Genomic DNA, 229,434 nt, shown 5'->3' with positions numbered 1-229,434 from the left:
TACAGCCCGGCGAGTGACTTCGTGCAGGTCCCGCCGCCCGCCGCCTATTTCGAGCCGATCAACTGGCACCGGACCGCCTTCCACGAATTGGGGCATTGGTCGGGTCATTCCTCCCGGCTCGACCGTGACATGACCGGTTCCTTCGGCTCCAAATCCTACGTGCGCGAGGAACTAGTCGCCGAATTGGCGGGCGCCTTCATCTGTGCCTCGCTCTCCATCGCGCCGACGGTGCGCCATGCCGATTATATCGGTTCATGGCTGGAGGTCCTGCGCGAAGACAATCGCGCCATTGTCCGCGCGGCCAGCGCGGCATCGAAGGCCGCCGAATTCATCCTCGGTTTCCAGCCTGGTGTCGATCACCAAGCGACCTCGGCAGCAGCGACCGACAAAAGGGAGGCGGCGTGATGGGGCCACGGAACGCGCTTCTCCGGCTTCCCGGTTCGGCTCGTGCGGGACGTGTTCTCTCGGTACCGCTCACTGGGTGTCGCGATGGAGGTTTCTGTCCGCGGCACGGTCTTCCCTGCCCAGTCCTCCCAGCTTCGTGACAAGCCCTACGCATAAGCGATCGAAGCCCGCCATGCGACTTGGGAGACCCGCCTGCCGGCAGACGCCAACAAGCTGTGGGATGCGCTTGCGGCGTTCAACAATGACGAGCGAGCCGCGCTGTTCGCCCATTGCGCCTCCTTCGGAGTGAACGCCCTCTATGACAGGGCCGATCGCTTCGGCAACGGCGCCATCTCAGCGCATGGCGTCCGGCAGCGCCTTTCCGAAGCCGATCATCTGGCCGGGGTGGTCGGGCTCGACATGGTTGATTCCGGCTGGCGGCCGACGGTCGGAAACTATCTCGGACGCGTCACCAGGCGCGGATTATCGAGGCGGTTCGCGAGGGCGACGGTGAGCGCGCGGCCCAGCTTATCGACCACCTCAAGAAGGACGATATGGCCAAGGAGGCGGAGCGGGTGCTCGCCGACCGTGGCTGGCTGCCTGAACCTTGCGGCTTGTCGACCTTGATGTCGAAGCGGTCGAGCACAATGCCGACGGCGCAGACGAAACTTTGCCGGACTTCCTCGCGGGTGACGACGAGGGTGGATTGGCTGGTGACGGGGACGAACAGCATCTCGACGCCGCCGAATAGTCACGGCTCTTCCGCGCCACCCACTGCCCGGCACTCGCAAGAGCGCCGGGCATTTTTGTGGGCGGTGGTCAGAGTGAGAGTCTTGGCTGAGACGGGTTTGAACCCGTCCGGTCAGAGAGAGCGCCGGCGGGCTTTCCCGTGTCGTTCTCCCGAGGACTTACCCAATGAACGTTTCGTTTTCGACGCCCACCAACACGACCCAGCCACGGCCATCCTCGCGGCAGTTCTGCTTCTCCCTCCCCATCTGGAACGGGGTCAACGCATTGACACGACCGTTTGGCGCGCGGCGATGGAAGCCTCGTTCGGAGCGTCCGACGCGAGCGGAGCCTGGGAAGGTCCTTCAGCGCTATCCTGTGCAGCGCGTTTGTGAGAAGGAGGCGGCTTGATGTTTCCTCACACTGCTTCCGAATTGGCATGCCGTCTTGCCCAACAGGCCGAGGCGGTGTGCCGACGCTATCTTTCCAATGGTCACCGCGAAGGCCGGTATTGGCTGGTCGGCGATGTTCACAATTCACCAGGGCGGTCAATGTTTGTCCGCCTTGACGGTCCGGATTCCGGTAAGGGCCAGGCAGGCAAGTGGACGGACGCAGCCACCGGCGAGCACGGCGATCTGCTCGACGTCATCAGGGAGTTTCTTGGTGCGGCGGAGTTCAAGGATGTCGCTGATGAGGCGCGCAGTTTCTTGACCACGCCCCGGCCAATTCCCGATAAAACTGAACGCAGACGACAATCGGATCCGGCTCCTTTCGGTTCGGTCGAAGCGGCCAGGCGGCTGGTCTGCATGTCGCAGCCGATCTCAGGCACGCCCGTCGAGACATATTTGCGTGCACGCGCCATCACGGCCTTGCACGAAACGGCAAGTCTTCGATTTCATCCGCGCTGCTATTACCGTCCCGACGAGCATGGGCCGACCGAAACCTGGCCAGCGATGATCGCGGTTGTCACCGACGTCAAAGACAAGCTCACCGGCGCACACCGCACATGGCTCGATCCTGGCGGCTTCAGCGAAGCCCATTTGGGCCGCGCTCCGATCGACACGCCGCGGCGCGCCATGGGCGAACTGCTTGGGCACGCGGTCCGCTTCGGCGTCTGTAGTGACGTGATGGCGGCCGGTGAAGGCATCGAGACGATGCTGTCGCAACGTTCAGCGCTGCCCTCCTTGCCAGCGATCGCAGCTCTATCGGCCGCACATCTGGCGGCCATCCTGTTTCCTGACACGCTGCGGCGGCTCTACATCGCTCGCGACAACGATCCGGCAGGGAACGGAGCAATGGCGACCCTCATCGAGCGCGCCAAGTCGGCCGGGATCGAAGCGATGGTGCTGACACCGCAGCTCGGCGACTTCAATGAGGACCTGCGTCTGCTCGGCCTGGACGCGCTCAGAGCGTCCTTGCGGGTTCAGCTCGCACCCCAGGACCTCACACGCTTCTTGCGTCTCGCGGTCTGACCGGAAAGGGGAACGTGATGGCGGCAACTCGTCCGGTGTCGGACGCATATCGCGTTTCTTCGCCGGGAAGCGGGCCGGCCCACGGCCTTCCAGAGGGCGATCGGGCAGCGGCCGGCCCGGACCGGCAATGGCTGCGCCTCGGCTATTTTCCGGCGGCCCTTTCCACCCCCCGCGGCAGGCCGCGGGGGGACCCCGGCTTCAGGCCTTTCCATCGCGAAACAAAATAGCCGGGCTCGCCATCCTCCACTGACGTTTCGGCCCTGCGCTGGCGCTGCGGGTGCAAGTCCGGACCGCCCGCCGCCTTCGTCGCCATGAAGGCCGCGATGGGCGCGGCCGATCTGCCGAAGGAAACAGCCATGAGCGACCCGTACGATACCCACTTCGAAGCGCAACCCGCATCATCCCCCACCGACCACCTCCTCCAGGAACTCCAGCTCTACGGCTACCGTCCCTTCGAAGACGAACCCGATCCGCGCCCGCTTCCAGAGGGCAATGTCATCGCCGCCAGCATCGCCGACATCTTCGACGCTCTCGTGGTGGCGATGGCCGACACACGCCTGGAGCCCGACCTCGAGGAACTGCTTTGGGGCACGGTCAACCTCTTCCACCGCGCATGCCATCGGATCGAACGCGAACTCGACGAAAACGAATTGTCGCAGCAGCGCTTGCAGCGCGAACAGGATGGGTCCGAGGTCAAGTCCGTTGAACTCGAACGGCTCACAGCCCAGGGTCAGACGCTGCTCGAACGCCGCACTGCCTTCGAACTGATGCGCGACCAGGCCGGCGAGCACTTCGAGCATCACACGCATTCCATCTGGCGACCGCGTTCGGGCTCCGTCGTCAACCATCGCAATCTCACCGCGGCAATGATCGACAGTCGCGATTTCCTTGCCGCCAAGAAGTATGCCGATAGCAATGCCCTTCTGCCTGTAGGGCCCAAAGTCGCTTTCACGGGCGGGTTCGACTTCAATGACCATCGGCTGATCTGGGCCAAGCTTGACCAGGTCCATGCCAAGCATCCCGACATGGTGCTTCTCCACGGCGGGTCACCGAAGGGAGCGGAGTTGATCGCGGCCAAATGGGCTCACCATCGCAAGGTTCCGCAGATTGCCTTCAAGCCTGACTGGGCGAGGCACGCCAAGGCCGCTCCCTTCAAGCGCAACGATGCAATGCTCGATATACTCCCAATCGGCGTCATTCATTTTCCTGGCACGGGCATTCAGGACAACCTTGCCGACAAAGCCCGCAAGCTCGGCATCCCGGTCATGAGGTTCGGCCCCGCATGACGGGCCGGACTAGGCCAGCACCACACGATGCCACGCTCGTCTGCGTCGCCCCGAATGGAGTCTGACCAGCACCGCTTGGCGGTTCGCGATGAAGGCGAAGGCCGGGTCAAGCTAAAGGTTTCATCGGCTTCTGAATTGAAAGCGCGACCCATCACCGCGTTTATCGGCGCAATTGCCTGGTCCCGTCCGAGGACCTGACGCCATCAACCCATGAAGGGTCGGACTACGCATAGCGCGCCGCCGTTTCGGCTTCGCCTCCACGGTGATTGCGGCCCTCGGCCGGACACATCGGGCGCCTGTCACGCGGGGATGGTCCCCGCTTCCCAGACAGGAGCCGGAAAAATGTCCCTCGCAGAAGCAAACGCCTTCGCCTTCAGCCTCGCCACCAGCATGATGATCAGCATCGTCATTTCCCGAGCCGGCGACGGCACTCTCTCGGTCGTGCCGGTGAACGAGTATGACGGCGACGAGGCTGCCATCATCGGTGAAATCGACCCGTTGGCCCCTTGAGGGGGCGAACACGCGGCTCGCGATGCGAGCACTTTCCGCGCGGTTTTAGGCCGCGCTTTTTCTTTGTTATGCCTGCGTTGCGTCGAGGCTCGTCACCCTTGCTGTTTTCGCCCTTCCGCTGTTCGTCGGCGTCAGCACAGGCACGGGGTCACTCGACACTGGGGTCGCCAGGCTTGGCCCGATCCTCGTCGCCGTCCTTGCGGCCGGGTTGACGCGTGGCGCGGGCCAGATTCTCCTCGGCCTTATCAGCCTCATCTGGGCGAAACTGGCGATCGCGCTGCTCTTCGTCACGCCAGCGATCGTTGCCGGATACCATGCTATCCATGGTATCGCGAAGCTTACGATGCCTTCGGAACTCTGGCAGGTCATCTTTTCCGTCATCGGCGCTATCACCATCGGCTTCATGGCATATCTGCGGGTGGCGGGCATGGCCGGCGCCGACAATCTGGTCGGGGGATGGTTCGAGCATAAGACCCGCGCGAGCGAGGCGGATGGATCAGACCGACAATGGCCTGGCCTCCTCATCGTCAACGGTTGGAGCGAGCGGGCTGAGTGCCAGTGATCGAGCAGTGGGCATTGCAGCGCGGACCCGATGTGGTCTTGGACTGTCTTCGGTCGATGCTGAAGGCAGGTCCGGCCAGTTGATAGCAGGAAAGCACTGCGGCCGGTGGCCGCGGCGTCGGCGGTGCGCGGGGATCTGGTGCCAGGGATGTGTGGGCGATGATGCCGGCGAAGCTCGTACGACCTGCTGGCGGCGCGTTGGGCGCCATTGTCCCCGTTGCCAATCCGTCCCGGAGCGCTCCAAACGGCCTCTTCAATGGGCTGATCTGCCCGAAGGACGGCTGAAGCCTCGACCGCCTGAGCCGCAACGGCGCGTCTCGACTTTCTTCCCCTGCCGGCCCCCCACCCCATGCGCTAGACGCATGGGGACCCCGGGGCCGTCATTCCTCGCGACACAAGAAAGTCGTTCCTGCGCCGTCCTCCGCCTTGCTCCGGTCGCAAGCGATGCGTCGTCGGTCGCCTCCGGCCAAGTGATCGCCATCGAGGCCGCATGGTGCGGGCTCGGGAACAGAAAACGGAGATTTACGATGGCTACCATCGGCACTTTCAAGAAGACCGCCTCGAACGAGTTCACCGGCGAAATCGTCACCCTCAGCGTCCAGGCCAAGAACGTGCGCATCGTCCCAGACACACGCGCCACTGGCGAGAACGCTCCCAGCCACCGGGTGCTGGTCGGCCGCGCCGAGATCGGCGCCGCCTGGTCCAAGCAGTCCAACGAGGGCCGCGACTACCTGGGTCTCAAGCTCGACGATCCGAGCTTCAACGCCCCGATCTACGCCAACCTCTTCGACGGTGAGGACGGTGAGGGCTTCTCGCTCATCTGGTCCCGCCCGAACGCGCGGCGGGGCGATTGAGGAACCCCGCAGGCCCCGGCTGGAAAGCCGGGGCCTTCTTCTACTAAGGCCGGTTGATCCCACTCAAGGCGAGGCGATGCCCAAACCGCATCGCCTGATGCTGATCAACCATCCTCCGCTGGCAAAATTGTTTCTATAAAATGCAGGCTCACTCTGAACACGAGGGCAAGCGATGATCGAGCCGTTTGACGATACCGCGCCGACGGGTGACGAACTCACCGAATACGATCGGCAGCACATCAAGCTCTATATGCGCCTGCTTGATGCCGCCGACGACGGCGCGGACTGGCGCGAGGTGGTCGAAATTCTCTTCGGCATTGATCTGACGAAAGAGCCACAACGCGCCCGGCGCATCCATGACAGCCATCTGGCGCGCGCGCGCTGGATGGCGCGTGCTGGCTACCGCCATCTCTTGCGTCAACCCGGCAACTAGCACGACCCAGCTCCTGTCGCTCCCGCGTGATGCCGAAACGGCATCACGCGATGCCGGCCGAGGGTCTTCCGGCAATCGCCACAACCCGGAATTGTTTTGAGGCGGGGGCTTGCGCGTCTTAGGAGCTCTTTGGATGAGGCCGGATACGTCGCGTTGGCGAGACAATGACAGCTATGATTATTTCGACACATTGCCCATCGAAGGGCTCGCCTGGGAGTGTCTTCGACGTCACGAACCCTATCAAAGGCACTATCAAGCGCTGCTGACCACAAGAGCCGAAAAAGCACCCTTCCACCCTGCGGCGCAACGGCAATGGGGGTTACGATTTCCCGGCCACGCCGGATTTGTCGGCCTTGGCGCAAGACGTTCTCTGGTCGCCTGACGTCGATCCAGCAGTGGTTTCTCTCGTACCGGCGCCGGCTTTCCTGTCATCGACGCCACCTGCGCCTTTGACGGGTCTGGGTGTGGACCACGACGGCCCGGAAGGACGCCACACTGTCCATAGTGCAGGTGTGGTCACTCAACTTTTCCTTCTGCCTGGCAGTGACCCGCACGGCCATCTGGCGGCGTTGATTCCCCTGGACGCAGACACGTTGGGACGAATCGAAGCACTCACCCGATTCTGGCGTGCCTGGCAGGAGCGCCCAGCGCCTGCGGACACGCGGATGACCCCGCAGCAACGCCGCCGCTTCCGTCTGATGATGCAGGCCGCGGACGGCCGCGCCAGTGGCGCGAGCTACCGCGACATTGCCATCGCCCTTTACGGGTTCAAGCGCGTCGCCGCCGATCCCTGGAAAACTTCCGCGCTGCGCGACGCGGTGATCGGTCTCGTCGAAGGCGCCACCGCCATGATCGGTGGCGGCTATTTGCAAATCCTGCGTCATCGCCGTCGATCCTAGCTGGTCTGGCCGCGCAGAAGGGGTGGAGTTTTAGCCCCCCTCAACTTCCCCATCCCTGACGAAGCTTACTCTCCGCCACCGTGGTCTCCATCCACCGCTGAACGCCAGCGGCCGTCCAAAACCCCACGGAGGCCCGATCCATGCGACCCGATATCGCCGTCTTGCCGCCACGCTTCCTGCGCACCAAGGAAGCCGCGGATTTCCTCAGCCTCTCCGCCCGAACGCTCGAAAAGCACCGTACCTATGGCACTGGTCCTGGCTACCGAAAACTCGGCGGCCGTGTCGTCTATGCCGTCGATGATCTTCAGGCCTGGGCCGAACGCGGCGCCGTCACCTCAACATCCGACCCGCGTGGGTCGGTCCTGCCGGCCAAGCGTCACACACCGACGCCGCTGGCGCATGACGGACGATACGCACGCTGACCGCGCGCGGATTTCAAGTGGTGGCGCAAAACCAATCCCTTTCGGAGCGTGGGCAACTCGATCTGTTCCGGGCGTTGCCTGGCGACTTCGCCCCACGAGACGCGCAGGATCTCATGGCCTATCCGTTCTTCTCCCTTTCCAAGACCCATCGCATCACCCCGATCGATTTTGCCGCGGGTAACGTCACGATCCGGGTCGAAGCCGTACCCGATCATGGGATGGCGACCATCTGGGACGCCGACATCCTGATCTGGGCCGCGAGCCAAATCGTCGAGGCGCGCGACACCGGGCTTCGTACCTCGCGCCTGATGGCCGCCACGCCCTATGAGATTCTCACCTTCGTCGGCCGCGGCAAGAGCCTGCGCGACTATCAACGCCTGAAGGCGGCGCTTGACCGGCTGCAGTCGACCACTGTCTCGACGACAATCCGTCAGCCCGCCGAAGGCCGGCGGCACCGCTTCTCATGGATCAATGAGTGGCAGGAGCGCATCGATCGCCATGGTAAACCCGCGGGGATCGAGTTGATCGTCCCCGACTGGTTCTACCAGGCAGTCCTCGATGACGCGCTCGTGCTGACGATCGATCGCGCCTATTTCGACCTGACTGGCGGGCTGGAGCGCTGGCTCTATCGGCTGGTCCGCAAGCATGGCGGACGCCAGCGCGACGGCTGGCGCTTCGACTTCCGTCACCTTCACCAGAAATCCGGCAGCCTGTCGCCCCACAAGCGCTTTGCCTTCGAGCTGCGCGACATCATCCGCCGCCAGCCGCTGCCCGGCTACACGCTCTTCCTCGAAGTGGAGATGGGCGGCCGGACGCTGCTCGCCTTCGAGCGGGTCGCCTCCGGTGGAAGGCCTGTGGACGGCCTCGTGCTATCGGGAACCGGACCTATCGTGCCATCGGGAACCGCAGGCTCGTGCTATCAGGAACCCAAACGGGGCCTAACCCTAGGAAAGCAAAGCCGGAATCGCGCCCTTAACTTAGAGTCTAACCCAGAGTCTAACTTTGAAGAGCGCGCGCGCGATGTGCAGAGGGTGTGTCGGTGCGACGAGTTTCGCGAACCGGCGCAGAGTTTCGCGAACCGGGGCGAAGTTTCGCGAACCGAGTTCGCAAACTTGGAGCCTCAGCATCCCAGAAGTGGCTGGCTCGATTCACCGTCCAGTCAATCCGCTGTCTGCACGCCTGCCGCAAACTGCGAACAGTCCCAGTACGCAAACTCAGCGCATTCCGAACCCAGTACACGAACTCGGAACCATCACTGTCCGGGCAACCTATTGCGAAGACTCAGCTTTGCGTCCGACTCGGTTCACGAAACCTCGCACACCGACAGGCTCGTCCGGCGAGCCAGCGACGCACTCAGCATAGACACCGACAAGACCTCGAATGCGCCATCGGTTTCTGACGGCAGCAGCACGGCAACCAGCGTCTCCGAAGCCCCGAATCCGCCTCTTGGTCCGCGCTCGGGAGCCACCCGATGATCGCCGCCACGCACCACGCTCGCGACGATCTCGTCCATGTCGAACTGACCTGGATCGAGAAGAGACAAGAGAACTGGATACGCTTCGGCACGCACGCCCAGGAACAGATCGTCGATCGTCGCCGGCGCATCCTGTCCTATCGTCCCGGCGCAGTCTTCGCCTTCGTGCGCTGGGCCGCGAACGATTTTGGAACGATCATCTCACGTATCGACATCGTGCGTGCGGTCGCACGTGGCGATGCCTATCAGACACTGCCCTTCGTGCGCCCCGGCGGCGACATCCTTCTGAAGGTCGAGAGCTGGCCCAAGGTCGAACGCGTGCTGCAGGCGATCGACGCCATCCAGCGCCTCGACATCGAGCCTGAGTTGGTGTCGCCCGATCACTGGCGGCACATCCACAACCGGATAACCGCCAGCCACGCGCCGCGCAGCTACACACTCGACCAACATCGCGCCTTCCTGCTGCGCAAGAGGACCGAGCCGTGACGCGCGCCGGGATCATCCTCGCTAGCGTTCTCGCAACCATGGGCGTCGGCTATCCCGGCCTCACTTCGATGCCCACGAAGCTCATCTGGAATGCGTCAGCTAGCGCACCGATCGGCTTCTACACGATCGACTTCGACGGACCTTTCGAGGTCACCGATCTTGTCGCCGTCGACGCGCCCGAGCCACTCGCGGCGTTCCTCGCTGATCGCGGCTATCTGCCGAGGGGCGTGCCACTCTTGAAGCGCATCCTTGGCGTTGCCGGGCAGCGTGTATGTCGTTCGAACCTCACCATCACCGTCGATGGTATCGAGGCGGGCATGGCGCTCAAGCGTGATCGGGCCGGCCGTGACCTGCCTGTCTGGCAGGGCTGCCACCGCATCCCGACCGGCGAAGTCTTCCTGATGAACTGGCAGGTCCGCGACAGCCTCGACGGACGTTATTTCGGCCTCCTCGCCACCAGCCAGATCATCGGCCGCGCCGTCCCGCTGTGGACGGACAATGGCGGCAACGGCCGCTTCGAATGGCGCGCGCCAATGCGGTGAGCGCGCGACCGGCGGCGCGCGTCGCGCCACCAGCCTTCATCGCCGCACCACTGAAAACAGGAGCTGACATGCAACAGATCGGGGAATTCACGCGCCAGAAGACTGGCTATAGCGGGCGCATCCACACGCTCAGCCTCAACCTGGATGTCGCCATTGTGGCGGCGGAAGCGAGCGAAACGGAGAATGCGCCTGACTACCGCGTTCACGCCGGAAGCGAGGACGGCCCCGAGATTGGCGCCGGCTGGCAACGCTCCAGCGAAAAGGCCGGAGACTATGTCTCGATCCAGCTCGACGACCCGACCCTCGCGCAGCCGATCCGCGCGAACCTCTTTCGCAATGGCGACGACAAGACGTCCTGGTCGCTGCACTGGGCGCGTCCGCGCGACCGCGGCGAGAAGGATTGAACGATGCGCGCTCGCCGTCCGTCGACGAGCCATCGCGGTGCGCCCGGGCCGCTTCGCGCTGCCCGGCGCATGGCTCTGCTCCTCCTTTGCGGCCTGTCCGTCGCGACCGTCATGCCGGCGGCGACAGTGGCGCAGGACTTGGCCATCGCGCGATCGTCGCAGCGCGATCGGTTCGGCGCTCACATCGCAGAAGCCTCGCAGCGCTTCGGCGTTCCGACCGCGTTGATCCGCGCCATCATGCGCAAGGAGAGTGCGGGCGACGTGCGCGCCGTGTCCAGCGCAGGCGCCCGCGGCTTGATGCAGATTATGCCCGGCACATGGGATGATCTGCGCGCCCGGTGGTCGCTTGGCCGCAATCCATTCGATCCCCGGGACAACATCCTGGCAGGAACGGCGTATCTGCGCGAACTGCGCGATCGCTACGGTTCGCCGGGTTTTCTGGCCGCCTACAACGCGGGACCTGCACGCTACGAAGCCTACCTAGCCGGGCGTCCGTTACCGGCCGAGACCCGCGCCTATGTCGCAGCCCTTGCCCCGCTTGTCGGAGGCCGCGCGACCACCCGCCCTTTCGCCGTCACGTCTGTCGAGGCAATTCCCTGGAAGCACGGCTCGCTCTTCGTATGTCAGCCGAGTCGCCAACAGGCTGTCGCCTCCGTACTGGCCGAGCGACCGCCAAATGACGCTGGCTCTGAAGCTCCAGTGCGCGATGTCGTCGCCATAGCGCCGCTGTCCGCAGGTCCCTTCGTGGCGCGGTCAGGCGAAGGGATCCAGCCATGAGCGCGTGTGGGCGTTTTCGCGCAACCGCAAGCTCCAGCGCACCGTGGCGTGGATGGGGGCGCAAGGTGGGCAGAACAACCGGAAGATTGCCGCCCGTAATCGGGGCGGGCGCCCGGAAAGGCAGCAAAGCTGTGTGTCAGCCGCGGCGCCACTGGCGATGGCTGGCGGTTCGGCCGCACATTCTGCGTCTGTCAAACAACGCAGGAGGCGAACGATGGAATTCTTTTGTGGACTGGACGTGGCGATGGACGAGACGGCGGTTTGCGTCGTCGACGATCAGGGCGCGGTTCATCTGGAGGCAGCGGTGATGACCGATCCCGAGGCACTGGTTGCGGTGCTGAAGCCGTTTCTCGCGCGACTGCGGCGTGTCGGGCACGAGGCCGGCTCGCTGTCGCCTTGGCTGCAGCCGGAACTCAAGAAACTTGGCCTGCCGGCGATCTGCCTGGAGACGCAGCACGTGCGCGCCGCGCTGTCGGCGCAGCGCAACAAGACCGACAAGGCCGATGCGCTCGGCATCGCCCACATCATGCGCACCGGCTGGTTCCGCCAGGCCTAGATCAAGTCGGAGAGCTGCCACCGGACGAAGCTTCTGCTGACCCACCGGCGCAATCTGAAGGCCAAGTTTCTCGACCTGGAGAACGCCATCTGGCACTCGCTGAAGTCATTCGGAATCCGCCTGAGCAAGGTCGGACGCGGCGCTTTCGAGCAGGCGGTTCGCCAGGCTGTGGCCGACGATCCGCTGTCGGCCGAACTGATGGACGCCATGCTGTCGGCGCGCGCGGCGCTGTGGAAACAGTACTGCCGGCTGCACGATCTCGTCGTCAAAATGGTGGCGCGCAGCGAGCTGTGCCGACGCTTCATGGCGATCCCCGGAGTCGGCCCGGTGACAGCGCTCTCGTTCATGACGGCGATCGACGATCCCACACGCTTCCGCCGCTCACGCGACGTCGCGGCTTACTTCGGGCTGACCTCGCGGCGCTGGCAGTCGGGCTCCTCGATCGACGTTCAGGGCCGCATCTCGAAGGCTGGCGATGCGGACGTGCGGCGCGCGCTCTACGAGGCGGCGTCGGGACTGATGACGCGCTTCAAGGGCAGGGACAAGGTCAAGAGCTGGGGCCGGGAGATCGCCAAACGCTCCTGCCACCGCAAGGCCTGTGTCGCGGTAGCGCGCAAGCTGGCGGTGATCATGCACGCGATGTGGAGCGACGGCACGTTCTATGTCGGCGACGCGGCCACGAGTGACACCGACGTCGCGCAACGCGCCCACATCAAGGATCGACGCCTGCTCGGAGCGCATCGATGAGCGGCGCGACGGCGGTTGAAACGCATGGCGCCGGCACGCTGACGGACGCCATCTGAGCTAAGGAGATCCGCCCCGGCGGATGAGGACCGATGCAGACCAGGAACGACGGAACGCACGTTATCTTGCCTGCGGCCGCGCCGACGATGAGACGGCCGGACCGCGCTCGATTGCCTGTGACGATGCTCCGTCAGTCCGATGGAAAAGTGCGCCACGACGGTTCGAGCGCTGCAACCATGCAGCCGAAACACCCCGTCGCAGAGCGCGGAAGATTGCACGGCGCATCGGAACTCGACGTTCAAAAGCGGAATCGTAGCGCAGAGAATAGAGTCGTGTATTATCGTGGACGGAAGGAGGAACGACGATGGTTACAAAGTATCGCCAAACACAACCGATTAAGATGGCGAGATAAAAGGCCGCGAGGTGCGGCGTCGATCGGTTGTGTTGTTTCAATAGGTTATGCAGGATTTCCGAGAGGTGCGAAGATTTGGCGCACCGCGCCGGAACAACGATTTGCCTTTCATTTCCGTGCCTTGGCACGATGTGCGGATCTCTTTAGATGACTAGCGAGGACGAACTTCGAATCCGGCCTGGCCGCATCCGCTCGTCCGGTACCCAGCGCGCCAGGCCCTTCATTGCGCAGGCGCTCGCCGCCGCCCAGAAGGCCGGCGCCCGTATCTCTCGCTCTGGCCGGATCAGTCCGGGCAATCGCTCGACCTTCGGGCGTGGCCGCTCGGCGAGCGTGCGCGCCAATCGTCTCCTCACCGGCCGCTCGCGAACCGTGATCATCAAGACACGGCTGGTGCGCCATCACGCGCGAGGCGCCCCGCTTGCCGCCCATCTCTCCTATCTGCGCCGCGAGGGCGTCACCCGTGACGGGGAGAAGGCAAGGCTGTTCGGGCCGCAGGCCGATGCGATGGATGGCGGTGCCTTTGCCGAGCGGTGCGGCGATGATCGGCACCACTTCCGCTTCATCGTCTCGCCCGAAGATGCCGTCGACATGGCGGATCTCAAAGCCTTCGCCCGCGATCTGATGGGCCAGATGGAAAAAGACCTCGGCACGAAGCTCGATTGGGCCGGCGTCGATCACTGGAACACCGACAACCCGCACCTTCACATCATCCTGCGCGGCCAAACTGATGACGGGCAGAATCTCGTAATCTCGCGCGATTACATCAAGGAGGGGATGCGCGCCCGCGCGGCCGATCTCGTTACCCAGGAGCTTGGCCCGCGCACTGATCTCGACATTCGCCGCAATCTGCAGCGCCAGGTCGAAGCCGAACGCTGGACGCAGCTTGACCGGCAACTTGTTCGCGATGGCCGCGACACAGGCGTTGTCGATCTTGCGTTCCCGGCGAACGCTCAGCCCGACCACTATCACGTGCTGAAGGTCGGGCGGATGCGCAAGCTCGAAACCCTTGGCCTTGCCGAACAGGTCGGGCCGGGCCAGTGGATCATCGACGACAAGGCCGAGGCGACGCTGCGCCAGCTTGGCGAACGCGGTGACATCATCAAGCGGATGCACCGCGCTCTGACAGAACAGGGCATCGAGCGCGGCTCGGCGACCTATGTGCTGGCGGCCGAGCGCATCGAGACGCCGATCGTGGGTCGGCTGGTCGACCGTGGTCTCGATGATGAGTTGAAGGGCAGCGCCTACGCCGTGGTCGATGGCACCGACGGCCGCACACATCACATCAGGCTGTCCGACCTCGACGCCGCCGGAGACAGCGCCCCGGGTTCAATCGTCGAACTGCGCAAGTTCCATGATGCCCAGGGGCATGCGCGCGCAGCACTCGCTGTCCGTTCCGATCTCGATATTGAGCGGCAGGTTACCGCCGCCGGCGCGACCTGGCTTGATCGTCAAAATATTGCCCGCGAGCCGACTGCGCTTTCGGACGGCGGCTTTGGCGCCGAGGTGCGGCAGGCGATGCAACGCCGCGCCGACCATCTCGTAGAACAGGGCCTTGGCGAGCGACACGGCCAACGCATCAGCTTCTCCCGCAACCTGATCGACACGCTGCGTCGCCGCGAGTTGGAGGCGCTCAGCGAAAAGCTCTGCGCCGAAACCGGCCAGCCCTTCAATCGCGCCCGCGGCGGCGAGTACGTCGCCGGTTCCTACCGGCAACGTTTCACGCTCGCGTCCGGCCGCTTCGCCATGATCGATGACGGCCTCGGTTTCCAACTGGTGCCTTGGACGCCGTCCCTGGAAAAGCATCTTGGCCGCCATGTCTCGGGCGTTGCTCGCAATGACGACGGCATCGACTGGAGTTTTGGCCGCAAGCGAGGCATCGGCCTCTAACCTCATGTTGAAGAAAGGACCGTTTCTATGTCCGCCACCAAGATACTTTGGGGCCAGATTCTCGCGGTCTGCGCAATCGTACTTTTCACCACCTGGGGCGCGACGGAGTGGGTGGCCTGGCGCCTGGCGTTCCAGCCCGAGCTCGGCAGGCCGTGGTTCCGGGTCCTGGGCTTTCCGTTTTATCTTCCGCCGTCCTTCTTCTGGTGGTGGTATGGCTTCGATGCCTACGCACCGTCGATCTTCGTGGAGGGTGCCTTTATCGCGGCATCCGGCGGTTTCGCCTGCGTCGCCGTCGCCATAGGCATGTCGGTCTGGCGGGCGCGCGAGGCCAAGAAGGTCGAGACCTACGGCTCCGCCCGCTGGGCCGACAAGCAGGAGGTCAAGGCAACCGGCCTTCTCGGCTCCGATGGCGTGGTGCTTGGGCGATATGACGGTGCCTATCTGCGCCACGACGGACCGGAGCATGTGCTCTGCTTTGCGCCCACACGTTCGGGCAAGGGCGTCGGCCTTGTCGTCCCGTCGCTGCTGACCTGGCCGAGCTCAGCCGTCGTCCACGACATCAAGGGCGAGAACTGGCAGCTCACCGCGGGCTTTCGCGCCAGGCATGGCCGGGTCCTGCTGTTCGACCCCACCAATCCGAAATCCTCTTCCTACAACCCGCTGCTCGAGGTGCGCCGTGGCGAATGGGAAGTCCGCGATGTTCAAAACATCGCCGACATCCTGGTCGATCCCGAAGGCTCGCTCGAGAGGCGAAACCATTGGGAGAAGACCAGCCATGCCCTGCTGGTCGGCGCAATCCTGCATGTCCTCTACGCCGAGCTGGACAAGACACTCGCCGGGGTCGCCGGCTTCCTCTCCGATCCGAAACGGCCGATCGAATCGACGTTGTCCGCGATGATGAAAACAGCGCATCTGGGTGAGGGCGGTCCGCACCCGGTCATCGCCAGCGCCGCCCGAGAACTCTTGAACAAATCCGACAACGAGCGCTCCGGCGTGCTCTCCACCGCCATGTCGTTCCTTGGCCTCTATCGCGATCCTGTCGTGGCCGAGGTCACGCGCCGCTGCGACTGGCGCATCACAGACCTCGTCGACGACAAGCATCCAACGACGCTCTACCTCGTCGTGCCGCCGTCCGACATCAACCGGACCAAGCCGCTCATTCGCCTGATCCTCAATCAGATCGGTCGCCGCCTGACCGAAGATCTGCAGGTGAGGGCGAAAGGGCACCGGTTGCTGCTGATGCTCGACGAGTTCCCGGCGCTTGGCCGCCTCGACTTCTTCGAGTCGGCGCTCGCTTTCATGGCCGGCTACGGGCTGAAAAGCTTCCTGATCGCCCAATCCCTCAATCAGATCGAGAGGGCGTACGGCGCCAACAACTCGATCCTCGACAACTGCCACGTCCGGGTAAGCTTTGCCACCAATGATGAGCGCACCGCCAAGCGTGTGTCCGACGCGCTGGGAACAGCGACCGAGATGAGGGCGATGAGGAACTATGCCGGCCACCGGCTGTCGCCATGGCTCGGTCATCTCATGGTCTCTCGTTCGGAGACGGCTCGTCCGCTCCTCACGCCTGGTGAAGTGATGCAACTCCCGTCCACCGACGAGATCGTCATGGTCTCGGGTGCGCCGCCGATCCGCGCCAAGAAGGCGCGTTATCATGAGGATGCACGCTTCAGGGAGCGTTTCTTGCCGCCGCCGGCGTTGGCGGCGGCAGTGGAGGGGAAACCCGATGACTGGACAAAACTGCCGCCGCCTTCCCGTCCGCAGGTCACCGATGTCACGTCGGCGCCTGCGGCCGCGGATGAGGACGTGACCGAGTCCGAGCGTCGTCGTCAACCCGAGCTCGGTCGAGCCGAGCCGGTTGTGACACCTTCGACCGAGAACGAATTCGAGATCGATCACCTCGACGACGTCGAGGACGAAGTTGCCCGCAACCGTCGACTGACGCGCCTCATGCAAGGCATTGCGCGGCAAGCGTCGCTCGATCCCGGCGACGGCGTGGATATGTGAGGGTTGCATGGCAAAGCCACCCCGCAAACAACGCCTGTCCGTCTATCTCGATCCGAAGGTCATGAGCAGGTTGGCCGAACATGCGGCGCGCCGTGATTATTCTCGGTCGCTCGTCGCCGAGGCAGCCATCGCATCGTTCCTCTCACCCGATGCCGCCGAGCGGCAGGAGGCAGCGATCACCAAGCGGCTCGACCAGCTCGATCGCCGTATCGCACGCCAGGAGCGCGATGTTGGAATCGCGGTGGAGACTCTCGCCGTTTTCGTCCGCTTCTGGCTGGCGACAACGCCAGCGTTGCCCGAGCCCGCGGCGCAGGCTGCCCACGCCAAGGCTGGCGAGCGCTATGATGCCTTCGTCACCGCGCTCGGGCGTCGGCTGGCGAGAGGACCGAAGCTCCGTCAGGAGATTTCGGAGGATATCATTCCGACGGACGAAAGTGGGGTGCGCTAAGGGCAGACTGGCCACGTCGACCATAGTGTGATGCGACGATAGGCGCCGCTGCTGGCGATGGCGCGACAGGGCTGGCGGGTTGGGGCCGGCAATGACGATCGGCCGTCACGAGAGCCTCTTCTCCTACCTTGCGACCATGATCAATTTGCCTCAGCGAGAAGAATGGCGCGCTTGCCGATCGCCGCCCTGACTGAATAGAGGAGCCGTTCGGGGAAGCCACGCTGCAATGAGGAAAACACCGTCTCCGACTGCCTTTGTGCGTTCGCAGCGATGTCTTCGAAAATTCTGAGCGTGACGGGCGTTCCCACGCCGGCCATGTCAGCGCTCTGCATGAAGTGGCGAGGCATGATCTCATGGACCGAATAGTGCCGGCTGTTGCCGACCGACATCGCCAACTTGAATTTTTTGCGCGGAATCTGTCCGCCATCAAGGCTGGGTTGTGCGGTGAGAACGTCGTAAAGGGGGGTTATGCGGAACCGCCCGCCAGGACCGAGAAAGATGCTGAAATTCTTGGCGTGACCGTCGCTGGCGCCAATCAGCCAGAACAGAACGCAGGCGCGCAAAAAGACGGCGATGTCCTCTTCGGGCGTGTCACTGCCCTTCAGAAGCTCGATAATATCAGCAATGCCAGGACCACCATCGGACTGATACTTGCGCGTCGGCGGCACCGACAGCGCCTGACACATATCCTCCTGCGGCAGGCGCAGGAGGCGGCCGTCGCGGGTCCACAGCCGGTCGAAACGCTCTACGATCAGTGTGCGGCGCTCCCCAAAATCAGCGATCTCCGCCTGGGCAGCGGGGACGCCGAACGCCTTGAGCAGCTTAAGGCACAGATACTCGTTCTCAACGCTGTCGGAGAGATCGATGCCGTTCGGCAGCCGGCCGATCTGCGGTTTCAGGATATGGGTGGTTGCCGCCGTGCCGACCGGCTTGAACCAGCCCCCGTCCTTGCGCAGCAGCGCGGTCTTTTCCTGGGCGCCAGCAATCGAAATGCGGAAATCCTCGTCCTCACCAAGGCCGAGAGGCGCGGCGGCAAGGTTCTTGATTATCCCGGCAATGTCCTCGTTGCTGACCGGCCTGCCATCGGTCCCGCCTGGAGCGCCGGGATCGATGCCATCAGGCAGGAACTGAAGGGCGCCGACGCAATCATGGCCGAGGGCTGCGAGCATGCTGTAGGGGTCGGTACCGCCCGCGCCAACGCGTTCGGCAACGCGCCTGCGGATGGCGTCGCTGTCAGGAAGCAGGTTGTCAAAGACGTTGATCACAGGCGCGCCGATGTAACGGTCTTCGCGCAAAGGAAGCGAAAGCGAGATCGGGAAGGTGCTTTGCCAGTCCAGCCAATCGCGGGCGTATTGAAAGTCTATGGCACCGGTCGATTGCCTGCGCAGAACGCCCACAAGGCGCCCGTTCAGGAAAACATTGAGCGGCGCGTGGACGGGGCGCCGTGTCATCAAAACAGGTCCTCGATGTCGGCAGCACTGCCTTTGCTTCGGGGACGAACGACGAGTTCGAGATCAAGCGCGGCGAGGGCCGCCATCAATGTGCGCAGTTGGACCGCGGGCTCGCCGGCTTCGAGGCGCGACATCGTGCCCTGACGAAGATGGATCCGGTTGCCGATCGCTCCTTGCGTAAGACCTGCCTGGCGGCGGGCGCGACGCAGGATGGCGCCAAGTTGCTTCTCGTTGCGAGCGATCAGGTCGGTCATGATGAACCTCCAAAGGCAATATACGTGATCGCGTATATGCAGTCAATATACGTAGTCGCGTATAAATAAGAAATATACGGCATCGCGTATGGAAAGGAAATATACGCGTTCTCGTATAAAGTCGACCATGGCCGTCGCATAGGGCGCAAGAAGACGACAGCCCTGCGACAGGCACTGTCGGCCAGCCGACCAATCTTGTAGAGCCTCCGAGCCACGCCGAGTGGCTGCGTCAGGACGGACCTTGCGCAACCACTCATTGGTCGCCGCCGGGCCGAGCCGCCGATCGCCTGTATTTGTACGCCGCGCTACTACGCCTCGATATAGGTGTTGAATCCACTCGAGATACGGCTCTCTTAATCATCCCCGTCCTGGGGCCGTCTACGTTCCCCCGGCCGAAACGGGGACAAGATGGCAGCTTCGCATCACAATTCAGAAGGTCTGGCGCGCGGAGCACGCATGCTGCGTACCGCACTTGGGCCCGCGATCGCGCGCTATCTCGACGATGCGGGCATCGTCGAAGTGATGCTCAACCCCGATGGACGTCTGTGGATTGATCGGCTGTCCGACGGCCTCTCCGATACTGGCGAACGGTTGTCGGCCGCGGACGGCGAGCGCATCGTTCGCCTCGTCGCTCATCATGTCGGTGCCGAAGTCCATGCCGGCGCACCACGCGTCTCGGCCGAACTGCCCGAGACGGGGGAGCGGTTCGAGGGGCTGCTTCCTCCCGTCGTCGCAGCGCCCGCCTTCGCGATCCGCAAGCCTGCCATCGCCGTCTTCACCCTTGAAGACTATGTCACGACCGGGATCATGTCGGTGTCGCAGGCGGCAGCTCTTCGGTTGGGCGTTGCCACCCGCGCCAACATTCTGGTTGCTGGCGGCACCTCCACCGGCAAGACCACGCTGATCAACGCATTGCTGGCCGAAGTGGCCAAGACCGCCGATCGCGTCGTCATCATCGAGGATACGCGCGAACTGCAATGCGCAGCGCGCAATCTCGTGGCGATACGGACCAAAGACGGTGTCGCGTCGCTCGCTGATCTCGTCCGCTCGTCACTGCGCCTGCGCCCTGACCGCATCCCCGTTGGCGAGGTGCGCGGCGCCGAGGCGCTCGAACTGCTCAAGGCCTGGGGCACCGGCCACCCCGGTGGCCTCGGCACGATCCACGCCGGCAGCGCCATCGGCGCGCTCCTGCGGATGGAGCAACTCATCCAGGAAGCCGTCGTCACGGTTCCGCGCGCGCTGATCGCCGAGACGATCGACCTGGTTGCCGTCCTTACCGGCCGCGGCTCCGCGCGCCGCCTGTCTGAACTCGCTCGTGTCGATGGCCTTCGCCCGGACGGCGATTACCGGATCGCGCCAGCCGTCATCGCCGGCGACGACAGCCCGACCATGCTCATCCAAAGCCACGAAGGAGAAAATCCGTGATCCAGCACCTGCGCCTCGCGCGCCATCGTCTTGCCATGACCGTTTCGGTTGCCGCGCTCTTCGTCGCGATCGCCGCGCCCGCGTATGCGTCCGGTTCGTCGATGCCGTGGGAACAGCCGCTGCAACAGATCCTGCAGTCGATCGAAGGTCCGGTCTCCAAGATCATGGCGGTGATCATCATCATCGTCACGGGCCTGACGCTCGCCTTCGGCGATACGTCGGGCGGTTTCCGCCGGCTCATCCAGATCGTGTTCGGCCTGTCCATCGCCTTCGCTGCATCGAGCTTCTTCCTGTCGTTCTTCTCGTTCGGCGGCGGGGCGCTGGTCTGATGGTGAACGCTGTCGAACAACCGGATTATGCAGTGCCGGGTTATGCGGTCCTCGTGCACCGGGCGCTGACCGAGCCGATCCTGCTCGGCGGCGCGCCCCGCGCGATTGCCATCATGAACGGGACGCTCGCCGGCGCGGTGGGACTGGGGCTGCGGCTCTGGCTCGTCGGCATCGCGATCTGGGCGATCGGCCATGTTGCCGCCGTCTGGGCCGCCAGGCGCGATCCGCTCTTCGTCGACGTCGTTCGCCGGCATCTGCGCATCCCGGCGCATCTCACTGTCTAAGCGAGGTCGCGCCGATGATGAACCTTGCCGAATATCGCAACCGTAGCAGCCGGCTCGCCGACTTCCTGCCCTGGGCGGCATTGGTCGGCGCCGGCGTGGTCCTCAACAAGGATGGCAGCTTCCAGCGCACCGCGCGCTTTCGCGGCCCCGATCTCGACAGCGCCGTCCCGGCCGAACTGGTCGCCGTCGCCGGCCGGCTCAACAATGCCTTGCGCCGTCTCGGCTCGGGCTGGGCGATCTTCGTGGAAGCGCAACGCCATGCCTCGACCCGCTATCCCGACAGCAGCTTTCCCGATGCCGCCTCCACGCTGGTCGATGCCGAGCGAAAGGCTGGCTTCGTGGAGGCCGGCGCTCATTTTGAGTCCAGCTACTTCCTGACGCTCACCTATCTTGCGCCGGCGGAAGACACGGCGCGCGCGGAAAGCTGGCTCTACGAAGGCCGCGAGAAGAATGGCCTCGACCCCAATGAGGTGCTGACCGGGTTCATTGACCGCGGCGACCGCGTCCTGCGCCTTATCGAAGCCTTCATGCCGGAGTGCCGGTGGCTCGATGATGCCGAGACGCTGACCTTTCTGCATGGCTGCGTCTCGACCAACAGCCACCGTGTCCGCGTTCCCGAAACGCCGATGTATCTCGACGCCATGCTGGCCGACCAGCCGCTGACCGGCGGGCTCGAACCGCGGCTTGGTGCGTCGCATCTGCGCGTTCTCACGGTCACGGGTTTCCCGACCGTGACCACGCCGGGTCTGCTTGACGAACTGAACCGGCTGGCCTTCCCGTATCGTTGGTCGACCCGCGCGATCCTGCTCGACAAGAACGATGCGACCAGGCTGCTGACAAAGATCCGGCGTCAATGGTTCGCTAAGCGCAAATCTGTCGCCGCGATCCTCAAGGAGGTGATGACCAACGAGGCTTCCGTCCTCGTCGACACCGACGCCGCAAACAAGGCCGCCGATGCCGACATGGCGCTGCAGGAGCTCGGCGCCGACTATGCCGGCATGGCCTATGTCACCGCCACGGTGACGGTTTGGGACGATGATCCCCGCACCGCCGACGAAAAACTGCGCCTGGTCGAAAAGGTCATCCAGGGCCGGGATTTTACGGCGATCATCGAAACCATCAACGCCGTCGACGCCTGGCTCGGCAGCTTGCCGGGTCATGTCTACGCCAACGTCCGCCAACCTCCCATCTCCACCCTCAATCTCGCCCACATCATCCCGCTTTCCGCGGTGTGGGCGGGCGAGGTGAGGGACGAGCATTTTGCAGCGCCCCCTCTGCTCTTCGGCAAGACCGAAGGCTCGACCCCGTTCCGGCTTTCGCTTCATGTCGGCGACGTCGGCCATACGCTGATCGTCGGCCCAACGGGCGCCGGCAAGTCCGTGCTCCTGGCACTGATGGCGCTGCAGTTCCGCCGCTATGCGGGCTCACAGGTTTTTGCCTTCGATTTCGGCGGTTCGATCCGAGCCGCGGCACTCGCCATGGGTGGCGACTGGCATGATCTCGGCGGCGATCTCAGCGATGGGGCAATCGACAGCGTCAGCCTTCAGCCGTTCGCGCGTGTTCATCATGTCCCCGAGCGCGCCTGGGCCGCCGACTGGATCGTGGCGATCCTGACGCGCGAGGGGGTGACGATCACGCCTCAGGTCAAGGAGCATCTCTGGACGGCACTGACCTCGCTGGCCTCCGCGCCGGTCGAGGAGCGCACGATCACCGGTCTGGTCGTGCTGCTGCAGTCAAACGATCTCAAGCAGGCATTGCGCCCCTATTGCGTCGGCGGTCCCTACGGGCGGTTGCTCGATGCCGAGCGCGAACATCTCGGATCCGCGTTCGTCCAGGCATTCGAAACCGAAGGGCTGGTCGGAACGGGTGCTGCGCCCGCAGTTCTTTCCTATCTCTTCCATCGCATCGAGGACCGGCTCGACGGCTCGCCAACCCTTCTCATCATCGACGAAGGCTGGCTTGCGCTCGACGATGATGGTTTTGCCTGCCAGCTGCGCGAGTGGCTGAAGACGCTGCGCAAGAAGAACGCCAGCGTCATCTTCGCCACGCAGTCGCTCAGTGACATCGATGGCTCGGCGATCGCGCCCGCGATTATCGAGAGCTGCCCCACCCGGCTTCTCCTGCCCAACGAGCGCGCCATCGAGCCGCAGATCACTGCGATCTATCGCCGCTTCGGCCTTAACGATCGGCAGATCGAGATCATCGCACGCGCGATGCCGAAGCGCGACTATTACTGCCAGTCGCGTCGCGGCAACCGGCTGTTCGAACTTGGGCTGTCGGAGGTGGCGCTCGCGCTTTGCGCTGTATCCGCAAAGACCGACCAGGCTGCGATCGCCCGCATCGTCGCTGAGTACGGCCGCGACGGTTTCCTCGCAGCCTGGCTCAGCCACCATGGCGTCGGCTGGGCCGCTGAACTCGTTCCCGCCCTGACCAGCCCCGCCCTCACCAATCCCGCCCTCGCCAACAAGGAGAAATTCCCATGAAACCGCATCGTTCCGTTCGGTTCGCCGCCGCGCTTCTGGCCACGCCCATCGCACTCGCACCGATGCTGGCGACGCCCGCGCACGCCATCATCGTCTTCGATCCCTCCAATTATACGCAGAACGTCCTGACAGCGGCGCGCTCGCTCGAGCAGATCACCAACCAGATCACCTCGCTGCAGAACCAGGCGCAGATGCTCATCAACCAGGCCCGCAATCTCGCAGGCCTGCCGTTCTCCTCGCTGCAACAACTCCAGCAGTCCGTGCAGCGCACGCAGCAGTTGCTCGGGCAGGCGCGGAACATTGCCTATGACGTCCAGCAGATCGATCAGGCCTTCCAGCAGAAATACGGCAACGTCCCGCTGTCGGCTTCGGACCAGCAACTCGTCGCCGACGCGCGCTCGCGCTGGGGCAACACGGTTGGTGGCCTTCAGGATGCCATGCGTGTGCAGGCGGGCGTCGTCGGCAACATCGACACCAATCGCAGTGAGATGTCGGCGCTGGTCGGCCGGAGCCAGGGTGCTACCGGAGCGCTTCAGGCAACACAGGCCGGCAACCAGCTCCTCGCGCTTCAGGCGCAGCAGCTCGCCGATCTCACCGCAGTCGTTGCCGCAAACGGTCGGGCGCAGGCTTTGCAATCGGCCGAACAGGCCACCGCGGCCGAACAAGGCCGCGAGCAGCGCCGCCGCTTCCTGACGCAGGGCTCGGGCTACCAGCCCGGCAGTGCGCAGATGTTCTATGGCAAGAACTGAGGCCAGCGCGATGGACGGCAAGTTCTTCGTTCGCATCGGCGTGGTCGTCTTCATCGCGGTGACTGTTGTGTCGACCGCGATTGGGATGAGGAGCAAGGGCGATGAAGCTGAAGCCCCTGCGACGCCGAACCGTCCCTTAGCGTCAGAAGACCCATTCGCGGCCGAATTGCGCCGCTGTTCGAGGATCGGCGAGGCCGGTCCTCGCGATCCCGGCTGTCTGAAAGCGTGGGCAGAAAGCCGGCACCGCTTTCTCGGTCAGCGGGCACCGGCAACGGCGACTGCTCCGTTAGCGCCGACAACGCTGTTTCCGGATCTGGCGGGATCAACCGACCGGAAAGAAGGGGAACGGACGGATGTGACCGCTCCCGCGATGCGGGTCGAGCCGCCCCGGCCGGAGGTTCGCTGAGATGGGCGGCATGGGCGTCATCGACCATTTCCTCGAAGTCTTCACGCGCTACATCGACGGTGGGTTCGGCCTGCTCGGCGGCGAGGTCGGCTTCATCGCCACGACCCTGATCGTCATCGACGTGACGTTGGCGGCGCTCTTCTGGTCCTGGGGGGCCGACGACGACATCATGGCGCGCCTCGTCAAGAAAACGCTGTTCGTCGGCGTCTTCGCTTATCTCATCTCCAACTGGAACAATCTCGCCCGCATCGTCTTCGAAAGCTTCGCCGGGCTTGGCCTGAAGGCCTCGGGCACCGGGTTTGCCGTCAACGACCTCATGCGTCCCGGCAAGGTGGCGCAGACCGGGCTCGATGCCGGCCGGCCGTTCCTGGACTCGATCTCGAACCTGATGGGCTACTGGTCCTTCTTCGAGAACTTCATCCAGATCGCCTGCATGTTCTTCGCCTGGGCGCTGGTGCTGCTCGCCTTCTTCATCCTGGCAATCCAGCTTTTCGTCACGCTGATCGAGTTCAAGCTGACGACGCTCGCCGGGTTCGTTCTGATACCCTTCGGTCTGTTCGGCAAATCCGCCTTCATGGCCGAGCGGGTGCTCGGCAACGTCATCTCGTCCGGCATAAAGGTGCTGGTGCTCGCCGTCATCATCGGCATCGGCTCGACACTCTTTTCCGAGTTCACCGCAGGCTTCAGCGGCAACACGCCGTCGATCGACGATGCCATGGCGATCGTGCTGGCCGCGCTGTCGCTGCTCGGCCTTGGCATCTTTGGACCGGGCATTGCCAACGGTCTCGTCTCCGGCGGCCCGCAGCTCGGCGCGGGCGCGGTAGTCGGTACCGGGCTCGCCGCCGGCGGCATGGCAGCAGTGGGCGCCGCGGCCGCCGGCGCAGTCGTGTCCGGAGGCGCGGCCGTCAGCGGCGGTGCTGCAGCGGCGGCCCGTGGCGGTGCCGCCACCGCGGGCAGGGCATCCACAGCCTACGGCCTTGGCGCGGCCGGACAGTCAGGCTTTTCCAGCGTTGCATCCGGGCTCGGCGGTGTCATCAGCGCCGGCGCCCAGGGTGCCATCTCTCCGCTGAGGCGCGCCGTCAACCATGCAGCAGGCGGGATGAGGCAGAGCTACCAGTCCGGCGCTCGCGCTGCCTTCGAGACGACGGGCGGATCCTCCACCGCCGGCACAATCGGCGCGAATGCTGGGGAGGCCGGCGATGCTCCCGTCGCGTCCTCCGCCACTGAAAGCCAGCCCGCCTGGGCCAAGCGCATGAAGCGCTCGCAACAAATGGCCCATGGCGTTCAGGCCGCCGCCCACGCCGTTCGCAGTGGCGACAGCCATGGCGGCGGCTCCTCAATCAACCTCTCTGAAAGAGACTGAGCATGTTCAAACGACCGGCCACGCATTACGGCAGATCCCCACAACCCGAGACGCCCTACCAACGCGCTGCCCAGGTCTGGGACGAGCGCATCGGTTCCGCTCGCGTGCAGGCGCGCAATTGGCGTATCATGGCCTTCGGTTGCCTGGCGCTCGCTGCGGGGGTCTCCACAGCACTCATCTGGCAGTCCGCCAATGGTTCGATCGTGCCCTGGGTGGTGCAGGTCGATCGTCTCGGCCAGGCGCAGGCTGTGGCGCCGGCGGTCGCTGACTATCAGCCCAACGATCCGCAAGTTGCTTTCTACCTGGCGCACTTCATCGAACAGGTGAGGTCGATCCCCGCCGATCCGATCATCCTGCGGCAGAACTGGCTGCGCGCCTATGACTTCACGACACAAGGCGGGGCGTTGGCGCTCAACGATTATGCGCGCGGCAATGACCCGTTCACCAAAGTGGGCAAGCAGCAGGTCGCCGTCGACGTTTCGTCGGTGATCCGCGCATCCCCAGTGAGCTTCCGCATCGCCTGGGTCGAACGCCGCTATCAGGACGGCTCCCTCGCTTCAACCGAGCGCTGGTCCGCCATTCTCACCACTGTCGTCCAGCCCCCGCGCGACGCCGACACGCTGAGGAAGAACCCGCTTGGCATCTACATCAACGCCATCAATTGGTCGAAGGAGCTTGGACAATGACGCCCGCACTCTTCAAGGACGCCCTCTTGGGGCGTCCGGCTTTCCTGATCCACGCAGTGCCGGCTTTCCGCAAGATAGCCTTTCCCGCCCTTCTGCTTTGCACGTCGGCGCTTGCAGGCTGTGCCACCAGGCAGAAGCCGCCGGAGATTTCCTATGACGATCCGGTCCCGGCCGTGCAGGCGATCGATCCGCCCCCGCCCGTCAAGGTAGTGGAACTGTCTAAGCCGCTGCCGCTTCCCGGCCAGTTGAAGCCGGTCGGCAAGGACGCAAAGCCCGAGCCGGAACCGACCGATCCGACGGCGCGCGTGAATCTCGCCAACGCCGCTGCGCGCGTCCAGCCTGTCCGCAACGGCTTCATCAACTCGATGCAGCTCTATCCCTTCGTCGATGGCGCGCTCTATCAGGTCTATACCTCGCCGGGACAGATCACCGACATCGCCCTGCAATCCGGCGAACAACTCGTCGGCTCCGGTCCCGTCGCCGCCGGCGACACTGTGCGCTGGATCATCGGCGATACCGAGAGCGGTGTTGGCGGGACCAAGCAAATCCACATCCTCGTCAAGCCGACGCGGGCGGACCTGACAACCAATCTCGTCATCAACACCGATCGGCGCACCTATCACATGGAACTGCGCTCGACGCCGTCGACCTATATGGCATCCGTTTCCTGGCAATACCCGCAGGACCAGCTGATCGCCTTGCGCCGTCAGAACCAGCAGGCCGAGGCTGCGCAGCCGGTCTCGACTGGCGTCGATCTGTCTCGCGTCAATTTCCGCTACGAGGTGACAGGCGATCGCGCACCGTGGCGGCCGTTGCGCGCCTTCGACGATGGCAGGCAGGTGTTCATCGAGTTTCCGCGCGGCATCGGCCTGGGCGAGATGCCGCCACTCTTCGTGGTCGGGCCGGAAGGCGACACGTCCGAGCTGGTGAACTATCGCGTGCGTGGCAACTACATGATTGTCGACCGGCTGTTTGCCGCCGCCGAACTGCGGTTCGGCGCAGGCAAGAACCAGCAGCGCATCCGCATCTCCCGCACCGATGGGGTGAGGAGCAGTCGATTTTCATGGATGCGTAGCCCTAGTGAGACCCGTCAGGCGACGAACCTCCGAACAGACAGCGGAGGGCCGCGATCATGAGCGACAGATTGGATCCCGGGAAGGAAGGGGGGCGGGGGCTGGTGGAGGACACGTGGCCGGAGGCCCCGGCCGATAATGGTTCCCCGCTGTTGAGAGGCGAGCCGGCTGCGGCCATGCGGCTGCGCCCCGAGCCGCCGCGCGCAACGCGTCTGTCCCGCAAGGCGCTGGCCGGATTGGGGCTCGCCGCAAGCCTCGCTGTCGGCGGTGCGCTGATTTACGCGCTGCAGAATCGTCAGCAAGGCGAGGGTCAGGAACTGTATTCGACCGACAATCGTTCGACGCCGGATGGGCTCGCCGGCCTGCCGAAGGACTATGCGGGCGTTCCGAAACTCGGCCCACCGCTTCCCGGCGATCTTGGCCGCCCGATCCTCGCCGCACAGAATGGCGGCCCCGCGCTGTCGACAGGCCCCATTGGACCGGACCCGGAGGAGCAGCGCCGGGAGCAGGAGCTGGAAGCGGCGAGGACCGCGCGCCTGTTCGCGTCCACGCAAACGCGGCCCGCAAGTGACGCGACCGCCGCTCAGCCGATGACAGGCACCCCACCGGAGGTCGACCTCTCCAGCCTTGGCCTTGTGCCGCAGCCAGCCACGCCCTCGGCGCAGGACCGACAGCGCGCGTTCCTCGATCAGCCGGCGGACAAAGGCACTGTCTCGCCTGATCGCGTCGCGGCGCCGGTATCGAAAAACGTCCTGCAGGCGGGCGCGGTCATCGCGGCCGCCCTCATCACCGGGATTCGCTCCGACCTGCCGGGCCAGATTACCGCGCAGGTGACGGAGAATGTCTATGACAGCCCCACCGGCCACATCCTTCTCGTGCCGCAGGGCACGCGCCTCATCGGCCAGTATGACAATGGTGTCGGCTTCGGCCAGCGTCGCGTGTTGCTGGTCTGGACCAGGCTGATTTTTCCTGACGGCCGCTCCGTCGTCCTGGAGCGTGAACCTGGCGCGGACGCCGAGGGCTATGCTGGCCTCGAGGATGGGGTCGACTATCATTGGGGCGAGCTGTTCAAGGCTGCGGCACTTTCCACGGTTCTGAGCATCGGGGCGCAGGCAGGCTCGTCGAGCCAGGAGAGCGACATCATGCGCGCTCTGCGCCAGGGTGCGTCCGACAGCATCAGCCAGACAGGCCAGCAGATCGTCCAGCGACAGCTCAACATAGCGCCGACGCTCACCATCCGACCGGGATACCCGGTGCATGTCATCGTCACGCGCGATCTCGTGCTTGAACCTTACGGAGGCTGAAATGGCCAAGCTGAAACTGGGGCCAATCGCCGACGACAAGCCTGTCAAGGTCATGGTGGAACTCCCCGCGCCATTGCATCGTGACCTGACCGCTTATGCCGAAATCCTCGGCCGCGACGCGGGGCAACGACCCGCCGATGCGCCGCGCCTGATCGTCGCGATGTTGGAGCGGTTCATGGCGACGGATCGGGGCTTCGCCAAGGCAAAGCGTTCTGAGGGTGGCTAAAAGGCCGGACGGCTGAAGTCGAACCGGGCCAGTAGCGTCTCCCAGTCGCGATGTGATTTCGGAAAATCGCGTCTTCCTAGGCTGACGGGGGAACACGGAGAGGCCGGCCGCAGCTGCCCTCCCAGACAAACTATCCGCTTTCGGCGGCAGTCCCCGACGTCAGGTCGTCTTGATGCCGATTTTGCGGCGCTTAGCCGGTGCCGGCGCGGGCGGCGCCTCTGGTTCAGGTGCCGCGGCCTTCCGTCCCAAACCGATCGCCTTCGCCAGCCGAGACCTCGCAGCGGCGTAGTTCGGAGCAACCATCGGATAATCGGACGGCAGGTTCCATTTTGCCCGGTACGCATCCGGCGTCAGATTGTAGTGGGTGCCGATGTGCCGCTTGAGCGATTTGAACTTCTTGCCGTCTTCAAGGCAGATGATGAAGTCCGGCGTCACCGATTTCTTGATCGCGACAGCTGGTGCGGACTTCTCTTCCGGCTGGGGTACAGATACTGCCTGCAGCTTGCTGACCGCGGCATAGGTATCAGAAATCACGCGCGCGAGTTCGGACACCGGAAGTGGGTTGTTGCTGACATAGGCGGACACGATGTCGGCGGTCATCGCCAGCAGATCCGCGTCAGTCTCCGTAGGGTCTTCTGGCATTTGGCCAACCCTCTCGTTTGTTCGAAGTGTCCGTAGCCGCGCCCGTGTCAGCAACTCGCTACAGGAAAGCGTAGTGGTTGTACAAGACCGGAAATCGCAGCCCACGGATTCCAAGAGACACCGACGTTATTCACATCCGCAGAAGTGCAAGGCGGAACTATCGATACTGACCATTCGCCTGAAGCCTGCCTATGGGCACCTCAACCCATGGAAGTCAGCCGAGAACCTTGGCGATCGAATCGAGAGAGAGACGATTGGCGCCAGACACACGGTAGGGCAGGGTGGATTTCACGACCGGGTTTTCTCAAGCCCTAGCCGGTCCACGCACGTCGACGCGAACGCCAGCTATGCGCCTCATCTCGGACCGAGAGCTTAGCTGTGCGCTGTCTCTAAACCAGACATTGTTCGCACCGTTGGAATTAGCTTGACCTATCCATGGCCTCTGGAATCCCAGCCAGAAGCCCTTTCGACGACACCGAGAACAAAAGCGTCATCCAGATCTTGCCGCGAAAACCATCGGCGATAAAAGAGCGGCCCGGCGATCGCCGCCGTGAGATCGGATACATCGAAATCCGGCCCGAGTTCACCGCGCGCTTGCGCCCGCGCCGCAATCTCGCTGAACCCCGACATCATCCCGGCATGAGTGCGCGACTGAAACTCAGCGACCTCACGATCGCGCTCGGCGGCGTCGATGATGGAGGGCATCGCGGACGACCATCGGCCTGTCTGCAAGCGTTGAGCAAAGCCCAACGTGAATGCGGTCAGGTCGCCGCGAAGACTCCCTGTATTGGGCGTCACCAGGCGGGGGGCGAACTGCATGACGGCATCAAACAGCAAGACTGTGCGTGTCGGCCAATATCGATAGAGCGTGGTCTTGGCGACGCCCGATCGGCGCGACACTTCGTCGAAGCTGACGCCGCTGAAGCCAGCCTCTGTCAGGAGCTCATAGGCTGCGGACAAGCTCGCGGCCTTCACGGCTTCTTTGGAACGCCGTAGCGGCTCCGGTCCTTTGGCTGGCGGCACGACGCTGCGAGACTCTTTGGGCACGTCTATTGACTCCTTAACCGTAGCTACTATATCGTAGCTTATAAGTGCGGTACGACTTTTTTGGAGACGTTACCATGACTCTCAAGCAAACCCGACTGGTTACAACCGATGTGGCGAAGCTGACGCGCTTCTACGAAAGCGTCAGCCAAGCGAAGGCAGAGGTCCTTAGCGATGACTATGCCCAATTCCAAAATGAACCTTGCAAAGGATTGGCCATAATAGCCCAAGCGACGACTCAGACGTACGGCGACGGCGTCGCCGAAGCGGCGGCCAATCGTTCCGTGATCCTCGATTTCGAAGTCGACAACGTCGATGCTGAATATGGACGGCTGCAGGACATCGTGAGCGATTGGGTGATGTCGCCGAAGCTCATGCCTTGGGGCGCCCGCGCTATCGTCTTTCGCGATCCTGACGGAAACCTCGTCAATATTTATGCCCATCCGTGACGGCGGCCTCCCTTCTTTGAAAATCACCGAAACCGTTTGACAGGAGTCTAAGCATGGCTGCCTCCGGTCCACATCTAAGAAAGCGTATCGCCGTCCTCGACACAGAGATGAGCTATATAGACGTGGGTGAAGGCGATCCCATCGTCTTCCTGCACGGCAATCCAACGTCCTCGTACCTCTGGCGGAACATCATTCCGCACGTCAGCGACATCGGACGGTGTCTTGCCCCAGACCTGATCGGCATGGGGCAATCGGGCAAGTCGCCCACCTATTCGTACCGATTCGTCGATCATGCGCGCTACCTCGACGCCTGGTTCGACGCCATGAATTTGAGCAAGGCCATCTTGGTCATCCATGACTGGGGCTCCGCGCTCGGCTTTCACCGCGCCTACCGCCATCCGGATCAGATCGCGGCGATCGCCTACATGGAAGCTGTTGTCCGACCGTTCAGCTGGGACGATTTCGGCGCGTCAGCCGGCGGGTTCCGCGCACTTCGGTCGAGCGAAGGCGAACACCTCGTCCTGGACGAGAACTTCTTCGTGGAAAAAATGCTGCCGGGGGCGATCATCCGAACCCTCGGCGAGGAGGAGATGGCCGTCTACCGCGCGCCTTACGCCCAGCGCGAAGCACGGCTGCCGACGTTGATCTGGCCGCGAGAGGCCTCCATCGACGGCCAACCCGAGGACGTGACGTCGATCGTCCGGGCCTACTCGGAATGGCTCAGCCAAAGTGAGATGCCGAAGCTATTCATAACCGGCGACCCCGGAGCGGTTATCTCGGAGGGGAGCGCAAACCAGCGGTTCTGCCGAACCTGGAAGAACCAGAGCGAAGTCACCGTGAAGGGCCGGCACTTCCTGCAGGAGGACTCGCCCGACGAGATCGGCGCCGCCCTTCGACAGTTCGTCATCGAAACACGCCGCTCGGCGCACGGCCAAGCCGGTTAATTCATAACAAAATCGGAGATAATCATGACTGTTTTAGTTACGGGCGCCACCGGCAACGTTGGCTCGGTTGTTGTCAATCAACTTGTTGCGGCAGGCTTTGACGTTCGAGCTTTCACGCGCTCACCGGAAAAGGCGACATTTCCGGCGGGTGTCACGCCGTTCAAGGGTGAACTGCTCGATGTGGATGCGCTACGGGCCGCAATCGACGGCGTCGAAGCGGTGTTTCTCCTAAGTCCGGTCGTGCCGAACGAGCTGAACGTCACGATTTCCGCGCTTAATCTTATTCGCGAGGCGAAGATCAGGGCAGTCGCTTACCTGTCGGTGTTTCGGGTCGATGAAGCCGAAGACGTCCCTCATTTCGCATCGAAGTTTGCCGCTGAGCGCATGATCGCCAAACACAAAATGCCGGTGACCATTTTGCGCCCGAACGCATACATGCAGAGCCCGGGCGTCAAGGACGCGCTCGGCCACGGCATGTTCCCGTTCCCGATCGGACAGAAGGGTGTCTCTTTCACCGACGTCCGCGACATCGCCGAGGTCGCGGTGCTCGAAATCCAGCGCCGGCTCGCCTCCGACGAACCGCTCGGCCCGGAAATCTACGAGGTCGTCGCTGAAGACGTGCTGACCGGGGAAAGCGGCGCGAAACTCTGGAGCGAGGCGCTTAGCCGCCAGATCAAATATATCGGCGACGATATCGACCAGTGGGTCCAGAGCTTGCGGGCCTACGCCCCCAACTGGATGGCCTATGACTTCAAATACATGATGAAGCATTTCCAAGAAGACGGCCCAGTATCGACCCCCGCGGGCCTTAAGCGATTGACTCAGCGCTTGGGCCGCACACCGCGCTCGTATCATGATTTCGTGCTCGAGAGCGCCAAGCTGTGGAGTGAGGCGTCCAAATGATCAGGCCAAGAGGCGCAGATCGTCTGCGCCTCTCATGCCGCCCGAGTCAAACCCAAGGACGACCAAGTGAAAATCACACGCCATCGATACACGGTGAAGCAAGAGTTCGTAGAACAGAACAGGCAAAACCTTGATGACTTCATCGCAGCGCTCACGGCAGCTTCGGTGCCTGGCCTTTCCTATCGGATATTCCTTGAGGAGGACGGTCAAACCTTTCTTCACCTGGTGACGTCCCAGGACGATCCGTCTGAAATCATCACCGGACTCCCATCGTTCAAGAAGTTCCAATCGGATCTGCTGGCGAGCGACCCGGTCGCAAGGCCAGACCAGGTGGGCATGTCGCTCGTGGCGACAAGTGGAAATTCGTTTCGGTAGGCGCCTGGCAGGGCACCGTCTTAAGTCCAATCGGAGGTTTCGCGGTGTTGCGACACGCTTTCCCCATTAAAACCCAAAAGGTATAATTCTATGTCTAACGAAAACGTGGTGCTTGTTACCGGTGGAACCGGCAGTCAAGGCGGCGCGACCGTCACCCATTTGCTGGCGGCAAAAAAGGTCCGTGTGAGGGTCCTGACGCGGAATTTGGACTCACCGAAGGCCAAGAGCCTGGCCGCGCGTGGCGTGGAGCTGGTCAAGGGTGACTTCGACGACGTGGCATCGCTTAGGAATGCGTTGGCGGGCGTGTCCGCTGCGTATTCGGTGCAGCAGTGGACGGAAAAGGGTGGAACCGCGGCGGAGGAGCTAAACGGGAAGCGATTTGCCGATGCGGTAAAGGCATCGGGCAGCCCTCATCTCGTCTACTCATCGGCCGAGGGGGTCGAGCGGAACAGCGGCCTTGCCCACTACAAGAGCAAATGGGCGATCGAGCAACACATCCGTGATCTAGGGCTCCCGGCGACCATACTGCGTCCGGTCGGTTTCATGGATGCGTTTGGCGTCCCGCCGATCAAGCGCGGAATGTTCCTCGGAATTTTCAAAGCGAACTTTGGCCCCACAATCCCCATTCAGTTCGTCGCCACCTACGACATCGGTTGGTTTGCTGCGCGCGCGCTCGAAAAGCCAGAGAAATACGCCGGACGCATTATTCCGCTCGCGGGTGATCAGCTTAGCATCAACGACATAGTCAAGACCTTCAAGACCGTCACCGGGAAGAAGGCTTGGGTAGCGCCAATCCCCGCTTTTTTGGCCAAGAGAGCGATGCCCAGAGAGTTTTTGGATATGTTCACCTGGATCCGCAAAAATGGTTTCAAAGCAAACATTGCCGAGGTGCGGCAAGAATATCCGCAGATGCTGACGTTTGCCGGTTGGGTGAAGAAATACACCGACGAACAGTAGTCGCGATCGTGTCTTAGGTCGCCCCCCACTCAGCAGCGCATCACCATCACGGCCGCTGATCCCTTGCGGACCACCTTGCTGCAGCGGGCCGCGAGAACAGTTAAAACCCCTTCGCGAAGTTGGTTTCGACCACGTCGTTGCGAAGATAAGTATAAGCTATCAAGCTCGTGTGACTGCTTTCAACGGTCATTCGACGTGGGTGTTAGAATCGTATCGCACGCCCGTCGATGCATCTTGAAAAGATCTTTGGGGGTGAAGCCTGCCCGTGAATACAACGCGAGCGTTAAGAGGACTCCGGTCAATAATATTGCCAAGCCTTCCGCGTCCGCTCCGGGAGACAGATCGACCCCGGCGGCATTCGAGAGCTTTCGCTGCAATATGGATCGAGCTGTTTCCAATCCGCTCGCCAGTGCGATTTGGATCTCTAAGTCATCGCCACTCGCGGCCGGAGCGGTACCGAAAACGAAGCAGCCGAGCTCATCACCGGTGTAGACGGTCACTGCGAAGTCGAAGAATTGATCGAGGCAGTTCCGCAAAGTACCAGGCTGATCCAAAATTCGAGCAGCTTCGTGCACGAATTTACTCATAAATCTATCGAGCGTGGCCAGGTATAGCCCGCGCTTATCGCCAAACGCCGCAGCGAGGTTTGGACGATTGAGGCCCGCCGCAGCCGCAAGCTCATCGAGAGAGGCGCTGGCGAATCCCTTGCGCCAAAAAATCGGAAGCACACGGTCTAATGCCGCTCCTCTGTCAAAGCTCAGAGGTCGGCCGCGGACACGGGTTGCGCTCAATTTAATTTCCTTCGACGTCGCATGAAAATCATTGACTTCGGCATTATCCTGCGATATCGCAGGAAACTCAAGTTCGCAATTAAAGACGGGGTTAATGACAGTGTCGGCAGCACGGATGGGGACCTTGGCCTGGGCTGATAGAACCGGCGGCCGGTTGAGTGCGGACGAAAAAATTGCACTTGCGCGGAACCTTGCTTCGCTGAGGGCTGAAATCGTGTTTGACGAGGCCCGTTACCGGCTTGGGCTCCTTCGTCCTGCTAAGATTGAGTTGGATATCCTGACTCCGCCCGATACGCAGTTCGTGCGCGACGCCGATGAATTCGCCCGTAGTGCCTGCAGCGACGTGCTGTGGGCGCACTGCCTTCGGACATACTATTTCGGAGCGCAGGTTGCAGCGTTCGACGGCATTAAGTTTGATCGCGAGTTGTTCTACGCGGCGGCGATCTGCCACGACGTCGGCGTCAACGAGGATGTCGGAGGGCCTGTTGCTGCATGCTGCTTCGCGCACAGTGGCGGCCGCCTAACCTGCGAGAGACTTGCCAACAAGGGGCACGGCGAGTGGTCTGTTCGCGCCGGTGATGCAATCTCCACGCACATGAATCTGGTCGTGCCCCCGGATCAATACCCTTCGGAATGCACGCTTGTCGCGGTGGGCGCAACCTGCGATATCTTCGGTGCCTACGTTCGCCGGATCGAGCCTATGACGCTGGCCGCAACGGTAGAGCGCGCTCCGCGCACCGGCTTATTTGAGGCATTTGGACCTTTTCTCGCCAAGCCACACCTGGATGACAGCAGAACAGCGCTCCTCGTGCAGATGGGCGCATTCGAGAGCAATGGGACGCATCCGGTCGAGAGCGTACTTGCGAGCCAGCGATCAGCCGACGCCAACAACGCAACCGAGCAAGGCATCGGCTCAGCCAGCCCCTTTCGGAAAGGTAATTGAGTCAATGCCGCAAGAGAACGTCCAAAACAACGGTGCCGCGATCAACTCGATCCACGATCGGTTCGCGATCGAGGATCTGTTGACCTCCTATGCTCGCGCGATTGACCGGCTGGACCTTGAACTACTCAAGTCGCTTTATCACGAAGACGCACGAACCGGGCATGCCTGGTTCGAAGGTACGGCTCGCGATTTCGCCGACCAAGTGATTGCCTTTTCCCGCGATACATTCGTATCGACGATGCACCACGTGACCCACACGCTTATTGCCTTGAACGGCGATACCGCCGCTGCCGAGTCCTACTACTACGCCTATCATCGGCTTGAGGGAGACATCGACAAGGTCGCCGGGTTCTTTGGGAAGTCCTACGCCGAGCGTTGTGCGAAGGACGGCACGATCGACGACGGTCATGAATTCATATCCGGTGGCCGCTACGTCGATTCGCTCACCAAGAGGAACGGCGTCTGGGGTTTGGCCAACCGCGAGACCACGGTCGAATGGAAGCATTTCCGCCCGGTGACCCATGGCGATCCGGGGTCGGGCATTGCGAAGATCGTTGCGCCGGCTGGCCGCGACCGAAATGACGTTGCCTATCGCGTTTTCGCGGCGATCGGACGCTGAACCAAAGCGGAACGACCGCAGCGGATCAATCTGACAAGGACAACCTACATGGGCGCTCAAGGAATAATTGAAGATAATTTTGCGCGGTCCGGAGCATCCAAGCCAACGGTCGTGCTCGTGCACGGCGGCCTCGAAGATGCGTCAATCTGGCATTTGGTGATCCCTCGGCTCCAACGCGATGGCTACCCCGTCGTCGCCTTTGCCAATCCGCTACGCAGTCTGGGCATCGACGTCGCTTACCTGCGCAGCGTTCTAGACGAGATCCAGGGCCCGGTGATACTCGTTTCCCACGCCTACGGCGGGGCCGTCATTACCCAAGCTGGGGACCACCCAAACGTCAAAGGCCTTGTCTACGCAGCCGCCCCCATGCCTGCGGTCGGAGAGTGCCTCAAGGATTGCCTCGAACGGTTTCCCGGCTTCGACTTCGCCTCATCCGTCAACGTCACCAGATATACCCTGCCCGACGGAACCAGCGGCGCATATTCCCTTGTCCGAGCCGACAAGTTCCGCGGCCTCCTTGCCGCCGACGTGCCTGAAGGCGAACTTGCCTTGATGATGGCCACCCAGCGCCCGATCGACTTGGCCGCAATCTCCGAGCGGCTGACGTCTGCGGCATGGACGAGCAAACCGAGCTGGCAAATCAGGCCTCTGCAGGATGCGGTGTTTCCTGTGGAAGAATATAAGCTCCAAGCCGATCGCGCCCACTCCACCGTCATCGAGGTGAACTCCTCGCACGCCGTCGCCGTCACTTACCCGGACGTCGTGGTCGATGTGATCGGGCAAGCTGCGCGCTACACCACGACATAACGATAGCTGTTTAGCGGCGCTGCCAGCGCCGGCATTTTAGTTCGTATCTGGATTCAGGAGTGCCGGGGATGTGCGGCCAGTAAACCATTGAGAGAGATGACCGATGAATAACGTTTCGATTTTCTGGATGCAGCTTGCCGCAAGTGTATTCGTCTTGACTGTCATAGCGGTTTGGTATGTTTGGCCCGCACTAACCAAGCTTCCCCTTAAATCTGCTCTAACCATCCTGCTCTTTGCGCATGTGCCGAGATACGTGGGCATGACACTGCTCGTTCCGGGCATGGTCGATTCAAAACTGCCGTCCGCCTTTCTTTCCGGCGCCGCCTACGGCGACCTCCTGGAAGCAGGCCTCGCGCTCACTTGCATCTTTCTCCTGCGTGCCAATTGGCGAGCCGCTATTCCTCTCGTGTGGGTAACCAACACGTGGGGATTCGTAGACCTAGTGATCGGAGTACGCGGTCTTCTGCAAATAAACTTACCGAGCTACGACTTGGGCACTTTTTGGTATATCTATATTTTCTACGCTCCCGTCGTACTCGTCACTCACTTACTCATCTTTCTGGTCTTGGTGAAAGCTAAGTCGTGGTGAATATAACTCTGTGACGTGACCCTCTTTGTGCCAATGTCATTGTATTTGAGCGGAAACGAAATGGACCTCCGGACGTTTGAAGCTAGCGCCTATTACCAACCACCTGCCGCTAGCGGCGGGACGCTGTCGCATGTGAAACGCGGCAGCCCGACGATTACGACAAGCCCGCCGGCATGCTCTAGCGTTTCAAGCCCGCCTGGGAATACCGGTTGGCGGGCGGTCTGAATGGTAAGCGCCCGGTCGGGGCGCGCGTTGGAGCCGGGCGGGACCTGTGGAGGCGTGCGGGCTGTCTATTCGTAACGGCCGCCGAACAGGTCTCCCACTGCCCGCCGCTTCTTGTAGGTGAGGTCCCGCTGCCGGAGCTGCTCCGGCTTGTCCTGCAGCATGTGGCACCGCTGGCAGAATGCGCGCAGGTTCCTTGGCGCGTTGTTCGACAGATCGTGGTCGATGTGTGCGGCGGCCAGGCCACCGTGGTGTGCAGGATCGGTTCCGAGCACTCAAGAAGGGGAGGAAGGTCAGGCAAGGCTTTGCCCGCGCCAGATCGCCAAACAACGGCTTCTTCGTCCCACCAGCGGCCGTCACCGAGATGGGCAACGGTTTTGCTTTGTGGCCGGCCGCAGCTTTCGTAACGGCCTTTGGCCCGCTTGAATGGCCCATTGGGAAAGCTCCGGTCGGTCGACCCGGTAAACAGGCGGTGGTGCTTGCGGATTGCCCTAAGGCGCGCGTCGGCTGGCCGTGCAATGCTGGTCTCTGCACGGGAGGAAATCGCGGCGTGAGCCGGGTCGCCACCGGCAACGCTTTCCGGCTCCAAATAAGCGCCCCCAGCTAAGGCAGACAATCTGGTCCAGGCGTTTGCGCCGTTCCCTAGAAGTAGCCACTGACCGAATCTTCACACTCTACAAAAGCGCGCCGATAGCCTGGCATTTGGCTTCGATCGCCGCTCCGATTGGGTCTCGCGTCTGACGAGATCGGATTTTGTTGCTGGCTCGAACGCAAACTCAAGCCTGGTTTCCGGGCGTCGCCCCCGAAAAGCCGCCAGTCCGTTCACGGCCCAAAATCTGCCGGTCAGCAATGCGCCTCAAGTCGGCCGTCAGAGTTAGTTGTGCCACCGCCTTACAGCGGACACTACCGGCGACGGCGCTTGAGGGCGTAGTTGCGCCATGAACGGACCTGCCCTCAACCAGCTCATTTTCTGGGCTTCATATTCAGGGTTGTTACTTCACTCTCCTCGTGGCTTGCTGATATTCGAGCACCAGTCGCGCCTATTTGGGCCTCTATCCGATTGACAAGCGCGACATAACGGGGATGAGCGCGGAGCGAGTCGAGGTCACTATCCTGACGCATCCAAGGCATGCGCAAAATGAGGTAGGCATGTGATGCAGTTAGCTGACGTTCCAGGCAACCGATAGCCTGCTCCGTCTTGCCCAGCTTCGCATAAAAACAGCCTATGTTGTACTGAACCGCAATGTTGTCTCCGGCGAACATTTCAGCACGGGAAGCCCACGACAGCGCGCGTTCAATCTCGCCAATTTCCGCCAGCATTGCGGCGCCGTAACATAGCGCGGTGGCATTGTCGGGATGTGCTTTGACTTCCTTTTCCACTCCAAGCACACCTTGCCTTGCTGCTTCCTTGGCGTCGTCGCTGCGACCAAGTGAAACATAGACCATCCCTAGATTGACCCAGACCCGATAGTCATCGGGTGACAGGGATACAGCACGCTCGTACAGTGCGGCTGCATTCTCGTATTGACCTTGAATGAAACAATTCCGGCCGTAAGCGAAATAGGTATCGGAAGAACTGGCGTCTAACTCCAAAGCTCGCTCGAACTCCACTCCCGCCTCGGCATACCGGCCATTTACGAACAAGGCCCCGCCACGTGATGCGTGGGCGTCGGCGAGACCTGGCTCAAGTTCGAGCGCCCGTGAGCTGTTGGAAAGGACTGCCTCGAAGCTGGCGTCGGGATCGTTGCAAGTCAACAGAAGCCACTCACAATCAGCCAAAGCGGCATAAGCGCGCGCATAATTTGGGTCAATTTCAACAGCTCTGGCAAACAGTCGCTGCGCTGTTTTGATAAACTTGGTCTCGACTCCCCTATTGAGGAACGACCTGCCCATCAAAAGCGTCTCGTAAGCCTCGGGGTTGTCGGTCGAGCGGTTTGTAATTGTCGCCAGTTCTTCGGGCAACAGCTTCACTTTGAGCACGTCGACTATGCTTTTGGATATCTCGTCCTGAAGGGCAAAGATATCGTCCAGCGTCCGGTCATACCGCTCGGCCCAGATATGGTCACCGCCACGACCATTGATTAGCTGAGCCGTGATACGCACCCGCCCTCCAGCCTTGCGTACACTTCCTTCCAGGACGTAGGCGACATTCAGTTTCTTCGCCACCTCCTCGATCAATACCGCCTTGCCCTTGAAGGTAAAGACGGTATTGCGCGCGACGACGGAGAGTCCGGACGCTTTCGAAAGGTCGGTGATAATGTCCTCGGTGATGCCGTCGGAAAAGTACTCCTGCTCGGGATCTCCGCTCATATTCGCAAAGGGCAGGACCGCAATCGAGGGTTTTTTCGGGAGTGCAGCCGCGGGCTGCGGCGCAGGTCTGCCGGTCCCGCCTGTTCCGGCGCGATAAACCCGCACTGGCTTTGCAATGTTCTTGAGTATGTGCTCGCCCAGATCATCGAACGCCAATGCCAGCTTGCCGGTGACATGATCGTGCACGGTGGCGGAGACGTAGATGCCGCCGGGCTCAGCCAGACCCTCCAGCCGGGCGGCCACGTTGACACCGTCGCCATAGAGATCACTGCCCTCGACGATGACGTCGCCCAGATTGATGCCGATACGCAGGACGATGCGGTAGGCCTCCGCCATGCTCTCGTTGGCCCTGGCAAAACCCTTCTGTAATTCGACGGCGCATTGGACGGCATCAACCGCACTGCCAAATTCCACCAGCACACCGTCGCCCATCACCTTGACCACGCGGCCGTGGTGCTGGGCAACCACTGGAACCAGAACATCGCGCCGCCGCGCTTTGAGAGCGGCCAGTGTGCCAGCCTCGTCGTGCTCCATGAGGCGCGAAAAGCCAACGACATCAGCAGCCAGAATCGCGGCAAGGCGGCGTTGGGTTCGAATCTCGGCCATGTGGGTTGAGTACTTTCAGAAAGCCCGGCACCTGGGATTGTATTGGTACTCTGGCCTACAGTCTATCCGGCCCGACTTCCGAGAATGGGTCAGATCGCGTCGATGCAAGGGGCGCCTGAACGTCCGCTTCTCACATTCCAAGCCTCCAAGCCGCAAGTTCGCTTCCGGCCCAAAACAGGACGCTCTGTTTCTTGCAGGATCCACATCCGGCTTGAGATTTTTCCCCTAGGTATTGACGGCACACGGGGCTAGCATGGGGCTCACTGGAGGTGGGCGATGACAGGCGTCTCGATACGCCGGGCGGACTTCATGATGGTCCTGGCCTATGCTTCGGACCTTGCCACCGGCCATTCTCGCGATTTCGCGCTCAAATCCTGTGTGCTTGCGATGCGGATCGCCGAGCTTGCGGGTGTTTCGGATGAGGTTCGGCGCAATGCCTACCACCAGTCGATGCTGCGCTATGTCGGCTGCAATGCCGACACGGACCTTCTGTCGGCCACCTTCGGTGACGAAATCGCGCTCCGCCAGGACCTTGTCGGTCTCGACATGGGCAATCGTGCCGAACTGGGCAAGGTCTTCGTGCAGGCCTTCAAGCGGTTCTACTACGATCTTGAGCCTGACGCGCAGGCCAGGGCGATTGAGGCCGCGATGTCGCAGGCGCTCGCGGTGGCGCGCCCGGTGCTCACAGCGCATTGCGAGGTCGCGCAGCGGATAGGCGAGCGGCTCGGCCTGTCGGACGAGATCCGGCGCAATCTCGGTCAAATCTACGAACGTTGGGACGGCAAGGGCCTACCGCGTGGGCTGAGCGGCGAGGACGTACTGCCAGCCGTACGCCTGATCACAATGGCGCAGGATGCTATCGCACTCTGCGATGCGGTCGGTATCGAAGGGATGGCCGAAACCATTGCCAGCCGCGCCGATGGCCCATACGAAGCCGGACTGGCTCAACTCGTCTCGTCCAATGCGGCGGCCTTGATGGATGGCATCGGCGCGACTGTTGACCGCGAGACGATCCTGGCGCTCGAGCCCGATCCGCCGGTGACGCTGGACGAGGCAGCCTGCGATGAGGCATTCCTCACCATCGCCGACATGATCGACATGCGCATGCCGCTTACCTACGGCCATTCACGGATGGTGGCGCAACTGGCCGAGGGAGCCGGGGGACAAATGAAGCTGCCCGCCACCGACCTTCGCGCGCTGCGCTGGTCGGGCTGTATCCACGACATTGGCGAACTGGTGGTGCCGGTGGCGACCTGGATGCGCAATGGTCCGCTATCGGTGCGCGAGCGCGACGCTGCACAGCTGCATGCCTACTACGGCGAACGCGCGCTGGCCTCGTTCGGCCGCGAGGGAGATGCGATGGCCGCCCTCGTGCTTCGCCATCACGAACGCCTGGATGGCTCGGGCTATCACCGCAAGGTCGGCGGCTCCGATCTGTCCCCGGCGGCACGGATCCTGGCCGCTGCGGAAACGTTCCAGACGTCGCGCGAGGAACGTCCGCACCGCAAGGCGCTGTCCAGCGAGGCGGCGGCGACACAGCTGCGCGCCGCTGTGCGTGCCGGTTGCATCTGCCCTGACGCCGCCGAGGCCGTGTTGTCCTTCTCGGGGCTGCCGTCGCGCCGAGCGCTGCCGAGGGCGCTTGCTGGCATGACGCCACGCGAGATCGAGGTGCTGCGGCTGATCGCCGCCGGCCTTACGGTGAAGGAAGCGGCAAGCAAGCTCGAAATCTCGCCCAAGACCGCAGACCACCATATCCAGAGTGTCTATTCCAAGATCGGCGTGACTACCCGCGCCGCCGCCGCGCTCTATGCGGTCGAGCACGGCCTTATCCGACCGGGCGAAACGCAGGCATAGGGAATCCACCCCATGTGCACCCGGTTGCGGGCGCGCATCGTGATCCTGTCGACGGACCAATGGTGGCCGCGACCGACAGGAGGAAATCAGATGCTTCTCGCAACGACCAAAGTGGTGGACGTCGACCACTTCATCCGCATCTTTTCGACCAAGGGCGGCGACAAGCGCCGGCTGCACGGCTCGAAGGGCGCAACCGTCTTCCGCGACCCCAGCGAGCCCGACCGCGTCTGGGCGATCTTCGACTGGGACGCCGAGGGCTGGAAGAATTTCGTGTCGGATCCTGAGGTGCCCGCGATCCTGCAGGAAGCCGGCCATGTCGGCAAGCCGCAGGCGGCACTGCTCCTCGGCCAATACGAGGCCTGAGCTCCCCGCGCCGCCCTGCCGCCCGGCGGCGGCGCGCCCGACCAACCCCAGAATCGGAGAAATCAAATGGATCCGAAACCCATCAAGATCGGCCTTATCGCCGAACTCACCGGCCCGTTGTCTTTCATGGGCATCGCAAATGCGAACCTCACCACCATGCTCGTCGACGATATCAACGCCAGCGGCGGCCTGCTCGGCCGGCCGCTGGAGCTTGTCATCGAGGATGGCGAAACCATCGACGGCGTCGCCAAGGCAAGGACCGCGAAACTGATCGACGTCGATAAGGTCGATGTGGTCGTCGGCGGCATCTACAGCTCGACCCGACAGGCCATCAAGAGCGAGGCAGTTACGCGGGGCAGGACGCTCTACATCTACACCGAGCAGTATGAGGGACAGGAAAACGATCCCCTGATCTTCTGCACGGGTCCCGTGCCCGCGCAGCAGGTCGAGCCGCTGATCCCATGGTTCATGAAGAGCACCGGGGCGAAAAAGTTCTACCTGCCATCGGCCGACTACATCTGGCCCCATTTGCTGAACAAGGCCGCGAGCCGGGTGGTGCGCGCCAATGGCGGTGAGATCGTCGGCGAGGAGTATTTTCCGCTGGATACCGTCGATTTCCGGCGGACGGTGCAGCAGATCATGGCGAGCGGCACCGACGTGGTTTTCAATACCATCGTTCCGCCGGGCCTGACACCGTTCCTCGAAGAGCTGCACAAGGCCGGTTTCGGCAAACGCGGCGGCAAGATAATCTGCACCTACTTCGACGAGAACTTCTTCAATCTGGTGCCGTTCGAGGAGATCGAGGGCCTCTACAGCTGCCTCGACTACTACCAGGAACTCGACGATCCGTTTGGCCGCGCGCTCTTGCGTCGCTACGGCGAACGGTTCTCCGGCAGTGCCATGTTGACTGCAGGCAGCGGGTGCACCGGCCACTACCGGGCGATCAAGATGTGGGAGGCGGCGGTGACCGAAGCCGGCACGGTCGAGCGCGACGCTGTCATCCGGGCCCTCGATCACGCCCGGATCAGCGAGGGACCGGGTGGTCCGGCCGAAATGGTCCCCGGCCAGCACCATGTTCGCATGAACATGTACATCGCGCAGGCGCAGGGCGGTCGATTCCATGTCGTGAAGAACCTGGGTCCGATCGATCCCAACGAGCGCGCGCTTAGCGACGAATTCCAACTAAGCAACGCGGGGTAACTGGCGGCGTCAATCACCGTTCTTCCAAGTGGCGGGGCGGCTAGATGTGCCCTTGCCATGAAACGGGCCATGGTGGTTGCATCAGCCACCCCCATGGGAGCAGTCGACATATTGGGACGCTGGTCTGTGGCGCGAGACTTGAAGTCGCTGACGGGCGACTATCAACGCCGGCTCTTGGCGCAAAGAGTCCGCGATACGCTGGACGCGTCGGTCCCCTTTCCAGGCTCGCCATCCCCAAAACGGACAGTCCCTAAACGGCGCCAAAGGAGCACGTCGACAATGCGGCTCAAAGCCTGCCATTGAAGTCGACCTCGCGACCGCCTCCAGGCAGGTGCCCGACGGCGCTGGGGTGCAGCTCCTCGATCTTGTCCGCCGAACACCGAACTGGCGATCCCGGTGATGTTCCTGACGGCTCGCTCAGGCACCAGCGACCGTGTCGACACGCTCAATCGTGGCGCCGTCGACTATCTTTGCAAACCTTCGAAGCCACCGAAACTCGTCGCGCGCGTGGCGGCGATGCTTCGCCGCGACCCGCGTTTTGAGGTCGCAGCCGAATGCCAGAGATGCCTTGAAAGCTTACGCGATTTTTTTTGCGCTCTACGCACACGCCAACTATGCCCGCCGGATTTTGATTATCTGCGACTCGGCCTCTGGAACACCAGCGTGAAAGGTCTGCCATGCATGCGGCAGGTTCCGCTCCCACCGGAAGAAATCCTGAAGCAGCCAATTTCGCTCGGGCATTGTAATCTCCGACATTGGCGGAAGAACTCGGTTCCAACCCGCATCGCCACTTGCCGACGCGAGCACGGCCTTAACCGACGCCGGGAAAGGCTGCCTCGAAAGGATGGCGTCGCCTCTTAGGAGCGACGGCACCACCTTGCGGCGATCAAAAGCGTTCGGTGCGTCAAACATGGCGCGCATCAGACTAGGCATCGCGTTGCCAAGACCGCAAATCGTACCACGTGCTCCGGCCGCCAGCGCCTGAGGCAGATGGATTTCCGAGCCGGTATAGATCGACAAATGCGAGAAGCGGCGAATCAGGGCTTCGGTGAAATCCAGGTCGCCCCCGCTGTCCTTTACGCCGGTAATGAGGCCGGGATAGGCCTCGTCCAACCTGCGAATGACCCGCGGTGTCAGGGGCACGCCGCAAATATCAGGGAAATGATAAAGGCAAAGTCCGAGGTCTGCCCGCCCGATACGGTCGATTACAGTCGCATAGAAGCGAAAGGTACCGTCCTCCGTGATGCCGCCGCGGTACACGCAAGGCGGCATCAGAAGAAGACTGTCTACCGATCGGTCCAACGCATGCTGCGCCAGATGAACAATATCGGGAATAGAGAGCGCTCCGACCGATACGATGAGGCGCTGTGGCGCAACACCGGCAGCAATGACGCCATCGAGGCCCTCGGTCCGATCTTCGACTGAAAACTCCGTGCCTTCTCCGGTCGTGCCAAAAAGCGCGATGCCATCACATCCAGCACGAAACAGCATTTCGATGTGCCGGGTGAGCATCTCGACGTCGGGATGAAGGTCCGCCGTCAACGGGGTCGCCGACGCGACCATGAAGCAATTGATCTTCGGCAGAGCCGGCGGCACCTGGGTCTTCATCGGCTTTCACTCGTGTCCGCGAGGTTAGCAAAACTACGTCAATCCAACAAATGATGATTGATTGCCTATTGTCAACATTCAGCTTGACGATTTGCGGTGACAATGAAAACATCCGCTCGTCAGGTCGCGCGCCATCAAAAGCGCACCAAACAGCGACGCAGGAGGGGAAGAACATGACCACACAGGAGTCTTCATTTCTCAATCGGGCCGTTCGCCGCCGCACCGTGGTTGCCGGGGCCCTGGGCGTCTTGGCGGCGCCCTTCGTCTCGCGTCTGGCTTTCGCGGCGGGCAAGGTCATCCGCGCCTCGACGCCCGGTCCAGACACGGAATGGCAATCCAAGGCGCTGCAGGCTTTCAAGGCCGAACTCGACAAGTCGATGCCTGGCGCTTTTGACGTGCAGCTGCATTACAATGGCACGCTGTTTGCCCAAGGTTCCGAGATCGAGGCAATGCAGCGTGGCAATCTGGAAGTGGCGCTGACCTCGCCTTCCGACATCGCCGAATTGATTCCGGAATATTCGATCTTCACCACCGGCTATCTGTTCCGCGATGCCAAGCACCTGGACGCGGTCTATGACGGCGACGTCGGCAAGGAATTCAAGTCCAAGGTGGCGAGCGATCTGAAGCTGCAGATCGTCAAGAGCCAGTATCTGGGAACACGCCACGTCATCTTGCGTTCACCGCGCACCGTCAATGTCCCTGCCGATCTCAAGGGCGTGAAGTTGCGTATGCCGGGTTCGCAAGCTTGGCAATTCCTTGGCAACGCGCTTGGCGCGAGCGCAACGCCGCTGGCCTTCGAGGAAGTCTATCTGGCCATGCAGACCGGCACGATCGACGGGCTGGAAAATCCGCTGCCGGATGCCATCGCGTCGAAGTTCTATGAGGTGTCGAAGCAGGTCGTGCTGACCGGCCATCAGGTGGCGAATGTCTTCTTCACCATGCCCACGGCCTTCTGGGACGGCCTCAGCGACGAGGAGAAAAAGGCGGTGCTCGCGGCCGAGAATGCAGCCAAGAAGGTCAACGACGATGGCGTCATCGCCACTGAAAACGACGGCAAGGCATTCCTCGAGGCGCATGGCAATACGGTGACGACCCCGGACGTGGCCGCCTTCCAAAAACATGTGCTGGATGCCTTCGTCAATTCGGACTTTTCGAAGAATTGGCCAAAGGGAATGCTTGACCGCATCGGCGCTGCATAAGATCTGCTGGTGCCGACCTTGGCTGTCTATTGGAAGCGATTTGCGCAGTCGGTGAGCGTCACGGCCTTTGCCGTGATGTTTGCCGGCTTCGTGATCGGCATTGCTGCCCGTTATGTTTTCAACTCCCCCATATCATGGACGAACGAGCTTTGCGTCGTCGCTTATGTCTGGGTCGTCTTCTGGACGAGCGATATCCTGATCGGTGAGCGGCAACACATCGTATTCGATGTCGTGTATGGCATGTTTCCACCGCGACCCCGTCGCGCTCTGGCGATCTTCGTGACGCTGTCGCTGGCGCTGGTGTTTATTGCTGCCTTGCCGGGCACCATCGATTATTTTCTCTTCCTTCGCCCCCGCCACTCGACCTTGCTGCACCTGCCCATGCAGTTCGTCTTCGGAAGTTTTGTGATCTTTCTCGTTGCCGCTGTCGTCAGTGCGCTGCGGCGGCTTTGGCAATTGCTAAGGCCCGGTTGGGAACAGCATATCTAGGAATTCTTCATGTCATTCGCCGTCGAGGTGATGTTCATTCTGTTCTTTGTCTGGATGTTCGCCGGCATGCCGCTTGGGCACGCCATGCTGGCTTCCGGCATTGTCTATTTCGTCATCACCGGACGCGACATGGGATTGGTGGCGAGCCAGAGCCTCAATGGCATCTACGGAAACTTCGTGATGCTGGCGGTGCCGCTGTTCATTTTCGCCGCCGAGCTGATGAACGCCGGCAAGATGACCGACAAAATGTTCGGCTTTGCCAACCTGCTCGTCGGCCGGTTTCGCGGCGGACTGGCCCATGTCAACATCGTCGCCAGCGTCATCTTCGCCGGCATGAGCGGCAGCGCGTTGGCGGATGCAGCGGGTCCAGGCAAAATATCGATCGATATGATGATCAAAGCCGGCTATCGGCCCGGCTTTGCCGCAGCGCTGACGGCGGCATCATCGATCCTCGGACCGATCATCCCGCCATCCATACCTATGGTTCTCTACGGTGTCATATCCAATACATCGATCGGCTACCTTTTCATGGGCGGCGTTGGACCGGGCATCTTTCTGGCCGTGGTGATGATGGGCGTGGTGGCCGTACAGGCGCGTCTGCAGAATTTTCCCACCCAGCCGAAACCCAGCCTGCAGGAAGCTGTCGCGGTGACCCGCGATGCCGCGCCGACCCTGCTGTTGCCGATGATCCTGCTCGGCGGCATCTATTCCGGCGCCGTGACCCCCACGGAAGCGGCGGCTGTGGCCGCGTTTTGTGCGCTGCTGCTGGCGCTGTTCTGGTACCGTACGCTGTCGCCGAAGGTGCTGTTCAACGTCCTGGTGGAATCCTCGCGATCGACTGCGATTGTTGCAATCACCATCGCCGGCGCGGTCTTGATGAACTATGTCGTTGCCGCCGAGCAGATACCCGATCAGCTGGGCGCCTGGATCGCGTCAATGGATCTCAGCGCACCGATGTTCATGCTGCTGGTGACGGTGCTGTTTCTGGTTCTGGGGGCATTGCTCGACACGCTGCTGATGCTGCTGATCGTCATCCCCATCCTGATGCCCACGGTGCGCGAACTTGGCATCGATCCGGTCTATTTCGGCGTCGTGTCGACCGTAAACATGATGATTGGCTTGATCACACCACCGATGGGACAGCTCGTGTTTCTTATTTCGGGGATTACCGGCATCAAGGTCGCCACGATTCTGGGCGAAGTGTGGGTTCTGCTCTTCGTTCTGATCGTTGCGCTCTTTGTTTTGGTTTTCATGCCACAGATCACGCTCTGGCTGCCAAGTGCTGCCGGATATGTCCCACAGGGGACTTTTCATTGATGACATTCAAAACAGGATTTCCGCCATGCCGGCCATGAAAGAGCTCGTGAAGGGGACGGACCGTTATCGCCACTACATCAATGGCGAGTGGGTCGATTCCACCGTCAAGGAATGGATCGATGTCGAGAACCCGGCAACGCAGGCGATCATCGCCTCCGTTCCGAACGGGGGCGAGGACGATGCCGATCGCGCGCTGGTCGCCGCTCGTGCCGCCCAGCCGGGGTGGGAAGCCTTGCCGCCGGCTGCACGCGGGCAATTGCTGAAGGACCTGGCGCGGCTGATCCTGGAGAACCGGGAGCGTCTAGCCCGCATCGTCGTTGCCGAACAGGGCAAGCCGATCCAAGAGGCGCGCGGCGAGATCGAAGGGGCAGCACTTTATCTTACCTATGCGGCGGAGGAAGCGCGCCGCATCACGGGCGACATCATCCCTTCCGACATGCCCGACGAGCAGATCTGGATCCAGCGCGTCGCCCATGGGGTGGTGATCGCCCTGACCGCCTGGAACTATCCGGCGGCACTGATGTGCCGCAAGATGGGGCCGGCGCTGCTGGCCGGCAACACCATTGTCGTCAAGTCGCATGAAGGCACGCCGATCTCGGCCCTGGAGATCGCGCAGCTGTCCTCGCAGCTCGAGTTCCCACCCGGCGTCATCAATGTCGTCAGTGGCACCGGCGAGGGTATCGGCGCCGCGCTGGTGCGCCATCCCATCGCGCGCCTCATCACGCTGACGGGCAGCGTGCGCGCCGGTAAGGAGATCTTTCGCGCCGCCGCCGACGACCTGAAGCTGCTGCGGCTCGAACTCGGCGGCAAGGCACCGTTTATCGTTGCCGAGGATGCCGATATCGGTGCGGCGGTGCGCGCGGCCGTGCTGTCACGTTTCGAGAATTGCGGCCAGATCTGCATCTGCAACGAACGCATGTATGTGCACCGGCGCGTCGCCGACGAATTCCTGGAAAAATTCACCCGCGCGGTGAAAGCCCTCAAGGTCGGCGACCCAACCACCCTGGTCGATGTCGGGCCAAAATTCAGCGGGCTGGAGCTCGACAAGGTCGAACGCATGGTCGACACGGCACGCGCCGCCGGCGCCGAGGTGCTGACGGGCGGACGCCGGCTGACCGAGGGCGAGTTCATGCGCGGACACTGGTATGAGCCGACGGTGATGACGGTCACCGACAACCAGATGCGCATCATGCAGGACGAGGTCTTCGGCCCCGTCGTGCCGGTGATGAGGGTTGGCGATTTCGATGAGGGCCTGCGGCTCGCCAATGAATCGAACTATGGCCTGTCGGCCTATGTGTTCACCAAGGATATGCGCCGGGTCATGCGGCTGGTGCGTGAGCTGAAGTTCGGCGAGATCTACGTCAATCGCCCGGGCGGCGACGCGGTGCATGCCCATCATGCCGGCATCCGCGACAGCGGCATTGGTGGTGAGGACGGCAAATACGGCCTTGATGCCTATTTCCAGAAGAAGACTATCTACGTCAACTACGCTTGAGCCCTTCCGTTGGGGCGGTCCTGCCGGCATGGCATTGCGCCTTCGCCGGCAGGACCGTAGATGTTGCCGAAATGGCGCGGACGGAACGATGGGTTTTGCCGAGGAATTGCAGCGGTTCGGGCTGCTGCTGCCGCTAGGCTCCCCAACGGTGGTGCTGGCCGGTACGCATGGCGACATTGACCGGCTCTACCCGGCCATTGATGCCGCGCTGAGGCAGCACCCGCACTACCGCCTTGTGCTGGCCGCCGCCGAGACCGGTGCAATGCGCAAGTATTATCCCCACGAACTTATCCTGCCCCTTCCGCATTCCGTCGCCTGGCAACGCTGGCTGCGACGGCTGGGCGTGGTGTTGGTTATCGGTCCTTCGGCCCTTTCGGGCCTTTCACCCGCAGGCTTTGTCGACAGCAGCAAGGCCATCACGCCCACGATGCTTGCGGCACTGCTGCCGCCTCTGGCCGTACCGGAGAGGAAGCCGTCGCGCGGTTCATTCCTGATCGGCCTGTTCGGCGGCCCAGCTATCGCCTCACTGCACGAGCTCGCCGAGAAGCTTGGCAAACCGCGCACGATCGTGTGCCTGGGCAATGGGCCGTCATCGGAGGATCCGAGGCTGGCGGATTTCAGCGATGCCGCGCTGTTTCGGGTGAACTGGAACTGGCGTGGACGAAATTGGCTGACCGCCCCCGACATGGTCTTTACGGCCGATCCCGATCTCCCAGGTGCCGGGCGGCGTCCGTTGATAGCGTTCCCGACAGCGGTCGTGGGGCGCCCCATCCTGCTTCGCCATCTCAGGGCGATGCGGCCGCCATCGGCCGGGTACGTCTTTATCGATGAAATCGATCCACCCGTGGCCGATCTCGCCGGACCGATGATTGCGACCAACGGAGCGCTGATGATTGCAATTGCCGCCGCGCTTGAACCCGAACGCATCGTCATTGCGGGAATGGACCTATATCAACATCCCGAAGGACGCTATCCGGGCGATACGACAGCGCTTGACGGTTATTCCCGCCAGCACAGTGCCGAGATCGACCTCAAGCTTGTCCGCTCTGCCTTGAGCGGCTTCGACGGGGAAACGATTATCCTCAGCGACAATCTGCGCTTGGCATTGGCGGCGCGTTAGCCGATCCGGCTGCCTAGCCCGGCTGCGCGGCGGAACGAGACCTCAGGAGGCCTTTTCGCGAAACGGCTTGGCAGTGCCGCCCTGTTTCAGCAACTTTGCCAGAAGCTTGACCTCGGCATCGTTGTGATTGCGCGCGAGCTTTTCGGCGCGGTCGGCATCCCCGGCGATGACCGCCTCGATCAAGGCCTTGTGCTCGGCGATCAGTTCCTCGTAATCATTGGGCAGGAACCCCGACTGCACCATGTGGAAGCGGACCTGCTGGACGATGAAGCGATGCTGCTCGGCCAGCCGTTCGTGCCTGGCGAGATCGATGATTGCCGTATGCAGGTCGAAGTCTATGCCCGTCGCATCCTGGAAACGGCCTTCGCGGATGGCGTGCAGCAGATCATCAGCGATACCGCGCAAGCGTGCGCCATCCGTCTCACTGATGTTAGCCGCCGCAAGTCGGGCGCCCAATCCTTCCAGCGCACCGCGTAACGTGTAGATCTCCCAGGCATCGACCGTCGACGTGCCGGACACTTCCCAGCGGGTGAATGCAACCTGCTGGACAAGCCCCTCGTTAGCCAGTTGGGCGAGTGCCGAACGCACGGTGCCGCGGCTGACCTCAAGCTCTTCGGAAAGCTGCGTTTCCAGCAGGCGCTCGCCGGCTGGCAACACGCCTTCCAAGATATGAGAACGGATCAGGTCGGCCGCGCGGCGGTCGAGCAGCCGCTTTTCCGACTTGAGACTTGTAAGCTTTGTCATCAACCGACTCATGGCCACGGATGCCTCTACATATTCCGGCACCCCCTGCCACGCAACCTGCATTGCTGACAATTAACGACGGGTCAGACCCTCTCGATGTTGCGTGGCCATGGCGGCTGAAGCGCGCTCAAAATTAGATCTGCTGATTGCTGACAATCAAGCAAAACTGTGTTTGATTGCTTCAACGGGAGTCTATGGATGGTCGATGGAAAAGCACCGGTGCTGCAGCTCATGCCCGGCGACGAGGTTGCGGTTGCACTGCGCGACATCCAGGCCGGCGAGGTGTTGCCGCCATTCGGCGTACGGGCAGCCGGCGCAATCCCGTTCGGCCACAAGGTTTCCCTTCAGCCCTTGGCCCAAGGCGATGTGATCCATCGCCTTGGCCAGCCCATTGGTCTGGCAATTGGCCCAATCGTGGCCGGTGCCCATGTCCACCTGCACAATATGGGCTTCGAGGCGTCGATGGCCGGCCATGCCATCGGCACGCGGCTCTCGAACGCACCGCTGCGATCGCCACAAGCCATCCCGACTTTCGACGGCTATCTGCGCGCCGACGGCAAGGCAGGTACGCGCAACTATGTCGGCGTACTGACCTCGGTGAACTGCTCGGCGCTGGTGGCAAGGATGATCGCCGATCATTTCCGCGATCCAGCCCGGCTCATGACTTATCCCGGTGTAGACGGCGTCGTGGCTCTGACCCACAAGTCCGGCTGCAGCGTTGCCGACGGTTCGATGTCGATGGCGATGTTGCGGCGGACTCTCGCCGGATATGCGCGGCATCCGAATTTCGCCGGAGTGCTTCTGGTTGGCCTCGGCTGCGAGGACAACCAGATAGACCAGCTGGTCGAGGAAGAAAAGCTTGTACTGGGCGACAGCCTCGCCAAGCTTGTGATGCAGGAAACCGGCGGCACGCGTTCAAGCATTTCACGCGGGATCGAGATGGTCGAGGCCATGCTGGAGAAGGCGTCGATGCGGCGACGCCAGAGGATCCCGGCGAGCGAGATTATGGTCGGGCTTCAATGCGGCGGGTCGGACAGTTTTTCAGGCATCTCCGCCAATCCGGCGCTGGGTGCGGCTGTCGATCGTCTCGTCGCCTGCGGCGGCACCGCGATCCTGGCAGAGACACCGGAGATCTACGGTGCTGAGAACCTGCTGCTTGAACGCGCCGTCAGCAACGAGGTCGGTGAAAGACTGATTGGCCTGCTCGAATGGTGGGACGACTACACGAGCAAGGAACCACAGGGCTTCGACAACAATCCGTCCCCCGGCAACAAGGCGGGCGGCTTGACGACCATTCTCGAGAAATCGTTGGGGGCGGTTGCCAAGGGTGGCACCACCAACCTCGTCGAGGTCTACGGCTACGCCCGGCCGATCGACAAGCGGGGGCTGGTGTTCATGGACTCGCCCGGCTTCGATCCGATGTCGGCGACGGGCCAGGTAGCTGGCGGCGCCAATCTTATCGCCTTCACCACCGGGCGCGGCTCGTGCTTCGGCTGCAGGCCCGCGCCCTCGATCAAGCTTGCCACCAACTCGGAAATGTTCGCGCGCATGGAAGAGGACATGGACATCAATTGCGGGACAATCCTCGATGGCGACAATTCGATCGACGAGATGGGCGAGGTTATTTTTCGCCAAATGATCGCCTCCGCATCAGGCAACGCAACCAAGAGCGAAGTGCTGGGCTATGGCGATGACGAGTTTGCGCCTTGGCACGTCAACGCGTGGCTTTAATTCAAAAGGAAGAATCATGCCGACAATCAATGTCAGGCTGCTCAAGGGACGCAGCATCGACCAGAAGCGCGAGTTCGTCGACGTGGTCACGCGCGAAGCCGCCCGCATCCTGAAATGCTCGCCCGACGTCGTCGATATTCTGTTCGAGGATTTCGAAAAACACGACTGGGCCGTCGGCGGCAAGCTTGCATCCGACAAATAGCCGACCGATGCCCCTGACCGGACGCCTCAGCGTCGACATCGGCGGCACCTTCACCGATCTCGTGCTGCTTGCAAACAATGGCTTGACCTTTTCTGCAAAGGTCAGCTCGACGCCTTTGGCGCCCGAGGATGCTGTGATCTCGGGCATGGCCGAACTTCTTGACACCGCCGGCATGCCAACGTCCGCACTCACCGAAGTATTGCACGGCACCACGGTCGGTTCGAACACGCTGCTGCAGAAGCTTGGCGCGCGCACTGGGCTGATCACAACCAAGGGGTTCCGCGACGTGCTCGAGATCGGCCGGCTGCGCACGCCAGGCATGTTCGACCTGACCTGGGACAAGCCGGAGCCGCTGGTTGCCAGGCGTTACCGGCTTGAGGTGGCGGAACGCACCCATGCCGACGGCTCAATAAGCATACGAGTGGACACCAACGGCATCCTGGCGGCGGGTGCGTTTTTTCGTGACGAAGGCATCGAGTCTGTCGCTATCTGTTTTCTCAATTCCTACACGAACCCCGACAACGAACGCGCGGCAGCGCGCATGTTTTCGCGGGCTTTTCCCGAGATCGCGGTCACAGTGTCCGTCGATGTCCTGCCGGAAGCCGGTGAATATGAGCGGACCTCGACGGCTGTCGTCAACGCCTATGTGCTGCCGGCGCTGCGCTTCTATCTCGCGCGCCTGGAAAGCAGACTGCGCGCCGCCGGCGTGAAGGCTCCGTTGCTGATAGGCAATTCCAATGGTGGGCTCTCGGCCTCGGCGACCGCTCAGCGCAGGCCAGTGTTCTTCATATCGTCTGGACGCTCCTCCGGTGCCGTGGGCGCCGAACGTCTTGCCGCCGTCCTCGGAGAACCGAACCTGGTTGCCTTCGACATGGGCGGAACGACGGCGTCGGCCGCCCTTGTCCATCGCGGCGTGCTCAGCCGCACGCATGAGTATGAATTTCGTGCCGGCATGTCGGTGCCGTCGCGCTTCATCAAGGCGGGCGGATACATGATGCGGGTGCCGACTGTGGATGTGGCGGAAGTCGGCAACGGCGCCGGCTCGATCGCTGCGATCGACGCCGCTGGCCTGCTGACAGTTGGGCCGCTTTCGGCAGGCGCAGCACCGGGTCCCGTTTGTTACTCGCATGGCGGTTCACGGCCAACGGTGACCGACGCCAATGTCGTGCTCGGCTACTTGCCGCCCCAACTGGCCGGCGGATCATTGAAACTCGATGTCGAAGCTGCGCGCGCGGTGATCGGCGAGACCCTCGGTCGTCCGCTCGGCCTTTCCATAGAGGCTGCTGCCTTTGGTGTCCGCGAGATCGCCAACGCCAACATGGTGCGCGCCATCCGCGCGGTCACTGTCGAGCGCGGCCTCGACCCGCGCGAGCTGACGTTGCTCGCCTTCGGCGGCTCGGGGCCGGTGCACGCCTGCGACCTGGCAAGGACACTCGGCATTGCGCGCGTGGTCTTTCCACCGGCACCGGGCGTTTTCACAGCCATGGGCATGCTGGCCGGCAGCGTTGAACATCATGAGTTGCGGTCTGCGCAGGCAAGGCTTGATCGCCTTGACCAGTGGCGGGTCGACGCGCTCAGGCATGAGATGCGCCTTGCCGCTACAGCGGCGCTGGCCGCGCAAGGATATGCTGCCGCGACAGTGAGCATCTCCGAGCAGGTCGATCTGCGGCTCGACGGGCAGGACGCATCCCTTTCCATCCCGTTTTCCGGCGCTTTCGACGCCGCTTCGTTGCGAACGGCCTTCATCGCGGTGTACCGCGATACCTACGGCTATGAGCCAACTGATGCGATCGAAGCCGTGGCGTTGAGGTTGCGCGCCGAGGCTCGTGTCTCCGACCATCTCGACTTCACGGTCTTGAAAATTCCGAGGACGCAATCAACGGCGGGCGAAGAGAAGCGGTTGGTGTATTTCGAGCGCACTGTCACAACGGATACCCCGATTATCAGGCGTGAATCAGTGGCGGCCACGCTTGTCGGCCCGGCGATCATCGAGGGCGCTGACACCACCATTGTCATTCCACCGGGCGCGCGGGTCGAGCCTGACGCGACCGGCAGTCTCATCGCGACGCTGGAGGGCGCCTCGTGAGCGTCACCGATCCCATCACCTTCGCCGTCATCAAGTCGGGGCTCGACACCATCGTCGACGACATGGCCTATGCCGTGATGCGCACGGCGCGTTCGCCGATCGTGCGCGATGTGCTCGATTATTCCGTAACGATCTGCGATGCCAAGGGACGCATCCTCAGCCAGGCCAAGACGGTAGCGCTGCATCTCGGTGCCGTGCCCGACGCGATGGAGGTTGTCATCGAACGGTTCCGGGACGACCTGTTCCCCGGTGACGTTATCGTGCTCAACGACCCTTATGACGGCGGCATGCATCTGCCCGACATCTTCATGTTCAAACCCATCTTTTCCGATGAACGACTGCTCGGCTTTTCCGTGGTCATCGCCCACCACTGCGACGTCGGCGGGCGCGTGCCAGGGTCGAATGCTTCGGACTCGACCGAGATCTTCCAGGAAGGCCTCCGCATCGCGCCGATGAAACTCTATGATCGCGGTATCGCCAACAAAACGCTGCTGAAGATCATCGAGAAGAACGTCCGGCTGCCGGAGCTCGTGCTCGGCGACCTCGACGCGCAATACGCCACTTGCAACATCGGCGAGCGCGAGATGCAGCGGCTTTTGGAGCGCCATGGCGACGAGCTGGAAGCCTATTTCGACCGCCTGCTTGACTATGGTGAAGAACTGACCCGCAAAGCGATCTCCGGCTGGCCGGACGGTGATTATACGTTCACCGACTACATCGATGGCGACGGCTTTTCGCCGGCGGCGATCCCGATCGTGTGCCGGATCAGCGTGAAGGGCGACCATCTCTTCGTCGATTTTACCGGCTCCTCGCCGCAGGTGAAAGGCGCGATCAATGCGACGCTCTCCTTCGTCAAATCCTCGACCTATCTCAGCATACGCTGTGCGCTCGACCATGAAGTGCCCAACAATGCCGGCGTCTATCGCTGCATCACGGTGACGGCGCCGGAGGGTTCGATCCTCAATCCGAAGATGCCGGCCCCAGTCGCGGCGCGGGCCCTGACCGGCTACCGCGTCGTCGACACGGTCATGGGAGCGCTGGCGCAAATCGCACCGAAGCGGTTGATGGCAGCGGGCGAGGGCGGCAACACGGTGGTCGCCATCGGTGGTTATAGCGGGCCATGGAACAAACCGTTCGTCTTCGTCGACATGATCAATGGCGCCTGGGGCGGCCGGTCCGACAAGGACGGCATCGAGGGCATAACCAACCCAAGCCAGAACATGTCCAACCTGCCCATAGAGACCATCGAAGCGCGCTATCCCCTGGTGATGGAGGAATATTCCCTGCGCGTGGATTCCGGCGGCGCCGGCCAGTACCGCGGCGGACTTGGACTGAACAGGCAATACCGACTGCTGGCTGACACCGCGATCCTACAATTGCGTGCCGATCGGCATGAGCATCCGCCCTATGGCCTGTTCGGTGGCCAGCCGGCTGCAAGTTCGAGGAACCTGATCAGGCAAGGCGACGATTGGCACGTACTACCGGCGAAGGTGACACTGGAGATCGTCAAGGACACGGTGATCCGCCACGAACAGGCCGGCGGCGGCGGCTGGGGCGATCCATCACGGCGAGATCCCCAAGCGATCGCCGCGGACCTGCGCAACGAAAAAGTCACTGCCGCAAGCGTGGCCGCCGATTACGGCGACCGATGAGCTAACGATTCGATTTCAACGATGCGGATAAGGTGTCCGCGAACAAGAGGAGATCATGACATGTCCTGGACCGGCGTTTTCCCCGCAGCCACCACAAAGATGCAGGCATCGGGATCAATCGATCTGCCGGCCACGCAGGTAAGCATTGATCGCCTTATAAAGAACGGCGTCTCGGGCGTCATCGTCCTGCCGATGCTAGGTGAAAACGCCGCGTTGACCCAGCAAGAGCGCGACGACGTCGTCACGGCGGCCAGCGAGGTTGTCGCGGGCAGGGTGCCGCTTCTGTCAGGTCTGGCCGAACTGTCGACCGACAATGCCATCGCCGCAGCACGCAACTATCAGAAGCTTGGCGCGCAAGGCCTTATGGTCTTTCCAAGTCTTGCCTACCGTACGGACCGCCGTGAAACGGTGGCCTGGTACAAGGCCGTTGCGGAGGCGAGCGACCTGCCAGTGATGATTTACAACAACCCGATCGCCTACAAGGTGGATGTCGATGTCGAAACCCTGAAGGAACTGGTCGACGTGCCCGGCATCGTCGCCATCAAGGAGGAGACCGGCGACATCCGGCGTGTGACCGACCTGTTCAATGCCTTTGGCGACCGCTTCGACATCTTCTGCGGCGTTGATGATCTTATCCTTGAAAGCCTAGCGCTGGGCGTCGTCGGCTGGGTGTCCGGCATGACCAATGCATGGCCGGCGGAGTGCGTCGCGCTGTTCAACGAAGCCAGGGCTGGAAACTTCAAGGCCGCATTGCCGCTGTATAGGTTGATGACGCCGGCCTTCCATCTCGACACCGACGTCAAGCTGGTTCAGTACATCAAGCTTGCCGAACACTTGGCCTATGGCGCTCCAGAGCATGTCCGAAGGCCACGTTACCCGATCACCGGCGAGGAACGATCGAAGGTGGAAGAGATAATTCGACGGACGATTTTGGACCTGGCAAACCTAGTCGTCTCTTGAAAGTTGATTTCTGGTCGTCGATTTTGGATCAGAACCCAACACTAGTCAGCATCGACAGCGCCAAGGAAAAGGCTCCGGTAGCCAGGTCAAAGCCCGGCGACGTTGTCGTCATGGATATTCTGGGAAGTCATAAGTCGGCAGCCATCAGGCAGATGATCAAGGCTGCCGGCGCCAGGCTTTGGTACCTGCCACCCTACTCTCCGGACCTCAATCCGATCGAGCACGCCTTTGCGAAGATCAAACACTGGATGCGACAAGCTCAGAAGCGAACCGTCGAGGACACTTAGCGTCACATCGGTCACCTCGTCGAAACCATCGAGGCAGCCGAATCCAAGAACTACTTCGAAAACGCCGGATACGCTTCCGTCAAAACGTGAAAGGCTCTGGGTGTGGCGAGGGGAACGAGATGATCAAGCTTCAGAAGTTGCCTCTGACCCTCAGCATAGTCTGCAAGCGCGGGTTCAAGCTGCGCGATAGCGTCCAAGACAGGACGTAAGTCTTAGTTGAGAGAAAGCTAATATAAAGGTACCTTTAGAACGCGGGGATGATCCCAAAGAGCTATCCCGCAATGGCCGGTGCCGGGTTCCCTTTCCGCAAAGCTGACCCGAGCGCTGGCCATTTTCTTGCCGCTACGCCAGTAAAACTAAGTATATTGACAATAGAAGAAAAAGTACATATCCTTATTTTCCCGTCATAATACTTAGATGAAGGTCGGTTTTCTTGTTGGAAAATCATTCATGCGAATAGCAGACGGAAAAGAAGGTGGCAGCGATTTTTCAGCTTCGCAGACCATTGCAAGCACCGTTTACGTAAAACTTCGCGACGATATATTGAATGGAGTTCTGAAGAGCGGTTCGAAGGTGCGCGTGGAATGGGTGGTTGAGTACTATGAGGCTGGAGCCTCGCCCGTTAGAGAGGCTCTTACCCGACTTGCCACCGAGGGGTTGCTGGATCATCGAGACCAGCGCGGCTTTTCTGTAAAACCTGTAAGTGCTAACGAGCTTGACGAACTAACACGCACGCGTTGCTGGGTCGAGGAGATGGGCCTGCGGCAGTCGATTGCCAAGCGGAATGTGCAGTGGGAGGAGCAGGTCGTTCTGGCACTGCATAGGCTGACCCGCGCATCGTGCCAGATAATCGAAAAGCCATCATCACGTGACCCTGAATGGGAGAAGCATCACAGAGCTTTCCACCGCGCACTAATTGCAGGATGTGGCTCCAACTGGCTCATACGCTTCAGCGATCAACTCGCAGACCAACTGTACCGTTACAGGATATTGGCAAAGTCAGACGAGGTATCACCTCGCGACTGCCTGGAGGAACACAGCCTTATTGCTGAGGCCGCTCTTGACGGGGACGCCGATCGCGCCGTTTCAGCCTTGGTAAGTCACTACGAGAAATCCGCGGCTCTCTGCGCCGGTAGATTCCGATGAGAGAGCCCTACTTTCTGCCCAGCCAGCCTTTCGTCTAATTGAAACAAGGTCGCGAATCTTTTTGATTCCGTTCATCGGCGCCTGATTTGGCGCTGTCGAAATGTGCGGAGGAACCATGCAGAAGGCAGCCGAACTGCTTTATGTCCTTGGCGACCACATCGACGCAATCAAAAGCCATATTATCAGAATGGATGATCTGACACTTAACGCTCTTTTTACGAGCTTGCCGTCGAAAGCCCCTGCCGGAACAGCGGAGATGGTGATGCTCCTACTCGTCCACCGGGAGATGGAGAGCCGCTCGACGCGGCGCCAGGTCAACAACGTTCTGCCGTTTCACACTGCTCAAGCCGACCGGCATTGACCAGATCAACTGCGGCCCTATGTGGTACTGATCACCTTCCGCCCTGGACCGACCAAAGTCTTGCGTGCAATACGCAAAGGTCTGACGTAACCGCTTTGGTTCCGCCAATGTCCATTGGACGTTCCGTACTTTAGTTAATCATTATATAAGATTCTCCTAAATTTAGGGGAGCGTTTATCCTTGGCTGACCAAGAGAATCCATTTGAAGCTTACCGCCTCGAACGCCTGCAAGACGGAAAAACCGTAACCATCGCGATATTCTTTTCGTGGGTAGAGTACCCGTCCGGTGAAGACCGCAGACGTGCGTATCCGGCGGCTTGAGCACCTGAGCACCGTGGTGCTGGGTCAAGCTTTCGATGGGGAGACGCGATGATATTCTTCGAGGAGGAGTTTGACTTCCTCGATGCCTTCATCGGTGAAGGCCAAGATCCCGTCGTCATCGTTGGCGCCGTACACCCAGATGACGCCGTCCTCGGGCTCGAGACCGAGGGTCAGGTCCTGGATGAGCGCTTCGCTGACTCCGAGGTCCCTGGCGACACGTTCGACGGTGTAGACGTGATGCACCTTATTGCGCTGCATGATCAGGCCGCCGCTGGTTGGGTCCGCAATTTTGCAGATCTCCAATTCCATGGCAGCAAATCATCGATCCGCTGGGCTGGGTGGGCTGCGATGCGCGCCAGGATATCGGCGAGCCAGGCCTGAGGGTCGACGTCATTCAACTTGGCGCTGACGATCAGGCTGTAGAGAACGGCAGCGCGCTGTCCGCCGCGATCGGAACCGCAGAACAGCCAGGACTTTCTGCCGAGAGCGATGCCGCGCAGGGCTCGCTCGGCTGCATTGTTGGATAGGCAAATCCGCCCATCGTCGAGGAACCGGGTGAAGGACGACCAGCGACGCAGCATGTAGTTGAAGGCCTTGGTCAGATCGTGTCCGCGCGAGAGCTTGTCGCGCGTCTCGATCATCCAGCGCTCGAGCTCGGTGACCAGCGGCGCGCTCCGCTCTTTGCGCACGGCGTGGCGTTGGCCTGGCGACAGGCCGTTGATCGCGCGCTCGATATCGAACAGGGCATCGATGCGCTTCACGGCTTCAACCGCTAGCGGATAGACCAGGTTGGGCTTCTCGCCGTGCGCCTTCTTGCGCGCCGCCGCTTCGATATCGGCCAGCTCGAACACTTTGCGCCGGCTGTGGGCCCAGCAGCTGGCTTCCAGAATAGGCGCCGGCTGACGGCCCGTCGCATAGAGATCACCATAACCGCCATAGGCGTCGGCCTGCAGAATGCCGCTCCAGCCGGCGAGATGCGCCTCGGGATGTTCGCCTCGGCGATCGCGGGAATAGTAGAACACCACCGCCGGCGGATCGGCGCCGCCGAACGGCCGGTCATCGCGCACATAGGTCCATAATCGGCCGGTATCGGTCTTGCCCTTGGCCAGGACCGGCACCGTCGTGTCGTCGCCGTGCAGACGTGAAGCGGCCAGCACATGGGCTTCGAGCCGCTTGAACAGCGGCATCAGCACCGCGGCGCCGGCGCCGACCTGGTCGGCGAGCGTCGACAGGCTGAGCGGCACGCCTTCGCGGGCATAGCGTTCAGCCTGGCGGTTGAGCGGCTGATGCTGGCCGAACTTCTCGAACAGGATCATCGCCAGCAGGCCGGGGCCAGCCCAGCCGCGCGGGGTGGCGTGGAACGGCGCCGGTGCCTGGCTGATCGCCTCACAGTCGCGGCAGGTGAACTTCTCCCGCACGTGTTGGATCACCTTCCATTGCCGCGGCACCACCTCCAGCGTCTCGGTGATATCCTCACCCAGCCTGCGCAGCCGATGACCGCCGCAGCAGTGGCAAGCGGTCGGCGCCGGCTCAACCACGCGTTCGCGCGGCAGATGCTCTGGAAATGGCTGGCGCGCCGGTCGTTTGCGCACATAAGGTGCCACCTCAGTGGTCCGGGCCGCCGCCTGTTCGGCGGCGATCTCGTCTTCCGTCGCCGTGCTCTCGAGTTCCTCGAAGGTGAGCTCCATCTGGTCGTGCAGGCGGGCTGAGCGTTCAGAACTCTGACCATGCAGCGCCCGCTGCAACTTGCGGATCGTCAGACCCTGATGTGCGATCAGCGCCGCATCATCCGATGCCTTGGCCCTGGCGACCGCCAGTTCGGCCTCGATCAGCGTAGCGCGCGCGGTCTCGTCTTCGGCTCTGGCCAGCGCCGCGGTCAGCGCTGCTCTCAGCGCACCGATATCGTCCGGAACAGCATCCAGGGCGGTGGCAACCATGTCCTGGAGTGAATCATAAAACGCGTCCGCTGACTCGCGGAAAATGGCGCAAACTCAAAGAAAAACTCAGCCCGCGCGCTGGGGGCGGAACGTGTGGCGCGGGTTGCGCCAATCGATCCCGTCGAGCATGTAGGCGAGCTGCGCCGGTGATATGGAAACCGTGCCGTCCGCCGGCGACGGCCATAGGAACCGGCCCTTTTCGAGCCGTTTTGCATACAGCGACATGCCGAGCCCATCATGCCAGATAATCTTGATCAGATTGCCGCTGCGGCCTCGGAAGACATAAAGATCCCCGGCATGCGGATCCCGGCCCAACGTCTCCTGGACCTGCAGAGCGAGGCCTTGCATTCCGCGACGCATATCGGTCCGGCCGACCGCCAACCAGATCCGCACCTGGCTCGGAACCGGGATCATGAAACGCCCAGCGCCTTCACCATCGCCGCCGCGAGTGTCGGCGGTGTGGTCAGCGGAATCCGCAGCCGCACCTTGCCGGCGATCTCCAGCTCGATCACCGCTGGGGCCGCCGCCGGCACCGAAGCGGCGACAGGCTCATCGGGAACCACGACAACTTCCGCAAAGCCTGTCTCGCGGGCTCTCAGCGTTCGGCGCCACTTATAGATCAGGCTGGTCGCGACATCGTACTGACGCGCTACCGCTGCCACCGTGGCCCCGGGCGCGAATGCCGCGGCCAGTATCCGGAACTGATCCTCTTCACGCCAACGACGACGACGCTCCGGTCCGGTCAATAACGTCACATGGCTCATGCTGTGCTGCTAACTTCGCTCGTAAGGACGACCTTAAGAGCGCAGCCTCGCTACCGTGCCATGCTCGCGCAAGGCGGCCTTCGCCGGAGGCGTACTGGGTAGAGGCGGAGACCGTCACCGATCGTCTGGATGGAAGTTACCGCTTGATGCTGGGTGACAAGCAGATATGGCCGGCAGAGACACCATCTAACGAAGTGGCTGGATCGAACTTGTTCCCCTAGGCGCGAAGAAGCACGTCCATTTCATTCTGAATCCACCTTCGCGGCGCGTTGGCACCAAAGTCTCGCAGATATGATATTGCTCGTGCGGAGCTGCTTGAACACGCTCTCGTGGGATAAACCATTCCCCTGTTGGCGGATCATTTCGAAAGTATGGATGAGGTTGCTTGACGTGGTAACCTTCTCTTGTTGATCTGACATCGCTGGAATCGATCGGGTGGCAATCTCGCTTGCCGCAGCATCGATAGTGGAGAACAGGGTCGGTCTTACCTGTGTACCAGTCGTGGGCGTCGGCATCGCCGGCGAAGGCAATCCACACGAATGCAAAATATCGTGCGGCTGTCCCATGTTCCGCCTCTCACGAAACAGATAGCATGTTAGCGATCTCTAATCAAAAGATTGAAAGTTTTTCGTATCGATTGGCGCAAAGGTCTGACTGGCTGCGACCCCAAAGGATGGCCGGTGCTGTAGTGTTTTTAGGGTTGGGTGGGCACCGGCCATCGCGGGTTGGGTTTTGGCTTTTGGCGATTGGGATCGTCCCCCGCACTGCCTAAGCTATAGGCATCTTAGTAATTGCTCAACTAAGACTGAAGTCCCTTGGCCCACAGCTTCCCGGCCGCAGCTGAATGGTCAAACTTTAGATTTTCGCCAGCCTGCCCACCACGCTTCCCATTGAGAGCAAAACCAGCGCTCGCCCTTGGCTGGGTTTACCACTGTCTCGTCGTAATAGCGCTGACCTGGCATGTGATAGATGCGCCCGCCGGTCTCGACGCTCATATTGCCTTTTATGTTGCAGCCATTCGGCGCGCTGGACCCGCCCAGCCGATGCACAGTCGGAAGGGGGTGTTGTTCGCTTTGCGGGATGAAGTAGCTTGCAGCGGCAACGCCGCATAACAGGACCGGGATTAGCGCCCGCTGCTCCAACAACGAACGTCTGCGCCGCCTTCTAGGCTGAGAACCCTTTTGCCCTTGGAGGCCCATAGCCCATCTCCTAACCGGAGAATGCGACCGACGCTAGTCGAAGTCCAGATATGACCCAGCAATGGCCGCCGGCGTCACTGGCACGCTTGGGAGATTTGCGCTTATCGATGCGCAGGAAGCCGAGAAGCCGATGGCTCGCAGCTCATATCGGAAGCAGGTGACAGTTGGCTAGGTTCCGTCAGCCCACCGGTAATGACCCTCAGCCTTTCCCGAAGAGGCTGCTCACGAAGCAGGCCGAAGAACTCTGGACGCAGACCGTCGCCCCGTCTTGCAGCGATCTCATGGAACGACAACAATCCAAACATCGATCAATCTCCCGTGGAGTATCGGGCGAGTCTGGGCGTTGGCCGAGGAAGCCGCCACCCGTTTCCTGCCTGGCTCAAATCAATTGCCAAACTTGCGCTTTTCGGCTTGGTTCCCAGCGAGCGGCAGTCAATTAGGTTCACTAACAAATAGCGAACAGAAAATTCAGTGCGGGCCAGTCGCCAGTATCGTGTCCCCTATGAGCTGGACATTCCAATCGCTGATAGACGCGGGCATGCAGATCACCGCGCATTGCCGGAACGCCAGTTGCAACCATAGGCAGGAGCTTGATCTAGTGCGCCTACGCGACACGCTCGGCGCCGACACGCCAGCCATGCGCGACGCTGCTGCCCAGGATGAAGTGCGGCGAATGCCAAAGTCGGAACGTCGATCTGATCTATACGCCCGACTATGCGAAGGCCGACGCCAAGCGCACCGGCAACGCCTACGCCAAGGCGCGTGACGGTCGCTAATGGCCTGCCCACAACGCCACCATGGCGACGAGATACGAGACGGCGAGCATTTGCATAGGCAAACTGGGGGAGGGTCATCGGGGCGCGAATCCTTTCGCTGATTTCAGATGACCTACCAGTTATGGGTTTTCGGCACCGTTTGATGCAAAAACTAGAGTTATCCCGCTTGATGCACGGGCAGACGGAGAACCTCAAAGTTTGCCATGTTCGATATCACTGTACATTCGACCGCTGTCTTGGGCATCGTATTCGGCCCCTGAGTCGAACCGAGTCAGCAAGGGCGGCCCCAGCTACGTCCTCGCGGCCAACAGCGCAGCAGAAAGCGGCCCAAGCTCACCGACCATCTCCGCATTTGGGATATGCTGCTCCCCGGCTGCCAGTTGAGGTAGAAGACGTGACTCAGGATGGGAAATCCTCTGAGTGCGGGACTATTGAGACTTTCGACAACGTATTGGTTGAATACTGCGCGCGCGCGTTCGGTCACGAGATGCCATCTACATTCTGTCCATGACAATTTTCCCTGAACACCCGCTGCCGGCTCCGGTCCCTTTGAATTTGCCAGTTCCGTTGTTACCTTTTATGACACCGGTGAGGGTGTTCCCGCCTCTTTTTCCTTTATCAATAAAGGAATGCGTTATATTGACTGCGCCGCTGCTAGAAACACTTCCAGTAAATCCGGAGCTAGACGATACTTTGCCGTCACTTATGACGAGATATGTTGAGAGTTCTCGCCAGTCGCCGCAATCCGTTGTGGCTCGTCTGACTAATTTCCATGTGCCATTGAAGGCGCTTAGCCTGCTCGTCTGAGGCACACAATGATCGCCCTGCATCACCGTTCCGACTTCACAAGCAAGCGGGCAGATACGAGCTCCGACCGCCCTTAGTTTTTCCAGAAGTCCCGCCGTCGGTTCCAACGATGCAAGCTTGACATCTTGCCGGTCGGCATAGTCTTGAAGTGCTTTGCGGCTGCTTAAGCCCCACTTGCCGTCGGCATGGCCGGCTAGGCACCCCAGGCGAACCAGTTCCGCTTGAGTGGCCAGCGTAAGTTCGCCAGAATTTATGTCGCCTGACGGTGACTGCGCCAGCGGGTCGGGGTGTTCAAGGCTTGCGACTTCCGTCCCCTTGGCGCGCTCCGTCTCCGGCCGGTGCGCCACCTGTCGTTCCGTTTCGATGCGCTTGTCGATCGCGTCGATCTTCAACTTCGCAAGGGGTGCAAAAGCGCCCCCCGGAAATTGCTGCAAATACGCCTCGAAGAAGCTCTTGTCGGTCGAGTCCTTGATAGTCGCCCAATATGCAAGTTCGACTGCATTGTCCGGCAACGTCGACTGTGAAGTGGGGGCAGATGCCGCCTTCGGTTCCGTTGCGAGAGGCTCCAACACTACCTCGCCCGTGAGCGAAGAGTTCTCCCAGGGCACTTGCTTGCCATCTGTCGCGGCCAGCACATCGCGGCGCACATCCATGAGGTCGCGCATGATATCGTGCCCCGGCGTGCCGAGGTGCGCGACCAGTGCAGTCGTGAATGGAGAATTCCGCCCCGCTCCGTCCATGGCGACATTGCCCGGTTGTGTAGCGAAAGCTATGAGCGAGCCGACTCCGCTGCCAAGCCTGGCCAGACCCCGACTCACGGAACCGGAGCGCGTCCCCATCGAGCGGGAAAGCTTCTCGGTGAACGGATTGTCCCGGCAAGCATCTAGGAAGATGAGGTTGACCTTGGTGCTGCGCTCCATCGCTGAAAGTACGAGGTCGATCGGAAGGGCCTCAAAGTCGAGGTCGTTGTAGCTGGACAACTGTGCATCCACCGGCACCATATAGTTGCTGCCGTTCACCTGCAGACCGTGTCCGGCATAGAAAAAAAGTGCCATGTCGGCACCGTCGAGCTTCTCCAAGAACTGGCGGACCGTGCGACGCATTCCCGCCAAGTCGAGGTCTTGGTCGCTCACGACCTGAAAGCCAAGGCTTTCAAGTTTGGCAGCTATGTCGGAGGAATCGTTCTTCGGATTGGCTAGTTGGACGGCATGCTGGTAGGCCGAATTGCCAATGACCAACGCAACGCGTTTCTCGGCGACTGCGTGTCCCGAAACAGTGGCAAGCAATAGAACCAAAAGAATGAAAGCGCTGCGCATGGCAGAAACGGCTCCCCAAGGGAACTGTAGCAGAGGCTAATGCAACCGAAAAGAGCTATGCCCCCGGGGCTGCGGACGAGTGGCCCGCCACAATTTGCTTGATGCGCCTGAACGGGTATGCTGGCTGCGAGCATCGCTTCACTGGCACTAAGGATCTGTTTCGGCGTGTGGACACTTAGCCGAATCGTCAGCGTTGGGCGAAATGGGATCGCCGCATCGCTCGCCTATTTGATTCTGCTGGCCCTCTCGACTGCTCTCGTGTCACCGCCGTGGGAGAATATCCTGCGCGACGTGATGATGGTCTCTATCTCGCCGTTCACCCATCCTCCACCCAACATTGTTGTGGTCTCAATAACAGAACAGACCCTGGCGGATTTTCCATACCGCTCACCACTGGACCGTGCCTTCTTGGCCGACATCCTGGCTCGGATCGAGTCGGCCCGCCCTCTTGCCATCGGCATCGACCTGCTGTTCGACCAGGCAACAGAGCCGGAAAAGGATTCCCGCCTCGAAACTGTCATCGAAACCGCCAGTGTACCTGTGGTGATCGCCTCGGCTTCGCGGACTGACGGCCTTACCCAAAGGCAATCCGACTATCTAAACGCGTTCGCTCCGTCGGCAAAGCGGGGCCTTGCAGCATTGTTGCATGACAATCTCGACGGCGTGGTCCGTGGAGCCTTTCCCGGTCGAGAAGGCGACGGGGCCTGGATGCCAAGCTTTGCTGCTGTGATCGCAGCATCAACCGGCGTTGGTGGTGGCCACTGGCCGGAGGAGATGGTCTACTACCGCACGGCGAACAGCCTGCCCTTCAGCTTTCCAACCTATCCGGCACAGGCCGTTCCGCTGGCACCGCTCAGCTGGTTCGAGGGGAAATATGTTCTTATCGGTGTAGACCTACAGCAAATAGACCGTCATCCGACACCGTTCGCGTTGTTGAGCGGCGCGAAAATCGGTGTCCTCCCTGGCGTCGCGATCCACGCCCATTCGTTAGCCAGGCTCGTGTCCGGGAATCGGATAACGACCCCTTGGCCTGCAGTGGGCTATGCGCCAATGCTTCTTGTCGGGCTGTTCTGCTTGTGGATCGTTTGGCGGCCGATCCCGGTGGTCTTCAAACCTGTCGCGGTCGCTTGTACGGTGCTGCTGGTATGGATCAGCGAGGCGTGGGCGTTCGCGCGGTTCGCAATCCTCGTTCCGATGGTCGCCCCTGCATTGCTTGTGGTCGGCCTGTCGGCGTTCGTTGGCTTCCTGGCTTGGAGACGGGACGCCAAGGCTCGCCAGTTCATTCAGAACGCGTTCTCGAAATATGTCAGTCCGGCCGTTGTTGCAGCGATTGTCAAGGAACCTAACGCTCTCCATCTCGGTGGCGAGAAGCGTGAGCTCACCTGTGTATTCACTGATGTCGAGGGATTTACGTCATTCAGCGAGCAACTCGCGCCAGAGGTGCTCGCAGATGTATTGAACGAATATCTGAACGGGCTCTGCGAGTTATTTATCGAGCATGGTGCAACCATCGACAAGGTCATCGGCGATGCGGTGGTCGGCTTCTTCGGGGCTCCGGCAGCACAAAATGACCAAGCGGAGCGGGCGGTGTCTCTGGCACTTGCTGTGCAGGACCACGCGCAGCGGCTGCGAGAGAAATCGGCACGACGGGGCCATTCACTCGGATCCACGCGCATAGGTATTCATGGCGGGCCGGCAATCGTCGGCAACTTCGGGGGAAATCGGTTCTTCAATTACACAGCTATTGGAGATACTGTAAATGCCGCAGCCCGGCTTGAGGGAGCGAACAAGTACATCGGCACCAAAAACTGCATCAGCTCCGAAGTGGCGAGGCAGACGACGCGCTTCCTGTTACGCCCTGCTGGAGTTCTACACCTTAAGGGCAAGAACCAAGGCATCGAGACTTTCGAGGCAATGACACGTAATCCAGAAAATACGATACTCTACGAGGAGTATTTGAACGCGTATGCCCTACTTGCCGCAGGCGACACGCGTGCGATAGCGGCATTTAAGTTGTTGGTCAAAAACTACCCGCAAGACGGCCTGATCGCTTTTCACCATAACCGTCTTGCAAGCGGAGAGTTCGGAGCAGACATTCACCTTGTCGGGAAATAAGGTCATCGTGACATGAGCCTCCGGCGTTCGACCTCGCAGATCGCCTCCCTGATCGTCGGGACGACCGTCCTTGTGACGGCGCAACACGCGGCAGCCGGCAGCCAGTACGTGGTCCTGTCGACTCAGCCGGTGGTGGATGAACTGCCGCCAGGCAAGCTCTTTATGCCAAGCGACGTCATCAACGTTCCAGCCGGTACGGTCGTCACTCTGCTCGGCGAAGACGGCAGCGTGAACGCGCTTTCGGGTCCAAGTTCCTTCGTGGTTACGGAGGATGCATTGACGTCCGGCAGTTTACAGGGGACTACCAACGCGAACGAAGGGCCTTCAAAACTTGACCTGATAGCCGTCCTCTTGGCAAATGAGCGCAAGAGAACAGAGTCCATCGGCGGTTCGCGCACCACTACCGACTATTCCACGCCGAGCGGCCTCGACGACCCTTGGGCAGTGTCCATCGAAGAATCCGCCCCTGCCTGCATCCGCGATGGTGAAATGGTTCTGGCGCGCTCGGGCATAGGTCAGAGCGCGGTTTTCTCGATTCGCATCGGCGACGGTGAGCCGTTCAACGGCATAGTCTGGAGCGCCGGTAAGCTCACTTACTCGCTTCCAGACCGTATTCCTCCCGAGGTGAAATCTGTTGTCGTCGAGACCAACAAGACATCGGCGTCGATCGAAATTAAAACGTTTCCAAAGAACGCCGTTCTTGAAAATCCGCTGGAAGTTCTTGGATGGATGGTGAGCAGCGGTTGCAAACGCCAAGCGTTGGCCTTGGTGCGTCAACTTGCGACAAAACAGCAATAGGTTATTGGCCAGGAACCAACGCCGCGAATGCCGGAGCGACTGGCTCTACGGTGCGGCGGGCGGTGGCTGCGCGCTCGGCAAGGCGGCCCAGGTGATCGTCAGGACCAATGAAAAGGCGCCCAACTCGAACTCTCAGGCAAGCAGGTAGGCCTGCAAGTCAATGCCGATCTCAGCGGTATGGCCATTACGGTGAAGTAAGGCTCGTCGCTCCGTTCGTCGTGCCTGCAGTTGGCCCACTACGCTGAATACAAAGGTCGGCTTTCTGGCTCTATCATCTCGGAAGCAGACGTTCCGCTTCCGGCCCCAAAGCTGCCGGATGCGTCTATCTCGGTCAAGGGAGTAAGTTCCGCAACTTCCTTAGAGCAGACGTTGTCCACGATACGACCCAGGTCGTGCTGGCGCTCGCGAGGGGTAGGCGGTCCACCTAGGCCAGGGAGGTGATTTGTCTCCTGTCATGCAACGTTAAGGAGGCTAGTGACGATGAAGCGATGCCAGGCATTGCCAAGCACGAGCGAGGTTTCGACCTTGCCGAAGCCCGCCGACAGAAGGCCTTCCGAAAGCTTGGGAAAGTCGAGGTTCGATCTGAACCAGGAAGGTTGAGCCGGAAAGCTCGCGCCCCTGATCGCCTGGCGGGTCCAGCGGCCCTCGCGCATCCAGCGCACGATGCTGTCGGGCTGGTCCTGGCAAAGATCCGAGCCAATGCCGAGTTGCTCCGCTCCCATGATCTCGGCGGCTGCTGAGGCCATTTCGCCGAATTGCCGAAGCGTCGTCTCCGAGCCCTGCTGAAGATGCAACGGGTAGAGCGAAAGGCCGAGCAATCCCTGCTTCTCGCGCAGCGCTTGCATGACGGTCCTTGAAACATTGCGGTTGCTGTCGCAAAGCCAACGCGGATTGGCGTGGCTGATGACCACCGGCTTTTGCGACAGCGCGATCGCTTCCAGCGCCGTTCGCTCGCCCGCGTGCGACAGATCGATGATCATGCCCAGCCGGTTCATGTCGGCAATCGCCTCGCGCCCCATGCGGGTGATGCCGCTGTCTTCCTTCTCCATCCAGCCGCAGCCCAAAAGCGACTGGTTGTTGTAGGTGAGCTGCATGAAGCGGATGCCGAGATCGAAGAGCATTTCGATCAGGCCGATGTCGTCCTCGATCGGCATCGGGTTCTGCAGGCCGAGGAAAATCGCCGTCCGGTTCGTGGCGCGGGCGCGCTCGATGTCGGCGCTGTCGCGCGCCAAAAGGATGAGGTCCTCGTTGTCGCGGAAGCGTGTGCGCCAATCGACGAGGTGGCGTACCGTCTCGCGGAAACCTTCATGGTAACCGACAGTGGCGTGGACCGCGGTCAGGCCGCCCTGGCGCATCTGTTGAAAGATCTCGCGCGACCAGTTGCAGTATTGAAGCCCGTCAATGAGCACCTGGGGCTGATCGGTGGTCATTCGGGTACGCCCGCATGGATATAGGACGTCTTGACCTGCGTGTAGAACTCGACCGCGGCACGGCCTTGCTCACGCGGGCCGTAGCTGGAGGCACGAATGCCGCCGAACGGCACATGATAGTCCGTGCCGGCGGTCGCAAGGTTGACCATGACGCAGCCCGAGCGCGACGCATGGCGGAACTTCGTGGCGCGCGCCAATGAGCGCGTGGCGATCCCCGCCGTCAGCCCATAAGGCGTGTCGTTGGCGAGGAAGATGGCCTCGTCAAGATCATTGGCGGTGATGACGCAGGTGATCGGCGCAAACATTTCCTCCTGGTTGATGCGCATGCGCGAGCGCCCGTTGAGGAAAACGGTGGGGGCCATGTAGTGCCCCCGATGCGCCCGCTCCAGCGCTTCGCCACCTGTTGCAAGCTCGGCGCCTTCGCTTTTGCCGAGCGCCACATAGTCGAGGTTGGCGCCGAGTTGTCCAGCGCTGACGACCGGCCCCATCTGGACGCCGGCTTCCAGGGCATGGCCGACCTTCAGCGCCTTGGTTTTTGCAAGGAACTTCTCGACAAAGGCATCATGCACCGGCTGGTGGACGATGAGACGCGAGGACGCCGTGCATTTCTGTCCCGAGCCGCCAAAAGCACCGTTCACGGCAAGGTCGACGGCGCGGTCGAGGTCGGCGTCGTCCATGACCACGAATGGGTTCTTCGACCCCATTTCGAGCTGAAGTTTCACGAACCGCGCCGCAGCCAATGCCGCGATACCCGACCCGACGGCGCCGGAGCCGGTGAAGCTCAAACCCTGGATGTCAGCATTGGCCGCGAGTTCGCGGCCGATTGTCGATCCCGATCCCATGACGAGGTTGAAAAGGCCTTTTGGAATGGCCTGCCGGCTGATGATCTCGGTCAGGGCCCAGGCGCTGGCTGGCGTGATGCTGGCCGGCTTCCAGACGGCGGCATTGCCGAAAGCCAGTGCCGGCGCGATCTTCCAGGACGCGGTGGCGATGGGAAAATTCCACGGCGATATGATCGCGACGACGCCGAGCGGCTCGCGCTCTGTCAGGACGTCCACGCCGGCCCTGACAGAGTCCGCCGAAGAGCCGAGATTGCGCAGCGCCTCGGCGGCGAAATAGGTGAAGAACTGCCCGGCGCGATAGACCTCGCCGACGCCCTCGGCCAGGATCTTGCCTTCCTCACGGGACAGCAGTTCGCCAAGCTCCTTCGAGCGCGCCATCAATTCACGGCCGATGGCATCCAGAACCGCGGCCCTCGCTTCGAGCCCGGCTGCCACCCATTCTCGCTGAGCATCATGGGCCGCCGCTACGGCGTCGTGAACATCGGACGATGCAGCTTGGGCAAAACGCCCGACACTATCGGTGAGGTCCGACGGATTGCTGTCCTCGATCCAGTCGGCGCCATCGCGCCACTCGCCGGCAACGAAGTTCTGTCCGGTCAGCATCGTATTCGTCCTGCATCAATTCGGTTGACAACGACCTAACCAATGCTGTGAACTTCAATCAAGCTTAATTTTTTGTACAAATGTTCAGGCAAGCTTAACAGTGACCAAAACCATCAGCCTGATTGGCATGCGCAGCTTCGTCGCGGTTTGCGAGACCGGTGGCGTGCGCGCCGCGGCCGATAAGATCGGCCGCTCGCCGTCCGCCGTGTCGATGACCCTCAAACAGCTCGAGGACGACATTGGCGCGCCACTGTTCGAGAGCGAGCGCAAGGCTGCGCTTTCAGCCGTGGGGCGCATCGTGCTCGACGAGGCGCGGGCAATCATCGCCCACTATGATCGCGCGTGCCTGGCCATCGTCAGCTACGCGGCCGACCGTGAGGGCCGCTGTGACGTCGCAAGCGTGCCTTCCGTTGCCGTGACCTTGCTGCCACGGGCGATCGCCCAGCTGCGCGCCGAAGGCAACCGCTTCGATATCCATGTTCGCGACAGCGATTCCAACGCCATCGTCGAGGCGGTCGAAAACGGCATGGTGGAGGTCGGCTTGTGCGTGCTTGCAACCAAGCGGCCGCAACTCAGCTTCGAGCCGCTGTTCCAGGAGCCGCTCGATTTCGTCTGCCCGGTCGATCATCCCCTGGCCAAATCGAAACGTCCATTGACGTGGGAGCAACTGGAAAGCGAGAGCTTCATCGAGAATGGCGCGGCCGCAGCCCTTGGCATTGCCGAGATCGAGGCGCTTGCCGCCAGCTCGAAACTTACCGCGAGCAATGTGAGCTCCAATCTGGCGATGGTCGAGGCCGGGCTCGGCGTGACTATCCTGCCTCGGCTTTGCCGCTGGAAATCCAGCCACGCCGTTCGCTTCGTTCCGCTTGCCGATCCACGATCGAGCCGGACGGTCGGCTGGATCGCCAAGGAAGGCCGTAACCTGCAGCCGGCATCGCTCAGGTTCATCGAATGCATTCGCCTGCAGACGCGGGCGAGCGAGGGAGAATTCGGTTATGCGGCGGCGTGAATGGCGGGTGACCAGATGATGCGCCTGACGCAAGCCCGGATCGAGACGCTGGCCTGCACGGCCCTGATGCGCCACGGCGCCAGTGACGAACAGGCCCGGGCGCTGGCCGCCGGCATCGCGGCGGCCGAACGCGACGGCCTGAAGTCGCACGGCCTGATGTATCTGCCGACCTATTGCGAACATCTGGCCTGCGGCAAGGTGATGGGATTGGCTGAGCCTCGCCTGACACGGCCGGCTCCTGCTGTCGTCGCTGTCGATGCCAGCAATGGCTTCGCGCACGCCGCCATTTCCGCCGGCCTGCCGCAATTGATCGACGCGGCGCGCTCGCAAGGTCTCGCGGCGCTTGCCATCCGCAACTCCTACAACTGCGGCGCGCTTGGTTATCACACGGAACGGATCGCCCGGGACGGCCTGGTCGGGCTGGGCTTCACCAACGCGCCGGCCTCGATCGCGCCCTGGGGCGGCCGCAAGGCGGCCGTTGGCACAAATCCCTGGTCGCTGGCGGTTCCCGACGGGCAAGGCGGCGCGCGCTTCGTCATCGATCAGAGCGCGAGTGTCGTCGCCAAGAGCGAAGTCATCAAGCGGGCCCGTGCCGGCGAACCCATCCCTCCCGGCTGGGCCTTCGACGCAAGCGGCGTGACCACCACCGATGCTAGTGAAGCCTTGAAGGGCACAATGGCGCCGGCCGGCGGCTACAAGGGCGTCGGCTCCGCCCTGCTGGTGGAGATTTTCGCCGCATGCCTAACCGGCGCCAACCCAGGGCTTGTCGCCAGTCCGTTCTCCGGCACAGCCGGAGGTCCCCCCGGGACTGGTCAATTCTTCCTGGCGGTCGCACCCGATGCCACCTCGGGTGGAGCGTTCGCCGGAGCGCTGGAGATCGTCGTCGGCGCTTTCGCCGGCGAGGCAAGGCTTCCGGGGACACGGCGCTTTGCCGCGCGCGAGCGCAATACAAGCGAAGGCATCGAGGTGGCGGCGGAAACGCTTGCCACGCTCGAAAAGCTCGCCGGGACTGCCGCATGATTGCATTGCGCCCGCCCGAGATCGTCATGCGCCTGCAGCGGCTTGGCGCGGCACATCCGACGCGGTTGAGTTTCCTGCGCCAGCTAATCCGCCGCGCCACCAAGGAACAATGGCGTGTGCGCAAGGATCGGTTCGAACTGGACAACCGTGGCTTCGGACGCGCGGTCTATGCGGTCGAGACGCCGGCAAGGGTCTACAGCCTTGTCGCGTTCTCGACGCCGCTCGATGATGAAAACCGCTCCGACCGGGTGATCGCGCAGGCCTGGGACACGAGCTACGTTCTTTACGACGGGTTGCCGGATCAAGCCGAAGTCGCCCGGCTGGAGGCGAATGCGCCTCTGCAGGAGGCCGGCCGCTACACGAGCCGCGAACTGGTGCTGGCGCGTGCCAACAAGAGCGTGCGACTGTTCGAGGAGGTGGCTGCGGCGCTGGCGCAAGGGCAACAGCCGGACGAGGAGCAACTGCTCGGCGTCGGCTATTTGCTGCGCACCACGGCGGTCTATGGCAACGGCAAGTTCGGCATTGCCGACCGCGACGAGATCGCGTCGCGGCCGGAGCTTGCCGGCTCCTTCCAGGCGGAGATGCTCACGGTCTGGCTGATCCGGTCCTTCACGCTTGATATGGTCGATCACATCGCCCATCGCCGCAATCCGGCCGGCGCGGCGAGGCTGGCGCCGGATCTGCGCCGGGCGCTGGGCGTGGGCAATGCGACAGGCTTGGGCATGGCCCCTTTCCTCGTTCGCCATCCACTGCTGACGCATAGCTGGTTCCTGGCGCGTGAGACCGCGCTGGCAAGGGTTCGCGCCCAGCCGTATGCCGGCGAGGTGGAACGAAGCGGCTTTTCGACGGCGCTCGCCGACCTGTGCCAACGTGTTGCCCGCTGGCACAGCGACGATGGCCGTCAAGCCGCGGCAACACAGGCATTGGCCGACGATCTCGGTACGCTGGCGGAAAACCTCGATCAGCTCCTGGCGAAGCCGTTGCCTTGGGATGCGCTCTATCGCTTCGCGGAAGACCGGTTCTCCGTGGAAGGGCAGGAAGCCTGCGTTGCGTTGATCCTCGAGCCGCATGGCGCGCTGATCGATGAGCTCGGCGAGACGATGAAAGCCGACGAGACGCCTGGGCACGCGATCGAGGGCGGCATGACCTGCGGTTCGCTCCGCCAGATGCTTCTCGACAGTTATTCCTGGGCGGCAGATATCGACTTCGTTGAACCGGCCGCCAACGCAAGGTTCTGGTATGTTTCGGCGGAGAAGCTCGAGCCCCGGCTTGGCGAACGCTTCGAGGAGGAGGGAGCCGACCTCGAACAACCCCTGGCAACGGCGCGCGATGCGCTCAGGCTCGCTGCCGCGCTGGCGCAGGAAACCGCTTCAGACAGTGTCGCGGAGTTTCTGCTTCGCCGGCCGGAGTGGCGCCATGCCGTGCGGCGCGCCCAGATCGTCGCCAAATTTCCCTATGCCGAAATCCACGACAATCTGATCGGCGCCGATCTGCGGCCTGTCGACATACTGCGCGCCAAGCTTGCGTTTTTCGGTGCGCGCAGTTTCGATCCGCGCTCGGATCGCTGGCTGCGGATCGCGCTGTTCAGTGGCGAGCCCTTAATCGAGGATGTCGCCACAGCTACGGCGATGGGAGAGGTCGCATGATCGACCTCTCCCTCAACGAGGTAGAGACGCTGAGCACCAAGGCGGCTCGAGGCGCTGGATTTTCATGGGGCCTGGCCGAGGACATCGGGCGAGCGGCGCGCCGGATCGCCGTCGAAGATGAAAACTGGGGCCAGGCCTTGCTTGGCCTGCTCGACAATGCTCAATCCTTCGCGCCGCCAGATCCTCTGCGCGCGGCACGCTGGCGCATAGGCGAGGCCGATGTCCATGCCGGAAGGCCGCTCTGTCCGATCCGGACGGCGGCGCTTTTGCTCGACGATCCGCCACCTGCGGAGGTGATGCCGCTGACGATCCTCGAAGTCGCCCTGCCGGTCTGGCTCGACGCCATGTTGCGCCGGTCGATCATGCGCGTGGCGCGTCCTGCGGCGCTGCCTCGGGCCGATGTCGTCATCGAACGCCATCTACATATCGCGCAGCCGGTCGTGGGCAGGCGCGGGGCAATCGAAGGGGAGACGCTTGCCGCGCTCAATGCGTTTGCCGCCCGAACCTATGTGCCGGAAAGCGAAAGATCGCGCACTCGCGGCGCCGGTGGGGGCCGCGTTGACGATTAGAGGGAGAACAAGACGATGAGCGCAGCCGACAGCCAGAAGATTGCCATGCGCGGAGCGGGCTACTATTCGGCGAACACGGTGGGAGCCAAGAACGTCATCGACAAGGTCGGCGACCTCGTCGTCAAGGCGGTCGCCAAGATGCCTCGGCTGGCCGACGACCAGCCATTTGCGGTAGCCGATTTCGGCGCGGCCGACGGCGGCACCTCGATGGACATGATGCGGCGGCTGGTCGGCGCCATCCGCGAAACGGAACCGCATCGGACAATATCGATCACCTACACGGACCTGCCCCACAATGATTTCTCGACCCTCTTCCGGCTGAGCCAGGGACTTCTTGGCAACCCGACAGAGGTTCCACTGGCCGACACACCCGCCCTTTACATCTTCGGCAGCGGAACGAGCTTCTATCACCAGATCCTGCCGGGCAATTCCTTGTCGCTCGGGTTCTCCGCTACCGCCATGCACTGGATCAGTAAAAGACCTTGCATGATCGCCGACCATGTCCAGGCGGTTGGCGCGACTGACGCCGAGCGCGCGCAATTTCGCGCCCAGGCTCTCAGCGACTGGGAGACGATCCTGCTTGCCAGGGCGCGCGAGCTACGATCCGGCGGCAGGCTGGCGCTAGCCAATTTCTGCGTCGATGAGGAAGGGCGCTATCTCGGCCATACGACAGGGGTCGACATGTTCGACAGCTTCGCACGCCATTGGCGCGATCTTCTCAAGGCGGGCCGGATCAGCGAGACAGAGTATGTCAACGCGACGTTCCAGCAATTCTACAAGACACCGGACGAGTTTGCCGCGCCATTCCGCGACCCCGCTTCGCCGGTGTCGCAAGCAGGACTGGAGCTGGAGACGATGTTCACCATGGTGACGCCGTGTCCCTACGCTGAGGCCTTCCGGGCCCATCGCAATGCGGAGGAGTTTGCCAGGGGGTATGTCCCGACGCTCCGCTCCTGGTCGGAAACTGTTTTTGCAAACGCACTGGATTCCTCGCGTCCCGCGAACGACCGCTCCACAATTATCGATGATCTTTACGACGCTTACGAAGCTGGCGTCTCGCGCGCGCCCGAAGGGCATCGCATGGACTACGTCCACTGTGTGACGGAGATCGTCAAATCATAAGAGATATCCAGGTTTGCCCCGGGCTTCTTCGTCGGCGCACGTTAACGTCAAGATGGTAAGGTCGCGACGCGCCCACGTCACCCTCAATGTCTGCTTGTGAAGATTCGCAGCCCGAAGCTGCCGGACTGCTTTCGGCCTCGCAACAGTCTAGCGGCGTTTCTCTGGTGGCCAATCATGGCCGAAGGAAAACGAAATGGGACACTCGTGCTACGACCTCACCGACTCCGATCGCCGGGCATGGAATGCCGGGAAGAAGGTCGGAACGAAACGCCCTCTGAAACCTCGACAGATATGGGCGATACGCTTCTTTCTCGATCGAGAGCTGCGTCTGCGAGACAGAGCGCTCTTCGATTTGGCGATCGACAGCAAGTTGCGCGGCTGCGATCTCGTCAAGATCAAAATCGGCAACCTCGTTGTAGGACCGGAAGTCCGAACTCGCGCGATGGTCATCCAACAGAAAACCGGCCGACCTGTTCAGTTCGAGTTGATGAGCGACGTACGTTCCAGCCTTCTCGCATGGCTGGAGCGACGCGGCGGGACAGTCGATGATTACGCGTTTCCGAGCAGGATCAATCCAAGGGCTCACATGAGTACAAGGCAGTATGCACGCCTCGTCGACGAATGGGTCGAGGCGATCGGGCTTCGACCAGAGGAATACCGAACCCATTCCCTGCATCGCACCAAGGCCTCGATTATCTACAAAGCGACGGGAAATCTGCGAGCCATCCAGATTTTGCTCGGTCATACCAAGATCGAGAACACGGTCCGCTATCTGGGAGTCGATGTTGAGGATGCTCTCGAACTTTCCGAGGCAACAGAGGTTTGATCAGGTGCGGCTCCACTTCACGAGTAGAGCCGTGACCAATTTGCGCAATGTCAGTCGTTGAGCAGACCCCAGCCGCGCCCCAAAAGCGGACATCCGAGCGAGCAGCCGAGGCGGCACGTTTTGCGCCAGTTCCCCGACATTGCCAACCAGCTTCGCAAGTGGTCTTGTAGGCGGCTTCTTCCGCGGACGATCTAATTGCACTGCACGTCATGGAGGGGCGCATTCGACGACCGAGTCTACCCATTCAACTCTAATTCCCTTCAGCATGTGCTAATATTGCAGCCATGCGCGGCCGTGTACAAGGTACGGCGTTCGCAGCTTGGGGACTGCAACCAATGGTGAGCACATGATCCGCAAGGCGCTTCTTTGGTCAGCTGTATCGTTGCTCGCCGGGGCCATGACACCGTCCGCCCAGGCTGCCGACAAGGTCGTCAACCTTTATGACTGGTCGGACTACCTGGATCCCTCGGTCATCAGCGACTTCACCAAGGACACCGGTATAAAGGTCGTCTACGACGTCTTTGACTCCAACGAGATACTCGAGACCAAGTTGCTTACTGGCGGCTCAGGCTACGACGTCGTCGTGCCAAGCGCCAGTTTCCTGGCCCGCCAGGTGGTGGCCGGCGTCTTCCAGAAGCTGGACAGGTCTAAGTTGTCCAACATCGCCAATATGTGGGACGTCATCGAGCAGCGGACCGCCAAGTACGACCCCGGCAACCAATATTCGGTGAACTACATGTGGGGCACGGTGGGGTTGGGGTACAACACCGCGAAGATCAAGGCCGCGCTTGGTGTCGACAAACTCGACAGTTGGGACTTTTTCTTCGATCCCGAGAAGCTGAAGAAGCTTGCCGATTGCGGAGTCTACGTGGTCGATTCGCCCACCGAAATCCTGCCCATCACGCTGAATTATCTTGGACTGAACCCCGAGAGCACCTCGCCGGACGACTTCGGCAAGGCCGAAGAGGCATGGATGCGTATCCGTACCGATGTCCGCAAAATCGAGTCATCCGAGTACATCAACGCTTTGGCGGACGGCGACATCTGCCTGGCGATCGGCTGGTCGGGCGACGTCCTAAAGGCGCGCGACCGTGCCGCTCAAGCCGGTAACGGCGTCACAATCGCCTACTCGATCCCTCGGGAAGGCACTGTGATGTGGTTCGATCAAATGGCAATCCCCGCAGATGCACCGCATTTGGACGAAGCGAATGCTTTCATCAACTACCTCATGAAGCCTGAAGTCGCCGCCAAGAACACAAATTTCGTATTCTTTGCCAATGGCAACAAGGCGTCGCAGCAATTTGTCGAAAACAGCATTCTCGGCGACCAGTCGATCTATCCTGACGATGCGACGCTGAAGAAGCTTTTCACCGTCTTCCCATATGACCCGAAGACCCAGCGCGTGGCGACGCGCACCTGGACCAAAATCGTCACCGGTCAGTAATCTACTTTCAGTTGCGCTTTCGACGAACCGTCCCGATTGTTGATTGGTCATCCGTTAATCTGCAATGCCTGCTTTTCGCAGGCCCTCAAGCCAGTGCTCCACGTCCTCTTGCCGGCGATATGGAGAGCCGAGCTTATAGTCGCCTAAGGTGAAACCAGGCTTGCGCTCGAGGCACTTGCCCCAAACCAATATTGCCTCGTCGACGCGTCCAAGCTGTCCCAAACACGCAGCCAGATTGGCGAACCCGCGATCATAGTTGTTGTTGTCCCAACGGCGGAACGAATCCAGCGAAGTCTCATATTCACCGAGCAGATAGTAAGCGAATGCAAGTAGCTCGTGGACATCGCGGTGTTCAAGCGGACTCAGCCGTCTGAGCCGTTCGCCGATCTCGCGGGCCTTTGTGAGATGACCACCCCAAAGGCAGATGTACCCGACCCAGACGAGTACGTTCGGGTTAGTCTGGCCCAACGCGAGCGCGCGTTGCCAATGGGTCTCGGCAACCTCGAACTCCCCTTTCCATCCATGCAGAGCTGCAACGACGGCCTCTGCCAGTCCGCTGGCGTCGCCGAGTTCGATGGCCCGCAAGGCCGACTGCATGGCCAAAGACTTCAGTTCTCCATCAGCTCTGAAAACGGAGAGGGTCGCGTAGGCGTCCGCGAGCCATGCGTGCGCCCGCGCCGAATCGGGCTCCCAGCCAAGAGCCAGCTTCAAGAACTCGACAGCAGCGACGGTGTCCTTCTCGGTGAATCGGTGCATCGCATCGATGCCGCGCAAGAACGCGTCATACGCGCTGAGGCTCGCTTGTGTTTGCCTGGTCCGAACGATCTCAGCAGCGCCTACCTTGCCGACCAGTGCCCAGGCGATCCTCTCGGTCACCTCGTCTTGAACAGCGAAAAGGTCCTCGAGGTCTCGATCGTAGCGCTCCGCCCAGACGTGATTGCCAGTGGCGGCTTCTATCAACTGCGCAGTGATCCTGACACGTGCAGCCGCCTTTCGAACGCTTCCCTCGACGACGTACCGTACACCCAGCTTCCGTCCGACCTCGGTGATGTTTACGGCTTGACCCTTGAAAACGAACGAGGAATTGCGCGCGATTACGAACAAACTCTGACTGCGACTGAGCTCGGTGATGAGGTCCTCGGCTAATCCATCCGAAAAATAATCCTGCTCGGGGTCCACCGACATGTTTGTGAAAGGAAGCACCGCCACCGAGGGCTTGTACGGGAGCGGCAAATCCTTCGCTGAAGCAACTGACGCTGAAGGTTCTGGATCATCCCGCTCTCCTGTTTGAACCCGGTAGGCACGCACAGGCCCAGCAATGTTCTTCATCGTATGCTCGCCCAGGTCGACGAGCGAATAGGGAATCTTTCCCTTCACTTGATCATAGACGCTGCGTCCAATGACGACACCTCCGGGCTCACTGACCTTTTCCAGTCTGGCGGCCACGTTCACGCAGTCGCCGTAGATCGTCGCCTCATCCAGGATAACCTCGCCGGCGTTGACACCCATTCTGAAGGCCATGCGCCGGTCTTCAGGAAGGTCCGTATTGCGTGCCGTTATGCGTTCTTGCGTCTCGACTGCGAACTGTAACGCATCGACGGCGCTGGGAAACTCGATCAACAGACTGTCGCCCGCGGTGCCGACCAGCCGACCCCTGAATTGCGCGATCTTTGGATCGATCACTTCGGCGCGCAGTGCCTTTAGATGGAAGAGAGTCCCGGCCTCATCGGCCGCCATCAAACGCGAATAGCCAGCTACGTCCGCTGCCAAAACCGCCACAAGCTTTCGTTCCGGGCGCGCCACGATGCCTCCTGGACTACAAAGACGTCACGTGGGTTTGCTGGGAGCGTAGCACTCGCGTGTGTGCGCAACTAGCCGCCATAGAAGGTCCGCTTTGGCCAGCTTCACACCTTGGTCCCACCGGGCTGAACGTCCGCTATCGTTCTTCGGACGCGAGAAGCCGCTATTCCGCTGTCGTGAAGAGTTTCGCGCGCCGGCAGGCGCACGAAAGTCCACGAGGAAGGAACCCGCGGGCCACAAGTCGATGGCTATGGGGATTTCGATTTTGCGGTTGATGTCGGCGATGGCGCGACCTCTGCCGGCAAGCGGCGGGTTTGATGCGGACAAACCTCTTTGCCCTTCAGCCACGCGGTATTGTCGGCTCGTCGCGCGGGCGGACGCGACCCCCTCGGCGTCGATGATCACCATAGACACGCGTGGGTCCGTTGCCGGAGGCTGAGCGCTCAAGGGCAATTCCCCAACTCACGCCGCCTTGTGGATCGGGACGGCAATTTACGACCTCAACGATCTGTTGGACTCCAGCGGTCGCAGCTGGACGCTCTTCGAAGCGCGAGACATCAATTCGAGCGGCCAGATCGTCGGATATGGCCGCGCGCTGTCGGGAGAGCAGCACGGTTTCTGCTGACGCCGACAAAACCCATTCCACTTCCGGCGAAAGACAAGCCGTAGAACGCGGCCCCGCTTATCGCGTGAAGTGCGAATGATGTGCCCAATAGTGTTGGTGACGGTCAGCTACGCGGTGTTCGCCTATGCTTGGCGAACGGGTTACAAGCCAGGACAAAGGTCAGGCCTTGATGGCCGATGTCCTAACCGCGCCGAAGGCGGAATTTGGCCGCAGGGCCAACTTGCTGCAGATAAACGCCACCTGACCCGCCGTCTAACCTACGAATACTTGCTTTGCTAGGGCGTGGACTCATTTGCACGTAGCCAAATTCGGATTGATGTGAGTTTGACGAACGCAAGATAGTTGGCTGCGAGTTTGTCGTATCGGGTCGCGACACGCCGACATTGCTTGATCTTGTTGAAGAACCGTTCGATCGAATTGCGTGCGCGATACAGATACGCACTGAAGCAGATCGGGTCTTTGCGATTTCGTTTCGGCGGAATGTTCGCCCATGCTCCGTGCTGGCGGGCAAGCTCCCTGATCCAGTCGGCGTCGTAGCCGCGATCCGCGAGCAGCATCGTCTTGGGAAGCAATGCGCTGAGCAGAACCGAACACAGCCGGTTGTCATGCGCCTCACCGGGCGTAAGGACGAGATGGACCGGCAGGCCATTGGTGTCCACCACCGCGTGAATCTTGCTGGTCAGGCCACCACGTGAGCGACCCATATCTTCCTGATTGTTGTCCGCGATACAGGCTCCGTGCTGATGCACGCGCACGATGGAGGTGTCGATCATTTGCACCGCCGCGTCATGACCGGCAGCCAGTGCGTCCATGATGTGGTCCCAGACGCCAGCCCGTCGCCACCGAACGAAGCGATTGTAACAGGTGGTGCGGGGACCGTAGTTCTCCGGCAGGTCGCGCCATGGCGCACCTGAACGCAGGACCCACAAGATGCCATTGAGCACGCGACGGTCATTTACACGCCGAACACCACGCGGTTTGTCCGGCAGCATAGGTTTGATGGCGGTCCATTCGTAGTCGCTGAGTTCGTAGCGCATGATTCGAGGCTCCGGTTCGGAGCTTGAATCACGTCTTGGACAGCGCCATCAACCCGCAATGCTCCCGTCACCATGTCGCTAATGCTCTGAATTGACTTCCGCTTTCGGCGGCGCAGCGGACGTGACCGGACCGCTGCCGGCTCGCCCCAGTCGCGATTGATCCAACCCAGACAATCCACTTAGAGCGTAACATCCTCTCCGCTACCGATTCTCAGCCGCTCAGGAAAAGTCTGATCTCTTCGAAAAATCGGTCGGAAGCCGGCTCATGCTCCAGAAACAGATGGTTCTGGCCCTCGAAGGCGATGAAGCGGGCGCCGGGAATCCCAGCGGCCAGTTGGCGGCCGGCTTCGATTGGAACCATGAGATCGCCCCGCGCATGCATGACAAGTGTCGGCACCTTCACGTCGGCGAGACGATGGGTGATATCGAAATCGCCCACAACATCGAAATATCTGGCAGCGCACTCGGGAGAGGTCGTCCTACGTTGCAGCTCGTTGAAAATATCCGCCTGCTCGTGAGTTCCCCCCGGGATGAATAGCCCGGTAAACATTTGCCGGAAGCTCGGATTGTCCGCGCCCCATCCGAGGCGCATCAAAGTCGTCATCGCATTGCGCCGTTCTTTTTCGGCCGGAGCGCGCTTCTTGCCGCCAAGCGCGAACCCGCCATAGAGAACAAGGTGCGACACGCGTTCCGGATACCGCACGGCATACGCAACCGAAATGGCGCAGCCCTGGGACATTCCGAGAAGCGGGAAACGCTGGACGCCGGCCGCGTCGACAATCGTTTCAAGGTCGCTCACCCAGGCGTCAAGCGAGAGCTCATCGACGTCCCAGTCGGACATGCCGTTGCCTCTTGCGTCATAACGGATCAGCGTGTGGTCACGCGACAACCCGCGAAAGACATGTCGCCAGATCGGGCTTTCCCAATCGTATTCAAGGTGATTCATCCAATTTGCCGACTTCACCAGTATCGGCCCGCTGCCGGAGATTGCATAGGCGAGACGCACACCGTCAGGTGCCCGGCAATATTTGACCTTCTGGATGGGCTGCTCCGCGCGGTCGCGTTCAGGCGCCTCGTCCGATCGTCCCATTTGATCGATCGCAAATACCTCGACTGGCTTGGCGATGTTTTTCAGATTCCGGGAACCCAGTTTCCGAACTCTGAGCGCAAGTTTTCCGTCGACCTGATCGAACACTTGACGGGAAATGAAGATGCCGCCGGGCTCGGCGATTCCTTCCAGGCGGGCCGCCACGTTGACGCCATCGCCATAAATATCGCCGTCATCGATGATGATGTCGCCGACATTTATGCCGATGCGGAACTCGATGCGCTTCTCTTGTGCCACGGTCTCATTGCGCGCGATCATCCCGCGCTGGACGTCGACGGCACAGCGCACCGCGTCGACAACGCTCGCGAACTCCAGGAGCATGCCGTCGCCGGTGGTCTTCACGATCCGTCCGCGATGCTGTCTAATCTTGGGATCGATAAGGGCGCGCCGATGCGATTTCATATCCGCGAGCGTGCCTTCCTCGTCGGCCGCCATCAGCCGACTGTAGCCGGCGACATCGGCCGCGACGACCGCCATGAGCTGCCTTACCACGCGCTTGGTAGACACGGAGCGCCTCCACGATAAGCGGTCAACAGTTTACGCTGTTTCGGCTATCAGGACCATGGACACTGCCGCGATGCCTGCTCAAATTGCCTGCCGCAACGATCAGGGCGGGCTGGAACCAGCAATTGCTAGCCCTCGGGAATCGGTTGAGGGTTTGGACCGGACTGCGGTCGTGATGTCGGCTCGTGGCCCTTCGCGTCATTTAGCTGCGCTGCAGAATTTGGTCGCTATCGAGGCATAGCGGACTCTGGCAAGCCGTGCGCTGGCAGATTTATCGGTTCACGGCCTAGCACTACTTTGGCAGATTGTTAGCGGAGAGGGCTCTGCGGCAGTGGGGACAACGGATTGGGGGCGGCTGCGCTAGCGCGGTGAGGATGGCTTGCCTGACGGCGGGTAGGCTCGGTTGGGGCGGCGGGCCAACGATTCTTTTTTCCCCCTCCCGCTTGTTTGAGGCGGCGAGATTGCAGGAAGGCGTAGGCGATCATCGTCATCAGCGCGTGCCGGTGCAGGCCGGTCCATGAGCGCCCTTCGAAGTGGTCGAGGCCAAGTTCCTCCTTGAGCTGCTGATGCGCCTGTTCGCAGACCCAGCGCGCCTTGATGGCGCCTGCGATCTGCTTGAGCGGGGTGTCGGCGGGCAAGTTGGAGAGGTAGTATTTGCGCTCGCCGGTCGAGCGGTGCTCGCCGATCACCCAGACCTCCTCGCCGGGCAGATGCTGAGCGCCCATGTCGCGGATGCGCTGGGGTGGGCCATCTGCAACCCGGACACGGACAGCGGCGAAGCGCGCCGAGAGGCGGCCTTTGGTGCCACGCCGCCAACTGACCGCGCGCCATGGGGCTGTCTCCAGCATCGCCTTCGCGGTCATCGACTTCACATCGGGGATATGCCGCTGGCGCGGACGGCCGCGTCCGGCAACGGGAAAGATCATTGCCACGTCGGCGGGATAGACCTTCTGCTTGAACGGGATGCCGACGGCCCAGGTAAGGCCGCGCTCGGTGAGCGCCTGCCGGAAGGGGGCGCTCAAGCCATATCCGGCATCGGCGAGCACGCAGCCAAAGCGTAGGCCGGCTGCGCGAGCCCGGTCGATCTCGGCCAGCGCGATTTCGGGCTTGGTCCTGTAGGCACGATGGTCCTCGGGCACACCGGCACGGTCGAGCCGGGCGGGATCGGAAGTCCAGCTCTCGGGCAGAAACAGCCGCAGTCCCACCATGACCGGCACTTCGCTAGAGGCCAGCGTCAGCGACACCAGCGTCTGGCAGTTGGCGTTCTTACCAAGCGCCGAGGCATATTGCGGCGCGACGCCGACCGAGTGGCGCCCCTTCTTGGGGAGCGCTGTGTCGTCCACGATCAGCCATGCATCGTTCCCGCCAACTTGTCTGTCGGCCTCCGCAAGTAGCACCTTCTCCAGCGGCCCAGCATCCCACACGCCGCTCGCGATGAAGTGGTGCAGTTGGTCATAGTTGACGCCTGCGTCGCGCGCCGCCATCGGTTGGATGCTCTTGCGATCCCCAAGGCCAATCAGCCCAGCAATATAGGCCGGACACATCCGCGCACGCGTCTTGTGCCTCAACGCCGAGACGAACGGCTCAAGCCACCGCTCCAGATCGACTTGCCAATCCCTGTTCATGGCCGGCCCCTCCAACAGCCGACCTCTCATGAATCACGCAAAACCGCTCTTGGGAATCCTCAAACGCTCCCAGAACCAAAAAAATGCCAAAGTAGTGCTAGGGAAGCTTTGCGCCTCATTCAATGGTGACGGTGCAGGTTGGTGAACAGTCGATCATCGCCCGCCTGCCTCCCAGGTTTGCAGGCCGGCGAAACGAGCCGATGTTCCTTGCCGTCGGTCCGGCGAGCGTCAACCTGTTCGATCCCGCCAGCGAGCAGCGCATCGATCTTTAGGGCATGGGCGCCAGGGCGCTTTCAACCTCGACGCCCTCCCAAAGGGGGCGCCGGTCGATCGGTTATTCATCAACTCCAATCAGCGAACGCATCAGCGTTGATCTTGCCGAAGCCAGATGCGCTCGGCAGGCCCGCTTAATTCGGTCAGGATCGCGGCTTTCGAGTGCATCGATGTAAGCGAGATGCTCGATGATCGCCGCCTGGTTGCGCTGCAGTTCGTCATGCTTGTTCCACTGATAGTGGTAGTGAAAAATGAAGCTGATGATGTCGTAGAAGTCGTCGATGAAGCGGTTCGGCGAGGCCTCGTTTATGAGCCGATGAAACCGGTTGTCGAGACCGGAGAAGTCCTGATAGCGGCTTTCAATCCGCTTCAGCAGTTCGGTATGTGCAACCTTGAGCGCGGCGAGCTTGTCCCACAGGGGAGACGTGTCGGGTTGCCGTGAAAACAGATGCGCCGAGCGCAGCTCGAACATCACCCGGATCTCGAACAGCTCAAGAGCGAAATCCTCCGTGAAGCCCTTGAAAAGCCAGCCTGTATTCGGCCTTTTCTCGAGCAGCCCAAATCGGCTGAACCGGATCAGAAACTCGCGAATTCCGTTGGTCGCAACACCGAATTGCCGCGCGAGTTCGAGCTCGTTGATGCTGGTGCCGGGCCTGGTGTCACCCCGCAGCATCCACTCCATGAACTGCTGTTCGACATGGTTGGCCCGCGACGTTGTTTCGGCGTCGGGATAGTAGTCGCTATCCTCAACCGCGCGGCCTGCAGTCCGGACGCCGCCGTGCTCGGCGACGAGTTCGCGGCCGGCAAGTTCTCCCAGAACCTTTCGAACGGTTGTGCGGCTCACGCCTATCCGCCGTCTCAGCTCATTTTCGGAAGGGAGCTCCCCGGTCAATTGTCCATCCCGCAGCATGGTGGCGGCGCGGTTGAAGGCCTTCTTGTACACAGTGTCGGTTCGCATCGGATCTTCCTCTGAGCAAACACCTTGTCCTTTCTAGCATGAACTTTATCCATAAAAAACAACTTGACCAAGCGATGGCGGTTGTTTTTTATCGATAAGAGGAAACTGAAATACAGCAAAAGTTTTGAGGACGAGGGCTCGCACGAGTTTTCGGCGGGGAGGGGAACTTTGCCTGAATCGGGAAACACCGGCACCACTGCCGGTGAGGCCGCATTGCCGGAGCCTAGGAAGCAGGAAGCCGTTCCCGGCCTTGCGCTCGGTCTGGCCTTGCTGAGCGCTGGTCCGGTCGTCATCCTGGCGCTGCTGATCGTCGTTCTCAGTTTTCTGTCACCCTATTTCCTGACAGGGCGCAACCTCAGCAACATCCTCGCCCAGACCGCCGTCATCTCGGTTGTGGCGATGGGACAGCATCTGGTCATCCTCACACGCGGGATCGATCTCTCGGTCGGCTCGAACGTCGCACTGGCTTCCGTCGTCGGGGCGCTCAGCTTTCACGCCGGCGCTCCCGCCGTCGTGGTCATCGCGGTGATGGTTGGCTGCGGTGCGGCGGTCGGCGCTATCAACGGGCTTTTCTATGTCTTCGGCCGGTTGCCGCATCCCTTCATCATCACGCTGGCGACGTTGAGCATCGCTAAGGGTCTGGCGCTGCAATTGGCCGATGGGCGCGCCATCCCTGGCATGCCAGATTCGATCGACGCACTCGGCCGCGAGGCGGTTTGGGGTCTGCCGGGATCGGTTTTTGTGGTGGCCGGCGTTGCCGCGGTTCTTTTTGTCATGGCGAAGACGATGGTCTGGGGGCGCTGGATCTATGCCGTCGGCGGCCGGCCCGACGCTGCCGTGCGCATGGGCATTCCCGTCTCCTGGGTCCTGGTTTCGGTCTATGTGATATCGGGGCTGTGCGCGGGCATCGGATCCGTCATCCTTGCCGGCCGCACCGACGCCGGTTCGCCCTTGTTCGGCAATCTGCTGGAACTGGATACGATCGCAGCGGTGATCATTGGCGGTGCCAGTTTTCTCGGCGGCCGCGGCCATCTTGGCCATGCCTTGATCGGTGCCATCATGATCGGCGTCATCCGCAACGCGCTCAACCTGCTCAACGTCAACGTCTTCTTCCAGCTCATCGTCATCGGCGTTGTCATCGTCATAGCTGTCGAATCCGACGTGCTGCGCAACTATCTCGAAGGGCGTGTGCGCGTCATGCAGGCCGGGAGGCAGTCATGAGCCCCGATGTGGCCAGCGTCGATCATCCAGCCGCCACGGATCATCCTGTGCTGGCGGTGCGCGGTGCTACCAAGCGTTTCGGCTCGGTTGTGGCGCTGGACGATGTCAGCGTCGAGGTCCGACGCGGCGAGATCCTCGGACTTCTCGGTGACAATGGCGCCGGCAAGTCGACACTGACGAAATGCATCAGCGGGGTGCACCAACTCGATGCCGGCGCGATCCTTCTGGACGGTGCGCCAACGCAGATACGCTCCCCCGCGGATGCGCGCTTCGCCGGCATCGAGACCGTCTACCAGGACCTTGCGCTGTTCGACAATCTGACGCCTGGACAGAACTTCTTTGCCGGTCGCGAACTGGCCTGGCCGCAATGGCTCCCGCGCGGCCTGCGATTTCTTCAACAGCGCAAGATGGATGCCGACACACGCCTTTTGCTGGCAAACCTCAAGGTAACGTTGCCGCGGTTGGACGCCGTCGTTGCCATGATGTCGGGTGGACAGAGACAAGCCATTGCCGTGGCGCGGTCGACCGTTTTTGCCCGCAAGGTCGTGATCCTCGACGAGCCGACCGCCGCACTTGGCCTGCGTGAATCGCGGCAAGTGCTCAACCTCGTTGCTGCCCTACGTGACCAGGGCAACGCCGTCATCCTCATCACCCACAATATGGAACATGTCGTCGAGCTTGCCGATCGCGCCGTGGTGCTTCGCCAGGGACGCAAGGTCGGTGAACTCGTACCAACCAAGGACAACAAGCAGGAGCTGGTTTCCATGATCGTTGGAGCCTGACTCGCTCGAAATTTGGGGGCCGTTCCGGTCCGCAAATACCTGAAGCGACTTCCGCCGGAAGACGCCTCAATTCCAAGGGAGGAATGGAATGCCAATGAACCGAAAACTGTTCGCTGGGCTGGCGATCGCCATTGCGTTCGCGATGCCCGCTTCTGCCGCCGACAAGATCAAGATCGGCCTGATTACGAAATTCCCGGTGCCGTTCTACTCGACCATGGAGGATGCCGCCAAGAAATACGCGGCCGCCCACCCCGAAATCGAGCTGGTCACCGGCCAAGGGCAGGCGGCGACCGACATCGAGGGGCAGATCGCGCTGATCGAATCCATGATCACGCAAGGGGTCAAGGGGCTGGCAATCACCCCGGTCGATCCGACCGTTGCCCCGGCGCTGGACAAGGCGGTCGCTGCCGGCATCAAGGTCGTTCTCGTCGACAACAGCATCCCGAACTGGAAGGGCCAGACGGCGCTTGTTTCGACCAATAACCTCAACGGCGGCAAGATCGCCGGAGAGTATCTGAAGACCGTGCTCAAGAGCGGCGACAAGATCGGCATCCTGCAAGGTGTGCCCGGAGTGCCGGCGCTGGACGATCGGGTCACCGGCATGATGGAGGGCCTCGGCGACGTCAAGGTCGAGGTCGTTGGCAAGGGCGCCACCAACTGCACGCTTGAGCTTGGAACCTCGGTCACCGAAGATATTCTGACCGCCAATCCCGATCTCAAGGCGATTTACTCGGCCTGCGGCCCGCCAATTCCTGGAGCGGTCAAGTCGATCAGCAATGCCGGCATAGCCAACGACAAGATCATCCTGGTCGGCTTCGACGCCTGCTGTGGTGAGATCGAAGCGATCAAGTCAGGCGCAGAAGATGCCAGCGTTGCACAATTTCCGGCAAAAATGGGCGAGCTTGGCATCGACACTGTCGTCAAGGCGATCCGCGGGGAAAAGGTGGAGGCCAATGTCGATACCGGCGCCGGTCTCGTGACGCTGAAGAACGTCAAGGACTTCGAATAGACTCCCACACCTTGGCCCGGCGGTCATCTCAGCCGCCGGGTTCTTTTTGAAGCATTTCAGGAAGATGGTCCACATGAAAGCGCTCGTGTGCCGAAAGCCCGGCGAATTGAGCTTCGAACATCGCCCGGCTCCAGGCCGGCCGGAAGCCGGATGGGCGTTGATCAACATCAGCCATGTCGGCATCTGTGGCACGGACTACCATATATTTGAGGGCAAGCATCCCTACCTCGCCTATCCGCGCATAATGGGGCATGAACTCTCCGGCACCGTGGCCGCTGTCGGCGAAGGCGTCGCTATCGAGCTCGGAGAACGGGTCGTCGTAAATCCCTATCTCGCCTGCGGCAGATGCATTGCGTGCCGTCACGACAAGCCGAATTGCTGCGTGTCGATAGAAGTGTTGGGCGTTCATCGCGACGGCGGCATGTGTGAACAATTGTTGGTGCCTGCTGGCAACCTTTACCCGGCCACAGGACTGTCACTCATTGACGCGGCAGCTGTCGAATTTCTGGCGATCGGTGCCCACGCAGTGAGGCGCTCCAGGCTTGCTGCTGGCGACCGTACGCTGGTCATCGGCGCCGGGCCTATCGGCTTGGGTACGGCATTGTTTGCCCGTCTTGCTGGCCAAGCGGTGACGATCATGGACATGAGCAGGGAACGGCTCGACTTCGCCGAAGGTCAACTCGGGTTTCCTGTCATCGACAATGCTTCGGCCTCACCTGTCGAGCTGGTGCGGGAGCGAACCGATGGTGACGGTTTTGACCTCGTCTTCGATGCGACGGGCAGCAAGGCCTCGATCCAAGCCGCGTTCAGCTACGTGGCCCATGGCGGAGCCATGATATTGGTCAGTGTCATCAAGGACGAGGTCAGCTTCTCCGACCCCGAATTCCACAAGCGGGAAATGATTCTGATCGGTAGTCGCAACGCGACGCACACCGACTTCCAGCACGTCATCGCCTCGATTCGTGCTCGAAAGATACCAATTGACCAACTCGTCACTCACCGCACCACCCTGAGCGACAGCCCTCACAACATTGCGATCTGGGCGCAGCAGAAATCCGGTCTGATCAAGGCCGTCATCGACGTGGCGGAATCTGGCTGACTTGGTAAACCAGGCGAAAGGTGGTTCTGCTCGGAAGCGGAAGCCGTTGCGGCCGGCTGGCGACGATCGAAGCGGTAGCGATCGAAATCCCTATGAATAGACATCTGAGTACCCCAACGAAGTTTTGGGAAACTGAACCATGCAGGCAAAGAATCAGATCATCGCCGCCGCGAAGGTTCTCATGAACTTGGAGCCCAATGTGATGCCACCAGAGGCGCCAGATGTAACGGTAGAAGGAGCCTCAAAGCTCCTGGGAAAAGTGGCAACTGTCGCCAAATCGCTCAACTCGGGGTCGCGAAATAGGTCTGATTGACGGAGGACGGGACCGCCATTTCCCCTGATCTTGCTAGTGGATTTGGCGCGACTAGCTAAATGTGGCGGCTATAACCGGTGCGCCCGATCAGCGATCGAAGAGTGCTCGCTCCTAAGAACGGCTTGCACATAGAAACTTTAGCGGACGTTCCGCTGTCGGCCCCAAAAGGTGCCTGTCGGCTACGCGCCTCAAACGACCCATCTGACACCGCCCATTTAGCGCCACTGAGCGGACATTGCGAGCCGCCAGCACGAACAGTCAAACTCCTCGTAACGTCTGACAAATGCGACCAACTCATCCCTTGCATGCAGCGCTATGCGTGCAACTCGGCCACCTTGCGACGGAGATCGTCGATGTAGTCGTCGGTCCCTAGCACCTTGCCGGTTGCGGCCTTCAGGATTTCGGCTGGCGTCAGCGAGCGGCCGTGACGATGCACCTGGTCCCCCAGCCACATTCTCAGCGGCGCACAGTCGCCGGTATCGAGGCCGCGCTCAACCTCTGGCATCTTGGTCGCCGCCTTAAACAGTTGCGAGGACATGATGTTGCCCATCGTATAGGTCGGGAACGATCCGATCATGCCTGCTGACCAATGCACATCCTGCAACACGCCCAGCGTGTCGGTCGGTACATCGAGGCCAAGATAGCTGCGGACCTTGTCCGCCCAGATCGCCGGAAGGTCAGGGACACGCAGGCTGCCGTCCATCAATCCGGCCTCGATCTCCGAACGCAAGATGATGTGCAGGTCATAGGTGAGTTCGTCGGCCTCCACCCGGATCAGGTTAGGACGTGGCGCATTGACCGCGCGCCAGAAGTCGGTGACCGAGACGTCGGCGAGTTGGTCGGGGAACTCGGCTTGCAAAGCCCCGAAATTCTGCTCCCAGAAGCGCCGAGAGCGGCCGACGCGGTTCTCCCATAGGCGTGATTGCGATTCATGCATGCCAAAGCTGGTGCCGCCGACCGCGTAGAGATTGACGAGATCAGTGGTGAAGACCGAGCGCGTGAACTCAGGAGAAATGCCCTGCTCATAGATGCCGTGGCCGGCCTCGTGCCAGACGGCGAAAAGGCCGCCAGGCAGCCAATTCTCCCGGAAGCGGCCGGTGATGCGCGCGTCGGCACGCGTGAAGGAAATCTCGAACGGATGAACTGTGTCGTCGAGCCGGCCGCGCTCGAAGTCGTACCCCATGGTGGTGGCCACTGTCTTCGAGAATGCTTTCTGCTTTTCGATCGGATACGTGCGTTCCAGAATATCGACGCGTGCCGGCCGTGCTTGCAGCGCGGCCTGGAGCAATGGCCCGATCGCGGATTTCAGTTCGGCATACAAACCCTTGAGCCGCGCCCAGCTTATGTCGGGCTCGAAGGTGCCGCACGCCGCATCGTAGGGATGGTCGGCATAGCCGATATGCTCGCAGATCTCGCGCTGCAGCGCGACGGTTCGCTCTAGCACCGGCGCGAAGGCAGGGAAATCGTTCTCGGCACGCGCCCTGATCCACGCCGCCTGGCCTTCGGTTCGCCGCTCTGCTGCTTCCTGCACCAGCCGCGCCGGGATGCGGCCGAGTATGGCGATCGCGGCCGCCGCGTCATTGAGCGCCCGCCTTCGAAGTTGCTCGCCGGGCATTCCCGTGAGTTCCATGCGCGCAGCGTCGAGGGCCTTCAGCATGCTGTCGCTGGTTGCGATTTCGCGTGCGACTGCCGCCAGCGTGCCCAATTGCTTGCCGCGCGCCTCGGCCGCAAGCGAGGGCATCATGGTACGCGAATCCCAGACGAGCACGTTCACGGCACACAAAATATCGTTGACCTTGGCGACCTGGGCTTCGAATGCGGTGTAGCTCATCGGCGTCTCATCTGGTTGGAAATTTCAGCAGGTCATTGTGCCGCGAATGTCTCGGGCGCCTGTTTGCCGAATTCAGTCAGGTGACAGGCAGCAAAGTGAGCCGGTCCTCGGGCGGACAGGTGGGGCCGCTCGGCAAAGCAACGCTCGAACGCGAACGGACATCGCGTGTTGAAAAGGCATCCTGCCGGCAGGTCAAGCGGATTTGGCAGTTCGCCACGTGCTGCCGCAACGCGCGTCCGTCGCGATGGGTCGAGTTCGGGCGCAGCATCGAGCAGCGCCTTCGAATAGGGATGCCGGGGTCCTGCGAACAGCGCTTCCGTGGGGCCGGTCTCGACCACTTTGCCCAGGTACATTACCGCGACTCGGTGTGAGATGTGACGTACGAGCCTGAGATCATGCGCGACGAAAACAACGGTAAGCTTCAGCCTTTCCTGAAGGTCCAGGAGAAGGTTGATGACTTGTGCCTGGACCGAGACGTCGAGCGCTGAGACCAGTTCGTCGGCGACCACCACCTCCGGCTCGACAGCCAGAGCGCGCGCGATGCCGATGCGCTGGCGCTGCCCGCCGGAGAATTCGTGCGGATAGCGGTCGGCAGCGTCCGCCGGGAGGCGCACAAGGCCCAATAACTCGGTGATACGCGCAGGTATATCGGCCTTCGGCCGCATCGCATGAACGCTCAGCGCTTCGGACAGAACCTGTCGCACCGACATGCGCGGATTGAGCGAGGAGTAGGGATCCTGGAAGATCATCTGAACACGGCGGTTGAAGTCGCGCCGTTCCGCCGGGCGCAGCAGACCGATATCCTTGCCGTCGAAACGCACCAGCCCTTCGTCCGGCTCCAAGAGCCGCACGAGACAACGCGCCAGCGTGGATTTTCCGCAGGCCGATTCGCCAACGATGCCGAGCGTCTCGCCGCGATGCACTTCCAGGTCGACATTGTTCAATGCATGGACAGCGGCTGGAAGTCTGCCCGTGAGTATGTCGGACGCGGTTCGGGCAAAGCGGAACTGCTTGGAGACGCCTTCGACGGAGATCAGCGGCATTTCCCGCATCAGGCTGCCTCGGAAATCGTGGCCACCGTGCGATGGTGGAAGCAGGCGACCTCTCTGCCCGCGGCGAAGCTTTCGAGCGGCGGGCGCTCGGCGCGGCAGCGGTCCGTGGCGAAGGAACAGCGCGGATGAAAGGCGCAGCCGTCCGGCAAATTGGTCAGGCTCGGCGGCGTTCCCTCGATTGACAAAAGCATGCTGCGCTCGGCGCCGATGCGCGGCACGGAACCGAGCAGCCCGCGCGTATAGGGATGATGCGGCTCGGCGAACACCTGCGTCACCGTGCCGGTTTCGACGATGCGCCCGGCATACATCACCGCCATGCGGTCGCAGGTCGCTGCCACAACGCCGAGATCGTGGGTCACGAACACCACGCTCATGCCGAAACGATCGCGCAGGTCGAGGATAAGTTTCAGTATCTGGTCCTGAATGGTCACGTCGAGCGCCGTTGTCGGTTCGTCGGCGAGCAGCAGTTTCGGCGAACAGGCCAGCGCGATCGCGATCATCACCCGTTGGCGCATCCCACCCGAGAACTGGTGCGGGTATTCGTCGAGCCGCCGCTCCGCGGCTGGAATGCCGACAATGTTCATCAGTTCCAGCGCGCGTTGATGGCGGCCGCGGCGGTCGAGTGTGGTGTGGGCGCTAAGGTTCTCCTCGATCTGCAGGCGGACCGGCAGCACCGGGTTGAGCGCCGTCATCGGTTCTTGAAAGATCATCGCGATCTCTGCGCCGCGCACCTTGCGAATCTCCGATTCGCTCATCGCCAGCAGATTGCGGCCCTGCCACTCTACCTGTCCGCTCACCTTGCCTGGTTCGTGCACCAGCCGCGCGATCGAGCGCAGCGTGATGCTCTTGCCCGATCCGGACTCGCCGACCAGGCCGACGATTTCGCCTGGGGCGACATCGAGATTGATGCCGTCGACAACCGTGACCGGGCCTCGTGGCGTCAGGAAGGTGGCGGTGAGGCTGCGCACCTTGAGGCCGACGCCGGGCATTGGCGCCATCATCGGTTGACCCTCAGAAGATCGGCCAGCGCGTCGCCGGCAAGGCTGAAGCCGAGACCAGTGATGACGATGGCGATACCGGGGAAGACCGACACCCACCATGCGGTGGTCATGAAATTCTTGCCGTCGGCGATCAGCACGCCCCATTCGGCCGCCGGTGGCTGCGCGCCGAGACCGAGATAGCCGAGGCTAGAGCCGAGCAGGATGGCGAGCGCCATGTCGGTCATCCAGTAGACAACGGCCGGCGTTATCGCGTTGGGCAACAGATGCCGGAAGATGATGCGCATGTGGCCGTAGCCCATGCCTCGCGCCGCGTCGGCATAGTCGAGCCGGCGCTGGATCTTGATCTCAGCCGCGACCAGCCGAGCATAGAACACCCAGCCGACGACACCGACGGCGATGTACATGTTGCCTAGACCGGGACCGAGCACCGAGACGATGGCGATGACCAGCACCAGGAACGGAAAGGTGATGACCGCATCGACCACACGCCCGAACACCGCCTCCACCCAGCCGCCCACATAGCCGACCAGGGCGCCGACGACTGTGCCGAAGATGAACGGTCCCGTCGTCGCGAACACCGCGATCTGCATGTCGATGCGATAGGCGTGGATGACGCGCGAAAGCATGTCGCGGCCGAAATTGTCGGTGCCGAACGGGTGCGCCCAACTCGGTCCGTGCATGATGGCGTTGTAGTCGAAGGCAGTCGGATCGTAGGGCGCGAAGAGTCCTGGAAAGAACGCCATGGCCAGGCTCGCGCCAAGCACGATGACCGCGCCCACAAGGGTGCCCGGCATTGCCCGGCGCCGTTTCGCCGGCAAGGCGATCTGGACCACGCTCGCGCTCATCGCGCCACCCGGGGATCGAGCCAGGCCTGGACAATGTCGGTCAGGAGAAAGGTGAACGATACGAGCAGCGCTAGCGCGATCGTCAGCCCCTGGATGACGGGATAGTCGCGGCCATAGATGGCCTCGATCATCAGCCGCCCCGCGCCGGGGATCGCGAACACCGTTTCGGTGATAACCGCGCCGCCGAGAAGCGTGCCGATCGACAGGCCGAACAGCGTGACCGTCGAAATCAGCGCATTGCGCAGGACATGGCGCGTCATGATCACCCTCGCGCGCAGACCCTTGGCGCGGGCAAAGTCGACATAGTCGGCGCCAACCACCCCGATGATGGCGGCGCGCAGATTGCGCATGAGGACGGCCGAAAGGCTGAGAGCCAGCGTCGTGGCCGGTAGGAACAGATGATAGAGATCGTCGAGGAAGTTCTCGCCATAGCCGCCGACCGGGAACCAGCGCAACTTTGCCGCAAACACGGTCAGTAGCACCAGCCCGACATAGAAGACGGGCATGGACAGGCCGATTTGGAAGGTGCCGCGGATGATGGCGTCCGGCGCGCCGCCACGGTTGAGTGCCGCGACGAAGGACAGCGGCACCGCCACCAGCAGTGCGATCAGGGCGGCCATTCCGGTAAGCATCAATGTGACGGGCAGGCGGCGTGAGATCAGCTCGATCACCGGCAGCTTCAGGCCGATCGAATTGCCTAGATCGCCGGTAAAGACCGCCTTGGAGAAATAGAGGAACTGCACGGGGATCGGCTGGTCGAGCCCAAGCTTGGCATTGATGCGCTGGACGTCGGCGTCAATGGCGCGGTCGCCGAGCATCGCGCTGGCCGGATCGCCCGGCAAAAGCCGAACGAGAATGAAGGTGACCACCAGGATGAAGGCAATGGTCGGAATGGTCTGCAGAACTCGTCGGAAAATGAAGGCCAACAGTGGCAAGAGGTGATCCAGACCTTGTTGACTAGAGCATGACGCCGAAAAGTGTGAAGCGGCTTTCGGACGACGTCATGCTCTATCTCTTTGACTTAGAGGCGGATTCAGATTTCAGGTCGATTCGACCTGAAATCATCCGGCTCTAGGAGCACGATGGCGGCGAACGCCGTGACGTTCGCCGCCTCTGGCGATCAGCCTACTTCTGCAGCCACGCGGCGCCAAAGATATTGTTGCCGAGCGGGATCTGCACGAAGCCTTGCACCTTCTTGCTCAACGCGACCGGATAAGGCGTTTCGTAAAGTGGGACGATCGGTCCACTGCTGTTGTAGATGTCCTGCATCTTGGCATACTGATCGGCGCGTTTGGCGGCGTCGATCTCTTTCTGCGAGGCTTCGAAAAGCTTGTCGGCCTCGTCGTTCTTCCAGCCGCTGTGCAGCGCGCCGATGGTCGGCGAATAGACGAAGTACGAAGCGATCTCGTTCGGGTCGGCGATATCATCGGTCCATGCCGCTTCGCGCATCGTGAACGTGCCGTCGCGGTATTGCTGCGTGCGGCTTGGATTGTCGACCTGTTGCAGGTCGAGCTTGATGCCGATCTGCCCCCACATCTGCTGCACCGCAGTGGCGATGCCGATCTCGTCCTGGTTGCCTGCAAGCACGAGCAGGCTGGTTTCGAACCCATTCTCGAAGCCGGCATCCTTCATCAACTGCTTGGCCTTGTCGAGATCGTATGGATAGAGCGGCTTGTCACCCTTGTGCAGCGGCGTCGCCGAGGACATGAACGAGGTCATCTGCGACCCCACGCCATGGGTCACCACCTGGATGATCGCCTCCTTGTTGATCGCGTAGTTCATCGCCTGGCGCACTTTTTCGTTCGACAGCGGATTGTCCTTGTCGCCGATCTTCGGGCGCACGTTCATGGTGATGTATTCGACGCGGGTCGACGGGTAGAGTTTCATATCGATGCCGTCGGCCTGCTTCAATTCGTCGACGCGCGCATAGGGGATGAATTCGGCGCCGTCGATTTCGCCCGACTGCAATTTCAGGATGCGGGTGGCATCATCGGGGATCACCTCGAAATCGATGCCGTCGAGATAGGGCAGCGGCTTGCCGTCCTCGCCCTTCGCCCAATAGTTCTCATTACGCGTCAGCTTCATCGACTGGCCGTGGTCCCAGGATTTAAGGACGAACGGTCCGGAACTGATCGGATGCGCTGAGAAGCTCTTCGCCTTTTCCTCGTCGGTCGTCCCTTCCGAGGCTTCGAACGCCTTCATCGGCAGGATCGCGGTGTTGAAGACGGTGAGCGCGGCGAGGATCGCCGGATCGGTGTTCTTGAGCTTGATGATGACGGTGTGATCGCCTTCGGTGGTAACATCCTGGATCGAGCCGACCAGGAAATTCCAGATGCCTTTCTTCGGATCGGCGGCGCGTTTCAGCGACCATTGCACGTCGGCTGGGGTGATCGGCGATCCATCGGAGAATTTGATGCCGTCACGCAGTGTCAGCGTGACGGTGAGCCCATCGTCGGAGACCTTCCAGTCCGTCGCCAGGCCCGGCTTCAGGCCCTTGCCGTCGTCGGTGGGCAGGATCAGCGTGTCGTAGAGATTGGACAGGACCCAGATGTCGACATTGGCATCGTTGAGCACCGGATCGAGAAAGAGGCTGTCCGCATAGCGGCCGTATTTCAGCGTGCCGCCGCGTTCGACCGCAAGCGCGCCGTAGCTGGTTCCAACGAGAAGTGCCGCGCTCAGCGCGGCCTTGACGAGCGTGTTCATGACGGCTCCCGTATCTCCAGAGGAATGTTAAAGTGTTCTTGTTGGCCATAACGTTTTCACGCAAGGCCTATCGTGTCAACGGGATTGTCCCAAGGAAAGCGGCACTCTGGCGCAACAACGCGCTTGTCACCCAAGAACGACCGGACTAAGCGTTATAGGTGGATGATACACTTGATTGGGACCTGAATGGAGTTCTCGGTTGATCGCGATCTGCCAGTTCCCCTGCGAACGCAGCTGCAGGGGCTGATCGAATACGGCATCGCCTGTGGCGAATTGGTGCCGGGAGAGTTGCTTCCCTCGGTCAGGGAACTGGCCGAGCGCGTCGGCGTGGCCCCGATGACGGTCAGCCAGGTCTATGGCGACCTCAAGGCTTCAGGCATGATCGAGACGCGTCCCGGGTCCGGCTCGTTCGTCACCGGCAGTGGGCGCGCGCGGCTCGCCGCCCGTCCGGAGGCGACGGAGTTGCACAGGCGGATCGATGCGCTGATTGATGCCGGAACAGCCGCTGGAATTCGGCCGGCCGAACTCGTCTCGCTGGTCAGCGCGCGCGCCTTCTATCGCGACAGCATAGGTGCCCGGACCAGGGTCGTCATGATCGGGCTGTTCGCCGACGCCACGGCCAGCTATTCGCGCTTCATCGCGGCGCGTCTGGGAAATGGCGTGACCGTCGAGCCGCTGACAATCTCGGCCATCGAACGGGATCCCGCCGCGCGCGCGCGTGCCAACTCGGCCGATCTCGCCGTCACCTTCGTCAATCGCCAGCGCGAGGTGATGTCGCTGGTCACCAACACCAAGGTGGTGTCAATTAGCTTCATCCCTTCGGAAGAAACGCGGAAGGCGCTGGCCGCGCTGGATTCGCTGGCGCGCGTGGCAGTCATATCCAGGTTTCCGGATTTCCTGCCGATCATGAAGGCTGGCGTTCAGCGCTTCGCCCCCCATGTCGAGCATCTGACCGGTGCCACGCTCGAAACGCCGGACCTGGAGGCACTGCTCGGCGGCTCAGATGTCGTGGTGTTCGCCAGCGGCGCCGAGGACGTCCTGGCGAAATTGCAGGCGGGCGTCATCGCGTTCGAATACCGGCACGCCCCAGACACCGCCGAGATCGAGCGTGTGCTGGTGCCCCTGATCAATGCAACGGACGAGGAGAGGAAGGCATCGTGAAGATTTCCGAATGCAACTGGCGGCAGGTCGAGCAGTATCTCGGCAAGGACGACCGCGCGGTTCTTCCGCTGGGCAGCACTGAACAACACGCGCAGCTGTCGTTGTCGGTCGATTCGATCCTGTCAGAGCGCGTCGCGACGGAAGCGGCCGAGCCGCTCGGCATTCCGGTATTTCCGGTCGTCGCCTATGGGCTGACGCCCTATTTCATGGCCTATCCCGGTTCGATCAGCCTGCGCACCGAAACCTATATACGCCTGGTCAGGGACATTCTGGATGGCATGCGTGCGCAGGGGTTCCGGCGCATTCTGATCGTCAACGGCCATGGCGGCAACCAGCCGGCAGGCGCCCTGGCGATCGAATGGATGGCCGACAATCCGGACACGACGATAAAGTTCCACAATTGGTGGGCCGCCCCCGCAACGATGGGCAAGGTGCTGGAGATCGATCCGGTCGCTTCGCACGCCTCCTGGATGGAGAATTTCCCCTGGACCCGGCTTGCCGGCGTGAAACCGCCAACGCAGCAGAAGCCGATGATCGACCTTGCCCGCATGCGGTTGATGTCGCCCAAGGCGGTTCGCGACTATCTCGGCGACGGCAATTTCGGCGGTTATTACGAGCGGCCCGACGAGGACATGCAGGCGATCTGGGACATCGCGGTCAAGGAGACGCGCGATCTGCTCGAAGGGCCATGGTCATGACGGAGACCGGACCGATCCTGATCTGGGGTGCCGGGGCGATCGGTGGCACGCTTGGCGCTGCCTTCATCCGCGCCGGCCATGCCGTCACTTTCGTCGACAGTGATGTCGGCCACGTCAAGGCGATAAACGCCGATGGCTTGCGCATCGCCGGGCCGATCCTTCAGGATGTGGTGAAGGCACCGGCCTTCCTTCCTTCCGCCGTCACCGGCCGTTTCGAGCGGATTTTCCTGTGCGTCAAGGCGCATCATACGCGCATTGCCGCAACCGCGCTGTTGCCTCATCTGGCAGATGGCGGCTGCGTGATCTCGGCGCAGAACGGGTTGAACGAACTCACCATCGCCGAAATCGTCGGCGACCAGCGCACGATCGGCTGTTTCGTCAATTTCGGTGCGGACTACCTGGAGCCGGGTGTCGTCCATTTCAGCGGCCATGGCGCGGTGGTGATCGGCGAACTCGACGGCAAGCGCACCCCGCGCATCGCAGCGCTTCACCGCCTGATGCAGGATTTCGAGCCGAAAGCGGTGCTCACCGACAACATCTGGGGCTATCTCTGGGGCAAGATGATCTACGGAGCGCTGCTCTTCGCCACGGCGCTGACCGATGATTCCATCGCCGACGTGTTTGCCGACAGGCGTTATCGCGCTGTCCTCTCAGCGGTGGGGCTGGAAGTCGGCGCCGTTGCCAAGGCGAATGGCGTCAGGGCAGAGGCATTCGACGGCTTCGACCCCGGCGCTTTCGCGCCCGGCTCATCCACCGCCGCCACCGACCGCTCCTTTGACGAGATGGTCGTGCACAACCGTCGGTCGGCGAAGTCGCACACCGGCATATGGCGCGACCTCGCCATCCGCAAGCGCAAGACGGAGGTCGATGCGCAGATTTTCCCGATCGTCGAGATCGGGCGAAAACTCGGTATCGCGACGCCGTTGACGGCGCGCACCGTCGAGATGATCCACGAGATCGAGGACGGTAAGCGGCGGCTCGTTCTGAGCAATCTCGATGAATTGGCCAAAGTCATGCCGAGCACTCCGGCAAGCGCCCAATGAACATAAGCTTCGACAAGCGAACCGTCATCGTCACCGGCGCGGCGCATGGCTTTGGCCGTGCGATCGCCAAAGCGTTCGCCGAACGCGGCGCGGCGGTTCATATCCTGGACGTCAACGACGCCGGCCTTGCCGAAACGCATCAACTCTGTGGCGAAAACTGCCGCTCGCATGTCGTCGATGTCGGCGATCGCGACGCTGTACAGGCGGCCGTAGGCACGATCGAAGCCGGTGCTGGCGCGGTCGACATCCTCGTCAACAACGCCGGCGGCGTGCGCGGGCAGGTCGGCAGACCGCTGGAGGACATCTCGCAGGCCGATTGGCAAACCATTTTCGACGTCAATCTCTCCGGAGCCTTCTTCATGACGCAGGCCGTGGCGCCCGGCATGAAAAGGCGCAGCTATGGGCGCGTCATCAACATCTCCAGCGGCGCCGGGCTCGGCATCAGCCTCACCGGCATCCAGGCCTATGCCAGCGCCAAGGCTGGTCAGATCGGCCTGACACGCCAACTCGCGCATGAACTCGGACCGTGGAACATCACAGTCAACAACGTCGCGCCGGGTTTCGTGCGTTCCAACCCGACCACCGAGCGGCAATGGCAAGCAATGGGCGAGGAGGGTCAGCAAAAGCTCCTCCAGAACATCGCGATGAAGCGGCTTGGCTCACCCGACGACATCGCCGCGATGGTGATGTTCTTCGCTTCCGATTTCGCCGGCTGGGTCAGCGGCCAGGTGATCAGCGTGGATGGCGGCAAGTGAGCGCCGTCGAGGCCTATCTCGTCGCCCACGCCGACGAAGCCCTGGAAGACTTGAAGGCATTCTGCCGCATTCCGAGCGTCAGCACCGATCCGGCCTATCGCGACGGAATTCGCCAGGCGGCAAGCTTCGTCGCGCAACGGATGAAGCAGGCCGGCTTCCCGACCGTGGAGATCGTCGAGACGGATGGCCATCCCGCCGTGTTCGCTGAGATTATCAGTGACGCCGCAGCGCCGACCATCCTCGTCTATGGCCACTATGATGTGCAGCCGCCGGATCCGGTCGAGAAATGGACGACGCCGCCGTTCGAGCCGACGATCCGCGACAACAGGCTCTATGGGCGCGGCGTTTCGGACGACAAGGGTCCGATGTTGATCCCGATCCTGGTCGTCGAGGCATTCCTGAAGACCGCCGGTCGCCTGCCGCTCAACATCAAGATGCTGGTCGAAGGCGAGGAGGAATCCGGCAGCCCGCATTTTTCGCCGCTCGTCGAAAAAATGCGCCAGCGCCTGGCCTGCGATCTTGTTGTCTCCGCAGATGGCGCCATGTGGCGCGCGGACCGGCCGTCTATGACGGTGGCCAGCCGCGGTATGGTCGCGCTCGACGTGGTGGTGACGGGCGCGGCGAAGGATCTTCATTCCGGCCGCCATGGCGGCAGTGCGCCAAATCCCATCCGCGCGCTCGCAGCAATGCTGGCCAGCCTGCACGACAGCGACGGCGCCGTTACCGTGCCGGGCTTCATGGACGACGTCACGCCGCCCGATCCGGCCATTCTTGAAGCGATCGATGCCGCCAGCTTCGATACCGCCGCCTACCTCGCCGGGATTGGCGCTCGGGCGCCTGATCCACAGCCCTCCGGCCACGACCTTCTGGTTCGTCAATGGCTGGGGCCGACACTTGAATTCAACGGCATATTCGGCGGCTATTCGGGACCGGGCACCAAGACGGTCATTCCTTCGTCGGCGGGCGCCAAGATCACGTGCCGCCTCGTCGCCGGGCAGGAGCCAGGCAAGGTTGCCGAAGCGATCCGTAGCCACCTCGAGACACGCTTGCCGACCGGCTATTCGCTTGACGTCAAGCGTCACGGCCCCGGCACCAAGGCGTTCTCGATCGATCCCTGCCTGCCCGCGCTTGCCATAGCTGAAACGCTGCTCGGCGAGATGATGGGCGCGAAATCGCTGCGGGTTGCGATGGGCGCGACGATCCCGATCGGCAGCGTCTTCAAGGAGCATCTCGGCGTCGGCACGATCTTCTTCTCGTTCTCGACCTCCGACGAGGACTACCATGCGCCGAACGAATTCTTCCGGCTGGAGAATTTCAAAATCGGCCAGATCGCCTGGGCCCGGCTGTTCCAGCGCCTGGGCTTATCGATGGGCAGAAAGTAACCGGGCTCCGTGCATGGCACTGCCTTTCGTGGAGGCAAACCGGGCAGTCAAACTTTCGCCAGGAGGCCAAACGCGGAAGCGCCCCGGGGCTCGAAGTCACTGATGTGCAAGCTGTGCAATCGGCAGGGAATATCGACGGCCGAACTCATGGGCGCCATGCTGACGGCGCGCGCCACGCTGTGGAAAGTATTGCCGGCTGCACGATCTCGTCGTGAAGATCGTCGCGCGCAGTCATGCTGGCGCTTCATGGCCTCTTTTAGCGCGGCCAGAAGGATCGATCTTGTCGAGCCCAGGATGCGGCCGGCTGCGGGAACCGCTTCAGGGCGAATGTCACTCCAGCGCCTGCTCTTCGAGGTCCGATGCCCAAAGCGGATAATCCGCTTGCGGCCCGAAGTGGTCGTCGCAGGGATTGATGAGGGTTAGGGAGCTGAGATCTAGCCTCGAGGTTGCTCGTTTCCCGTAGTGACGGAGATAGGCTCGCTTGAACCTGCGGATACCATGTTTCTAGCAGTCCCAACCAGCCGCAACAGCGCGCGCTTTGGGTTCGATTCCAGCCACAGTGCCTTGATCGTACTGATGCTGTTCTGCCCCTCGACAGGTTTCCACACCATGGCATCGATGGCGATTGTCCTGGCAAAGCCTTCGCCCGCCAGGGTCACGCCTTGACCGAGTTGCACCTTGAGGATGACCGTCGCTTCGCTCGCGCGACAAATTTGGACAGCCGGTCCACCATTCGCAGCGATATGCTTCAGCAAGTCCAGGTCCTGCGGCGATCCGATTGAGACCAGAAGACAACTCCCGGCAAGGTCTGTCCATGTGACCGCAGGCCTTTCGGCCAATGGATGCCGTTCAGCAAGGAGAACGAACAAGCGTTCGTGCGCGAATATTTCGCTCTGGCACAAGGCGGAGTTCTCAGGTTCGTGGGTGAAGATAATGTCGAGGCGCCGGCGGCGTATTGCCGCCAGGCACCGTTCGTGTGGGACATCCTCAATGACCACGCTCACGTCCGGATGTAGACTGCCGAAACGATTGATGAGGCGAGCGACGAAAGCGCGCCCCGCCTGGCCGCATAATCCAATCCTGACTGTTTTGGAGTCATGCTGGCCCCGACCACCTGCGGCCAGAGCATCATGCAAAGCTTCATAGTGAGCCCGGACGAGGTCAATCCAGGCCCTGCCTGCTTCGGTCAGCCGAACGCCATGGACGTCGCGATCAAACAACTGCATGTCCAGCAACTGCTCCATCGCAACGATGTTGCGGCTGACACAGGATTCCCTCACTCTGAGAACTCTTGCCGCCTGCCTGAGGCTGCCATGGTCGACAGCTGCGAACACATGATCCAAACGGCGCAACGTGTTGTTGATCTGTCTCAAGGCTCAAGAGCCTTGAGGATGTCGTTGCGGATGGCGCGAAGCAGCCGGGCCGCCGCGAACGCCGCTCTTGTCGGCAATGTTCGTCAGCGTCGAAAAGGCTTGGGCCACGGCACATCGGCCAAGGAGAGTTTCCGGGTCGCTGGGATCGCATTTCATGATCGTTCCTGGGCGGCGGCGATGCCAACCGGCAGGGTCGGATACGGGCTGGTTTCGTAGACGTATTCGTGCGGAATGGCCGGAGTGGCCATCTGGGAAAGGTATCGGTTCAGGTTTTCTTCGCTATTGCTCGCCGCGAGGCTGCAGAAATTTCCGCTGTTCCACGTCAGGGAGCAGTAGCTGAAATGCGCGCGTATGGCGTCGCACATCTGCGCCAAAGTCACCTCATTGCCGAACATCGTATTCAAAACGAGGTTCTGTTTTTTCTCGATTTCGTCTGGCGGAAAATAGCGCGCCTTGAAGCCGAAATCCTTCTGGTATTCGCGACGCCGGTAGTCGCTCTCCTCGGCTGCCCGGAACTTCTCGACGAAGACGAAGATACCGTCCTGCTTGAGGTGCTGGGTCACGAACTCGATCTGGCTTGCTCTGTTGGGCGAGTACATCTGAAAGGTTGTATCTTCGAGGATTATATCGAACCCGTGCGCGAAATTTGCCAGTCGCGGATCCGAGCTCAGGACCTCCCTGGTCAACTTATGGAAGGGGCCAATGAAGAAGTCTGCGTGCGGCGGTAGGCCATAGGCCATGAAGCTTGTGTAATTCTCCGCGTTAGGACTGCACGACAGCGTGCGTATCTGTCCCTCGGACAGCTCGGACAACGTTCTCGCCATCGTGCCTTCCGCCGTTCCAAGGCTGTATAGCGCAAGCGGAGCGCCACTGTGGCGTGCGTATTTCAGAACTGCGTAGGACATCCGGCACTCCTCTTCCAATCTGTAGGGAATGCTGCCGTGATAGTGCTGGTCAAAAAAGCCTTGGCGGGTCGCGTGCAGAGCAACCAGATCGCGTAGGAGTTCATCGCTCGGCAGAAGGCGGATGTCGGCTGTGGGCTTGCGGATCGGCATTCCGCTCTTGCCAGCGGCGGTCGCCGCGAAAAAGCCGGTGAGGCCGTTGATCCGTGGGCCGTGGTCGCACTCAGCCAGGAAGTCGTCGAGTCCACGCATCGCAGTATGCCTCCAACACCGTTCCATTGGTGAGATGCCGCTACGTCGATGGGGGAAATTCCACAAAGATAAGTGTGGTCTAATATTTCACCGGGCTGAAGTATTGGCTGAGCCAACTGGTAGGCCTGCCTTGTATAGACGGCTTTCGCGCGATTGCCGTTTTTTCGCTAAAGTCACATTTTCTACCAATCCTGAGTTATTTGGCAATTTTACCGCAACCCAGAGTGGGCAAATGAGCACGACAGCTGGCTAGGTTACAATCAGGAGGCCTTTTCGCTTCGTGCATACTTTCCACGTCGACCCAAGCAAGACTCGCCCATCACAGCACCAGACGCTTGCTCACCAGTATGAGGGTTGGGGGCAAGTTCGGGCGGATCTTGTCAAAAGGACTGGCCTGGAGCGCCAGGAAACAAGAATAGCCTTTCCAGGCCCTGTGTTCTTGTTGAACCTGAAGGGTGTGGCGCGCAACGGAGAGGACTTCGTCAATGGGCGCAGAATCTCATTCTCGCAGCGGCGCGCTGGCTCGATCATCTTCATTCCAGGTGGGAACAGTTGGACCGGGTGGGATGAAGGTGACGCTACCGCCTCCTACCTGCTCGTCTCAATTGAACAGAGGTTCGCTGACGAGGTGTATGGAGGAATGGCAGGCGGTCGCCAGGCAGACCTGCCGCCTTCGATTGGATTCCGAGACGGCACTGTTGAGATGGCGTTGCAGAGGATTGCATTGGAGCTCAAGCAGCCTGACCCAATCAGCGCAACGATGGTGGAGAGTCAGGCCACTCAATTGCTCGTGCAAATGTTCAGGTTGAACGGCGTCCATCAGGAACCGGTGAAAGGAGGTTTGTCATCGTTCGATCTCAAGCGCGCGGTGGGAATGATCGAGGCGCTGTCGGACGGCAGACCGACGCTCGCCGATTTGGCAAAAGAGGTTGGGGTTAGCCGGTTCCATTTCTGGCGGGCCTTCAAGCAGTCGACAGGCATGACGCCTCATGCATTCATTGCGCAGCGCCGGCTGGAGCAATCCGCGGACATGCTGCGATCGACCAATTTGTCGGCGACGGAAATCGCGATGGAATGTGGTTTCGGCAGTTCGAGCCATTTCACGACCGCCTTTAAGCGGGCCTTCGGCACGTGCCCCACGGAATTTCGTCGTAAGTGTCGAATCTAGGCTCCGCGTGTCGGTTCTCAGCAAGTATCTGATAATCCCAACATCACAGTAAAGCAGGCTTGGCGGAAGAAGGTATCCATCGGCGGTCAGCCCGGATACGTCGCTCATGTCAAACCTGGTTCGAATTAATCAAGGCAACGGACGGGCCGACCGGTCCAATTCCTGCCTCGGATTCCTGGCCAGCACGCTAGCGGCGGCTGTTGCCCGAAATGGCTACTACATCGCATCCGCCTGGATTCTCGTCGAGCGAGGGTGCGGAACTGCCGGCGTGGCGACGTTCCTTGCGATCGCAAGCATTGTCGAATTCATCGCGAGCCCTGTGGCTGGCGTAGCGGCGGATCGATTTGACAGGCGACGCTTGAACGTAGCGGCAGACCTCAGCCGCTTCGTCGTTATGCTGGCTACCGCTTGCGCGCTCCTCTACATGGACGCTTTTCCAATTATCTGCCTGTCTGCTGCCCTCTTTTCGTTTTGCGACCGTGTCGCGCTTACGAGCTCTCAATCAATGATCCCGGTGATAGCTGACGGCCGCGATCTTGTAGCCTCGAATTCCGCCGTCTTCTTCGTCATGCAGTTCGGCAATCTCGGCGCAGCTCTGCTTGCAGGGCCTTTGCTGCATGAGCGATCACCAGCCCTGCCATTCACCGTTCTTGCTGCCTTCTTCCTGCTTTCAGCGGGCTGCCTTGCCTTTATGCGGCTGGAACCGGTTTCGCTCGATGTCCGCATCGCTAAAATCTCTGCAGCCCAAATCGATCCAAGCCTGCGTCGTCTCATGGTCGTCTACGCGCTTCTCTACGCAAGCGCGGTGCTTGTCAGTGTCATGGGATCGGGTTTCGTCTTCCTGGAGCAGAAGGGTACTGCCGTGGATTTCGGCTACCTCGAGGCCGCATGGTCGGCGGGCTCACTGATCGGCGCCGTCTCTCTAATCCGAATTGAAAGAGCGATAAGTACCGATGTGCGGCATCTCATGCTTTTGGGCCTGACGGCATTTGTACTCATGGCGCTGACTTCTCTACGCTCGCCCTGGACAATAATTCTTTTTGCCGCGCTCGGATTTTTATACAATCTTGGACGCGTCAGCGTCGAAGTCACATTGCAGTCGCGTGTGTCCGTTTATCTGTTGGGCCGGGCAAAAGGTATTATGCCCAGTGTGGCCGGGGTGTTCGGATTGCTCGTCTTCGGCATTGCTGCTGCTGTAGGAGATCGAGCATTTCCTTCGACGATTTTCTTCAGCTTCGGAGTGGTGCTCCTCATCAGTATTTCATGTTTGAGCGTCGGTGTCGGTGAGACGCAAGAAAAAGGTGCACCGTGAGGTGGAAGAGCTAACAGCAGGTGCAGATGCGAAACAGGCAGTCCTGGGGTCGCTGACGGCACTCTACCCCTGGATGAGTCCATATCATTCCCGACCGATACGCGACTACGCGTTTCGCCTGTTCGAGGCGCCAGCTTCCAGGTCCGTGCCAGAAATCCGGTTTCGAGCCTTCACCAAACTGCTCGACATCATCAGGAAGGCAGCGACACGAAACGGCCTATCGACGGATGCCGCTTCGGAAATCTGCAGGGATTTTGAAAGGCGCCGCGTGTTGCAGACAGGCCCTCATTTGCTTCTCCTCATGGAGCCGGAAGCCTTTTACACGCATATCTTCAGCCTTCTTGGTCTCTCGGCGCATGGCTGTTCGACCTATGTTTCCTATGCCGTTTCGACGGTGAACCTTGTTGAAAAGGCACGCAAAGGGCCAGGCTGGCTCACTGTCGACGGCAAGCCGATCAATGTCTTTGGCCTCAGCCGAAGCCGGATGATCGGATACAGCCTGCTAGCCGGGCCGGAGTCCTATAGGTTCGAGTTGTTACCGACGGAGCCAAACACTGAGGGAGAAACGCTCACGTTGCTTCGTAGCCTTCTGCCGAAGACGCAATTCGAGCGGCCCGCGCATGCCATCAAGGCAGCCAATCTCATCCTTTGGCCAAAAATGTTCGGCGGCCGTTTTGCCTTCCTTCAGATCGACGATGAGGATATTGCCGACCTCGTGGCGGACCACCTGTCGGACGCCGATTCCTGGTTACGCATGAGATTGCTGGACGACCCAACGTTCGCTTCGAATATCCTTGCCGGCCTCGACGCGCTCGCGTCCGGCCCCTGGAGTGGCTGGCTCCCGCGCGGTACCGATTTCTTCTGGCTCTATGAAAATGGCAAACGGCTACCGCTCCGTCTGGTCGCCGGAGAACTCATCAGTCCTGCGACCGGAATGAAGGTGGCGTGCTTCACAGCCTCCGACATCCTCGAGCGGCTGGCAAACCGCAGCCTTATCCCAAATCTCCTGCTGACGTTTCTGGCTTTGTCGATCCTGCCCGGCGTGCGCGCGCTTGGAGGCAGCTATCAGCCGATCTACTACCCCCTGATGCGCTATGTCGTCTGCCAGGCGCTCGAGGCCGCAGGCGTGGATGAAGATCTTCGGCAGGCTCTCGCAACCGACGACGTATCGGGTGCTTGGGGACATCGGGTAATTGAGTATGATGATGATCCGCTCGAGCTATTCCTAAATGGCACGAACGGCGCGATGAGCGATCTTATCGACCGTTTGGGCGACATTTCCTTCGCCGAGGCATGTGGAGCGATGAAAGGCTTCGTGACGGACCCGTCATGGCATGAGCTTCACAGCCGGTTGCGGAACGGGCTGGTCACGCCGGCCGATGAGGAATGGGCTCTCTCCTGAATGCTTATGCGGTCTAGCAGCTGGCATGTGTGCGCCGGAATGCGGGTGGCTGCTTTGCGCCGCGTGTCGGCCCTAGAGATTTGCTTAGCCGCTGCCTGAAAGCAAACGCGGCTAGCGACAGGCTGGACGTCTTGATTGCGCCAGGGCTGGCGCTTCGCCGATCTGTCTCGAACGACTTGGGTCGATCCTATGCGGACCATCCGACCAATGGCTCGGGGCTATCTTCCCTGTGCTTAACGGCTCTATGTTGAGAAGGACGGCACTGATCTGGCTGCAGTAGGCTGGATAGAGGGAGCATGACGTGAGTGAGACCCGGAAAATAGCAGCGATCCTGGTCTCGGATGTGGTCGGCTACAGCCGGCTCGCCGGCGCGGACGAGGATCGCATCCTGGCGCGGCTGCGGGCGCTGCGCAGCGATCTGATCGATCCAACGATCGCCGTGCATCATGGTCGCGTGGTCAAGCGCACCGGGGATGGAGCCCTCGTCGAGTTCCGCAGCGTCGTGGACGCCGTGCGTTGCGCCATCGAGGTGCAGAATGGCATGGTCGAGCGCAATGCCGGGCTGCCGCCCGACCGCCGCATCGACTTTCGCATCGGCATCCATCTGGGCGATGTCGTGGAGGAGCGCGACGGCGATCTGATGGGCGACGGCGTCAATATCGCCGCGCGGCTAGAAGGCATTTGCGAGCCCGGCAGCATCTGTCTCTCCGAGCAAGCGTACTGGCAGGTTAAGGCAAGGCTCGATCTTGCAATCAACGATCGCGGCGCGGTGCAACTCAAGAACATCGCCGATCCGGTCCGAGTTTATTCGCTGCAAGTCGGAGTCCCCGCTCAGGCAAAGCCCGCGGCACCCGCGGAGCCCGCCGTGCCGGAGAAGCCTTCGCCACAGCTCGCGCTGTCCGACAAGCCTTCGATCGCCGTGTTGGCGTTCCAGAACATGAGCGGCGATCCTGAGCAGGAATATTTCGCCGACGGGATAACCGAGGATGTGATCACCGACCTTTCTAAGGTCAGCGGCCTGCTGGTGATCGCGCGAAATTCGAGCTTCACCTATAAGGGCAAGGCTGTCGACGTGCGGCAAGTGGCCCGTGAGCTCGGTGTCCGCTCGGTGCTCGAAGGGAGCATCCGCCGCGCCGGCAACCGTGTAAGAATTACCGCTCAGCTGATCGATGCGGAAACCGGCGGACACCTTTGGGCCGACCGCTTCGATCGCGAACTGAGCGACGTCTTCGCGGTCCAGGACGAGGTCACCCGGCGGATCGTTGACGCGTTGATGATCAAACTGAGCCCTAGCGAAGCCGCGATGCTTGGTGCTGTCAAAACGACCAGTAGCAAGGCACACGACTTTTTCCTGCTCGGGCGCGAGGCGCTGTGGGGGACCATCAGGAACCGTGACGTGTTCGAGCGCTCGACCGACCTGTTCGCGCAAGCGATCGCCCAGGATTCAAGCTATGGCGAACCCTATGCCGGCCTCGCAATGGCCGAGGTGCTCAACTGGCAGTTCCATTGGACGGACGGCTGGAGCGAGTCGCTTGAAAAGGCCGAGCGCCATGTCGGCTTGGCGTTGCAGAAGAGTCCGCAGGTTGCCTTCGTGCACTACGTCGCCTCGGTCTTCTACTTGTGGAAAAAGGATCTCGCCAGATCCGCGGCTGAGGCGGACGCGGCGCTGAATCTCAATCCGAACTACGCTCAGGCGCACAACTCGCGCGGCATCATCAACATCTATGGCGGCCAGCCCCTCGCGGCTATTCCCCATATCGAACAAGCCATCCGGCTCGATCCCGCGTTGAAGCAGCTATACATCCACTTTCTCGGCTCTGCCTATCTTGTCGCCGGCAAATTCGAAGCTGCCTCGGCGCTGTTCAGGGAGCGTATACAGCTCGCCCCGAAGACTGACCTCTCCCGCGCCTTTCTTGCTGTCGCGCTCGGCCATTTGGGCGAGGCCGAGGAAGCCGGCCGGGTCTGGCGCGAACTGATGGAGATCAATCCGAAATACTCCTTTGCCGAGCATGTTGGACGGCTCCCCTTCCGCGATCAGGCCGACATAGACCATCTGTTCGATGGCCTCAGCAAGGTTGGCCTCCCGGCTTAAATGCAAATTAGCATCGAGCTGTCTGTCTTGCTGAAAGACATTGTCTCGCGCCTCCTTCCCGAGTTTAAAAACACATGGGGCGTTCGCGTAAAGGGAGTCATACCAACGGTCTTGGCTGCTGACTCTTTTGTGATTTTGGCCGATTTGCGCGCCGTGATTCCCTATTGCCGAAGGAGATTCGGCGATGGGATCAGCGGTGAAGTTGCGGACGAACTTTTCGGCGGGGGAGCTTCGCCGTCTTGCCCGGAACTCAAAGGATGTGCGCCAGAGCAGCCGGCTGTTGTCGATCGCAGCGGTTCTGGACGGCATGAGCCGGGCCGATGCGGCCCGGATCGGCGGGATGGATCGCCAGACGCTACGCGACTGGGTGCATCGGTTCAACACGGCCGGCCCCGATGGTCTTGTGGACCAATGGGCGCCGGGACCAGCGTCCCGGCTGTCGCATGAGCAGCAGGCCGAACTGGCCGCGCTTGTGGAGAAGGGCCCGGATCGTGCCGTCGATGGCGTCGTTCGCTGGCGGCGGATCGACCTGAAGAAAGCCATCAAGGACCGCTTCGGCATTGATTATGACGCGCGCTATGTCGGGAAGCTGCTGCACAAGCTCGGCTTCTCCCACATGAGTGTGCGACCGCGTCATCCGGCGCAGGATGCCCATATCATCGAGGAATTCAAAAAAACTGGCCTCGCACGCTGAAGGCGCATCTTTGCGACTTGCCGCCGCGCACGAAGGTGGAGATCTGGTTCCAGGACGAAGCAAGGATCGGCCAGAAGAACGGGATTGTACGGCAGTGGGCCAGACGCGGCACGCGGCCGCGACAGCCGGCCGACCAGCGCTACAAGAGCGCCTACCTGTTCGGCGCCATCTGCCCAGCACGTGGTACCGGGGCGGCTCTCGCACTGCCGTTTGCCGATATAATACCAAGAGTCATGGGGTTTGACCGACATGGGCCCATTGGCGCATCCCGATTGATGTGATGGTCTCGGAATCTGCGAGGAGTTTCTGCCAGGCGTCGCAGGCCGCATCGATGATATCGTCATAGCTGTCGAAGACACGGTTGGAGAGCCAGTTCTGGCGCATATACTGCCAGACGTTCTCGACCGGGTTCAGCTCCGGCGCGCGCGACGGCAGGAAGATCGGGGTGATGTTGTCCGGTATGCTGAGGTTTGCGGTGGTGTGCCATCCGGCGCGATCCATGACGAGTACGGCATGGGCGCCCTTTTCGACATGGCGGCTGATCTCGTTGATATGGAGTTGCATGGCCTCGGTATAAGACCGTCCTGGCACAAGGCCGAGTGCCAGTGCGGGTCGCCTCGGCCGCTTTCCATTCGAAGCCCGGATTACGGCAAACGTGATCGGCTAGATGTTGGGTCCCTTGGTTTTATGGGGTGGGCCGAGCTTGAATCGTTTGAGGCTCGTTTGTCTAAATTTTGCAAATGTATTCAAAGGGTGTGAGGTTCTTGAGGTCTCCAGCCTGTGACGAAATTGTAGGCTGAGCACGGAATGCTTGAGACTTGAGCCATTGTCAGTGTTGATCGGTGACGAGCGGCAGCTGTCCGCCAGAGTGCCCCTGATACGGCCAAGACGTATGTCCATCGGCGTCAGATACCGACGATGCCCACGCTCCGCTGCCTGAAGACGACCCTCTGGAAGAGCCGACTGACGTCCGCCCGCTTGCCCTTGCTGCGACGGACGCATGGTCATCATCGAGAGGTTCGAACGGTGGTGCCAGCCTCGTGCACCGCCTGCCTCAAGAGCGCCGAACCGGGAGAACGCCCCATGACACGGCATGGCCAAGTTGCTCGTATGACCGCGCCACGCCGGCGCCGGTCAACGGGATGTTATGTGCAAGTTGCCGCAGCGCCGGTCGTCACGCACACCAATCCCGCTGGAATCAACGCTACAGGCTCTGCGACCTGGCCCCGGAAGCCGCTTCCACGAAATGCCCACCGCATCCTATGCGGAGGTTCGCGACAGGCGCTGGCACACCCCGAGGCACAAATCCCCATAGCCATCAACTGCGGCCCGCGGGTTCCTGCATGAGAGACGCCTCCCGGCGCCCGAAACCCTTCAGCATCTCGGCGGTAGCGGTCAGCCTTGCCGCCGCCTGAAAGCAGACGTTGCCGGCGAAAATGATAGAGGTCGCATCTGAGCGAATAGTCGAAGCACTCGGCTCCTCAATGCCGGCTTTCTCCCTGAGCGGAGACCCGCTCAGCCGACTTCTGCCGGGAGTCCAAGGCGCAACAGCGCGATTAGCGTGGCCGTCCAGAGTAGCCTCGATCCCCTCGCGGTAGGTTGAAATGCAATTGCTACTTCAGCGCGGCCAGCGCTTGGTCAATCTCAGCTAGGCGATCCCTGAAAGACCCATCGAATTGGGGGTAGCCGGCCTCACGGTAGAATGTCCTAGCCAACTGCGTCGCCTGCCGCGCGTCCCGGAGAAGCTTTTCATCCGCCCTATCGCGGCCGAGACCGAACAGCGCTACGCCGAGGCCGCCCTGTAGGGAGGCCCATTGCAGCGGCGCGCTCTGACGCGTCCATTCCTTCAAAGCCTCCTGATAGGATGCAATTCCGGCCTCAATGGTCGCGTCGTTTCCGGAGCGCTGGCCGGTTATCACAAGGGTGCGCCCCAAATTGTTGTGCGCGGTTGCCCAGTTGAAGGGCTCGCGCTCGCGGGTCCATTCTTCCAGCGCGCTGCGATAGGCGTCAGCCGCCAGCTCCAGGCTTTGCGTGCCTTGCTCTCTCTGGCCGAGCGAGCAGAGCGCATTGCCCAAATTGTTCTGGCCCGCGGCCCACCAGAGAGGCACGCGCTCACGAGTGTTTTCGCTGAGTGCAGCGGTATAGGCCTGTACGGCCTGTTGCAGCAACTCGCTGCCATCCAGCCGATCGCCAATCGCCCATAGCGCACTGCCGAGGCTATCCTGGACCGCAGCCCAGGAGAGTGGGTCGAGTTCGCGAGTCAGCGTCGTCAGGACGTCCTCATAGGCATTGACGGCCTCGCGCGACCGGTCGGGCTCATTCCCACGCAGGCCGATCCAGGCCACCGCGTCTGCCTCGCCCCGGCGTGCCAGCGCCCATTTGAGAGGTTGTTGCGTCCGCGAAATGACCTGCTGGGCGGAGCGGAAAGCCACGGCCGCCTGCTGATATTGCTCTGGTCCGCTCTTGCGCGTTCCAAGCGATATCAACGTGGTGCCGAGATTGGATTGGGCCTCTGCCCAGAGCGAAGGATCAACCTGTTTGATGCCGCTGGAGACGATGTTGGAGAAGATGCCTACGGCCTTCTCCAGCGACGCGGAATCGCTCTGACGCTCCCCATACATAAACATCGCCAGGCCTAAATCGTTCTGGGTCATGACCAATTGCGGTGTCAGTTGGTCCTGCGGAAGCAGCTTGGCCGCTTCGGCAAATGTTCTCATCGAGACCTGCAATGCCTTGTTGTCGCCGCGAAACGTACCGTAATCGCGGATGGCATTGGCTTCAGCCAGCTTGTAATGCCAGGCGAGGCCGGTGTCCCATTTCTTCACCTGTTCGAACGCCTTGCGGTAGTCGTCGGCGGCCTTCATCTGCTGGAAGCCGAGGAAATAGGTATCGCCGCTGCGGCTGTAGACTTCGGCGAATTCGATCCGCCTGGTTTTCACGTCGGCCTCGGCCCGATCGACGGTTTTGGACAGTTGCGCGACGCGCGCCTTGGCCTGTTGCTGAAACTGGATCGCCGCTGTCACCGCACCGTCGGCAAGCGCCTTTTCGGCGAGATCCGACAGGCGCACGATGTCCACGTCGGTGCTCTTCAGCGCCCGCCGTTCCGCAATGATGGTCTTGAGATGCTCGGTCTGATCGCGCAGCAGTCGGTCCAGCTCGCGCGGATCGCTGGGCACATCGGTGCCAAGTGCCGCAAGCAGACCATAGAGCGTGCCGAGTGGGACGGCTTCTGAATTGGCGGCGGCTTCGACGATACGCCTGGTGTCGGGAGGCGTCGTGGCGATGGTGAGCAGCAGCTTGCGGTGCTCGCCGCGGATGGCGGCATCGTCACCCGTCGCCTGTTCCGGCGACAGGCCGAAATAGAGCAGCCGGCGCAGGCTGGCATTGATCCATGGCCGCTGGCGGCCGCTGGTCTGTACATAAACCTCTTCGGCCACCATCGTCATCACATCGCCGAAAGCAAAGCCGCCAGCGGCAAGATGTTTCAGCAGGGCCGCTGCATAGGGGCTGTTGCCGCCAGCATCGCCGTCGAGCGCGGCGTGGCCGGGTTCGGCGGCAAAGCCGATCACCTCGCCCAGGCTCTGCGGTGCATCAGTGGTATCGGCAAGAGGCGCAGCTCCGCGCGTCAGGTTGAGCCCGGCGGCGGCGACGGGCGCCGGGCCGGAGGCCGTGGTGATGGTTGCGCCTGGCGGGAACGGATTGGTGCGACAGGCATCGAGCAGCACGATGGCGACGGGAACCTTGGCCTTCAACTCGGCCAGCAGGCCAGACAAGGGTACGAGGGTTTTGCCGGCGTCAGTGAGAGACGATGGATCGGCACTGACTGGCACCAGATAGTTCTCGCCACCGGCTTCGATGCCATGTCCTGAATAGTAGAGCAGCGCCACATCGGCGCCCGCAGCGTCCTCGACGAAGCGTTGCAGGCTCCGGTCGAGTTTGGCCTTGTCGCCGTCGGTGACCGAGGTGACGTCGAAGCCGAGTTCGCCCAGGAGCCGGTCGACAGCATGGGCGTCGTTGGCCGGGTTGGGCAGAGCGGGTAAATTATCGTAGCGGGACTCGCCGATGACCAAGGCCACGCCGCGCATCGGCCTGGCGTCACCGGCGTCGGCTGGAGGCGCGTGTGAAATCATGGCGAAGAACAGCGCCAGCAGCACCGCGAATATGCTCCCGCAATGCCTGCTGCCCATCCTCATCCTTCCGCCCGAGAGATCCAAATCCGCCCCATGCTAATGCGTCGACGCTGGCGGCTCAATGGCGCAAACTCAGTGGGACTTAGACATAGACGGCGGACCTGCCGAACCGATAATCCTTCTACCGAAGTCTTCGACCGCCGTCGTCAAGCCTCCACCTTGCAACCAAACCATCCACCCGTCAGTTCTCTGGAGACCTTATCAGCCAATTGACTCGCGGTTGGCGTGAACTCATGATTTATCGTTAGATTTGAGCATGCCGCCGACCTCCAAATCCAAGAAACCAGATCGACGTGAACAACGAACCAAGCTCGCATCCATGGCAGAACTTGTTGCGGGCATTTGCAATAGAGTGGCTATTGCTGTGCGCGTTGGCGCTTGTGGTCAGTCTGGCGATGACCGCGCTGCGGCATGTCGAGGCCGTGCGGTCGCTCGACCGCAGCGTATCCGACGTTATCATGCGCGAACTTGCACGGGAGCGGCTGGCCGACGTCCAGTCGGAGAAGAGCGTACGCTACGTCTTTATCAATGTCGGTGAGGCGACCTGTCGTATCTGGGCCAAGGCCCGCGGTGAGGCCTGCGCAACCGGCTTCGCGACGCCTCGCGACGAACTCGTCGAGATGCTGAAGGCGCTTGCTAGCGCCAATGCTGGCCGAACTCCGATGAAGCTTGTGGTGCTCGACGTCGAGCTCGCGCCACAGGTGGGTGACAAAGCGAGCGACACCGACAAGCTGCTGTGCGCCGAGACATATTCGATCGCGAAGTCGATCCCCGTATTGGCCGTGCGGCCGGTGGTGAGCGAAGCCTCGAATCCGGCACGGCCGGTTGCCCAGGCCTATCCATCCATTTTCGACGACTCCAAATGCAGTCCCGATGCTTCGCCATCGTCACATCCGGATCTCTGGTTTGCGTCGCCGCTGCTCCAACCCGATCCGGACAATGTCGTGCGCTCGGTCTATGCCTGGCACCTGATGCGCGGGGATACGCCCGCGGCGGCGCGGCGCATTTCCGGCTTTGGACTGCTTGGCGCCGCGCTGATGGACGCAAAAGTCGACCGAAGCGGTCTTGCATGTCTGTTTCCGGCGTCGCGTCCCGGATCGAGCGCAAAGTGCGAAGCCAAACCCCTCAATGTGGCTAACCACGTTTACGAGCCGTCGGACAATGACGACTTGTCGGTCCTGCGGATTCTGTTTTCGCTGCCGTCGGATCCGGGCAGCGCAGTTACCGCCGCCTACAGCTATGCGCCATTCGTCTTCCAGACTATCGAAGCTGATGAACTGCAACAGCGTCTGAGTGAGAACCTGTCGCTGCTGGACGGGGCGGTCGTCGTCATCGGCGGCGGCTACGCCGCCTCCGGGGATCTGCATGCGACACCTCTGGGGCTGCGCATGCCAGGCGCGATGGTGCACGCCAACGCCATCCGGGCGATCGCCTCTGGAACCTTGGTCGACGAGTATCAAGGCTGGGCCTGGGAACTGCTGCTGATCGGCCTTGCCAGTTCGATCGGCGCCGTCTTCCATGTCGCCGGCCATCAAGCACACGAGCGGCTGCGATCGCCTGTCAACCACATCGCCAAACTCGTCCTGGCCGCGCTCGCGATTGTCGTCACCATCCTTGCGGTATTTTTTCTTGGCGCCGTTCATGCATTCTCCAGCCTGGCGGCCGGAACGGCCATAGCGGTCATGTCGCCGATCATTGCCGTTGCCTTCGAGGGAATGTCCTCTATCCTGCAGGTCATCCGAGAGGCGCTTTCCGCGGCTCTGACCTGGGTGGAGGCGATTGGAAGCCGCCCGCATATTCCACCGGCTAGCGAGTGAATTCTGCAGACGGGCCGCGAGGGGGCAGAATGGCGTGTGACAAGCGGTGCGAAGTACGCCGGAAGTTCGAGCGGTTCGCCTTGGGCACCGCAACGGCTGTCGCCGTGGCCCTGTCCTGTGTGCAAGCTGCCTTGGGGCAGGACGAGAAACCACCACTTTGTGAATGTGGCCCCGACACCCGTGCAAGCGTGATCAAGGTCGAACGGCAGGCCGGCGCTGAGACATGGCTCAGCGTCGAACGCGGCCTCGATGCACAGCCGGCAAAGGCCGGCTGTTTCCTGCAGCCGGGCGATATCGTGCGCCCTGGCGCCGGCGTGAGCGCAGAGATCAACATGCCGGACAACACCGTGCGTTCAGTCAAGTTTCCCGATGTCGTGGAAATACCCGAGGTCCCCGTGATCGGCAGGTTTCAGCGCCTCCTGGACTTTACGCTTGGTATCATCGGCAAGGATTGGCAAGAGACGCGCGATATGGCAGCTGCCATTGTCGGCGACACTCGCGAGACGATACCCTCTCAATATCTGATTATGCCGGGCGTCTATGCCGTTGGCGAGCAGTCGATCGACCCCAGCCATACGCTTTCCATCCGCTGGGTCGGCAGCACGGCGCCCTATTCGATTACCATGGTCAAGGAACATGGCGGCGCCGCGAAAGTGCTGGACGTCACAAATGATCGTCACGCGAACCTGACGATGTCCAGCGTGGCACCAGGCGTCTACACACTCGAGATCAAAGGCGCCAACGGCATATCCCTCGAGCTGCCTATCCGCCTTGTGGCCGCCGAGGATGTCCCGGTGCTTGAAGGCGCCACCATCGACGAGCCGTCGAGCCAGGAGTATCGGGTCGAAGAGGCTTTATTCCTTCTTCGGCGCGCGCCCTCGACATGGCGAGTGGAAGCCATCTCGCGGTTGCTGGTTCTGGCCAGTGAGAACCAGGATTTCTTTGCTCAAGCCATTGTTGGCCAGGAAAACATCACCAGGAAATAGGCTGCCATGGCGTCAGACAACTGAGGACATGCCAGAATCCGACGTTTCGCGGACGGGTAAGTGTGTTCGTTCGGTTTGCGCCGGTGGGTTCAACCGGTCGTCGCAACACGCTTTAATCTGAGAGGATGAAGAGGTGTTGCATGGTGACGTCACGGATCTGGTTTACGTCAGCGCAGAAGGTCGAGCTTTGGGAGCGATGGAAGCAAGGTCAGAGCATTTCGTCGATCTCGCGGGCACTGGACCGCCGGAACAAGACCGGCGTTCAACGGATCGTATCCTTACACGGCGGCATTGCTCCGTCAGCTAGGCGTAGAGCGGCCTTGGCGCTCGGGCTGGCGGAGCGCGAAGAGATCTCTCGCGGGATCGCGGCGGGTCTTGCGATCCGCGCTATTGCACGAAGTCTCGGGCGATCCCCATCGACAATATGTCGCGAGATCTCGCGCAATGGCGGTGCACAAGCGTACGTGCAACCCGGGCCGACAAGTATGCTTGGGAGCGAGCGCTGCGCCCGAAGCGGTGTCGCCTGGCATGCTCTGGGCGGCTACGGTGGCGGGTGGCGCAAAAGCTAGCGCTGCAATGGTCCCCGGAGCAGATAGCGGGCTGGCTGAGGCGAGAGTACCCAGGCGATCCAAGCATGCGGATATCTCATGAAGCGATCTATCGCAGTCTATTCATCCAGTCGCGAGGGGTGCTCAAGAAGGAACTAACAGCGCACCTGCGTACCAAACGACAGATGCGGCTCGCCAAAGGCGCACAGAGCCGGACGGGGCAAGGACAAATACTCGATATGATCTCCATCCGCGAGCGCCCCGCCGAGGCTGAGGATCGCGCCATCCCAGGCCATTGGGAGGGTGATCTGCTCACCGGGGCGAACGACACGCACATCGCCACCCTCGTCGAGCGACACAGCCGGTTCACGATGCTTGTAAAGGTGGCGAGGAGGGACTCGGCCACCGTCGTGGCGGCCCTCGCCCAGACGATCGGCACATTGCCCGAAGAGTTGCGGCGCTCGCTAACGTGGGACCAGGGCAAGGAGATGGCTCGGCACAAGAGCTTCACCGTTGCAACCGATCTACAGGTCTACTTCTGCGATCCGCGAAGTCCCTGGCAGCGCGGCAGCAACGAAAATACCAACGGCCTGCTCAGGCAGTACTTCCCGAGAGAAACCAACCTCTCCCATGTCTCGCAGGCCCAACTCAACGCCGTCGCCCTGCGGCTCAATCAGCGACCCCGAAAAACCCTGGACTTCGAAACGCCGGCCGATAGGCTACAGAAGGTGTTGCGATGACCGGTTGAACCCACCGCCTGATGTCGGCCGTTCAAGTTAGCCTTACCAAAGCCAGTAAGCAGACAGTGCCGGCGACCACGCCAGAGATTGCGGCTCGCCGCAAGTTGAGTCCTACCTGCTAGGTATTCAACGTCGTGAGTTACCCAAGAGCGGTCGGAGTCATCAGCGCGCGCTCTGAACGGCCTGCCGCGTCAGATCGATCCAAGACTGATAGGCTGGAGGCAAGGCGCCTACCGCTTTGAGCTGTAGCAGAATGTCCAGCGCGGCCTGGTAGTGCACGCGGCGATTGTCGCCTGCATCGCCTAGCTTCTTGTGATAGAGCGCCAGCGCCATCTGCGCAAAGACATTTCTTGGATCCGAATGCACCAGCGCTGTCTGCTCTTCAAGAGCATCATGATAGGCATCGTACGCGCATTTCACGTCTCGAACGGCCGCGCAGGCATCGCCCAGGCCGCCATTGCCGATTGCCGCGAGCTTTAGCCATTCGCCTTTCTTATCCCTTGCATTTGGACCGATAAAAGCGACTGCCCGCCGGTACGTCGCGACAGCTCCGAGCACGTCGCCGGTCGCCAACTGCGCAGCGGCGAGTTGGCTCGTCGCCGCCGCGTAGGCCCTGGCGAAATCGTCGTTGTTCGGATCGTTTTCGATGTCCTGCCGAGCGATCTCCTCGCCTTGCTGAAATTCGGCAGCGGCTTCCTGGTTCCGGCGCAGGTGCAGCAATGTCAGACCGACGCGCAGATGCATCACCACCAGGTCCTGATTGAAGGTGTTGGGCGGCGCCAGCGCCACCGCTTCCTCCAGCGTCTTCAAACCGTCCTGGTATGCTGGCAGCGCGGCTTGCGAATTGCCGACGCTACCAACGAGATCGCCCAGGCTCATTTGAGCCACAGCCAGTTCCCTTCGATGGATAGGACTGTTCGGCTCCAACGCGATGAGCGCGCGAGACACTTGCGCGGCCTGCTGGTGCAGCCTTTCAGCCTCCGCGAGGTTTCCTCGGTCCGTCTCCAGAAGCGCGATACCATGGAGGCTTGCGCCAAGGTCGTTTTCCCACTGTGCGTTGTGCGGGTCCGCCCCGACGAGACGCTGCATAACCACGAGGCTGGAGTTGTAGGCATCGTACGCTTTGTCGGCCTGGCCGCTGTCGCGCAAGCTGTTGGCCAGGCGTACGAGCGCGGCCGACCATTCACGCTGTCCACTCAGGTTGCGCGGGTCTCGACGGACACGACTTTCGCCTGTCTGCACTGCGTGCTGATAGGCGGTCAGCGCGTCCTTTGCATTGCCCACCGTCGCCAGGGTCTGGCCAAGATAGAACTGAACCATCATCTTGTTTCTCAGGCCGCCGTCCGATAGTGCGGTGTCTGTCAGGTCGTCGAACAGAACTGAGGCGGCGCGGTAGTCCTCGATCGCCAGTTGGTACTTCAACGATACCAGCGAGCCGCCGGCACGCAAGGACAGCGAAGCTACCTGGCTAAGCGTGCGCTCGATGAAATTCGCCTTGAGCTTGTCGCGCGAGGCGGCGTCGATGCCGATGGCCTTGCCGAAGGCGGCGCGCGCAGCATCGAACTCACCAAGGGTGAGTTTGTTTTCCGCCTCTGCGCGCTGGCGCACCACATCGGGATCGTCGGACGCCAGCGTCTTTAAATCGTTTCGCGTCTTCACGAACGCATCGGCGGCTTGGCCCAGCTGAGCAACCTGGTCGGCCCTGGCCGCTTGGGCGAGTCCGCTTTCGATAGCCGCGCCATAGAGGGGTGCCAACGGCATGTCGTGCCCCGCCGCGATCGTTTCGATCTCTGTACGCAGGTCCGGGGTAATGTCGGCCATGGCGAGCAGCAAACGCTCGCGTTCCGGCAGCGGCGTGTCCGACTTCTCGGCGAAGAACAGCTGCGGCAGGCCGTTCTCGATATAGGGCAACTGCTTGCCACGCGTCTGGTCATAGACTTCCTGTTGCACCAGGGTCAGCACCGAGCGGATCTCAAGTCCCTCGGTGCCGAGATACTTGGTCAGCGCCGCGTTGAACGGCGAATGCTCGCCATCACCATCCGCAGCCGTCTCCCCCGGAGCGGCTGAAAAGGCGAACAGCACGTTCTCCGCGCGCCCAACCCGGCCGAGGCCTGGCTTCACGCTGCCGGCCACTCTCTTGGCGATGGCAACGGCCGAACGGCCCGAGCCATCCCCGGCGCCGAACGGGTCATCACGGCATGCGTCGAGAATGACCAGCCCGACCTTGGCGATCGAGGTCACGGTGTCACGCACCTCGTTCAACGGCAAGGTGCTCGCCTTCAACGAGTCGAGAGATGACACATCCGTATCGGTCGGAAGAAGCCGGTTGTCGCCGTCGATCTCAGCGCCGTGGCCGGCGAAATAGACCAGGGCGACATCGGAACCAGCGGCATCTTGCCTGAAATCCTCGAGTGCGCGGCGCGTGCGGCGCAGGTCCTTGTCGATCTCCAGCGTCACGTCGAAACCGAGCGCCCGCAGCGCATCCTTCATCGCCGTGGCGTCAGCCACCGTGTTCTTCAATTCGCGCACCGACTGGTACTTGGCGTCGCCGAGGACCAGCGCGCTGCGCTTCTCGGCCATCGCCGCCGCCGGCAACGCCACAAGCAACAGCATAATCAGAAGGAATCGGAACATCGTCAAACCCTGCCGAGAGCATCGTTCCCCCGCAGTGTGGCGGGGGCAAGGACAGCGAACTCTTTGGGCCGAATATTTTACGGGTGGCAGTCCGTTATAGGTTGGCGGTCGATCATGAACCATACCCGGTAGTCTGTTAGCCCCGTAATGGATCAGCAGCTACCTTCGGCTTGCTTTACTTTCGGCCCGAAGGTGACGGCAATCGTACGTATATGACCGGTTGAACCCACCGCCCTATCTCGGCCGTTCCAGGGCAAAGTGGGCCGTCCCGAAAGCGGCCATTCGTTCCGATCGCCTGTAAGGCGGAAAGGTTGAGGATATCTCGTCGGACTTCAAGGTCGCGCCGGTTTCGGTGTCGCATTCTGTTAGACCGACATAGCTCAGGATGTTAATTTCGAGGCCGGACGAAGATTGTTCGTCTCGCTATTCCAGATACGGCGTCAGCACATCTTCGATCCATTTCATGAATGCGCGGACACGGCGCGACAGATTGCTCCGATGTGCTACGACGAGTGACACGGCGAGCGCCCGGCGCCGAAAATCGGGTATGATCTCCACAAGCGCTCCACTCTCCAAGTATCGGCCAATGCCCAAGAGTGGCGCCTGGATCAGCCCAAGGCCGGCGAGGGCGGCGGCTTCGTAGGTCTGCGCGCTGTTGACGTGTAGCGCACCTGGCAACTGAAGCGTCGCGTAGCTGTCGCCGTCCGGATATTCCCATCCATGGGGTCTTGCGCCCAGCATCGTCGAAAAATGAATCGTCCGATGTTCCTGACGCTGGAGATCTTCCAGCGATCGAGGGATGCCATAGCGCGCCAGATAGCCGGGACTGGCAGCGTTGACCATGCGCAACAGTCCCAGCGGGCGGGCAATCAGCGTCTCATCCCGTATCGGTCCAAGCCGCAATACACAGTCGAATCCCTCTTGAACCAGATCGACCTGCCGATCCGTACTCGACACCTCCAGCTCCAACTCGGGATGAGCAGCCATGAAATCCGGCAAGGCCGGCACGATCGTTGTGCGCGCCACCTCGGTCGGAAGATCGACCCGTAAACGTCCGCGAAGTGCCACCCGATCGCCTGCGAACATCGAGTGCAGGTCATCGACTTCAGCAAGCAGATCGCGGGCACGGGCATGAAATGCGCGCCCGTCCTCCGTCAACTGCACGCTGCGCGTCGTCCGGTGCAGGAGCCTGACACCGACATCTTCTTCCAGCTTCCGGACCGCCGTCGAGGCCCTCCCTTTTTGGATGCCCAGGCTATCGGCCGCGCGGGTGAAGCTCCCCATTTCCGCTACCGTTATGAAAATGAGGATGGGTTCGAGATTCTGCATTTTCGTGCCTCGGTATTGTTTCCCAAAAAGAGAACAGTTGGTTCATTCCCTCGGCATTTATCACACCTAAGAGGCACAGTAAGCTCCGAATATGGGATCCACCCATCGGAGAATGACAAGTGTCCGAAACCATGAACCTCCATCACGCGCCTGAAACTATGACCTTGCATCGCGCCCTGTGGGCCGGCCGGATAATGAGCGCGTTTGTCGTTGTCGCTCTGGTGGCAGATGGCACTATTCAGCTTTTCGCGCCGGCACAGATCGCGAGCATGTTGCAGGAAACCGGGTTCGCGATGGACCTGACCCGTGTCGTGGGTCCGATCATACTCGCCTGCGCCATACTTTACGCCATCCCGGCCACCGCCGTCCTCGGCGCGATCCTAGCGACGGGCTTTTTGGGCGGTGCCATCTGCGCCCATGTCCGCATTGGTGAGTTGGGGTCGCCGCCGGAAATCATTTCCCTGCTTTTGGGCGTGATGACATGGGGCGGCCTCTGTCTGCGCGATCCCCGAATCCGGGCCATTCTACCGCTCATCCATTGAACCGGGGCAGTGCTCTGTTCCTCAACATCAGGAGAAAACGCATGTTTTTAGTAATGGGAATCACGGGAAAAGCGGGCGGCGCCACGGCTTCGCATTTGCTGGCGCAAGGCAAGAAGGTCCGCGCGCTCGTCCGCGACCGCGCGAAGGCGGCTAACTGGGTGAACCAGGGCGTGGAACTGGTCGACGGCGATTGGAATGATTCCGCAGCTATCGAGCGAGCGCTCGAAGGCGTCAAAGGCGCGTTCGTCATGTTGCCGGCTGTCTGGGCCCCTTCGCCCGATTTCAAGGAGGCCAAGGGCATCATCGCAAACTATGTCGAGGCGCTCACCAAAGCGCCGGCGCCGCGGGTCGTCGCGCTCTCGTCGATCGGCGCAGACAGAACCAGCGGCCTGGGGATGATCACGGCCCTGTCGCTTCTGGAGCAAGGATTTCGCGATCTGAAATTGCCGATCGCCTATGTGCGCGCCGGCGGATTTTTCGAAAACTTCCTCTACGGCTTGCAGGTCGCCCAAGGTGGAACCCTGCCAGTCTTCTACAATCCGACAAGCCGGAAATCGGCCATGGTCGCGACCAACGACATCGGCGCGCAGGTCGCAAGCCTTTTGAGCGGACCGGCCTGGTCAGGGCATCGCGTCATCGAGCTTGGTTCGATGGTCAGCGCGGATGAAGTCGCCGGGCAATTGGGTGAAATCCTGAATCGCGACGTGAAAGCCTTTGCAGTCCCACGTGCAGGGTGGGCGCAAGCTTTCGAGCAGTTCGGCGTCCCTAAGGGTCACACCGGACCTGCCGAAGAGATGTATGAGGCCGTGAACGCGGGATGGATGGAACTCGGAACCGAGGGTACGGAACACGTCGCGGGTACGACATCCGCACGCGATGTCTTCGCGGCAGCGCAGACCGCCGCCAGAGCGTAAGTCTGCGACGGACCAAGCATGACGGAGACTTCCCGCGCCTGCTTCGGACGCATCGTGGGAAGCGCTCAACAATCAAGGGGCGCGAGGCGCTTCCATTCCCGCCTGCCGACCAAAATGCGCCTCAACGCGGCCAATGCGCTGACGATGTTCCAGATCCTGTGAGCGGCCATTATTCATTACCGCCCTTGGAGGCCGCTCCGGCACGGAGCAGACGTCCGAACTGACGCAAACAGGCACCTGGAGGTAGGTCACGCGCAGTGACTTCGGCCGCATAGGAGTGTAGCCGGACAACGTTTCCGCCAGCCCGAAGTTCGCCTTATGCCCCGCTTTCTTGCCGTCTACACGATGAAACCCGAAGACCCGCTTTCGCAGCCTGCCCAAGCCAGAGCAAGATGCGATTGATAGCGTCGGCTTGCAGCAGTGGGCAGACTGGGAGGAGAGAAACGCCGCATTCTTCCCTGATCGCGGCGGTATGGTCGGCAGAACGACGCGCGTTACAAAGAACGGCATCGCTGACGCCGTGAACCCTTTCTGCGGCTACGTTGTCATCGAGGCCGACACCATCGAGGCTGCCGCCCGCCTGTTTGAGAACCACCCGCATTTCGCCGTCTTCTCGGGAGACGGCGTGGATATCATGCCCTTCGTCACCGACCCAAAATGACTTGAAATTCCGGCTGCCGCCATGGCCCCGAAAACCATGAGCGCACGGACGCGCGCCGAAAAGCGCGCAGCTTTCTAGTCCCGAGCTATGGGTGTAGAATTTGTGTGCGGGATATCTCGCAGCTATCGCGCGCCGGAAACTCTGCACTTGCGCCAGATTCGGTGCGTTCCGTGTATCGAAGGGAAGCGGGGCAACCGATGACAACCTACGTTTTGGTTCACGGCGCATGGCACGGGGGATGGTGTTGGCGCAAGGTTGCTCGGTTACTTAAGGCGCCGGGCACCGATTTTTATACCCCTACTCTTACCGGCCTCGGCGAGCGAGTTCATCTCGCCTCTCCTGACATCGATCTGGAAACGCACATTTGCGATGTGCTCGGTGTGCTGGAGACCGAGGACTTGAAAGATGTTGTGCTGGTCGGGCACAGTTACGCGGGCATCGTGGTCTCGGCTGCCGCCGACAGAGCGGCCGGCCGAATTGCGCGGGTTGTCTATCTCGATGCCATCGTTCCCCGCGACGGCCAGTGCCTGTATGACTGTGCATCGGCAAAGGCCAGAGACAACTTCGAGGAGCAGGCGCGCGTCGGGGGCGAAGGCTGGCGCATCCCCGCCAGTGCAGCGACCGTCCAATTCCTTGGGCTGAAGGAAGAGACGGACGTGAGTTGGGTGATGCCAAAGCTTAATGCACACCCGATCCGCACCTTCAGGGACCCGGTCAAACTGAGCGCGAACTTTCCGCAAATGCCCCGGACCTACATCAATTGCATTGGTGACAAGCCGCTTGGTCAGCCAAAGAGCGCACAAGCCGCTGATATCGAGGACTACCACGAACTGCAGACAGGACACGACGCCATGGTGACCGCAGCAGTCGATGTCGCCAAGTTGCTGAGCCGGATCGCGGAGGACACCACCGCCTAGCCTCGGGCTATCGGCGGCCGCGCAGCAATCTGCTCGAACTTTAATCGCAGCTCGGCACAATTGCGAAGGACGCCACTTTAGCCAACGGCGACATTGGATCAAAGTTTCGTAGCTCCGGTTCGGGCGCTTGAATCGCGTGCGTCGTGGAGGCCGCGAGTGTTCTGTATTTACTTCCGCTTTGGGCCGGCATATCGGGCACGGCCGGACTTGCTGCTGGCTAGACTCCGATCGCGATTGACCCGACGGGGAAGTCAGACCGGCGCTTAAGGTCGGTCCACCAGGGCGTCCATCGCCAGGTGGGCCAGTTCGCGCTCGTGCTCCCTATATTCTTCTCCTGTGTACTGATAGCCCCAATCGACACTAGGCCAATCTGGTTTGAGTTCGTTTGCCAGACGGCCTTGCGCCCGCGCTTCATCGAGACGCCCGAGCTTCGCCAGGCATCCGGCCATATAAACGTGGATATAGTAATAGGGGCTGCTGATAGTGGCGAAAGACTTTATCGCCTCCTCGTACTGTCGCGTCATCATGAATGCCATGCCCATAGTCTCACGGAGAGATCCCGGAAGGAACAGCGGACTGACGCGGATAGTTTTGAGCGATCTCTCGATAGCCTCGCTCGCCTGTCCCGAGCAAAGCAGGTAGTACGCCACTATGTCATTGAGATCGGCGTCATCAGGTGTCAGTTGGAGGGCACGTTGGAAAGTTTCAGACGCCTCGCCGAAGTTCCTGTTGAGCATAAGACACGCCCCCCGAATACCCAAGCACCTACTATCCTCGCCGTCGAGTCGCACGGCGAGTTCAGTTTCTTGGTTTGCTGATTGCAACGCGAGCGGGGCCAGTGTTTGCCAGTAGACACGCAGGTGCGCCTGGCCCAACAGAGCATGAGCGCGGGCGAACGTTGGGTCCAGTTTCACTGCGCTTTCGAATTCCGCTATGGCCTGGGGGATGTCGTCATTGCGCCAGCGGTTTGTGATTACTAAGCCGCGCAGATAGCGATCATACGCGCCCAAGCTTTCGGTAGGCTTGCTCCGTGATGCTTTCACGACGTCGGATTCAACATACCCCGGAACGGCCGCGACGATGCTTCTGGTCACCTCGTCTTGAACGGCAAAGATATCTTCCAAGTCACGATCATAACGCTCCGCCCAGACGTGGCTCCCAGTTACTGCCTCTATCAACTGGGCTGTGATGCGCACACGCTTGCCGTCTTTGCGGACGCTGCCCTCGACAACATAGCGCACGCCGAGCTTTCGGCCGACGTCGGCGATGTCTACGGAGCTCCCCTTGAACGTAAAGGACGAATTCCGTGCGATCACGAACAGCCCACGATTTCGCGCCAGTTCGGTGATAATGTCCTCTGTGATGCCGTCGGCGAAGTACTCCTGCTCCTGATCGCCACTCATGTTGGTGAACGGCAGAACTCCAATCGACGGCCGGCTATCGACAGGTTCCCGCGACTCGACTAGCCGTCTTGCGGTAATCCCAGACGTGATGCGGAAGGCTCTTACCGGCCGAGTAATGTTCTTGAGCGCAACCTCGCCCATGTCTATGGCTGAGACGTCGAGTTTGCCCCGAATTTCGTCATAAACCTTTCCGGAAATGCAGATGCCACCCGGCTCCGACAAACCTTCCAGGCGAGCGGCGATGTTCACCCCATCGCCAAAAATGTCTGACCCCTCACCAACTACCTCGCCAAGATTTACCCCAATTCGCAACACGATCCTTTTGCGATCAGCCAGATTTTCATTGGACTCGGCCATCCGCTTCTGCATGTCGAGGGCGCATCTCAAGGCATTCACTGCGCTTGCGAACTCCACAAGCACACCATCGCCCATGAACTTGACAATTCGGCCACCATTCTCACGGACAATCGGCTCGACGATCCCCTTTCGCCGCACTCTGAGTGCCGCGAGAGTGCCCGTTTCGTCTGCCTCCATGAGGCGCGAGTAGCCGACGACGTCAGCAACTAGAATCGCTGCAAGGCGGCGCTGCGCAGTTGCTTGATTCATTTTCTACCTGCTGGTCCTGGCGTTCTGGTCCTTCGCAAGATTTTACAATTGGCAAAGCCAGTCAGAGGATAGCAGTGTCTGCGATCTGGGCAAATGGGTGGTCGGGTGGACCGTCGCGGGTTCGACTTCCGAACATCAGACGTCGGTCCGCCAGCCTCACTGCGAAAGTTCCCTCCTGCGCTCAGTCTTCCTGCTATTCTACCTGCTAGGGAGGTCGCGCGATGAGCGAGAAGCGCAAGCTAGCCGCGATCCTGGCTGCGGATGTGGTCGGATACAGCCGGCTCGCCAGCGAGGACGAAGATCGTACTTTGGCGCGCTTGCGTGCACTGCGCAGCGATCTGATCGATCCGACCATCGCAGTGCATCACGGGCGGATGGTCAAGCGCACGGGCGACGGGGCGCTAGTTGAGTTCCGCAGTGTCGTGGATGCGGTGCGCTGCGCCATCGAGGTGCAAAACGGCATGATTGAGCGCAACGCCGGCGTGCCGCAGGACCGCCGCATCGAATTCCGTATCGGCATCCATCTGGGTGACGTGGTCGAAGAAAACGACGGCGATTTGATGGGTGACGGCGTCAATATCGCCTCGCGTCTGGAGGGCGTCGCGGCGCCTGGCGCCATCTGCCTGTCCGAGGATGCTTATCGCCAGGTCAGAGCGAGGCTCGACCTCTTGGTCACCGACCTCGGCAGCACACAGCTCAAGAACATCGCCGAGCCCATCAGGGTTTATTCGCTTCGGGTTGGCACCGCGAAGTCGACGACGACCGCAACGTCAGCATCTGCAACGAGCCGTCGGACCGAGTCGACGCCGCCAAAGCTGTCGATAGCGGTCCTGCCGCTGGTCAACATGAGCGGTGATGCAGAACAGGCGTTCTTCACCGACGGGCTCACGGAAGACATCATTACCGATCTGTCGAATGTGCCTGGATTCTTCGTTATCGCCCGCAATTCCACCTTTGCCTACAAGGGCAAGTCCATCGACGTGCGCCAAATCGCCCATGATTTAGGGGTGAGATACATCCTTGAAGGTAGCGCGCGTCGCTCGGCAGAGCGTCTCCGAATAAATGTCCAGTTGATTGATGCTGCGGGCGGCGGAAATCATGTCTGGGCTGAACGCTTTGACCGCGATTTCGCCGATATTTTCGTGATTCAAGATGAAGTTACGCGTCGCGTCGTGCAAGCTATTTCCGGCAAGATTGGTATGAACAAGATCTCTACCCGTTCCAGGCCGTCAAATCTCGAAGCCTACGATCTTTGCGTTAGGTCACGAGAAAAATGGGCTATGTCGAAGTCTGAAAACAGAGAAGCGCTTTTAGCGTTGGAACGTGCGGTTGCACTTGATCCAAACTATTGCGAGGCGCACAGCAATCTTGCGGTTTCGCTGCTTTTTGGCTGGATTAATTGGGGAGAATCACGGGTCTCCTACCAAGCAAATGCTTTGATGCACGCACAACGCGCGGTAGAAATCGATCCCAACGATTCAGACGCTTGCAGTGCGCTTGGATACGTTCAGCTATATGAGCGCAATTGGGATGAAGCAAAATCACTATTAGAGCTTGCCATTCGACTCAATCCCAACAACGCAAACGCGGGGATATGGCTGGCTGAGCTTTACATCTACTTGGGCAACCCGCAAGACGCGTTGACGGCTTGCGCCGAGGCTCTTCGTCTAAATCCCCGCCCGCACCACGCCTACTTCTGGGTCTTGGGGATGGCGCAATTTGCTGTGGGTCAGTATGACGAGGCTATGGCGACCTTGAGCCGGGATGAAACATATGGGACCGGGTCAAGGGTAAACCTGATACCAGCGCTCGCATTTGCAGGCCGCGTGCCCGATGCTCGGGAGGAAGCCCGTCTTTTTCTTGCCGGCAATCCAGATTGGACGATCGGCGAATTCGCAGCGAACTTGCCCTTTAGGAGCATGAGTGCTGCGCAGCCCTTTGTCGATGGCTGGCGTATGGCGGGGTTGCCAGATTAGGCGGCATGGCGACGGGGGCTGTTTTCCGAGGACATGGCAATTAATCTGTGTCGAAAGAATCAGACATTCGATCTCGTGAAGATTGAGATCGGCATGTTGGTCGTCGGTCCCGAGATCCGCACGCGTGCAATGGTTGTGGAGCAAAAGGCAGATCGGCCCGTTCAGTGTGAACTTTGACCGGCGCCTATGCGAGCCTGCTGTCGTCGGACACTAAGCTACCGTCCTACCGGTAGATGGGGTATTCGGCTTGCGCCCCTTCTTCAACGGTGATGCAAGAAGGTGCTGCGCTTCGAGCTGATGATAGAACGTGGTCTGTCCAAACAGCCACAAGCATCAGGAAAGGAAGCGCATCATGAAGCACTTTATCGGCCTCGATGTCGCGGTGAAAGAGACCGCGGTTTGCATTATCGATGAAACCGGCAGGATCTGCCGCGAGGTGAAGGTCGTCAGCCACTGCGACGATCTCCTCGCCGTCCTGAAGGATCCTGCCTTGAACATTGAACGGGTCGGTCTCGAGGCCGGGCCCTTGTCGCAATGGCTTTTTGAAGGGCTGGCGTGCGCCGGGTTGCCGGTCATCTGCATCGAGACGCGTCATGTGAAAGCGTTCCTGAAGGCGCAGCCGAACAAGACCGATCGCAATGACGCGCGCGGCATCGCGCAGATGATGCGGGTCAACCTGTTCCGCCCGGTGCACGTCAAGACGCTGACCAGCCAGAATGTCGTGGCTCAAGGCCTGGGCGATGAACGTCGCCAAGCGGCGCGGGATGCGCAAAGCAATTGTCGCGCTCGCACGTCGCCTGGGAATCGTCATGCATCGCATGTGGCTGGACGGCACCGAGTTCCGCTGGACGCGGGAAACCATGGCGTCAGCCATCTGATCCAGAAGGCTGGGAAGGAGGGAGATAGAGAGTTCCGCTCGCTGGCGGACGGACGTCCTTCGCAGGACGATGAATGAGGCGAGTTCGCTGAGACACTCGTACCGATTGCAACATGCGATCAAGACGCTTGGTAGATTGTGCCGCCTCATTCTCCTACCCCATACTGGGAGGGCGAAACGCCGATCCCGGAGAGAAGCAAGGCCCTGCGAAAGACGTCAAAACGCCGGAGACACGGAAAGCTCGATAGCGCTTGACCTCAACACGCCGAATAGAGAAGTGTCTCAGTTTGTATTCCGACTTATGACGATCTAAACCGACGTTCCGGCTCGTGGACTCGGCCAGCGGTCACCCCTACAATCCTTGTCCTGTTGCTCTTGAAGGCAATGCACTACATGCCCGACGGACGTGTCCAACGCCGCCTCGCGGCGATCCTTGCCGCTGACGTGGCGGGTTACACTCGGCTCATTGGCAGGGATGAGGTCGGCACGCTTGACGCACTAAAGGAAATCCGTGCCGAGTTGGTCGACCCAAAGATCGCCGAGCACAAAGGCCGTATTTTCAAAACCACGGGCGATGGTGTCCTGGCGGAGTTCTCAAGCGTGGTGAACGCCGTGGCTTGTGCGGTCGACATCCAGCGAGCTATGTCGGACCGAAATGCGTCTGTCTCCGAACATGGGGCGATACAATTCCGCATTGGGATCAATCTCGGCGACGTAATCGTCGAGGATGACGATCTGTTCGGTGACGGCGTGAACGTGGCGGCGAGGCTCGAAGGCATCGCTCCCGTTGGAGGTGTCATGGTTTCGGGCACGGTGCGAGATCACCTCGGAAACCGGCTTGACCTGCAATTCGACGACAACGGTGAGCAGATACTTAAAAATATTGTGCGCCCCGTGCGAGCTTATGCGGTGCGTCTCGACGGTCTCGGCGCGACCCCCACTTCGCCGACCTCGCTTTCTGACAAGCCCTCCATCGCTTTGCTGCCGTTCGTCAACATGAGCGACGACCGCCAGCAGGATTATCTCGCGGATGGTATTACAGAAAACGTCATCACCGGCCTGTCGCGGTTCCGCGATCTTTTCGTCATCGCGAGCAATTCGACGTTTGCTTACAAGGGCAAGGCTACGAAAATACAAGATGCGAGCCGGGAGCTGGGGGTTCGCTATATCCTAGAGGGCAGCGTCCAACGATCGAAAGAGCGCGTGCGAATAACGGCTCAGCTCATTGACGGCAAGACTGGCCGGCATCTCTGGGTAGAGCGCTATGACCGGAGCATTGATGACATCTTTGCCGTACAAGACGATGTGACCGAAAGGATTATTGGCAGTCTCGCCACCGCCTATGGCGGGCGACTGTTAAAGGTCTGGCACGAGCGGCAAGAGGCAGCGGGCACACGGAACTTTGAAGCCCTAGACTATTTCGTGCGCGGCATGGAGTTTCTCAACCGTTTCACGAAAGAGGACAACTCACGTGCACGCGAACTGTTCGAGAAGGCGGGCGAACTCGATCCGAAGTTTGGGAAAGCGTTTGCGAAGCTTGCGTGGACGTACATGATCGACGCCAACGACGGTTGGAGCGATAACGCCGACGTCTCATTGGCAAATGGCCTGAAATACGCCAATTTGGCGATCGAACGCGACGACGCGGAGGCATGGGGGCACTATGCGCTCGCAGGGCATTGCCTATTTTGCGGACAATACGAACGCGCTATCGTTGAGTATCAACGCGCCCTTGAGCTCAATCCAAATGATGCCGACGTGCTGATGGATTTCGGTTCCTGCCTAAGTTATTGCGGGAGGGCACAGAAAGGCCTTGAGACGGCGCAAAAAGCTATGCGTCTCAACCCTCACTACCCCGAGTGGTACATTCTACAGATTGGCCAGATTTACTACGACACTCGCAGATATAATGAAGCGATTGCGGCGTTGGAAGGTCTACGAACCCTCGATACCGTATACCGTCACTTGTACCTGGCAGCCAGCTACGCGGCTTTAGGAAGCGAAGACGAAGCGCAGAAGGCGATTGAGCACGTTTTGCGGCTGGAGCCACGAGCCACAATCACGATGAGAACGACCTCGGATATGGCGCCATACAAGAATTCAAGTGACTTGGAACATTTTCGCGAGAATTTGCGCAAGGCGGGCCTGCGGGAATAAGTGAAAGCGCGCGCTGGCTTTGGAGGTTTACAAACGGTGAGACCAATGGCAACGTTCCACCAGTATGGCCTGCTGCCGGTAGCCGAATTTCTAACCGGAGACTAACGATGCCCTGGCGGCAGATACAGATTGCGCTGGGCGTGTTTCTTCGCGCCTCAGGTCGATTGTTTGCCCGGAGCGTCTGTATATTCGCGAATGAGGAGAGCGGGCATTTGATTGACGGTCACCCCGTTCCGGCGGGCTAAATGCGGCTGCGATTCCGCTGCAGCGACGAGACTGAGGAGCCGGCAAAACAACTGCCTTCCTAAATGTCTGCTCCGGCAGGACGGTTCTTGAAAGCTGCCTGACCGGAAGCGGCCCAAAATCTGCCGGTCAGCAATGCGCCTATTTCGGCCCTTTAGGATGGCGATGCGTTCTCCGAAAGCGGTTGTTCGGCTTCAGTATTGTTCGGTGTCGGCGACACAATGGTGCGCGAGGACTCGGCCATCGCTCAAAAACAATAGGTCCTGCGTCGCCTGCAGACCGATCACATTGATCTGTATCAGATTCACCGCTCGGGGCCGGGCACGGACGTCGTGAAGACCTTGTCCATAGGCCATTTGCCCGGCATTTCGTTTGAACACTGTTTAAGGCGCTCGATCATCCAACGGCCGGCGGGTCCTGGAGGTGCGACGATTGGGAAGATGGCCGATATCGGCAGCTTGAGTCCGCCCCGTGGTATATCCTGGATCGAAAGTTCAACAAGCCGCCCCTCGGCGATGTCCTTCCCAACGACGTGGAGCGGCATACCACCCCAACCCAGCCCGCTGATGAGAAAGGCGTGCTTGGCAAACAGGTCAGCCAACCGCCAGGTTGAAGGCGATATGACTGCGATCTCCCGCCCGGCCGAGAGATCGGATCGATCAGTGAGCACCAGTTGAACGTGTCGCGCCAGCTCATCCCGTGGAATGAGGCCACCATACGCCGCGAGCGGATGGTTTGCAGCCGCGACCATGACAAAGTCAACGCTGGTGACGCGCTCGGCCACAAGGCCAGAGGGCAGTACTGGCAAAGATCCAACGATGCCGAAGCTCGCGCGACCATCCAAGACGGGTTGCACCGCGCCGCCGAGGGCTTCGACAAGTAGCCGCAAAGGTGTGGCGGGGAATTGTCCGCGAAACTCGTGGGCGACCTCGGCAACCGCGGAGATCGGAAAGAAGACGTCGATCACCGCAGCCAGCTCCGCCTCTAGCCCTCCTGATATTCCTTTCGCGCGTGCCTTCATGCCATCAACGCCGGAAACGACAGCCCGAGCGTCGGCAAGAAGGACACTACCCTCGGTCGTCAGCCGCGGATATCGAGCGCTCCGGTCGAAAAGCGCGACACCAAGCTGCGTCTCCAAGTTGGCCATGGTTTCGCTGACGGCGGACTGGGTTCGCCTGAGGCGCCGAGCCGCAGCAGAGAAGCTTCCTTCGTCAGCTGCGGCAACAAAAGTCCGCAACTGGTCAAGAGAAACACCATCAAGCACGTTGTGTCTTTCTATCGAATTAACCGATGGATTCTCTGAAAATATGCAGGCTGCCCCGATTTATGCAAGCTGCCACTGACACGTCAACGCGCGCCGGTACAATCGTTGGCAGCAAAGCTAGCCGGCAAAACTGAAATAGCGACCACGGGATGCTTCGATGATTGAAAGCCATCGGCTAGGCCGATGGATAGTATCGTAACATACCGGCTTTCCCGGCATATCCGCACGTGGGATTTACGATCCTTAGACGCGATCAAGAAAGTCCACCGAACCCGGAGCCTAACCGATTCGTGGCCTTCTTGAGATGAAAATTGCGCTGTTGGAACGAGATCACGCCGCGACAGCGCCGAATTGAACTCTACAATGGAGGCGGCAATGACTGTTACGAGTGCCCTGCAAGACTCGGCAGTGGAACATTTGATCCTTCCGCCTGTTCGCGATCTGGGTGATGGGTTCAAGGTTCGCCGTGCGCTCCCATCGGCACAGCGCCGCACGGTTGGTCCTTTCATTTTCCTCGATCATTTCGGACCGGTGGTGTTTCGAGAAGGGGCTGGCCTGAATGTCCGCCCCCATCCCCATATCGGCCTGTCGACCCTCACCTACCTGCTCGAAGGCGAAATGGTTCATCGAGACAGCATCGGGAGCGTTGAGACGGTCCGTCCCGGTGACGTGAACTGGATGACAGCGGGTAGCGGCATCGTCCACTCCGAGCGCTCACCCGCGAAATTGCAGGCTCAAGGTGGAACGATGTTCGGCCAGCAAATCTGGGTCGCCTTGCCCAAGGCGCTCGAAGAAATGCAGCCGGGTTTCTCCAATCACGCCAACGGCACTCTGCCCAGGCTCCAGGCCGACGGAGCCTCGCTCACCGTCGTTGCGGGCAGTGCGTTCGGAGAACGCTCGCCGGTGCCGGTCTATTCGGACCTGATGTATGTCGACGCCGTGCTCCAGCCTGGCGCGCGGTTGCAAGTGCCCACGGATCATATCGAGCGGGCCGTGTTTGTCGTCTCTGGCGAGATTGAAGTCGCCGGCCAGACAGGAACATTCGGCGAAGCGCAGTTTGTCGTCTTCAAGCCTGGCGCGGAGATCATCGTGAGCACACGCGGCGGAGCGCATCTGATGCTGGTCGGCGGCGAACCTTTTCCCGAGCAACGTCACGTCTACTGGAACTTCGTTTCGAGTTCCAAGGATCGGATCGAGCAAGCGAAGGACGACTGGCGGCAGGGCCGCTTCCCCGAAGTCGCTGGCGAAACGGAGTTCATTCCGTTGCCGCCAGAGCCTACGCAGGTCGAGTCTGCCGGCTCATGACCTCGCAAGGTGGCACGATGGAAATCGGTATCGACAAGTTTCGCCGCAATTTTCTCTGGCATGCCTCGGGTCGAGCGCCGCAGCGCGGTGGACATCCAGAATCCATTCCGGGCGGCCAAGGTGGTTATGGCGGTGTCTGATACTGGATCAGTCCACAGTCACTGGCGAGAAACGGCTTGAGTTGGCAGTCGTGGTCGAGCGCGCGCCTCTTCAGCTTGATGGGACTCATTTAAAAATATCAATCGATTGGAGAAGTAAATGAAGCGCAGAGAGATACTTATTGCCGGCGCTGCAGCCGGCGCAGCGACATTGCTGACGACGCCGACGACAGCGGTAGCCGCCGCCGCAGGCAGCACATCCAGTTCCAAAACCAAAGGAAATGACATGACATTAAACAAGTGGATGATTGACCCGAACGATGCTGTATTGCTGCTGATAGATCATCAGAGCGGCTTGTTCCAGTTGGTCCGTGATATGGAGTATAGGGAACTCCGTAACAACGTAACTGCTCTTGCGAAGGTAGCGAAGATCGGGAAGATCCCGACAGTTGTCACGGCATCAGTTCCCGACGGTGCAAATGGTCCGACCATTCCCGATATCCTGCTGAGCAACCCCGATGCGGTGTACGTTCCACGCAGCGGCCCGATCAACGCATGGGATCACCGCCCCTTTGTCGAAGCGATCGAGAAAACCAAGCGGAAGACACTGCTGATCGCAGGCACACTCACCAGCATTTGCATGGTGTTTCCTGCACTGAAAGCCCTCGAGGCTGGATACAAAGTGTTCTGCATTGTGGATGCATCGGGCAATTGGTCGAAGATGGCGACCGACATATCCATTGCCCGGGTCACGCAGGCGGGCGCGATGCCGATTGACACATTCGCGGCGATTACAGAGGTGATGCACACTTGGGATCGCCCAGACGCGATGGATTTCGCCAAGGTCTTTGTCGACCACGTCGAACCGGCATATGGCGCGTTGTTTGAAAGCTATTACGCGGCACAGAAGGCCGCGAAATAGGTCTAGGCAAGAAACTGGACTTGGGCCACCTGGCGACAGGTGGTCCCTTACTATTCACCTCGGAAATTGCCGAAAAACTGGACACCTCAGAAACAAGCGCGGGGTCATGAATAAACGGGCATTACTCAAGGTCGTGAAGTTGGCCGTTTTGCTCGGATTGTGATCATCTCATAGCCTTTTAGAAGCTGTCTTCACTCCATTTTCGCTCGTCCGGCCGTCTTCAGGCCACCGCTGAACAGACCCAGCAGCTGGCCAAGCTGAATGTTTCGTTTGACCCCTATGCATTGGCGGGCAGTCTGGCGATTGCCGAGAAAGCCATCCTACGCTTGTTGCGGGCAGCAACAGGGTATCGGATGGCTGCTGTTCGGAACCTCGTTACTGAAAGCTGACGGTCGCCCTAACGGCCTATTCTCGGTCGTTCACTGCCGCAATACGCACGACAGCACCTGGCGCAAAGCGGCCGGAAATCGGTGTCAGATTTCAGACGATCGCTCCTAGATGTGCGTTCGGGGTCTGCTATTGCCGTTTGGCCAAGCGCACGCCAGCGCCACCACCGTTTTCCGGAATGAATTCGATGCCCGCCTTTTCAAGGGCACCGCGGATCGCGTTCCGATTTGCTGTGGTGATCGGAGGGACGCCATCCGCAGCTTCTGCGCGCCTGACTGTCGCCACGCCCACGCTAGCTGCTTCGGCCAAATCTTCAGCGCTCCAACGGATCGACGCTCGCGCTGCTCTGATCTGGACGCCGGTAATTTCTTTCATATCATCCAATTTCAAGTTGATCTCTTACGACGCATCTGATATGAAATTGATCACAAACTTTCTGCGGTCGAAGCTCAAAGGAGCAGGGCGTAAGGGGTCTCGGCAAGGGGCGTGCGTCGGCAGTCACCCCGTCTGACCACAACCAAGTTTGGGGAATTCGGATCATGGGTGATTCCGACAATACCACGACTAGGCCAATCGGCTAATTTGGGGAAAGCAGTTTGGATTGTCTAACCCCTTCATCTCGTGGGATCGTGTGTTTTCGCTAATTGGACATTCAAGCATGAGGATCTAACAGCCGTACACCTTCACCCTTTTGACCAGCAGACAAGAATTCGACACCTGCTTTTGTCAGAGCCGCCTCGATGGCCTGCAAAGTGCTGACCCGGGAATCCACCTTTCCGTTTTCCAATCGGGCCAGCGCATTCAGCGACACAATTGCCTTGTCCGCAAGCTCCTGCTGCGACCAACCAAGCAAAGCCCGTGCGGCTCGAATCTGTCGTGGACTGACCATGAGTCCACAATCGGCAGGCCGATATTGTTTGCCACCTATAGGGTTATTTTGCACCTTATAAGGTATATTAAATGGCGATTCGATCTGGAGAGAACGTCGGTGCGAAGAGCCCGGAGCGTAGGCGACAGACTCTCTGTCCGGCTGATTAGAGGAGGATCAAAAGGCCTTGTTAAAACCGCAACGCGCCGTCCTCCTTCGGACGGGGCCGAAGCCAAAGATCGAGAGTGAACCTCATCCCGCCGATCACCATGTCGGCAGGCAGATTGCGACCGTTCGCGTCCAATCCGACGTATCGCAAGCCCAACTTGCCCGATCGATAGGCATCAGTTTCCAGCAGCTCCAGAAATACGAGAACGCGCGCAATCGTGTGAGCGCGTCGATGCTTTACGAGATCGCAAATTCGCTCGGCGTTCCCGTCGGCCGCTTCTTCGCAGGTCTGCCGGGAAACGACCAGACAAGCGTCGAGGCGCGGCCGCTGCCGGTCGATGAGCGCCTGGATTTCATCGCCAGCGCGGAAGGCCGGCGTCTTATCGAAGGGTTGATGATCCTGCCGCCGCGCGTGCGCGGCCGCGTCTCGGCGCTGATCGCCGCATTGGGGGAAGAACTGGCATCATCAGATGCAAACAGCAAGACGGTTGGCGAAGCGGGGCCGGCCGAACGCAAGATCGCTTGACGACTTTGTTGTGGGTGTCTCTGCGCCGTTCCTGGCAGTCGCGCAATGCATTCCGCCCCGAAGTCGGTGGATGCGTTTTGTCTGTTGGTTTGATGATCACGAGACGCATCACTCGCGGAGTGGCCCAAACGCAGGTATGAGCCTTGAAGGCCAGATCAAACCCGCCCAGAGACGAAATACGCCATGCGACTGTCCAGCGCTTTCCTGCTTGCCGCTGGCCTCGCTGCCAGCATGTCGGCGGCGCGGGCTGACGAGTGCGGCGATGTCGACACTCTTTTGCGGCAGGCCTATCCTGCCGCCACAAGAAGCGCCGACGGCGCCTCGTTCACGCTCGAACCACACACCAGGATCTCGGTTGGCGCGATTGCCGATGAATGGCCTTTTGGCCTGACCTGCAAGGCATGGCCCGCCCATGATGATCTGCTTCTGGTCGCCGTGCCTCTGATCGACAGTGCACAGTCCACCGATGACGGACATTTTGGCGATATCGAAATCCTGGTCGTCAGCCGGAAGGATTTGCGCGTGCGACAGCGGCTGCTGCAGCCCGGGCTGTTGAACGACGATGCCATCGCCATCCGCAAGATCGAATTCGATACCGCCCGCTATAGGCTATCGCCAGATGTCACCGCCTTCGGCTTGCGCATCGCCATGGCAAACCAGTCGCAGCCTAATCCCTTCAGCGAAACCGACCTCAGGCTTTATGCGCTTGCGGCAGGCACATTGCGCGTCGTGCTCGACGGCCTCGTCGTTTCGGGATCTGGCGGAGAGGGCGACGCCAATTGCGCGGGGTCCTTTCATTCCAGCGAGGTCAGCTTGTCGATGGGGTCGACAAGTCACCATGGCTACAGTGATATTACCGCCGTCGAGCAGATCGATACGGACAACCCCGGGCTCGACGCCAACGGCGAATGCCAATCGCATCCGGGAAAGTCCGAAAGCAAAACCTACCGGTTGCGGTACGATGGCAGCCGGTATCCGGTTCCCGAGACGCTCAAGGCCCTGGCGAATTGGCCGGTGCTGGCCTCATCAGCCGAATTTTCGGGGAAGAGGCGCAGTGATGCGGCCGCAGGTCGAGGAAAGTTCGATGTCGACGCCGAACGCTCGCGAGCGGGTGGCGAATCCCTCGAGGATGTCTTGCGCCGCGCTTCCCGTCACGGCAACGGGCACCAGTCTGCCCGTTGCTGATCCGAGGGACTGAGGGTCCGCGCCGATCGCTACGGGCAAGAGATCAATGCCTGCGAGGTTTCCGCCCGCATCATAATGGCACGCGGCGACAATGCTCTGCCAGACTTCCGGTGGATCCCATTCGGTTTCGTCTGGGTGGACGTGGAAAAGGAAGTTTCCAAGGCCGTAGAAGATCGGTGCGCCATTGTGGATTTCCACGGCCTGCAGCACCGGAGCGCCGTGGCTGACGAACAGGTTGGCGCCGGCGTCGATGCACATCCGCGCGAAGGTCTGCACCCAGCGCGGCACGTCCTGCCACCCTGGTTCCCAATGATGGTGGTGCAGATAGGCGATGACGAAATCGCCTTGTGCTGCCGCGTGCCGGATGGCGGATAAATGGATGGCTGCACTTTGCTGGTCGACCTCGATCTGTCGGCCGAAATCGGCGGCTTGCGTGAACACGGTGCCGTAGAAGTTGATCTCCTTGCCGGCCGACACCTCTACCGGATCCTCCGGTTGCGCATAATTGGTCAGTTCAAAGGGAGAGCTTTGCAAATGGGCGCCAAGCTTTGCCAGTCTGCGGAAATGTCCGTCCGGCACTCCCATCTTGCGAACGGTGTTCAGACGATTGACGCCGGGCCGAGCCGGCCGGAAGGCCGTGCGGTCTTCGGCATACATGTTGGTCGGGCCGGGGCCTGCATCCATCGCAAGAAGCGCGACCGCGCGCGCGCCCAGACGGCGCCGGCCCGGTTTCCTCGCTTCCGTCTCGTCGGCCCCGATGCCGGCATGCAGGAAGCCGCGCGCTTCCACTTCCTCCAGCGTCGAGAGGACACCGCCGGCGCCGAGATCGAAGGCGTGGTTGTTTGCCAGTGCAAGCGCGTTGAAACCGATGGCTTGCAAAGCGTCGAGCACTTCAGCCCTGGAATATCCGAAATACTTGCCCTTGGTCGGCCAGCCGCCGTGCTTGCCCAGGATTGTCGACTCGAAGTTGGTGAAGACGACGTCGCCTTGGCGCAGGAAGTCCGTAACCGCGATGAAGCGTTCGTCTTTGACGTCACGGACGTCATGCGTGATCAGGGATTGGCCGGTAACGACCGCGCAGAACTGGTCTTTCATGGAACTCGCCTTGAAGGAGGGGAGGGCACCGGCTTTTCGGCCAGCGCCACGTCAATGTCGAACTCGGGTGCCGGGCCTATTGCGCGACGGCCGGCGAGATATCGCTCTTGAACCATTTCAGGCTCAGCGCCTTGACCGTTCCATCCTTGATGGCCGCGTCGATGGCCGCGTTGAACTTGGCGAGCAACTCGGTATCGTCCTTGCGCATGCCGGCGCCGACGCCCGGCCCCCACAGACCGCCCTTCAGTTCAGGCCCGAAAACACCACATCCGCGCCGGAAGGCGTCTCCAGGAAATCCCGCCAGGTGAAATAGTCGGCGAGACCGCCGTCAATGCGACCCGCGGCAAGGTCGAGCTTCATGTTGTCGAGGCTGTCATAGCTGCGGATGGTCACGACATCGCCCAGGATTTCCTTCACGACGGCTTCCGAATTCGACGAGCGCAGGGCCCCGATCGCCTTGCCGGCGAGTGTCGACCTGAGGCGTTCAAGGGTCGCCTTCTCCTTGTCGCCGATGGTCGAGAGGTTGACCTTTTCCTTGGTGTCGCCGGCGTCGAGACCCAGGTCCTTGCGCACCACGAACTGGTTGAAGCCGGCGGCGTAGGGAACGGAGAACGCGATCTTCTGCTTGCGTTTTTCCGTGATCGCCATACCAGACATGATCACGTCGAACTTGCCGACAAGCAGTGCCGGGATGATCCCGTCCCAATCCTGCGGGACGAAGGTGCATTTGATCTCGATGCGACGGCACAGCTCCTGTCCGACATCGATATCGTAGCCGTAGAGTTGACCGTTCGCGTCGGTGCTGTCCCAGGGTGGCGAGGCGCCTTCGGAGGCGATCGAAATGACGCGCCCGCTGTTGGCGTTGGCCGGGAATGGCGACATCAGGAATGCGATAGAAACAGCAATAGCCAGGGGTATGCGCATGATGCACCTCTTCGTTGGTTTGGATGGAAAGGGCTGCCGAAAACCCGCGGGTCAGGGCAGGGGCGTCGTGATCTCGGGGCCAGGCAAGGGCGGGCGCAATCGGGCTTTGCCTCGATGCACACGACTGCCGTCGGTCGACAGTCGCCGTTCCAGCAACTGGATCGCTTTCACCGCGATCGAGGTGAGCGACAGGTAGATCGCTCCGGCGACGATGAAGATCTCGTAAGGTGCGAACGTCGTCGACACCAACTGTCTCGCCATGCCGGTGATCTCGAGCAGCGTCACGGTGCTCGCCAGGGAGGAGCCCTTGATCATCCCCACGATCTCGTTGCCGTAGGCCGGAAGCGATATCCTGAAAGCGATCGGGAAGGTGACCAGGCGAGCGATCTGGAAGCGTTTCAAGCCGAGAGACGCGGCCGCCTCGGTGACACCCCTGGGCACGGACTGGAGACCGCGGCACAGGATCTCGGTGGTGTGTGCCGCGCTGTTCAGCGAAAATGTCAGAAGGGCGCACCAGAAAGGATCCCGCAGGACGACCCAGAAGATGCTGGCTCGCACGGCCTCGATCTGGCCGAGGCCGTAGTAGAGCAGGAAGAGCTGGACGAGCATCGGCGTTCCGCGAACAACATAGGTGTATGCCAGCACCGCGAGCGAGAGGCCGGGACGTCCGAACGCGCGGATGAAGGCCAGCGGCACGGACACAAGAAATCCGGCCGTCAGCGACAAGACCGTCAGGGTCAATGTGAGACCAAGCCCCGAAGGCAGGACAACCATTGCGTCGAACATCAAGCCGAGGTTCATGGGTCGCGCCCTCCTACCGGCCGAGTGCCGGATAGCGACGCTCCGCCAACCGGACCGACAGCAGCGTGACGGTGGTCAGCGAGAGATAGAGAGCGGAGGCCGCAAGGTAGAAGGTCAACGGTGCCCGCAAGGATCCGGCCCCAACATACGCAACGCGCATGATGTCGGTCAGGCCGACGATCGAAACCAGCGCGGTGTCCTTGAAGAGCGAAATCCAGAGATTGCCATAGGCAGGCAGCGCCAGCCGCAGCATCTGCGGTCCGATGACGAACACCCAGCGCTGCCAGGCGTTCAGCCCAAGCGACTTTGCCGCTTCGGTTTGACCCGCAGGCACTCCCGCAATCGCGCCGCGGAACACTTCGGTCGCATAGCCGCTGAAGACGACCGACAGCGCGATAACCCCAGCGGTGAACGCGTTCACCTCAACGTAGCGGCCGGCGATCTTGCTGGCGAGGGTCGTTCCGCCGAAGTAGATGAGCAGGATGATGAGAAGTTCTGGCACACCACGCACAACCGTGGTGTAGGCCGTCACGACACTGTTGATGCGCGGTTGTGCCGTGCCCTTCGAAATCGCCAGGAACAATCCAAATGCCGTACCCAGGCAGCCGCTGACAAGAGCCAGGCCTATGGTCACGGTGAGGGCGACAACAAACTGAGTAGCAAAACCACCCATGGGGCGCATTCCTCGACTCGCAAAACCGCAATATACGGCGATTTTTGTCACTAAGGCCAAGCCATATAACCCAAGGTTGCGAATTGTTTTATTTATAATTTCGAGTTAATTGGAGATGTCGCCCAATCCTAACGCTTAAAATTACGCACTCAATCTATAATTTTTATTATTTTATCTATAACGCGCCGTTATATACTGAGGCGGTTCGTTGCTCCCCGGGTCGGCGCCGTCTGCTTGCCGGGCGGCGTTATCAGGGAAAGGAGCGCAGGCAATGGAGTTGCTGCAGAGCGACCTGAAGCTCCGTCAGCTGAAGGTCTTCCGGGAAGTTTTGCGGGCCGGTTCGACAAGGCGAGCAGCGGCAGCGCTCGGGATAAGCCAGCCGGCCGTCAGTCAACATGTCAAGCAACTCGAGACCACGCTCGGCATCACACTCTTCAAGAGATCAGCCAACCGCATCGTCCCTCTGCAGGAAGCCTGGGAACTCCTACGAAACGTGGAGCTTGCCCTGACGTCCCTGGATCGGCTGGAAACGTCGATCTTCGCGATGAAGAATGAGGAAAAGCAGAGGATTGCAATTGCGGCCCCCTCCGTTTTCGGTTTCGTGACCTTGCCCAAGGTCGTGGCGATCATCCACGCAAAGACCGCTTCGAATGTCCGGTCGCTTTCGGGAAGCCACGAGCAGATCGGCGAACACATCCTGGCTGGGCGGGCAGATCTCGGAATCTCGAGACTTCCGCTCGACCCAAGTCTGTTTGAGTGGGCGCCGCTTGGGTCGGCACGCAATGTGTGCATCTTTCATCCCGACCACCGCTTTGCAAAACAGACCTGTATCGAGGCTCAAGACCTGGCAGGCGAAACGATCGTCGATATCGATCCGCAGTTCGCCGCACACCAGATGAACTTCAATGCGTTGCGCTTCGCCGGCGTTGAGCCGGACATACTGGTGGAATTCGATTGCAACGGTCACGAAGCCGGATACGTTTCCGCTGGGCTCGGTATTTCGATAACCAATGAAATCATTGCGCGTGAATACGCGGCGTTTCAGTTGGGAATAAAACCAGTGGAACCATCCGCGCTCTATCACTACGTGGCGATTTGGCAGAAGGGCAGGACCTTTTCCAGCGCATTGAATGTATCGCTCGAGGCGATCATCGCTGCGTTTTCAAATATGCCGTCTGCGAGGGGTGATCCTTGAGGGGTGGTGTCCTCGGGCGCCGCTGCCCTTCAACAAGGGGCAGGGTTCATTCTGTCGAACACCAATCAGCCCGCGCCTCCTGCAACAGAACGCGGGCCGTTCGAGCAATAGTCTCGAAGTCAGGTCGTCTTGATGCCGATCTTGCGGCGCTTCGCCGGCGCTGCGGGCTCAGGCGTTACGGCCTTGCGTCCCGGGCCGATTGCCTTCGCCGATCGCGCCGCTGCATAATTGGGCGCAAGCATCGGATAATCAGAGGGCAGGCCCCATTTCGCACCACTGGGGCGCGAAAATGAATGGTACCGCGAGGGGGAGGGCGCCGAACGCTTCCTGTTGGCCCAGCCCGGCGCGGCCAAGATCCCCGTCAACAAGGCGGCGCTCAGTCTTCGCCTGGCATGGCGAACCTCTCGGCCGCCTGATCCATGATGGTTTCGAATGGCGCTGGAAAGCTCAGAAACGTGTGGGCCCGGCACTGGTGCGCGAGACGACGCCGGGCAAGCTGCCGGCGTTCATCGAGTTCTGCCGGAGGGCTGGCTTGCCCAGGTCCTCCATGAACGCGACGAGCGCGAGGCGCTGCGGCGTGGCCGACGCTACATGTCCAATATCGTCATTGTCGAAGGCCGCGACGAGTTGGCGGCGTTGCCCGCCGATGTGCTCACCACGACCCTGGCGACCTTCCTCGATGCGGGTCGCTTTACCGGCGTATACGCCGGACCAGCGCGGGGCGAGATCGAGGAGACCTTCGAGCAGAATCTCGCCCGCATCTTCGCGCGCGCCGAACCGCCGCGGCTGTCGGGCGTCCAGATCAAGGCTCCGATGAGCCTGATGCCGGATGGCACTCTTGTCGCGGCCATAGACCAGCCCTTCACCCATATTCTCAAGCCCGCCGGTACGGCGGGCTTCGAGATGCTGCCGATCGTCGAGTGGCTCTGCCCCGAACTCGGCTGGGCGGCCGGGTTCGAGGTGCCCGACGCGGCCCTGATCGAGATGCCCGACGGGATATCCCCTCCACTGGTGGTCGAACGGTTCGATATCCGGCGCGGCTCTCAGGACGACCGCCGTCTGGAGATGGAAGACTTTTGCTCGAGCGTGCGGCGCGCGGCCTACGCCCCTATCGACGGATCCTGCCGTGGACATCGACATCCTGTTCCGCCGCGCGGTCTTCGCCTGGTTGATCGCCAATGGCGATATGCATGCTCAAAACCGCTAAGGCGGGCGCCAAGGCTTTCACGACGGTGCGCTTCGCGCCGCTCTACGACGCTGTCACCACGCGCGTCTTCCCGGGCCTTGGCGGCGACCGGATGGCCTTGAAGCTGAATGGCAAGGATGATCGGCTTACCCGCCAGGACTTCCTCATGCTGGCCCGCACGATCAGTCTGGCGGTCGGCGACGCCGAGGCCGCGATCGGCGAACTTGCTGGACGGCTCGCCGAGCGCGCCAAGACGCTGCATCTGCCAGCGTTCGCGGCCGAGTCCGAGGCGGCAAGGGCAACACAAGCCAAGGTGACCGCCCTTGTCGAGGAACGATGCGCCGCCTTTGTTGGCAAAGCTCAATAGGCCCTTCGGCCAAAGGCTCTACTCCAGGAAGCGGCGTCTAACGCCTGCTATGCCCGTGTAAGCGCGACAGATCAGGATCTCGACATCCCCAGAGCATCAAGCCCAAAGTCCGTGTCACGGTCTTATCCAATGACCACAATATCGGAATCCTGAAGCAGTGCATACACCTCGGGCTCGAAGCTTGTCGGATCGTTGCAAGAAAGCCTTCGTCAAACCTGAGAAGTCACTGCGGGCCTTGGCAGTTCGCGCTTTCAAGCGGCTTGGGCTCGTCTAGTCGACACCACTCCCTTTTCTCGTTCACGACAGGTCCCCTCAATCCGCGCGTGCGAGACGCGGATCGTCATCCGAATAGGGACAGAACAATGACCTCAACCACCGGCTTTGCGGCCGATCGACGAATCATGACTTCGGCTAATACTTCAACCTTCGGATGGCCGGCATGCCGATAGGAGACATCCTGCCATTCTTTCTCGCGTGGATCCGCAACCCGCGTCGCATAGCGGCCGTAACCCCATCAGGGGTTAGGGTCGCATTATTGATGACGCAAGAGATCAATGCCCAAGCGGGCCCTGTCATTGAACTGGGACCGGGCACTGGATCCCTTACCTATTCCATTCTCAATCGCGGCGTGCCTGAGAAAAATCTCACGCTTGTGGAAATCAGTGCGGGTTTCGTCAAGCTCTTGAAAAAGCGTTTCCCGCGAGCGCGTGTCCTAAGAATGGATGCTACGCGGATTGGTGCTCAGCGCCTGTTCGAAAATGCCACTGTTGGTTCAGTCGTCAGCGGGTTGGGCTTGCGCGGCATGCCCCCGAACCAGGTCGCTGCCATCTTGGGCGGGGCCTTCAAATATCTGCGGTCTGATGGAACCTTCTACCAGATCACCTACGGTCCGCGTTGTCCGGTTCCAGAATGGGTTCTCGAACAGCTCGGCCTTCATGCGGCACTCATTGGCTGGACAATATGGAACTTACCGCCGGCGTCCGTCTATCGGATCTCCAGACTCCCTTCCCATTCGTGAGTTCGCGTTGGAACCGTCCAGCGCGTTGCGACAGGCTGCTGCAATAGTCTCCTGTCATTTGGGCAAGCATGACACGCCCCTTTTGCTACAAATGCGGCAGCGCAGCCGCCCTTGCCATCACTTTTCTGGTCAGCGCCAGCACCACTCACAGCGCCGGCGTCACCTCCGCTGCCACCGTACAGACAGAGGCGGCCAAACGCATGGTATCGACCTTTGTTGTTGCAAGCGGCATGAGCGAATGGACATTGTCTTTCAGTGGCGTTCTCGCCGCCCGCGAGGAGATCGCGGTTGGTGCTCCCCAACAGGACCAGCGCATATCAGGCGTCGAGGTCGAGGTCGGCGATCGTGTCAAGGCCGGGCAGGTTCTGGTGCGGCTCGACACGGCCATGCTCGACAATCAGCTGCGCGAGGCCGAAGGCCGCGTCGCACGCGCAAGTGCAGCTGTCGCCCAGCAGCAGGCAACGGCCGCGCAGGCGCAAGCCACACTGGAGCGCGCCATCCGGCTCAAGGCATCGGGGACGGTTTCCGGGCAGGTCTACGACGAACGCACGTCGGCGGCAGCGGTCGCCATCCAGGGCGTCGCCGTGGCACAGGCCGAGCTCAGCCAGGCTGAAGCCCAGCTCTCGGAATCCCGCCGGTTGCGCGAACGCGCAGTCGTCGTGGCGCCCGTGGGTGGTGTCGTCTCCGAACGCCATGCCAATGCCGGCGCCCTCACCGGATCGGAGCCGCTGGTCCGCTTGATCCGCGATGGCGAGGTCGAACTGGCCGCCGACATTCCCGAAAGCGAGCTGCCACAACTGGCCGTAGGCCAGCCGGCAAAAGTGAGACTTCCCGGCAGCGACGATGCAATCAGCGGCAAGGTGCGGATGATCACGCCAAAGATCGATCGCGACACGCGTCTTGGCGGGGCTAGGATCGCGCTTGAGTACGACGCCGGACTGTTCCCCGGCGCCTTTGGCCGCGCCGAAATTGTGGTGGCGAAGCGTGAGGCTATCGTCATCGACGATTCAGCACTTCTCTATGACAGCGAAAGCGACAAGACCTCGGTCTTTGTGGTCGAGCGCGGCCGGGCGATGCTGCGTGCGGTCGAAACCGGCCTGCGGGACAATGGCAGGCTCGAAATCGTTGCCGGTCTCAAGACAGGCGACGTCGTCGTCGCCAGGGCTGGCGCGTGGCTGCGCGAAGGCGATGCGGTGGCGACGGTCGACATCGGTGCGATCACCGGAAGTACCCGTCCGTGATCAGCAACATTTCCGCGTGGGCGATCCGCAAACCGGTACCCACCATCGTGCTGTTTGTCGTCGCCACGCTGGCCGGACTGGCGGCGTTTCTGCGCTTGCCGGTCAATGCCAATCCGAGCCTGTCGTTTCCGATCGTCACCGTCACTGTGTCGCAAGCGAGCGCGGCACCGGCCGAGTTGGAAAACCAGGTTACGCGCCGCATCGAAGGGGCCGCCTCCGGTCTCGCCGGGGTCAACCACATCAGCTCGACCATCAAGGATGGCGTGTCGACGACCACCATCGAGTTCAAGATCGGCATAGATCCAGACCGGGCGACCAGTGACGTGCGCGAGGCCGTTGGCCAGGTCAGGTCCGAGCTGCCCAAATCGATCCAGGAGCCGATCGTCTCGCGTGTCGATGTCGAGGGTGGGGCGATCCTCTATTACACGGTGCAAGCCCCCGACATGTCGTTGCTCGACGCGTCGTGGTTCGTGGACGACACCATCAACCGCGAGCTTCTCGCCCTTCCAGGCGTCCAGAAAGTCGAGCGTCTCGGCGGCGTCGATCGGGAGATAGCCGTTTCGCTCGACCCCGACCGGTTGCTGGCGCTGGGTGTGACGGCGGACCAGGTCAATTCTGCCCTGCGCCAGATCAACGTCAATGTTCCAAGCGGCCGCGGCGAGATCGGTCAAAGGGAGCAGTCGATCCGCACCTTGGGCAGCGTGGGATCGCTCAATGAGCTGTCTCGCCTTTCGGTTTCCTTGCCCGGAAACCGCTGGGTGCAACTGCGCAACATCGCCACGATCAAGGATGGGCCGGCCGAGCCGCGCGGCTTTGCGCGCCTCAATGGCGAAGCCGTCGTTGGGTTCTCGGTCTCCCGCGCCAAGGGCCACAGCGACACAGCCGTCGCCGCCGGCGTTACCAGGCGGCTGGCAGAAATTGCAGCACGCACCCCCGGCGTTGCGTTCAACGAGGTCATCTCCAATGTCGAATACACAGTAGCGAGCTACAACGCCGCTGTCACCGCCCTGGTCGAGGGCGCGGTCCTGACCGTGGTTGTGGTGTTCCTGTTTTTGCGCAACTGGCGTGCCACGCTGATTGCCGCAGTCGCGATTCCATTGTCGATCCTGCCGACCTTCGCGATCATGGATCTCCTTGGTTTCACTTTGAATGGCGTCAGCCTGCTGGCGCTGACGCTGGTGGTTGGCATTCTGGTCGACGATGCCATCGTCGAGATCGAAAACATCCAACGCCATATCGACATGGGCAAAAGGCCGTATCTGGCCGCGATTGAGGCCGCGGATGCGATCGGCCTGGCGGTCGTTGCCACAACCTTGACCATTGTCGCGGTGTTTGCGCCGGTCAGCTTCATCGGTGGTGCCGTCGGCCAATATTTCAGGCAGTTTGGCGTGACGGTCGCTGTCGCCGCGCTGATTTCGCTGGTGGTGGCAAGATTGCTCACGCCGCTGATGGCGGCCTATCTGTTGCAGCCGAAGGCTGCTGGAAACCATAGGGCTGAGCCATCGCGGCTGTCGCTCTGGTATCTCTCGGTGCTGGGCTGGACGCTCGACCATCGCAAGATGACATTTGGCCTGGTCGCCATGTTCTTTGCGGGCTCGGTCTTGCTTCTGACCCAGTTGCCGACTGGCTTCGTGCCGACCGGCGACAGCAACGTCTCGCAGGTCCAGGTGACGTTGCCGCCGGGCACGCGGCTGGAGGAAACTGCGCGGGTTTCCGACACCATCGTGCGCGACCTCAGGGCGCGATCGGACGTCGAAAACGTTCTGGTGACCACCGACGACGTCAACAAGGTGACCTTGCTCATCAGGCTCAAGCCGCGCAGCGACAGGCAACTCGACCGCAAGTCGTTCGAGCTTGCCGCGCTTCCGATCCTGGCCAAGATACCCGATATACAGTTCACCTTCGTTTCGGATTCCGGCGGCAAGGAAGTCTCGATCTATCTGGCCGGCAACAATCCTGAAGAACTGAACAGGGCCGCGCGCCAGCTCGAGACCGAGATGCGGGCGATGCCGGGACTCGTCAATGTGTTGTCCAACCAGCCGCCGCCGGCCCCCGAACTGCTGGTCAAGCCGCGCCTGGACGAGGCAGCCCGCCTTGGTGTGTCGGTGATGTCGCTGGGAACCGTTGCGCGCATCGCCACGCTTGGCGAAACCGACTCCAATTCGGCCCAGTTCAACCTTGGCGACCGGCTGGTGCCGATCCGCGTGCTGCTCGACAAATCGGCGCGTGGCGACCTCGATACCTTGCGCAAACTGCGTGTCGGCACCGCCGACGGCAAGGTGGTACCGCTGACTTCGGTCGCCGACATTTCGTTCGGCGCCGAGCAAGGCAAGGTCCAACGTCTCGACCGCAAGCGCCTGGTCGCGGTCGAGGCCAATCTGAACGGGGTCGTGCTTGGCGCTGCGATGAGTGCAGTCGCCGCACTGCCGGCGCTGAAGAACCTTCCCGCCAGCGTCAGCCATATCGAATATGGCGCTACAGAAGAGATGACGCAGATGTTCCGTGGCTTCGCACTGGCGCTGGTGGCCGGAATTCTGATGGTCGTGGCCGTGCTAGTGCTTTTGTTCAGGAACTTCCTGCAGCCGCTCACCATCCTGATCGCCTTGCCGTTGTCGCTCGGCGGCGCTGCCCTGGCGCTGCTGCTCTATGGCGCAGCCCTCGACCTGTCGTCGACAATCGGCATCCTGATGTTGATGGGCATCGTCTGCAAGAACTCGATCCTGCTGGTTGACTATGCCATCGAAAGACAGGCCGAAGGCCTGGACCGGCGCGCCGCATTGATGAAGGCAGGCATGGCGCGCGCGCGCCCGATCATCATGACCACGATCGCCATGGTGGCCGGCATGATGCCTGCGGCGATCGGCATCGGCGCCGATGCCAGCTTCCGCGCACCGATGGCCGTTGCGGTGATCGGCGGGCTGATCACCTCGACCCTGCTCAGCTTGATGGTCGTGCCGGTGATGTTCACCACCATGGACGATCTGAACGCCTGGCTTGGCCGTCGCCTGAAGCGGCTTACCTCGGTCACCGAGGCAGATCTTGCCGCCGGCACGCTGATCGCCGAACGCGGAAAGGCGGCCTGACATGGGTCCGGTTGTAGCGCCGTGCGGCCTGTCGGAGGCACGGCTCCGGTCATGTAGGGTTGCGATACGCTTGAAAGTTCTTGATCTGGTGTTCTGAGCCGGGAGCGACCTGGTCGGGGCGGAAGGGAGCGGCTTGGCGGCATATCAAGGGCCGGCAACCGCTCCTCACGCATATGCTCGTCGTGCCGTCGCGTAGGCCGCCAGCTCGTGGCGACCCGTCAGCTCGGCATCGCAAAAGACATGCGCAGACACGCGCCTTTGCCAGCTTCGACGACAGCAACCTGACCGCCGTGCAGGTGCATGATCTCCTGCACCAGATTTAGCCCTAGGCCGGCACCGCGACCGTCCGGCGTCAAGCGGTTGAACGGTTCGAAGATCTGCCTCCGCTCATCGACCGGTATCCCTTTGCCTTCATCGCAAACGTCGATGAAGCCGGCTGCTTCGACACGAACCGTGATGGTTCCGTGGCGGCCACCATGGTCGATGGCGTTTTGCACCAGATTGGTCAGCGCCCTTTCGAGCGAGGTCTGGTCGCCCATGATGAGGATTTCGTCTCGCTCAGCTTCGAATGACATGTCGTAGCCCGCCGCAAGCCCCAACGGGCCAAGGTCAAAGACCACCTGTTTGGCCATTCCGACAAGATTGACCGGCAGGAAGTGATTCGACTTCTGATCAAGTCGCTGGAGATCGAGAAGCTGGCCGGCGAGGGTTGTTAGACGCGCCGCATCCTCCAAGAGGCTCGTCTTGGCGGATCCGGAAGGCAACGTCGCAAGTCGAGCATTCAATATGGCAATGGGCGTGCGCAGTTCGTGCGCGGCCTGCGCGAGAAAATGCTGATGGCGCGCATATCCCGCATCGAGGCGCTGAAGCGCATCGTTGACCGCGCTGACGAGAGGGCCGATTTCGACGGGCACATCGTTCACCGGTAGCTGCACGCCGCGCTTGTCAAATTCGATGCGGGTCGCTTGCGCCACTGCCCGGCCCAGCCCCGCCAGCGCCCGGCGTACGACGACAGGTGTTGCGACCAGGGTTGCCAGCGCCATAAGGGCGATCACGGGCAAGATGACGGAGACAAATCCACCAGATACGCCCAGGGCAAGGCGACGCATGGACATCCTCCCTTGCGTGCCCGTCAGGATCTGAACTTTGCCAGCGGCAGTAGGCACCCACTTGATCACTGCATCAGGTTTTCCACCCACCCCGAGTTGCCCCAGCCGGGCGTCATTCAGCTTGTCGAGTATGCCGACGACAGGCGCATAGGTCGCCGGAATGTTGCCCTCCGACAAGCGATGTGACTCAGCATCTCGGATCACGAACCATAGTCCCGGCGCCTCCGACCGAAGTCGAACAAGCGCGGAGGTCGGCTCAAGCGCCAACCCTCCACTTGCGTCTCGAACAACCGCATCCGCGATCACGTCGAGACTGCCTCCCTCGTAATCGTCGACGAGATAGCCGGTGATCCAGAGTGCCCCGACGATCAGCACCACAAAGGCTGCAATCATTGCAGCCTGCAACGCTACAATTCGGCTGACCAGAAGCCATTTCAGGGAACGCGGCTTTGGCCGCATCATGCCGTCTCGCGCAACAGATAGCCGACGCCACGTATGCCACTGATCATCACGCCCGCATTGGCATCTGTGAACTTGCGGCGAGCCCGCGAAATATGCGTATCGAGAGCATTCGACTCGATATCGTCATTCATGCCAAAAACGGCCTCCATCAGCGTTTCGCGCAGCACCATGCGTCCCATCCGCCGCATCAGGGCTTCAACGACGAGCAATTCCCGCCGCGGCATCCGTAGAAGAACCCCGTCGACATGCACCTCGCGATGCGTGAAGTCGAACGACATACGACCTATCCTCGCGATGTCGGCCGGCACATTGGCTGGCCGGCGCATGATGGCCCTAAGCCGGGCCAACAGCTCCTCAAAGGCAAACGGCTTCCCAAGATAGTCGTCAGCGCCACTGTCCAGGCCGGCAACCCGGTCAACTAGGTCACCCTTTGCCGTCAGCACCAGCACCGGCACCACATTGCCGTTCGCGCGCAGCGACTTGATCAGCGAAAGCCCGTCGCCATCGGGCAACCTGCGGTCCAGCAGCACCACGTCGTAAATGTCGTTGTCGAGCGCGGCGTCTGCATCAGCCAGACTGGCCACATCGTCGACAACCATGTCGTGGCGGACCAGCCCGCTGCGCAGAACCGCGACCATGGCCTGCTCGTCTTCCACCAACAGCACGCGCATTCAATCAGCTCCGTCCAGCTCCGTCGTTCACGCGAACAGTTTAGCCAGGCACCAGCGCAGCTGCATTGCGAAAACCTTGCAGGCAACCTCCTGCGAGTGACTTTTTTTGGCCCATCCCGACGCCGCCCAAACGATCCTTCGAAGACTATTTGTGTGACAGGTTTTCTCAATCCGGGCGTGTGAGTTCTCGGCCCCTCACTGAATAGGACGAGATTAATGGCCTGCAATTTAACCAGCCTCGCGGCTGAACGACACGTCACCACTTCTGTTTATGGTTCGATCCTGGAGGGCAAGCATGTCGATCGCTGACATCCCGCCATTCTTCCTTGCCTGGCTTCGCAACCCACGTAGCATCGCGGCAGTGGCCCCATCAGGCGCCCGGGTCGCGGCACTGATGACCCGGGACATCGGTTCCGCGACCGGACCCGTCATCGAGCTGGGACCTGGCACCGGCGCTTTCACCTATTCGCTGCTCAAGCGCGGTGTGCGCGAGAGGGATCTTACGCTGGTCGAGTTCAGCGCTGATTTTGTCCAGCTCTTGAAGTCGCGCTTCCCCCAGGCCCGCGTTCTCCAGATGGATGCGACACGGCTCGCCGACCTCAAGCTGTTTGACGGCGCCTCGGTTGGCGCTGTCGTCAGCGGGCTGGGCTTTCGTGCCATGCTGCCCAGGCAGGTTAAAGCCATCTTGAGCGGAGCCTTTAGATATCTGAGACCCAATGGCGCGTTTTATCAGATCACCTATGGCCCACGCTGTCCGGTTCCCGATTCTGTTCTCGATCAGCTGAACCTCAGTTCGGCGCATGTCGGCCGAACTGTCTGGAACATACCGCCGGCGTCCGTCTACCGGATTTGCAGATCAGATGACTGCGCCTGAGCTCACCATGCACGTGCCGCACGCTGTCACCGTGCTGATGAGCTTCGGGCTTGCTGGTATCGGATGTCTCGCCATTGCCGAAAAGTTCGTCCCTCTCTTTCCGTCCTATATCTTGCTGATGCTGTTGGGATTGACCGTGCCAGATGGCGGGGCACTCGTGCTGACGATTGCAGTTACGACATCTGGGTCGGTGATTGGAGGGCTGTGCTGGTACGCGATCGGCTTTGCGCTTGGGCCGCAACGGGCGCGGGCGGCCGTGGCGCGTTATGGCAAATACATATTCCTGAAACTGCCGTTCTATGACGGGCTGGCCGACGCTTACCGTCGTAATCATTTCTGGGTGACGCTGGCGGGGCAGGTCATCCCGGCGGTTCGAATCTATCTTGCCTTGCCGGCCGGCGCCTTGAAGCTTGAAACCAGAACTTTCCTGGCAGCGACCTCGCTTGGATGCCTGCTGTGGAACACGCCGTTTCTGTGTCTTGGTTATGCCTTGCGCAGCAGCGGATATGATTTGGCGCAAGTTGGCTTCTGGGCAGCTGTCGCCATCGTCACGCTCGAAGGCATAATTGTGCTCGCCATCCGATCTCGAAAGTTCAGGAAAGGCCGCTGCTTATGAAATCGAGCGGACGGACGCTGTGGCTCAGAAGGTCGAGCAAACGCTGGCCGTGTTTGTTGAAGCGAACTCTCTCGGGGTCCGGCTCGCGCCGCATAACTAAAGGTCGGTCGCGTCGACGCCATTGCGGACGTATATCAAAGTTGAATGCAGACAATCGGAGACAGTGATACGAACAGTCTGCGGGAGGCGTCTTTGGGAGGAGACGTCGTTGGAGATCCGAAAGCTGGTCACAGAAATGTCGGCAGCGCTGCTCGCCAGGCGTGAGGCTGCTCAACACCCTACTACTGCCAAGCCGATCCGAATCTCGCTTGCCTACGACCCCATCAGGCGCCCAATAGCTCCGTATAAGCCGAAACCGCCGATCCGGCCGTGCAGCAACATGTAGCGCGGCGCTCATTCGTCACGCCCGCCTTGCCAGCGGCGCCAGTAGTCCGCACGGCTCGTCGTTCCATATGCGGCGTGGTTCCGTTGGTCGGGGATTCGCCCGGCTCAGGCAATGAGCCGCAATCACCGGGGGGCACAACGGCCCGCCATTCGAGTGCGGCCCCTTGTCTCAACCAGGGTGACGGCTCCGACGTCCAACGCGCGACAATTGTCCGCAGTCGCGGACGCGCGCAGGACTGCGGTTTATACGCCGTTTTTCATTGGGCGCCGACGTCGTCGGCGCGGAGATCGCAATCAAGGGCGGTCTGTCGCGGGGCGGCCACCGGCACAGTTGGCGTAGACAATCTCCAAATGTGGACTGCCCCTGGTGCGATAGACAGCCTCCGCCTATTCTTCGCCATTTCCTCGGGGTCAACTGGGCTGAGATAGCCAGCGGCGAGTGGCGCAGCCGTTCAGTACACACTCACATCCGCTATTCCCTGGGCCGGGCCAGCGGCCTTGAAATCGGCGAGCAGCTTGGTGGTGGCACCGGCAAGCAGCGTCACATCGTTGCCGATGGCGACGAAGGTGGCGCCGAGCTCGAGATAGTGTTTTGCCAGCGAAAGATCGCCAATCAGTATGCCTGCCGCCTTGCCGTGCGCCCGAATCCTGATCAGCGCCTTCTCCACCTCCGCCTGCACCTGCGGGGCACCCGGCTTGCCGAGCTGCCCCATATCGGCGGCAAGGTCGGCCGGGCCGATGAACACGCCGTCGACGCCTTCGGTCGAGGCGATGTCGTCGAGTGCGGCGAGGCCGGTTCGGCTTTCCAACTGGAGCAACAGGCAGATTTCGTCATTGGCCGTTTGCAGATAGTCGGGAATGCGGTTGAAGGCAGACGCACGTGCGAGCGCTGCGCCCACGCCGCGCACGCCGTGCGGCGGGTAGCGCACTGCCTTCACCATTGCCTCGGCCTGAGCCCTGCTCTCGATCATGGGCACCAAGAGCGTCTGCGCGCCGATGTCGAGCAACTGTTTGATGATCCAGCTTTCGCCGACGACCGGGCGGATCACGGCCTGGCTCGCCGTTCCCTTCATCGCCTGCAATTGTGAGACAAGCAAAGGCACGTCATTGGGTGCGTGTTCGGCATCGAGCAGCAACCAGTCATAGCCCGCACCAGCGCATATCTCGACAGTGTAGGGGTTGGCCAGCGCCTGCCACAGGCCAATTTGCGCATTGCCTTTCTTCAAAGCCTGCTTGAACAAGTTTCTTGGCGCCGGCATGGCGAAATCCTTTGAGCGAAAACAGCTGGAACGTTGGTGAGTTGTCTAGGCAATGCCGCCGAGGCATACGTATTTGATCTCGGTGAATTCCTCGATCCCGTAGCGTGACCCCTCTCGCCCCAGCCCGGACGATTTCACGCCACCGAAGGGCGCTTCCGCCGTCGAGATCAGCCCGGTATTGACGCCGACCATGCCGTATTCGAGCGCTTCGGCGACCCGGAAAACGCGGGCCAGGTCCTTCGCGTAGAAATACGAGGCGAGGCCGAATTCCGTATCGTTGGCCTGGGCGATCACGTCGGCTTCGTCTTTGAAACGGAAGAGTGGCGCAACCGGACCGAAGGTCTCCTCGCTGGCTACGGCCATATCACGACGGACATCGGCCAGCACGGTCGCCTCGAAGAAGGTACCGCCGAGCCCATGGCGCTTGCCGCCCTGTATGATGCGCGCACCCTTGGACGTCGCGTCGGCGATATGTTCCTCGACCTTCTCCAGCGCGGCTTGATCGATCAGCGGGCCGAGAACGACACCTTCGTCGAAGCCGTTTCCGGTCTTCAGGCTGCCAACAGCGGTGGCCAGCTTTTCCGCAAAGGCGTCGTAGACCGATTCCTGAACATAGAGACGGTTGGCGCAAACGCAGGTCTGGCCATTGTTGCGGAATTTGGCAATCAGCGCACCTTCTACGGCGGCGTCGAGGTCGGCATCGTCGAAGACGATGAAGGGTGCGTTGCCGCCGAGTTCAAGGCCGAGCTTCTTGATGGTTGGGGCGCTTTGCCGGTAGAGTTCCGCGCCGATTTCGGTCGAGCCGGTGAAGGTTAGCTTGCGCACGGTTGGGTTGGCCGTCATCTCGCCGCCGATCTCCCTGGCCGGGCCGGTGACGACGCTGAACAGGCCCTTGGGCAGACCCGCGCGCTCAGCCAGAACGGCGAGCGCGATGGCCGAAAACGGGGTTTGCGAAGCAGGCTTCAGCACCATCGCACAACCAGCGGCAAAAGCCGGACCCGCCTTGCGCGTAATCATGGCATTGGGAAAGTTCCACGGTGTGATCGCCGCGACGACGCCGATCGGCCGCTTCATCACGAGGATGCGCTTGTCGGGCTGATGCCCCGGCACAATGTCGCCGTAGAGGCGACGGGCCTCTTCGGCGAACCATTCGACGAAACTCGCCCCATAGGCGATTTCGCCCTTTGCCTCGGCGATCGGCTTGCCCTGTTCGAGCGTGAGGATGCGGCCGAGATCATCCTGGTTCGCCGTCATCAGCTCGAACCATTTGCGCAGGATGCCAGCGCGCTCCTTGGCGGTCTTCGCCGCCCATCCTTTCTGCGCAATACAAGCAGCCTCAATGGCGGTGCGCGTTTCGGCGCCGCCGAGCTTTGGGACGTAGCCTACCAACTCGCCGGTCGCCGGGTTCGCTACAGCGATGGCATGTGTCGGATCAGCTTCGATCCAGTTGCCTCCAACGAGAGCAGCCTGGCGCAGCAAAGAGGGGTCGCGAAGGTCCATTGATGGAATACTCATTGTTGAAAGCTCTGGATCCGGCAGCCGCGTTGCCAAGGTTCAGGTGGGCAACAATGTAATTTACATGTTAAACATCTCATGCGTTGTCAAGCGAATTCGATGCTTCACCCAAGGATAGGTTGGCTCGATCATGGCTTTGGGAATTGGCTGGGGCGCTTCGATAGCCCGACTGCCGATGCGAAACGAGATGGACGGGGCGCGCATCGAAGGCTTGCCCGCACAAGCGCGATACCGCCGCGGTGTTCCTGATTTGCGCCCTTTTTTCCGCATCTCGCGCCCGTCGAGAACTTGGCGCTTCCGCTCTCTGTGCGCCGCCTGGCGAAGACGGCAACCAATGAGCGGACGAGAAGGCGCATGGCCTTGTCCACCTAGACGGCATGGGCGGGCGAAAGTCGCCCGCGCCATCATTTTGAAGCCGTGGCTCTTCCTGCACCATCGACCGCTCGGCACCCTCGACAAGAACCGCCATGGGCAGTGCGCCTATATCGGATCCGTCGAGTGCGTACGGCGTGCAACGTCGCAGTGGGCAAGCTCATGCAACCTTACTCGCCGCAAGTCCCAACGTCCTGAAACTCAGGGGGCCTGCTTGCCGTCCTGGTTCAGCGGAAAGAGGCCGAGCACGCCCTTTGGGTCCGACGGGTTTACGCCCTGCACGTCACCGACCAGAAGGGTGATGCGCGCCTTATAGACGTCAAGCGCCGCGCGATCCTTCATGAACGTGCCGAGGCCGAGCGGGTTCATGTTTTCGTAGTCAAAGATACCCTTGCGGCCGGCAGGCGGCGCAACGTCGGAACGGACGCTCCAGGTTCCGATTTCTTGCTGCTGCGCTTGATGTGAGAGCAGCCAGCTGAGGTAGAGCTTGGCAGCCGCTGGATGTGGAGCGTCTTTCAGTATTGCGCCTGTCTGGGGCCAGGCAACCCAAGGTGAGTGTGTGGGGATGCTGGTCTTGGACAAGCCGCTGGCGCTTCCGGCGGAGCCGAAGTTTGCCACGTAGCCGCCTGTGCCTACCAAGTCGGCGGAGTCTTGTGTGCCGCGGACAAACTTCGGATTTTGGGCGAGCAGCTTTTTCAGATAGTCGAAACCGTATTTGTCGGTGAGGTTCTTGAAGTAGAAGAGAACGGCATCATCGTCATTCGGGTATGTGAAAACCAGCTTGTCCTTGAATTCAGGTCTGAGGAAATCCTCCGCCTCGACTGGCGCGTTTTTGCCCAGCGACGTGGCGACGACGTTGGCAAAGGCTGGAAATAGGAGGCCGGTGTAGTAGCCGTCCGGATCTTTGAGCTGTCGATAGATCTTATCCCAGCCAACCGGCTTGTACTTGGCCAGTACACCTTCTTTCTTCCAGCGAGGGAAGTCATCTATTGTCTGGAAGTGAACGACGTCCGCAACGACCTTGTGCTCAGTGATCTGGGTATCGATGCGAGCATCGTGGACCTTGCTAAAGTCGACGACGATTTCGAGCTGAATTTGCGGAAACCGCTTCACGAACGCCTTCTTGAGATAGTCCCATTGGCCGGGTTTGTCGCCACCGGCGTAGACAGTCAGGACGCCACCTTCGCTGATGGCCTTCTGGTAGAGTTGCTGCAGTTGCGCATCTTCGCTAGCAATGCTGGTACTGGACACTGGAACAACGTCCTTCTCTAAAGTTTGAGGGGGTCGGGCGAAATTGCCCCCGGCGGTCTGGGCAAATGCTGGCGCGCCGAACAATGCGGCCGTCAGGACCAGCGCCACGGATGCAGGTGTGTATCTCATTGGTTGTCCTTTTGATCTGACGGGCCAAACCCGTGTTGTGACCCCGCTTGCGGAGCAATTACGCCAGTTCGACACGTCGACAAACGCCACTGGCTGCGATTGACAATTGCGATTGACGCAACAATAGCGTTTCGTAGAACACTGCTCGGCGCAGCGGAGTGAGCGCGGGGCAAAGGGGCAACCCGTTTCGTCATTAGAATGGATGTGACGAAGCGCGGCCTTCAATTACTGAAATCGTAACGATAACGGATTTCTATGGATTTGCTGAAAGCGATGGAGGTGTTCGTTGCCGTGGTGGAAAATGGCAGCCTCATCAGCGCATCAATCACTCTCAACACGTCCAACGCGGCCGTTTCCCGGCAGTTGGCAGGCCTCGAGGATCATCTGGGTACACGGCTTCTGAATCGAACCACGCGCCGTGTCTGGATGACCGATGCTGGAGAGGACTTCTTCCGTCGCGCGCAGCAGATCCTGAGCGATGTCGCAGAGGCCGAGGGACGTGCGGGGATCAACACTCTCGAGCCAAAGGGTGTTCTGCGCATCAGTGCCCCGCTGTCTTTCGGAATCAGCAGACTAGGGCGATGGCTGCCGGATTTCGTCAAACGCTATCCCGATTTGCAGCTCGATCTTGATTTGACCGACCGGATGGTCGATCTGGCGGCCGAGGGGATTGATGTGGCGGTCCGCATTACTCGCCAGCCAGCGTCTGCCAATGTCATAGTCCGCAAGATTGCCCCCATAGCCATGCCGGTCTGCGCAGCCCCGTCGTATCTCAAGCGAAAGGGTCGCCCGAGTCATCCGACCGAGCTCGTCAATCACGACACGATGGCCTCCCCCTATATGTCCAGCGGCGACACTTGGGATCTGGTTGATGCGCAAGGCGGTAGGTCGTCGGTGCGTATCCGCCCTTTTATTCATTCTACAAACGGCGACATTTTGCGTGAATTTATGCTGGCAGGCTTAGGCGTAGCCATCGGACCAGCCTTCATTGTGGAGAGAGACATCGCTCAGGGCTCAATCGTCCCAATTCTCGAAGACTGGAAGATCGATGGGTACAACTTGTATGCGCTCTATCTCACACGCAAGTTCCTGCCTGCGAAAGTCAGGGTCTTCATTGATTATCTTACTGCCATGGAAGGGAATGTTCAGCTGTAGGTAACGGACATTTTCGCAGTCGCGTCTTGTCGAAGGCAAGGTGGTGCCGCGGCTCACGACTTAGATGGCCGTCCCTGCTGGTGATCCGACCTTCGGCAGCCGCAGCTATTCCTGTCGCCGAACCTATCGGCGGCCTCGCTTAAGTCCGCACCAAAATTATTTAACGCGTTAATCATTGACAAGCCTTCCGGGTTTCTGCACCTTAGTGCCTAGCTGCCGCAACCGGTAGGCCGCTGAGCAGACGAGAGGCGGCACTGAAAGGATGTGTCAGCGACTAACGCTGTTGGGAGGCAGAGTTGGAGCTACTCAAAAATCAAGACCTGATGCAAAGGGAATGGACCCCCATGCCCTACGATCAATGGACCAATGATCTGCGGTCGATTTGTGGCAGTTTCAATCCAAAGGCCATCGAGCACAACGGTGTCGTAACCGGCGCTGCCCGTCGGGTCGATGTGTGCGGCATGGAATTTGCCCACGTCTCCAACGATCTTGATCGCGTTCATCGTGATTGGGACGATATCCGCAAGGATGCCAATGAGCACCTCTTCCTCATCATGCAGCTCGAGGGCTCGTGTGGTGTAGAGCATGTTGGACAGCAGGCGGTCCTGGACGTCGGCGATTGCATCCTGGTGGATTCGACCCGGCCCACGACCTTTTATTTCGGCGGGCAGTTCAGCAATCATCTGTCGCTGCATCTGCCTCGCCAGATCATGTATTCCGCAAGCGACGTCGATTTTGATATCGCTCGCAAGCTGGAAGCCTTTGATCCGATGGCGATGATGCTGCGTGCGCTTGTCGCCAAGATCATGTCCACGGCCCAATCAGACGCCACCTCATCCAATCTGCGGCACCTGATGTTCAGCGCGACACGTCAGGCCTTCGTTTCGAGCGGCGATACGATATCGGCACTCAACGACAGCACCACACGGCGGCTTCAGTTGGTCGATGTCCTGATCGACAGGCACCTGACAGAAAGTGATCTGTGCGCCAAATGGCTGGCGACGCGCATCGGCGTGTCGATCCGCACGCTGCAGGAGGATTTTCAGGGACTGGGCATGACCTGCACCACGGTCATCCGTGACAAACGTTTGCGTTTCGTGCGCGAAAAGATAGAGCAGACCAAGGATCAGAAGGGTGCGAAGACCATCGCCGAAGTGGCGTATTCCGCCGGTTTCAACGATATCTCCTATTTCAATCGCAGCTTCAAGGAACTGTTCGACTGCGTGCCGACGGATCTGCTGAGGCCCGTATCGGCACCCGGGCATTAAAGCCTTATGGGCGCTCCGCGTCGCGTTTCAGGTCAAGTCGTGGCGCGTTCCAGCCCAAGACGGTGTTTTTTCCCTGCGGCATAGTCCTCCCCATAGCTACGGGAGGAGCCTATTGTGAAGCAGTATAGCCTGATCATCGATGGAGCGCGCGTCGATACTGCCGCGTATGCCGACGTACGCAATCCATCGACCGGCGCTGTCGTGGGGGAAATGCCGCTGGCAACGCCGGCGGATCTTGACCATGCCGTGGCCGCGGCGTCAGCGGCATTCAAGGGATGGAGCCGGAGTTCTGAAGAAGAACGGCAGGCCGGATGCCGCGCCATCGCGGAAAAGATTTCAGACAACAGCGAAGAGCTTGCCCGCCTTCTGACGCTGGAGCAGGGAAAGCCACTGGGTGGCCTCGGCTCGCGTTTCGAAATTGGAGGGGCGATCGCCTGGACCCGCCATACCGCCGAACTCAGCCTGCCCATCGAAGTGCTGCAGGACAACGACCAAGGTCGTGTCGAGATACATCGCAAGCCAATCGGTGTCGTTGGCGCCATTACGCCCTGGAACTGGCCGGTGATGATTGCCTGCTGGCATATCATTCCAGCAGTTCGTACCGGGAATACGGTCGTCATCAAGCCTTCACCCTTGACGCCGCTGTCGACGATCCGGCTGGTCGAAATTATCAATGAGGTGTTGCCCGCCGGCGTCGTCAACGTCGTCACCGGCGAGAATAGCATCGGCGCCGCTCTTTCCGGGCACTTAGGCGTCGGCAAGATGACCTTCACGGGATCGACCGAAACCGGAAAAAAAGTCATGGCGTCGGCGGTGGCGACGCTCAAGCGGCTGACGCTGGAACTCGGCGGCAACGATGCCGGCATCGTCCTTCCAGACGCTGATCCGGCACAGATCGCCGAAGGCTTGTTCTGGGGCGCCTTCATCAACAATGGCCAGACCTGCGCGGCCCTGAAGCGTCTCTATGTCCATGACAGCATCTACGAAGCGGTGTGCGAGGCGCTTAGCGAATACGCGGCGAGAATTATCGTAGGCGACGGCCTCGATGAAACCAGTGCGTTGGGTCCGATTCAAAACGAAGCGCAGTTTAACAAGGTGCGCGAGCTGATCGATGATGCGCGCGCCAAGGGTGGCCGCATCCTGACCGGTGGCGCCCCGCTTGACCGCCCCGGATATTTCTACCCGGTTACGCTCGTCGCCGATGTAACCGATGGCGTTCGCCTGGTGGATGAGGAGCAGTTCGGCCCGGCGCTTCCGATTATCCGTTACAGCGATATCGGTGAGGTAATTGCTCGCGCCAATGCCAATCCCGCCGGGCTTGGCGGCTCCGTCTGGTCATCCGATCCTCAGAAGGCGCGCCACTATGCGCGCCAGCTCGAATGCGGTTCCGTCTGGATCAACAATCACGGCGCCATCCAGCCAAACGCACCTTTCGGCGGCGTCAAGCAGTCAGGCATCGGCGTCGAGTTCGGCGTCGATGGGCTGAAGGAATTCACCACCATCCAAACCATGCTGAGCTGAGCCATGACACCATATGATTACATCATTGTCGGTGGTGGTTCGTCAGGCTGCGTTCTGGCAAACAGGCTGTCGGAAAATCCGAAGAATACTGTTTTGCTGATAGAATCCGGAAAGCGGGACAGCGACCCGTGGATCCATATTCCAGCGACATTCTTCAAGGTGCTGCGCAAGGGCGAAGCCGTCCATCCCTACGCATCCGAGCCGGACAAAGGGCTCAACGGCCGGCCAAGCATCGTGCCGCAGGGCAACGTGCTGGGGGGCGGCAGTTCAGTCAATGCGATGATTTATATTCGCGGCCATCGCAACGATTACGACACCTGGGCACAAATGGGCTGTACCGGCTGGTCTTACGATGACGTGCTTCCCGCCTTTCGTTCGCTTGAGAACAACGAGACGATGGGCGGCGCATTCCATGGCCGTGCGGGCACGCTGCATGTGTCCAATCCACGGCATCGTCATCCGCTGAGCGAGGCCTTCGTTCAGGCTGCTACCGAAGCTGGCATACCCTTCAACCCGGATTTCAACGGTCCCGAACAGGAAGGTGTCGGCTTCTATCAGACGACGACGCACAACGGCCGTCGCTGGAGTTCGGCGCAGGCCTTTCTGCGCGAAGCGGAAAAGCGGCCAAATGTGACGGTGCTGACCGAGCGGCGCGTGAGCCGTATCCTGTTCGAAGGCAAACGCGCCAGCGGAGTCGAGCTTCTCGACGGTTCGCGTTTCCTCGCATCCAGGGAAGTTGCGCTGACAGCAGGAGCGGTTGCAACCCCCAAAATCCTGCAGTTGTCGGGCATCGGCGATGCGGCACATCTTGCTCAACACGGCATTGGCGTGATCGCCGATCTGCCGGGTACAGGGGCCAATTATCAGGATCATCTTGAGGTGCCCGTCCAAGGCGAAACCCACGCGCCTATCTCGATGCTCGGCCATGACAACGGGTGGCGCGCGGCCATGCACATGCTGCGCTACCTCACCACTCATCGCGGCCTGCTTTCATCGAACGTGGTCGAGTGCGGTGGGTTCGTCGATACGGCCGGCACCGGCCAGCCCGATGTGCAGTTTCATGTCCTGCCGGCAATGGTGGGGTTCGTCGATCGCGAACCGGAGCCGGGTCACGGGCTGAGCATCGGCCCCTGCTATCTGCGACCGCGGTCGCGCGGAAGCGTTCGGCTGCGTTCGGCCGAACCAAAGGACACGGCCCTGTTCAACGCCAATCTGCTGTCAGATCCCGCCGATCTCGAAACATTGGTGCGTGGCGTGGAAATCGCTATCCGCATCCTGGAAGCGCCGGCGCTGGCCAAGCTCGTCAAGCGCCGGGTACTGCCGAAGCCTGGCGTAGAAAGCGATCCGCAGGCGCTTCGGGACTATATTCGTCAGACAACCAAGACCGTGTTTCATCCAGCCGGCACCGCCAAGATGGGGCGGATGGACGACAGGATGAGCGTGGTCGGGCCGGATCTCAAGGTTCACGGGGTGGAAGGATTGCGGGTGTGTGACGCGTCGGTGATGCCGACGCTTGTCTCGGGCAATACCAATGCCCCTGTGATGATGATCGCGGCCAAGGCCGCCGCTTTCATGACGGGGCGGCAAATATCGGGGTGACGGTGCTGGCTACGGGTGGCGGAGGAGGCTCCCCGAGGTACGGCCGGAATGACTTATCATCAAACACAGGAGGAGGAACCATGAGACATACTCTTGCAGGTCTGGCCGCAGGGCTGGCCTTATTTCTGATATCCACATGCGGCGCCAATGCCGCGGCGTCCTGCGGCGCCAATGGCGCGGAGGCTGCCACCGGCGAACCAATCGTCATCGGCGCGATTACCGGGAAGACCGGGCCGGACGATTTCTCGAACTCGACCAAGGCGGCAAAAGCCTATTTCGACTGTCTCAACGCCAAGGGCGGCATTCACGGGCGGCCGGTCAAATATCTGGTTGAAGACGATCAGTGGAATCCCGAAATCGCTTCTCAGCTTGCCGCCAAGCTCGTCACCGACGAGAAGGCGGTGCTGATGGTCGGCAATTCGAGCTTTGTCGAATGTGGCGCAAACGCCGAATTCTACAAAAAGTCCGGTATTGTCGTCGTCGCGGGCGTCGGCGTTCCTCGCGAATGTTTCTTTGCCGAGAACTACGCGGCCGCTAATGCGGGACCACGCGTCTCCATGCTGGGCGCCATGGGTTATGCATTGGACCAGCTCAAGGCGAAGTCGGTCGTCTGCATCGGCCCGAACATCCCGAACGTCGGTACGTGGTCCTGCGACGGCATTGCGTCGCTGGCCAAGGAGAAAGGCTTTGCGGCCGAAACGATCCTGATGGATCCCGGGACGGCCGACTCGACATCGACGATCCTTCAGGCGGCGGCTTCGAAGCCCGATGTCATTATTCTTGGTCTACCCAAGGGCGTCACCATTCCGCTGCTGACGGCGGCCGAAGAGCAGGGCCTCAACCATTCCATCAAGTTCCTCAGTGCCGCGTCGGCTTATGACCTGTCGGTGCCCGCGACGATCGGTGCTGGCTGGGACGGGAACTTCTATGTGAACATGGAATTCAACGATCTCGAGGCCGCGACGCCGGACAACCAGAACTGGCTTGCCGTCATGGACGCGTATGGTCAGCCTTCCGACCCGCGCGATACGTTTGCTCAGGCGGGATATCTTGCCGCCCGTATCGCCGAGCAGGCCTTGATGTCGCTGGATCCGAAGGACATCACGCGCGAAAGCACCAGTGCCGCTGTCCGCAAGGTCAAGAACTTTACCAGCGATATCTTCTGCACCCCCTGGTATTTCGGTGAGGGTCAGCCGCGCCACAATGCCAATTCGACGACGCGCATGGCGGTCAGCGAAGCCGGCAAGTGGAAGGTGATCTCCGGTTGCGCGCCATCGCCAGATCCGGAGTTGGCCGACATCCGGGCCTATGAAAAGAGCGCCGGGATCGCGCCGTAAATCAAGGCGTCACACATTATCCCGTGGTTTGGCCCACGGGATAAGACTGCCCGCCGTTTCTTCCGGCCTTCCATCGGATTCCAACCATGACCTTCTTGCCATTTCTCATATCAGGTCTCGGAATAGGGGCTGTCTATGCCCTGTCCGGCGTCGGTCTCGTCGTTCTTTTCCGGGCGACAGGAGTACTCAATTTCGCTTTTGGCGCGGTTGGTGCGCTGGGCGCTCATGTCGCCTGGCAGATGCTGGAATGGCGGCTTCCGTTGGCCGCGGCGGTCCTCGCCGCAGTAGCAGTCTCGACGCTGGTCAGTTTCCTGTATGGCAGCTTCCTCGCTCCCCTGTTGTCCCACCGGGACACGGTCGTACGGGCAGTCGGTACGCTGGCACTGGCACTCGTACTGATTGCTGCCATGGGCGTCATCTGGGGCGAACTTCCGCGCAGGCTGCAATTTCCCACCGACCAGATGTTTATGACGCTGTTCGGTGTCCGCCTCACATTTACGCGCATTCTTGCATTGGCGCTGGCCGTCTCGATGGTCGGCGCAATCACCCTGCTTCTGACCCGGACGCGGCTTGGCCTCGATATGCGCGCGCTTGCCAATGACAGGGATCTAAGTTCAATTTTGGGTGTCCGCATCCGGTATACGGAAACCGCGGCTTGGTTGATCACCGGTGTCTTCGCCGGCCTGGCCGGTCTGCTGCTCGGCGATCTGGTCCGCCTGCAAGGCACTTTTCTCACCTTTCTCGTCATTCCGGCGATTGCGGCGGCGATTCTGGGGCAGTTGCGTTCCTTGTGGATCACCGCCTTGGGAGGGCTTTCAATCGGTATTGTCGAAGCCGTTCTGACGCCGCTCGCCACCATCTCTCCCTATCGTGCCGCCGCGCCCTTCATCATCGCCTTGGTTGCCGTGACAATCTTGGGAAGTACGGCGCAGGCCGGCTTGAAGGACCGATGATCATGGCAAATTCGGTGGCTCAAACTTTTTCGGGAACCGGTGCCGCGCGTTTCGCGCGCCGCGACCTCCTCGCCATTCCAGTGACCATGGCAGTCTTTTCTGCTGCCATCGCATGGTCCGCCAATTCCTTCTGGCTATCGGCGGCAACCTCTGCGGTGGCGCTTTCTCTATCGGTTGCCGGGCTTGCCATTCTCTATGGTCAGTTGGGCCTCGTTTCGCTCTGCCAGTTTGCACTGGTGGGCGTTGGTGGCTGGGTTACCCTTCGCGTCGGCCATGGCCTTCATACGCCTTTCGAAGTGAGTGCGCTTGCTGGCGGCATCGCCGCTTCGGTGATCGGTCTTGCATTCGGTTTGCCGGCTCTGCGACTGCGCGGGCTTTACCTCGCTCTGGTCACCTTGATGGTCGCGGGCGCTTTCCAGATCATCATCAGTGCCTGGGGTTTTCCTGATGGCGGTAGCGGATTTCTTGGTCGTGCCGATGGCGCGGGCCGAGCCATGTTGTCTCGCCCGGCTATGGCAGCTGAGGCCGTGCCGTATTTTCTCTATGTCAGTTGCATAGCCGCGGTGGCGTTGATGGTTGTCCAATGGCACAAGTTAACCCGACCCGGCCGTGCCTGGGCGCTGATCCGCAAGGGCGAGACGGTGGCGATATCAGCCGGAGTGCCGGTGCTGATTTACAAGGCATGGGCTTTCGCGCTCAGCGGCTTTCTTGCAGGCATTGCCGGCGCACTTCTGGCCGGTAATGTCGGACAACTCGATGGACGTGCCTTCACCGCCTTCGAAAGCCTCAATCTCTTCGCGCTCGCCGTCGTCGGCGGGGTCTATAATTGGTACGGCGCGCTCATCGCGGGTCTTCTCCTGCGAGCCATTCCTGCCCTCCTCACCGATCTGGGAATCGACGGCTACGTCACCATCGGTATTTTTGGCGCGGCGCTGTTCCAGGCGCTGGCAACGGCGCCCGCAGGCATCGCCGGACAGATCGCCGGACTCATAAACCGTTTGCGCGCCCGTAAGGGCAAGGACGGTGCGGCATGATCGCAATCGAGAATCTAGTCGTTCAATTCGGCGGCGTGCGACCAATCGATCGCTTGACGGCGCAACTCGCAGCGCCCGTGTCCGGCCTCATTGGCCCCAACGGAGCCGGCAAGACGACACTGCTGAACGTGCTGTCCGGTTTCCTGCGGCCGATCGAAGGCAAGGTGACGTTGAACGGGCAGGCATTGCTCGAGCTTTCGCCGCTGCAGCGGGTTCGTGCCGGCCTTCGCCGTTCGTTCCAGACGGAGCAAGTTGTCGAGGATCTGACTGTTGCCGGAAACCTCGCCGCCATTGCCGATCATGTCTTGCCAGCGAGGGCTAGGCTTCATGCGGTCTCGGCGGCGCTGGAGTTTGTCAGGCTGGTTTCCGTCGGCGCCAGACCAGGTGGTTCTCTCAACCTGTTCCAGCGCCGGCTGGTGGAACTCGGCAAATGCGTCGTTGGCGCGCCGAAGCTGATCTTGCTGGATGAGCCCGCGGCCGGGCTCAGCAATGAGGAAAGCGGTGTATTGCGGGAATTGATCCTGCGCATTCCCGCTGAATACGGCGCGCAGGTTCTGGTCATCGACCATGACGTGGAATTGATCCGTGCCATGTGTACCGAAACGCTGGTGCTGGACTATGGCCGGATGCTGGCACTGGGTCCCACCGATGATGTTCTGGCCAGCCCGGATGTTCGTCGCGCTTATCTGGGAGAGTTCTGAAATGGCTGTCCGCTCGATCACCATTTCCGACCTTGTCGTCAATCGCGGTGGCAAGCGCGTCCTGCACGGCATCGGATTTACCGTGCGTCCCGGCACAATCAGCACGTTGCTGGGCGCCAATGGCGCAGGCAAGTCCACGACGGTCATGACGCTTGCCGGCGCCCTTCCGCTTGAAAGTGGAACGATCCGCCTCGCAGAGGTGTCGCTGAACGGTCTTTCGCCGGACCACATCCGCCGCCACGGCGTGGCGCTGGTGCCGGAAGGGCATAGGGTCCTTGGTGCGCTCAGCGTAGAGGATAATCTTTTGGTTGCCGCTCTTGATCGTACCACCCAGGGCCGACGTTCCGGGCTCGAGCGCGTCTATGCGATCTTTCCCGAACTTGCTGAGCGGCGGCGTCAATCGGCGTCCGACCTGTCGGGTGGCCAAAAGCAGATGGTGGCGATGGGGCAGGCCTTTATCGCCCGTCCCGATTTCATGATCGTTGATGAACTGTCCCTCGGCCTGGCGCCAGGGGTCGTCCGGCGATTGGCGGAGGCGCTGACGCTTGCCGCGGCGCAGGGTATCGGCGTGCTGCTGATCGAGCAGTTCGCCCATCTGGCGCTCGGGCTCGCAACGCACGCCATGGTGCTTGAACGCGGGCGGCTCGTCTATGATGGGCCCTCGGCGACCCTGCGTGAACAGCCCGACATTCTGCACGGCGCCTATCTGGCACAGTAGGGACTTGAAGACAAAACCGGTTAGCTCGAAGGGGCGCGAGCCGCGCCTGGGCAGGAGGTCCGCCATGGGAAATACAGGCGCCATTCCACCGGCCGTAACGGTGACCCGCATCGACCGCGCGCCATTCGACGCGACCAGAATTGCAACGGGCTGTGAATTCGCCAGCGCCGCTGCTCAATTGTTCGGGAATGTTCGGCTGGAATTTCCCAGCGAACACAAGACCGGCCGCAGGTTGGCCTCGCTGCCATTGGGTGATTGCAGGCTGTCGCAGTTGCAGGCTGGAGTTCACACCGTCCATGGGGAGCGCGTTGCCGCCCGCTCCTTCGATCCCGATGCCGTGAAGCTCATCATCCAGTCTACCGGCCAATCCGTGCTTGAGCAGGGCGGATCACTGAGCGTCTTTCGCAACAATGCTCCAATTATCTATGATCCCACCCGCCCTTACCGGCTCGTCAACAAAACACCGGTACGGCTCTTGATGTTGCAGCTGCCCCGTGGCCGCTTTCCGCAAGCGGTGCTGCATCGGCTCAAGAGTCCGATACTGCCCGAGGAGAACGGCCTCGTGCCCATTTTGCTGGCAATGATGCGCTCAACGATGACGCAGGCGGACACTGTCGGTGCTGCAGCCCGCGCCGGTATTGGCTCGGCGATGATCGAACTGGTTCACGGTCTCATCGATGGGAAACCAGACCCATTGCCTCAAATGCCGCGACCGCCACTCGATCTTCTTCTGGAGCGCGTTAAGGCGTTCATCGCTCACAATCTCTCCCGTCCGGACCTCTCGGTTGAGCTGATCGCCCGGCGAATGGGCTGCTCGCAGCGTTACGTTTATCGCGCTTTCGACCAACACGGCACCACGCCTTCGGACTATGTCTGGGGTTTGCGTCTTGAGCACGCACGCGCCAGTCTGCAAAGGCAAGACCAGAGGGCACGCTCGATTACCGACGTCGCCTTTTCGCTTGGCTTCTCGTCCACCTCGCATTTTTCTCGGGCATTTCGACAGCGCCATGGCATGACGCCAAGCGATTGCCGCCGCCAGGCATGACCCTGGCAGCGATCCCGCTACACCATGGACTGGGCGACACGCAATGTGTCGGTAAATTGCTCGAAACTGCGGATCTTGCCGCCCGATGCACCCCACACATGAGCCACGCGGGCGCTGAAGGATTTTCCTGTTTTCTTGTGGGTGCCGGTATAAGTGCCGAGGCCGATCGCCGAGCTGCCGGCATCCAGGAGCCGCTCAAGGGTGAAAGTATAGTCGTCGAAGGTGCTACCCAACGCCTTGAAGACATTTTCGACCACGGCCGGTCCGCCGATATAGGTGCCGGCGCAGGGAAAGCCTTCCATCTCAGTCCAGCGGCAGTCGTCGGCGATATCGGCAATCATGCCGGCTATGTCATGCCGGTCGTTTGCCTCGTAATGTGCTTTCACCAGTTCGTAGGCTGTCTTCATCATCGTGTCCCCGTGTTTTCACACCGGCTCCTGGCCGGGCAGGTAATAGGTTTTAGATGCCTTGCGGATGAAGGCGCCGGCCGGGCTGTTCTGGATGTGTCCGTCTCCAGTGATACCGAGGAATTTGCCGGTCGAGCGCATATCCTTGAAATTGTAGAAGAAGGTAGACGCGACCGCGATCTTGAATTCGCGGAAGGTGAAGACGTACTGATCATCGTCGAATTTGTAGGTGGTGGTCAGGTCCACGTCGCCGTGTCCGCGCTGGACGCCGACCAGGCACTGCCATGCATAGCGCTGCGACGACAGATATGTGTGCTCGTAGACATGGTTGGGACTGTAGGTGAAGTGAGCCCGCAGCCCGATCAGGTCGCGGCTTTCGGCGGGCGCGGAGATGTCTCTTTCGGCAACGGCCGTCGTGCCGGCGCGGAATATCTGGGCGACCTGCGGTTCGCCGACGGAGAGTTCCTTGTCGCGAACGATCGAATAAATTGACAGGGCACGGCCTTTCGCCGTGTTGAGGATGATTGTCTCGGCCTCTTTCTGGCGCGCTGCGAAAATAATCTCGATGAAGAACGTGTTTTCCGCAACCTCAATGACTTCGGCGCTGTCTTGGGCGGAGTTGGTGCCGTCCGACCATGTCACCTTGCCATTGCTAAAGGATAAATCGAGCTTGCGGCCATCATCGAAGGTGATTGTGTGGGAAGAGCCTGACAGAGCGCTGGTTGCGGGCAGTCGGTTGGCATCGATGCCATAGGCGAACTGGTCGTATGTTTTCCAGTCCTTTGGGTTCTGTTGGGTCATTCCGAGGTTCCTCCTGTTCGGCATCTATTGTGCGAACGCAAGCGTCGGCAGGTCGACCGTGCCTGCACCGCCGTCCACCGTGAGAATAGCGCCGTTGATCATCGATGCTTCGCCCGATGCAAGAAAGCAGACGGCGTTGGCGACGTCTTCGGGACGCGCAGGCCGCCCAAGCGGCACGTCCTTGGTCACCAGAGCGTAGGCTTCCTCTATATTGTTCAGCCCGTTCCTCTCCACGAGGAATTGCATCTGTTCATCGGCCATGGTGGTCGTCACCCAGCCCGGGCAGACGGTATTCGTGCGCACGCCGAAACGGCCGTAATCGCGCGCCAGCGATTTCGCCAGTCCGATGCACGCGTGCTTGGTGGTGACGTAACCTGCGGCATCAGGCCCTGCGAAAAGGCCAGCAATCGAGGCCACAATCACAATCGTGCCTTTTCGCTCGATGAGTTGCGGCAGGCATTCGCGAGCGCTGACGAATGCCGTATTGAGATTGAGCCTGACGGAAAGATCCCATGTGGTGTCTGGCATCGCAATTGTCGGCCCGACGCCGTGACCTCCGGCGTTGGCAACCAAAATATCGATGCATCCAAAACGCTCGACGATGGCGGCGACCGCTGCTTTCATTGCCGCACCGTCCGCTGCATCTGCCGAAAATACATAAGCGCCGATCTCGTCCGCAACGACGCGAAGCGGCTCGACGCGACGTCCGACGAGAGCGACATTGCCGCCTTCAGAACAGATCCGCCGCGCGACAGCTGCTCCGATTCCTGTTCCTCCACCGGTAATGAGTGCTGTCTTTCCGGCAAACCGCATTCCCGACATCCTTCTTTTGGAGGCTTGACCCTGCATCAGCCCAACCTTGAAGTCGTGTCCCAGAGCGAAATCCGATTTGACTGAGAACGAACTTTCTCGAACTGCCGGGTGCCTTCTCCCGCACGGCATGGGCGGTTCTGCCGACGTTGCTGCGGCTGTTTTCGCGCACGTTGCGTCCTGAAACTCGATCTGGTTCCGCGCAACCGCTGGCCATTCCGTGACCAGACTGGAGCACCATTCACGGTTGAGGTTCAGGCAACGTCGAGATCGACCACCGGAAGCCCTGCGTGCCGCGGCCCCCCTAGAGGGGCCAATAGCTTCGTGTTGGCACGGGCAAGCAGGGTCACTGCGTTGCCGATGGCGACGAAGAGTTCGAGATAGCGTTTTGCCAGCGAAAGATCGCCGATCAGTATCCCGGCTGGCTTGCCGTGCGCCCCAATACTGACCAGCGCCTTCTCCACCGCCGTCTCCGCCTGGGTCACCCGGTTTGCCGAGATGCCCCTATCGTCGGCAAGATTGAACCGTGATTGATCCGATCGTCGGTGTGGCGTACCGGATTAACTACTGCCTGCATGGATATGCGCGGCTTTCACGCAAAAGTGACGTTGATCGTTCCATGCCGGCCGAAATCGGCGATGATGTTGTCGCCGTGACGCGTCTCCACCGGGCGCACGAACGAGCCTGACAGCACCACCTGTCCGGCAGCGATCTGCATGCCGTATTGGTGCAGCCGGTTGGCCAGCCAGACGATCCCCTTGGCCGGATGGTCGAGCACGCCGGCGCCAAGGCCGGTTTCTTCGACCTCGCCGTTGCGCGAGACGATTGCGCCGATCCAGCGCAAGTCAGCTTCGCGCGGTCCAGACGCGCGGCCGCCGACGACGATGCCGGCATTGGCGGCATTGTCGGAGATGGTGTCGAAGAAGGTCCGGACCTTGCCGGTTTCCTTGTTGATGCGCTCGATACGGGTATCGAGGATTTCAAGGGCAGGGGTGATGTAGTCGGTGGCGTCGAGAACGTCGTCGATCGACACGTCCGGGCCAGCCAGCGGCGCCTTCATGACGAAGGCGATCTCGGCCTCGATGCGCGGCTGGATGAAGCGGCCGGCGGGAACGATGCCGCCATCCTCGAAGAACATGTCGTCGAACAGCACGCCGGAATCGGGAATGTCGATGGCGAGCGCCGATTGCATCGCCTTGGAGGTCAGGCCGATCTTCCAGCCTTTGATCGTCAGGCCCGACGCGACCTTGTGCTTCACTAGCGCTGCCTGCACGAGGTATGCGTCATCCATCGTCGCCTCCGGAAAGTCGAGGCTGAGCAACGTGATCTGGCGGCGGTCGCGTTCTGCCTCGAACAGCCGCGTGGCGGCGTCCTCGACTTGCTGAGGAGTCATCATGCTGTCCCTTCGTCGACGACGCCGTTGCGCAGCAGGCCGATGCCGTCGGCCTCGACCTCGATGACATCACCCGGCTTCAGCCAGATCGGCGGCTCGAAGCGGGCGCCGGCGCCGGTTGGCGTGCCGGTGACGATGACGTCGCCTGGCACCAGCGTGGTGAAGGTCGAGACATAGTTGATGATCTTGCGGAAGGAAAAGATCATACGGCTGGTGCGGTCCTGCTGCCGCAGCTCACCATTGACGCGGGTGGTCAGCGCGATGTCGGCAATCTGCGCCTCATTTGTGAACGGCACCAGCCACGGGCCGATCGAACCGCTGCGGTCGAAATTCTTGCCCTGGGTGACGTTGAACTTGGCGTGGCGGACCCAGTCACGGATGGTGCCTTCATTGCACAGCGACAGTGCTGCGATGTGGTCCAGCGCACTGGTCTCGGGGATGCGCCGTCCGGCCTTGCCGATGACGATGACGATCTCACCCTCATAGTCGAGCTGCGGCGATTCCGGCGGCCGCACCAGCGGAGTGCCATGGCCGACGAAGGAGCGCGGGAAGCGGACGAACAGCGACGGGTTCCCCGGTGCCGCCTGGCCGTCCTTGTACTCTTCGTTGCGGTCGGGAAAATTGACCCCGACGCAGATGATCTTTTCCGGCGAGGGGACAGGGATTTCGTAGGTGATGGCGTCGAGCGGGAAGTCGGCGGCGAAGGCGTCGGCTTCCTCGGCCAGGCGCTGCAAGGCGTCGGCCTCGATGACTTCGCGCAATGTCGGCCATTGGCCATGGCGCGCCGACAGGTCGACGACGCCGTTGCCGGTAATCGCACCGTAGCGCTGTTTGCCACCGATGGTGAATGTCGCCAGCCGTGCCCGTGCCGTCATGCTGATTTCCCCATCACGCCTGTCTTTGTTCGCATCACGGCGCCACGATCGGCGAAGCCGCCAGGTCGGACCTGCGAGGCTCGACGCCGGCAAAGACGCTGCCTTCCTCGAACCAGCTTTTTGGCGCCGGCGCGCCCCAAAGCGTCTGGCGCTGTGGATCCGTCAGGTCCCATTTGATCGGCTCGAGATCGGGATCGACGGTCTGGTAATCCGAGCAGTAGATCTCGATGCGATGATTGTCGGGGTCGCGGATGTAGAGGAAGAAGGCGTTGGAGATGCCGTGCCGGCCGGGGCCACGTTCGATATTCGGCAGCCAGCCGGTTGTCGCCATCAGGTCGAGCAGGTCGATGATGTTGAGCGGCGTCGGCACCCAGAAGGCGACGTGGTGCAGGCGTGGGCCGATGCCGTTGGTGAAGGCGATGTCGTGGACGCCGCCCTTGCGGTGCGTCCAGGCCGCCCACAGCTTCCCGGTCGCTTCATCCTCGGTGTACTCGGTGACGCGAAAACCAAGCTCGTTGTAGAACGCCACTGATTCATCAACATTGGGCGAGAAGCAGTTGAAGTGGTCGATGCGCAGCGGTTTAACGCCTTTGTAGAGCGCATATTTCTGGTGAATCGGCGGCAGGCGGTCCATTTTCGAGTAGAATTCGAGCGGAATGCCGTGCGGATCGCGGGTGCGGAAGGTTCGTGACTGGTAGGGCCGTTCCACCCATTCCACCGGCAGGCCCTTACCTTTGAAGAAATGGTCGGCCTTGTCGAGATCTTCTTCGGAAAAGACCTTGAAGCCCAGATCTCGCGCTTCCGCCTTATTGGATTTCCTCAGCACGACGCAGTGATGGCCGCGCTCCTCCATTGCGCGGAGATAGATGGCGTCCGAAGTCTCGTCTGTTACCTGCAGGCCGAGTGTATCGACATAGAATGCGCGGGACTTCGAAAGATCGGTGACGCAAAGCTCGACATGGCTGAGCCGCACGATGTTGAACGGCGGGTAGAGATTGGGTTTCGGCAGCGACATGAATTTCCTCCACTAGTTGTCTTGGCGACGGACAATGCCGCCGCGTGGGTTTTCATTTGACCGGGAAGACGACATTCGCCTGACCGGTGCCCGAACTTGGAAAATATTCGCCGATCAGCTCGCCTCTGCCGGTATATTTGTCCCATCCCAGGGCGCCGAACATCATGGCGGTGTCGTGCATCGAGCCTTCGCCGCAGCAGAAGTTTGCGTAGTCACCGAGCATCTTCAGGAAGGTTGCGATTTCGCCCCTCTGCCACAGCTCCAGCACGCGCAAATCGACCTGGTGATTGAACTCCGACGAAATGGTGAAAGTGCCGTTGTTGGCTTCATATTCGTCATTCGCCCAAATCTTATGGGAAAGTGACCCGGACGCCACCAACAGTACCTTGCTGTCACTCTCCTCGATCGCCTCGCGGATCGCCTCGCCCAGTTTGCGGCTCGATTCGTGGCTGTGAACCGTGCACCAGGCCGCAATCGAAACGACTTTAAATTCGCCGGAACGAGACATGAAGTGCATCGGCACGAGGGTGCCATATTCGACTTCCAAACTGTCGATGTGGTGCGCAAGCGTATAGACGGCCTTCGCCCGCGCCTTTTCCGCGATCAGGTCACCAAGATTTGGGTTGCCATCATATCTGAACGGCATGTCCTGGATGAATTGCGGAAATTCGTTTGAAGTGAACAGGCCTTCGAAATGGCTGTTGGCGTTGATGTGGTAGCCGGCATTGACCACCCAATGCGTATCGCAGATCACGATCGTGTCAGCTCCCAGTTCCTTGGCGCGACGGGCAATTTCGATATGTCCATCGATTGCTTGTTTGCGCAGGCCGAAGACGCGGCCCGACTGTTCCGACATCAGCATTGTCGGCACGTGCGTGACTTTTGCAGCGAGAACGATTTCACCCATGATACACCTCCCGTGGTTGACCATCGCACACCAACGGTAATTTATTTACCATGTTAATCAGTTGATCTGGATCAAGCGCTCGTTTCAACCGCCAAGTTTCTGGATAGTGTGTGCTGCGGTCGCGAACGCGATGTTCTTGGTCTCCATGTAGAAGTCGAAGGAACGATCGCCGCCATCGCGACCGATGCCGGAATTCTTGAGGCCACCGAACGGTGTTGGCAGGTGGCGCACATTCTCGGAATTGACCCAGATCATGCCGGCGTCGAGCGCGTCGGTGAAGCGGAACGCACGGGTAACGTCCGCAGTCCAGAGATACCCGGTCAGGCCGTATTGCGTGTCATTGGCGAGCGCCAGCGCTTCGGCCTCGTCCTTGAACGGGATGGCGGTCAGCACCGGTCCGAAGATTTCTTCCTGCGCAATGCGCATGCGGTTGTTGGCGCCGGTGAACAGCGTCGGGCTTACATAGCTGCCACCACCCGGACCCTCAAACTTGGCACCGCCGGCAGCAACTGTGGCGCCTTCCGAGCGGCCAATCTCGATATATTCGAGAACCTTCTTTTCATGCACAGGATGGATTAGGGGCCCGATGACCGTTTTCGGATCGAGCGGGTGGCCGACCACGATGCGCTTTGCCCTTTCGGCGACCTTGGCGGTGAAGCTTTCATAGATCGAGGCTTCGACCAGCAAGCGGGACGATGAGGTGCAGCGCTCGCCGTTCAGCGAGTAGATCATGAATACCGCCGCGTCAGCGGCGCGATCGAGATCGGCGTCGGCAAAGACAATGACCGGGTTCTTGCCGCCAAGCTCAAAATGCACGCGCTTCAGCGTGTCGGCGCCTTGCTTCATGATCATCGAGCCAGTGCGGCTTTCGCCGACGAAGCCGATCGCCTTGATGTCGGCGTGTTCGGTCAGTGCCTTGCCGGCGTCCTCGCCAAAGCCATTGATGAGGTTCCAGACGCCCTTCGGCAGCCCGGCCTCTTCGGCGATCTCGACCAGAAGCCGTGCCGTGAGCGGCGAGAACTCGGCCGGCTTGTGGACGATCGTGCAGCCGGCGGCGAGTGCCGGCGCGATCTTCCATGTCGACAGCATGAAGGGCGTATTCCACGGCGTGATCACGCCGACGGGCCCGATTGGCACGCGTGTCGTCATGTTGACCTGGTTCGGTGCGCGGAACGTCTCGCCGTCGCGGGCTACCGGCGCACGGTCGGCGAAGAAGCGAAAATTCTCGGCACCGCGCAGCGCTGCCTTGGCCATGAACTTCAGCGACTGCCCGGTGTCCATGCACTCGACGAAGGCGATCTCCTCGGCGCGTGCGACGATGGCGTCGGCAATCTTGTGAAGAAGTTTCTTGCGGGCGTCGCCGGCAAGCGCCGCCCAGTCACGGAAGGCTGCCTTTGCCGCTTTGGCGGCTCGGTCGACATCAGCGGCCTTGCCGCGCGCCACCTTGGCGATCGGCTGCAGGTCGACAGGCGACAGTGTCTCGAAGGTCGAGCCGTCGGCGGCCGGTACGGCCTCGCCGCCGATCTGGTTGAGCACGCCTGTGCTCCGGAAGCGCTCGAGATAGGCCTCGGCCTTCTTGAGATTGTCGTCTAGTTCGGTCATGGGGTCTTCCCTGTCATTTGCCGCTGTGTCACCTACCGCGCAGACGCGGGTGGATGGCATTCTTCTTCCAGCTCAGTTCGGCGTCGATCTCGCGAATCTCCAGAGACAGTGCGAAATGCGGCGTCGCAAAAAGCGATGCGAGATGCTTCGAGACGGCTGCGAAGATAGCTTCGCCGGCGAGCTTCTTTTCCTCGGCGCTGCGGCCCTTGCCGATGCGGAGGTTCATGTCGATGAAGCCGTTCTCGGGCAGGCGGTCGGCAATCGCATAGGCCTTGGCACCAAAGGCGCGCACCCTGACCGCACCCGGCTCGAACAAGCCGGTTGCGAGAATGGTGCGCGCGACCAGCGCGCAAAGCTCGCTCATGTCGACGTTGGCGTCGAGATTCGCGGAATATTCAATCGCCATGTGTGGCAAGGGTTCCTCCGCAGGCGTCGCCGGTCTTTTGTAATTAACATGTAAATTACATCTCGACGATCGAGAGTCAAGCGCTTTTCGTTTGATCCCGGTAAATTCGACGTCGAGATTCCCGAAATGAGCTGCGTGTGGTGAGGGTATCTGCTGCCCTCACCACCGGCGTCTCTGATCTTTTATGATTAACATGTAAATTGTATCTTGACAATTGAATGTGAAGCGTCGTTTTCTGTCAGGACCCACGCCCGGGCGGGATTGCCGCTCCCGGCAAAATCGCGGATATAGCTGCGATCCGGATTTCATTCGCATTGCGAGTCTGAACTGGAACCGGATTTTCGGAGACCTGACCTTGCTACCGCCCAGCACCCGCCGCTCATTGCCGATGGCTCTTCTGCGCGCCCGCGAAGTGATCATGACGCATTTCCGGCCGATGCTCGCCCGTCACGATATCACCGAACAGCAGTGGCGCGTGCTGCGTGTGCTCGCCGAATCCGGTCCGCTCGAGGCCACTGAACTTGCCAATCGCGCCTCCATCCTGCCGCCGAGTCTCACCCGCATCATCAAGACGATGGAGGAGCGGCGGTTCATCTCCCGCAACAAGGTCAAGGGCGACGGGCGCAGGGCTCGGCTCGCCATCAGGTCGGCGGGGCTGGCGCTGATCGAGGATCTGTCGCCGGAGCGCACCGCCATTTATGAAGCAATCGAGCACCGCTACGGCGCCGAGCAGCAGGAACGCCTGCTCGACCTGCTGGAGAGCCTGATCCAGACGGAGTCGTCTACGGATCAATCTTGACCCTGCTCGCCCCTCGCAAAGGGGCGTTCGTCGCTCTAAAAGCCAAGCAATTGGCTTTTCGTCCGCTGCGCGGACCGCTCCTCACCCACCAAAACTCCCCAAGGCTGTCGGCTGCACGTAGTTGCGATCGACATAGAGCAACGCGGCTTCACCGCTGCCGTGACGGATGTCGACAACGCGACCGAACATCACATTGTGCGTGCCGACCCGGTTCACCTCGCCGATCTCGCAGTCGAAGCTGACGATGGCGTCCAGCAGCGCCGGCGTGCCGGACGGCATCGTGTGCCATCGCGCGGAACGATAGCGCTCGGTCATGTCACGGATCGCTCCGGCGAACTTCGCCGCCAGATGCATATGGGCCTGCGTCAGCACGTTGACGCAGAAGCGCCGGTTGGCGAGGAACAGACCAGTCTGCGCCGAGCGCTCGTTCATGCAGATGAGCAGCGTTGGCGGATCGTCGGACACGCTGCACATGGCGGTCGCGGTGAAACCGCCGCGACCGGCCGGACCATCGGTGGTGACTATGTTGACCGGGGCACAGACGCGCGCCATTGCGTCACGGAATTCGAGCCTTGCGACCTGCGTCTCCATGGCCGGCCTTAGTCCGCATTGGCCGGCAACGCCGGCAGCCAGGTGTCGCCGGTCCAACCCTTCTCGTCGTAGTCGGCCATGCAGGTATCGACCAGTTCCTCCATCGTCTTCAGCCGTCCGCTGCGTTCGGCGCCCTTCAGCACCTGCAGCCGCACCTCTTCCGGCGCGCCGGCATAGTTGAGCTCGTAGAGCGCGTGGCGGCCGCCGAACTCGGTGCCGGTCGCGTCCCACAACAGCTTCATGATCTTGATGCGTTCTATGTGGCCCATGTCGCCGGATCCGCGCACATATTGCGCCAGATAGCGGTCGATCTCCGGATTGCCGAAATCCTTGGCCGAGGAGGGGAGGTAGATCAGACCCGAGGCGATGACCCGGCGCACCGTGTCGATGACCCGCGGATAGGCTTCCGACATGAAGGTCCGGTAGGCGAGCGCAGCCTCCAGATTGGGCAGCACCGCGCCATTCGCCCACGGGATCGGGTTGTACGCCATGGCATTGGAAAAACTCCAGAACATGTGCCTGAGCGCGATGACCTCGCCCAGTGCCGCCTGGTTGCCTCGGAAGGCGTCGCCGCCGGTTGCGCGCAGCGCCTTGGCCAGCAGGCCGGCAAGGAAGTCGAGCTTGACGGCAAAGCGCGTGCAGCCCTGGAAGCAATAGCCGTGCATGAAGCCGGATGCCGGGTGGAATGAGAGTATCTTCTGCGCGTCGCGCAGCACCAGCACGTCCTCCCAGGGTATGAAGACGTTGTCGAGCACCAGGATGGCGTCGTTCTCGTCGAAGCGCGACGACAGCGGATAGTCGAACGGGGTGCCCACCGTGTTGGCGGTTTGCTCGTAGGAGACCCGGCAGAACATCTTTATCCCCGGCGCATTCATCGGTACGATGAACATCACCGACAGCGACGGGTCTTCGGTCACCGTTGCCGAACTCTGCGCCAGGAAATTGTAGTGGGTCAGCGCCGACGACGTCGCCACCACCTTGGCACCGGACACATAGATGCCGGCGTCGGTTTCCTTGGTGATATGGACGAAGACGTCCTTGACCTGATCGGCGGGTTTGTCGCGGTCGATTGGCGGGTTGACGATGGCATGGTTCATGAACAGGACGGACTCCTGCGCCCGCTTATGCCAAGCCAAGGCATTGTCCTTGAACTGACCGTACCATTCGGCATTGGCGCCGAGCGTGTTCATAAGCGCTGCCTTGTAGTCGGGCGTGCGCCCCATCCAGCCATAGGACATTCGCGACCACTCTGCGATCGCCGTCTGCTGCTCGACCAGCTCCGAGGAGGATTTGGCGACGCGGAAGTATTTGTGCGTGTAGCCGCCCGAACCGGTGTCGGTGGTCGAGGTCAAGGAGTCGCGCCGCTTGGGGTCATGCAGCGCATCGTAAAGGCGTGCCAGCGACCGTGCCGAATTGCGCATCGCCGGATGCGTGGTGACGTCGGCGACGCGTTCGCCGTTGATATAGACCTCGCGACCGTCGCGCAGGCTCTCCAGATATTCGGCCCCGGTGAACGGCCGTTTCGTGTCGGCCCGAAAATCTTCCGATCGCATCATGATCCTCCCTTTGATGGATCGAACTGTAGCCCGGCGCCGTCTGGTGGGTTATGGACGAAAGACCAAAACCATTTGGACTTTTTCGGATGCCATGAGCCAGACCAGCATTCCCGAATTCTTCGTCTATGGCGAACCGGCGCAAGCGCTCGACGTTGGCTTCCTCCATGTCGAGACGGTTCTTGCCCGCGCCGCGCTGCATCGGGGCCAGGTCCTGGCGCACAAGCATCCGCAAATGGCGCAGATCACGTTCTGGACGAGCGGCAGCGGCAGCTATCGGATCGAGGACCAGACCTGGAGTTTTTCGGCGCCGACTGTGAGTTTCATGCCGAGCGGTGTGGTGCACGGCTTCAGCATCGAACCGGGTACCGATGCCATCGTCGTCTCGGTTGCCGATGCAGCACTTGCCGCCATCAACGAGCATTCCCTGCTGCCACTTGACCAACCGGTCTTCGTCTCCGGGCGCGGCGAAACGGCGTTGTGGGAGAAACTCGTAAGCACGATCGCCATGATCCAGTCGGAATATGCCGACGCCTTGCCCGGCATGGACAAAATCCTGCCGCCGCTGATCGCCGTGGCATTGTCAGGTATTGCGCGCCTCGATGCCGAGTCGCATTCCGTCGCGGTGCCGGCCGCAGTGGCGCTGGCCGGCCGCTTGCGGCGGCTGATTGACCGGCACTTTCGCGACGACTGGCCGGTCGAGCGCTATGTCGCGGCACTCGGCACCACGCGCCATCTGCTCGACAAGGCGGCACGGCAGGGCCTGGGCGCGGGCGTGCGCCAGACGGTCAGCGAGCGGCGGCTTGTCGAAGCCAAGCGCTTGCTGTTGTTCACCGTGCGCTCCGTCGAGGATATCGCATACGAGACGGGGTTCAATGACCCCGCCTATTTCTCACGCTTTTTTCGCTCGGCCGTCGGCCTGTCGCCGGCAGCGTGGCGGCGGCTGCGCCTCGGTCAGGACTGACCTGGTCGCCCGTCAGGCAGCGGCCGTCAGTCCGGCGTCGAGAGCCTCGGCGATCTTCACCACATCGGCGGAGGAGATGACGAGCGGCGGCGAGAGAATGACGGTGTTGCCGGAGACGCGCAGCATGACGCCGGCCGCATAGGCGGCATCGGCGACGGCATTCATCGTCTTCTTGTCGGCCGGCTTCTTGGCGGCGCGGTCGGAGACCAGTTCGAGGGCGGCCATCAGCCCGATGTACCTGACATCGCCGACCAGTGCGTGTTTGGCCTTCAGCGCCTCCAGCGCCCTGCCGAGTTCGTCACCGCGCGCAGCGGCGTTGTCGTGCAGGGCGAGCCGCTTGGTCTCGGCAAGTGCGGCGAGCCCCGCCGCGCAGCCGACCGGATGGCCGGAATAGGTGTAGCCATGGCCGATGGCGCCGAAACTGGTCTTGTCGGCTTCGAAGACCTCGGCCACCTTGGCGCCGATCAGCGTCGCGCCGAGCGGGAAGTAGCCCGAGGTGATCGCCTTGGCGATGGTCATGAAATCCGGTTTCACACCTGAGAGACGCGAGCCCGACCAGGCGCCGGTGCGGCCGAAGCCGGTCACCACCTCGTCGGCGATGAGCAGGATCTCGTGGCGGTCGCAGATGGCGCGCACCATTGGCATGAAGCTCTCATGTGGGACGATGACGCCGCCGGCGCCGAGCACCGGCTCCATGATGAAGGCGGCGATGGTGTCGCCGCCCTGGAAGGCGATCTCGTCCTCGATGGCGCGGGCGCAGAGTTTGGCCAGCTTCACCGGGTCGGTCTCTTCGAATGGATTGCGATAGGTCCAGGGTGCCGGTGTGTGGAAGACGCCGGGCATCAGCGGCTCGTAGTTGCGGCGGAAATTGGCATTGCCATTAACCGAAGCGCCGCCGAAATGTGTGCCGTGATAACCCTTCTTCAGCGCCAGGAATTTTGTCCGGTCGCCCTGGCCGCGGATCTTCCAGTATTGCCGGGAAAGCCGCAGCGCCGTCTCCACCGAATCCGAACCGCCGGAGGTGAAAAAGGCCCTGACCATGCCCTCCGGTGCGAACCAATCGCAGAGTTCGAAGGCGAGCTCGATCGACGGTCCGGTCGAGGTGCCGCGAAAGCCGGAATAGTAGGGCAGGGCGTCGAGCTGGGCGGCGATCGCCTGCTTGATCGGGTCGCAGCTGTAGCCGAGGTTGACGTTCCAGAGGCCGCCGACCGCGTCGAGCACGGTGCGGCCGTCAATGTCGGTTACCTCGACGCCATTGCCCTTCATGATGATCCTGGGCGGCGTCGCCCGCATCTCGGCCGGATGCGCCATCGGATGCCAGATCGGCTTGGCGTTGTTCTCGGTGAGGAAGTTGATGTCACGCATCGCTGGGGACTCCGGAATTTTCTGGATTATGGGGTGGCGAGGCCAAAATGACCAAGCGCCTCGGCATAGCTTCGCGCCGGCTCGGCGACTTCGAAATGCACGGCCAGCATGCCGGCCGCGAGCGCGCCGTCGACATTGCGCTTCTGGTCGTCGACGAAGACGCAAGCGGCCAAGGGTAGATCAAGTGCTTCGCCTATAATGGCATAGGCGCGCGGGTCGGGCTTGAGGATGTAGTTGTAGGTGGCGTCGACGATGGTCTCGAACAGCGACAGCAGCGGCAGCCGCTCGCGGAACGTGCTGCCGTAGAACAGGTCGAGCTCGTTGGAGAGGATGGCGAGCCTGACGCCGGCGTCGTGTGCTTTGCGGATCGCCTGCTCGGCCTCCGGCCGCAGCACGGCTTGCGGATCGGCGCCGCGCGCGCGTTGCACGAAGGTCGACATGTCGCGCCAATCCTCGCCGACCAGCAGGCCGACTTCGCTGGTGCGCGTCCTCCAATAGTCGCGCTCGCTGATTTCGTCGGCTTGCATTGCTCGCCACAGCGGGTCTGATGCCTGGTCGAACGGCCCGCGCCAGTCGAGCGAGCCGGGCGCCAGTCCGAGCGCGCGCTCGGTCAGCGCATGCGTCTCGAACAGGGTGCGGGTGACGACGCCGCCGAAGTCGAGCACCAGCGCCTGTGGCCGCATCGCGCTCATGCGGCCTGCTTTCCCTGTGGCGCCCCTGGCGGGATGAGACCCTCGGTGACCCAGCGATCGAAAATCTCCAGCGCCTTGGCACTGAAGGCGGCATCATTGATGTGTCCTGAGATCTCGTGCAGCTCGGTATTGCCGGGCACACTGGCGCGCATCTCCTCGACAAAAGCTGCCAGCGCTTCCGGGTCGTATAGCGGCTCACCGTCCTGGTCCCATTGCTGGATGCCACCAGCGGGCAGAATGAAGGCAGTCGGCCCGGTCGCGGAGGCCAGTTTTTCCCCGATGGCGCGTGCGATTTCCCTGCGGGTTTCGCCATCCGAAGTCACGGAAGCGAGCAGCCGGTTATGGGCATGGTAGGGGCGCTCGATGAATCTCATCGGTACGGCTTGCCAGGTTGGAAAATCCACCATGTCGACGGCGCCAGGTGCGACGATCTGCGGGATCCCTTGCCGCCCGGCATTCTCGAGCCGGTCGGCGCCCGAACTGACCACCGAGCCGGTGAGATGGTTGGCAAGCTCCTGCAGGCTGAAATCCATCACCGCGACGAAGCCGCGCTGCGCGGCGATTGCTTCCAGCGCCCTTCCGCCCATGCCGGTGGTGTGGAAGACGATGACTTCATAGCCGCGCTTTTCCAGCTCCGGCTTCAGCACCACCATGTAATGCAGGCAGCTCTTGCCGAGCGAACTCATGCCGATCCGTGGCCGCGACGCATCCGGTTTGACGACGGCGCGCGCAGCACCGACCACCGCGCCGCTGGCTTGCGACAACACCGCCTTGCAGGCGCCATTGAGGCCGTAGAGACCGCCCGCCCACAGGATCATCATCAAATCGGTGGCGATCCGTTCCGGCGGCACCAGATGCGAATAGGCGATGGTCGAGATGACGAATTTAGGCACGCCGAGCGGCAGCGCAAGGGCGACGTCGAGCGCAAGGTCGGTTCCCATGGAACCGCCAAGCGCGATGAAGCCGTCGATCGCGCTTTGGTCGTAGAGCGCACGCGCAAGTCGTGAGGCGCCGAGCGCCATCAGCGTCATCGCCGTATTCTCGTCGCCGCTGGCAATGATCGCCGCGATCGTCGTGTCTGCAGCTTGAGCCACGGCGTGCTTGTCGTGCTCCGGCCGGTAGGGTGGATCGCCGAGCACGCTGACATCCATCATAACAGCGATGCCGCCGACCGCCTCGATGCGCTCGCGCATGAACAGCAACTCATCGGCCTTGGTGTCGCCCGTGCCAATAACCAGGATTCGGCGTTTGTCCTGCAAAGTCAGTCTCCTCGGTGAATGATCAACGTATGTGCCTGCATCATGATGCGCGCCACCGCTCCGGCAGGCTGCGTCGTCCGGCAAGCCGCTCGCCGATGCTGCGTGCGGTATCCGCGACGCTTGAACCGTAGCGCTCGATATCGCCCTCCACCACACGCGCCTGCGGTGCGGCAATGGCAACGGTGCCGATGGCAAAACCGCCGGCGCCCAGGATCGGCGCGGCGACGCTTTGCACGCCTTCCTCGAAACCTTGCGAGCCGATCGAATGACCGCGCACGCGCGCTGCCGCAATCTCTTCGGCCAGCGCCGCTGCGCCGGACACGGTGAAACGCGTAAAGGCCGGCAGGGGGCCTGCCACAATGGCTTCGCGGATGCGGTCTTCGGTGAAAGCCAGGAAGGCAATGCCGGACGCGGTCGCATGCATCGGCAGGTATCCGCCGAGCGCCACACTGACGCGGTTGGCCTTGGCCGATTCAACGACATGAACGGTAATCAGGCCGCGCTTGGAGTATTCCGACAGATGCACCGTCTCGCCGATTTCACTGGCCAGTGCCTCGACCAGCGGCGCTGCCGTTCGCAGGAATGGAAACTGCGCCTCACGCATCAGCGCCAGCCGACCGAGACCAGGGCCGAGCCGGTAGAGGCGGGTGGTTTCGTCCTGCTCCACCAGCTCATGTTCCATGAGCGAGAGCAGCAGCCGGCGCGTTGTCGCCTTGTCGAAGTTCGCATGGCGAGCGAGGTCGGCCAACGCCATCTCGGGCTCGCCGCGACCCAGCATTTCCAGCAGGGAAATGGCTTTGGTCACCGTGCTCATGCCTGTTTGATCCTCCGATCGTGTACTTAACGTGCGAATTAACTTGACAGGAAGTGGATTCCTTTGCAAGTCTATATTCGAAATGCCGTTACAAATAATGAAATGAACATTGGGCCCTCAAGAAGGCCGAGGCATTCCAGGGACACTTGTTTCCGCAGCGCGGAATTTGGAGGGTAAAATGACGACAATCGAAACCGGTGAGGTCAACCGGCTGAGGAAGAACAGCCTCGGCGTCGGCGCCATCACCTTCATGGTTATCTCGGCAGCGGCGCCGCTGACGGCTGTCGCCGGCGGCACGCCGCTCGGCATGCTGATGGGCAATGGTGCAGGCTTTGCCGGCACCTATCTGATCGTGACCGTGCTGTTGCTGCTTTTCGCGGTTGGCTATGTCGCCATGTCGCGTCATGTCGGCAATGCCGGCGCCTTCTATGCCTACGCGGCGCGCGGACTCGGCGGCCTGGCCGGCGGTGCCACGGCGCTGATCGCCATCCTGTCCTACAACGCCATGCAGATCGGCGTCATGGGCCTGCTGGGTGCCGCGACCGCGGGCCTTTTCGCCGGCTGGGGCATCAATTTACCCTGGTGGGTGTGGAGCTTCATCGCCATCGCGCTCGTTGCTGTGCTCGGCTACCGCCAGGTCGATCTGTCGGCCAAGATCCTGACGGTGCTGGTGCTGTGCGAATATCTGGTAGTGCTGGTCCTCGACATCGCCATCCTCAAGACGGGCGGCGACAGCGGCCTGTCGGCGGCGCCGTTCAGCTGGAGCCAGATCACCTCAGGCGCCCCGGCCATCGCCATCCTGTTCTGCTTTGCCGCCTTCATCGGCTTCGAGGCGACGACGATCTACGCCGAGGAGGCGCGCGACCCCAAGGTCACCATTCCCAGGGCGACCTATTTCTCCGTCCTGCTGATCGGCGTTTTCTACACGGTCACCGCATGGCTGATGGCGGTCGGCGCCGGTGTCGACAAATTGCTGCCGGCTCTGCAGGGGCTTCAGGATCCGACCACTTTCCTGTTCGGTCTGTCCGACCGCTACGCCGGGACGATGCTCTCACACGCGATGAGCATCCTGTTCGTGTCGAGCCTGTTTGCCGGCGTGCTGGCGTTCCACAATGCGGTGGCCCGCTACATCTATGTCTCGGGCCGCGAGAAGCTGTTGCCGCAGACGATCGGCGTGACACATTCGGTGCACCAGAGCCCGCATGTCGCCTCGGTCATCCAGAGCGTGCTGGCCGCGGTCGTCGTCGGGCTGTTTGCCGTGCTTGGCCTCGATCCGGTGCTAGCACTGTTTTCATGGCTGACCAATGTCGCCACGCTCGGCGTCATCGTGATGATGGCGGTCGCCTCGCTCGCTGTGGTCATGTATTTCCGCGCCAATCCGTCGGCCCAGGAAAACGCGCTGAAGACCACTATCCTGCCGGGGCTGACCTTCATCGCCTTCGTCGTCATCATATACCTCATCGTCATCAATTTCGGCAGCCTGTCGGGTGCCGGCGGCTTCCTCGGGGCGTTCCTGCCGGCCCTGGTGCTGATCGCCGCGGTCGTCGGACTGCTGCTGGCGGGGGCGTTGAAGAACCGCGATCCGGTCGCCTTCGAGAATCTCGGCGTGCCGCTGAAGGACTAAGACAGACGAGAAGGGGCGGCGCGCTCGGCGCCGCCCTTTACCATTTCTCTTTGGGCCGGTTTTTCGCGCGCGAGCAAATGTGCCTTGCGGTAAGGCTGCTGCTCCAACGCTTCCCCGATCTCAGCCTGGTGCCCGGCAGGAATCCGGAGTTCCGCGGCTGGGAGTTCCGGGCGCCAACCACATTGCATGTCAGTTTCGGAGCCGGTTCGCCATGATCAGTCAAAATGCCATCGACACGCTGCGCAAGATGGAGATCGGCGCGCGCGGTCTGTTCATCGATGGCGAACGAGCGGCGGGAACAAGCGGCGCGACATTGCCTGTCATTTCGCCGATCGATGGCCGCGCCTTCGCCAGCATTGCCGACGGCAATGCCACCGATATCGACCGCGCGGTCAAATCGGCGCGCAAGGCGTTCGAAAAGGGTTCCTGGTCGCGGGCCGCCCCCGCCTTCCGCAAGAAAGTGTTGAGCAGGCTCGCCGAACTCATCGAAAAGCATGTCGACGAACTGGCGGTTCTGGGCGTGCGCGACAACGGCACCGAGATCGGCATGGCCTACAAGGCCGAGCCGATCTCGGCCGCCGGCACCATCCGCTACTACGCCGAGGCGATCGACAAGGTCTATGGCGAGATCGCGCCGACGGCCGAGAATGTGCTGGGGCTGATCCACAAGGAGCCGCTCGGCATCGTCGGCGTCATCGTGCCGTGGAACTTTCCGCTGATGATCGGCGCCTGGAAGATCGCGCCCGCCCTTGCCGCCGGCAATTGCGTGGTGGTCAAGCCGCCCGAGATCGCGTCGCTGACGCTGCTGCGGCTGGCGGAGCTGGCCAGCGAGGCCGGCCTGCCCGCCGGCGTGCTCAATGTCGTCACCGGCCGCGGCTCCGTCACCGGCGAAGCGCTCGGCCTGCACATGGATGTCGACGCCATCGCCTTCACCGGCTCGGGACCGGTTGGTCGGCGGCTGCTCGACTATTCCGCCCGCTCGAATTTGAAGCGCGTCTTCCTCGAGCTCGGCGGCAAGTCGCCCAACATCGTCTTTGCCGATGCGCCTGATTTGAAGCAGGCGGCGGTCGTCTCGGCCAATGGCATTTTTCGCAATTCCGGCCAGGTCTGCGTTGCCGGTTCGCGCCTGCTCGTTCAGACGTCCGTCTATGACCGCTTCATGGACGAGCTTGTCTCGGCGACCACGCGGCTGAAGGTCGGCGATCCGCTGGATCTCACCAGCGATATCGGCGCGGTGTCGAGTGCGGAGCAACTGAACAAGAATCTCGGCTTCGTCGCCAAGGCTAGGGAAGACGGCGCAAGGCTGGTCACCGGCGGCGAACGGATCCTGGCCGAGACCGGCGGCAGCTACATGGCGCCGACGATCTTCGAGAATGTGACGCAGGACATGCAGCTTGCGCGCGAAGAAGTGTTCGGGCCGGTGCTCGGCGTCATGCGTTTCGACACCGAGGAAGAGGCGGTGCGGCTTGCCAATTCGACGGTCTACGGGCTCGCCTCTGCGGTGTGGACATCAAACCTCTCCACCGCGCACCGCATGGTGCGCGCCATCAATGCCGGCGTCGTCCATGTCAACACCTATGGCGGCGCCGACATCACCGTGCCGCTCGGCGGCGTCAAGCAGTCCGGCTTCGGCCGCGACAAGTCGCTACACGCGCTGGAGAAATACCTAGAGCTTAAGACAGCCTGGATCGCGCTCGGTTGAGGGACACGGCTGAAGTGATTTGGAGCGAGACGGGTCCATTCAAGTGGCTGACGACACGAGTGCGCGCTCAGTCAAAACAAAGTTCCGGCTCGGACAAGACGGCCGGCATTGCGCCAATCAAGATTGAACATGTGATCGAACCGCCGGTTCGAACAAATCCGAAATCGGAGGGTTGCAGTTGAGCGCGTTTCTCGGCAATCCGATGGTCACCACTGCGGCGCTACCCCTGCTGCTCGGCATTGTGTTGGCGCTGCTGGTGAAACTCGTCGCCCCCGGGGCGTCCGTCACTGCAACGCTGATCGTAGGCGCGGCTGTGCTGTTCCTGTACTGGGACACGGTCGGTGCGCCGGCCTTTCCACCAACCGCCGCCAGCCAGAAGCTGGTCTATCTCGCGGCCGCTGGCATTGCCGTCGGGCAGCTGTTCGGGCGCCTGCTGAACGGCCCGAGGGCCGGCGTGTTTGCTGCCTTTGCCATCGTCGGGGCCTTCGCGTGGCTCGGCTGGCGGCGGGTCCTTGCCGGTCCCGTGGATCTTCAAATGGTTGCAGCAGTCGTCGTTGGCCTGCTGACGGCAGCCGGAGCGGCGGCACTGATGACGATGCGCACCGAGCCGCCGCCAGCTGAGCGGCCGTTCATGATACCGGCCGCAGTGCTCACCTCGTCGCTCGCCGGCGCCTTGACGTCGGTGCTCGGCGCCTCGATCGTCGTCGGCCAATTGCTCGGGTCGCTCGCCGCGCTGATCGGAGGCTTGTGTCTGGTCGAGTACATCGCGGTACTGCGCGGTCGCCCCGCATCGGGCTGGGGCAAGGGCGTCGAATTTCTCGTGCTCTTCGCCGCGGGCACGGCGATCATTCAGGTCGCTCTGCTGGCGCCGAAGGCCAACCCCGCAGCGTTGATGCTTTCACCTTTGCCGCTGCTGGTGGCAGCGTTTCTCGCTGGCCCGCTGCAAATCCTGCTTCCCGCCAGCCGTCCTTTACGGCCGCTTGTTGCGGGCTTCCTGATCGCCATACCGGCGATGCTGTCTGTGCTCGCGGCGATCGTCTGGGCGCCGCACGGGGCAGCGCTCGGTTTTTCCTGAGCTCTACGACAATACCTTCAACAAACGGGAGAGATATGTGACGATACGAAACCTGATCGCGGCCCTGGCCTTTGTCGGCGCTTCTGCAATGGCGTCGGCCGCCCATGCCGACAATTACGAGATCGACGGCCAGCACAGCTGGGTCACCTTCACCATCAAGCACGGCATCTACGGCATCGCCCATGGCCAGTTCGACGCCGTCAAGGGCGCGATCGTCATGGACAAGGCTGATCCATCGAAGAGCAACGTCAAGGCCGAGATCGACGTCGGCTCGGTCCACACAGCTTTCGATCAGCGCGACAACGACCTCAAGGGTCCCGACTTCTTCAACGCGGCCGAGTTCCCGACCATCAGCTTCGAGAGCACCAAGGTCGAGAAAGTCGACGACAAGACCGGCAAGGTGACCGGCAATCTGACCATTAGCGGCGTTGCCAAGGAAATCTCGCTCGACGTGACGCTGCGCAACGAAGCGCCGGCGCCATGGGATGCGACGCTGACCAAGGCGGCCTTCACCGCCACCGGCAAAATCAGCACCGCGGACTTTCCGATGGCAAAAGCCGCCGACGGTTTCGGCCTCGGCCCGGAAGTCGACATCGTCATCGATCTCGAGGCGGTAAAGAAGTAGGCAGCGCTACGGGTAGCGCCGCGCGGCACATGAGGGCCGCGCGGCAGTCCCTATGCGGGCGTGTCAACGGCAGAGATGCGGGTATCAGGCGTCGCCGGCCAGGCGCGCCGAAATCAGCCTTGCCGCCCGAACCGCCGCCTGGCCCTGGCTGGCCGCGACCGCGTCGTCGACGCGCGATACCGGCGACGCCACCGCCAGCGTTCCCAGGGGATAGCCGTCGGAGCCGAGGATCGCCGCGGCGATGCTGTGCACTCCCTCCTCATAACCTTGCGAGTTGCGCGAATAGCCGTGTAACGCAACGAGGTGGATCGTTTCGATGACTTTGTCGTGCCGCGTGACCGTATGCGGGGTGAAGGCATCCAGCGGTTTTCCGAGATAGGCATCCACTGTCTCCGGGCGCGAGGCGGCGAGGAAAGCGATGCCGGATGCGGTGCCGTGCAGCGGCAGCACCTGTCCGACATCGACGTTGACGCGATTGGCCTTTGCCGAAAGCTCGACATGCATGATGAGCAGCTCCCCGGCGCTGAATTCCGACAGGTGGACTGTCTCGCTGGTCTCAAGCGCCAGATCGCGCAACACCGGTGCTGCGATCCGGATAAAAGGGAAATGCGCGTCACGAATCCGGGCCAGCCGCGACAGGCCGGCGCCGAGGCGGTAGCGGCGGCTTTTCGGCTCCTGCTCGATCAGCCGATGGCCGGCAAGCGCGACCAGCAGGCGCCGGGCGGTGGCTTTGTCGAGACCGGCCTTACAGGCGAGGTCGGAGAGGCCGATCTCCGGCTCGGCCAGCGTGAACAGTTCCAGCAGCGAGATCGCCTTGCCGACTGTGCTCATGTGAGTTCTCCGAGATAGTTCGCGTGTGAAATAACTTGACAGCGGTCGTTGCGCCTTGCAGGTTGTTTATAACATACAAAATCATGGTTCAAATAATGAACCAAGATTGGAAACATCTAGCGCCATGAAGCGACGGCGCACAAGGGAGACTTCCGCCGTGATGACCGCCGTGAAACAAGATCCGCATTCCGAAATCATCGGCGACCTCCTCGACCGTGAGCAACAGCGCTTCCACGAGAAGCATCCGCGTTCGGCAGCGGCGTGGAAAGAGGGTAAGCAGCATTTCCTGTATGGTGGGCCCTCGCATTGGATGCGCCGTTGGGCCGGCGGGTTCCCGGTCTACGTCTCCTCGGCCAGCGGTGCCCATATCAAAGACATAGACGGCCACGACTATGTCGACTTCGCTCTTGGCGACACCGGCGGCATGTGCGGCCACGCGCCTGAGGCGGTGACCCGCGCAGCGCTTCGCCAGCTACAGAACGGCACGACGATGATGCTGCCCACCGAAGACAGCCTATGGGTCGGCGCCGAACTGCAGCGACGCTTCGGCCTGCCCTACTGGACATTCACCACCTCTGCGACCGATGCCAATCGCGGTGCCATCCGCATCGCCCGCATGATCACCGGCCGCGACAAGGTGCTGGTGTTTTCCGGCTGCTACCACGGCGGCGTCGAAGAGGCGCATGTCGAGATCCGCGACGGCCGCATCGGCCTGCGCAACATGATCCATCCAAACGGCGTCGACCATTCGGCGGTTTCGAAAGTGGTCGAGTTCAATGATGTCGCCGCACTGGAGCAGGCGCTGTCGGCCGGCGATGTCGCCTGCGTGCTGACCGAACCGCTGATGACCAATTTCGGCATGATCCCGGTCGCCGTCGGTTTTCATGCGGCACTGCGCGAGATCACCCGCCGCACCGGCACGGTGCTGATCATCGACGAGACCCACACAATCTCCAGCGGGCCGGGCGGCTATTCGTCCGAGCATGGGTTGGAGCCGGACATTCTCGTCGCCGGCAAGGCGATCGCCGGCGGCATCCCGGCCGGCATCTTCGGTGTTTCGCAAGTGATCGCCGAGCGGCTGTGGGCGATCGTGCCGATGGTCAATCCGCGCGTGCGTCAGTCCGCGCATCTCGGCATTGGCGGTACGTTGGCCGGCAATGCGCTTACCGTCGCCACAATGCGCGCCGTGCTGGAAGAGGTGCTGACGCCGGCCAATTTCGCCGTGATGATCGCCAATGCCTCGCGACTGGCCGAAGCGGCGCGGGGCATCATCAACGCCAATGGACTGCCCTGGCATGTGACGCAGATTGGCGCCCGCGCCGAGATCATGTTCATGCCGCAGCCGCCAAGGAATGGCGCCGATGTCATCGCCAGCCGGCGCGGCGATCTCGAGACGCTGCTGCACGCCTTCTACATGAACGAGGGCATTCTGGTGACGCCGTTCCACACCATGTTCCTGATGTGCCCGGCGACGACATCGGCCGATGTCGACCGCCACACGCAAGTGTTTGCGCGCTTCGTCGATCTGGTCCGCGGCGCCGGGGTCGTCTGAGCAATGGCGCAGCCCTTCGACCTCAATGGCAAGGTGGCTCTGGTGACCGGCGGCGGCCGCGGCATCGGTGCGGCGATTGTCTCGCGCTTTGCCGAAGCCGGCGCATCGGTCATCATCGCCAACCGAACCCTCGATGTCGCGAAAGCACTGGCCGCCGACCTCTCGGCCCGCAGACTGGACGTGCGGGCTATGCCATTGGCCGGCCTCGATCGCGCCAGGCTCCACGCACTGGTCAGCGACATCGTGCGCCAGGCGGGCCGGCTCGACATCGTCGTCCACAATGCCGGTGGCTGCCCCTGGGCCTCGATCGAGGAACTCGACGAGGACAAGCTCGACGACGCGCTGGCGCTCAATCTGAAAGCCTGTTTCTGGCTGGCGCAGGCGGCGGTCCCGGTCATGCGCCGCAATGGTTTTGGCCGCATCCTCGTCACCTCTTCGGTGTCGGCGCGGGTGGCGATGGCCGGCGGCGCGCACTATTCCGCGGCCAAGGCCGGCGTCAACGCCTTCATCCGCGGTGCGGCCTTCGAATTCGCGCGCGACGGCATCACCGTCAACGGCGTCGAGCCGGGCTTCATCGCCAAGCCGGGCAGGGGCACGATGAGCGCACCCGAAATTGCCGACAGGCTCGGCCGGCACATTCCCGTCGGCCATCTCGGCGAGGCTGACGACATCGCCTACGCCATGCTTTATCTCGCTTCCGAGCAGGCGAAATACACCACCGGCCAGACCATCGTCGTAGACGGCGGCTCGACCCTGCCGGAGACCGGCTTTGCCGTCGAACGGCATTGGGGGCTGACATGAGCCGACGTCTCGCAGGCCGCAAGGCGCTCATCACCGGCGCCGCCACTGGCATGGGCCAGGCGACCGCCGAACTGTTCGGCCGGCACGGCGCCGAAATCGTTGTCTTCGGTCATGGCGGCGACGCCTTGGACGAGGCGGCACAGGCAAGCGGCGGCACTGCTGTGCATGGCGACATCACCATTGCCGACGACGTCGCGCGCGCCATAGAAGCCTGCGGCGGCCGGCTCGACATTGTCGTCAACGCGGCAGGCGTGATGATCCTCGACGAGCCGGAAAGCCTGAGCGACGAGACCTGGGAACGCAGCTTCGCCGTCAATGTGACCGGCGCCATGATGGTCTGCCGCGCCTCTCTGCCGCTCTTGAAACAGCGCGGCGGCGCTATCGTCAACATCGCCTCGGTCGGCGCCTTCAACGCCAGCGGCCAGAACGCCGCCTATTCGGCGAGCAAGGCAGCGCTGGTCTCCTACACACGCTCGCTCGCCTACGCGCATGGTCCCGACGGCATCCGCGCCAATGCGGTAGCGCCGGGCTGGGTGCGCACACCGATGAGTGTCTACGAGATGGAAGTGGCGGCCGCCGCCAACGGCTCGACGCCGGACGAAGAGTTTGCCGCGCTCACCGGTCGCATCGCCTTGCGACGCGTCGCCGAGCCGGCGGAGATCGCCAATTGCTGCCTGTTCCTTGCCTCTGAAGAGGCGTCCTTCGTCACCGGTGCCGTGCTCGTCGCCGATGGTGGCGGCCGCGCGCCTACACAGAACAGGGCGGTGTGACCCGGACCTGCGGACGCCCAGGCTGCGAGGCGATAGCAGTTTTTCTGTTCGCTATGGTCGGCCCATAGGTCGGCAGGATTATACGGAACAATGCGGCAATGATGAGCTTGGCCTGGCCTACAATTGGGATTGATAGCCACCCGGCGAAAATCGCGAAACCCTTGTTGCCTGCCAAATAATAGGCCGCGTAGGCGCGACCGGCATAGTCGCTTGGGATGAGCGTCAGCAGAAAGGCGAACAGCACCAGAAGGCGATGCCCGGCACCAGCCACAACGGTGAGCAGCACAGAGGCCCGAGATTGCGATGAGCGCCTGAGGTGTTCAGTCCCGAGCTCAAGTGGACGAGGTCGAGCCAATAAACTGCGAGCGCTGACTGAGGCGCGCAAGACAGCATCTCCGGCATTTGGAAACCATTGCACGAAACGGGCGCAGTCCGCGACCGCGTCAAAGTTATAGCCGCGAGGGCGCTGCTCGGAACCGCCTGGCCAAGGCCCGGCGATGCGCGCGGTAATCGGCGGCAACGAAGTGCAATTAGGCGGGTTCCGACTTCGGCCGCAGGTTCAAAATGCTCGAACTCGCTCGTCATTCCTTTGGGCTCGGCGGTGGAAGCAGCCGGCTCGCCGATGAAATGGAACCGGACACCAGACGCCGAATCGTATCAAGTTCGAGGCTCGGGGAGTAACGCCCGGCGCAGAACCCGCAGGACTTCCCAGCAGGCTCCGAAAGGGTGGTAATCCGTCTTGCCGGCCGGGCTCTTGATCGTGCTGCGGCGCTGGCCATCCGGCGACAGGATGCGATACCAGCCGCCATGCTGGTGGTCGATGAAGACGCGCCAGCAATAGGCCCAAAGCCGGTCATAATCCTGCCAGAAGCGCTCTTGGCCGGTGCGCCCGCCAAGGGCGGCAGCCGCGGCCAAGGTCTCGCAATGGACCCAGTGATACTTGTCGCGGTCAAGCAGCCGCCCGTCCGGCGCATAGCTGTAGTGCATGCCGCCCCATTCGAAATCCGCGCTCCTGGCCATGGCCGTGTCGTAGAGGTGGATCGCGCGCGGCAGAATCCAATCCGCCGGGCGTTGCCGCTCCAGCACCATCAGCAGTTTTGCCCACTCCGTGAGATGGCCGGGAAGGAAGCCGTAGGGACGGAACAGATGGTCGGGCTGGTCCTTGTTGTAGTCCCAGTCGGGCGACCAATCCGTCCGGTAATGCTCCCAGATCGCGCCGCCGGCCTGGTCGGCGAGATCGACGCAGATGCGATGCGCCAGCGTCTCGGCGCGATCGAGATAGCGTGTCTCGCCGGTCGCCTCGAAAGCGGCCAGCATCGCTTCCGTCATGTGCATGTTGGCGTTCTGGCCGCGATAAGGTGAGAGCTCCGTCCAATCCCGTGATGCCTCGTCGGCGTAGAGGCGATCCCCGGCGTTCCAGAAGCGGCGCTCCAGAAGGTCCCAGATCTCCTCGACCTTGGCCGCCATGCCTGCAATGCCCGCCTTGAGCGCCGTCGCATAGGCCAGCAGCACGAAGGCGTGGCCATAGGCATGCTTCCTGGCATCCGATGCCTCCCTGCCGGCGAGCGTCCAGAAGTAGCCGCCATATTCCCGGTCGCGGTGGACCTCTTCGAGATGCCTAACGCCGTGGGTTGCCGCGGCCACGAATTCGGGCCGCCCGAGCAGCCCGGCGCCGGTCGCGAAGTTGAAGATGAAGCGCGTCGTCGAGACGATGTGCTGGTTGGAACGGTCGGTGATGAAACCATCATCGCGGTATTCGTTGAAATAGCCGCCATCCGCTCGGTTGATGCAGGCCGGATAGAAGAAATCCATCAGGCTTCGCATATGGCCGAGCAGGAAGTCGGGCGAGCGGAAATCCGGGCTATCGATCATGTCTCTTCTCCAGCGTGCCATCAGCTACGGCATGACAGGCGAGGCGGGCACGGCAAGCTAGATGTTGACTACCATGGTAGAGCACGATAACAAAGCCGTCAGGAGGAACGAATGTCAATCGCATTGGTGACAGGAGCGGCCAAGGGGATAGGCGCGGCAGTGGCGTTCAGGCTTGCCGAACAATTCCAAGCGCTGGTGCTGATGGATGTCGACGCCCGGGGGCTTGCCGATGTGGCGGGCGAACTGAGCGGCCGGGTGAAGGTCAAGACCGTCGTCGGTTCGGTCGCAAGCGGCGAGGATTGCCAGCGCGCGGCCGCGGCGGCCGACAAGCTCGGCGGGCTCGACGCTCTGTCCCACAATGCCGGTATCCAGCGCTACGGCACTGTCGAGACGACGCCGGAAGCAGTCTGGGACGAAGTGTTCGACGTCAACCTCAAGGGCGCCTTCCTGATCTCACAGGCCACAATGCCGCTGCTTCGCGCCAGCAAGGGCTCGGTCGTCCACATGGCATCGGTCCAGGGCTTTGCGGCACAGACCGGCGTTGTTGCCTATTCGGCGGCCAAGCATGGACTGGTCGGCCTTGTGCGCGCCATGGCTGTCGATGCCGCGCCCTACGGCGTGCGCGTCAACGGCGTCGCCCCGGGCTCTGTCGACACGCCGATGCTGCGCGATGCGGTGGCGCTGGCGCAAGACCCCGATGCCGTATGGGACGCCATCAACGCCATGCATCCACTCGGACGGCCGGCGGACGCCAACGAGATCGCCGAGGTGGTCGCGTTCCTGCTCTCATCGGAAGCGTCCTTCGTGACCGGAGAGGTCGTGCGCGTCGATGGCGGCCTGATGGCGCGGCTCGGCGGCTCGCCCAGGAAGGAATAACAGCCCGTGACCATTGCAGATATCCGCGCAACTACCGTCACCGTGCCGCTCGAAGCGCCGCTGCGGCATTCGATGGGCGCGCATTGGGGCCGATTCGTCCGCACCGTCGTCGAGGTGATCGACGATGACGGGCGCTCCGGCTGGGGCGAGATGGGTGGCGGCGGCGAGTCCGCCGAAAGCGCCATCCGCGCGCTGCTGCCATATCTGAAGGGACATGATCCGCTGCAACTCGAGCAGTTGCGCTGGAAGATCATGAACCCGACCGCAAGCCTCTACAACAACCGCATCCAACTGCATGCGGCCATCGAGATGGCCTGCCTCGACCTCGCCGGCAAGAAGCTCGGCGTGCGGGCCTGCGACCTCCTCGGCGGTGCGCTGCGCGAACGGATTCCCTTCGCGTCGTACCTTTTCTACCGCTACGCCGACGAGGCAAGCGGCAAGGGCGGCGAGACGACGCCGGACGAAATTGTGACCCACGCGCGCGAGCTGAAGCAGAAATACGGCTTTGCCACGCACAAGCTTAAGGGAGGGCACTTCGCCCCCGACCACGATATCGCGGTGATGGAGGCGCTGGGCGATGCATTTCCAAACGATCTCCTGCGCCTCGATCCGAACGGGGCATGGAGCGTCGAACAGGCGATCCGTGTCGGCCACGCGATCGAAAAGCTGAAGAACGACTATTTCGAGGATCCGACCTGGGGCCTGGAAGGCATGCGCAGGGTGCGGCAGTTCGTGCGCATCCCGACTGCCACCAACACGGTCGTCGTCAATTTCGAGCAGCTTGCCCAGTCGATCCGCCACGACCTCGTCGACGTCGTGCTGCTCGACACCACCTTCTGGGGCGGGCTTCGCCAGGCCCACAAGGCCGGCACGGTGCTGGAGACGTTCCAGTACGGCGCGTCGGTGCATTCGTCGGGCGAACTCGGCATCCAACTCGCCTCCATGCTGCATCTCGGCGCCACGCTGCCAAATCTCGGCTTCGCGGCGGATGCTCATTATCATCACCTGACCGACGACATCCTTGTTGGCGGCAAGCTGCCCTGCCGCGACGGCATGATCGATCTGCCGAAAGGCCCCGGCCTCGGCGTCGAGGTCGATCGCGAGAAGGTTGCGCACTATGCCGAGCTTTTCAAGGAACTCGGCGGCTATGCCTATGACCGCGATCCCGGCCGTCCGGACTGGTACGCGACGTTGCCGGAAACGCGCTATGCCGATCCAGCGGTGAAGCGCGCCGCGATGCGTCCGGCGGGCTGACGGACATGGCCGAGGTCAGCCTTCGAGATCTAGTCAAGGTTTACGGACGCCAGCCCGCCGTTCGCGGCATAGATCTGGATATCGCCGATCGCGAGTTCGTCGTCTTCGTCGGGCCGTCCGGCTGCGGCAAATCGACGACGCTGCGGATGATTGCCGGCCTTGAGACCATCTCGCATGGCGAGTTGAAGATCGGCGGCCGCGTCGTCAACGACGTCCCGTCCAGGCAGCGCGGCGTGGCAATGGTGTTCCAGACCTATGCGCTCTACCCGCACATGACGGTGCGCCAGAACATGTCGTTCGGCCTACGCCTCGCCGGCCTGCCGAAACCGGAAATCGAGGCGCGGGTGGCGCGTGCAGTCGAGGTGCTGGAACTCGGTCCATACCTCGACCGCAAGCCGGCGCAGCTTTCGGGTGGCCAGCGCCAGCGTGTCGCCATGGGCCGGGCCATCGTGCGCGAACCGGCGGTTTTCCTGTTCGACGAACCGCTGTCCAATCTCGACGCCAAGTTGCGCAACCAGATGCGCATCGAGATCAAGCGGCTGCAGAAGCGGCTCAACGTCACCACCATCTATGTCACGCACGACCAGGTCGAGGCGATGACGCTCGCCGACCGCATCGTCGTGATGAAGGACGGGCTGATCGCGCAGGTAGGCACCCCGTCCGAACTCTACGACAATCCCGCGGACCTGTTTGTCGCGGGCTTTATCGGTGCGCCGGCGATGAACTTCTTCCCGGGATCGATCGAGGCGACGGGCGAGGGAACACTTTCCTTTCGCTCGTCGGCTTTCGAGGCTCCTATCGTGCAGGGCCGCTTCAGCGGGCTGGCTCCCGGCCTGCCGGTCGTTGCTGGCCTGCGCCCCGACGATATCGTGCCGGTCGGGCATGGCATGGCACCGGCGCGCCCGGTCGCGGCACGGGGCACCGTCATCCTGGCCGAGATGCTTGGCGGCGAAAGCCAGGTCCTGCTGCGACTCGGCGAGGTCGAGGCGATCGCGCGGATGGGCAACCCCCGCCCGGTCGTCACCGACGAAAAGCTGCCGCTCGCACTCGACATCGAGAAACTGCACCTCTTCGCCGCTTCGAGCGGCCTGACCCTGCGCGCGCAGGCGGATCAACGTTGACGCAAAGACAAACAGGGAAACAGGAGGAGACAATGAACTACGGAAAATGGCTCAAGGCAGCAGTGGCAGGCGCGATGCTGGCATCGGCGGCACCCGCCTTCGCCGACGACGTGCCGCTCTACCACGACAAGGGATTCTGGTCGCAGCAGTTCCAGGCCGTTGGCGACGCGGCCAAGGCAAAGACCGGCGTGCGCATCGTCCAGACATCCTACGCGCCGCCGGAGCAGTACAAGGCATTCATCCAGTCCTCGATCGCGTCGGGCTCGCCACCGGACCTGTTCACCTGGTGGACCGGCCAGACCTTCAAGGAGCTCGTGGCCACCGGCAAGATCGCGCCGCTGGACGATGTCTGGGAAAAACTGATCGCTTCGGGCCAGTACGAGAAATCCACCCAGGATCTGTTCAAGGTCGATGGCAAGACCTATGCCGTACCGCTTTCGGTCTCGCGCTGGGTGGTGCTCTACAACAAGAAGATGTTTGCTGACAACGGCATCTCGGAACCGAAGACCTGGGGTGATCTGATGGCTGCGGCCGACAAGCTGAAGGCGGCCGGCATCACGCCGTTCGACGCCACTGTCCAGGAAGGCTGGCGCGGCTTCATCTGGTTCGAGGAATTGATGATCCGCACCGATCCGGCCGCCTACAAGGGCCTCCACGACGGCACCGTGCCCTATGACAGCCCGGCGGTGCAGAAGGCCTTCCAGCTCTGGTCCGACATGTACGCCAAGGGCTACTTCACCGATCCGCGTTCCAACGAGGAAGCGCAGGACTTCGCCCGCGGCAAGGCAGCGATGTATCTGATCGGCGAATGGGCCGAAGGCATCGTCGAGACCGCGGGGCTCAAGGCCGACAGCGGCTTCGGCGCCTTCATCATGCCGAATGTCGACCCCAAGCTGCCGTCCTCGGTGGTCGTCGAGGCCGGTCCGATCGTCGTCTCCGTAGCCGGCAAGGAGAAGAAGGACGTCATGACCGCGGTCGATTTCTGGACCTCGGTCGACGGCGCCAACGCCTGGGCGAAGTCCTCCGGGAATTTCGAGGGCAACGTCAAGGCCGACGCTCCAAACCCGACCGTCGCCAAGATCTCGAACGACATGAAGGCCAACAATTCGGTGCTGATGGAGCGCTGGTGGGAGGCCGTGCCGCCGGATCTGCAAGGTGAAATGGTTGCCGAACTGAACGGCTTCCTGCTTACTCCCACGATGGACAATGCCAAGGCGATCATGGGCCGCATGCAGGCACTCAACGCCGACTATTGGGCATCGAAGAAGTAAGGCCCCCTTCCGGAAACGAGGCAATGGCAGCACTCAGTCAGGAAGACGAAACCCTGCTTCGGCGCATCGGCGCCGAAGCGGTCGCCGCGCGCGAGAAAAAGGCGCGGCGGCGCAATTTCCGCTCCGCGTTCGGCTTCATGGCGCCGGCGCTGCTGCTGGTCAGCGGGCTTCTGCTTTATCCCGTCGCCTTCAACATCTATCTGAGCTTCACGGATTGGCGCAAATTCACCGGGCTCGACACCTTCGTAGGCTTCAGGAACTACGAACGGCTGTTCGAGACCATCTATTTCACGCAGGCCGCCTTCAACACGATGATCTGGGTGGTCGCCTCCCTGATCTTCCCGGTGCTGCTCGGCCTCGGCCTCGCCATCCTGTTGCGCGGCATCCGCTTCGAGAACACCTTTAAGAGCCTTATCTTCCTGCCCCGCGTGATGGCACCGACAGCCGTGGGCGTGATCTGGTACTATGTCTATGCGCCGACCGGCCTGCTGAACTACCTGCTGTCGCTCATCACCGGCCGCACCGTGGCGATCGGCTGGCTCTATCAGGACAATACGGTGACGGCCTCCATTATCGCGACCCATGTCTGGCAGACGGTCGGCATCATCATGGTGCTGTTGCTGCTCGGGTTGGCCGCCATTCCGCGCGATCCGGTCGAAGCCGCGCAGATGGACGGCGCCAAACCGTGGCAAACCTATGTCCATGTCATATTGCCGATGCTGATGCCGACCCTGGTGGTGGTGACGATCATTTCGGTGCTTGCCGGTTTCACCGCCTTCGACCTTCTGTGGGTGATGGGCGCCGGCTATCCCGGCCAACGGACGCTGTCGCTGGTCGTCTACATGTATTTCGAGGCTTTCCAGAAGGGCGGCTGGGCTTTCGGCGGCGCTGTCGCCGTCGTCATCGGCATCCTCGTGCTCCTCGTCACCTGGTTCCAGGCCGCCCTGCAGGCCCGGGCCGAGAAGATGGTGCGCTGACCATGACTGTCGCGGTTCGTGCTCACGATTTCGACGCCATTGCCAGGCGCGAGCGGGCCCGGCAGGCCGGCGGCTGGATCATCGTCGCGGTGGCGGCACTTGTCAGCCTGGTCTGGCTGACACCGTTCTATTATCTGCTGGTCTCGGTCTTCAAATCCAATGCCGAGTACGGCTCGGGCAGCCCGCTGGCGTTGCCGCAAGGGTTCAGTCCGATCATCGACAACGCGCTGCGGGTGTGGACCGACGCCAAGCTCGGTTGGGGACTGGCGAATTCAGCCACCTATGGCCTGATCGGCGCCAGCGTGGCTGTGCTGATCGCCGCGATGGCGTCATTCGGATTGACCAGGCTTGATTTCTCCGGCCGCACCTTCTGGTTCATGCTGATCTTTTCCGGCACGGTGTTTCCCTTCCAGATGTATCTGATCCCGCTGTTCTTCACCTATCAGAAGATAGGCATCCTCAACACGCGCTTCGGCATGATCCTGTTCTACACGGCGATCTGCGTACCGTTCCCGGTTCTGGTGCTGCGCAACTTCATGGCGCAGCTCAACCCGGAAATGGACGAGGCCGCGCGCATGGACGGCGCCAATGACTGGCGCGTGTTCTTCTCCATCGTGCTGCCCAATTGCCGGGGTCCGATGCTGGCGCTGTTCCTGCTGCAGTTCACATGGATCTGGAATGACCTTCTGTTTTCCACCGTGCTTGGCAACACGCCGGAGATCCGCTCGGTGATGAACGCGCTGCAGATCTTCCAGGGCAGCTACACATCGTCGGGCCCCAACATCGTGCTTACGGGGGCGCTGATGGCCTCCATCCCGACCGTCCTGCTTTTCTTCCTGCTGCGCCGGCATTTCATGGCCGGCCTCGGAGTGTCGACCTGATGGCCACGGCGATCACAAATCCCAACGATGCGCCTGATTTCGCTGACGATGCGGGAAACCTTGCGCGCATCGACGGCCCGCGCAGCGGCGTCGCCACGACGCAGCGGGTCTTCTCGAACCTGCTCGGCCGCATCTTGACCTTCGATCTCAAACCATATGCCGAGATTTCCGAAGGTGGGCTGGCCGAACAGATGGGCGTCAGCCGCACCCCGGTGCGCGAGGCGCTGGCGCGGCTGGGCAAACTGCAGCTCGTCGACATCTTTCCGCAACGCGGCACGGTGGTCGCACCGCTGCGCGTCGCCGACCTGAAGCGCTCGCAGTTCCTGCGCGAGAGCCTGGAATGGGGCCTGCTGCGCCGCGCCTTGCGGTCGCCGCGGCGTGCTCAACTGGTGACGGCGCTGCGCGCCGAGATCACTGTTCAGCGGACACTGGCGGCTATCGGTGACGAAGACCGCTTCTACAACTCCGACGAGCTCTTCCATCGCCGCATCGCTTCGAGCGCCGGGCTGCCCGAGATCTGGAATGACATTTCCGATGCCAAACTGCACATGGACCGCTTTCGCCATCTGATGCTGGCCTCGGTTGAGACGCTGTCGGTGATCGTCGAGCAGCACGAGAGGATCGTCGATGCGATCGAGGCGGCGAACCGGGACGCGGCAGAGCTGGCCTTGAAGGCCCATCTGCGGCGGATCTTCGCTTTTCTTGGCCCGGCCTTCGACGCGCATCCGGAATACTTCGACAAGGGAGGGCTGGAGATTGTCGATCCAGCCTGGTTCGATGACTGAGGTCCGGCACAGCCCGGCCTTGGACCATGGGTTGCACCGCGCCGGGCGGCGACAAGCGGAGCCGGCACATGACTGACCGTGCCGTGCGCCAGCTTCTTCCGGGCACCGACATCGTCGGCGAGAGCATCGTTTGGGATGGCGAGCGCCGCTGCCTGTTCTGGGTCGACATTGTCGGCCGCGCGATCCGCCGCTTAGACCCAGCGCGCGGCGCGGAACAGCGCTGGGACATCGACGAATTTCCGACCTCGATCGGGCTTCGCGCCGACGGGGGCGCCGTCGTCGGCCTGACGCGGCGCGTCGCACTTTGGGATTTCGAGGGCGCGTTCGAAACCCTGGCCGTGCCCGAACCGGATGTCGCCGCCAACCGGCTGAACGAGGGCCGCGTGGCGCCGGACGGCTCCTTCTGGGTCGGCACCATGCAGAACAACCTGACCGAAACGGGCGCGCCGAAGGACATCGACGGAAAGGCCGGGCGCTACTACCGTGTCGACCCAGAAGGAGCCGTCACCCTGCTCAGTGACGACCTCTACGGCATCACCAACGGCATGATCTGGCTGCCGGACGGGCGCTTCGTCACCGCCGACACGACCGACAATGCCATCTACGCCTACGATGTTTCGCCCGACGGGCGATCGATGGCCAAGCGGCGCTTTTTTTGCGATGCCTTTCCACGCGGGCTTCCCGACGGCGCCTGCATGGATGCCGAAGGGGCCGTATGGACCTGCCGCGTGGTCGGCGGAGCCTGCATCACCCGCACCCTTGCCGATGGCACGCTCGAGCGCGTGATCGAGCTGCCTTGCTCGTGGCCGACGAGTTGCACCTTCGGCGGCCCCGGGCTGGGGACGCTTTTCATCACCTCGGCACGGTTCACGATGACATCTGACCATCTGGCGGCAAACCCTCAGGAGGGCGGGCTGTTTGCGGTCGAGCCCGGTGTCACCGGCGTTGCGGAGAACCGGTTTGGCCAGACATCGGCAACCCGACCATCATGCCCGACCATATGGAGACATGGCCATGGATGATGCGCTCTACGGAACTCGCGACAAGCGCGGCAACTGGAAGCCCGCGGCGCGGCTTCAATATCCGCAAGTCTTCGTCTGGCCGCTGAATTTCAAAGCGATCCTGCGCTGGATACCCGACTATCTGGCGCCCTGGAATTTTTTCTACGCCGCCATCGCCGTGGCCTTCTGGCTGTGGCTGACGCCGTCAATGGAGACCGCGCGCCATTTCGCGCCCGGCTGGATCGCCTTGATCTTTTTGCGCAATCTCGCCCTGGTGATCGTCTTCTTCGGCTCCTTCCACCTGCGGCTCTACCGCCAGCGCAAGCAGGGCACGCAGTTCAAGTACAACGGCAAGTGGCTGGATACCGACAACCCCGAATTCCTCTTCGGTAACCAGACGGTGGACAATCTGATCTGGAGCCTTGGCAGCGGCGTGCCGGTCTGGACGGCCTATGAGGCGGTGAGCCTTTGGATGTTCGCCAATAGCTACATCCCGTTCGTCAGCTGGGCCGAGCATCCGCTCTACAATGCCCTTATTATGCTGCTGATCCCGCTGTTCAGGGAGGTGCATTTCTATGTCGTTCACCGCATGATCCACTGGCCGCCGCTTTACCGGACGGTGCACAAACTGCATCACACCAACGTCAATCCTGGCCCGTGGTCGGGGCTGGCGATGCATCCGGTCGAGCACCTGCTGTACTTCTCCGGCGTGCTCATCCACTGGATCGTGCCATCGCACCCGCTGCACTCGATCTTCCACCTGGTGCATCTCGGCCTTGCGCCGGCTGCCGGCCACACCGGCTTCGACAAGGTTGTGATGGGCGAGGAGAGCGCCTTCGACACGCATTGCTACGCCCACTACCTCCACCACAAATATTTCGAGTGCAATTACTCGGACGGCTCGCTCCCGCTCGATAAATGGTTCGGGAGCTTTCACGACGGAACCGAGGAAGCCCATCAGCGCATGAACGAGCGCTTCATGGCGCGTGCCGCCAGGCAGGCCCGGCAAGGTCACGAGTGAAGCAGAGGCCACAGTCGATCGCTTTCTCACGCGCAATCATAGCAAGTCTTTCGGACATCCCTTTCGGCCCAACTGCGGTCATTTTGAAAACCGGCGACGGATGACCGCTACTGGCGCTTCCACGCGTTCCGGGAGCTCGCATGCACCCCGTCCAAAAACGTTGATCCGCGGGCCGGCTATTCATTCTGTCAGGCGGCGTGCATCGCCGGCAGTCGTTGAAGTGGCTTCAGTTGCATCGACCTTCGCGCCTGTTCCCTGGTCAAAGGACTGTGGAGGCCAGTTGTTTTGCGGAATGCGCGATTCCGCCGGCCGGCCCGTCGATATCGACTCGCGCCAGATTTTAAGTCGCGCCGGCTCCTGTCTTGAGAAGCTTGGCCACCACGCCGCAGTCGCCTTCGAGCTCGGATTCTATCTGCTGCAGCGCCGATGCGGTCGAGGCAAGGACGGCACCGGTGCCGGTGCCGACGAAGAACATCGTTGGCGGCATCCGAGGCCAGAGCCATGGGGTATCCGGGCACTTTACCGGCCGAGTTTCCCGTTCGCCACAAGCCACTCGACAGACTCGTACACTGCCTGCAGCGACGAATACCGTGGGTCGTAGCCCAAGAGGTTCCGCGCCTTGGCGATCGAATGGCTCGGGCTGCGTGCAATGTGCTCCCAGGTGGCGCGCCAGTTTTCTTCGGTCTGCTTGCCCTTCCATGAATCGAACGGCTCGTAGCTCAGCCGCGGCGCGTGGCCGAACCAGCTGTACATCGCCTCGGCGTAGCCGCGCAGATTGATCGCCTGTGGAGAGACGGTGTTGAAGGCCTCGCCCACCGCGTTGCTCCAGTTCGCGACGGCTCGCATCACCATCTGTGCGACGTCGTCGGCATGCACGTGGTGCACTGTCTCGTTGCCAAGATTGGGCAGCACCAGCGGCTCGCCACGGGCGATCTGGGAGAACACGCCGATGTCGAAGTGCCCCGCCGGATTGAGCGGCTCCCAGCCAGGCCCCACGATGTGGCCGGGCCGAAACACCGTGGCTGGAAAACCGTTTCGCCTCGCCTCGTTGAGCAGCCATGTCTCGATCTCCGCCTTTTGCATCCCATAAGTGCCGAACGGATTTTTCGGCTGGTCCTCTGTCGCGGGGATTGCGGTGTTGTGCCCATAGACCCAGATAGTGCCGCAATGGAGGAAGTGCTGCACCTCGCCTCGCAGCGCGCCGACGATCTGTTTGGTGCTGTCGAGGGTGAAGGAAATCATGTCCACCACGATATCGGCCTTCAGCGCGCGGACCTTCTCGCCGAAGGTGCCAGCCTTCTCCTCCGTGTCGCGGTCGATCACCACGGGCTCGACCGATTTCCACGCCGCATTCAGCGTATAGGCTGCGCGCTGGCCGCGGCTGACATTGACCACTTCATATCCGGCCTCGACCAGCCGCGGCACTAGGTACGTGCCGACATGCCCGCTGCCGCCGATGATCACTACGCGTGTCATTTTCGCCTCGCCGATTGCTGGCGGACTGTGCCACTGGCAGATGGCGAACGCCACTCGATTCCGCCGCGGGTCAAAGCCTAGACCTGCAGATGCAGGGAGAAGTTCGCCATTGGCACCGGGGAGGATAGCGAGAGACTCGGGGGCGGTGACACGGCCGCATCTGTCTCGCCAGTTGATCAGACGCGTCTGCGCATTGGTTTGACGACGGATACGAAATGCTTGCTGCTCGACGATCAGCTGCCGTGGCCGAACGTTGGCCGCGGCTGTCCATCAAGCGAAGGATCACGTCTCTGTTCGGCGGATGGCCCGGCGTGGGCTGATGAAGGCGACCCACTGTGGCCATCCGGCGACGGTTCGAGCGCATGCGCCTGACAGTGGCCATTTGACGGAAAAAGCAAACCGCACCCCGGGAGGCACCAACCCCTGCGAATGTCATCTTCGCTCATGTCAAAGCTCGCTTTGGAGGATCACGGTTTTCGTCGGGGTTGGGGACTGGCAGCTCGTCGGGCAGAAGATCAGGGTCAGGTTCACGAACGTCTGGCGTCCAGGTCGGTGCATCAATCGGTGGTTCTTCGTTCGGTTCGGGTTTGGGCGGCATGACTATTCTCCGGGGTTGTCGGTCGGGCGCGGCGTCTTGCCAGCCCCCGGGCGCGCGTCGCTTTGTTTGGCCGGGAAGGGGTCGGCCAAAGGTCTGTTTGCTTTGGCCGAGGCGCCAGCCGTCTTGGGGTTGACTGCCGTTTGGCGCGAATCCTTGGCGCCGGTGTCCTTACGCTCGATTTCGACCCCAGCCGTCTCCGGTTCCTTAGCAATTGCAGCGTTTAGATTTTTGATCTTGGCCATGCCGTCTTCTCCTTTGCGGGCCAACGACCGGCCGTCAGGAATGTTCCATGCTGCGCGGAACGCGCAGCGTGCAGGCCTGTTATCGATGATCACACAGGAGCACCGAAAATGTCTGGAAATGAAAATCATCGTGAAACCGGAGCGACCAAATATCCCGCCAAGACCGGTGCCGACCCTTCGGATGCGTTCTCCCAGGACGCGGCTGGAAACAAGAAACCAAAGGATGGCGTAGGATTGACGCGGCCCGTCACCGAAGTCGACGAGAATACGCATCAGTCGGACGGGCAGAACCCGCCGGGCCAGGTGAAGAGTACACGGCCATAAACATCGCCAATCTTCAGCTCGAAGGGTTGATGATGGCAGTCGCGTCGATAAAAAATTTGCTAGTCCACAACGGCCTGCTTTCGATCGACGACATCGATATCGCGCTGCGAAAGGCGGAGGCCAATGTGACGGGCGATGAGGGGACTTATGAAGTTATGTCGCCTGCCAATCGCGATGTCATCTGCATTCCGATCCGGCTTCTGCAGATCGCAAACAATGCCCAAGGTCACTCCGACATTCCACCGTTTTCGGAACTGGCGAAGATGGTTGGACAAACGAAAGAACTCTACAACGATCAGAGGTAACGACAGCGATGGTTCGATTCGACCGGCGGCTTACATGTCGCTGTTCTGAATAATTCCCGCTTCGCCATCCTGGATAGGCGTGCGCGACGCTGTTGACGTGCTGAACCGAACGCCGGGTCCACCATGGACCGTCTCGCCGTCCCTCAAAAAGGCAACCCCGGCGAGTTCAAGCGCCGACCGCAACGCAACCAGCACGTCGCCGGCCGGAACGCGCTTGCTCTTCTCGAAATCCCGAACGGTTCCCTCGCTGACCTGCGCTTTGGCGCTAAGCCTGGCTTGTGACCAGTCGAGCAGAGCCCGCGCCGCCCGACATTGCTCTACAGTCAATTGGGACACAAACGTCTCCTCGATCGGGTCTGTGGGCGTTTGGACTAAGCGCTCTTGCGCTTCGCAGTACCCTTTGCAGGTGTCGCCAGCCCCTCCTGCTTGAGGCTCTTCTTAAGCACCTCGGCTAGGTTGATGACGTTCTCTTTCGGCTTCGGTGCCGCTTTCGGCGGCGCCTTGCCCTTGCGCTTCGCGTCAATCATGGCAATCAGCGCATCTTCATAGGTATCCTCGAATTTCGACGGGTCGAAAGTGGTCACCTTCTTGTCAATGAGCATGCCGGCGATTTCGAGCAGATCAGGATCGTATTTTGCCATGGTCAGACCATCGAAGACACTGTCCTCGGAGACCATTTCGTTGTGGTTTCGCAACTCGGTCAGAACCATGCCCTTGCCATAGGGCTGGATCACAACCTCCCGGCCGCGTTGGTAGAGCACGATGCACGACCGGGCTGCGACGCCCTTGTTCTTCATCGCATCGCGGATTACGCCGTAGGCCTCGACGGCCGCGCCGTCTGCTGGAATGAGGTAGTAGGGCTTCTCCAGATAGCGGGTGTCGATCTCGTTGATCGCCACAAACTCACCGACTTCAAGCGTATGATCGGATGTGAGCTTCAGCGCCTTGATGTCGTCGGGCTCGATCTGTAGGAACTCATCCTTTGAGATCTCAAACCCCTTCACCTGGTCCTCGCTCTCGACGGTCTTTCCTGTCTTTTCGTCAGCATAGACACTTTTGACGGGGAGGCCGTCCTTGCGGTTCAAGATCTTGAAATGAATCTTCGATGCCTCGCTGGTGGCACCGACGATCTTCACCCCGCAAGTTACCGATCCGACCTTCAAAAAGCCCTTCCAAGCGGCACGTGGCGCAACCATTTCGCTCAATCCCGTTTCCAGTCAGGGCAACGAGCGTCACTCCAAATCGTTCCGACGCATCCCGGTTGCCCGCGAGTGTTGACAGCAGCAGGCTAAGCGGGATCGTCCAGGATCGACCGCACCTTTTGTGCAAGGTCTTCCAGGCTGAATGGTTTCGACAACAGCTGCGTCCCCGGGCCCGGGATGCCGTTGTGAACGATCGCATTGCGTGTGTAGCCGGCGTTGTAAAGGACCTTGAGCTTCGGATTTTTCTTGCCCAGATATCGACGAGCTGGCGTCCCGACATTTCCGGCATGACGACGTCGCTGAACAACAAGGACAATTGCTGGCCTGCTTCGATCAAAGCGCTTTTTTGCTTCGCGGGGAAGAGTCTCATTCGCCCTGAACCAGTGCGTTTTCGCAGTTTGGAAGCCAACCTTTTCGCTCAACGCACGTTGTCCGTCGGCAACCGAGGACATGACCATGCCAATCGCGACGAAAACCGACACTTCCAGGGTCACCCAGAAACAGCGGCGCATCCAGCGCAAGGTCGATGCCGATGATCGCGCCAAACCGAAATCGAAACCTGCCGGCGCGATGCAGGCGGGTGCGCGAAAATATCCCGCGCCGCCGTTTCCGAAGCAGCATCACCCGAAACCAGGCCTTGAAGCAGAGATCAAGCCAGTGCCGCTCTACGATGCGCCGTTCTGGCGCGGCTCCGGCAAGCTCGAGAGCAAGGTTGCGCTGGTCACGGGCGGCGATTCCGGCATCGGGCGATCGGTCGCGGTTCTTTTCGCACGCGAAGGCGCGGATGTTGCAATTGTCTATTTGTCAGAGGACAGCGACGCCGAGGTGACGAAGCAGGCGGTAGAGAGCGAAGGTCGCCGTTGCATCACACTTCGCGGCGATGTCGCCGACCGCGCTTTTTGCCGTAAGGCCGTGGCCAATACGGTCAAACAACTGGGAGGCCTCGATGTCCTCGTCAACAATGCTGCGTTCCAAGTGCATTCGACGAATTTTGCCGACCTGACCGAGGAGCATTTCGACACCACCTTGAAGACCAATCTCTACGGCTATTTTCATATGGCTCAGGAGGCTGTGGCGCATATGAAACCTGGCTCAGCCATCGTCAACACCGGTTCGACAACGGGAATAAACGGCTCCAAGGAGCTGATCGACTACTCGATGACCAAGGGCGGTATTCACGCCTTCACAAGAGCCCTGTCCGGCAACCTCATAGACAAAGGCATCCGCGTCAACGCGGTCGCGCCGGGTCCGGTCTGGACGCCACTCAACCCATCGGAAAAGCGGGCCAGCGATGTTTCGAAATTCGGCGCCGACACGCCGATGAAACGCCCGGCCCAGCCAGAAGAGATCGCACCGGCCTACGTTTTTCTGGCCTCCCCGCAATGTTCGAGTTATATCACCGGAGAGATCCTGCCCATCATTGGCGGCTACTGACAACGGCGTGACGTTCGCGTGCGTCTACAACCGCACGACCTTATCAAGATGAAAGGCGATGCCGCTGACCTTCCGCAAAGGCCAGCGCGTAGGACTCCAGTTCGAACGATCGGGTCTGCTCGCGGCCATCCTCTACCACGCGAACAAACCATTCCCCCAATGGCTTCGATGACTTCGACGAGGTTCGGGTTTGTGGCGTTCGCATAGGGCATTAGGATAGGTCCTGACACTGGGCGGGAGCGCGCAGAAACTCTCAACCATCGGCAGCCCACAAAGCTGCCGGAGGCTTTCCGCTGCCAGGCGGCGTCGCCGGTCGGGAGAAATCGAGGGCGGCTGTTGGCCGCCCTCGGCTCGGGCTCCGCTCAGATGTCGCGTCTTCCCTTGGCGCGGTCCAGATCATCACCGGTATAGACATCAGCGGTCGGATCGAAGCCGGTCCAGCCGCCGGCCTCATATTCTTTGCGCCGCCCGGCGATGTCGACGGAATTGTATTGCTTCAGGATCTGTTCCGCGTTCGGAACGAGATTGTCCTCGACCTTGGCGGTGACCATCGTTCCGCCGCGGCGGACACCCTCCGCGTAGACGTGCGCATCGTTTTCCGGCACGCCGGATTGCGTCATTGCGCCGATGATGCCTCCTGCAGCACCGCCGACGACGGCACCACCCACGGCGCCGACGGCGGTGGCAGCCAACCATCCGGCGGCAACGACAGGCCCGACGCCGGGAATAGCCATCAGGCCCAACCCCGTAAGCAGTCCGCCGGCACCGCCAACCACGGCGCCAACACCTGCTCCTGTCGCGGCATCTTCACCAGCTTCGGAGGTTTCACCCTTGTGCCAGCCCGTCGAGTTGTTGGCGACGATGCTGATATCCGAGCGGGGCACGCCGGTGGCCTCAAGCTCGCCAACGGCATCGTTGGCGTCGTCGTAGGTGTCGAATAGTCCGGTTATGGTTTTCATCTGAATGGTCCTCGGTTTGTGATCAGTTGCCGGCAACGACGTTGCCTTGGTAGTCGAGAGCAATCGGCGTCGATTTGCCGTCCTTGCGGGCAGTTCCACGCCAGATGCCCTTGTCGTCCTTCGTGAGCGCGGAGACGTCGGCGTAGCCCGCCTTGGCAATGGCGCTCTTGGCCTGATCCTCGGTGAAACTGTTGGCGCCCGGCACCGGCGCCGCGGGATTGCTGGTATCTGTGGCGGCTGGCGTGGTGCGGCCGGAAGCCGGGGCCGAAGCCGCGACCTTGTCGATCATTTCCTGATGCAACTTGAGCGTCGGCAAGGTGTCGGCTGCGAATGATTTCAGAGCGGCGTTATCGCCGTCCTTGGCGTAGCCCTCAAACAGGCTCACAGCGTCTGCATGGGCCGCCTTCTGCATGTCCGCATAGGGTGCATCGACGGGCGCCATAGCCGACTGCAGCTTGTCGACATCAGCCTTGTGAGGGGAATCCAGGTCTGACGGGACCTGCAACTTTTGCTCACCGGCAATGCTTTCGAGTTTGGCGTTGGCCGCACCGTGATCGGAGATCATCTTCTGAGCGAAATCCTTGAGGCTCTGATCCTGGAGCTTGTCCTGGGCGACCTTGCTCGACTGCACCTCGAACATGCCGCCGATCGCCGCCTTGTTTACGAAATCCTGGGCTGTCTCTGCGGCCAGAGCAGGCAGCGCAAAGACCATTGCTGTGGCGATTGACAGCGACGCCAAGCGGAGATTGTTCTTCATGAATGGGTTCCCTTGTTGGAGAAGACAACGAGCCCCAATCTCCCGGCGGAGGCTTTGTTCCGAGCGATGGCGATGGCGTCGGAAAATAAGCTCGGTACGGTCCGCGCGACGTTGTGACAGCCAAGGCACCAGTGTCCCGGTCGCCGATTGTCCGGGAACTTCAGATCGGTGGGAGAGTTGCCAATGCATTGCATGGGAGATCGGCATGACTGACAAATCCGGCAACGAAGACTCTGACGAGCGTCCCGGCAAGACGCCTGAAGCAGATGCGCGAGGCCAGTCAGAAAAGCGCCACAAGGGCGGAAGGAACAACGGTGTCTCAAGCGCCAACCCGCGCGTTCTGTCGGGTGAGGACGACGGCGATGCTACGTTTCCGCTGAAGCGGAAAAAGTAATGGCATGGTCAAAGTAATGGCATGGTCATTGTAGCGCTGACCGAACCAAACCTCGCTCACGGCGTTGAGTCGCGCGTCGCGTCATCAGTTGGGGCATTTCCATGACAAAGGGCGAGCTTTCCACCTATAGGGCCAAGCGCGATTTCACGAAGACAAAAGAACCGAGCGGCGAGCGCTCGATCGCGAAATCGAACCGGCTTCGGTTTGTGATCCAGAAACATGATGCCACGCGGCTTCACTATGATCTGCGCCTTGAGTTGGACGGTGTCTTCAAGTCGTGGGCGGTCACCAAAGGTCCGTCTCTGGATCCGCAGGATAAACGCCTGGCTGTCGAGGTGGAGGATCATCCGCTGGACTACGGCGACTTCGAAGGCACGATTCCCAAGGGACAGTATGGTGGTGGCACCGTGCAGCTGTGGGATCGTGGATACTGGGAGTCGGAAGGCGCCATGTCTCCCAACAAGGCCCTGGCAAAAGGCGATCTGAAGTTTACCCTCGACGGCAAGCGCCTGCACGGAAGCTTTGTCCTGGTGCGCATGAAGCATGACCGCAATGGTGGCAAGCGCACGAACTGGCTGCTGATTAAACATCGCGACAAATATGCCACGGACGGCAATGGCGCCGCGGTGCTGGCACAGGACCGGTCCGTGGCCTCGGGCCGGAGCATGGAAAAGATTGCTGCCGGAAAGGGGGCTGGCCCGAAGCCGTTCATGCTGCAAGGCTCGGCGGTGGCCGATGCCGACGCGGTGTGGAACAGCAATCGCGGCCACGCTGCCGACGAGCGCGCCGCCAAGGCGTTGAAGCCGTCTGCGCGTCACAAGCGGCCCCCTGCTGCTTCGGCGCTGAAAGCGCCCGACTTCATTCCACCTCAGCTCTGCCAGACCCTTTCCCGACCGCCTGTGGGTACAAATTGGGTGCATGAAATCAAGTTCGATGGCTATCGCGTCCAGCTACGTGTGGAAGAAGGCGCCGCGACGCTAAGGACGCGCAAGGGTCTCGACTGGACCGAGAAGTTTGGCGCCATTGCGAAAGAAGCGGCGAGCCTTCCCAATGTCATCGTCGACGGCGAGATCGTGGCGCTCGGCGAGAATGGGGCTCCGGATTTCGCCGCCCTGCAGGCCGCATTGTCGGAGCGCCGGACAAAAGACCTGATCTTCTTTGCCTTTGATCTGTTGTTTGCGGACGGAAATGATCTGCGAAAGCTGCCGCTCTTGGAGCGTAAGGAGCGGCTGAGCAAGATGCTCGCAGGGGTCGCTCGTGGTGAGGAGAACCTCATCCGCTATGTCGAGCACTTCACCAATGGCGGTGACGCGGTGCTGCGCTCGGCCTGCCGGCTATCGCTTGAAGGGATCATCTCCAAAAAAGCTGATGCGACCTACGTCTCGGGCAGAACCGACACCTGGGCGAAATCAAAATGCCGGGCCGGACATGAAGTCGTCATTGGCGGCTGGTCTACCACCAACGGCAAGTTCCGGTCGTTGCTGATCGGTGTCAATCGCGGTGAGCACTTCGCTTACATCGGGCGTGTGGGGTCCGGCTACAGCGAGGCAAAAGTCAAGCAGTTGATGCCAAGGCTCAAGGAAATGAAGGCCGCGAAGTCGCCGTTTACTGGAGATGGCGCACCGAAGAAGGATTCGACCGTCTTCTGGACGAAACCAGAATTGGTCGCGGAGATCGAGTTCGCCGGCTGGACCGGTGGCGGCAATGTCAGGCAGGCCGCTTTCAAGGGCTTGCGCGAAGACAAGCCGGCGAAGGAGGTTGAGGTCGAGCGTCCCGCCGATCCTCAGGACACGGAGATCGCCGATCCAGCCGGGGCATCTGGCCGGACCGGGAAACACCCAATCGTCATGGGCGTCATCATCTCGAAACCTGACAAGCCGCTTTGGCCGAATGCAGGCGATGGTGGCCAGCCGGTCACCAAGCTCGACCTCGCCGAATATTTTGAGGCCGTTGGTCCCTGGATGATCAAACATCTCAAGGGTCGCCCGTGTTCGCTGGTGCGCGCGCCGGACGGCTATGCCGGCGAGCAGTTCTTCCAGCGCCACGCCATGCCAGGCACGTCTAACCTGCTGGAACTGGTGAAAGTCTTCGGCGACCACAAACCGTATCTTCAGATTGATCGCGTCGAGGGCTTGGCTGCCATCGCCCAGATCGGCGGCCTGGAATTGCATCCCTGGAATTGCCACCCGGGTCATCCCGAGGTTCCCGGCAGACTGGTATTCGATCTTGACCCCGGTCCAGAGGTGTCCGTTGCCGAAGTCGTCGTAGCCGCCAAAGAGATGCGCGACCGTCTCGAAGATTTGGGCTTGGTCGGCTTTTGCAAGACGACTGGCGGGAAGGGCCTGCACGTCGTCACGCCGCTGGCCGGCCAGCGCAGCAAGACGACATGGCCGGAGGCCAAGGCCTTTGCGAAGGCGGTCTGCATGCAGATGGCGGCGGACCGGCCGGATCTCTATCTCGTCAACATGGCCAAGAAGCAGCGGACGTCCCGGATCTTTCTCGACTATCTCCGCAATGATCGCATGGCGACCGCAGTTGCACCCCTCTCACCTCGTGCGCGGGAGGGCGCAACTGTTTCCATGCCACTGACCTGGGGGCAGGTTAAGGCGGATCTCGATCCGAAAAAATATACGGTCCGAACTGTGCCGGGCCTTTTGAAGAAGACTGTCGCCTGGGCCGACTACCCGGAGGGCGAAAGGTCAATCAGCACCGCCATCAAAAGGTTCGGTTCTGCAAAGCTCGCGGCATGAATTCGAAAGGATCAAAACGGTCTTTCGGCGTTCCGTTGGAGACGGAGCCGATGGAAGCAAAAGCTGCGGACGCCTTGCCGGATGATGGCGGCGAATGGCAATACGAACCCAAATGGGATGGCTTCCGCTGCCTCGCCTTCAAAGCCGGTGATGAGGTGGACTTGCGGGCAAAATCGGGCAAGCCACTCGGCAGATACTTCCCGGAAGTCGTCTCGAGGTTGCGTGAACTGAATGCCAAAGACTTCGTGGTCGATGGTGAGATCGTCATCGACATTGGCGGCTTGCTCTCTTTCGATGCGCTGCAGATGCGGCTGCATCCAGCGGCGAGCAGAATCCGCAAACTATCGCTCGAAACTCCGGCCAAGCTGGTCCTGTTTGATATGCTGGCCAGTTCAGACACCAGCCTGATGGATCAACCGCTGTCCGAAAGGCGCCAGGCGCTGGAACTGTTCGTAAAGTTGGCTGGTCATGTCGATATCGAGCTGTCGCGCTCTACCAGGAATTTGGAAATTGCGACCAAGTGGCTTGGCGAATCCGGTCGGGGTTCGACGGACGGTGTTGTCGCCAAGCTTCTCGACGATAAATATCGGCCCGGCGAGCGCGCCATGATCAAGGTCAAGCGGTTGCGCACAGCCGATTGTGTAGTCGGCGGCTTCCGCTATCTGGCGAACGCGCGCGAGGTCGGCTCACTACTGCTGGGCCTCTACAACGACCAGCGCAAACTCGACCATGTCGGGTTCACGTCGACAATTGCGCAGGAAGATCGGCCAGCTCTGACACGGCAACTTGAAGGGTTGCGATCGCCTCCTGGTTTTACCGGTAAAGCGCCGGGCGGGCCGAGCCGCTGGAGTACGGAAAGAAGCGGGCAGTGGGAGCCACTGAGGCCGGAACTGGTGGTCGAAGTGCGTTTCGATCACGTCACGGGCGATCGATTCCGGCACGGTACGAAACTGCTGAGATGGCGCCCTGACAAGAACCCAAAGCAATGCACTTTCGAGCAGATACTGAAGACATGAGGCTCGATTGGCCCGGTTTTGGGCCCTTACGTCATCAATCAGCGCATCAATTCGGCTGAAAAGGACGAATCCCCAACTCAGTCCGGCGCGCCAACAAACTCGATTTTAGCCGGAGTGCAGGGGTTGGCGAGGCGTGATTCGAATTTGCTATTCCAACTTGGCCTTCGGTGACTGCTGAGGTTGAGCCGCCTGCTGCTGGCCGGATTTTGATGGCGGAATTTCCGCCGCGTCGATGGTCGGAGGAAGCTCGCTGGCAGGCCGCTCGACCACTGGGTTGGCGTGGCATTGGTGTGGTTTGCGTCATTGTGGTGTCCCGCGGCTAACGTGCCATCGCCTTAGATGTCGGTGTCCAGAGGCTCGCTGGCGGCAGCCGTGTGTCTTCAACAATTTCCTGAAGCTTCATTTCTTCGAAATTTCTTCGAAACGTGACATTTGCAAGCGCGCCGTGGACTCAAGCTCAGCAACAACGTTGCCTCGACCAACGCGTTCCGAGCACTGGTGGTTGCGCGCCCCATGACCCGAATCCTCGCCGATTCTGGAAAGACCCACCAACGTGGCGGATGCAAGGCCGGTCACATCGCCAAAAGCGGCGAAAAAGAGAGGCCACAGAACGTCCAGGCAGCTTCGCCTATTTATGCTCTTGGCGCTTTTCAATTTCGTACGTCAGCCAGCGGCAAAACATGCCGACGATCGAGAACGCGGCACCCGCAACGAGACAGGCGGTAAGCAGATCGTTTTTCGAAGCGCTGGACCAGCTTACGATTGCGAGCAGGATGACGCTGATCGTCGAGATCAGATAACCAATCCCCTTGAGTATGTGCAGAGCCGTTTTCGTCATCCTTGAACCTCTCTTTAGCCGGCTCCTCGGAACATTCCGCGCGCTCTGAAGTTCCATCGCGTGCTACCCTCCATGTTGGTCATGGGGTCTGCAGGGATCCCTGCCCCAAAATTCGAAAGACAGGCATCTTGATGCCCAACTACTTGAAGCTGCCGACAACCACCAAAGGTCTTATTCGCGTCGTGATCGAAACGCCGCGCGGTGCTACGGCGAAACTTGCCTTCGATCCGAGAATGCAGGTGTTCGGCTATGTCCGTCCTTTGCCGGTGGGCATGATGTATCCCTACGACTGGGGTTTCATCCCATCCACGTTGGGCGAAGACGGCGATCCGTTGGACGGGTTGGTGATCCATCAAGCGGCGACCTCCCCAGGCGTTGTGGTTAAATGCAATCTGCTTGGCGCGCTGCGCGTCAAACAGAAGGATGAGGGTGGGAAGGTTTTGCGCAACGACCGTTACATCTTTTGTCCGCATAGAGAAGACGCTTCGGATGAGCCGGTGGCGGCTGAACATGTTCCCGACGATCTGCGGCGCGAAATCGAACAGTTCTTTCTCTCGTCCGTGCTTGGAACCGGCAAGACGATCAAATTCAAGGGTTGGCAGGACGCCGCACAAGCACGCAAGGCGATCAAGAAGGGTATGAACGCCTTTTCCAGCCACTAATGGCGCCGAAGAAGTGTTTGATCTGGAACGCTCGTCAGCGAGCCGGCGGGCACCCCAGATATTGTCAAGATCGTCACCGAACTGACGTCACAGTCATAAGAGGGGAACGTCTTTTGAATCCCGACAGTGAAACCTTTGGGCCGGCGGCGAATTGAACATGCATGGCTGAGGAATCGAAGACGTTTGACCTGAGGGCTGAGTTCGTACGGAAAGTAGCGCTTGAGACCGGGATTACCGAGGATCAAGCCCGGTACATCATTTCCATGGTCGGATATGATCATTCCTCGATCGTTCGCGAAGCCCGGATAGTGAAGGAAGGCAGGAAGTGAAGCCCTAAACGGGCTTGGTCAGCACGGTCGACGAGGAGTCGCCAAGCGACTTTAGCTGCCGTTGGTTAGCAGTCTGAAATGCCGAGGTCGAACAGGCCGGGCGTAACCACCGAAGCAACCATCCTGCGCAACTTGGTATTTCGTTAGCTTCGTAGATCGCAACAGTGATCCTCCGCCGAGCTGAGGAGGGCCTGACGATCGAGCCGCCGGTTGCCCTTAAGCTCGTCGCCAAACGGCGGGGCCGCAGCCGCGAGTTAAGGGATGACTTCGAGGCCCCGGAACACATTATTCAGCCAATGCGTTTCATCATCCTGCAAGGGACAATTTTTATGGAGGCTATATATGCGCAGCTTCGAAATGATCGATCTGCTTTGCGTGGTAGAGGCCTGTAAGCGCGATCGAGTGGTCGGGAATTTTGTCTCGATGGCGGAGGGCGTGGAAGAGTTGCGGGTGCTAACCGGCGATTTCGTGTCGCCGGATGATGTGGTGGCGAACGCCCTTTGCACGGTTGCGATTGCACGCGGGTGCCCAGTTTTGTTCGACGAACAGGCAGGCGCTGAAATCCAGCTTTGACGTCATGACAGCTAATCCCAGCCCTATACATGCCGGCGTTAGAAAGGCGGCGAAAGGCGCAGGGTCCGCTCGGAAAGGCTTCGTGGCTGCCGGCTTCCATGACGCGGAAAGCCATTCTGGTCCGCTCGCCTATAATTGATCAAAGGCACTTCCGTGGACCGCCCGCCACATGGATGTAGCGGGCGGCTCAAAGCGCACAAGTCAGGTCAGGATAAGGACGATCTTCAAACTGCCCGGATCAACGATGACGATCCGACCATCGGCCAATAGGAAATACTCGTAGCTTTCGTAGGCCGGTACGATCTTGACGATGCGTGCGGGCAGACGGTGCAGCCGGACCTTGTGTCGGGGAACCGCGACGCCGACCGTAATGTCGAAATCGACATTGGACACCGGCTCGACCCTGGTCTCCTTGATGACCTGGGTGATCTGGGTTTTCTGGTCGACCGTCACATTGCTGATGGAAGCAGTTGACCTCTGATCCGTCTGGGTTGAGTTCTTGCCCTGAGCCTGCTCGTTTGTCTGGGGCTTGGCTTTCCCTTGAGCCTGCTGATTTGTCTGGATCTTGACCTTGTCCTGGGCCTGCTGATCGGTGGTCGCATTTGCCTTGCCCTGGGCCTGGTCTGTTTGGACCTTGGCCTTGCCCTGAGCCTGCTCGTCGGCCTTGAGCTTGGGCTTGCCTTGCGCCTGCTGGTCCGTCTGGGCCTTCGCCTTGTCTTGGGCCTGCTCTCCCATCTTCATCTTCGAGCCTTTGTGACAGTTGGCCGCTCCGGCTGCGCAATTGGCATCCCCGCCCGACTGAGTTTCAGCCGGCTGTGTCTGAGCAATCGCGGCACCGCATCCGATACCAAGCGCGAGCATGCTGGTGATCAAAATTTGCTTCATGGGAGGTCTCCTCGAAAGCATCAGTCCCTTCGCGGGATAAACCTCGGCGAAGAAACTTCGTTCCAGGCGATTTGCAAAGGCGACAGGCGGAAAATTTGACGGAGCAAGCCATTTAAGACGGCGTTACCGCAGCCCGTAAAAGGCATTCATCTCTCCTTGGCGCTCCGATTGAGGCGGTTGAATTCACGCGTCTTATTCGGGTCGCCGCAAGGCGAGCGCGGTGCGAGCCCGGTCGGGTTAAAAACCATAGAGGATGCTAGGCGTGCGAAATACTCAATGACAAATGCAGCGACTGGCTCAGAACTCATAGATACAAGGGCGTCCGCAACACGCTACCGTGCATCTCGCCATCGGCCAGATTTACGAAGCTTCGCAAGCAAGCTCGCGGCCGCGCCGCTGTAGCTAACACCGACCTGCTCTGGCATTGGCAGCGAATTCCACGCGGTTAGTTCGGCAACTAAATGGTTGTTGTCTTCGTCTATTGACGCGATGCCGAGTTGTCCGTCCTTGCCCATGAGGATTACGACGGTGCCGCCCCCACCCCACCCAATTGCCGCGAACCTCTGAATTTGAATGTCGCCGTCGACACGAATATCAAACAAGATAGATCCGCCAGTTTTCTCCGCTACGTCACCTACTCGATCGGAAAACGGCCGACCCATACCCTCCGCACAGGCCAACGACTGCTCCAGTAAGACCAGTTCCGCATATTCCGCCTTCATGCCGCGAGAGTGCGCGGCAGGCCGTGCGGGACCAATAGGTCATGGATGGCTTATCCACACAAAACGGCTGCCCGTCTGCCGCCTTCCGCCCCTCTCAGGCTCGTGCCGGAAGTAAGCCATGCATCTGGCTGCGAAGGAACTGAATTCCCTCTGAGGACTAGGCCCTGTCGAGTTTAGCCAATAGATACACGACGAATCGATCTGCAAATTTGACGGCGCCAACTCCGCCAGATAACTGCGTGAGGCCGGGAGCCGCACCGATGATGTCGGGGTTCTGCGAAACGATCATGGCCACGGGCACCAAGATCAGCGCGAATAGATATTGAGGCCGCAGACAAGCCGCGCCGACGCTTCCTGGCGTTCATACGCCGCCGGCCAGCCTGGTCGGCACCGATGTGACGGTGGACTTTGCCCAGGCGCGCCTTCTCCCAAGGGACAGGATGCCGCTGTTGCGGCGCGAGTCTAAAGGCGGAACATTAGAGTTATCTAATGGTTCTATGTGGGCGATTTCCAGATTCACATGGTGTACAGCGATGGCAGCGTTGGCGTTTGAGACGGTCTATTTTTTCGGCCTGACCGGGGACGACCTGTTAGGAGGGATCGTTTCCGTGGTCGCGTGCACGCTGCTTTTCAATGCTGTGGCGAAGGATCGCTCAAACCCATAGGTGCGCCGCGCAGGTTAGTCTACCTTGTCACGCAACAGCTTTGTGCCCTTTGGGCTTCGGAACTTCCTCAATAGCCGGACAGAATCGGCATCGACCGTGATACGGCCGAGCACCTGCACCGTCACACGGCCAGTATCGCGATCGACTTGAACGACCTTGCCCTCGAACCGGATCTTGTCGCCTGGCTTGGCCTCGGGGTCGATGATGGCGCGGCCCTCCGGTTCGTCAAGGGGTTGCTAATGTACGGCTTTCAAGGGGGTACCTTATGCTTTTTTCTGCTTGCCGGTTGCGAG

206 protein-coding genes and 11 pseudogenes (2 of these 217 cut by a window edge) are annotated in these 229,434 nt (G+C 61.3%); 137 read left to right on the top strand and 80 right to left on the bottom strand.

Annotated features, from left to right (window positions below; genetic code table 11):
- Positions 1–405: the end of a zincin-like metallopeptidase domain-containing protein gene (locus tag HGP13_RS31450; protein ID WP_172233303.1), read on the top strand. Its footprint begins 558 nt before the window's first position; 405 of the gene's 963 nt are visible here — the last part of the coding sequence; the start codon falls outside the window, past its left edge; the stop codon is at positions 403–405.
- A gap of 448 nt (positions 406–853) precedes the next feature.
- Here the strand turns inward: HGP13_RS31450 and HGP13_RS38825 are convergent, their stop codons facing one another.
- Positions 854–1,117 (bottom strand): hypothetical protein, encoded by a 264-nt coding sequence (locus HGP13_RS38825; protein ID WP_172233300.1) that lies wholly within the window; start codon positions 1,115–1,117, stop codon positions 854–856.
- Positions 1,118–1,520: 403 nt separating this feature from the next.
- On the opposite strand from HGP13_RS38825, the gene HGP13_RS31440 reads away from it, so the two are divergent.
- The 3 genes from HGP13_RS31440 (at position 1,521) to HGP13_RS31430 (ending at position 4,378) form a co-directional block, all read left to right on the top strand.
- The gene (locus HGP13_RS31440; protein ID WP_172233297.1) at positions 1,521–2,582 is read left to right on the top strand and encodes a toprim domain-containing protein; all 1,062 of its coding nucleotides are present in this window, start codon (positions 1,521–1,523) and stop codon (positions 2,580–2,582) included.
- A 356-nt stretch (positions 2,583–2,938) separates the two neighbouring features.
- A complete protein-coding gene (locus HGP13_RS31435; protein ID WP_172233294.1) occupies positions 2,939–3,868 on the top strand; it encodes a DUF2493 domain-containing protein in 930 nt (309 codons plus the stop codon).
- A 342-nt stretch (positions 3,869–4,210) separates the two neighbouring features.
- Positions 4,211–4,378 carry a hypothetical protein gene (locus tag HGP13_RS31430; protein WP_172233291.1) on the top strand — a complete coding sequence of 56 codons (168 nt, stop codon included), beginning with the start codon at positions 4,211–4,213 and terminating at the stop codon, positions 4,376–4,378.
- A gap of 148 nt (positions 4,379–4,526) precedes the next feature.
- Here HGP13_RS31430 and HGP13_RS38820 read toward each other — a convergent pair whose 3' ends face one another.
- On the bottom strand, positions 4,527–4,703 hold the full coding sequence (locus HGP13_RS38820) for a hypothetical protein (protein ID WP_348647109.1): 177 nt from the start codon (positions 4,701–4,703) through the stop codon (positions 4,527–4,529).
- Between the two features lie 18 nt (positions 4,704–4,721).
- Between HGP13_RS38820 and HGP13_RS38815 the strand changes: the two genes are divergently transcribed.
- The 15 genes and pseudogenes from HGP13_RS38815 to HGP13_RS31360 all read left to right on the top strand — a co-directional run bounded on the left by HGP13_RS38815 (position 4,722) and on the right by HGP13_RS31360 (position 17,287).
- Positions 4,722–4,940 (top strand): hypothetical protein, encoded by a 219-nt coding sequence (locus HGP13_RS38815; protein WP_348647108.1) that lies wholly within the window; start codon positions 4,722–4,724, stop codon positions 4,938–4,940.
- Between the two features lie 526 nt (positions 4,941–5,466).
- Positions 5,467–5,793, top strand: a complete 327-nt coding sequence (locus HGP13_RS31420) for a DUF736 domain-containing protein (protein ID WP_172233288.1) — start codon at positions 5,467–5,469, stop codon at positions 5,791–5,793.
- Positions 5,794–5,965: 172 nt separating this feature from the next.
- Positions 5,966–6,226, top strand: a complete 261-nt coding sequence (locus HGP13_RS31415) for a DUF2285 domain-containing protein (protein WP_172233285.1) — start codon at positions 5,966–5,968, stop codon at positions 6,224–6,226.
- A gap of 133 nt (positions 6,227–6,359) precedes the next feature.
- The gene (locus HGP13_RS38145) at positions 6,360–6,608 is read left to right on the top strand and encodes a DUF6499 domain-containing protein (RefSeq protein WP_246707180.1); all 249 of its coding nucleotides are present in this window, start codon (positions 6,360–6,362) and stop codon (positions 6,606–6,608) included.
- 13 nt (positions 6,609–6,621) lie between these two features.
- Positions 6,622–7,125 carry a DUF2285 domain-containing protein gene (locus HGP13_RS31410; RefSeq protein WP_172234931.1) on the top strand — a complete coding sequence of 168 codons (504 nt, stop codon included), beginning with the start codon at positions 6,622–6,624 and terminating at the stop codon, positions 7,123–7,125.
- A 140-nt stretch (positions 7,126–7,265) separates the two neighbouring features.
- Positions 7,266–7,547, top strand: coding sequence for a helix-turn-helix domain-containing protein (locus tag HGP13_RS31405; protein WP_172233282.1), 282 nt, complete (start codon positions 7,266–7,268; stop codon positions 7,545–7,547).
- Between the two features lie 17 nt (positions 7,548–7,564).
- Positions 7,565–8,587, top strand: a pseudogene (locus tag HGP13_RS31400) (replication initiator protein A); the annotation flags it as partial.
- Between the two features lie 431 nt (positions 8,588–9,018).
- Positions 9,019–9,507 carry a DUF2840 domain-containing protein gene (locus HGP13_RS31395; RefSeq protein ID WP_172233279.1) on the top strand — a complete coding sequence of 163 codons (489 nt, stop codon included), beginning with the start codon at positions 9,019–9,021 and terminating at the stop codon, positions 9,505–9,507.
- A complete protein-coding gene (locus HGP13_RS31390) occupies positions 9,504–10,049 on the top strand; it encodes a S26 family signal peptidase (protein ID WP_172233277.1) in 546 nt (181 codons plus the stop codon). The genes HGP13_RS31395 and HGP13_RS31390 overlap by 4 nt, the downstream gene beginning before the upstream one ends.
- Before the next feature lie 68 nt (positions 10,050–10,117).
- Complete coding sequence (locus tag HGP13_RS31385) at positions 10,118–10,453, top strand: DUF736 domain-containing protein (RefSeq protein ID WP_172233275.1); 336 nt, start codon at positions 10,118–10,120, stop codon at positions 10,451–10,453.
- Between the two features lie 3 nt (positions 10,454–10,456).
- On the top strand, positions 10,457–11,230 hold the full coding sequence (locus tag HGP13_RS31380) for a lytic transglycosylase domain-containing protein (protein WP_172233273.1): 774 nt from the start codon (positions 10,457–10,459) through the stop codon (positions 11,228–11,230).
- 214 nt (positions 11,231–11,444) lie between these two features.
- Positions 11,445–12,533 (top strand): annotated as a pseudogene (locus tag HGP13_RS31375) (IS110 family transposase).
- A gap of 556 nt (positions 12,534–13,089) precedes the next feature.
- Positions 13,090–14,829 carry a VirD2 family relaxase/mobilization nuclease gene (locus HGP13_RS31370; protein WP_172233255.1) on the top strand — a complete coding sequence of 580 codons (1,740 nt, stop codon included), beginning with the start codon at positions 13,090–13,092 and terminating at the stop codon, positions 14,827–14,829.
- A gap of 27 nt (positions 14,830–14,856) precedes the next feature.
- Positions 14,857–16,839 carry a conjugal transfer protein TraG gene (locus tag HGP13_RS31365; RefSeq protein ID WP_172233252.1) on the top strand — a complete coding sequence of 661 codons (1,983 nt, stop codon included), beginning with the start codon at positions 14,857–14,859 and terminating at the stop codon, positions 16,837–16,839.
- 7 nt (positions 16,840–16,846) lie between these two features.
- Positions 16,847–17,287 carry a ribbon-helix-helix protein, CopG family gene (locus HGP13_RS31360; RefSeq protein ID WP_172233249.1) on the top strand — a complete coding sequence of 147 codons (441 nt, stop codon included), beginning with the start codon at positions 16,847–16,849 and terminating at the stop codon, positions 17,285–17,287.
- Between the two features lie 140 nt (positions 17,288–17,427).
- Here HGP13_RS31360 and HGP13_RS31355 read toward each other — a convergent pair whose 3' ends face one another.
- Both HGP13_RS31355 and HGP13_RS31350 read right to left on the bottom strand, forming a co-directional pair.
- Positions 17,428–18,738 (bottom strand): type II toxin-antitoxin system HipA family toxin, encoded by a 1,311-nt coding sequence (locus tag HGP13_RS31355; protein WP_172233246.1) that lies wholly within the window; start codon positions 18,736–18,738, stop codon positions 17,428–17,430.
- Positions 18,738–18,992, bottom strand: a complete 255-nt coding sequence (locus HGP13_RS31350) for a helix-turn-helix transcriptional regulator (RefSeq protein WP_172233243.1) — start codon at positions 18,990–18,992, stop codon at positions 18,738–18,740. Before HGP13_RS31350 ends, HGP13_RS31355 begins: the two co-directional genes overlap by 1 nt.
- 408 nt (positions 18,993–19,400) lie before the next feature.
- Between HGP13_RS31350 and trbB the strand changes: the two genes are divergently transcribed.
- Genes trbB through HGP13_RS31295 form a run of 11 tightly spaced genes read left to right on the top strand, consistent with a single transcriptional unit; the run spans position 19,401 to position 29,320 of the window.
- Positions 19,401–20,417 carry a P-type conjugative transfer ATPase TrbB gene (gene trbB / locus HGP13_RS31345; RefSeq protein ID WP_172233240.1) on the top strand — a complete coding sequence of 339 codons (1,017 nt, stop codon included), beginning with the start codon at positions 19,401–19,403 and terminating at the stop codon, positions 20,415–20,417.
- Between the two features lie 35 nt (positions 20,418–20,452).
- Positions 20,453–20,746 carry a TrbC/VirB2 family protein gene (locus HGP13_RS31340; protein ID WP_246707483.1) on the top strand — a complete coding sequence of 98 codons (294 nt, stop codon included), beginning with the start codon at positions 20,453–20,455 and terminating at the stop codon, positions 20,744–20,746.
- Complete coding sequence (locus HGP13_RS31335; RefSeq protein ID WP_172233234.1) at positions 20,746–21,030, top strand: VirB3 family type IV secretion system protein; 285 nt, start codon at positions 20,746–20,748, stop codon at positions 21,028–21,030. The genes HGP13_RS31340 and HGP13_RS31335 overlap by 1 nt, the downstream gene beginning before the upstream one ends.
- 14 nt (positions 21,031–21,044) lie before the next feature.
- Entirely contained in the window at positions 21,045–23,513 is a 2,469-nt protein-coding gene (trbE, locus tag HGP13_RS31330) for a conjugal transfer protein TrbE (protein WP_172233231.1), read from the top strand.
- Positions 23,510–24,262 carry a P-type conjugative transfer protein TrbJ gene (gene trbJ, locus HGP13_RS31325; RefSeq protein ID WP_172233228.1) on the top strand — a complete coding sequence of 251 codons (753 nt, stop codon included), beginning with the start codon at positions 23,510–23,512 and terminating at the stop codon, positions 24,260–24,262. The genes trbE and trbJ overlap by 4 nt, the downstream gene beginning before the upstream one ends.
- A 10-nt stretch (positions 24,263–24,272) precedes the next feature.
- Positions 24,273–24,668 carry a putative entry exclusion protein TrbK-alt gene (gene trbK-alt, locus HGP13_RS31320; protein WP_172233225.1) on the top strand — a complete coding sequence of 132 codons (396 nt, stop codon included), beginning with the start codon at positions 24,273–24,275 and terminating at the stop codon, positions 24,666–24,668.
- Between the two features lies 1 nt (position 24,669).
- Complete coding sequence (trbL, locus tag HGP13_RS31315; protein ID WP_172233222.1) at positions 24,670–26,031, top strand: P-type conjugative transfer protein TrbL; 1,362 nt, start codon at positions 24,670–24,672, stop codon at positions 26,029–26,031.
- 2 nt (positions 26,032–26,033) lie between these two features.
- Positions 26,034–26,717: a conjugal transfer protein TrbF gene (gene trbF, locus HGP13_RS31310; RefSeq protein WP_172233219.1), complete on the top strand. Its 684-nt coding sequence runs from the start codon at positions 26,034–26,036 to the stop codon at positions 26,715–26,717.
- Positions 26,714–27,853: a P-type conjugative transfer protein TrbG gene (gene trbG, locus HGP13_RS31305; protein WP_246707179.1), complete on the top strand. Its 1,140-nt coding sequence runs from the start codon at positions 26,714–26,716 to the stop codon at positions 27,851–27,853. Before trbF ends, trbG begins: the two co-directional genes overlap by 4 nt.
- Entirely contained in the window at positions 27,850–29,094 is a 1,245-nt protein-coding gene (locus HGP13_RS31300; protein WP_172233217.1) for a TrbI/VirB10 family protein, read from the top strand. Before trbG ends, HGP13_RS31300 begins: the two co-directional genes overlap by 4 nt.
- Position 29,095: 1 nt before the next feature.
- The gene (locus HGP13_RS31295) at positions 29,096–29,320 is read left to right on the top strand and encodes a DUF2274 domain-containing protein (protein ID WP_172233215.1); all 225 of its coding nucleotides are present in this window, start codon (positions 29,096–29,098) and stop codon (positions 29,318–29,320) included.
- A 159-nt stretch (positions 29,321–29,479) separates the two neighbouring features.
- Here the strand turns inward: HGP13_RS31295 and HGP13_RS31290 are convergent, their stop codons facing one another.
- Positions 29,480–29,962 carry a MucR family transcriptional regulator gene (locus HGP13_RS31290; protein WP_172233213.1) on the bottom strand — a complete coding sequence of 161 codons (483 nt, stop codon included), beginning with the start codon at positions 29,960–29,962 and terminating at the stop codon, positions 29,480–29,482.
- 429 nt (positions 29,963–30,391) lie between these two features.
- Entirely contained in the window at positions 30,392–31,009 is a 618-nt protein-coding gene (locus tag HGP13_RS31285) for a TetR/AcrR family transcriptional regulator (protein WP_210266335.1), read from the bottom strand.
- Between the two features lie 74 nt (positions 31,010–31,083).
- On the opposite strand from HGP13_RS31285, the gene HGP13_RS31280 reads away from it, so the two are divergent.
- From HGP13_RS31280 to HGP13_RS31260, 5 genes are all read left to right on the top strand, one after another.
- The gene (locus HGP13_RS31280; RefSeq protein WP_172233211.1) at positions 31,084–31,455 is read left to right on the top strand and encodes a VOC family protein; all 372 of its coding nucleotides are present in this window, start codon (positions 31,084–31,086) and stop codon (positions 31,453–31,455) included.
- 53 nt (positions 31,456–31,508) lie between these two features.
- Positions 31,509–32,399 carry a haloalkane dehalogenase gene (locus HGP13_RS31275; protein WP_172233209.1) on the top strand — a complete coding sequence of 297 codons (891 nt, stop codon included), beginning with the start codon at positions 31,509–31,511 and terminating at the stop codon, positions 32,397–32,399.
- A gap of 24 nt (positions 32,400–32,423) precedes the next feature.
- Positions 32,424–33,302: an NmrA family NAD(P)-binding protein gene (locus tag HGP13_RS31270; RefSeq protein WP_172233207.1), complete on the top strand. Its 879-nt coding sequence runs from the start codon at positions 32,424–32,426 to the stop codon at positions 33,300–33,302.
- 66 nt (positions 33,303–33,368) lie between these two features.
- Positions 33,369–33,677 (top strand): hypothetical protein, encoded by a 309-nt coding sequence (locus HGP13_RS31265; RefSeq protein WP_172233205.1) that lies wholly within the window; start codon positions 33,369–33,371, stop codon positions 33,675–33,677.
- A gap of 90 nt (positions 33,678–33,767) precedes the next feature.
- The gene (locus tag HGP13_RS31260; protein WP_172233203.1) at positions 33,768–34,634 is read left to right on the top strand and encodes an NmrA/HSCARG family protein; all 867 of its coding nucleotides are present in this window, start codon (positions 33,768–33,770) and stop codon (positions 34,632–34,634) included.
- A gap of 179 nt (positions 34,635–34,813) precedes the next feature.
- On the opposite strand, the gene HGP13_RS31255 is transcribed toward HGP13_RS31260, so the two are convergent.
- Positions 34,814–35,425: a TetR/AcrR family transcriptional regulator gene (locus HGP13_RS31255; RefSeq protein ID WP_172233201.1), complete on the bottom strand. Its 612-nt coding sequence runs from the start codon at positions 35,423–35,425 to the stop codon at positions 34,814–34,816.
- A 124-nt stretch (positions 35,426–35,549) separates the two neighbouring features.
- On the opposite strand from HGP13_RS31255, the gene HGP13_RS31250 reads away from it, so the two are divergent.
- The 4 genes from HGP13_RS31250 to HGP13_RS31235 all read left to right on the top strand — a co-directional run bounded on the left by HGP13_RS31250 (position 35,550) and on the right by HGP13_RS31235 (position 38,383).
- Positions 35,550–36,368 (top strand): phosphohydrolase, encoded by an 819-nt coding sequence (locus HGP13_RS31250; RefSeq protein ID WP_172233199.1) that lies wholly within the window; start codon positions 35,550–35,552, stop codon positions 36,366–36,368.
- A gap of 4 nt (positions 36,369–36,372) precedes the next feature.
- Complete coding sequence (locus tag HGP13_RS31245) at positions 36,373–36,987, top strand: nuclear transport factor 2 family protein (protein WP_172233197.1); 615 nt, start codon at positions 36,373–36,375, stop codon at positions 36,985–36,987.
- Positions 36,988–37,035: 48 nt separating this feature from the next.
- Positions 37,036–37,794 (top strand): alpha/beta hydrolase, encoded by a 759-nt coding sequence (locus HGP13_RS31240; RefSeq protein ID WP_172233194.1) that lies wholly within the window; start codon positions 37,036–37,038, stop codon positions 37,792–37,794.
- A 103-nt stretch (positions 37,795–37,897) separates the two neighbouring features.
- Complete coding sequence (locus HGP13_RS31235; RefSeq protein WP_172233191.1) at positions 37,898–38,383, top strand: hypothetical protein; 486 nt, start codon at positions 37,898–37,900, stop codon at positions 38,381–38,383.
- Positions 38,384–39,568: 1,185 nt separating this feature from the next.
- Here HGP13_RS31235 and HGP13_RS31230 read toward each other — a convergent pair.
- Positions 39,569–41,521, bottom strand: a complete 1,953-nt coding sequence (locus tag HGP13_RS31230; protein WP_172233188.1) for an adenylate/guanylate cyclase domain-containing protein — start codon at positions 41,519–41,521, stop codon at positions 39,569–39,571.
- A gap of 276 nt (positions 41,522–41,797) precedes the next feature.
- On the opposite strand from HGP13_RS31230, the gene HGP13_RS31225 reads away from it, so the two are divergent.
- From HGP13_RS31225 to HGP13_RS31215, 3 genes are all read left to right on the top strand, one after another.
- Positions 41,798–43,375, top strand: a complete 1,578-nt coding sequence (locus tag HGP13_RS31225) for an HD domain-containing phosphohydrolase (protein ID WP_172233185.1) — start codon at positions 41,798–41,800, stop codon at positions 43,373–43,375.
- Between the two features lie 90 nt (positions 43,376–43,465).
- Positions 43,466–43,738 carry a hypothetical protein gene (locus HGP13_RS31220; protein WP_172233182.1) on the top strand — a complete coding sequence of 91 codons (273 nt, stop codon included), beginning with the start codon at positions 43,466–43,468 and terminating at the stop codon, positions 43,736–43,738.
- 66 nt (positions 43,739–43,804) lie between these two features.
- Entirely contained in the window at positions 43,805–44,938 is a 1,134-nt protein-coding gene (locus HGP13_RS31215) for a substrate-binding protein (protein WP_172233179.1), read from the top strand.
- A gap of 612 nt (positions 44,939–45,550) precedes the next feature.
- On the opposite strand, the gene HGP13_RS31210 is transcribed toward HGP13_RS31215, so the two are convergent.
- Positions 45,551–46,546 carry a dihydrodipicolinate synthase family protein gene (locus HGP13_RS31210; RefSeq protein ID WP_172233176.1) on the bottom strand — a complete coding sequence of 332 codons (996 nt, stop codon included), beginning with the start codon at positions 46,544–46,546 and terminating at the stop codon, positions 45,551–45,553.
- Between the two features lie 173 nt (positions 46,547–46,719).
- Here HGP13_RS31210 and dctP point away from each other — a divergent pair, with 173 nt between their 5' ends.
- The 5 genes from dctP (at position 46,720) to HGP13_RS31185 (ending at position 52,166) form a co-directional block, all read left to right on the top strand.
- Positions 46,720–47,745 carry a TRAP transporter substrate-binding protein DctP gene (dctP, locus tag HGP13_RS31205; RefSeq protein ID WP_172233173.1) on the top strand — a complete coding sequence of 342 codons (1,026 nt, stop codon included), beginning with the start codon at positions 46,720–46,722 and terminating at the stop codon, positions 47,743–47,745.
- A gap of 18 nt (positions 47,746–47,763) precedes the next feature.
- The gene (locus HGP13_RS31200; RefSeq protein ID WP_172233170.1) at positions 47,764–48,234 is read left to right on the top strand and encodes a TRAP transporter small permease; all 471 of its coding nucleotides are present in this window, start codon (positions 47,764–47,766) and stop codon (positions 48,232–48,234) included.
- Between the two features lie 9 nt (positions 48,235–48,243).
- The gene (locus tag HGP13_RS31195) at positions 48,244–49,551 is read left to right on the top strand and encodes a TRAP transporter large permease (RefSeq protein ID WP_172233167.1); all 1,308 of its coding nucleotides are present in this window, start codon (positions 48,244–48,246) and stop codon (positions 49,549–49,551) included.
- A 25-nt stretch (positions 49,552–49,576) separates the two neighbouring features.
- Complete coding sequence (gene aldA, locus HGP13_RS31190; protein ID WP_210266334.1) at positions 49,577–51,046, top strand: aldehyde dehydrogenase; 1,470 nt, start codon at positions 49,577–49,579, stop codon at positions 51,044–51,046.
- 88 nt (positions 51,047–51,134) lie between these two features.
- Positions 51,135–52,166 (top strand): hypothetical protein, encoded by a 1,032-nt coding sequence (locus tag HGP13_RS31185; protein WP_172233164.1) that lies wholly within the window; start codon positions 51,135–51,137, stop codon positions 52,164–52,166.
- Between the two features lie 42 nt (positions 52,167–52,208).
- Here HGP13_RS31185 and HGP13_RS31180 read toward each other — a convergent pair whose 3' ends face one another.
- Positions 52,209–52,910 (bottom strand): GntR family transcriptional regulator, encoded by a 702-nt coding sequence (locus tag HGP13_RS31180; protein WP_172233161.1) that lies wholly within the window; start codon positions 52,908–52,910, stop codon positions 52,209–52,211.
- 198 nt (positions 52,911–53,108) lie between these two features.
- Between HGP13_RS31180 and HGP13_RS31175 the strand changes: the two genes are divergently transcribed.
- From HGP13_RS31175 to HGP13_RS31140, 8 genes and pseudogenes are all read left to right on the top strand, one after another.
- On the top strand, positions 53,109–54,641 hold the full coding sequence (locus HGP13_RS31175) for an altronate dehydratase family protein (RefSeq protein ID WP_172233158.1): 1,533 nt from the start codon (positions 53,109–53,111) through the stop codon (positions 54,639–54,641).
- Between the two features lie 16 nt (positions 54,642–54,657).
- Positions 54,658–54,843, top strand: a complete 186-nt coding sequence (locus HGP13_RS31170; RefSeq protein WP_172233155.1) for a 4-oxalocrotonate tautomerase — start codon at positions 54,658–54,660, stop codon at positions 54,841–54,843.
- A gap of 7 nt (positions 54,844–54,850) precedes the next feature.
- Positions 54,851–56,929 (top strand): hydantoinase/oxoprolinase family protein, encoded by a 2,079-nt coding sequence (locus HGP13_RS31165; protein WP_172233152.1) that lies wholly within the window; start codon positions 54,851–54,853, stop codon positions 56,927–56,929.
- A complete protein-coding gene (locus HGP13_RS31160) occupies positions 56,926–58,581 on the top strand; it encodes a hydantoinase B/oxoprolinase family protein (RefSeq protein ID WP_172233149.1) in 1,656 nt (551 codons plus the stop codon). The genes HGP13_RS31165 and HGP13_RS31160 overlap by 4 nt, the downstream gene beginning before the upstream one ends.
- Positions 58,582–58,641: 60 nt before the next feature.
- Positions 58,642–59,541, top strand: coding sequence for a dihydrodipicolinate synthase family protein (locus tag HGP13_RS31155; RefSeq protein ID WP_172233146.1), 900 nt, complete (start codon positions 58,642–58,644; stop codon positions 59,539–59,541).
- An 89-nt stretch (positions 59,542–59,630) separates the two neighbouring features.
- Positions 59,631–59,918: pseudogene (locus HGP13_RS31150) on the top strand (transposase); the annotation flags it as partial.
- 327 nt (positions 59,919–60,245) lie between these two features.
- Complete coding sequence (locus tag HGP13_RS31145; protein WP_348647107.1) at positions 60,246–60,974, top strand: GntR family transcriptional regulator; 729 nt, start codon at positions 60,246–60,248, stop codon at positions 60,972–60,974.
- A 115-nt stretch (positions 60,975–61,089) separates the two neighbouring features.
- On the top strand, positions 61,090–61,335 hold the full coding sequence (locus tag HGP13_RS31140) for a hypothetical protein (RefSeq protein ID WP_172233143.1): 246 nt from the start codon (positions 61,090–61,092) through the stop codon (positions 61,333–61,335).
- A gap of 345 nt (positions 61,336–61,680) precedes the next feature.
- On the opposite strand, the gene HGP13_RS31135 is transcribed toward HGP13_RS31140, so the two are convergent.
- From HGP13_RS31135 to HGP13_RS31105, 6 genes are all read right to left on the bottom strand, one after another.
- Positions 61,681–61,965: a hypothetical protein gene (locus HGP13_RS31135; RefSeq protein WP_348647072.1), complete on the bottom strand. Its 285-nt coding sequence runs from the start codon at positions 61,963–61,965 to the stop codon at positions 61,681–61,683.
- Positions 61,917–63,593, bottom strand: coding sequence for an IS66 family transposase (locus HGP13_RS31130; RefSeq protein WP_172223785.1), 1,677 nt, complete (start codon positions 63,591–63,593; stop codon positions 61,917–61,919). Before HGP13_RS31130 ends, HGP13_RS31135 begins: the two co-directional genes overlap by 49 nt.
- A gap of 66 nt (positions 63,594–63,659) precedes the next feature.
- Complete coding sequence (gene tnpB / locus HGP13_RS31125; RefSeq protein WP_006201720.1) at positions 63,660–64,007, bottom strand: IS66 family insertion sequence element accessory protein TnpB; 348 nt, start codon at positions 64,005–64,007, stop codon at positions 63,660–63,662.
- The gene (locus HGP13_RS31120; protein ID WP_172223789.1) at positions 64,004–64,357 is read right to left on the bottom strand and encodes a transposase; all 354 of its coding nucleotides are present in this window, start codon (positions 64,355–64,357) and stop codon (positions 64,004–64,006) included. Before HGP13_RS31120 ends, tnpB begins: the two co-directional genes overlap by 4 nt.
- 848 nt (positions 64,358–65,205) lie before the next feature.
- On the bottom strand, positions 65,206–65,556 hold the full coding sequence (locus HGP13_RS31115; protein ID WP_172233140.1) for a hypothetical protein: 351 nt from the start codon (positions 65,554–65,556) through the stop codon (positions 65,206–65,208).
- A 1,270-nt stretch (positions 65,557–66,826) separates the two neighbouring features.
- Positions 66,827–68,455 (bottom strand): caspase domain-containing protein, encoded by a 1,629-nt coding sequence (locus HGP13_RS31105; protein WP_172233137.1) that lies wholly within the window; start codon positions 68,453–68,455, stop codon positions 66,827–66,829.
- A gap of 117 nt (positions 68,456–68,572) precedes the next feature.
- Here HGP13_RS31105 and HGP13_RS31100 point away from each other — a divergent pair, with 117 nt between their 5' ends.
- Positions 68,573–70,570: an adenylate/guanylate cyclase domain-containing protein gene (locus HGP13_RS31100; protein ID WP_172233134.1), complete on the top strand. Its 1,998-nt coding sequence runs from the start codon at positions 68,573–68,575 to the stop codon at positions 70,568–70,570.
- A 12-nt stretch (positions 70,571–70,582) separates the two neighbouring features.
- Positions 70,583–71,368, top strand: coding sequence for a hypothetical protein (locus HGP13_RS31095; RefSeq protein WP_172233131.1), 786 nt, complete (start codon positions 70,583–70,585; stop codon positions 71,366–71,368).
- Between the two features lie 452 nt (positions 71,369–71,820).
- Here the strand turns inward: HGP13_RS31095 and HGP13_RS31090 are convergent, their stop codons facing one another.
- A complete protein-coding gene (locus HGP13_RS31090; RefSeq protein ID WP_172233128.1) occupies positions 71,821–72,798 on the bottom strand; it encodes a membrane dipeptidase in 978 nt (325 codons plus the stop codon).
- Complete coding sequence (locus tag HGP13_RS31085) at positions 72,795–74,243, bottom strand: aldehyde dehydrogenase family protein (RefSeq protein ID WP_172233125.1); 1,449 nt, start codon at positions 74,241–74,243, stop codon at positions 72,795–72,797. Before HGP13_RS31085 ends, HGP13_RS31090 begins: the two co-directional genes overlap by 4 nt.
- 100 nt (positions 74,244–74,343) lie before the next feature.
- Here HGP13_RS31085 and HGP13_RS31080 point away from each other — a divergent pair, with 100 nt between their 5' ends.
- From HGP13_RS31080 to HGP13_RS31050, 7 genes are all read left to right on the top strand, one after another.
- Positions 74,344–75,252: a LysR family transcriptional regulator gene (locus tag HGP13_RS31080; RefSeq protein WP_172233122.1), complete on the top strand. Its 909-nt coding sequence runs from the start codon at positions 74,344–74,346 to the stop codon at positions 75,250–75,252.
- Positions 75,253–76,272 carry an Ldh family oxidoreductase gene (locus HGP13_RS31075; RefSeq protein ID WP_246707178.1) on the top strand — a complete coding sequence of 340 codons (1,020 nt, stop codon included), beginning with the start codon at positions 75,253–75,255 and terminating at the stop codon, positions 76,270–76,272.
- Positions 76,269–77,918 (top strand): hypothetical protein, encoded by a 1,650-nt coding sequence (locus HGP13_RS31070; RefSeq protein ID WP_172233119.1) that lies wholly within the window; start codon positions 76,269–76,271, stop codon positions 77,916–77,918. Before HGP13_RS31075 ends, HGP13_RS31070 begins: the two co-directional genes overlap by 4 nt.
- Positions 77,915–78,487, top strand: coding sequence for a DUF3726 domain-containing protein (locus HGP13_RS31065; protein ID WP_210266333.1), 573 nt, complete (start codon positions 77,915–77,917; stop codon positions 78,485–78,487). The genes HGP13_RS31070 and HGP13_RS31065 overlap by 4 nt, the downstream gene beginning before the upstream one ends.
- Positions 78,488–78,502: 15 nt before the next feature.
- Positions 78,503–79,609: an SAM-dependent methyltransferase gene (locus HGP13_RS31060; RefSeq protein WP_172233116.1), complete on the top strand. Its 1,107-nt coding sequence runs from the start codon at positions 78,503–78,505 to the stop codon at positions 79,607–79,609.
- Positions 79,610–79,802: 193 nt separating this feature from the next.
- A complete protein-coding gene (locus HGP13_RS31055) occupies positions 79,803–80,435 on the top strand; it encodes a tyrosine-type recombinase/integrase (RefSeq protein ID WP_172233113.1) in 633 nt (210 codons plus the stop codon).
- Positions 80,436–80,781: 346 nt separating this feature from the next.
- Positions 80,782–81,879: a polyamine ABC transporter substrate-binding protein gene (locus HGP13_RS31050; protein ID WP_172233110.1), complete on the top strand. Its 1,098-nt coding sequence runs from the start codon at positions 80,782–80,784 to the stop codon at positions 81,877–81,879.
- 54 nt (positions 81,880–81,933) lie between these two features.
- On the opposite strand, the gene HGP13_RS31045 is transcribed toward HGP13_RS31050, so the two are convergent.
- The 4 genes from HGP13_RS31045 to HGP13_RS31030 form a co-directional block, all read right to left on the bottom strand.
- On the bottom strand, positions 81,934–83,682 hold the full coding sequence (locus HGP13_RS31045; protein ID WP_172233107.1) for an adenylate/guanylate cyclase domain-containing protein: 1,749 nt from the start codon (positions 83,680–83,682) through the stop codon (positions 81,934–81,936).
- Positions 83,683–84,579: 897 nt separating this feature from the next.
- Positions 84,580–85,341 (bottom strand): IS5 family transposase, encoded by a 762-nt coding sequence (locus tag HGP13_RS31040; protein WP_172233104.1) that lies wholly within the window; start codon positions 85,339–85,341, stop codon positions 84,580–84,582.
- Between the two features lie 211 nt (positions 85,342–85,552).
- On the bottom strand, positions 85,553–86,884 hold the full coding sequence (locus tag HGP13_RS31035; RefSeq protein ID WP_246707177.1) for an alpha/beta fold hydrolase: 1,332 nt from the start codon (positions 86,882–86,884) through the stop codon (positions 85,553–85,555).
- A 377-nt stretch (positions 86,885–87,261) separates the two neighbouring features.
- Positions 87,262–88,578 carry an IS701 family transposase gene (locus HGP13_RS31030; protein WP_172233098.1) on the bottom strand — a complete coding sequence of 439 codons (1,317 nt, stop codon included), beginning with the start codon at positions 88,576–88,578 and terminating at the stop codon, positions 87,262–87,264.
- A 122-nt stretch (positions 88,579–88,700) separates the two neighbouring features.
- On the opposite strand from HGP13_RS31030, the gene HGP13_RS31025 reads away from it, so the two are divergent.
- On the top strand, positions 88,701–88,850 hold the full coding sequence (locus HGP13_RS31025) for a hypothetical protein (RefSeq protein WP_246707176.1): 150 nt from the start codon (positions 88,701–88,703) through the stop codon (positions 88,848–88,850).
- Positions 88,851–88,912: 62 nt separating this feature from the next.
- Here HGP13_RS31025 and HGP13_RS31020 read toward each other — a convergent pair whose 3' ends face one another.
- Positions 88,913–89,809: a GntR family transcriptional regulator gene (locus HGP13_RS31020; protein WP_172233095.1), complete on the bottom strand. Its 897-nt coding sequence runs from the start codon at positions 89,807–89,809 to the stop codon at positions 88,913–88,915.
- A gap of 168 nt (positions 89,810–89,977) precedes the next feature.
- Between HGP13_RS31020 and HGP13_RS31015 the strand changes: the two genes are divergently transcribed.
- From HGP13_RS31015 to HGP13_RS31000, 4 genes are all read left to right on the top strand, one after another.
- Positions 89,978–91,030, top strand: coding sequence for an ABC transporter permease (locus tag HGP13_RS31015; protein WP_246707175.1), 1,053 nt, complete (start codon positions 89,978–89,980; stop codon positions 91,028–91,030).
- Positions 91,027–91,812 (top strand): ATP-binding cassette domain-containing protein, encoded by a 786-nt coding sequence (locus HGP13_RS31010; RefSeq protein WP_172233092.1) that lies wholly within the window; start codon positions 91,027–91,029, stop codon positions 91,810–91,812. Before HGP13_RS31015 ends, HGP13_RS31010 begins: the two co-directional genes overlap by 4 nt.
- Positions 91,813–91,906: 94 nt before the next feature.
- Positions 91,907–92,821: a sugar ABC transporter substrate-binding protein gene (locus HGP13_RS31005; protein ID WP_172233089.1), complete on the top strand. Its 915-nt coding sequence runs from the start codon at positions 91,907–91,909 to the stop codon at positions 92,819–92,821.
- A gap of 73 nt (positions 92,822–92,894) precedes the next feature.
- Positions 92,895–93,920, top strand: a complete 1,026-nt coding sequence (locus HGP13_RS31000) for a zinc-binding alcohol dehydrogenase family protein (protein WP_172233086.1) — start codon at positions 92,895–92,897, stop codon at positions 93,918–93,920.
- Between the two features lie 626 nt (positions 93,921–94,546).
- On the opposite strand, the gene HGP13_RS30995 is transcribed toward HGP13_RS31000, so the two are convergent.
- From HGP13_RS30995 to HGP13_RS30970, 6 genes are all read right to left on the bottom strand, one after another.
- Positions 94,547–96,064 (bottom strand): carboxypeptidase M32, encoded by a 1,518-nt coding sequence (locus HGP13_RS30995; RefSeq protein WP_172233083.1) that lies wholly within the window; start codon positions 96,062–96,064, stop codon positions 94,547–94,549.
- A 32-nt stretch (positions 96,065–96,096) separates the two neighbouring features.
- Positions 96,097–97,116 (bottom strand): oligopeptide/dipeptide ABC transporter ATP-binding protein, encoded by a 1,020-nt coding sequence (locus HGP13_RS30990; RefSeq protein WP_172233080.1) that lies wholly within the window; start codon positions 97,114–97,116, stop codon positions 96,097–96,099.
- Complete coding sequence (locus tag HGP13_RS30985) at positions 97,116–98,117, bottom strand: ABC transporter ATP-binding protein (protein WP_246707174.1); 1,002 nt, start codon at positions 98,115–98,117, stop codon at positions 97,116–97,118. The genes HGP13_RS30990 and HGP13_RS30985 overlap by 1 nt, the downstream gene beginning before the upstream one ends.
- Entirely contained in the window at positions 98,114–98,962 is an 849-nt protein-coding gene (locus HGP13_RS30980) for an ABC transporter permease (protein ID WP_172233077.1), read from the bottom strand. The genes HGP13_RS30985 and HGP13_RS30980 overlap by 4 nt, the downstream gene beginning before the upstream one ends.
- Positions 98,959–99,897, bottom strand: coding sequence for an ABC transporter permease (locus HGP13_RS30975; protein ID WP_172233074.1), 939 nt, complete (start codon positions 99,895–99,897; stop codon positions 98,959–98,961). The genes HGP13_RS30980 and HGP13_RS30975 overlap by 4 nt, the downstream gene beginning before the upstream one ends.
- 190 nt (positions 99,898–100,087) lie before the next feature.
- Entirely contained in the window at positions 100,088–101,665 is a 1,578-nt protein-coding gene (locus HGP13_RS30970) for an ABC transporter substrate-binding protein (protein WP_172233071.1), read from the bottom strand.
- 186 nt (positions 101,666–101,851) lie between these two features.
- On the opposite strand from HGP13_RS30970, the gene HGP13_RS30965 reads away from it, so the two are divergent.
- The 5 genes from HGP13_RS30965 to HGP13_RS30945 are packed head-to-tail and all read left to right on the top strand — an operon-like array spanning position 101,852 to position 106,704.
- A complete protein-coding gene (locus HGP13_RS30965; protein WP_172233068.1) occupies positions 101,852–102,826 on the top strand; it encodes a GntR family transcriptional regulator in 975 nt (324 codons plus the stop codon).
- Positions 102,823–103,524 (top strand): creatininase family protein, encoded by a 702-nt coding sequence (locus HGP13_RS30960; RefSeq protein WP_172233065.1) that lies wholly within the window; start codon positions 102,823–102,825, stop codon positions 103,522–103,524. Before HGP13_RS30965 ends, HGP13_RS30960 begins: the two co-directional genes overlap by 4 nt.
- Positions 103,521–104,567, top strand: a complete 1,047-nt coding sequence (locus HGP13_RS30955; RefSeq protein WP_172233062.1) for a 2-dehydropantoate 2-reductase — start codon at positions 103,521–103,523, stop codon at positions 104,565–104,567. The genes HGP13_RS30960 and HGP13_RS30955 overlap by 4 nt, the downstream gene beginning before the upstream one ends.
- Positions 104,564–105,322 carry an SDR family NAD(P)-dependent oxidoreductase gene (locus tag HGP13_RS30950; RefSeq protein WP_172233059.1) on the top strand — a complete coding sequence of 253 codons (759 nt, stop codon included), beginning with the start codon at positions 104,564–104,566 and terminating at the stop codon, positions 105,320–105,322. The genes HGP13_RS30955 and HGP13_RS30950 overlap by 4 nt, the downstream gene beginning before the upstream one ends.
- Positions 105,319–106,704 carry a dipeptidase gene (locus HGP13_RS30945; RefSeq protein WP_172233056.1) on the top strand — a complete coding sequence of 462 codons (1,386 nt, stop codon included), beginning with the start codon at positions 105,319–105,321 and terminating at the stop codon, positions 106,702–106,704. The genes HGP13_RS30950 and HGP13_RS30945 overlap by 4 nt, the downstream gene beginning before the upstream one ends.
- A 434-nt stretch (positions 106,705–107,138) precedes the next feature.
- Here the strand turns inward: HGP13_RS30945 and HGP13_RS30940 are convergent, their stop codons facing one another.
- Together HGP13_RS30940 and HGP13_RS30935 are read right to left on the bottom strand one after the other, a co-directional pair.
- The gene (locus HGP13_RS30940; RefSeq protein WP_172233053.1) at positions 107,139–108,077 is read right to left on the bottom strand and encodes a LysR family transcriptional regulator; all 939 of its coding nucleotides are present in this window, start codon (positions 108,075–108,077) and stop codon (positions 107,139–107,141) included.
- 152 nt (positions 108,078–108,229) lie between these two features.
- Complete coding sequence (locus tag HGP13_RS30935; protein ID WP_172233050.1) at positions 108,230–109,231, bottom strand: class I SAM-dependent methyltransferase; 1,002 nt, start codon at positions 109,229–109,231, stop codon at positions 108,230–108,232.
- 433 nt (positions 109,232–109,664) lie between these two features.
- Here HGP13_RS30935 and HGP13_RS30930 point away from each other — a divergent pair, with 433 nt between their 5' ends.
- The 5 genes and pseudogenes from HGP13_RS30930 to HGP13_RS30910 form a co-directional block, all read left to right on the top strand.
- Positions 109,665–110,399 carry an AraC family transcriptional regulator gene (locus HGP13_RS30930; RefSeq protein ID WP_246707481.1) on the top strand — a complete coding sequence of 245 codons (735 nt, stop codon included), beginning with the start codon at positions 109,665–109,667 and terminating at the stop codon, positions 110,397–110,399.
- A gap of 106 nt (positions 110,400–110,505) precedes the next feature.
- Positions 110,506–111,711, top strand: coding sequence for an MFS transporter (locus HGP13_RS30925; protein WP_172233044.1), 1,206 nt, complete (start codon positions 110,506–110,508; stop codon positions 111,709–111,711).
- Positions 111,683–113,113 (top strand): hypothetical protein, encoded by a 1,431-nt coding sequence (locus HGP13_RS30920; RefSeq protein ID WP_172233041.1) that lies wholly within the window; start codon positions 111,683–111,685, stop codon positions 113,111–113,113. The genes HGP13_RS30925 and HGP13_RS30920 overlap by 29 nt, the downstream gene beginning before the upstream one ends.
- A gap of 301 nt (positions 113,114–113,414) precedes the next feature.
- Complete coding sequence (locus HGP13_RS30915) at positions 113,415–115,205, top strand: adenylate/guanylate cyclase domain-containing protein (RefSeq protein ID WP_172233038.1); 1,791 nt, start codon at positions 113,415–113,417, stop codon at positions 115,203–115,205.
- A 184-nt stretch (positions 115,206–115,389) separates the two neighbouring features.
- Positions 115,390–116,111 (top strand): annotated as a pseudogene (locus tag HGP13_RS30910) (IS630 family transposase); the annotation flags it as partial.
- 19 nt (positions 116,112–116,130) lie between these two features.
- Here HGP13_RS30910 and HGP13_RS30905 read toward each other — a convergent pair.
- Together HGP13_RS30905 and HGP13_RS30900 are read right to left on the bottom strand one after the other, a co-directional pair.
- Positions 116,131–116,547: pseudogene (locus HGP13_RS30905) on the bottom strand (transposase); the annotation flags it as partial.
- 965 nt (positions 116,548–117,512) lie between these two features.
- On the bottom strand, positions 117,513–120,086 hold the full coding sequence (locus HGP13_RS30900; RefSeq protein WP_172233029.1) for a caspase family protein: 2,574 nt from the start codon (positions 120,084–120,086) through the stop codon (positions 117,513–117,515).
- Between the two features lie 398 nt (positions 120,087–120,484).
- Here HGP13_RS30900 and HGP13_RS30895 point away from each other — a divergent pair, with 398 nt between their 5' ends.
- From HGP13_RS30895 to HGP13_RS30885, 3 genes and pseudogenes are all read left to right on the top strand, one after another.
- Entirely contained in the window at positions 120,485–121,906 is a 1,422-nt protein-coding gene (locus tag HGP13_RS30895; RefSeq protein ID WP_172233026.1) for a CHASE2 domain-containing protein, read from the top strand.
- 29 nt (positions 121,907–121,935) lie between these two features.
- Positions 121,936–122,892 (top strand): hypothetical protein, encoded by a 957-nt coding sequence (locus HGP13_RS30890; protein WP_172233023.1) that lies wholly within the window; start codon positions 121,936–121,938, stop codon positions 122,890–122,892.
- A gap of 125 nt (positions 122,893–123,017) precedes the next feature.
- Positions 123,018–124,180 (top strand): annotated as a pseudogene (locus tag HGP13_RS30885) (IS30 family transposase).
- Between the two features lie 162 nt (positions 124,181–124,342).
- Here HGP13_RS30885 and HGP13_RS30880 read toward each other — a convergent pair.
- Both HGP13_RS30880 and HGP13_RS30875 read right to left on the bottom strand, forming a co-directional pair.
- Positions 124,343–126,760 carry a caspase family protein gene (locus tag HGP13_RS30880; protein ID WP_172233020.1) on the bottom strand — a complete coding sequence of 806 codons (2,418 nt, stop codon included), beginning with the start codon at positions 126,758–126,760 and terminating at the stop codon, positions 124,343–124,345.
- Positions 126,761–127,237: 477 nt separating this feature from the next.
- Positions 127,238–128,143 (bottom strand): LysR family transcriptional regulator, encoded by a 906-nt coding sequence (locus HGP13_RS30875; RefSeq protein ID WP_172233017.1) that lies wholly within the window; start codon positions 128,141–128,143, stop codon positions 127,238–127,240.
- A 119-nt stretch (positions 128,144–128,262) separates the two neighbouring features.
- Between HGP13_RS30875 and HGP13_RS30870 the strand changes: the two genes are divergently transcribed.
- The 4 genes and pseudogenes from HGP13_RS30870 to HGP13_RS30855 all read left to right on the top strand — a co-directional run bounded on the left by HGP13_RS30870 (position 128,263) and on the right by HGP13_RS30855 (position 131,177).
- Positions 128,263–128,685 (top strand): DoxX family protein, encoded by a 423-nt coding sequence (locus tag HGP13_RS30870; protein ID WP_172233014.1) that lies wholly within the window; start codon positions 128,263–128,265, stop codon positions 128,683–128,685.
- A 95-nt stretch (positions 128,686–128,780) separates the two neighbouring features.
- Positions 128,781–129,599: an NmrA family NAD(P)-binding protein gene (locus HGP13_RS30865; protein WP_246707173.1), complete on the top strand. Its 819-nt coding sequence runs from the start codon at positions 128,781–128,783 to the stop codon at positions 129,597–129,599.
- Between the two features lie 318 nt (positions 129,600–129,917).
- Positions 129,918–130,260: pseudogene (locus HGP13_RS30860) on the top strand (hypothetical protein).
- Between the two features lie 197 nt (positions 130,261–130,457).
- Entirely contained in the window at positions 130,458–131,177 is a 720-nt protein-coding gene (locus HGP13_RS30855) for an alpha/beta fold hydrolase (RefSeq protein WP_172233011.1), read from the top strand.
- 263 nt (positions 131,178–131,440) lie between these two features.
- Here HGP13_RS30855 and HGP13_RS30850 read toward each other — a convergent pair whose 3' ends face one another.
- Positions 131,441–133,186 carry an adenylate/guanylate cyclase domain-containing protein gene (locus HGP13_RS30850; RefSeq protein WP_172233008.1) on the bottom strand — a complete coding sequence of 582 codons (1,746 nt, stop codon included), beginning with the start codon at positions 133,184–133,186 and terminating at the stop codon, positions 131,441–131,443.
- Between the two features lie 221 nt (positions 133,187–133,407).
- Here HGP13_RS30850 and HGP13_RS30845 point away from each other — a divergent pair, with 221 nt between their 5' ends.
- From HGP13_RS30845 to HGP13_RS30835, 3 genes and pseudogenes are all read left to right on the top strand, one after another.
- The gene (locus HGP13_RS30845) at positions 133,408–135,162 is read left to right on the top strand and encodes a tetratricopeptide repeat protein (RefSeq protein ID WP_172233005.1); all 1,755 of its coding nucleotides are present in this window, start codon (positions 133,408–133,410) and stop codon (positions 135,160–135,162) included.
- Between the two features lie 352 nt (positions 135,163–135,514).
- Positions 135,515–136,040, top strand: a pseudogene (locus HGP13_RS30840) (transposase).
- A 392-nt stretch (positions 136,041–136,432) separates the two neighbouring features.
- A complete protein-coding gene (locus HGP13_RS30835; protein WP_172233002.1) occupies positions 136,433–138,196 on the top strand; it encodes an adenylate/guanylate cyclase domain-containing protein in 1,764 nt (587 codons plus the stop codon).
- A gap of 547 nt (positions 138,197–138,743) precedes the next feature.
- On the opposite strand, the gene HGP13_RS30830 is transcribed toward HGP13_RS30835, so the two are convergent.
- The gene (locus HGP13_RS30830; protein WP_172232999.1) at positions 138,744–139,703 is read right to left on the bottom strand and encodes a LysR family transcriptional regulator; all 960 of its coding nucleotides are present in this window, start codon (positions 139,701–139,703) and stop codon (positions 138,744–138,746) included.
- A 363-nt stretch (positions 139,704–140,066) separates the two neighbouring features.
- Between HGP13_RS30830 and HGP13_RS30825 the strand changes: the two genes are divergently transcribed.
- From HGP13_RS30825 to HGP13_RS30820, 3 genes are all read left to right on the top strand, one after another.
- The gene (locus HGP13_RS30825) at positions 140,067–141,008 is read left to right on the top strand and encodes a pirin family protein (RefSeq protein WP_246707172.1); all 942 of its coding nucleotides are present in this window, start codon (positions 140,067–140,069) and stop codon (positions 141,006–141,008) included.
- A 17-nt stretch (positions 141,009–141,025) separates the two neighbouring features.
- Positions 141,026–141,148 carry a hypothetical protein gene (locus HGP13_RS38660; protein WP_281411311.1) on the top strand — a complete coding sequence of 41 codons (123 nt, stop codon included), beginning with the start codon at positions 141,026–141,028 and terminating at the stop codon, positions 141,146–141,148.
- Positions 141,149–141,266: 118 nt separating this feature from the next.
- Positions 141,267–142,028, top strand: coding sequence for an isochorismatase family protein (locus HGP13_RS30820; protein WP_246707171.1), 762 nt, complete (start codon positions 141,267–141,269; stop codon positions 142,026–142,028).
- 516 nt (positions 142,029–142,544) lie between these two features.
- Here the strand turns inward: HGP13_RS30820 and HGP13_RS30815 are convergent.
- Both HGP13_RS30815 and HGP13_RS30810 read right to left on the bottom strand, forming a co-directional pair.
- Entirely contained in the window at positions 142,545–142,790 is a 246-nt protein-coding gene (locus tag HGP13_RS30815) for a transcriptional regulator (protein ID WP_172234920.1), read from the bottom strand.
- Positions 142,791–143,067: 277 nt separating this feature from the next.
- A complete protein-coding gene (locus HGP13_RS30810) occupies positions 143,068–143,304 on the bottom strand; it encodes a helix-turn-helix domain-containing protein (protein ID WP_172232996.1) in 237 nt (78 codons plus the stop codon).
- 166 nt (positions 143,305–143,470) lie between these two features.
- Between HGP13_RS30810 and HGP13_RS38655 the strand changes: the two genes are divergently transcribed.
- The gene (locus tag HGP13_RS38655) at positions 143,471–143,977 is read left to right on the top strand and encodes a helix-turn-helix transcriptional regulator (protein ID WP_172232993.1); all 507 of its coding nucleotides are present in this window, start codon (positions 143,471–143,473) and stop codon (positions 143,975–143,977) included.
- A gap of 1,026 nt (positions 143,978–145,003) precedes the next feature.
- Here HGP13_RS38655 and HGP13_RS30795 read toward each other — a convergent pair.
- The 4 genes and pseudogenes from HGP13_RS30795 to HGP13_RS30780 all read right to left on the bottom strand — a co-directional run bounded on the left by HGP13_RS30795 (position 145,004) and on the right by HGP13_RS30780 (position 148,655).
- Positions 145,004–146,257, bottom strand: a complete 1,254-nt coding sequence (locus HGP13_RS30795; protein ID WP_172232990.1) for a CapA family protein — start codon at positions 146,255–146,257, stop codon at positions 145,004–145,006.
- Positions 146,258–146,333: 76 nt separating this feature from the next.
- A pseudogene (locus HGP13_RS30790) lies at positions 146,334–147,181 on the bottom strand (transporter substrate-binding domain-containing protein).
- A 51-nt stretch (positions 147,182–147,232) separates the two neighbouring features.
- Positions 147,233–147,982, bottom strand: a complete 750-nt coding sequence (locus tag HGP13_RS30785) for an ABC transporter permease subunit (protein WP_172232987.1) — start codon at positions 147,980–147,982, stop codon at positions 147,233–147,235.
- Between the two features lie 13 nt (positions 147,983–147,995).
- Positions 147,996–148,655, bottom strand: a complete 660-nt coding sequence (locus HGP13_RS30780; RefSeq protein ID WP_172234919.1) for an ABC transporter permease subunit — start codon at positions 148,653–148,655, stop codon at positions 147,996–147,998.
- 271 nt (positions 148,656–148,926) lie between these two features.
- Between HGP13_RS30780 and HGP13_RS30775 the strand changes: the two genes are divergently transcribed.
- Positions 148,927–149,850 (top strand): LysR family transcriptional regulator, encoded by a 924-nt coding sequence (locus tag HGP13_RS30775; RefSeq protein ID WP_172232984.1) that lies wholly within the window; start codon positions 148,927–148,929, stop codon positions 149,848–149,850.
- A gap of 119 nt (positions 149,851–149,969) precedes the next feature.
- On the opposite strand, the pseudogene HGP13_RS30770 reads toward HGP13_RS30775, so the two are convergent.
- Positions 149,970–150,122 (bottom strand): annotated as a pseudogene (locus tag HGP13_RS30770) (MucR family transcriptional regulator); the annotation flags it as partial.
- A 160-nt stretch (positions 150,123–150,282) separates the two neighbouring features.
- Here HGP13_RS30770 and HGP13_RS38810 point away from each other — a divergent pair.
- The 5 genes from HGP13_RS38810 to HGP13_RS30750 all read left to right on the top strand — a co-directional run bounded on the left by HGP13_RS38810 (position 150,283) and on the right by HGP13_RS30750 (position 156,745).
- A complete protein-coding gene (locus tag HGP13_RS38810) occupies positions 150,283–151,158 on the top strand; it encodes a HipA domain-containing protein (protein ID WP_348647105.1) in 876 nt (291 codons plus the stop codon).
- A complete protein-coding gene (locus HGP13_RS38130) occupies positions 151,041–151,403 on the top strand; it encodes a hypothetical protein (RefSeq protein ID WP_246707499.1) in 363 nt (120 codons plus the stop codon). Before HGP13_RS38810 ends, HGP13_RS38130 begins: the two co-directional genes overlap by 118 nt.
- Positions 151,404–151,941: 538 nt before the next feature.
- Positions 151,942–152,421 carry a methyltransferase domain-containing protein gene (locus HGP13_RS30760; protein ID WP_246707169.1) on the top strand — a complete coding sequence of 160 codons (480 nt, stop codon included), beginning with the start codon at positions 151,942–151,944 and terminating at the stop codon, positions 152,419–152,421.
- A 68-nt stretch (positions 152,422–152,489) separates the two neighbouring features.
- Positions 152,490–153,662, top strand: coding sequence for an efflux RND transporter periplasmic adaptor subunit (locus HGP13_RS30755; protein ID WP_172232978.1), 1,173 nt, complete (start codon positions 152,490–152,492; stop codon positions 153,660–153,662).
- Positions 153,659–156,745: an efflux RND transporter permease subunit gene (locus tag HGP13_RS30750; protein ID WP_172232975.1), complete on the top strand. Its 3,087-nt coding sequence runs from the start codon at positions 153,659–153,661 to the stop codon at positions 156,743–156,745. Before HGP13_RS30755 ends, HGP13_RS30750 begins: the two co-directional genes overlap by 4 nt.
- 218 nt (positions 156,746–156,963) lie before the next feature.
- Here the strand turns inward: HGP13_RS30750 and HGP13_RS30745 are convergent, their stop codons facing one another.
- Together HGP13_RS30745 and HGP13_RS30740 are read right to left on the bottom strand one after the other, a co-directional pair.
- Positions 156,964–158,316, bottom strand: coding sequence for a HAMP domain-containing sensor histidine kinase (locus HGP13_RS30745; RefSeq protein WP_172232972.1), 1,353 nt, complete (start codon positions 158,314–158,316; stop codon positions 156,964–156,966).
- Positions 158,313–158,987, bottom strand: a complete 675-nt coding sequence (locus tag HGP13_RS30740) for a response regulator transcription factor (protein WP_172232970.1) — start codon at positions 158,985–158,987, stop codon at positions 158,313–158,315. The genes HGP13_RS30745 and HGP13_RS30740 overlap by 4 nt, the downstream gene beginning before the upstream one ends.
- Before the next feature lie 295 nt (positions 158,988–159,282).
- Here HGP13_RS30740 and HGP13_RS30735 point away from each other — a divergent pair, with 295 nt between their 5' ends.
- The gene (locus tag HGP13_RS30735) at positions 159,283–159,861 is read left to right on the top strand and encodes a methyltransferase domain-containing protein (protein WP_172232967.1); all 579 of its coding nucleotides are present in this window, start codon (positions 159,283–159,285) and stop codon (positions 159,859–159,861) included.
- Positions 159,788–160,477, top strand: a complete 690-nt coding sequence (locus HGP13_RS30730; RefSeq protein WP_246707168.1) for a DedA family protein — start codon at positions 159,788–159,790, stop codon at positions 160,475–160,477. The genes HGP13_RS30735 and HGP13_RS30730 overlap by 74 nt, the downstream gene beginning before the upstream one ends.
- Positions 160,478–161,313: 836 nt before the next feature.
- Here the strand turns inward: HGP13_RS30730 and hpaI are convergent.
- The 3 genes from hpaI to HGP13_RS30715 all read right to left on the bottom strand — a co-directional run bounded on the left by hpaI (position 161,314) and on the right by HGP13_RS30715 (position 165,387).
- Complete coding sequence (hpaI, locus tag HGP13_RS30725) at positions 161,314–162,120, bottom strand: 4-hydroxy-2-oxoheptanedioate aldolase (RefSeq protein WP_172232964.1); 807 nt, start codon at positions 162,118–162,120, stop codon at positions 161,314–161,316.
- A 45-nt stretch (positions 162,121–162,165) separates the two neighbouring features.
- Complete coding sequence (gene gabD, locus HGP13_RS30720) at positions 162,166–163,620, bottom strand: NADP-dependent succinate-semialdehyde dehydrogenase (protein ID WP_172234917.1); 1,455 nt, start codon at positions 163,618–163,620, stop codon at positions 162,166–162,168.
- A gap of 588 nt (positions 163,621–164,208) precedes the next feature.
- Entirely contained in the window at positions 164,209–165,387 is a 1,179-nt protein-coding gene (locus tag HGP13_RS30715) for an extracellular solute-binding protein (RefSeq protein WP_172232961.1), read from the bottom strand.
- Between the two features lie 255 nt (positions 165,388–165,642).
- Between HGP13_RS30715 and HGP13_RS30710 the strand changes: the two genes are divergently transcribed.
- The 10 genes from HGP13_RS30710 (at position 165,643) to HGP13_RS30665 (ending at position 176,718) form a co-directional block, all read left to right on the top strand.
- The gene (locus tag HGP13_RS30710) at positions 165,643–166,542 is read left to right on the top strand and encodes a LysR family transcriptional regulator (RefSeq protein WP_172232958.1); all 900 of its coding nucleotides are present in this window, start codon (positions 165,643–165,645) and stop codon (positions 166,540–166,542) included.
- A gap of 296 nt (positions 166,543–166,838) precedes the next feature.
- The gene (locus HGP13_RS30705; RefSeq protein ID WP_172232955.1) at positions 166,839–167,810 is read left to right on the top strand and encodes a helix-turn-helix domain-containing protein; all 972 of its coding nucleotides are present in this window, start codon (positions 166,839–166,841) and stop codon (positions 167,808–167,810) included.
- Between the two features lie 114 nt (positions 167,811–167,924).
- The gene (locus HGP13_RS30700; RefSeq protein ID WP_172232952.1) at positions 167,925–169,331 is read left to right on the top strand and encodes an aldehyde dehydrogenase family protein; all 1,407 of its coding nucleotides are present in this window, start codon (positions 167,925–167,927) and stop codon (positions 169,329–169,331) included.
- A gap of 3 nt (positions 169,332–169,334) precedes the next feature.
- Complete coding sequence (locus HGP13_RS30695; protein WP_172232949.1) at positions 169,335–170,930, top strand: GMC family oxidoreductase N-terminal domain-containing protein; 1,596 nt, start codon at positions 169,335–169,337, stop codon at positions 170,928–170,930.
- Positions 170,931–171,010: 80 nt separating this feature from the next.
- Complete coding sequence (locus HGP13_RS30690) at positions 171,011–172,267, top strand: ABC transporter substrate-binding protein (protein WP_172232946.1); 1,257 nt, start codon at positions 171,011–171,013, stop codon at positions 172,265–172,267.
- Positions 172,268–172,353: 86 nt separating this feature from the next.
- Complete coding sequence (locus tag HGP13_RS30685; RefSeq protein WP_172232943.1) at positions 172,354–173,220, top strand: branched-chain amino acid ABC transporter permease; 867 nt, start codon at positions 172,354–172,356, stop codon at positions 173,218–173,220.
- On the top strand, positions 173,217–174,254 hold the full coding sequence (locus HGP13_RS30680; RefSeq protein WP_172234916.1) for a branched-chain amino acid ABC transporter permease: 1,038 nt from the start codon (positions 173,217–173,219) through the stop codon (positions 174,252–174,254). The genes HGP13_RS30685 and HGP13_RS30680 overlap by 4 nt, the downstream gene beginning before the upstream one ends.
- The gene (locus HGP13_RS30675) at positions 174,251–174,955 is read left to right on the top strand and encodes an ATP-binding cassette domain-containing protein (RefSeq protein WP_172232940.1); all 705 of its coding nucleotides are present in this window, start codon (positions 174,251–174,253) and stop codon (positions 174,953–174,955) included. Before HGP13_RS30680 ends, HGP13_RS30675 begins: the two co-directional genes overlap by 4 nt.
- A 1-nt stretch (position 174,956) precedes the next feature.
- Entirely contained in the window at positions 174,957–175,673 is a 717-nt protein-coding gene (locus HGP13_RS30670) for an ATP-binding cassette domain-containing protein (protein ID WP_172232937.1), read from the top strand.
- Positions 175,674–175,737: 64 nt separating this feature from the next.
- Complete coding sequence (locus tag HGP13_RS30665) at positions 175,738–176,718, top strand: AraC family transcriptional regulator (RefSeq protein WP_172232934.1); 981 nt, start codon at positions 175,738–175,740, stop codon at positions 176,716–176,718.
- Positions 176,719–176,735: 17 nt separating this feature from the next.
- Here the strand turns inward: HGP13_RS30665 and HGP13_RS30660 are convergent, their stop codons facing one another.
- The 10 genes and pseudogenes from HGP13_RS30660 to HGP13_RS30615 all read right to left on the bottom strand — a co-directional run bounded on the left by HGP13_RS30660 (position 176,736) and on the right by HGP13_RS30615 (position 184,943).
- Positions 176,736–177,125, bottom strand: coding sequence for a nuclear transport factor 2 family protein (locus tag HGP13_RS30660; protein ID WP_172234915.1), 390 nt, complete (start codon positions 177,123–177,125; stop codon positions 176,736–176,738).
- An 18-nt stretch (positions 177,126–177,143) separates the two neighbouring features.
- Complete coding sequence (locus HGP13_RS30655) at positions 177,144–177,926, bottom strand: MoaF C-terminal domain-containing protein (protein ID WP_172232931.1); 783 nt, start codon at positions 177,924–177,926, stop codon at positions 177,144–177,146.
- A gap of 24 nt (positions 177,927–177,950) precedes the next feature.
- On the bottom strand, positions 177,951–178,739 hold the full coding sequence (locus HGP13_RS30650) for an SDR family oxidoreductase (RefSeq protein ID WP_172232928.1): 789 nt from the start codon (positions 178,737–178,739) through the stop codon (positions 177,951–177,953).
- A 251-nt stretch (positions 178,740–178,990) separates the two neighbouring features.
- A pseudogene (locus HGP13_RS30645) lies at positions 178,991–179,240 on the bottom strand (hypothetical protein); the annotation flags it as partial.
- Between the two features lie 88 nt (positions 179,241–179,328).
- On the bottom strand, positions 179,329–180,132 hold the full coding sequence (gene hpaH / locus HGP13_RS30640; protein ID WP_172232925.1) for a 2-oxo-hept-4-ene-1,7-dioate hydratase: 804 nt from the start codon (positions 180,130–180,132) through the stop codon (positions 179,329–179,331).
- Positions 180,129–181,004 (bottom strand): fumarylacetoacetate hydrolase family protein, encoded by an 876-nt coding sequence (locus tag HGP13_RS30635; protein ID WP_172232922.1) that lies wholly within the window; start codon positions 181,002–181,004, stop codon positions 180,129–180,131. The genes hpaH and HGP13_RS30635 overlap by 4 nt, the downstream gene beginning before the upstream one ends.
- Before the next feature lie 34 nt (positions 181,005–181,038).
- Positions 181,039–182,019 carry a 3,4-dihydroxyphenylacetate 2,3-dioxygenase gene (hpaD, locus tag HGP13_RS30630; protein ID WP_172232919.1) on the bottom strand — a complete coding sequence of 327 codons (981 nt, stop codon included), beginning with the start codon at positions 182,017–182,019 and terminating at the stop codon, positions 181,039–181,041.
- A gap of 52 nt (positions 182,020–182,071) precedes the next feature.
- Positions 182,072–182,926, bottom strand: coding sequence for a 3,4-dihydroxyphenylacetate 2,3-dioxygenase (hpaD, locus tag HGP13_RS30625; protein ID WP_172232916.1), 855 nt, complete (start codon positions 182,924–182,926; stop codon positions 182,072–182,074).
- A gap of 84 nt (positions 182,927–183,010) precedes the next feature.
- Positions 183,011–184,528, bottom strand: coding sequence for a 5-carboxymethyl-2-hydroxymuconate semialdehyde dehydrogenase (gene hpaE / locus HGP13_RS30620; RefSeq protein ID WP_172232913.1), 1,518 nt, complete (start codon positions 184,526–184,528; stop codon positions 183,011–183,013).
- A gap of 28 nt (positions 184,529–184,556) precedes the next feature.
- The gene (locus tag HGP13_RS30615; protein ID WP_172232910.1) at positions 184,557–184,943 is read right to left on the bottom strand and encodes a 5-carboxymethyl-2-hydroxymuconate Delta-isomerase; all 387 of its coding nucleotides are present in this window, start codon (positions 184,941–184,943) and stop codon (positions 184,557–184,559) included.
- A 379-nt stretch (positions 184,944–185,322) separates the two neighbouring features.
- Here HGP13_RS30615 and hpaR point away from each other — a divergent pair, with 379 nt between their 5' ends.
- Positions 185,323–185,733 carry a homoprotocatechuate degradation operon regulator HpaR gene (gene hpaR, locus HGP13_RS30610; protein ID WP_172232907.1) on the top strand — a complete coding sequence of 137 codons (411 nt, stop codon included), beginning with the start codon at positions 185,323–185,325 and terminating at the stop codon, positions 185,731–185,733.
- An 81-nt stretch (positions 185,734–185,814) separates the two neighbouring features.
- Here hpaR and HGP13_RS30605 read toward each other — a convergent pair whose 3' ends face one another.
- Positions 185,815–186,324 carry a flavin reductase gene (locus tag HGP13_RS30605; RefSeq protein WP_172232905.1) on the bottom strand — a complete coding sequence of 170 codons (510 nt, stop codon included), beginning with the start codon at positions 186,322–186,324 and terminating at the stop codon, positions 185,815–185,817.
- An 8-nt stretch (positions 186,325–186,332) separates the two neighbouring features.
- The gene (locus tag HGP13_RS30600; RefSeq protein ID WP_172234914.1) at positions 186,333–187,877 is read right to left on the bottom strand and encodes a 4-hydroxyphenylacetate 3-hydroxylase N-terminal domain-containing protein; all 1,545 of its coding nucleotides are present in this window, start codon (positions 187,875–187,877) and stop codon (positions 186,333–186,335) included.
- 94 nt (positions 187,878–187,971) lie between these two features.
- Here HGP13_RS30600 and HGP13_RS30595 point away from each other — a divergent pair, with 94 nt between their 5' ends.
- Positions 187,972–188,841: a helix-turn-helix domain-containing protein gene (locus tag HGP13_RS30595; protein WP_172232902.1), complete on the top strand. Its 870-nt coding sequence runs from the start codon at positions 187,972–187,974 to the stop codon at positions 188,839–188,841.
- A 12-nt stretch (positions 188,842–188,853) separates the two neighbouring features.
- Here the strand turns inward: HGP13_RS30595 and HGP13_RS30590 are convergent, their stop codons facing one another.
- From HGP13_RS30590 to HGP13_RS30575, 4 genes are read right to left on the bottom strand one after another with little or no spacing between them, the layout of a single operon-like run.
- Positions 188,854–190,206, bottom strand: a complete 1,353-nt coding sequence (locus HGP13_RS30590; RefSeq protein ID WP_172232899.1) for an aminotransferase class III-fold pyridoxal phosphate-dependent enzyme — start codon at positions 190,204–190,206, stop codon at positions 188,854–188,856.
- Positions 190,207–190,232: 26 nt separating this feature from the next.
- Positions 190,233–190,898, bottom strand: a complete 666-nt coding sequence (locus tag HGP13_RS30585; RefSeq protein ID WP_172232896.1) for an HAD-IA family hydrolase — start codon at positions 190,896–190,898, stop codon at positions 190,233–190,235.
- Positions 190,895–192,157 (bottom strand): Tm-1-like ATP-binding domain-containing protein, encoded by a 1,263-nt coding sequence (locus HGP13_RS30580; protein WP_172232893.1) that lies wholly within the window; start codon positions 192,155–192,157, stop codon positions 190,895–190,897. Before HGP13_RS30580 ends, HGP13_RS30585 begins: the two co-directional genes overlap by 4 nt.
- Positions 192,158–192,197: 40 nt before the next feature.
- Entirely contained in the window at positions 192,198–192,971 is a 774-nt protein-coding gene (locus HGP13_RS30575; RefSeq protein WP_172232890.1) for an IclR family transcriptional regulator, read from the bottom strand.
- Between the two features lie 178 nt (positions 192,972–193,149).
- On the opposite strand from HGP13_RS30575, the gene HGP13_RS30570 reads away from it, so the two are divergent.
- The 4 genes from HGP13_RS30570 to HGP13_RS30555 all read left to right on the top strand — a co-directional run bounded on the left by HGP13_RS30570 (position 193,150) and on the right by HGP13_RS30555 (position 197,997).
- Positions 193,150–194,595 (top strand): APC family permease, encoded by a 1,446-nt coding sequence (locus HGP13_RS30570; protein ID WP_172232887.1) that lies wholly within the window; start codon positions 193,150–193,152, stop codon positions 194,593–194,595.
- Between the two features lie 211 nt (positions 194,596–194,806).
- Positions 194,807–196,297 (top strand): aldehyde dehydrogenase, encoded by a 1,491-nt coding sequence (locus tag HGP13_RS30565; protein WP_172232884.1) that lies wholly within the window; start codon positions 194,807–194,809, stop codon positions 196,295–196,297.
- Positions 196,298–196,475: 178 nt separating this feature from the next.
- On the top strand, positions 196,476–197,372 hold the full coding sequence (locus tag HGP13_RS30560; RefSeq protein WP_172287218.1) for a hypothetical protein: 897 nt from the start codon (positions 196,476–196,478) through the stop codon (positions 197,370–197,372).
- A 37-nt stretch (positions 197,373–197,409) separates the two neighbouring features.
- Positions 197,410–197,997: a YceI family protein gene (locus tag HGP13_RS30555; protein WP_246707166.1), complete on the top strand. Its 588-nt coding sequence runs from the start codon at positions 197,410–197,412 to the stop codon at positions 197,995–197,997.
- 84 nt (positions 197,998–198,081) lie between these two features.
- Here the strand turns inward: HGP13_RS30555 and HGP13_RS30550 are convergent, their stop codons facing one another.
- Positions 198,082–198,828, bottom strand: a complete 747-nt coding sequence (locus HGP13_RS30550; protein ID WP_172232878.1) for an IclR family transcriptional regulator — start codon at positions 198,826–198,828, stop codon at positions 198,082–198,084.
- Positions 198,829–198,988: 160 nt separating this feature from the next.
- On the opposite strand from HGP13_RS30550, the gene HGP13_RS30545 reads away from it, so the two are divergent.
- Genes HGP13_RS30545 through HGP13_RS30535 form a run of 3 tightly spaced genes read left to right on the top strand, consistent with a single transcriptional unit; the run spans position 198,989 to position 201,951 of the window.
- A complete protein-coding gene (locus HGP13_RS30545; RefSeq protein WP_172232875.1) occupies positions 198,989–200,380 on the top strand; it encodes a transaminase in 1,392 nt (463 codons plus the stop codon).
- A 3-nt stretch (positions 200,381–200,383) separates the two neighbouring features.
- Complete coding sequence (locus tag HGP13_RS30540; RefSeq protein ID WP_172232872.1) at positions 200,384–201,181, top strand: SDR family oxidoreductase; 798 nt, start codon at positions 200,384–200,386, stop codon at positions 201,179–201,181.
- Positions 201,178–201,951 carry an SDR family oxidoreductase gene (locus tag HGP13_RS30535; RefSeq protein WP_172232869.1) on the top strand — a complete coding sequence of 258 codons (774 nt, stop codon included), beginning with the start codon at positions 201,178–201,180 and terminating at the stop codon, positions 201,949–201,951. The genes HGP13_RS30540 and HGP13_RS30535 overlap by 4 nt, the downstream gene beginning before the upstream one ends.
- On the opposite strand, the gene HGP13_RS30530 is transcribed toward HGP13_RS30535, so the two are convergent.
- Positions 201,929–202,237, bottom strand: coding sequence for a hypothetical protein (locus HGP13_RS30530; RefSeq protein WP_172219768.1), 309 nt, complete (start codon positions 202,235–202,237; stop codon positions 201,929–201,931). The two genes, HGP13_RS30535 and HGP13_RS30530, sit on opposite strands and share 23 nt — an antisense overlap.
- Positions 202,238–202,608: 371 nt before the next feature.
- Positions 202,609–203,823, bottom strand: a complete 1,215-nt coding sequence (locus HGP13_RS30525; RefSeq protein WP_172232866.1) for an AGE family epimerase/isomerase — start codon at positions 203,821–203,823, stop codon at positions 202,609–202,611.
- Between the two features lie 111 nt (positions 203,824–203,934).
- On the opposite strand from HGP13_RS30525, the gene HGP13_RS30520 reads away from it, so the two are divergent.
- The 9 genes from HGP13_RS30520 to HGP13_RS30480 all read left to right on the top strand — a co-directional run bounded on the left by HGP13_RS30520 (position 203,935) and on the right by HGP13_RS30480 (position 213,010).
- A complete protein-coding gene (locus HGP13_RS30520; RefSeq protein ID WP_172232863.1) occupies positions 203,935–204,699 on the top strand; it encodes an SDR family oxidoreductase in 765 nt (254 codons plus the stop codon).
- Positions 204,700–204,705: 6 nt separating this feature from the next.
- Positions 204,706–205,953 (top strand): enolase C-terminal domain-like protein, encoded by a 1,248-nt coding sequence (locus tag HGP13_RS30515; RefSeq protein ID WP_172232860.1) that lies wholly within the window; start codon positions 204,706–204,708, stop codon positions 205,951–205,953.
- A 5-nt stretch (positions 205,954–205,958) separates the two neighbouring features.
- On the top strand, positions 205,959–207,074 hold the full coding sequence (ugpC, locus tag HGP13_RS30510; protein WP_172232857.1) for a sn-glycerol-3-phosphate ABC transporter ATP-binding protein UgpC: 1,116 nt from the start codon (positions 205,959–205,961) through the stop codon (positions 207,072–207,074).
- A gap of 32 nt (positions 207,075–207,106) precedes the next feature.
- Positions 207,107–208,345 carry an extracellular solute-binding protein gene (locus HGP13_RS30505; protein ID WP_172232854.1) on the top strand — a complete coding sequence of 413 codons (1,239 nt, stop codon included), beginning with the start codon at positions 207,107–207,109 and terminating at the stop codon, positions 208,343–208,345.
- A 23-nt stretch (positions 208,346–208,368) separates the two neighbouring features.
- Positions 208,369–209,322 carry a sugar ABC transporter permease gene (locus tag HGP13_RS30500; RefSeq protein ID WP_172232851.1) on the top strand — a complete coding sequence of 318 codons (954 nt, stop codon included), beginning with the start codon at positions 208,369–208,371 and terminating at the stop codon, positions 209,320–209,322.
- Between the two features lie 2 nt (positions 209,323–209,324).
- On the top strand, positions 209,325–210,203 hold the full coding sequence (locus tag HGP13_RS30495) for a carbohydrate ABC transporter permease (protein WP_172232848.1): 879 nt from the start codon (positions 209,325–209,327) through the stop codon (positions 210,201–210,203).
- Positions 210,203–210,988, top strand: coding sequence for a GntR family transcriptional regulator (locus HGP13_RS30490; protein ID WP_172232845.1), 786 nt, complete (start codon positions 210,203–210,205; stop codon positions 210,986–210,988). The genes HGP13_RS30495 and HGP13_RS30490 overlap by 1 nt, the downstream gene beginning before the upstream one ends.
- Positions 210,989–211,056: 68 nt before the next feature.
- Entirely contained in the window at positions 211,057–212,010 is a 954-nt protein-coding gene (locus HGP13_RS30485; RefSeq protein WP_172232842.1) for an SMP-30/gluconolactonase/LRE family protein, read from the top strand.
- Positions 212,003–213,010, top strand: coding sequence for a sterol desaturase family protein (locus HGP13_RS30480; protein WP_172232839.1), 1,008 nt, complete (start codon positions 212,003–212,005; stop codon positions 213,008–213,010). The genes HGP13_RS30485 and HGP13_RS30480 overlap by 8 nt, the downstream gene beginning before the upstream one ends.
- 340 nt (positions 213,011–213,350) lie before the next feature.
- Here the strand turns inward: HGP13_RS30480 and HGP13_RS38650 are convergent, their stop codons facing one another.
- From HGP13_RS38650 to HGP13_RS30470, 3 genes are all read right to left on the bottom strand, one after another.
- The gene (locus HGP13_RS38650) at positions 213,351–213,485 is read right to left on the bottom strand and encodes a hypothetical protein (RefSeq protein WP_281410983.1); all 135 of its coding nucleotides are present in this window, start codon (positions 213,483–213,485) and stop codon (positions 213,351–213,353) included.
- A 44-nt stretch (positions 213,486–213,529) separates the two neighbouring features.
- Positions 213,530–214,486, bottom strand: coding sequence for an NAD(P)-dependent oxidoreductase (locus tag HGP13_RS30475; protein WP_172234912.1), 957 nt, complete (start codon positions 214,484–214,486; stop codon positions 213,530–213,532).
- Between the two features lie 600 nt (positions 214,487–215,086).
- Positions 215,087–215,326: a hypothetical protein gene (locus HGP13_RS30470; RefSeq protein WP_172232836.1), complete on the bottom strand. Its 240-nt coding sequence runs from the start codon at positions 215,324–215,326 to the stop codon at positions 215,087–215,089.
- 108 nt (positions 215,327–215,434) lie between these two features.
- Between HGP13_RS30470 and HGP13_RS30465 the strand changes: the two genes are divergently transcribed.
- Positions 215,435–215,650: a hypothetical protein gene (locus tag HGP13_RS30465; protein ID WP_172232833.1), complete on the top strand. Its 216-nt coding sequence runs from the start codon at positions 215,435–215,437 to the stop codon at positions 215,648–215,650.
- Positions 215,647–215,955: a hypothetical protein gene (locus HGP13_RS30460; RefSeq protein WP_172234911.1), complete on the top strand. Its 309-nt coding sequence runs from the start codon at positions 215,647–215,649 to the stop codon at positions 215,953–215,955. Before HGP13_RS30465 ends, HGP13_RS30460 begins: the two co-directional genes overlap by 4 nt.
- Positions 215,956–215,985: 30 nt before the next feature.
- Here the strand turns inward: HGP13_RS30460 and HGP13_RS30455 are convergent, their stop codons facing one another.
- The 3 genes from HGP13_RS30455 to HGP13_RS38125 form a co-directional block, all read right to left on the bottom strand.
- A complete protein-coding gene (locus HGP13_RS30455) occupies positions 215,986–216,291 on the bottom strand; it encodes a helix-turn-helix transcriptional regulator (RefSeq protein ID WP_348647104.1) in 306 nt (101 codons plus the stop codon).
- 35 nt (positions 216,292–216,326) lie between these two features.
- Positions 216,327–217,151, bottom strand: a complete 825-nt coding sequence (locus tag HGP13_RS30450) for a Ku protein (RefSeq protein WP_172234909.1) — start codon at positions 217,149–217,151, stop codon at positions 216,327–216,329.
- A 92-nt stretch (positions 217,152–217,243) separates the two neighbouring features.
- Complete coding sequence (locus HGP13_RS38125; RefSeq protein WP_246707498.1) at positions 217,244–217,678, bottom strand: hypothetical protein; 435 nt, start codon at positions 217,676–217,678, stop codon at positions 217,244–217,246.
- Here HGP13_RS38125 and HGP13_RS30440 point away from each other — a divergent pair.
- Positions 217,614–218,591 (top strand): SDR family oxidoreductase, encoded by a 978-nt coding sequence (locus HGP13_RS30440; protein WP_172232830.1) that lies wholly within the window; start codon positions 217,614–217,616, stop codon positions 218,589–218,591. The two genes, HGP13_RS38125 and HGP13_RS30440, sit on opposite strands and share 65 nt — an antisense overlap.
- Positions 218,592–218,953: 362 nt before the next feature.
- Here the strand turns inward: HGP13_RS30440 and HGP13_RS30435 are convergent, their stop codons facing one another.
- Positions 218,954–219,550: a hypothetical protein gene (locus HGP13_RS30435; protein ID WP_172232827.1), complete on the bottom strand. Its 597-nt coding sequence runs from the start codon at positions 219,548–219,550 to the stop codon at positions 218,954–218,956.
- 22 nt (positions 219,551–219,572) lie between these two features.
- Entirely contained in the window at positions 219,573–220,307 is a 735-nt protein-coding gene (locus tag HGP13_RS30430) for a DUF4142 domain-containing protein (RefSeq protein ID WP_172234908.1), read from the bottom strand.
- A 205-nt stretch (positions 220,308–220,512) separates the two neighbouring features.
- Between HGP13_RS30430 and HGP13_RS30425 the strand changes: the two genes are divergently transcribed.
- From HGP13_RS30425 to HGP13_RS30415, 3 genes are all read left to right on the top strand, one after another.
- Entirely contained in the window at positions 220,513–220,701 is a 189-nt protein-coding gene (locus HGP13_RS30425) for a hypothetical protein (RefSeq protein ID WP_172232824.1), read from the top strand.
- Positions 220,702–220,802: 101 nt separating this feature from the next.
- The gene (gene ligD, locus HGP13_RS30420; protein WP_172232821.1) at positions 220,803–223,451 is read left to right on the top strand and encodes a DNA ligase D; all 2,649 of its coding nucleotides are present in this window, start codon (positions 220,803–220,805) and stop codon (positions 223,449–223,451) included.
- Positions 223,448–224,467, top strand: a complete 1,020-nt coding sequence (locus HGP13_RS30415) for an ATP-dependent DNA ligase (protein ID WP_172232818.1) — start codon at positions 223,448–223,450, stop codon at positions 224,465–224,467. The genes ligD and HGP13_RS30415 overlap by 4 nt, the downstream gene beginning before the upstream one ends.
- 628 nt (positions 224,468–225,095) lie before the next feature.
- Here HGP13_RS30415 and HGP13_RS30410 read toward each other — a convergent pair.
- Positions 225,096–225,305, bottom strand: a complete 210-nt coding sequence (locus HGP13_RS30410) for a hypothetical protein (protein WP_172232815.1) — start codon at positions 225,303–225,305, stop codon at positions 225,096–225,098.
- A 131-nt stretch (positions 225,306–225,436) separates the two neighbouring features.
- Here HGP13_RS30410 and HGP13_RS30405 point away from each other — a divergent pair, with 131 nt between their 5' ends.
- Positions 225,437–225,967, top strand: coding sequence for an inorganic diphosphatase (locus tag HGP13_RS30405; protein ID WP_172234907.1), 531 nt, complete (start codon positions 225,437–225,439; stop codon positions 225,965–225,967).
- A gap of 671 nt (positions 225,968–226,638) precedes the next feature.
- Entirely contained in the window at positions 226,639–226,869 is a 231-nt protein-coding gene (locus tag HGP13_RS30400; RefSeq protein ID WP_172232812.1) for a hypothetical protein, read from the top strand.
- A gap of 201 nt (positions 226,870–227,070) precedes the next feature.
- Here the strand turns inward: HGP13_RS30400 and HGP13_RS30395 are convergent, their stop codons facing one another.
- From HGP13_RS30395 to HGP13_RS38120, 3 genes are all read right to left on the bottom strand, one after another.
- Entirely contained in the window at positions 227,071–227,754 is a 684-nt protein-coding gene (locus HGP13_RS30395; protein ID WP_172232809.1) for a DUF1236 domain-containing protein, read from the bottom strand.
- Between the two features lie 332 nt (positions 227,755–228,086).
- Complete coding sequence (locus HGP13_RS30390) at positions 228,087–228,476, bottom strand: hypothetical protein (RefSeq protein WP_172232806.1); 390 nt, start codon at positions 228,474–228,476, stop codon at positions 228,087–228,089.
- A 928-nt stretch (positions 228,477–229,404) separates the two neighbouring features.
- Positions 229,405–229,434: the 3' end of a helix-turn-helix transcriptional regulator gene (locus HGP13_RS38120; protein ID WP_246707165.1), read on the bottom strand. 555 nt of this gene lie beyond the right edge of the window; only the last 30 of its 585 coding nucleotides appear in the window; its start codon lies beyond the right edge, outside the window; the stop codon is at positions 229,405–229,407.

Source organism: Mesorhizobium sp. NZP2077 (assembly GCF_013170805.1).
GTDB lineage: Bacteria > Pseudomonadota > Alphaproteobacteria > Rhizobiales > Rhizobiaceae > Mesorhizobium.
This window is presented reverse-complemented; position numbering and strand designations above follow the sequence as displayed.

What these genes read in the sequence shown, in the direction of transcription:
- HGP13_RS38825 (WP_172233300.1), bottom strand. Translation starts at nt 1,117, where the DNA reads ATGCTGTTCGTCCCCGTCACCAGCCAATCCACCCTCGTCGTCACCCGC.
- HGP13_RS31440 (WP_172233297.1), top strand. Translation starts at nt 1,521, where the DNA reads ATGTTTCCTCACACTGCTTCCGAATTGGCATGCCGTCTTGCCCAACAG.
- HGP13_RS31435 (WP_172233294.1), top strand. Translation starts at nt 2,939, where the DNA reads ATGAGCGACCCGTACGATACCCACTTCGAAGCGCAACCCGCATCATCC.
- HGP13_RS31430 (WP_172233291.1), top strand. Translation starts at nt 4,211, where the DNA reads ATGTCCCTCGCAGAAGCAAACGCCTTCGCCTTCAGCCTCGCCACCAGC.
- HGP13_RS38820 (WP_348647109.1), bottom strand. Translation starts at nt 4,703, where the DNA reads ATGGATAGCATGGTATCCGGCAACGATCGCTGGCGTGACGAAGAGCAG.
- HGP13_RS38815 (WP_348647108.1), top strand. Translation starts at nt 4,722, where the DNA reads ATGCCTTCGGAACTCTGGCAGGTCATCTTTTCCGTCATCGGCGCTATC.
- HGP13_RS31420 (WP_172233288.1), top strand. Translation starts at nt 5,467, where the DNA reads ATGGCTACCATCGGCACTTTCAAGAAGACCGCCTCGAACGAGTTCACC.
- HGP13_RS31415 (WP_172233285.1), top strand. Translation starts at nt 5,966, where the DNA reads ATGATCGAGCCGTTTGACGATACCGCGCCGACGGGTGACGAACTCACC.
- HGP13_RS38145 (WP_246707180.1), top strand. Translation starts at nt 6,360, where the DNA reads ATGAGGCCGGATACGTCGCGTTGGCGAGACAATGACAGCTATGATTAT.
- HGP13_RS31405 (WP_172233282.1), top strand. Translation starts at nt 7,266, where the DNA reads ATGCGACCCGATATCGCCGTCTTGCCGCCACGCTTCCTGCGCACCAAG.
- HGP13_RS31395 (WP_172233279.1), top strand. Translation starts at nt 9,019, where the DNA reads ATGATCGCCGCCACGCACCACGCTCGCGACGATCTCGTCCATGTCGAA.
- HGP13_RS31385 (WP_172233275.1), top strand. Translation starts at nt 10,118, where the DNA reads ATGCAACAGATCGGGGAATTCACGCGCCAGAAGACTGGCTATAGCGGG.
- HGP13_RS31380 (WP_172233273.1), top strand. Translation starts at nt 10,457, where the DNA reads ATGCGCGCTCGCCGTCCGTCGACGAGCCATCGCGGTGCGCCCGGGCCG.
- HGP13_RS31370 (WP_172233255.1), top strand. Translation starts at nt 13,090, where the DNA reads ATGACTAGCGAGGACGAACTTCGAATCCGGCCTGGCCGCATCCGCTCG.
- HGP13_RS31365 (WP_172233252.1), top strand. Translation starts at nt 14,857, where the DNA reads ATGTCCGCCACCAAGATACTTTGGGGCCAGATTCTCGCGGTCTGCGCA.
- HGP13_RS31360 (WP_172233249.1), top strand. Translation starts at nt 16,847, where the DNA reads ATGGCAAAGCCACCCCGCAAACAACGCCTGTCCGTCTATCTCGATCCG.
- HGP13_RS31355 (WP_172233246.1), bottom strand. Translation starts at nt 18,738, where the DNA reads ATGACACGGCGCCCCGTCCACGCGCCGCTCAATGTTTTCCTGAACGGG.
- HGP13_RS31350 (WP_172233243.1), bottom strand. Translation starts at nt 18,992, where the DNA reads ATGACCGACCTGATCGCTCGCAACGAGAAGCAACTTGGCGCCATCCTG.
- trbB (WP_172233240.1), top strand. Translation starts at nt 19,401, where the DNA reads ATGGCAGCTTCGCATCACAATTCAGAAGGTCTGGCGCGCGGAGCACGC.
- HGP13_RS31340 (WP_246707483.1), top strand. Translation starts at nt 20,453, where the DNA reads ATGACCGTTTCGGTTGCCGCGCTCTTCGTCGCGATCGCCGCGCCCGCG.
- HGP13_RS31335 (WP_172233234.1), top strand. Translation starts at nt 20,746, where the DNA reads ATGGTGAACGCTGTCGAACAACCGGATTATGCAGTGCCGGGTTATGCG.
- trbE (WP_172233231.1), top strand. Translation starts at nt 21,045, where the DNA reads ATGATGAACCTTGCCGAATATCGCAACCGTAGCAGCCGGCTCGCCGAC.
- trbJ (WP_172233228.1), top strand. Translation starts at nt 23,510, where the DNA reads ATGAAACCGCATCGTTCCGTTCGGTTCGCCGCCGCGCTTCTGGCCACG.
- trbK-alt (WP_172233225.1), top strand. Translation starts at nt 24,273, where the DNA reads ATGGACGGCAAGTTCTTCGTTCGCATCGGCGTGGTCGTCTTCATCGCG.
- trbL (WP_172233222.1), top strand. Translation starts at nt 24,670, where the DNA reads ATGGGCGGCATGGGCGTCATCGACCATTTCCTCGAAGTCTTCACGCGC.
- trbF (WP_172233219.1), top strand. Translation starts at nt 26,034, where the DNA reads ATGTTCAAACGACCGGCCACGCATTACGGCAGATCCCCACAACCCGAG.
- trbG (WP_246707179.1), top strand. Translation starts at nt 26,714, where the DNA reads ATGACGCCCGCACTCTTCAAGGACGCCCTCTTGGGGCGTCCGGCTTTC.
- HGP13_RS31300 (WP_172233217.1), top strand. Translation starts at nt 27,850, where the DNA reads ATGAGCGACAGATTGGATCCCGGGAAGGAAGGGGGGCGGGGGCTGGTG.
- HGP13_RS31295 (WP_172233215.1), top strand. Translation starts at nt 29,096, where the DNA reads ATGGCCAAGCTGAAACTGGGGCCAATCGCCGACGACAAGCCTGTCAAG.
- HGP13_RS31290 (WP_172233213.1), bottom strand. Translation starts at nt 29,962, where the DNA reads ATGCCAGAAGACCCTACGGAGACTGACGCGGATCTGCTGGCGATGACC.
- HGP13_RS31280 (WP_172233211.1), top strand. Translation starts at nt 31,084, where the DNA reads ATGACTCTCAAGCAAACCCGACTGGTTACAACCGATGTGGCGAAGCTG.
- HGP13_RS31275 (WP_172233209.1), top strand. Translation starts at nt 31,509, where the DNA reads ATGGCTGCCTCCGGTCCACATCTAAGAAAGCGTATCGCCGTCCTCGAC.
- HGP13_RS31270 (WP_172233207.1), top strand. Translation starts at nt 32,424, where the DNA reads ATGACTGTTTTAGTTACGGGCGCCACCGGCAACGTTGGCTCGGTTGTT.
- HGP13_RS31260 (WP_172233203.1), top strand. Translation starts at nt 33,768, where the DNA reads ATGTCTAACGAAAACGTGGTGCTTGTTACCGGTGGAACCGGCAGTCAA.
- HGP13_RS31245 (WP_172233197.1), top strand. Translation starts at nt 36,373, where the DNA reads ATGCCGCAAGAGAACGTCCAAAACAACGGTGCCGCGATCAACTCGATC.
- HGP13_RS31240 (WP_172233194.1), top strand. Translation starts at nt 37,036, where the DNA reads ATGGGCGCTCAAGGAATAATTGAAGATAATTTTGCGCGGTCCGGAGCA.
- HGP13_RS31235 (WP_172233191.1), top strand. Translation starts at nt 37,898, where the DNA reads ATGAATAACGTTTCGATTTTCTGGATGCAGCTTGCCGCAAGTGTATTC.
- HGP13_RS31230 (WP_172233188.1), bottom strand. Translation starts at nt 41,521, where the DNA reads ATGGCCGAGATTCGAACCCAACGCCGCCTTGCCGCGATTCTGGCTGCT.
- HGP13_RS31225 (WP_172233185.1), top strand. Translation starts at nt 41,798, where the DNA reads ATGACAGGCGTCTCGATACGCCGGGCGGACTTCATGATGGTCCTGGCC.
- HGP13_RS31220 (WP_172233182.1), top strand. Translation starts at nt 43,466, where the DNA reads ATGCTTCTCGCAACGACCAAAGTGGTGGACGTCGACCACTTCATCCGC.
- HGP13_RS31215 (WP_172233179.1), top strand. Translation starts at nt 43,805, where the DNA reads ATGGATCCGAAACCCATCAAGATCGGCCTTATCGCCGAACTCACCGGC.
- HGP13_RS31210 (WP_172233176.1), bottom strand. Translation starts at nt 46,546, where the DNA reads ATGAAGACCCAGGTGCCGCCGGCTCTGCCGAAGATCAATTGCTTCATG.
- dctP (WP_172233173.1), top strand. Translation starts at nt 46,720, where the DNA reads ATGACCACACAGGAGTCTTCATTTCTCAATCGGGCCGTTCGCCGCCGC.
- HGP13_RS31195 (WP_172233167.1), top strand. Translation starts at nt 48,244, where the DNA reads ATGTCATTCGCCGTCGAGGTGATGTTCATTCTGTTCTTTGTCTGGATG.
- aldA (WP_210266334.1), top strand. Translation starts at nt 49,577, where the DNA reads ATGCCGGCCATGAAAGAGCTCGTGAAGGGGACGGACCGTTATCGCCAC.
- HGP13_RS31185 (WP_172233164.1), top strand. Translation starts at nt 51,135, where the DNA reads ATGGGTTTTGCCGAGGAATTGCAGCGGTTCGGGCTGCTGCTGCCGCTA.
- HGP13_RS31180 (WP_172233161.1), bottom strand. Translation starts at nt 52,910, where the DNA reads ATGACAAAGCTTACAAGTCTCAAGTCGGAAAAGCGGCTGCTCGACCGC.
- HGP13_RS31175 (WP_172233158.1), top strand. Translation starts at nt 53,109, where the DNA reads ATGGTCGATGGAAAAGCACCGGTGCTGCAGCTCATGCCCGGCGACGAG.
- HGP13_RS31170 (WP_172233155.1), top strand. Translation starts at nt 54,658, where the DNA reads ATGCCGACAATCAATGTCAGGCTGCTCAAGGGACGCAGCATCGACCAG.
- HGP13_RS31165 (WP_172233152.1), top strand. Translation starts at nt 54,851, where the DNA reads ATGCCCCTGACCGGACGCCTCAGCGTCGACATCGGCGGCACCTTCACC.
- HGP13_RS31155 (WP_172233146.1), top strand. Translation starts at nt 58,642, where the DNA reads ATGTCCTGGACCGGCGTTTTCCCCGCAGCCACCACAAAGATGCAGGCA.
- HGP13_RS31145 (WP_348647107.1), top strand. Translation starts at nt 60,246, where the DNA reads ATGAAGGTCGGTTTTCTTGTTGGAAAATCATTCATGCGAATAGCAGAC.
- HGP13_RS31140 (WP_172233143.1), top strand. Translation starts at nt 61,090, where the DNA reads ATGCAGAAGGCAGCCGAACTGCTTTATGTCCTTGGCGACCACATCGAC.
- HGP13_RS31135 (WP_348647072.1), bottom strand. Translation starts at nt 61,965, where the DNA reads ATGGAATTGGAGATCTGCAAAATTGCGGACCCAACCAGCGGCGGCCTG.
- HGP13_RS31130 (WP_172223785.1), bottom strand. Translation starts at nt 63,593, where the DNA reads ATGGTTGCCACCGCCCTGGATGCTGTTCCGGACGATATCGGTGCGCTG.
- tnpB (WP_006201720.1), bottom strand. Translation starts at nt 64,007, where the DNA reads ATGATCCCGGTTCCGAGCCAGGTGCGGATCTGGTTGGCGGTCGGCCGG.
- HGP13_RS31120 (WP_172223789.1), bottom strand. Translation starts at nt 64,357, where the DNA reads ATGAGCCATGTGACGTTATTGACCGGACCGGAGCGTCGTCGTCGTTGG.
- HGP13_RS31115 (WP_172233140.1), bottom strand. Translation starts at nt 65,556, where the DNA reads ATGGGCCTCCAAGGGCAAAAGGGTTCTCAGCCTAGAAGGCGGCGCAGA.
- HGP13_RS31105 (WP_172233137.1), bottom strand. Translation starts at nt 68,455, where the DNA reads ATGCGCAGCGCTTTCATTCTTTTGGTTCTATTGCTTGCCACTGTTTCG.
- HGP13_RS31100 (WP_172233134.1), top strand. Translation starts at nt 68,573, where the DNA reads ATGCTGGCTGCGAGCATCGCTTCACTGGCACTAAGGATCTGTTTCGGC.
- HGP13_RS31095 (WP_172233131.1), top strand. Translation starts at nt 70,583, where the DNA reads ATGAGCCTCCGGCGTTCGACCTCGCAGATCGCCTCCCTGATCGTCGGG.
- HGP13_RS31090 (WP_172233128.1), bottom strand. Translation starts at nt 72,798, where the DNA reads ATGACCACCGATCAGCCCCAGGTGCTCATTGACGGGCTTCAATACTGC.
- HGP13_RS31085 (WP_172233125.1), bottom strand. Translation starts at nt 74,243, where the DNA reads ATGCTGACCGGACAGAACTTCGTTGCCGGCGAGTGGCGCGATGGCGCC.
- HGP13_RS31075 (WP_246707178.1), top strand. Translation starts at nt 75,253, where the DNA reads ATGGCGGGTGACCAGATGATGCGCCTGACGCAAGCCCGGATCGAGACG.
- HGP13_RS31070 (WP_172233119.1), top strand. Translation starts at nt 76,269, where the DNA reads ATGATTGCATTGCGCCCGCCCGAGATCGTCATGCGCCTGCAGCGGCTT.
- HGP13_RS31065 (WP_210266333.1), top strand. Translation starts at nt 77,915, where the DNA reads ATGATCGACCTCTCCCTCAACGAGGTAGAGACGCTGAGCACCAAGGCG.
- HGP13_RS31060 (WP_172233116.1), top strand. Translation starts at nt 78,503, where the DNA reads ATGAGCGCAGCCGACAGCCAGAAGATTGCCATGCGCGGAGCGGGCTAC.
- HGP13_RS31055 (WP_172233113.1), top strand. Translation starts at nt 79,803, where the DNA reads ATGGGACACTCGTGCTACGACCTCACCGACTCCGATCGCCGGGCATGG.
- HGP13_RS31050 (WP_172233110.1), top strand. Translation starts at nt 80,782, where the DNA reads ATGATCCGCAAGGCGCTTCTTTGGTCAGCTGTATCGTTGCTCGCCGGG.
- HGP13_RS31040 (WP_172233104.1), bottom strand. Translation starts at nt 85,341, where the DNA reads ATGCGCTACGAACTCAGCGACTACGAATGGACCGCCATCAAACCTATG.
- HGP13_RS31035 (WP_246707177.1), bottom strand. Translation starts at nt 86,884, where the DNA reads ATGGCGGCCGACGAGGAAGGCACGCTCGCGGATATGAAATCGCATCGG.
- HGP13_RS31030 (WP_172233098.1), bottom strand. Translation starts at nt 88,578, where the DNA reads ATGAACAGGGATTGGCAAGTCGATCTGGAGCGGTGGCTTGAGCCGTTC.
- HGP13_RS31025 (WP_246707176.1), top strand. Translation starts at nt 88,701, where the DNA reads ATGGTGACGGTGCAGGTTGGTGAACAGTCGATCATCGCCCGCCTGCCT.
- HGP13_RS31020 (WP_172233095.1), bottom strand. Translation starts at nt 89,809, where the DNA reads ATGCGAACCGACACTGTGTACAAGAAGGCCTTCAACCGCGCCGCCACC.
- HGP13_RS31010 (WP_172233092.1), top strand. Translation starts at nt 91,027, where the DNA reads ATGAGCCCCGATGTGGCCAGCGTCGATCATCCAGCCGCCACGGATCAT.
- HGP13_RS31005 (WP_172233089.1), top strand. Translation starts at nt 91,907, where the DNA reads ATGAACCGAAAACTGTTCGCTGGGCTGGCGATCGCCATTGCGTTCGCG.
- HGP13_RS31000 (WP_172233086.1), top strand. Translation starts at nt 92,895, where the DNA reads ATGAAAGCGCTCGTGTGCCGAAAGCCCGGCGAATTGAGCTTCGAACAT.
- HGP13_RS30995 (WP_172233083.1), bottom strand. Translation starts at nt 96,064, where the DNA reads ATGAGCTACACCGCATTCGAAGCCCAGGTCGCCAAGGTCAACGATATT.
- HGP13_RS30990 (WP_172233080.1), bottom strand. Translation starts at nt 97,116, where the DNA reads ATGCGGGAAATGCCGCTGATCTCCGTCGAAGGCGTCTCCAAGCAGTTC.
- HGP13_RS30985 (WP_246707174.1), bottom strand. Translation starts at nt 98,117, where the DNA reads ATGATGGCGCCAATGCCCGGCGTCGGCCTCAAGGTGCGCAGCCTCACC.
- HGP13_RS30980 (WP_172233077.1), bottom strand. Translation starts at nt 98,962, where the DNA reads ATGAGCGCGAGCGTGGTCCAGATCGCCTTGCCGGCGAAACGGCGCCGG.
- HGP13_RS30970 (WP_172233071.1), bottom strand. Translation starts at nt 101,665, where the DNA reads ATGAACACGCTCGTCAAGGCCGCGCTGAGCGCGGCACTTCTCGTTGGA.
- HGP13_RS30965 (WP_172233068.1), top strand. Translation starts at nt 101,852, where the DNA reads ATGGAGTTCTCGGTTGATCGCGATCTGCCAGTTCCCCTGCGAACGCAG.
- HGP13_RS30955 (WP_172233062.1), top strand. Translation starts at nt 103,521, where the DNA reads ATGACGGAGACCGGACCGATCCTGATCTGGGGTGCCGGGGCGATCGGT.
- HGP13_RS30950 (WP_172233059.1), top strand. Translation starts at nt 104,564, where the DNA reads ATGAACATAAGCTTCGACAAGCGAACCGTCATCGTCACCGGCGCGGCG.
- HGP13_RS30935 (WP_172233050.1), bottom strand. Translation starts at nt 109,231, where the DNA reads ATGCGTGGACTCGACGACTTCCTGGCTGAGTGCGACCACGGCCCACGG.
- HGP13_RS30925 (WP_172233044.1), top strand. Translation starts at nt 110,506, where the DNA reads ATGTCAAACCTGGTTCGAATTAATCAAGGCAACGGACGGGCCGACCGG.
- HGP13_RS30900 (WP_172233029.1), bottom strand. Translation starts at nt 120,086, where the DNA reads ATGGGCAGCAGGCATTGCGGGAGCATATTCGCGGTGCTGCTGGCGCTG.
- HGP13_RS30895 (WP_172233026.1), top strand. Translation starts at nt 120,485, where the DNA reads ATGACCGCGCTGCGGCATGTCGAGGCCGTGCGGTCGCTCGACCGCAGC.
- HGP13_RS30890 (WP_172233023.1), top strand. Translation starts at nt 121,936, where the DNA reads ATGGCGTGTGACAAGCGGTGCGAAGTACGCCGGAAGTTCGAGCGGTTC.
- HGP13_RS30880 (WP_172233020.1), bottom strand. Translation starts at nt 126,760, where the DNA reads ATGGCCGAGAAGCGCAGCGCGCTGGTCCTCGGCGACGCCAAGTACCAG.
- HGP13_RS30875 (WP_172233017.1), bottom strand. Translation starts at nt 128,143, where the DNA reads ATGCAGAATCTCGAACCCATCCTCATTTTCATAACGGTAGCGGAAATG.
- HGP13_RS30855 (WP_172233011.1), top strand. Translation starts at nt 130,458, where the DNA reads ATGACAACCTACGTTTTGGTTCACGGCGCATGGCACGGGGGATGGTGT.
- HGP13_RS30850 (WP_172233008.1), bottom strand. Translation starts at nt 133,186, where the DNA reads ATGAATCAAGCAACTGCGCAGCGCCGCCTTGCAGCGATTCTAGTTGCT.
- HGP13_RS30845 (WP_172233005.1), top strand. Translation starts at nt 133,408, where the DNA reads ATGAGCGAGAAGCGCAAGCTAGCCGCGATCCTGGCTGCGGATGTGGTC.
- HGP13_RS30835 (WP_172233002.1), top strand. Translation starts at nt 136,433, where the DNA reads ATGCCCGACGGACGTGTCCAACGCCGCCTCGCGGCGATCCTTGCCGCT.
- HGP13_RS30825 (WP_246707172.1), top strand. Translation starts at nt 140,067, where the DNA reads ATGGAGGCGGCAATGACTGTTACGAGTGCCCTGCAAGACTCGGCAGTG.
- HGP13_RS38660 (WP_281411311.1), top strand. Translation starts at nt 141,026, where the DNA reads ATGGAAATCGGTATCGACAAGTTTCGCCGCAATTTTCTCTGGCATGCC.
- HGP13_RS30820 (WP_246707171.1), top strand. Translation starts at nt 141,267, where the DNA reads ATGAAGCGCAGAGAGATACTTATTGCCGGCGCTGCAGCCGGCGCAGCG.
- HGP13_RS30815 (WP_172234920.1), bottom strand. Translation starts at nt 142,790, where the DNA reads ATGAAAGAAATTACCGGCGTCCAGATCAGAGCAGCGCGAGCGTCGATC.
- HGP13_RS30810 (WP_172232996.1), bottom strand. Translation starts at nt 143,304, where the DNA reads ATGGTCAGTCCACGACAGATTCGAGCCGCACGGGCTTTGCTTGGTTGG.
- HGP13_RS30795 (WP_172232990.1), bottom strand. Translation starts at nt 146,257, where the DNA reads ATGAAAGACCAGTTCTGCGCGGTCGTTACCGGCCAATCCCTGATCACG.
- HGP13_RS30785 (WP_172232987.1), bottom strand. Translation starts at nt 147,982, where the DNA reads ATGAACCTCGGCTTGATGTTCGACGCAATGGTTGTCCTGCCTTCGGGG.
- HGP13_RS30780 (WP_172234919.1), bottom strand. Translation starts at nt 148,655, where the DNA reads ATGGGTGGTTTTGCTACTCAGTTTGTTGTCGCCCTCACCGTGACCATA.
- HGP13_RS30775 (WP_172232984.1), top strand. Translation starts at nt 148,927, where the DNA reads ATGGAGTTGCTGCAGAGCGACCTGAAGCTCCGTCAGCTGAAGGTCTTC.
- HGP13_RS38810 (WP_348647105.1), top strand. Translation starts at nt 150,283, where the DNA reads ATGGCGCTGGAAAGCTCAGAAACGTGTGGGCCCGGCACTGGTGCGCGA.
- HGP13_RS38130 (WP_246707499.1), top strand. Translation starts at nt 151,041, where the DNA reads ATGCTCAAAACCGCTAAGGCGGGCGCCAAGGCTTTCACGACGGTGCGC.
- HGP13_RS30760 (WP_246707169.1), top strand. Translation starts at nt 151,942, where the DNA reads ATGACGCAAGAGATCAATGCCCAAGCGGGCCCTGTCATTGAACTGGGA.
- HGP13_RS30755 (WP_172232978.1), top strand. Translation starts at nt 152,490, where the DNA reads ATGACACGCCCCTTTTGCTACAAATGCGGCAGCGCAGCCGCCCTTGCC.
- HGP13_RS30745 (WP_172232972.1), bottom strand. Translation starts at nt 158,316, where the DNA reads ATGATGCGGCCAAAGCCGCGTTCCCTGAAATGGCTTCTGGTCAGCCGA.
- HGP13_RS30740 (WP_172232970.1), bottom strand. Translation starts at nt 158,987, where the DNA reads ATGCGCGTGCTGTTGGTGGAAGACGAGCAGGCCATGGTCGCGGTTCTG.
- HGP13_RS30735 (WP_172232967.1), top strand. Translation starts at nt 159,283, where the DNA reads ATGTCGATCGCTGACATCCCGCCATTCTTCCTTGCCTGGCTTCGCAAC.
- HGP13_RS30730 (WP_246707168.1), top strand. Translation starts at nt 159,788, where the DNA reads ATGTCGGCCGAACTGTCTGGAACATACCGCCGGCGTCCGTCTACCGGA.
- hpaI (WP_172232964.1), bottom strand. Translation starts at nt 162,120, where the DNA reads ATGCCGGCGCCAAGAAACTTGTTCAAGCAGGCTTTGAAGAAAGGCAAT.
- gabD (WP_172234917.1), bottom strand. Translation starts at nt 163,620, where the DNA reads ATGGACCTTCGCGACCCCTCTTTGCTGCGCCAGGCTGCTCTCGTTGGA.
- HGP13_RS30715 (WP_172232961.1), bottom strand. Translation starts at nt 165,387, where the DNA reads ATGAGATACACACCTGCATCCGTGGCGCTGGTCCTGACGGCCGCATTG.
- HGP13_RS30710 (WP_172232958.1), top strand. Translation starts at nt 165,643, where the DNA reads ATGGATTTGCTGAAAGCGATGGAGGTGTTCGTTGCCGTGGTGGAAAAT.
- HGP13_RS30695 (WP_172232949.1), top strand. Translation starts at nt 169,335, where the DNA reads ATGACACCATATGATTACATCATTGTCGGTGGTGGTTCGTCAGGCTGC.
- HGP13_RS30690 (WP_172232946.1), top strand. Translation starts at nt 171,011, where the DNA reads ATGAGACATACTCTTGCAGGTCTGGCCGCAGGGCTGGCCTTATTTCTG.
- HGP13_RS30685 (WP_172232943.1), top strand. Translation starts at nt 172,354, where the DNA reads ATGACCTTCTTGCCATTTCTCATATCAGGTCTCGGAATAGGGGCTGTC.
- HGP13_RS30680 (WP_172234916.1), top strand. Translation starts at nt 173,217, where the DNA reads ATGATCATGGCAAATTCGGTGGCTCAAACTTTTTCGGGAACCGGTGCC.
- HGP13_RS30675 (WP_172232940.1), top strand. Translation starts at nt 174,251, where the DNA reads ATGATCGCAATCGAGAATCTAGTCGTTCAATTCGGCGGCGTGCGACCA.
- HGP13_RS30670 (WP_172232937.1), top strand. Translation starts at nt 174,957, where the DNA reads ATGGCTGTCCGCTCGATCACCATTTCCGACCTTGTCGTCAATCGCGGT.
- HGP13_RS30665 (WP_172232934.1), top strand. Translation starts at nt 175,738, where the DNA reads ATGGGAAATACAGGCGCCATTCCACCGGCCGTAACGGTGACCCGCATC.
- HGP13_RS30660 (WP_172234915.1), bottom strand. Translation starts at nt 177,125, where the DNA reads ATGAAGACAGCCTACGAACTGGTGAAAGCACATTACGAGGCAAACGAC.
- HGP13_RS30655 (WP_172232931.1), bottom strand. Translation starts at nt 177,926, where the DNA reads ATGACCCAACAGAACCCAAAGGACTGGAAAACATACGACCAGTTCGCC.
- HGP13_RS30650 (WP_172232928.1), bottom strand. Translation starts at nt 178,739, where the DNA reads ATGCGGTTTGCCGGAAAGACAGCACTCATTACCGGTGGAGGAACAGGA.
- hpaH (WP_172232925.1), bottom strand. Translation starts at nt 180,132, where the DNA reads ATGATGACTCCTCAGCAAGTCGAGGACGCCGCCACGCGGCTGTTCGAG.
- HGP13_RS30635 (WP_172232922.1), bottom strand. Translation starts at nt 181,004, where the DNA reads ATGACGGCACGGGCACGGCTGGCGACATTCACCATCGGTGGCAAACAG.
- hpaD (WP_172232919.1), bottom strand. Translation starts at nt 182,019, where the DNA reads ATGTCGCTGCCGAAACCCAATCTCTACCCGCCGTTCAACATCGTGCGG.
- hpaD (WP_172232916.1), bottom strand. Translation starts at nt 182,926, where the DNA reads ATGGGTGAAATCGTTCTCGCTGCAAAAGTCACGCACGTGCCGACAATG.
- hpaE (WP_172232913.1), bottom strand. Translation starts at nt 184,528, where the DNA reads ATGACCGAACTAGACGACAATCTCAAGAAGGCCGAGGCCTATCTCGAG.
- hpaR (WP_172232907.1), top strand. Translation starts at nt 185,323, where the DNA reads ATGGCTCTTCTGCGCGCCCGCGAAGTGATCATGACGCATTTCCGGCCG.
- HGP13_RS30605 (WP_172232905.1), bottom strand. Translation starts at nt 186,324, where the DNA reads ATGGAGACGCAGGTCGCAAGGCTCGAATTCCGTGACGCAATGGCGCGC.
- HGP13_RS30600 (WP_172234914.1), bottom strand. Translation starts at nt 187,877, where the DNA reads ATGCGATCGGAAGATTTTCGGGCCGACACGAAACGGCCGTTCACCGGG.
- HGP13_RS30595 (WP_172232902.1), top strand. Translation starts at nt 187,972, where the DNA reads ATGAGCCAGACCAGCATTCCCGAATTCTTCGTCTATGGCGAACCGGCG.
- HGP13_RS30590 (WP_172232899.1), bottom strand. Translation starts at nt 190,206, where the DNA reads ATGCGTGACATCAACTTCCTCACCGAGAACAACGCCAAGCCGATCTGG.
- HGP13_RS30585 (WP_172232896.1), bottom strand. Translation starts at nt 190,898, where the DNA reads ATGAGCGCGATGCGGCCACAGGCGCTGGTGCTCGACTTCGGCGGCGTC.
- HGP13_RS30575 (WP_172232890.1), bottom strand. Translation starts at nt 192,971, where the DNA reads ATGAGCACGGTGACCAAAGCCATTTCCCTGCTGGAAATGCTGGGTCGC.
- HGP13_RS30570 (WP_172232887.1), top strand. Translation starts at nt 193,150, where the DNA reads ATGACGACAATCGAAACCGGTGAGGTCAACCGGCTGAGGAAGAACAGC.
- HGP13_RS30565 (WP_172232884.1), top strand. Translation starts at nt 194,807, where the DNA reads ATGATCAGTCAAAATGCCATCGACACGCTGCGCAAGATGGAGATCGGC.
- HGP13_RS30550 (WP_172232878.1), bottom strand. Translation starts at nt 198,828, where the DNA reads ATGAGCACAGTCGGCAAGGCGATCTCGCTGCTGGAACTGTTCACGCTG.
- HGP13_RS30545 (WP_172232875.1), top strand. Translation starts at nt 198,989, where the DNA reads ATGACCGCCGTGAAACAAGATCCGCATTCCGAAATCATCGGCGACCTC.
- HGP13_RS30540 (WP_172232872.1), top strand. Translation starts at nt 200,384, where the DNA reads ATGGCGCAGCCCTTCGACCTCAATGGCAAGGTGGCTCTGGTGACCGGC.
- HGP13_RS30535 (WP_172232869.1), top strand. Translation starts at nt 201,178, where the DNA reads ATGAGCCGACGTCTCGCAGGCCGCAAGGCGCTCATCACCGGCGCCGCC.
- HGP13_RS30525 (WP_172232866.1), bottom strand. Translation starts at nt 203,823, where the DNA reads ATGATCGATAGCCCGGATTTCCGCTCGCCCGACTTCCTGCTCGGCCAT.
- HGP13_RS30520 (WP_172232863.1), top strand. Translation starts at nt 203,935, where the DNA reads ATGTCAATCGCATTGGTGACAGGAGCGGCCAAGGGGATAGGCGCGGCA.
- ugpC (WP_172232857.1), top strand. Translation starts at nt 205,959, where the DNA reads ATGGCCGAGGTCAGCCTTCGAGATCTAGTCAAGGTTTACGGACGCCAG.
- HGP13_RS30505 (WP_172232854.1), top strand. Translation starts at nt 207,107, where the DNA reads ATGAACTACGGAAAATGGCTCAAGGCAGCAGTGGCAGGCGCGATGCTG.
- HGP13_RS30500 (WP_172232851.1), top strand. Translation starts at nt 208,369, where the DNA reads ATGGCAGCACTCAGTCAGGAAGACGAAACCCTGCTTCGGCGCATCGGC.
- HGP13_RS30495 (WP_172232848.1), top strand. Translation starts at nt 209,325, where the DNA reads ATGACTGTCGCGGTTCGTGCTCACGATTTCGACGCCATTGCCAGGCGC.
- HGP13_RS30490 (WP_172232845.1), top strand. Translation starts at nt 210,203, where the DNA reads ATGGCCACGGCGATCACAAATCCCAACGATGCGCCTGATTTCGCTGAC.
- HGP13_RS30485 (WP_172232842.1), top strand. Translation starts at nt 211,057, where the DNA reads ATGACTGACCGTGCCGTGCGCCAGCTTCTTCCGGGCACCGACATCGTC.
- HGP13_RS30480 (WP_172232839.1), top strand. Translation starts at nt 212,003, where the DNA reads ATGGATGATGCGCTCTACGGAACTCGCGACAAGCGCGGCAACTGGAAG.
- HGP13_RS38650 (WP_281410983.1), bottom strand. Translation starts at nt 213,485, where the DNA reads ATGTTCTTCGTCGGCACCGGCACCGGTGCCGTCCTTGCCTCGACCGCA.
- HGP13_RS30475 (WP_172234912.1), bottom strand. Translation starts at nt 214,486, where the DNA reads ATGACACGCGTAGTGATCATCGGCGGCAGCGGGCATGTCGGCACGTAC.
- HGP13_RS30470 (WP_172232836.1), bottom strand. Translation starts at nt 215,326, where the DNA reads ATGGCCAAGATCAAAAATCTAAACGCTGCAATTGCTAAGGAACCGGAG.
- HGP13_RS30465 (WP_172232833.1), top strand. Translation starts at nt 215,435, where the DNA reads ATGTCTGGAAATGAAAATCATCGTGAAACCGGAGCGACCAAATATCCC.
- HGP13_RS30450 (WP_172234909.1), bottom strand. Translation starts at nt 217,151, where the DNA reads ATGGTTGCGCCACGTGCCGCTTGGAAGGGCTTTTTGAAGGTCGGATCG.
- HGP13_RS30440 (WP_172232830.1), top strand. Translation starts at nt 217,614, where the DNA reads ATGCCAATCGCGACGAAAACCGACACTTCCAGGGTCACCCAGAAACAG.
- HGP13_RS30435 (WP_172232827.1), bottom strand. Translation starts at nt 219,550, where the DNA reads ATGAAAACCATAACCGGACTATTCGACACCTACGACGACGCCAACGAT.
- HGP13_RS30430 (WP_172234908.1), bottom strand. Translation starts at nt 220,307, where the DNA reads ATGAAGAACAATCTCCGCTTGGCGTCGCTGTCAATCGCCACAGCAATG.
- HGP13_RS30425 (WP_172232824.1), top strand. Translation starts at nt 220,513, where the DNA reads ATGACTGACAAATCCGGCAACGAAGACTCTGACGAGCGTCCCGGCAAG.
- ligD (WP_172232821.1), top strand. Translation starts at nt 220,803, where the DNA reads ATGACAAAGGGCGAGCTTTCCACCTATAGGGCCAAGCGCGATTTCACG.
- HGP13_RS30415 (WP_172232818.1), top strand. Translation starts at nt 223,448, where the DNA reads ATGAATTCGAAAGGATCAAAACGGTCTTTCGGCGTTCCGTTGGAGACG.
- HGP13_RS30410 (WP_172232815.1), bottom strand. Translation starts at nt 225,305, where the DNA reads ATGACGAAAACGGCTCTGCACATACTCAAGGGGATTGGTTATCTGATC.
- HGP13_RS30405 (WP_172234907.1), top strand. Translation starts at nt 225,437, where the DNA reads ATGCCCAACTACTTGAAGCTGCCGACAACCACCAAAGGTCTTATTCGC.
- HGP13_RS30400 (WP_172232812.1), top strand. Translation starts at nt 226,639, where the DNA reads ATGCGCAGCTTCGAAATGATCGATCTGCTTTGCGTGGTAGAGGCCTGT.
- HGP13_RS30395 (WP_172232809.1), bottom strand. Translation starts at nt 227,754, where the DNA reads ATGAAGCAAATTTTGATCACCAGCATGCTCGCGCTTGGTATCGGATGC.
- HGP13_RS30390 (WP_172232806.1), bottom strand. Translation starts at nt 228,476, where the DNA reads ATGAAGGCGGAATATGCGGAACTGGTCTTACTGGAGCAGTCGTTGGCC.